This is a genomic window from Bacillus sp. 0909A (assembly GCF_036765115.1).
GTDB classification, from domain to species: domain Bacteria; phylum Bacillota; class Bacilli; order Bacillales; family Bacillaceae; genus Bacillus; species Bacillus mojavensis.
Window position 1 is genome coordinate 1 of record NZ_JBAIZU010000001.1, and the last position, 230,686, is coordinate 230,686.

A 230,686-nucleotide genomic window follows, 5' to 3' on the forward strand; every position below is an offset into this window, starting at 1 on the left:
GATTTACATGAAATCGGGAAGTAGCTCAGCTTGGTAGAGCACATGGTTTGGGACCATGGGGTCGCAGGTTCGAATCCTGTCTTCCCGACCATTCTTGGGGCCTTAGCTCAGCTGGGAGAGCGCCTGCTTTGCACGCAGGAGGTCAGCGGTTCGATCCCGCTAGGCTCCACTTGGTTTCAATATATGATTTGGCGGTGTAGCTCAGCTGGCTAGAGCGTACGGTTCATACCCGTGAGGTCGGGGGTTCGATCCCCTCCGCCGCTACCAAAGGACCTTTAGCTCAGTTGGTTAGAGCAGACGGCTCATAACCGTCCGGTCGTAGGTTCGAGTCCTACAAGGTCCACCACAATACGGAGGAATACCCAAGTCTGGCTGAAGGGATCGGTCTTGAAAACCGACAGGGGTGTCAAAGCCCGCGGGGGTTCGAATCCCTCTTCCTCCGCCATATATATCTTTACATTTTATCATCGCGGGGTGGAGCAGTTCGGTAGCTCGTCGGGCTCATAACCCGAAGGTCGCAGGTTCAAATCCTGCCCCCGCAACCAAAAAAATATATCCTTTTAAATAAGGAGCGCCCGAAGGGTGCAACAATTAAAATTAAAATGGTCCGGTAGTTCAGTTGGTTAGAATGCCTGCCTGTCACGCAGGAGGTCGCGGGTTCGAGTCCCGTCCGGACCGCCATTTAAATCATAAGGCTCGGTAGCTCAGTTGGTAGAGCAACGGACTGAAAATCCGTGTGTCGGCGGTTCGATTCCGTCCCGAGCCACCATTTACAAATATATATTTTGGCGGTTGTGGCGAAGTGGTTAACGCACCAGATTGTGGCTCTGGCATTCGTGGGTTCGATTCCCATCAATCGCCCCAAATAAAATCGCGGGTGTAGTTTAGTGGTAAAACCTCAGCCTTCCAAGCTGATGTCGTGGGTTCGATTCCCATCACCCGCTCCATTTCTATATCGTCATGGGCCTGTAGCTCAGCTGGTTAGAGCGCACGCCTGATAAGCGTGAGGTCGATGGTTCGAGTCCATTCAGGCCCACCATACCATGACAATTACATTCCACAGTAGCTCAGTGGTAGAGCTATCGGCTGTTAACCGATCGGTCGCAGGTTCGAATCCTGCCTGTGGAGCCATATGGAGAAGTACTCAAGTGGCTGAAGAGGCGCCCCTGCTAAGGGTGTAGGTCGTGTAAGCGGCGCGAGGGTTCAAATCCCTCCTTCTCCGCCATGACGGCCCGTTGGTCAAGCGGTTAAGACACCGCCCTTTCACGGCGGTAACACGGGTTCGAATCCCGTACGGGTCATCCTGAAACCTTGCATATCCTGCAAGGTTTTTTTATTTTCCTAAAACGATATAATATACATCTAATTTAGTTTTTTATTTTTATATCAGATTTACAACAAAAAACTCCATATCTCTTATTTTTCTTCAGAAAATGAAGTTTTATGTCAATAAATATAAGCGCTTTCTAGAAAGGGCTTTTTTTTATTTCTCCGAATAAATAATATAAATGAAAACTATGATGTCAGAAAGGATGATTACATGGCCGCTGCCAGCCCAACAGCACATGATGTTTATCTTTTTCACGAAGGCAGTCTGTTTAAAAGCTATCAGCTGTTTGGCTCGCATTATCGCGAGCTGAATGGCCAAACCGGGTATGAGTTTTGTGTGTGGGCGCCTCATGCGTCAGAAGTTCGAGTGGCTGGGGATTTTAACAGTTGGTCAGGTGAGCTTCATGTGATGCAAAAAGTTAATGATAACGGCATTTGGACATTATTTGTTCCAGGTTTGAAAGAAAAGGAACGATATAAGTATGAAATCGTGACAAATAGCGGAAAGACTATGCTAAAGGCAGACCCGTATGCTTTTTATTCAGAAGTAAGACCGAATACGGCGTCTCTTACTTACGATCTTGCAGGGTACAGCTGGCATGATCAAAAGTGGCAAAAGAAGCAGAAAGATAAAACGATATATGAAAAGCCGGTTTTTATTTATGAACTTCACCTCGGTTCATGGAAGAAGCATTCCGATGGCACGCTTTACTCCTATGAAGAATTAGGCCAGTCTCTTATTCCTTATATCAAAGAGCAGGGGTTTACCCATATCGAGCTGCTGCCCGTTTATGAACATCCTTATGATCGCTCTTGGGGTTATCAAGCAACGGGGTATTACAGCCCGACAAGCCGATTTGGCACGCCTCATGATTTGATGAGATTTGTGGATGAATGCCATCAGGCAAACATCGGCGTCATACTTGATTGGGTCCCCGGACATTTTTGTAAAGATTCGCATGGGCTTTATATGTTTGATGGAGCGCCGCTTTACGAATATCAAGAAGAGCGTGACCGGGAGAACTGGCTGTGGGGCACCGCTAACTTTGATTTAGGAAAACCGGAAGTTCAAAGTTTTTTAATTTCTAATGCGTTGTACTGGGCGGAATTCTATCATATAGATGGTTTTAGGGTCGATGCCGTGGCCAATATGCTGTATTGGCCAAATCAGGCTGAACGCCATATGAATCCCTATGCAGTTGCATTTTTAAAGAAGCTGAATCAAACAATGCGGGAGGCATATCCGCATGTCATGATGATAGCGGAAGATTCCACCGAATGGCCTCAAGTAACAGGTTCTGTTGAGGAAGGGGGACTCGGCTTTCATTTTAAATGGAATATGGGCTGGATGAATGATGTGCTGAGATACATGGAGACGCCTTTTGAACAAAGGCGCCACTGCCATCAGCTCGTGTCTTTTTCCTTGCTTTATGCGTTTAGTGAACATTTTGTATTGCCATTTTCTCATGATGAAGTCGTGTATGGGAAAAAATCACTTCTTCATAAAATGCCTGGCGACTATTGGCAGAAATTTGCCCAATATCGGCTTTTACTCGGTTATATGACCGCTCATCCTGGGAAAAAACTCATTTTTATGGGTTCGGAATTTGCTCAATTCGATGAATGGAAAGATACAGAACAGCTTGATTGGTTTTTGAACACCTTCCCCATGCATCAGAAAGCAAGTGTTTTTACTCAAGATATTCTCCGCTTTTATCAAAAAAGCAAAATCCTTTATGAAAATGACCATCGTGCTCAATCATTTGAATGGATTGATGTCCACAATGAGGAACAATCAATTTTCTCTTTTATTCGGTACGGCACACGGCACGGTGAGGCGCTTATCATCTTATGTAATTTTACACCCTCGGTCTATCATCAATACGATGTAGGCGTTCCCTTTCTTACCCAATATATCGAAGTGTTGAACAGTGACAATGAAAAATATGGGGGCTCAGGTCAATTGAATAAAAAGCCGTTAGCGGCCAAATCTGGAGCTGTTCATCAAAAACCGTACTATATCACGATGACAATCCCCCCTTATGGCATTTCGATAATGCGGGCGGTGAAAAAAAGAGGAGAGATAAAATAATGAAAAAACAATGTGTGGCTATGCTCCTTGCCGGCGGGAAGGGCAGCCGTCTCAGCGGATTAACAAAAAATATGGCCAAACCGGCCGTATCTTTTGGGGGAAAATACAGGATTATTGATTTTACGCTCAGCAACTGCTCGAATTCAGGCATAGACACAGTAGGCATCTTAACGCAATATCAGCCGCTGGAGCTGAATTCCTATATTGGCATTGGCAGTGCATGGGACCTTGACAGGCACAATGGGGGCGTTACAGTATTGCCTCCTTATGCTGAGTCATCCGAAGTGAAATGGTATAAAGGGACGGCAAGCGCAATTTATGAAAATATCAATTACCTGAACCAGTATGATCCCGAGTATGTGTTGATCTTATCAGGTGATCACATTTATAAAATGGACTACGGCAAGATGCTTGATTTTCATATTGAAAAGAAAGCGGATGTGACCATCTCCGTGATTGAAGTGGGATGGGAAGAAGCAAGCCGGTTCGGCATCATGAAAGCAGATGAAGACGGGGTCATCACACATTTTGATGAAAAGCCTAAATTCCCAAAGAGCAATTTGGCCTCCATGGGTATTTATATTTTCAATTGGCCGCTCTTGAAGCAATATCTTGAGATGGATGACCGGAATCCGTATTCAAGCCATGACTTCGGCAAAGATATCATTCCTCTGCTTTTGGAGGAGAAGAAGAAGCTTTCCGCTTACCCGTTTAAAGGGTATTGGAAGGATGTCGGAACGGTGCAGAGCTTATGGGAGGCCAATATGGATTTGCTGAAAGACCAGTCTGAGCTGGGGCTGTTTGAACGCAATTGGAAGATTTACTCTGTCAACCCGAATCAGCCTCCGCAATTTATTTCGCCTGAGGCGCAGGTTCATGACTCACTTGTGAATGAGGGGTGTGTTGTTTATGGGAATGTGTCTCACTCCGTTCTTTTTCAAGGGGTCACCGTCGGTAAGCACGCAACGGTCAAGCGTTCAGTGATTATGCCGGATGTGACAATCGGTGAGCATGTCGTGATTGAGAATGCCATCGTGCCTAAGGGATTGGTGCTTCCTGATGGCGCAGTGATTAAATCTGAAACAGACATTCAGGAGGTGCTGCTTGTATCGGAGGAATTTGTAGAGAAAGAATTGATTTAATGACTGAAGAGGAGGCAGAATCAGTTGATCAATAATCAAATGTTAGGTGTTATAGATGAAACCACATATAAGCATTCTCTTCAGGATTTAACCGCACAGCGGTCACTTGGTGCGATTCCTTTTGCTGGCAGGTACCGTTTGATAGACTTTATGCTGTCCAATATGGTGAATGCGAATATTAGGAGTGTAGCGATTTTTCCGAAGTATCGCTACCGGTCTCTTATGGATCATCTTGGAGCCGGGAAGGAATGGGATTTGCACCGAAAAAAGGACGGTCTCTTTTTTTTCCCGTCACCGCATTTGCATGATGAGTATGATGAATTCGGTTCATTCCGCCAGTTTTCTGATCATCTCGATTACTTTCATAGAAGTACACAGCAATATGCCATCATCACCAACAGCCATACTGTATGCAACATTCAATTTCAATATGTGTTAAAAAGACATCAGGAGGTGGGCTGTGACATTACCGAGGTCTTTCAGGACGGTCAGTCGCTCCAAATCTATATCATGTCTTCTAAACTCTTGAAAGAATTGATCTACGGACATGTTGAAAAAGGATATAGAACCATTCAAGAGGTTGTTGAAAAAGAAGCCTCCGCATTGACCATTTGCCCATACGAATATTCGGGGTATGCGGCCGTTATTGATTCTGTAGAAAAGTATTATACCCATAGCATGGAGCTTATTCAGCCGCGTTTTTGGCAGCAGGTGTTTTTGCCACAGCAGCCGATTTATACAAAAGTGAAGGATGAGCCCCCAACAAAATACGGGAAGTACAACACCGTTAGAAATTCTTTAGTGGCAAACGGCTGTGTGCTTGAGGGAGAGGTCGAAAACTGCATTTTGTTCAGGGGGGTGCATGTCGGGAAAGGCACGAAGCTGAAAAATTGTATTATTATGCAAAAAACGCAGATTGGTGAGAATTGTTTGCTGGAGCAGGTGATTGCTGATAAGGATGTCAAAATCGGCAATGCGACTGAAGTCTCGGGAACGGAGGAGCAGCCGCTCGTATTAAAAAAAGGTTTGGTGCAAGGAGAGCTGATGAATTCTTGAAAGTGTTATTTGCTGTCTCAGAATGTACCCCGTTTGTAAAATCAGGAGGCTTGGCCGATGTGGCCGGCGCGCTGCCCAAAGTGCTTTCTCGTCTTGGGAACGACGTAGCGGTGATCATGCCGAAATACAGTCAAATCCCTGAGGCCTGGCAAAAACGTATGAAGAAAACAGCTGAATGTACAGTTGCTGTTGGCTGGCGTCAGCAATATTGCGGAATTGAACATTTGGCTGAAGATGGTGTGAATTATTATTTTATCGACAATAAATATTATTTTTCAAGAGACTCCCTTTACGGGCATTTTGACGACGGGGAGCGGTTTGCTTATTTTTCAAGAGCTGTGCTGGAAGCGGCAGAAGCAGTGAATTTTCAAGCTCATATCATTCATACTCATGACTGGCATACAGCTATGGTCAATTACTTGTTGAAAGAGGAATACAGCAAGCACCCCTTTTATGAGCAGATGAAAAGTGTGCTCACGATCCATAACTTGCAGTTTCAAGGTGTTTTCCCGCCTGAGGTGACACATGACTTGCTCGGGCTGGACATGAGTCATTTTCATTATGAGAGATTAGAATGCAATGGATTTGTTAATTTTATGAAAGCGGGGATTATCGCTGCTGATCATGTAACAACGGTGAGCCCGACTTATAGAAATGAAATCTTAACGCCTTATTATGGCGAGCAGCTTGAGCCAGTTTTGCAGTATAGGGAAAAGGATTTAACAGGGATCTTAAACGGTATTGACGACTCTTTCTATCAGACAGAGAGCAATCCGTATATTGAAGTGCATTACGATCCTGAACATCTTGATTTAAAGGAAGAAAATAAAACGAAGCTCCAGCAGCGGATGGGCCTTCCGGTACGAAAAGATATTCCGCTGATCAGTATGGTAACAAGGCTGACCAAACAGAAGGGGCTTGATCTTGTTAAGAGAATGATGCACGAGCTGCTGGAGGAGAGAGACATACAGCTGATTGTGCTCGGTACGGGGGAACGGGAATTTGAGGACTACTTCCGGTACATTGAATTTGCATTTCACGATAAATGCAGGGCGTATATTGGGTTTGATGAGCCACTCGCCCATCAGATTTATGCGGGCTCAGATTTGTTTTTGATGCCGTCGAAATTTGAGCCGTGCGGTCTGGGGCAGATGATTGCGCTTCAATATGGCGCTATTCCGATTGTCAGAGAAACGGGCGGTCTTTATGATACAGTCCGTTCCTACCGGGAGGAAGAGGGAACAGGCAACGGTTTTACGTTCTCAGCCTTTAATGCTCACGATCTGAAATTTACGATCGAGAGGGCGCTGTCGTTTTATCGCCAAAAGGATGTATGGAAGAGCATCATGAAAACTGCAATGAATACAGATTACAGCTGGAAACAATCAGCAAAACAATATCAGCGCATTTTCGAGCATGTGACAAGGAGTGGACGGGATGTTCTCGAGTAAAGAACGCTTTGCAGCCTTATTTTTAAAGCGTCTGGAAATGACGTGCGGGAAAAGCTTTCAAGAATCTTCCAAGCTTGATCAATATAAAACCTTAGGCAATATGATCAGAGAGTACATCAGCGCTGATTGGATTCAGACAAATGAAAGAAGCAGGTCCAATTCCGGAAAGCAGACATATTATTTGTCGATTGAATTTCTTCTCGGGCAGCTCCTTGAACAGAATTTAATGAATCTCGGTATTCGGGATGTAGTGGAAGCGGGTCTGAAAGAGATCGGCATCAGTCTAGACGAGATCCTTTATATGGAGAGCGACGCGGGGTTGGGGAATGGCGGTCTGGGGCGATTGGCTGCTTGCTTCTTAGATTCTCTGGCTTCGTTAAATTTGCCTGGGCATGGGATGGGTATTCGGTATAAGCATGGCTTATTTGAACAAAAGATTGTTGACGGGCATCAAGTTGAGCTGCCTGAGCAATGGCTGAAAAACGGAAATGTATGGGAAGTAAGAAATGCTGATCAGGCGGTTGACGTGCCGTTTTGGGGTGAGGTGCATATGACTGAAAAAAACGGCCGTCTGCATTTTCGTCATGAACAAGCAACAATCATTACCGCCGTTCCTTACGATATCCCGATCATCGGATATGATACGGGGACAGTCAACACGTTAAGACTTTGGAACGCCGAGCCTTATGCGCATTATCACGGCGGCAATATCTTGTCTTATAAACGGGAAACAGAAGCTGTATCTGAATTTTTGTACCCTGATGACACGCATGACGAGGGTAAGATATTACGGCTGAAGCAGCAGTACTTTTTAGTGTGTGCCAGTTTAAAAAGCATAGTGAACAATTATCGTAAAACGAATCAATCATTATATAGCCTGCATAAAAAAGTAAGCATTCATATTAATGACACCCATCCTGCACTTGCTGTGCCAGAGCTGATGCGGATTTTGCTTGATGAAGAGAACATGAGCTGGGAAGATGCCTGGCATATCACGGTACATACAATTTCCTATACGAATCATACGACACTGTCAGAAGCGCTTGAAAAATGGCCGATTCATTTATTTAAGCCGTTGCTCCCGCGAATGTATATGATTATTGAAGAGATTAATGAGAGGTTTTGCAGAGCGGTTTGGGAGAAGTATCCCGGTGACTGGAAAAGGATAGAGGATATGGCGATTACGGCGCACGGTGTTGTCAAAATGGCTCATCTCGCAATAGTGGGAAGCTACAGTGTCAACGGAGTTGCCAAAATTCATTCCGACATATTAAAGGAACGGGAGATGCGTAATTTTCATTTGATGTTTCCGAATCGGTTTAACAATAAAACAAATGGAATTGCCCATAGACGCTGGCTGTTAAAAGCCAACCCCGGCTTGTCCGCCATGATAACAGATGCGATAGGCAATGAATGGATAAAACATCCGGAATCCCTGATTCAACTCGAACCGTACGCTACTGACCCCGCTTTTATTGAGCAGTTCCAAAATAACAAAAGCAGAAAAAAGCAAGAGCTTGCTGATCTGATTTTTTGCACGGCCGGAGTGGCAGTGAATCCGGACAGCATATTTGACGTGCAGGTGAAACGGCTTCATGCGTATAAACGGCAGCTGCTGAATGTTCTTCATATTATGTATTTGTATAACCGCCTGAAGGAGGATTCGGGATTTTCAATTTATCCGCAAACCTTTATTTTCGGAGCAAAGGCTTCACCAAGCTATCATTACGCGAAGAAAATCATTAAACTGATTCATTCCGTTGCGGAGAAGGTAAATTATGATCCAGCGGTGAGGCAGCTGCTCAAGGTCGTTTTTTTAGAAAATTACAGGGTTTCTATGGCGGAGCAGATTTTTCCTGCATCAGATGTAAGTGAACAAATCTCGACTGCAAGCAAGGAAGCGTCCGGTACAGGAAATATGAAGTTTATGATGAATGGCGCGCTCACAATCGGGACGCATGACGGGGCGAATATTGAAATTTTGCAACGCGTCGGAGCTGATTGTGTTTACACATTTGGTTTGAAGGCGGATGACGTTCTTTCCTACCAGGAAAACGGAGGCTACAGATCAAGGGAATATTATCAGCATGACCGCAGAATCAGGCAGGTTGCCGATCAGCTGATCAACGGCTTTTTTGAAGGTGAACCTGATGAATTTGAATCCATCTATGATTCGCTGCTGCCGCATAATGACGAGTATTTTGTGTTGAAGGATTTCAGCTCATACGCGGATGCTCAGGAACGCGTTCAAGCTGATTATCAAGATCGGCGAAAATGGTCAGAGCGTTCGATCTTAAACATTGCCCATTCAGGCTATTTTTCAAGCGATCGGACGATTCATGAATATGCGAAACACATTTGGAGAATTAAGCCGATGGTGTAAAAAAGCTGCTGTTTGAGCGGCTTTTTTTGTTCAAAGATTCATTGAATAGATCGTAAAGGATAAGACTGTTGCAAAGGCACTCCATAAAAAATATGGTACAAGAAGCCAGCTTGAGGCCCTGCTGTATTCTTTTGCAATGATGATCACAACCAGCGCTGTTATGGTAACAAGCAGGCAGTCAATGGATGCGGCAAGGAGATTCTTTTGCGTAAACTGAAAATAACTGAATGCCTGATTCAGCACATAATTGATCAAAAACGCCAGCCAAAAGCTTTTCGCTTGTCTAAATGACCTTTTGGCATAAACAATGGCAGCTGAAAGAGAAATCAGTGCAAACAGGATGGCCCAGATGATGCCGATCGTTGACCCGCTTGGTGTCCAGTCTGGCTTTTTCAGTGAATGATACCAATTTTGGTCGATCGGAAATAGATAGTCTGCGGCTGAAAACAGTGCGTATGTAATGATAAAAACCACGATTGCGCCGATCATCTTTTTCATGTGTTTCCTCCGGTATGTAGTTATTTTACATGTACTTTCCCTTTATCTTGGATAGATCACCCCCCGGTATGCGGGGGATGTAGATGTTCTGAAGTTATACGGTTTGTATACTAATGCAGACATAACTTTTGAAAACATAAAAACGAACCCCCTTTCCCGGGGTATCAATCTGCATGGAGGTCGCCAAACGTCGTCATGATGCCTTCTTCATCCAGCTCTTCCTCATAACGTTCATGTGCCCTGCTTGGATACACTGTAATTTCTTTGCCTGTAATATCTGTGGCAATGAAATTCTCATATGATTCTGTATTGCCAATATTTTCTTCGGCATTCATTGTCATATCATCATAGCTGAGCGGCGGATTTTCCATGTCCTGCGGTGTTTCTGAGTTTCCGTATTTTTCAACGTCCTGGTAGGAATCTTCACTGTCATAAGGCGCTCTGATTTCTTCATCATCGTCAAATTCAAATTGACCGAAGGGTGTTTCTTCCTCAATCGGACGGTCTTTGGAAACGACATCCTGTGATGAATACTCTGCGAGCGTCGTGGCAGTCGGAAGCGCTTCAAGACGTTCATAAGGGATTTCCTTTCCGCTGACCTCACAAATCCCGTACGTGCCGTTTTCTATCGCCTTCAATGAATGCTCAATGTCCCGGAGATGCTCCCGTTCATGCAAATCAAGAGCAATGTCTTTTTCACGCTCATAAAGCTCTGTCGCCTGATCGCCTGGGTGGTTGTCATAAGCAGAAAGCTCACCCCATGAATCATACGGAAAGGCGGAATTGAGCTGAAAGTGGTCATTGTCTTTGAAGCGGTTCAATATATCTTCCTTCGTATCTTCAAGTTCCTTTTTTAAATGCTGAAGCTGTTCGTTTGTAAGCAATATAATCGCCTCGTTTCTCTGTAATGCATACCTTTAGTATGGACAGATCGCCTGAGAACTTTCATAAATCCTTTGTGGAGGAATATAGGAGATTTTCCTTATATGGTAAGCGGATACAAGCTTTGCTATCAGTGGAGAAAGAAATTTAAGGTTTGTTTCTTTTTCATTTCTGGAATTAGGTTTATAATAGGTAAGGCAGGCCATTTGGACTGCATGATCTGTGTATTTGACACAATGTAGACACAGGTGTATGGTATTAAAAGCATTTTAAGAATTATGGAGGAATGTCTCATGGTGACAACGGTGCAGCGTACGTTCCGAAAGGAAGTTCTACATGCATTATATAAAGCCAAAGAAGTCAACCATGCTGTCTTAATAAGCTATTCGAGACAAATTGAGTCTCTTGACCCTCTATCATTTTTCAATTACGGAGCAAAAAAATATACAGGCAATCGATTTTTTTGGTCAGAACCTGAAAGTGAATTGACAATAGTCGGTCTTGGCAAAGAAGCTGTTTTCCATACGAATCAAAAAAACGACGAGCGGTATCGTGAGGTTTTTGAACAATGGGAGCGCTTTAAAAAGACGGCTTTTCATATTTATGAAGAAGAAAAGCTGCAGCACTCTGCAGTGGGACCTGTTTTATTCGGAGGCTTTTCCTTCGACCCTTACGAAGAAAGCGGTACTGAATGGGACCATTTCTCGGAAGGGGATTTCTTTGTGCCTTCGCTTATGCTGACGATAACTGCTGAAGGGCCATTCCTGACAGTTAACAGATGGGTAAGCGGAGAAGATGATGCAGAAGCTGTTTTGGAAGGCTTAAAATCTTTTGCAGCGGAATTTATGATCCCTGATTTCAATCAAGAAGATCAGGCTGTGATGACAGCATCTCAGGAGCTGGATAAGTCTGATTGGCTGAAAGCAATCGAAACGGCAACAAGCCAAATTAAAGAGAAACAATATGATAAAGTGGTTCTTGCCAGAGAGCTGCTGCTCACGTTTGATGGTCCGGTCAAAATTGAACCGGTGCTTAAAACGCTTTTGACCGATCAGCAGACAAGCTATGTTTTTGCAATCGAACAAGAAGGCAAAACCTTTGTCGGCGCTTCTCCGGAAAGACTAATCAAAAGAGACGGGAATACTGTCATGTCTACTTGTCTGGCAGGTTCCATAAAGCGCGGCTCCGATGAAGAAGAAGACCGCCGCATCGGCCTTGAATTATTAAACGATGAGAAAAATCTGCTGGAGCATGATATTGTTGTAGGCATGATTCATAACGCTTTTGTATCAAGCTGTTCGGACGTTGAAAAGCCTGACGAACCTGTATTGTATAAAACGAAAAGCGTCCAGCACTTATTTACGCCGATTGTCGGGCAGCTTCGTGATTCGGCTTCGCTATTTGACTTAATAGAGAAATTGCATCCTACTCCGGCGCTTGGGGGAGCACCTCAGAAAAAAGCATTAGAAGTGATCAGAGAGATCGAACCGATGTCCCGCGGCTGGTATGCGGCTCCTGTCGGCTGGATTGACAGTCAGGATAACGGAGAATTTGCTGTTGCCATCCGTTCAGGGCTGATTGAAGGCAGCACAGCACGCCTGTTTGCCGGGTGCGGCATTGTGGAAGACTCTGAACCGCAATCGGAATACGAAGAAACACAGATGAAATTAAAGCCGATGATCTCTGCACTGGGAGGTGAGAGACGTTGACAGTGAACCCGATTACTCATTACATCGGAAGTTTTATTGATGAATTCGCCCTTTCTGGAATTACGGACGCTGTCGTTTGTCCAGGCTCAAGATCCACACCGCTGGCAATTCTTGCAGCCGCGCATCCGGATATCAACGTCCATATCCAAATTGATGAAAGATCTGCCGGGTTCTTTGCATTGGGGCTGGCAAAAGCACAGCAGCGTCCCGTGCTTCTGATTTGTACATCAGGAACGGCCGCGGCCAACTTTTATCCCGCTGTGATTGAAGCCCATTATTCAAGAGTACCGATTATAGTGTTAACTGCTGATCGGCCGCACGAGCTGCGTGAAGTAGGCGCACCGCAGGCCATTAATCAGCACTTCTTATTCGGTAACTTTGTTAAGTTTTTCACAGACTCTGCTCTTCCCGAAGAGTCGCCGCATATGCTGAGATATATCCGAACGTTGGCAGGACGTGCCACCGGGGAAGCACAAAAGCGTCCAATGGGTCCTGTGCACGTGAATGTACCGCTTCGTGAGCCGCTGATGCCTGATCTTTCTGATCAGCCGTTTGAAAGAATGAGAACTGGGCGTCATGTGTCAGTGAAAACGGGTACGCAATCGGTGGACCGGAACTCTCTGTCTGACGTGGCTGCGATGCTGAAAGAGGCCGAAAAAGGCATGATCGTCTGCGGAGAACTGCACAGTGATACTGATAAACAAAACATTGTGGAGCTGTCAAAAGCGCTGCATTATCCAATTTTAGCTGACCCGCTGTCTAACCTGCGAAACGGCGTCCATGATAAAAGCACCGTTATTGATGCGTATGACTCATTTTTAAAAGATGATGAGCTGAAGTCAGCACTTCGGCCTGATGTCGTGATCCGTTTCGGACCGATGCCTGTTTCAAAGCCGGTTTTCTTGTGGCTGAAGGATGACCCGGCCATTCAGCAGATTGTAATTGATGAGGATGGCGGCTGGAGAGACCCGACACAGGCAAGCGCACATATGATTCACTGCAGCCCGTCTAGTTTTGCCGCGGTGATCATGGCTGAACATATTGGAGTGGATCGAACTTCTGAATGGCTGGAAAAATGGCAGATTGTGAACCAGCGTTTCCGTGAGCATTTGCAAACGGTCAGCAATAAAGAGGTTTCATTTGAGGGCAACCTATACCGAATCCTCCAGCATCTTGTGCCCGAAAATAGCTCGCTGTTTGTCGGAAACAGCATGCCAATCAGGGATGTTGATACGTTTTTCGAAAATCAGGACCGCAATTTCCGTATCTATTCAAACCGTGGCGCAAATGGGATTGATGGTGTCGTCTCTTCTGCCATGGGTGTTTGTGAAGGAACAAAAGCGCCTGTGACACTCGTGATCGGGGATTTGTCTTTTTATCATGATTTAAACGGGCTGCTGGCGGCTAAAAAATTGGACATTCCGCTTACTGTGATCCTCGTAAACAATGACGGCGGAGGGATTTTTTCATTTTTGCCGCAAGCATCTGAAAAGACACACTTTGAAGATTTGTTCGGCACGCCGACCGGGCTCGATTTCAAGCATGCTGCTGAGCTTTACGGAGGCACGTATTCATGCCCGGCTTCGTGGGATGAATTTAGAGCATCATATGCACCGCAAGCTGACAAGCCCGGCCTTCACATTATAGAAATCAAAACGGATCGCCAATCAAGAGTTCAGCTTCATCGTAATATGCTGAATGAGGCTGTGCGGGAAGTGAAAAAACAATGGGAACTGTAAACATAACTGTTGCAGACGGCGTCCGATATGCTGTGACAGACGATCGGCCCAATGCTTCTGATGCCGTCGTCTGTCTGCACGGGTTTACCGGCAGCAAAGAATCCTGGGCCTTTCTCGACCAGTTGCTGCCTGATTCTCGTGTCATCAAAATTGATTGCTTAGGGCACGGAGAAAGTGATGCCCCGCTGAATGGAAAAAGATATAGCACGAGCCGGCAAGTTTCAGACCTTGCCGAGATATTTGATCATTTAAAACTTCACAAAGTGAAACTTATTGGTTATTCTATGGGTGGAAGGCTTGCTTATTCCTTTGCCATGACATACCCTGAACGGATATCAGCGCTTGTGCTCGAAAGCACGACGCCCGGCCTTAAAACCCTCGGGGAACGGAAAGAACGAATCTTGCGGGATCGGAAGCTTGCGGATTTTATTTTGCGTGATGGAATCAAAGCCTTTGTGGACTATTGGGAAGGCATCCCTTTGTTTTCGACGCAGCAGCGGCTTGCTGAAGACGTTCGGCAAAGGATACGATCGGGCCGTCTGAGAAACAATGACATTGGGCTGGCCAACAGTTTAATCGGTATGGGCACCGGTTCACAGCCCTCCTGGTGGAGCCGGTTAAAAGAGGTTGCGGCGCCTGTGCTTCTCATCTGCGGAGAATGGGACGAAAAGTTTTGCGCCATTAATCAAGAGGTGCATAAGAAGCTTCCATCTAGTAGAATAGAGATTGTTCCTAAAGCAGGCCATACAGTGCATGTGGAACAGCCGCATTTTTTTGGTAAAATAGTGAGTGAGTTTTTAACAAATGTATAACTCGGTACATGGAAAAATAGAGGAGGTCATATCATGGCTGTAGAATGGAAAACTGAACGTACATACGATGAAATATTGTATGAAACGTATAATGGTATTGCAAAAATAACAATCAACCGCCCTGAGGTACATAACGCCTTTACACCTAAAACGGTTGCTGAAATGATTGATGCATTTGCTCGCGCGAGAGATGATCAAAACATCGGCGTAATCGTGCTTGCCGGTGCCGGAGACAAAGCGTTTTGTTCTGGCGGAGACCAGAAAGTGCGCGGACACGGCGGTTATGTAGGCGACGATCAAATTCCGCGTTTAAACGTACTGGATCTTCAGCGTTTAATTCGTGTCATTCCGAAACCTGTTGTTGCGATGGTATCCGGATATGCGATTGGCGGAGGACACGTGCTTCACATCGTATGTGACTTGACAATCGCTGCCGACAATGCGATTTTCGGACAAACCGGCCCTAAAGTGGGAAGCTTTGACGCAGGTTACGGTTCAGGCTACCTGGCTCGCATCGTAGGACATAAAAAAGCCCGTGAAATCTGGTACCTTTGCCGTCAGTACAACGCGCAAGAAGCGCTGGATATGGGACTTGTCAACACAGTTGTTCCTTTGGAACAGCTTGAAGAAGAAACGATTAAATGGTGTGAAGAAATGCTTGAGAAAAGCCCGACCGCACTTCGTTTTCTTAAAGCTGCGTTTAACGCGGACACAGACGGACTTGCTGGAATTCAGCAGTTTGCAGGGGATGCAACCCTTCTTTACTACACTACTGATGAAGCGAAAGAAGGCCGTGATTCCTTTAAGGAGAAACGCAAACCAGATTTCGGCCAATTCCCGCGTTTTCCGTGATCAGCAGATACGTATGAAACCAACAGCTTGAGCCATTGCGGTCCAAGCTGTTTTCTCTTTTAAATCAAGTAATTTCACCTCGGAGATGATGACATGCTGACAGAACAGCCCAACTGGCTCCTGCAACGGGCACAGCTAACACCTGATAGAATCGCTCTCATTTATGGAGATCAAACCGTGACATTTGCTGAATTATTTGCCGCATCCAAACGAATGGCGTCACAGCTTTCAGCTCATTCTTTTCGAAAAGGGGACACCGCAGCTCTTCTTCTCGGAAACCGGGCGGAGATGGTATATGCTGTTCACGCTTGCTTTTTGCTCGGCGTAAAAGCGGTCTTGCTGAATACAAAGCTGTCTAAACATGAAAGGCTGTTCCAGCTGGAGGATTCCGGCGCCCGCTTTTTACTGACGGACGAAAGTTTTGACATGCAGGATTATGAGCAAATGGTTGAAACCATTAATGTCGATGAACTGGTAAAAGTAGAGGCACAGGATATTGAAATTGAGCCATACATGCAATTGGACGCAACGGCGACGCTCATGTATACCTCCGGGACAACCGGCAAGCCCAAGGGAGTTCAGCAAACGTTTGGAAATCATTATTTCAGTGCGGTGTCTTCTGCTCTAAATTTGGGTATAACAGAAAAAGACCGCTGGCTTATCGCGCTGCCGCTCTTTCATATCAGCGGACTGTCAGCGTTATTTAAATCTGTAATTTACGGAATGACGGTCGTGCTTCACCAGCGTTTTTCAGTAAGTGATGTATTGGATTCTATCGACAGGCATCAAGTTACGATTATTTCTGCGGTGCAGACAATGCTGGCAAGTCTTTTGGCAGAAACAAATCGCTGCCCGTCAACCATCAGATGCATCCTGCTCGGCGGAGGTCCTGCGCCGCTTCCTTTGCTAGAAGAATGCCGAGAGAAAGACTTCCCCGTTTTTCAATCATATGGAATGACGGAAACTTGCTCACAAATCGTTACTCTCTCGCCGGAATTCAGTATGGAAAAGCTGGGATCAGCAGGAAAACCGCTGTTTTCATGCGAAATCAAAATTGAGCGGGACGGAAAAGCGTGTGAGCCGTTTGAGCACGGTGAAATTATGGTGAAAGGCCCGAATGTCATGAAGAGCTATTTCAACCGGGAAAGCGCAAATAAAGCATCCTTTCAAAATGGCTGGCTGAAAACAGGCGATCTCGGTTATTTGGACGGGGAAGGATTTTTATATGTATTGGACAGGCGATCAGATCTTATCATTTCAGGCGGAGAAAATATTTATCCCGCTGAAGTGGAGTCTGTGCTGCTTTCTCATCCGGCTGTTGCAGAAGCCGGCGTATCAGGCGCGGAGGACATAAAATGGGGAAAAGTGCCTCATGCTTATCTAGTGCTCCAGCAGCCTGTCAGAGCTGAAGAACTGACCGCTTTTTGCAAAGAACGATTGGCGAAATATAAAGTTCCGGCAAAATTCTTTGTATTAGACCGCCTGCCGCGCAATGCGTCGAATAAGCTATTGCGAAATCAGCTGAAGGATGCGCGTAAAGGAGAACTGTTATGATCGAAATAGAAAAAATTACGCTTTATCATTTGAGCATGAATCTAAAAAAACCGTTTAAAAACAGTATTGAGACACTTCAGGAGCGCAAATTTTTGATCGTGGAAGCCATCGATATATCCGGAGTTACAGGATGGGGGGAAGTGTCTGCGTTCTCCTCACCGTGGTACACCGAGGAAACGATTGGTACTTGTCTGCATATGCTGAAGGATTTTTTTATTCCTAATGTCGTCGGACGTGAATTTAGCCACCCATCTGAAGTGCCGGACAGCTTGGCGCGCTACAAAGGTAATAGGATGGCAAAAGCGGGGCTTGAATCAGCTGTTTGGGATATTTATGCAAAAAAGAAGGGGATTTCTCTTGCGGAGGCATTAGGCGGGACAAGAGACAAAGTCCCTGCCGGGGTTGTTGTCAGCTTAGCGCCTCTTGAGGATATGCTGAAAGAAATTGAGGCTTATCAAAAAGAAGGCTATCAAAGAATTAAAATTAAAATTCAGCCAGGACAAGATGTGGAACTGGTAAAAGCCATCCGCAGCCGATTCCCTGGCATCCCGCTTATGGCTGATGCGAATTCCTCTTATGAACTCAAGGATATCAGCCGCTTAAAGGAGCTTGATGAATATCATTTAATGATGATTGAACAGCCGCTCCAAGCTGACGATATTGTTGATCACCGCCACTTGCAGAAGCATATGAAAACGGCGATTTGCCTTGATGAAAGCATTTGCTCAGCTGATGACGCGAGACGGGCGATTGAGCTGGGAAGCTGTAAAGTAATTAATATCAAGCCTTCTCGTGTCGGCGGATTGACGGAAGCCCTGAAAATCCATGATCTGTGCAAAGAGCACAATATGCCGGTTTGGTGCGGAGGAATGCTGGAGACTGGCATTTCAAGAGCGCAAAACGTGGCGCTGGCTTCCTTGCCTCAATTTACAATACCGGGCGATATTTCGTCATCTTCAAGGTATTGGGATGAGGATATTGTGACCCCTGATATCCGTATCGATAACGGCTTTATTTCTGTGTCGAAACAGCCTGGTTTAGGGGTTGAAGTAAATCAGGAAATAATGAGAAAATATGTGACCAAAATGGATGTTTTCACACAGCATGGATGAGAAAAAGACATTTTATCAATTTGAGAGAATGTGAGTGTGCTGTTATAGTAAAAGCGTTGAATACATCCCTTCTCGTTTTGGACCGGCTGCTAACCAGCCGGTTTTTTTATGTGAAAATGTCTTGACAGAAATGGACAAACGCGATAATTTTGCACTAAGGAAACTTTTTGTCCTATATAAACAAAACATGCTTATGTCTAATTAAATGTCACATGCCTAAGAAAACACATCATATGATAAAACAACAGGACATCGATGGCAAAGAGGAGGGAACAAATGAAAAAACGAGGGCTGATAGCGGCATTGATCCTTGCATGCCTTGCGTTATCGGGCTGTGGATCAGAGTCTTCCGGTAAAAGCTTTGATCAGGGACTGCAAGTGACGGCAACGACATCTCAGATTGCGGACGCGGCTGAAAAAATCGGCGGAACGCATGTTAAGGTCACTTCTTTAATGGGACCGGGAGTAGACCCCCATCTTTACAAAGCGTCACAAGGTGATACGAGAAAATTAACATCAGCAGACGTTGTGCTGTACAGCGGCTTGCAGCTCGAAGGGAAGATGGAAGACATTCTCCGTAAAATCGGTGAACAAAAACAAGCGGCAGCGGTCGCCGAAGCGATTCCGAAAAGCAAGCTTATTTCTGCGGGGAAAGGGAAGATGTATGACCCTCACGTCTGGTTCAGCATCCCATTATGGATTTACGCAATTGAAGAAATCGAAGAGCAATTCAGCAAAGCGATGCCTGAGCATGCAGATGACTTTAAGAAGAACGCAAAAGAGTACAAGGATGATTTGCAAAATTTAGATAAATGGGCGCGTCAGGAGATTGCGAATATTCCGGAGAAAAGCCGTGTCCTTGTAACCGCCCACGATGCGTTTGCGTATTTTGGGAAAGAGTATGGATTTAAAGTAGAAGGCCTGCAGGGGCTCAGCACAGATTCAGATTATGGCTTAAAGGATGTACAGGACCTGGTTGAGCTTTTGGCAGAAAAGCAAATTAAGGCTGTTTTTGTAGAAAGCAGCGTGTCTGAAAAATCAATTAATGCTGTGGTGGAAGGAGCTAAAGAAAAAGGCCATTCGGTGTCAATTGGCGGTCAGCTCTATTCAGATGCAATGGGTGAAAAGGGGACAAAAGAAGGCACTTACGAAGGCATGTTCCGTCATAATATCAACACGATTACGGAAGCGCTTAAATAAGGAATAGAGGTGAAAAAAATGTTTCCTGTTGAGCTGGAAAATGTAACAGTCGCTTATGATAAAAAGCCCGTTCTGCAAGAGATCTCGCTGCAGGTGCCGGAGGGGAAATTAATCGGTATTATCGGCCCAAACGGCGCTGGAAAGTCTACTTTGATCAAAACGATTCTCGGTCTTGTGCCCCGTGCCTCAGGAGACATCTTCATTTACGGCGAAACTTATAAACAACAGCGGACAAGAATCGGATATGTGCCGCAGCGGGGTTCGGTTGATTGGGATTTTCCTACCAGCGCTCTCGATGTCGTGCTGATGGGAAGGTACGGCCGAATCGGCCTGCTGAAAAGACCGAAAAAGGCAGATGTGGAAATGGCTGAATCGGCTTTAGAAAAAGTCGGCATGCTCGATTATGCGAAAAGGCAGATCAGCCAGCTGTCAGGGGGCCAGCAGCAGCGGGTATTTCTTGCCCGGGCACTTTGTCAGGACGCCGACATTTACTTTATGGATGAACCGTTTGCCGGCGTGGATGCAGCGACGGAGCGGGCAATTATGACTCTTTTGGCGGAGCTTAAGGATAAAGGCAAAACCGTACTTGTCGTCCACCACGACCTGCAAACCGCCGAAGACTATTTCGACTGGATATTGCTGCTTCATTTAAGGAAAATCGCCTTCGGACCGGCAGAGGACGTGTTTTCGATTGAAAACCTTCAAAAAACGTATGGAGGAAGACTGACATTTCTAAAAGATAAAATGCTGGCAGAAGGTAATAAGGGGTGAGCGCATTGATAGAAAGTTTGTGGCTGCAGCTCCAGCACCCGAATACACAGTGGGTGTTGGCCGGGACGCTTTTGCTCGGCGCAGCAAGCGGTGTGTTGGGGAGCTTTGTGCTGCTTAGAAAACAAAGTTTAATCGGAGATGCGATGGCCCATTCTGCCCTGCCGGGTGTGTGTCTCGCTTTTCAGTTCACCGGAGAAAAATCGCTCCCTTTCTTTTTGCTCGGCGCGGCGCTTGCAGGGCTTCTCGGAACGTGGATGATTCAGCTGATACCGCGGCTTTCAAAAACAAAGGAGGACTCGGCAATCGGGATCGTTCTCTCTGTGTTCTTTGGCGTTGGCATTATACTGCTGACATATATTCAGCAGCTGGGCTCGGGAAGCCAAAGCGGACTTGATTCCTTTCTGTTCGGCCAGGCTGCTTCATTAGTCAGACAGGATATCATTCTTATTGCGGGTGTATCCGCCGTTTTATTGCTGCTTTGTACGGTCTTTTTTAAGGAATTTAAAATCATCACCTTTGATACTGCATTTGCAAAGGGATTGGGATTGCCGGTGCGTTTTTTAAACGGACTATTGGCCTGTCTTATTGTCTGCGCTGTTGTGATAGGGCTTCAAACTGTAGGTGTCATCTTAATGGCAGCTATGCTCATTACTCCCGCGATTGCCGCAAGATATTGGACCGAGCGTTTAACTGGCATGATCATGATTGCCGGGATGACAGGCGGGATTAGCGGCGTGTCAGGAACGTTGCTGAGCACAACAATGGAGGGCATGGCGACAGGGCCTTTGATGATTTTATCGGCGACGATCATTTTTCTTTTTTCAATGATTTGCGCACCTAAGCGGGGTTTGGCTGCTAAAGGGATAAGATTAATAAGGCTGCGAAGAAAAACGAACCGGGAGCAGGTGCTTCTGACGATTTTTGAGCAGTATGAACATAAAGAAATATATATAACGGAGGAAAGTGTACGAAAGAAGAGGCGGCTTTCACCTTCATTATGTCATAAAGTTTTGGAAGATTTGGAAAAAGAGAGGTGCGTTGTGCGGGTTGGAAACGGGATTTGGCAAGTGACACAGGCTGGGATAGAAAAAGGTTATCTTACAGCTTTAAAATATCGGATGTATGAAATGTACCTTATGCATGAGATGGATATGGAAAATGCAGATGCGGATCAGGATGATTTTGTGCCGGACCGATTGCCGGAGGCCACAAGAGATAGACTTCTTTCACTTTTGAAGCTGCATGGCAGGATGCCTGAGCTCCGTCAGCCATACCCTGAAATCGAAAAGGGGAAGATTGCCAATGAGCTTTGAAGCGTGGATTATAGCGACGGGCATACTAGTCGGTGTCAGCTGTGCGTTAATCGGAACTTTTCTTGTATTAAGGAAAATGGCAATGCTGGCTGATGCCATCAGCCATACTGTTTTGCTTGGAATTGTTGGTGCTTTTCTTGTGACAAAAAGCCTGGACGGGATTCCTATGTTCATCGGGGCAGCCGTGTCGGGACTGTTAACAGCATTTTTGGTACAGCTTCTTCACAGCAAAGGGGTTCAATCAGATGCCGCCATAGGAGTTGTTTTTACCTCCTTATTTGCAGTTGGTGTCATTTTGTTATCAGTATATGGCGCGAATGTCCATCTCGATATTGAACATTCGCTAATGGGAGAAATCACTTTTGTGCCATGGAATACGGTCACGATATTCGGAGTGGACATCGGGCCAAAAGCGTTTTGGATGCTGGTTGCTGTGCTGCTTTTCAACATAACGATGGTCAGTGTATGTTATAAGGAGTTTAAAATTGCTTCGTTTGATCCGCAAATGGCTTTGGCCATCGGGATACCGGTTATGCTGATTCATTACCTCCAGATGGGTATGCTGTCTCTAACGACCGTTGCCTCCTTTGATTCGGTCGGCGCCATATTGGTTGTGGCGATGCTGATTGTACCGCCTGCTGCAGCCCATCTATTAACGGACCGGCTGCTTTATATGCTGATTATCAGCGCGGTCATCGGAGGGCTGTCAGCTCTATTGGGCTATATCTGCGCAACATGGCTCAATGTTTCCATTTCCGGAGCGATGGCGGCAATGACAGGGGTTTTTTATGCTGGTGCCTTTTTATTTTCGCCATCAAACGGAGTGCTGACGAAAAAGATAAGAACGCTTAAAACATAAAAAGAAAGAGCTGTCTAATGCCAGCTCTTTCTTTTCATTTTTACAAATCTTGTGGTTTAAACGTTTTGCAGTCTGTTTCCCGGCTGTTTTCGGCAGTCTCGCCAGTATGGCTGACAACATAAATGGCATCGGCTGTGCATCTGTTGCCTTTGTCCCAATAAGAACAGTTGTTGACCTCGCATAGGATTTTCTGGTCCATGCCATCCCCTCCTTATAAAGGTTCAAGCTTAGTATAGCCGGTGGGCTTGGGCCCTATTCCTCCTGCTGGCGGATATACCGTTTATCCTTCATAAACAGCTTCCAGAAGAAATAGAAGCCCGGGAAAAGGATAATGAATGCAACGATATATGTCATAAACAGCGCTCTGAACGTGGCGGGCTCGGTAAAACCGGACATAATCGTCACGTCAGGATAAATCATATAAGGGAGGTGGGCGCGGCCGTACGCGTAGCTTGCCAGAAAATACTGTATCGCAATCGCGACAAGCGCGAGTCTGGGTTTCCCAATCTTTTTGCCGAAGCTTTTGTTAGGCAGAAAAAGAGCTATGCCTGCGATGATGAATGTAATAAACGACGCAATAATCCAGGAAAAATCATTCATCATTCCAGTATAAAGCCAGTTTGCTTCATTCCGCATCGTTAGCATAATGCATATGGCAAATAGGAGCGAAATCGGACCGGTGATTAAGGCGCTTTTTCTGTATGCCGTGTAGGCGTCCTGTTCCTCAGCCACATTCGAAACATCCGCCAGCAGCAGGGAGGATAAAAATAAAGTGCTTAAAATCGCAAACCCTATAAATGAATAGGCGTTAGGGCTTGTCAAAATGGTAGACATATTCAAGCTGTATACCCCGTCTGTGCTTTCAATAAATCCACCATGTGTCACCGGAAGAACCAAAATCAGAACAGCTGGAATAATAAAACCGGAGATGCCGGAAATATATCTGAGCAATTTCCTTTCCTTCGCTGTGTTTGAAAAAACGAGAAAACCGCTTCGGATTGCTAAAAGCAATAAAATAATGCTGCCGGGAATTAATAAAACAGTTCCGAGCACAAACGTTGCACCTGGAAAAAAGCTGAAAAGCGCAACAACGATGGCCACGATAAAGACGTTAGTGACCTCCCAAGTCGGCGACAGAAAGCGATTTGCGATATCAGTCGCCTTCATATGCTCCTTGTTTAAGTAGATCATAGACCAAAATCCCGCTCCGAAATCCATTGTGGCCATGACGGCGTAAATAAACACAAACCCCCAAATAATTGAGATGGCGATCAGAGCGTCCGTTGAAATGTCCATTTGTCGATCTTCCTTCCATTTAGTTTCCTGCTTGCGAAGCTATTAAGACTCCGCCGTATTTAAATCCTCATCCACAGGGTGCTTTTTGAAATAGTAAAGCAGTACATAAACGACAGCTGCGCCCAACACGGCGTAAACGAAGGTGAAAAACATGAAAAGCACTCCGATCGAGCCTGTCGTCGTGACAACATCTGATGTCTTCAGCAGATGATAGATGACCCACGGCTGTCTCCCCGTACATGCGAAAATCCAGCCAAATTCAATTCCAATAATACTGAGAGGACCGGCTGTCATGAAAATCACCAGCAGCCAGGTTGGAAAACGATCTTTCTTTAATACTTTTCTCCAGACGACACCGATAATGGAATAAAGAATAAGCAGCATTCCGACACCGACCATCGCATTAAATAACGTGTGGATAAAAAGCGGCGGCCATTCGTCTCTCGGAAACGCATTTAATCCTTTTACAACAGTGTCAAAACTGTTGGCTGCCAAAAAGCTTAATGCCCACGGAATCTCGATTGCCCATTTCACTTTTTCCTCCTCCGGATCGGTAAATCCTCCGATTGCAAGCGGGGCATGGGATCTTGTTTCAAAAAGGCCCTCTGCTCCGGCGAGCTTTTCCGGCTGATATTCATGCAGCATTTGTGCTGATTCGTGCCCGTTTAAGGCTGTTATCAATGAAAAGATACCCCCGACCGTCAGCGCGAGGAGCAGGGCTTTCCGGTGAAAGCGATAGACGTTTTCTTTTTTTCTAGACCGGATCATTTTGTATGCGGCAACAGAAGCAACGATAAAGGCTCCTGTCATGAACGCAGACAGAACGACATGGCCGGCGGTTACAAAAAAGCTTGGGTTAAAAAACGCGGCCCACGGATCAACATCAGTTATCTTTCCATTTGTCATTTTAAATCCTGCCGGTGTTCCTTCAAAGGCATGGACATTCGTGATCAGAATGGCAGACGCCGCGGCCCCGATCAGCACAAAAACAACAGCGATAATCCTCATGACCGGCGATAAACGGTCTGCGGCATATACATAAATGGACATAAAAAGGGCTTCGATAAAAAAAGCGTAGATTTCAATTTGGAATGGCAGGGACATGACCCGGCCGACGACTTCCATAAAACCCGGCCATAATAGCGCGAGCTGAGTACCGGCAATGGTTCCGGTCGGAATGGCGACCCCCAGCAAAACAGCCTGTGCTTTCGTCCATCTCTTCGCCATGATGGCATAATGGTCATCCTTCGTTTTTTGATAGATCAATTCAGCTATTAAAATCATGAGCGGCAGACCGACTCCCAAGGTTGCGAAAATGATATGAAAGCCCATTGTCGTACCAAAAAGACTCCTAGCCAAAACTAAATCATCCACAATAATAAACCACCTTTCACAAAACGATCTGTATGTAATATGGGTTTATTATTTGCTTCCTCGGTTAGATTATTCTTCCTGTTCTTAAAAGCTTGAGGTTTATGAAGCGAAAGATCGGGAAACATGTAAGGAGATTGACAAAATGTTTGTTAGGATATAAAATAAAACGTAATTATTACGATTTGATAAGGAGAGATAGACATGAAGGAAGGAATCCATCCAAAGAATCACAAAGTAATATTCCAGGATGTAAACAGCGGATACCGCTTTTTGAGCAGGTCTACCAAAACATCGGAAGAAACAGCGGAGTGGGAAGATGGAAACACATATCCGGTTATTAAAGTAGAGGTAAGCTCAGATACTCATCCGTTTTATACAGGCCGCCAGAAATTCAATGAAAAAGGTGGAAGAGTCGAGCAGTTCAACAAAAGATATAACATGGGAAAATGAGGCAGCCGCAGGGCGTGCCTTTTTTTCTGGTCTCAACATCATGCCGGTAGGATGACGAAAGGCAGAGGCTGTGATATATTGGAGAAAAAAGACCGGAAAGGAATACCGCTATGAGTCTTCTCAATGATATTCTTGAATTTAATAAAACTTTTATTGAACATAAAGATTATGAAAAGTATCAAACATCAAAATTCCCAGATAAAAAAATGGCAATTCTTTCTTGCATGGACACTCGTTTGGTTGAATTGCTCCCGCATGCGATGAATATGCGAAATGGTGACATCAAAATTATAAAGAGTGCCGGTGCGCTTGTAACACACCCGTTCGGAAGCATTATGAGAAGTTTACTGGTAGCAGTGTACGAACTGAACGCCGATGAAGTTTGTGTAATCGGACACCACGATTGCGGCATGAGCAAAATTAGCAGCGAAAGCATGCTCAATAAAATAAAGGAAAGAGGAATTCCGGAAGAACGCATCGAAACATTGAAGTACTCCGGAGTTGACTTTGATCAATGGTTTAAAAGCTTCGATTCAGTAGAAGCGAGCGTAAAAGACAGCGTGGACGTCATTAAACATCATCCGCTGTTCCCGGAAACTGTGCCTGTCCATGGTTTAGTCATTAATCCTGAGACAGGAAAACTGGATGTTGTCGTAAATGGCTATAACGATTAATCTTTGCGCTTTTTTTCTGGGACGGGGTCGACACCGCCCGCGTGAAATGGCTGGCATTTCAAAATCCGTATGAGAGTCAGCCATCCACCTTTAAGGGCGCCATGCGTTTTAATGGCTTCAATTCCATATTGTGAACAAGTCGGATAAAAGCGGCATGTTGGCGGCGTCAACGGTGAGATGAATTTTTGGTACCCTCTGATCAGAGCAATAAATATGGTTTTCATGTGTCTTCAGCAACCTTTCTGATGCAAGTATAAGAAAAATAACGCGGTTTGAAAAGTTATTCGATAATTCTTATCGGAAAGGTATGTTATAATAAATATACATTTTAAAAAAAGGGAGAGTGCCATTATGCCTTCAGTAGAAAGTTTTGAACTTGATCATAATGCTGTTGTTGCCCCATACGTAAGACATTGCGGTGTGCATAAAGTAGGAACAGACGGCGTTGTAAATAAATTTGATATTCGTTTTTGCCAGCCGAATAAACAGGCAATGAAGCCTGATACAATCCATACCCTCGAGCATTTGCTTGCGTTTACGATTCGCACTCATGCTGAGAAATATGATCATTTTGATATTATTGATATTTCACCAATGGGCTGCCAAACCGGATACTATCTTGTTGTCAGCGGTGAACCGACTCCTGCGGAAATCGTTGATCTGCTTGAAGACACAATGAAGGAAGCGGTAGAAATTACCGAAATTCCCGCTGCCAATGAAAAGCAGTGCGGCCAGGCGAAGCTTCATGACCTGGAAGGCGCAAAACGTTTAATGCGTTTCTGGCTGTCACAGGATAAAGAAGAATTGCTAAAAGTATTTGGCTAAATAGAACAAAGACCTTTTTGCTTTCGGGCAAAAAGGTCTTTTTTGTGACGTTGCAGATTTTGTATACCATTTGCTGTAAGCGTTTGCTACTATTGATGTAAACACGAAAAGGGTGATGGAATGAAAAAGATCGCTGCAGTACTTTTTTCTGCTGTTTTTTTATTGAATGGGTGCGGATCAGAGGAGAACAAAGCACATACAGCAGCTGAGACGCCTGAGGTATTAGATGTAAAACTCACCGGGCCGGAAAAAGTGAAGCCGGGAGAGAATGCTGCTTATGAAGCGGCGGTTTCTTACGGAGATGAAGCGGTGACAGATGCTGATGAAGTGGAATTTGAGGTATGGAAAGACGGAGAAAAAAACGACAGCAAGATGTTTAAAGCCAAACAGGAGGATGGCGTATACCGATTTGAGACGGAGTTTAAGAAAGATGGCGTATACACTGTACAATCTCATGTAACTGCAAAAAAACAGCACAGCATGCCGACCTTAAAAGTCCAAGTCGGAGACGCCGATGCTGCCATCAAGAAACCTGAAGAAAATCAATCACACCATCATTGACCTTTTGGATCTGAACCGGGAGCATTTTCTTCTTGAGGAGGGTCAATCGTGTGCTTTACATTATAGGCTTTTACAGTCGTCCAAACGCTTACGAGCAAAACAGCCAGCACAATCAGAATACTTATCGTGATGAGAAGCGTCATGAACTCCACCTCCCATTTTCAATAATTGTAACATAGTGGAAGACATTGTGTCAGACGGGTAAAATAAAGGTTTTAGCGTACGATATGAAGGGTATACACCTAATATAAACAAGGAGGACGATAATATGTCAGAACAATTAATTCAAGCCGTGAACAAACAAGTAGCCAACTGGACAGTCATGTATGTGAAACTACATAATTATCACTGGTATGTAAAAGGAAAAGATTTCTTTACACTTCATGAAAAATTTGAGGAGCTTTATAACGAGACTGCAACTTATATTGATGATTTGGCAGAGCGTCTTTTGGCTTTGAACGGAAAACCGATCGCGACAATGAAAGAATCTTTGGAAACAGCTTCAGTAAAAGAAGCGAACGGAAACGAAACAGCAGAACAAATGGTTCAGAGTGTGTATGATGATTTTACAGTTATCGCGGAAGAACTGAAAAGCGGCATGGACTTAGCCGATGAGGTCGGAGACGAAACAACAGGGGACATGCTTCTTGCAATTCATCAAAATATTGAAAAACATAACTGGATGCTGAAAGCTTACCTTGGATAATAGAAAAGAAAGGCCGGATATCTTATGAAGATATCCGGTTTTTGTTTTGCTCGCAAAAATAGGCGACAACTAGTCCATTTTTCTGAAAAATCCAATCCGTTCGGCATGCTTTCCATAGAATATGGTAAGGCCGTTTCTGTGAAAGGATGTTGGGATAAATGGATAGAGACTTTGGCATCTTTTCGTTAATTGCAGTCAGCGTTTCAGCAGCGGGGTTTTTCTTCGGAGGTTTTCAGTACTCATTCCTCATATTGCTGTCTCTTATGGCAATTGAATTTATCAGTACGACCTTGAAGGAAACAATTATTCACAAACTGGTGTTAAAGAAGGTTTTTGCCCGTTTTGTCAAAAAATTAGTTACGTTGGCTCTGATCTCTGTCTGCCACTTTTTTGACCAGCTGCTAAATACACAGGGATCGATACGTGACTTGGCCATTATGTTTTATATTCTTTATGAATCTGTGCAAATTGTCGTGACAGCCAGCTCTCTCGGTATACCCGTTCCGGAAATGCTTGTGGATCTATTAGAAACGTTAAAAAATAAATTCAGACGCAAACCGTAACTTTTAACTGTTCGCGGGTCATAATAAAGCCCAGAGCGTCAGTCATTTACACATTTTAACAAGAGATGGGGCCGAAAGCTGTACGAGCTGGTCTAACGTTTCAGATCCGGATGGCGCGCTGGGTTTCCCTTATTTTTTGATAAAAAGCTACCGAAGAAACGTAACTGTGGTATGATGTATGGAAGATAGCTAGGAACGGATTTGAGGGATAAACATGTACGAGTTTAAAGATTATTATCAGAATACTGTTCAGCTCTCCTTTGACAATCAGCCCTTTTCGGACAGCCCGAAGCATGTCTGGGTCATCTGCCGTTTTGGTGACAAATGGCTTTTGACAGAACATGAGGACAGAGGCTTTGAGTTTCCGGGCGGGAAAGTGGAACCGATGGAGTGCGCGGAAGAGGCGGCGCTTCGAGAAGTAAAGGAAGAAACAGGGGCGAGAGTGAAAAGCCTCAAGTATCTTGGACAGTATAAAGTTCTCGGAAAAGAAAAGGTTATTGTGAAAAATATATATTTTGCAGATATAGAGAAGCTTGAAAAGCAAACCGATTACTTTGAAACGAAAGGACCGGTTCTGTTTCAAAAACTTCCGGAAAACCTGCCCCGTAATAAAAAATTCAGCTTTATTATGAAGGATTCTGTGCTTCCCATCAGTTTGAAAAAACTGAAAGAAGCGGGATGGATCAACTAAAAACCCGGCTATCTGCCGGGTTTTTATGTTCTGCCCTTCGTCCATTTCTTTTCTAACAGTTCTACGCACTGATACATCAGAGTGGCAATTATAGCAATAATCAACAAGCTTAAGAAGACGAGTGTAAAATTGAAGACTTGGAATCCGTAAATAATCATGTATCCTAAGCCGACCTTTGAAACAAGAAATTCGCCTACGATGACACCGACCCACGATAAACCGACGTTTACCTTCAGTGTTGAAATAATAGCGGGAGAAGATGCGGGAAGAATCGCTTCTTTAAAAATAACCCACTTGTTTGCGCCGAATGTTTTCATTACTTTAATATAGTTCTCATCAACCTCTTGAAAGGCGGTATAAACGACGATGGTTGTAATAATGACGCTAATGACCGCACCCATCGCGATAATGCTGACAAAGCCGGGACCGAGCGCGACAATCAGGATAGGTCCGAGCGCCACTTTCGGCATAGCATTTAAAATGACCAGATATGGATCTAATATCCTGGCAAGCCGATTGGACCACCATAACAACGCGGCAAGACACGTGCCCAGGAAAGTCCCCAGCAAAAAGCCAAGCACCGTCTCAAATAAAGTAACGCCGATATGCGACAGCAGTGAGCCGTCAGCAAGCTTTTCAATCAGTAAACGCCACACGGCTGACGGCGAGCTGAAGATCAGAGGATCAATCCAGCCCTGTCTGCTTGCGATTTCCCATCCGGAGAAAAAGAGGATAAATATCGCAAGCTGAAAAGAATGCACATTCCATTTCTCTTTTTTCTGTTTGAATTGAAATTGCTCATGAAGCAGATCAATTGTTTCTTTGCTGTTTCTCAAGAGAATTCAGCTCCTTCCATATCGTTTGAAACAGCGTCTGGAAGGATGGCTCCTGACGTGCGTCAAAAGGCATCATCGCAGCCAATTCTCTAGGGATTGTAAAAATTTGATGAATGGTGCCCGGCTGATTAGAAAATAAAAAGATAGTATCACTCATCGCAATCGCTTCCCCTATATCATGAGTGACAAGCACCGCTGTTTTTTGATACTCCTTTAATGTGCGGAAAACGAGGTTTTCCAAAGACAGCTTCGTCTGAAAATCAAGCGCGGAAAATGGCTCATCAAGCAAAAGCAGACTTGGATTTGGGGCAAGAGTTCTTGCTAGAGCAGCCCGCTGCCTCATCCCGCCTGACAGCTCCTTAGGGTATTTCTTTTCAACATCAACGAGACCCAGCTCCGGCAAAAGACCGAGTGCTGCGGCCTTGTTTTCTTCAGTAAGTGTGTCGGCGATTTTCAAACCGAGGAGCACATTTTCCTCAATGGATTTCCAGGGAAATAAGTAATCCTGCTGAAGCATGTAGCCAATGTTATGTTCTTTTTGATTCGGCTCACGGCCTTCAATCAGAACTCTGCCTTCCGAAGGTTCAATCAGGCCTGCAATTATGGAAAGCAGTGTTGTTTTTCCGCAGCCGCTCGGACCGAGAAATGAGATGAAATCGCCTTTTTCGGCATCGAAATGAATGTCCTGTACGGCCGTCGTTTTTTCTTTCATAGAAAAATAAGTATGGGTTACATGGTCGACATGTAAAAAAGACATAGATGGCGCCTCCTATTTTTCTGAGGTGACTTTTTCGGCGATTTGTTTGTTCACAAGTTCACTGTATGGAATATGCTTTGGCAGTTCACCTGACTGATCCATAATCGTTTGGAGCAGTTCCCATTCTTTTTCGTTGAGAAGCGGGTCTGGAGAATACGAATGTTGTTTTTTGTAGCGTTCGATGGACATTTCGATGACATCTGGATCCGTATCGTCAAATTCATTTTTAATCGCTTCTGTAATGTCCTTTGCTGAGTGTTTACCTATCCACTGCTGCGCTTTATAAATAGCTCTCGTAAATTTGACGGCTGTATCCTCGTTTTTCTTTAAATAGCTTTGTTTTGCCATAAATGTCGTATAAGGAACCTGGCCTGATTCTTCTCCGAACGAAGCAACGATGTGGCCGATGCCTTCTTTCTCAAAGAGTGAAGCAGTTGGCTCAAAAAGCTGGACATAATCACCGGTTCCAGAAGCAAAGGCATTGGATATATTGGCGAAGTCTATGTTTTGGATAAGGTTAATATCCTTATGCGGGTCAATGTGATGTTGATTCAGCACATACTCGCCGACCATTTGCGGCATACCGCCTTTCCGCTGGCCGAGAAACGTCTTCCCTTTCAGCTGGTCCCAGTTGAAATTTTCGGCATCTTCCCTTGCGACAAGGAACGTTCCGTCTGTCTGTGTCAGCTGTGCGAAGTTAATGACAGGGTCTTTAGCTCCTTGCGCTTTGACATAAATGGATGTTTCTGATCCGACAAGCGCAATGTCCGAGCCGTTTGAAAGAAGTGAAGTCATCGTTTTATCGCCGCCCCAGGTCGTATTGACGTCGACATCAAGGCCCTCATCCTTGAAAAAGCCTTTAGATTCTGCAACATATAAAGGTGCATAAAAAATGGAATGGGTCACTTCGGCTACTTTTACTTTCGTGAGTTTTTCTTCCTGCTTGCAAGCACTCAGGGCAATAATGAGAAACACACTGCAAACGCAGAAACAGCCCAGCCTTAACCATTTGTTCACATGACAACCTCCTTATTTAGCATCAAGTTAATATCCTTTTTTGCTTTACATATCGTATGATGGGTATAAAAATGTGTGAATGCCTAATCCGGCGTACAGGATTTATTTTTAAAGACAGGAAAGAATAAAGAAAAAGGAGGCGGGAGAATTGATTGTTGAGAAAAGAAGATTTCCGTCGCCGAGCCAGCATGTGCGCTTGTATTCCATCTGCTACCTATCAAATGGCTTAAAAGTGAAAGGGCTGCTGGCGGAACCGGCGGCACCTGGGCGATATGATGGATTTTTATATTTACGCGGCGGCATTAAGAGCGTTGGAATGGTCAGACCGGGCCGAATTATCCAGTTTGCGTCCCAAGGATTTGTTGTATTTGCCCCCTTTTACAGGGGGAACCAGGGAGGAGAAGGCAACGAGGATTTTGCAGGAGAAGACAGAGAGGATGCTTTTTCTGCTTTTCGCCTGCTTCAGCAGCATCCTCAAGTCAAAAAGGGCAGAATTCATATCTTCGGTTTCTCCCGAGGCGGCATAATGGGAATGCTTACTGCGATTGAAATGGGAGGAGATGCGGCTTCATTCGTTTCGTGGGGAGGCGTCAGTGATATGAATCTTACATATGAGGAGCGTCAGGATTTGCGCAGAATGATGAAAAGAGTAATTGGGGGAACGCCGAAAAAGGTGCCTGACGAATACAAATGGCGAACGCCTTTTGACCAAGTGAACAAAATTGAAGCACCCGTTTTATTAATTCACGGAGAAAAAGATCAAAACGTTTCCATTCAGCATTCCTATTTATTTGAGGAGAAATTAAAACAGCTGCACAAGCCTGTAGAGACGTGGTATTACAGTACATTCACACATTATTTTCCGCCGAAGGAAAACCGGCGTATTGTGCGGCAGCTCACGCAGTGGATGAAAAACCGCTGACGTGAAATATGTTATGATATAGAAAAAAGAGAACGAAAGGGGATTTCAATTTGGGAATGCCTGTGGAATTTAATACATTAATTGTGACAAAAGGAAAAGAAGTTCGCATAGATGAAAATATATTCAGATTAGAGAAAGACGGGTATCGCATTTATCCGATGGAGATTCCGATGGATGTGAGCAAAACAAAGTTTGGTGAAAAGTCAGGCACAGCTGAAGTGCAGAAGCTTGAATGGACAGACGGGCGGACAATCATTACGTACAAGCTGACTTCCTTGCATACAGTCAATTAAAACAAGCCAAGAGCTTAATTGCTCTTGGCTTTTGCTTTTTAAACGAGAGGCCCGCCTGCTTGCGCAATGGCATCTGTATTTGTGAACTTTTTGAAGTTTTCTTTGAATTCGTTTGCCAGATATGCAGCCTTTTCTCTGTATTCCTCTTTGTTATTCCACGTGTTTTCCGGCTGAAGGATGTGATCGGGAACACCTGGAACATGAACCGGGATGTGCAGGCCGAAAATATCGTCAGTGGTCATTTGCACATTTTCTAATTTGCCTTCAATCGCTGCTTTTACCATTGCCCGTGTGTATGAAAGCTTCATGCGTTCCCCTGTGCCATAGCCGCCGCCGGTCCAGCCTGTGTTGACAAGGTAAACGTCTGCGCCGTGTTCGTCGATCTTTTTGCCGAGCATTTCCGCATATACATGAGCCGGTAGCGGAAGGAACGGTGAACCGAAGCATGTGGAGAATGTCGTCTCAGGAGACGTGACGCCGCGTTCGGTTCCGGCTAGTTTACTCGTATAACCGCTTAAGAAGTGGTACATCGCCTGCTCCTTTGTCAGCTTGCTGATTGGCGGCAGAACGCCGAATGCATCAGCCGTCAAAAATACAATCGCTGACGGGTGGCCCGCAATGCTTGGAGACACAATGTTGTCGATCATATGAATCGGGTAAGCGGCACGTGTGTTTTCTGTATAGAAGGAATCATCGTAATTAGCTTCACGCGTATCTTCATCTACAACAACATTTTCGAGAACGGATCCAAACCGAATAGCTTTAAAAATCTGCGGTTCTTTTTCTTCGCTTAAATGAATGCACTTGGCATAGCACCCGCCTTCGATATTGAAGACACCAGTGTCCGACCAGCCGTGTTCATCATCACCGATCAGTTTCCGGTCAGCATCCGCCGAAAGGGTAGTCTTTCCTGTTCCCGACAGTCCGAAGAAAAGCGCGACATCGCCTTTTTCACCGACATTGGCAGAGCAATGCATGGATAAAATATCTCGTTCAGGCAGCAGGAAATTCATGATGGAGAAAATCGATTTTTTCATTTCTCCGGCATACTCGGTTCCGCCGATTAAAATCGTCCGCTTTTCGAAAGAAACAATAATAAAGGTTTCTGAATGTGTGCCGTCTGTTTTTGGGTCTGCTTTGAAATGCGGAGCGGAAAGAATGGTAAACGGCTGTTCGACTGTTTTTTTATCATTGTCTTCAGGACGGATAAACAGCTGTCTGGCAAATAAATTGTGCCATGCAAATTCATTAACGACCGTGATCGGCAGTCTGTATTTTTCATCAGCACCGGCAAATCCTTCGAAAACAAACAGCTCATCTCGTTGTTTCAGATAGCTGACAACTTTCGTGTACAGTTGGTCAAATGCTTCCTCGGAAATAGGCTGATTCACCGGACCCCAATCGATCTTACTCTTTGTGCTTGCTTCTTCTACAATGAATTTATCTTTCGGTGAACGTCCAGTATAAGCGCCTGTGGTCGCCCGGACAGCACCCGTGGATGTCAAAATGCCTTCGTTACGGGAAAGTACTTTTTCTGTAAGCTGAGCTGCAGATAAATTATGCTGCACATTAGGACTTGTTAATAAGGCTTGCAAATCAGCGGTTAAATCAACTGAGTTCATAAGAAACCTTCCTTTATCATTTTATTTGTGTGTTGCTAATTGTGAATTAGTATAACATATATTTTCAAATAGTCTATACTATTTATCGTTTTTTGTGTGTGCATTTCCATTGTTTTCCGCAATAAAGGCGTCTATTTCTCCTGATTCATATTGACATTGCAAACCCTTTTACGATAAGATATTTCATTGAGCGGATACTCTTATCCCGAGCTGGCGGAGGGACAGGCCCTATGAAGCCCAGCAACCGGTTTCTCTATTATTCATTATGTTCAAACTGCGTGAGACAACCAAGGTGCTAACCTGATGCAAGGTTGAATGATTCCTTGAGCGATAAGAGTGAAAGGCACAAAGACCAAACCCTTTCCTCGAACGGAAAAGGTTTTTTTATTTCATAAATATGCCAATTAACATCTCTAATATAAACGTAACATTGTATAAGAGGGAGCGAGTTCCGTATCATATATATAAGGTCTTTCGGGAGGCCTTGTGCAGGAGGAAGCAAATCATGAGTAAAAATCGTCGTTTATTTACATCAGAATCTGTTACGGAGGGGCATCCGGATAAAATCTGTGACCAGATTTCTGACAGCATTTTAGATGAAATTTTAAAGAAAGACCCTAACGCGCGTGTTGCTTGTGAAACGTCTGTGACAACTGGGTTGGTTCTTGTCAGCGGAGAAATCACAACTTCTACGTATGTTGACATTCCAAAAACGGTTCGTGAAACGATTAAAGAAATCGGATACACACGTGCAAAATACGGATTTGATGCGGAAACATGTGCGGTCCTGACATCAATTGACGAGCAGTCTGCTGATATTGCAATGGGTGTAGACCAAGCGCTTGAAGCACGTGAAGGCACAATGAGCGACGAAGAAATCGAAGCAATCGGAGCGGGTGACCAAGGTTTAATGTTTGGTTATGCGTGCAACGAAACGAAAGAGCTTATGCCTCTTCCGATTTCACTTGCTCATAAACTAGCCCGCCGCTTGAGTGAAGTGCGTAAAGAAGATGTTCTTCCTTACCTTCGCCCTGACGGCAAAACACAGGTAACGGTTGAGTATGATGAAAATAACAAACCTGTCCGCATTGACGCGATTGTTATTTCAACTCAGCACCATCCTGAAATTGCGCTTGAGCAAATTCAGCGCAACATTAAAGAACATGTCATCAATCCGGTAGTTCCTGAAGAATTAATTGATGAAGAAACAAAATACTTCATTAACCCTACAGGCCGTTTCGTAATCGGAGGACCTCAAGGGGATGCAGGGCTTACAGGACGTAAAATCATCGTTGATACGTACGGCGGCTACGCACGTCACGGCGGCGGCGCGTTTTCTGGTAAAGATGCGACGAAAGTAGACCGTTCAGCTGCTTATGCTGCAAGATACGTTGCGAAAAACATCGTTGCGGCTGAGCTTGCAGATTCATGTGAAGTGCAGCTTGCATACGCGATCGGTGTTGCGCAGCCTGTGTCCATCTCAATCAATACATTTGGTTCCGGAAAAGCTTCAGAGGAAAAACTGATTGAAGTTGTTCGCAATAACTTTGATTTACGACCTGCCGGCATTATCAAAATGCTTGATTTACGCCGTCCGATCTACAAACAGACTGCTGCGTACGGCCACTTTGGACGCCACGATGTTGACCTTCCGTGGGAGCGTACAGACAAAGCGGAACAGCTGCGTAAAGAAGCGTTAGGAGAATAATTTTATAGCCGCTTACTGGTTAAGCGGCTTTCCCTTTTTTATCGATGTATCCATGTTTATTTTTTTACATAACTGTGAAACCAAATACTGTTCACAGCGTCTATAAATAGGGGTTCAATGATGACAATTTTAAATATGGAGGCAATACTATGTGTGGATTTGTCGGGGTTTTTAACAAGCATCCGTTAACTCAAACCGCTGATCAAGAAGAACTAATTAAACAAATGAACCAAATGATCGTTCACCGCGGTCCTGACAGTGATGGATATTACCATGATGAGCACGTTGGATTCGGATTCAGACGGCTCAGCATTATTGATGTGGAAAATGGCGGACAGCCTTTATCATATGAAGATGAGAAATATTGGATTATTTTTAACGGGGAAATCTATAACTATATCGAATTGAGAGAAGAGCTTGAAGCAAAGGGATATACTTTCAACACAGATTCGGACACAGAGGTTCTTCTTGCGACTTACCGTCACTATAAAGAAGAAGCGGCTTCCAAGCTGCGCGGCATGTTTGCCTTTCTGATTTGGAATAAAAACGATCATGTGCTTTATGGAGCAAGAGATCCATTCGGCATTAAGCCGTTGTATTACACAACGATCAATGATCAGGTTTATTTTGCCTCAGAGAGAAAAAGTTTAATGGCAGCTCAAAATGATATTGAAATAGATAAAAAAGCATTACAGCAGTATATGTCTTTCCAATTTGTTCCTGAGCCAAGCACGCTTGATATTGATGTGAAAAAAGTAGAGCCGGGTTCTCAGTTTACAATCCGCCCTGACGGCGATATCACATTTAAAACGTATTTCAAGGCGCGTTTTCAGCCTGTTCAGACGGAAGAAGATAAACTTGTCAAAGAAGTCAGAGACGCTATCTATGACTCTGTAAAAGTTCATATGAGAAGTGATGTGCCTGTCGGTTCATTCCTTTCAGGCGGAATCGATTCTTCGTTTATTGTATCCGTTGCGAAAGAATTTCATCCAAGCTTAAAAACATTTTCAGTCGGATTTGAACAGCAGGGCTTCAGTGAAGTTGATGTAGCGAAAGAAACTGCCGCTGCACTGGGCATTGAAAATATCAGCAAAGTCATTTCTCCGGAAGAATATATGAACGAGCTTCCTAAAATCGTATGGCACTTTGATGATCCGCTTGCAGACCCGGCTGCAATTCCATTGTATTTCGTGGCGAAAGAAGCGAAAAAACACGTAACAGTTGCGTTATCTGGCGAAGGTGCGGACGAGCTGTTTGGCGGATACAACATCTACCGCGAACCGCTTTCTCTTAAACCGTTTGAACGCATTCCGTCCGGCTTGAAAAAGATGCTTCTGCACGTAGCGGCGGTTATGCCTGAGGGAATGAGAGGAAAGAGCCTGCTTGAGCGCGGCTGCACTCCGCTTCCGGAGCGTTATATCGGCAACGCGAAAATCTTTGAAGAATCCGTGAAGAAACAGCTGCTGAAGCACTATGATTCTAGCCTTTCGTATCGCGATGTGACGAAGCCTTACTTTACAGAAAGCAGCTCATACAGCGATATTAACAAAATGCAGTATGTCGATATCCACACTTGGATGCGAGGCGACATTTTGCTAAAAGCGGATAAAATGACAATGGCGAATTCATTGGAATTGCGTGTGCCGTTCCTTGATAAAGTCGTATTTGACGTTGCTTCTAAAATTCCTGATGAATTGAAAACAAAGAATGGTACGACGAAGTATCTCCTTCGCAAAGCTGCTGAAGGAATTGTGCCGGATCACGTATTGAACCGCAAAAAGCTCGGTTTCCCTGTACCGATCCGTCATTGGCTGAAAAACGAAATGAACGAATGGGTGCGCAGCATTATTCAAGAAAGCCAAACGGACGCTTATATCCATAAGGATTACGTTCTTCAGCTTCTTGAAGACCATTGTGCCGACAAGGCTGATAACAGCCGTAAAATTTGGACAGTGCTCATCTTTATGATCTGGCACAGCATCAATATCGAAAAACGGTATATGCCTGAAGAGCTGAGCCATCAGCCTAAAGAAGTCATCTTTGTTTAACAGATAAGGCTTTCGATTCGTCGAAAGCCTTGTTATTATACCAGTATTTCTCCATCATCATTGATTACCCTGCACATTCGTGCAAAATATTCAGAAGAATGATTTAATGATATTTTTTTCTAGGGGAGAAGGGAACATGCAAAAACAAAAACAAGAATTGCATCGCGGTCTTGAAAAAAGGCATATTTCTTTAATGTCGTTAGGGGCTGCCATAGGAGTGGGACTCTTCCTTGGCTCCGCATCAGCTATCCAATTAGCAGGTCCGGGTATTTTGGTGGCATATGCCTGCAGCGGTCTGGTTATGTTTTTTATTATGAGGGCTCTTGGGGAAATGGCGATTCAAAAGCCGGTCGCGGGCTCCTTCAGCAGGTATGCACGTGACTACTTAGGCCCGCTCGCAGGCTACTTAACCGGGTGGAATTACTGGTTCTTATGGGTTGTAACCTGTATGGCGGAAATCACAGCTGTCGGAATTTATATGGGATACTGGTTTCCGGATGTGCCAAATTGGATTTGGGCATTGTCGGCGCTGGTGATTATGACTGGTGTCAATTTCCTGGCCGTGAAGGCGTATGGAGAGCTGGAGTTTTGGTTCGCTTTGATTAAAATTGTCGCAATCCTTTCTATGATTGCTGTCGGTTTATTAATGATCATTGCAGGCGTCGGCAATGGAGGCATTGCTACAGGCATCAGTAATTTGTGGAGCAACGGCGGATTTTTTCCTCATGGAATAAAAGGGGTCTTATTGTCACTTCAAATGGTGATGTTCGCGTATTTGGGCATTGAGATGATAGGGGTGACGGCCGGCGAAGTCAAAAACCCGCAAAAATCATTAGCGAAAGCGATTGATACGGTATTTTGGCGTATCCTGATTTTTTACGTCGGTGCTTTATTTGTGATCATGTCCATTTATCCGTGGCAGGAAATTGGCTCACAAGGAAGCCCTTTTGTACTCACGTTTGAAAAAGTGGGGATTCCATATGCGGCAGGCATCATTAACTTTGTCGTTCTGACGGCGGCGCTGTCTTCTTGCAACAGCGGCATATTCAGCACAGGACGCATGCTTTTTAACTTAGCGGAGCAGAGCGAGGCGCCAAAAGCATACGGTAAGCTGACCAAAGGCGGCATTCCGGGTAAGGCCGTACTGGCTTCTGCGGGTGCGTTATTAGTCGGTGTGCTGTTAAACTATATTGTGCCTGCGAAGGTATTTACTTGGGTCACAAGCATTGCCACGTTCGGGGCGATTTGGACATGGGCGATCATCTTGCTTTCCCAGATCAAATACCGTAAAGGCATGCAGCCAAAGGATCAAAAACAATTAAAATATAAAATGCCTTTTTACCCATTCACGTCATATTTATCATTGGCCTTTTTAGCATTTGTCATTATCCTGATGGCTTATAGTCCGGAAACAAGAGTCGCCGTTATTGTCGGTCCGATTTGGTTTCTGATTTTGATAGCCGTTTATTATGGCAAAGGCTTTCATAAGAAAAACGCATCTGTGTCAACTGAACAACAGATCAGCTGACAAAGAGAGCTCCCGGCGGGCTCTTTTTTGTTTAAGTAAAGCTACTCATAGAGAGAGCAGAGAATAGGAATAAGTTTTTTGCAGAGACTGCTTACAGTGGCGTCTCATTTTTTATGATAAGATAAAAGTCACACGTTTGTTTTGATATGTGAACGTTTTATGGAAAATTAAAAACCCGAACTGCTATTTGGTTCGGGTCAGCGATGGTTATCGCTTAAATAATATTTTGAAAAATGGTAAAGTAAAACGAAGCTGGTCTTACATTTGCTGAAGTGATTTATAATATTGGCCCTTTGTTACATATTCAGACCGTATTCTTTGCATGTCTTTTCGGTCTTCATCCGTCAAAGGACGGATGACTTTTGCTGGGCGGCCGAAGGCAAGATGGCCTGGCGGAATGATTTTTCCCGGCGGAACAAGGCTGCCGGCACCAATAAAGGCGCCTTCACCGATTTCGGCTCCATCTAAGATGATTGAACCCATGCCGATTAAGGCGTTCTTGCGGATCACGGCGCTATGGAGTGTAACCTGATGGCCTATCGTGGCGTCATCTTCAATGAGAAGCGTCCGGTTCGGGCTTTGATGGAGGCAGCTTAAATCTTGGATATTGACTCTGTTACCGATTCTGGTCGGGGCTACATCTCCTCTTATGACCACTGAGAACCAAATGCTGGATTGTTCTCCGATGACCACATCACCGGTAATTGTTGCATTATCGGCTACAAAAGCCGTTGGGTGGATTTTTGGCGTGTATTCCTTATAAGGGTAAATCATATATCTTTCATCCTTCTTTCTCTATTTAATTTTTGTATGAGGTGAACCGCATGTGGACCTGGAAAGCAGACAGACCTGTGGCAGTGATTGTTATAATCCACGGGGCAAGTGAACATCATGGACGGTATAAATGGCTGAGTGAAATGTGGAGATCTTCGGGTTATCACGTTGTAATGGGTGATCTGCCGGGACAAGGGACAACCACCCGGGCCAGGGGTCATATTCACTCATTTCAAGAATACATTGATGAAGTAGATACTTGGATAGATAAAGCACGAACCTTTGAACTGCCTGTTTTCCTTCTCGGCCACAGCATGGGCGGCCTGATCGCGATTGAATGGTTTAAACAGCAGAGAAACCCCCGCATTACGGGAATTATTTTATCATCACCGTGTCTCGGGCTGCAAATTAAAGTCAATAAAGTGCTTGATCTTGCATCAAAGGGGCTGAATGTCATTGCTCCGTCGCTTAAAGTTGATTCAGGATTATCGATTGATATGGCGACACGGAATGAAGATGTCATCGAAGCAGGCCAGAACGATCCCCTCTTTGTCACAAAGGTTTCTGTCAGATGGTACAGAGAGCTGTTAAAAACTATCGAGTCTGCCATGGTGCCGACAGAGGCTTTTCTGAGGGTGCCGATTCTAGTCATGCAGGCCGGAGATGACAAGCTGGTCGACAAAACGAAGGTCATCAAGTGGTTTTCAGGGGTTGCTTCCCACAATAAGTCATATAGGGAATGGGAAGGGCTTTATCATGAAATATTTAATGAACCGGAAAGAGAAGACGTTTTTAAAGCCGCAAGAGCATTTACTGATCAATATATTTGAACTGGGGGGTGCATGTGTTGACAGTACCGGAACATCCTTTTGGACTGATGGCAAAAGTATATCGTGATATTTTTCCGCTCGTTCATCAAGAGCTGAACATATGGAAGCAAAAATCAGAAGCAATTAAAAACAGTGAATTAAAAGCACAGGCAACCGCGAGTATTCGAGATAAAACGTTTCACTGTGAAGGCGGCGGCATATTGGCCTTATTGTCAGGGAGTCATAAGCAGAAATGTGTTGAGTTCATCATCGCATACCAAACGATCAGCGACTACCTGGACAATTTGTGCGACCGCAGCACCTCACTTGACCCGGAAGATTTCCGAATGCTTCACACCTCTATGCAGGACGCGTTGACAGTGGGAGCTGAACCGCAAAATTATTATCAATTCAGGGACGAGCAGGATGACAGCGGATATTTGCAGGAATTGGTGAAAACGTGCCAGCGTGTCCTCGGTTCTATTGAACACTACGACATGATTAAACCTTATTTGCTTGAGCTTTGCGGCTATTATTGCGATTTGCAGGTGCATAAGCACGTTGTAGAGCATGAGCGCGTCCCGCGCCTAGAAAAGTGGTTTACCCAATATGAATCAGAGCTTCCTGAGATGGAATGGTATGAATTCTCAGCTTGTGCAGGCTCCACGCTAGGCATTTTCTGTCTTGTCGCATATTCGTTTCAGCCTGATTTTACTGAAAGCACCGCAAAAAAAATCCGCAACAGTTATTTTCCTTACATACAAGGTCTTCATATTCTGCTTGATTATTTGATTGACCAGGAGGAGGACTTGCTTGAAGGGGACTTGAATTTCTGCTCGTATTATCAGTCGCATGAAGAAATGATGAATCGGCTGCAGCACTTTATTCAGAAAGCCGATGAACATCTGCACGGCATTCCGCACGAAAACTTCCACCGCTTAATCAACCGCGGCTTGCTGGGTGTCTATTTGTCTGATGATAAAGTAGCGGGCCAAAAGGAAATGGGCCGGCTCGCGAAGAAGCTGATCAAAGCAAGTGGAAAAACCTCCTTTTTCTTTTATATCAACGGCAGAGCCTACAGAAAGTTTCAAAAAATGGCCTGGATGAAAAACTCAAAGAAAAAAGCTCAAATCATTTGCTGATTTGAGCTTTTTTTTCGATCGCAATAATAAACGGCGGGTCATTTTGCTGATTGATAAATCCGTATGTTAAGACACGGGCTTCTTGCTGATCTAAGTCCCGGCAAAAGTCGAGCACGTCGTTTTTTTCAGTTTTGCCTTCCGGGTGACCATGATAGACGACCAGAACAATCAGGCCCTCATCTTTCATGATGCTGAGAAGCTGTTCAATCGCTTTGATCGTTGAACTGCCGTTCGTCGTAATCGATTTGTCCCCGCCCGGCAGATAGCCGAGGTTAAACACAGCGGCCGCTACTTTCCCGTGTGTTTCCTGCGGAAGTGATTCAGCAATTTTGTCATGGCTTTTATGAAATAAAGTTGTCCGGTTTTGATAGGTGTCACCGAGCCGCTCCTTCGTATTGGCCACTGCTGATTCTTGTATATCAAATGCGTATACATGGCCGTTTTCACCGACAAGTTCAGCTAAAAACAGGGTGTCGTGCCCGTTCCCCATTGTGGCGTCAACAACGATGTCTCCGTTCCCTGCGGCCATTTTCAGCAGCTCTTTACTGTAGGGAAGAATCTTTTTCAGAATCATAAGGCTGATTCCTCCTGAAGACGCTGAAAGAACTTACCTTGGTAGCTGCCGCGGTTTTCAAGTTCTTTATTGATAGCGCCGAGCACTTCCCATTTGTTCACACTCCACATTGGCCCAACCATCAATTCAATCGGCCCGTCACCAGTGATACGGTGTACGATCATTTCTGGCGGGATGATTTCAAGCTGGTCACAGACGAGCTGCACATATTCGTCTTGAGAGAGAAATTCCAGCTTTCCCTTTTCGTATTGTTTCACCATCGGCGTGCCCTTCAGCAGGTGCAGCAAATGGATTTTAATACCCTGTACGTCCAAATTTGCCACTGCTTTTGCCGTTTCCATCATCATGTCCCGGTCTTCCAGAGGAAGTCCATTGATAATATGCGAGCAGACGCGTATGCCGTGTTTTCTTAGCTTATTCACACCTTCAACGTAGCAGTCAAAGTCATGTGCCCGATTGATCAGAAGAGCTGTCCGTTCGTGAACTGTCTGAAGCCCGAGCTCCACCCAAAGATACGTGCGTTCATTCAGTTCTGCCAAATACTCAACAACGTCATCCGGCAGGCAGTCCGGCCGTGTGGCGATTGAAATGCCGACCACATCGTCGAGCGCGAGAACAGACTCGAATTTCTCTCGAAGCACGTCAACTGGAGCATGCGTATTGGTGAAAGCCTGGAAATAAGCGATATATTTCCCGTCCTTCCATTTTTCGTGCATGCGGTTTTTAATGTCGTGGAATTGCGTCATTAAATCATCGGCCCGGTTTCCCGCAAAATCACCGGAGCCCGCGGCGCTGCAAAAGGTACAGCCGCCGTGAGCGACAGTGCCGTCCCGGTTCGGGCAGTCAAAGCCGCCGTCAAGCGCTACTTTAAATACCTTATGCCCAAAATGATCTCTGAGATGATAATTTAATGTATGATAGCGTTTTTCCGTATTTGAATAAGGAAAAGGATTGTTCTGAATCACGATTAATGTGCCTCCTTGCGTACGATTGCATCCTAAAATTGTAGCACGCATTTCATATGAGAACAAATGAATATCGACCATAAATTTCTTTATTGAATCATGTCTGATGAGGCTACACTATGGATGATGGATTGTTTCCATTACCAAGAGGAGGGGTTACTGTGGCAACAAGACAATCAGTAGATGAACATCTCCAACAATGTATGCAGGCGTATGATTATGCTGAAGAACAGCTGAAAATCGCTTCTAAACAAGAGCATTATAACGACCAAGAATACAGCGATGCGCAAATGCAGATTGAAAATGCGGTAAATGCCTTGAATAAACTATGGCTGTCATCAAATGATCAGCAGAGAGAACAGCTGTACAGAATGAGACTTCAGCTTCAAGCTTTGCAAAATAATATGATCTTGCAGCACCCTCTTGATGTGTAAGAAACGGACCCTTTTGATAAGGGTCCGTTTTTTTGTAAAAAAAGGATTGACTTTGCACTGCAAAGTATTTATTGTATTAAGTGTACTAATTGAAGTAATACACTATAGACACTAATAAAAAAGTCATTTATATATTGAAATTAAGGGAGGCAGTTATGAAACATAAAAAACAAAACAAGCGTAACGTGCCAATGCTGATCGCGGCATCTATGATTGCTTGTTCTTTTTTTCTTGTCCTTGTGATGATCGGTTTTGAATGGCAAAAAAGTATAATTGATTCGTTTTATTTATGAAAGGTTCAGATCGTATAGAAAGTAGGGAAGTAAATGATTCAAATCGATCCAAGAAGCTCAACGCCCATTTACGAACAAATTATTCAGCAAATGAAAGAGCTTTGTTTGAAAGGGATCATGAAGCCTGGTGATAAGCTTCCTTCTGTCAGAGAATTGGCGACGATCATTATTGCGAATCCGAATACTGTCAGCAAAGCGTACAAAGAGCTTGAGCGAGAGGGTATTATTGAAACGCTGCGGGGCAGAGGGACCTATATATCGGAAAATGCAAAAACGACACTGGTTGAAGGGAAGATGACGATGATTAAAGAGCAACTCAAACAGCTCATCATCGATGCACATTATGCGGGGGTTGAGCTGGAGAAACTGCAAGAATGGATAAAGGAAATCAGCGCTGATGTGAAAGGGGGCAAGAGCGATGATTGAATTAAGACAGCTGTCTAAGACGATTGACGGCAATCAAGTATTAAAAGATGTTTCATTAACAATTGAAAAAGGAGAAATCTTCGGGCTGCTCGGCCGCAATGGGTCAGGCAAAACGACAATGCTTCGCTTAATCCAGCAAATCATTTTCGCCGACAGCGGGACGATTTTATTTGATGGCGTAGAAATCAAAAAGCATCCGAAGGTCAAACAGAATATCATCTTCATGCCTGTTCAAAATCCTTTTTATGACAAGTATACATACAAGCAGCTTGTTGACATCCTGAGAAGGATTTATCCGAAGTTTGATGTCACCTACGCGAATGAGCTGATGAACAGGTACGAAATTCCGGAAACGAAAAAGTACCGTGAGCTGTCGACGGGCTTGAAAAAACAGCTGTCACTCGTTCTATCGTTTGCGGCGAGACCGGCGCTGATTCTTCTTGATGAGCCGACGGACGGAATAGATGCAGTGACAAGGCATGATGTACTGCAGCTGATGGTCGATGAAGTGGCTGAGCGTGATACGAGCATCCTGATCACCTCCCATCGCCTTGAGGATATTGAACGGATGTGCAACCGAATTGGTTTTCTCGAAGATAACAGACTGACCAACGTCATGGATCTTGATGAATTAAAAGAAGAATACATTAAAATTCAAATGGCCTTCGATACAGATGTCAATTTGGCCATCAGAGAGCAAAACATTCCGATGCTCGATCAGGCCGGTGTGTTTTACACGGTGCTGATCCCGAAAAGCGATGAGAAGAACAAGAGCTTTTTAAGAGAGCTGAAGCCAAAAGTGTGGAATGAGCTTCCTGTCAACCTGGAAGAAGTGTTCATTGCGAAGTTTGGAGGGAAGCGGAGATGGTAGACCGAGGTCTCCTCTATCGAGAGTGGAAGCAGAATCAAGTGGTGATTTTGTTAAGTATTGTGTTTTTAGTGTTTGCAAATCCGCTTTCTATCGTTAATACGTATTTATCTTATCAAGGATGCCTTGATCGGCAAGACCCGCAATATTGTGATTTTATTGTAAATTATTCCATAAGCAATCTGATAGATATCAACTGGGTGCCGGGTGTCATTTTGGCGGTCTGCTTCCTGGGCATGGAACGTTCGAAAGGCACGATGGGTTTTATATTAAGCCTCCCATATAGCAGAAGCCACATTTTTCAGACGAAATTTTGGTTAGGCGGTTTTGTGATTGTACTGTCTCAATTGATTGGCTTTTTCCTTGCATGGCTGCTAATTCTTGTTTATAGCCCTGAACACGTCTACTATTTTGAGCACAGCAGCGTTGGGGTGATCGTGATTAGCTTTATGACTTACTCTCTGGTGATGGCCGCCGGAGCGTTAACTGGTAATGCTTTTGCCCAGCTGCTAACGGCGTTTTCTGCAGCTATATTGCCGTATTTAATTATTGCTTTGCCGGTAGGAAACTTTGAAGTTGTTTTTGGCGTGAGTATATGGGAACTATTCCCTTCCCCTGAGGCTTATTTTTCTCTAACGAGCAATTTATCATATCTAGTGCCTATTGGTTACGTTGCAAATGGATGGCTGTCTGACAGTAGATATATTTTATTAATTCCAGCCGTAATGAGCATGCTATTTTACTTGATTGGCTTTATAAGCTTCAAAAAGCTTCCAAGTGAACGAAACGGATACTTTTTCTTATGGAACAAATTAGATCGTCCGGTGCAAATTCTGGTTATGGCTTTCGGCATCCTTGGATTTGGTTTATTTGGATACTATACCGGACATTCCATTATTGGTTATATTTTGGGGATGATGATTGGAGCTGTAGCTGGATTTTTTGTGAGCTACTTCTCTATTTACAAGAAAACAAAAGTGTAATGAAATGCCTTAGGTTTGGGGGGAGTGAGTTGCCGGATTCCGGACTGCTTTACAAAGAGTGGCGGCAGAATAAAGTCGCCTTAGTTATCACCATTTTGGTTTTTATATTGGGTAATCCTTTATCAATTTTAAATATGTATCTCATCTATCAAGGCTGTGTCACTGGAAAAGAAAATTGGGTCGGCCCCTGCGTATTCAGCGTTGATTATTTAAACAGCACATTTATCTCAGTATTTTGGATTTGGGGAGTCGTTTTGGCGGTCAGCCAGCTTGGGATTGAACGAAGCAAGGGCTACTTTGACTTTACATTAAGCCTTCCTTATACACGAGGGCAGATATTTAACGCGAAGTTCTTGACTGGCGGAATGGTGATTGTGATACCGCAACTCATAGGTTATGCTTTGTCTGTTTTGCTGATTTTGTTTTTGAAGCCTGATCAGGCCTTTTATTTTCACAACTACAGCTTGGGAATGATCATTGTTAGCATGCTGGCTTATTCTTTGGTTATGGCTGGAGGAACTTTGACAGGCAATACCTTCGCACAGCTTTTAGTCTCATTTACCGTGGCCATTTCGCCGTTTTTACTCATCAGCCTGCCTGCGATCAACATCGAGATCCTTTTAGGAGTGTCAATCGATTTTATCCATGGTCCAGTACCCAAATGGGCACAGTATTTGGTCCCGATAATCTATATAGACTCGAAATGGGTTGAGGATTCTCCATATTATTTAGTGATTCCGGCCATCATGACGATCATCTTTTACATCATCGGCTACATCAGTTTTGTCAAACTGTCTAATGAACGGAACGGATATTTCTTTTTGTGGAAACCGCTAGACCGCCCGGTACAGGTCATTGTCATTATCATTGGAATCATGGGCTTCGGGTATTTTGGATTTGCCGCAACGGAAAGCTTCGCCGGCTACATATTTGGCATGACTGCTGGCGCCGTGATTGGTTTTCTTATCAGCTATTTTGCGATTTATAAAAAAACAAAACATTTATAAGGGAGAGAGAAAAGATGATTGATGTTCAGCATATTAACCATTCTTTCACGATTGGAAAAAAGGGCCGTGAGAATGAAGTGCCTGTCTTAAAAGATGTCTCGTTGACTGTTGCGAAAGGAGAAATCGCCTGTATCGTCGGACGAAGCGGATCAGGTAAATCAACGCTTCTGAATTTGATATCAGGCTACATCACACCGACAAAAGGTCGTATTGTGATTAACGGAACTGATGTCACGGGGTTTAATGAAAAGGAATGGGCTCAGTTCCGCCTTGAACACTTTGGGTTTATTTTTCAAAGCTTTCAGCTCATCCCGGGCTTAACGACGTATGAGAATGTTGAAATGCCGCTGGCGCTAAAAGGGATTAAACCGTCTGAGCGCAAGAAAAAGGTACAGGACATGCTGAAACGCGTCGGTCTTGAAAACCATGCTGCTCACTACCCTAATGAACTGTCAGGCGGCCAACAGCAGCGTGTCAGCATTGCGAGAGCGCTGATTTTAAATCCGTCGATTATTTTAGCGGATGAGCCGACGGGAAGCCTTGATTCAGAAACGGAACAGGAAGTGCTTGAATTGATCCAACAGCTGAACCGTGAGCGGGGCATTACATTTGTGATTATTACCCATGATGATGAAGTGGCTTCAATCGGACACTCAAAATTCCAGCTGCATGACGGTGTGTTAAAAGGGGGTATTACCGTTGAGATTTAAGGATCAGGTTCATTTTATCAGAAGAAATATGAAGAAAAACAGGCTCCGCGTCTTTATGACAATTCTTGCGACAACAATGGCGTGTGCGTTTTTGGTTGTGCTATCATCCGTAGGATTTGGGATTCAAAAGACAATCACAGATATGACGATGAGCCAGCAAATTGTGACTAAAGTCAGTGTAATGGGCAAGGAAGGGGATAAGCCTTTTAAAAAAGCTGATTTAGAGAAGTATGATCATGTAAGGTCAGTTGTAGAACGAACGCAAGTGTATGAGCCAAACAAAGCAACTTTAGGCAATCGCACAAATGAAAGCTCTAATCTCATCTTTACCAATATGAACGATGAATTAAAAGCCAATATGGAATTAGAAAAAGGAAGAGTCGCTAAGTCGGAAAATGAAATTGTAGTAGGATACGACTTTGCAAAGAGATTATTGACGAAAAAAGAATCTGAAGAATATAACAAAAAAATCGAAGAAGCAAAAGGAAACACCGAAGATATAGAAGAACCAAAGGGCTACACGAAAGACATCCTGAACAAAACGATTGAATTAAGTGTATCAAAAACAGATCCTAAAACAGGGGATGTTAAGAAAACAAAAACGTATGACTTTAAAATTGTCGGTATTACAAAAAAACCATCTCAAGATTGGATGGAGGATTCAAACATCTTTATCAGTGATCAATTCAAGAAAGACTTTTCGGAATTTTTAGATTTCAAAGGCGGGAATGTTGAAAAAAACGTTGGCGTTTATGCTGATAAATTTGAGAATGTGGAACAGCTGACAAACGATCTAACAGATGACGGATACTATGTCACATCAGTTACTACCGAGCTTGAAGGAGCCAACACCTTCTTCATGGTCTTCAAAATCGGCCTGATCTTTGTCGGATGTATCGCGGTTATCATTTCAGCCATTGGAATATTTAACACGATGACGATGGCGGTTACAGAAAGAACGCAGGAGATCGGCATTATGAAAGCGATTGGGGCAAGCCCGTCTATCATTCGCCGAATGTTCTTGATGGAAAGTGCGTATATCGGAATTTTAGGCTGTGTGATCGGGATTATCATTTCTTACGGCGTGAGTTACCTTGTCAATCTGGCCGTTCCGATGATTCTCGCGGCGACAAGCGGAGGTGAAGCGGGCGATCTGAATTACACGTTTTCTTATATTCCGCTCAGCCTTGTCATCATTGCGGTTGTGATTTGCGGCGGTGTCGCTGTGATTTCGGGTATGAACCCAGCCCGAAAAGCAACAAAAACCAACGTGCTGACAGCATTAAGAAGAGAGTTGTAATCAAAGAAAGCCGGCTGAACCAGCCGGCTTTTTCTGTATAGCGCATGAACAAGATTTGCTATACACTTGACATAAAAAAAGGAAAAAGTGCGGTGAGTCCATTGTTTAAACTTTTGCTGATAGAAGATGATAAATCGCTGTTTCATGAAATCAAGGAGCGTTTAACGGGATGGTCCTATGATGTATACGGCATTCAGGATTTCAGCCAAGTGATGCAGGAATTTGCGTCAATCAAACCCGATTGCGTCATTATTGATGTTCAGCTCCCTAAATTTGACGGGTTTCATTGGTGCCGGCTGATCCGCTCCCGGTCAAATGTTCCGATTCTCTTTTTATCCTCCCGAGATCATCCTGCTGATATGGTGATGTCCATGCAGCTTGGGGCGGATGACTTTATTCAAAAGCCGTTTCATTTTGATGTGCTGATAGCGAAAATCCAGGCGATTTTCAGGCGTATACATCATTATAATACAGAGCCAAGCGCGATCAAAACGTGGTGCGGAGCTGCCATAGACGCGGAGCAGAACCTCGTCAGCAATGACAAAGGCTCTGTTGAACTGACCAAAAATGAAATGTTCATTCTCAAACAATTAATAGAACAAAAAAACAAGATCGTCAGCCGTGAGGAGTTAATCAGAAGCCTGTGGAATGATGAGCGTTTTGTCAGTGACAATACGCTGACCGTCAATGTCAATCGCCTGCGAAAAAAACTGGATGCCCTGCAGCTTGGCGCATATATCGAGACGAAGGTCGGCCAAGGCTACATGGCGAAGGAAGAGGATCATTTCTATGATTAAAGCATTCCTCATCGAAAGACGAAGCTGGATTGCCGCATTTTTGCTGCAGCAAATTCTGATTTTGTTGATTGCCTATGTTGATCCGTCTATTCCATTTAAAAATGTTCTTTATATTGTTTATTTGTGTGTCCTGATCTTTGTTGTGTTTGTTATTATCCGTTTTCGGAAAGAAACCGCATTCTATAAATGCCTCGAAGAATGGGAAAATAATCTTGATGTCACCGCCATAAGTGAACCGGAGACGCCGTTTGAAGAGTTGATTGAAAAAAGCATCACCGGACAAACGGAACAATTGAAGCAATCTGCATTGCGGAATCGCTTGGCATTAGAAAATGAAAAAGATGAACTGATGGCGTGGATACATGAGGTCAAAACACCATTAACAGCACTGCATTTAATCATCGATCGGATGGAAGACCCATCTTTAAAATCCCAGCTATCGTATGAGTGGCTACGCATCCATCTGCTTCTTGATCAGCAGCTTCATCAAAAGCGCATATCCTTTATTGAAAATGATCTGTCTTTAGAGATGATCAAGCTTAAGCCCTTGATTATTAAAGAGATCAGAGACTTGCAATCGTGGTGTATACAGAAAGGAATCGGTTTTGATATTCAGCTGGAGGCAGAGGAAGTCTTGAGCGATGCGAAATGGCTGGCCTTTATCATCAGGCAGCTGCTGACCAACGCCGTAAAATACAGTGAAGCAGCTGATATTGTGATCAACAGCTATGAAAAAGAAGAGCGGAAGGTTCTTGAGGTAAAAGATTTTGGAAGGGGCATAGACAGAAAAGACGTCTCACGAATTTTTGATAAAGGGTTTACATCTACAACCGATCATCATAATCAGTCTTCTACGGGCATGGGGCTTTATCTGACAAAGAGAGCCGCAGAACCGTTGCTGATCGATATCGATGTGCATTCAAAGCTTGGAGCTGGAACAACCTTTACCTTAACCTTTCCGAAACGAAATCAATTCGAACGTGTCATTAGCGTGTGACGAAAATGTCACATGCTTTTCTTTTTTGTTCGCCTAATCGAAGGAAAAGCCCGTCGATCCTTTTTATAATAACAGTATCCAATATAAAGGAGACTACGGACATGATGATTTTAGAAGCGAATAAAATTCGAAAAAGCTATGGTAACAAGCTAAATAAACAGGAAGTGCTGAAGGGCATCGATATTCACATTGAAAAGGGCGAATTCGTCAGCATTATGGGTGCTTCAGGGTCGGGCAAAACCACTTTGCTTAACGTTCTGTCCTCGATAGATAAGGTCAGTCACGGAACGATCAACATTAACGGAAACGAAATGACGTCCTTGAAGGAAAAGCAGCTGGCTGAATTTAGAAAACAGCACTTAGGCTTTATCTTTCAGGATTACAATTTGCTAGACACATTAACAGTGAAAGAAAATATCCTTCTGCCGTTATCGATCACGAAAATATCAAAAAAGGAAGCACACCGCAAGTTTGAGGAAGTGGCGAAGGAATTGGGAATTTATGAATTGCGGGATAAGTACCCGAATGAAATTTCCGGCGGCCAGAAGCAGAGAACATCTGCCGCAAGAGCGTTTATTCATGACCCGAGCATTATATTCGCTGATGAGCCGACCGGCGCGCTCGATTCGAAATCAGCCTCTGACCTATTAAACAAGCTGAGCCAGCTCAATCAAAAACGCTGCGCCACAATTATTATGGTTACCCATGATCCCGTTGCAGCGAGCTACTGCGGCAGAGTCATTTTTATTAAGGATGGTTTAATGTATACGCAGCTGAATAAAGGGGGCCAAGACAGGCAGACGTTTTTCCAGGATATCATGAAAACACAAGGCGTGTTAGGCGGGGTTCAGCATGAACATTAATCAGCTCATTCTGCGAAATCTGAAAAAGAATATCAGGAATTATTACCTCTATGTGTTTGCCTTAATCTTTAGTGTGGCGCTTTATTTCGCATTTGTCACACTCCAATATGACCCGTCCATTAATGAAGTAAAAGCTTCTATTAAAGGCGCCGCGGCTATTAAAACCGCTTCAATTTTGCTTGTGGCTGTTGTATCAATCTTTATTTTGTATGCCAATACCATTTTTATTAAAAGACGGAGTAAAGAGATCGGGCTGTTTCAACTAATAGGAATGACAAAGCACAAAATCTTTCGTATCTTAAGTGCGGAAAATATCATGCTGTATTTCGGCTCGTTAGCCATCGGGGTTTTTGCCGGATTTTCAATATCAAAGCTTGTGCTTATGATCTTGTTCAAAATCGTCGATGTCAAAGCTGATGCGAAACTGCATTTTTCTGAGCAAGCCTTGGTTCAAACAATCATTGTGTTCTGCGGCATTTACCTTTTGATTATGATCATGAATTATACGTTTATCAAAAAACAAAGTATCTTATCTTTGTTTAAAGTAACGTCTTCCACTGAGGATAAAGTGAAGAGAATCTCTTTTTTCCAGATGCTGATCGGGGCACTGGGCATCGTGTTGATTTTAACGGGATACTACGTGTCTTCCGAGCTGTTTAGCGGAAAATTCAAGACCATAAACGAACTGTTTTTCGCCATGAGTTTTATCTTAGGGTCCGTCATTATCGGGACGTTTCTCTTTTATAAAGGATCGGTTACGTTTATCTCGAACATCATTCGGAAAAGCAAGGGCGGCTACTTGAATATCTCAGAGGTTCTGTCACTGTCATCGATTATGTTCAGAATGAAATCGAACGCGTTGCTGCTGACGATTATCACAACCGTTTCAGCGCTCGCCATCGGGCTGTTATCCCTTGCTTATATTTCGTATTACTCGGCAGAAAAGACTGCTGAACAAAATGTAGCGGCGGATTTTTCATTCATGAATGAGAAAGATGCCAAACGATTTGAAAGCAGTTTGAGTGAAAATGACATCTCGTACGTCAAAAAAGAAATGCCTGTCCTGCAATCGTCTTTTGATCTCACAAATATCATGGATGGAACTTCGAAAGAGATGCAGGGCGATCCCGGCAACACACAGCTGGCTGTTGTTAGCGATAAAGATGTAAAAGGAGTCGATGTGTCAGCTGGGGAAGCGGTTTTCTCAGGATACACTGATTTGCTGCAAAAAATAATGGTTTTAAAAGACTCCGGCAGCATTAAAGTCAAAAGCAAGAATGAGACAGAATCATTACACTATAAAGGATTAAGAGAAGAGTTTCTTGTATCCTACACGTTTACAAGCGGGGGAATGCCTGCAGTCATAGTAGATGACAACCTGTTTAAACGGCTGAACAAAGATAAAGACCCTCGCATTCAGCTGGCGCAATCTGAATTTATCGGCATCAATATGAAACATGGAGATCAGCTTGAAAAAGCAAATGAGCTTTTTCAGAAGGTGAACAAGAAAGATCTACATTTATCAAGGCTGGATACAAGTATTGCGCAAAAATCTCTTTTTGGTATGGTCATGTTCATCGTTGGTTTCTTAGGATTAACATTTCTCATCACCTCGGGGTGCATCCTTTACTTTAAACAAATGGGTGAAAGTGAAGAAGAAAAACCGAATTATACCATCCTAAGAAAACTCGGTTTTACACAGGGCGACCTGCTGAAGGGGATACGCATCAAACAAATGTATAACTTCGGCATTCCATTGGTGATCGGCCTCTTTCACAGTTACTTTGCCGTACAATCCGGCTGGTTCTTATTCGGATCAGAGGTATGGTCGCCGATGATTATGGTGATGGTGTTATATACTGCACTCTATTCTATTTTCGGTATTCTGTCGGTTCTTTATTATAAAAAGGTGATTAAGTCGGCATTGTAAAACAGTAAAAGCTCCAGAGAACTGGAGCTTTTTTGTTTATCGTTTCGGCGCCCGATACCCGGCTGCCTCAGCCTCTTCCACTGAACAAAACATGTCAGCAGGGTCTGTCGTCCGGTCATAGTATGTACTGCCCGGCGTATGATAAATGCCGTTTTTGCTGCCTTTGATAAGACAGCCTTCTGCTGTATCAGCAGTGTTGGTTTCGTTGCTTTTATTTGTGCTGGTTGAAGATTGTTCGCTGTTTTCTTTCGTGCTGGCTGTTCGGTTTTGCGCCTCTTTTAATTGCTTTTCAAGCTTTGTTTTATCCTGTTGAAGGGTTTCATTTTCAGCCTTTGCTGTTTTGGTATCTTCTTTGAGCTGTTTTTGTTTTTCTTGAAGTTCTTTATTTTCTGCTTTTAATGATTTCTGAGTCTTTTTTAATTCACTATTTTCTTTCTCCAGCTGCTTGAGCTTGTCTTGATCTTTTGTATTGTCTTTCAGTTTCTTTGCTTCAGAGCTGATGGCTTCATACTCTTTCTCAAGTGCTTCATGCTCTTTTTTAAGACTTTTATATTCAGTGTTTAGAGCTGAATATTTTTTATCAGCATTTGTTGCGGCAGCGTCAGGTTCTGACAAAGCTGCTCCGGTGAAGAGCAGAATGAGGCCTCCAATGAAAAGCGGCCAAAAGAGTTTTTTAGAGAACCGTTTTTCCTTTTTCAGCACATATCTGACGAGGTGATACAATCCATAGCCAAGCGAAAAGAGAAATGCGAAAAAACCGAGGAATGCGAATGCCATTTCCAAGAAATTCACTCCTTTTTCTATTTATTTTACAATTTTCGAACAATATTTGTTAGATTTTTTCACACTCATCTGTTGAAAAATATGAGACAGACAGATAGAATGAATGTGCTATGATAACTGGATTCGTACGGAGCCTTTTGAGGTTTCCGTTTTTTCATGAGCTTTTATAGATAAGAAAGGGGGATCAGTATGCCGCGCGCATTGAAAATTTTAGTGATAGGGATGTTTATTAATGTGACAGGGGCATCCTTTTTATGGCCGCTTAACACGATCTATATTCATAATCATTTAGGAAAGTCGTTAACGGTCGCGGGCATTGTCCTTATGCTGAATTCCGGCGCCAGTGTGGCAGGGAATTTATGCGGCGGGTTTTTGTTTGATAAAATCGGCGGGTTCAAATCCATCATGCTCGGAATTGCGATTACGTTAGCAAGTTTGGTGGGTCTCGTCTTTTTTCATGATTGGCCGTTTTATATTGTGTTGCTTACAATTGTAGGGTTTGGTTCGGGTGTTGTTTTTCCGGCCAGTTACGCAATGGCTGGATCAGTGTGGCCAGAAGGGGGAAGAAGGGCATTTAATGCGATTTATGTCGCACAAAACGCAGGCGTTGCCGTCGGTTCTGCGCTTGGCGGCGTAGTGGCGTCTTTCTCGTTTTCATACGTATTTTTGGCGAATGCCGCGTTGTATGTGGTTTTTTTCTTTATCGTATATTTCGGATTTCGAAACATTCAGACGAAGGATGTGTCTCAAACGTCTGTGCTTGATTATGATGCTGTAAGCAGCAAAGCGAAATTTACGGCTCTGGTCATATTGAGCAGCGGATATGTGCTCGGGTGGCTGGCATATTCTCAATGGTCTACCACCATTGCCTCGTACACGCAAAGTATCGGGATGTCTCTTTCTTTGTATAGTGTGCTGTGGACGATTAACGGAATTTTAATTGTGGTTGGACAGCCGCTTGTCAGCTTTTTTGTGAAAAAATGGGCTGAGTCGTTAAAAGCGCAAATGATCATTGGTTTTGTCATTTTTATTGTGTCTTACAGCATGTTGCTGACTGCGAAGCAATTTCCAATGTTTTTGGCTGCCATGGTGATCTTGACCATCGGAGAAATGCTTGTTTGGCCTGCGGTGCCAACGATTGCCAACAAGCTTGCGCCTAAAGGGAAAGAAGGATTTTATCAAGGGTTTGTGAACAGCGCTGCGACAGGTGGCAGAATGATAGGGCCTTTGTTCGGAGGAGTGCTCGTCGATCATTCCGGCATTCATGCTCTCGTTTTATCTCTTTTGGTTTTGCTTATGATCAGCATAGCCACGACCGTTTTATACGACAAACGGTTAAAATCAGCTGATAAAGCGAATAAGCAAGCTTCAGTTTCTTCATAAGAAAGATCCCGCCGGATGAGCGGGATCTTTTTACATAATCGGGAGCACGTTAACAGCATCCTTTACATTAGAATATGTTTTCAGCGATGAAAAATTAGCATCCAGTTTATTCATCTTCATGGCCAATTCGGGCTTTATGCCCGTAATGATTAATTCTGTTCCGGTCAATTTCAGCAAATGGCTCAGCTTGAAAATCTGGTCGGCGGTTTGTTCATTTACTTGGGCCAATCCTGATAAATCAATAATCAAATAATCATCTTTGGATGTTGATAAAATATTCGTCAATGTACTGACGATGGAATTAAATCGCTCCTCTGTCAGGTTGCCGACTAGCGGAAGAGCCGAAATGCCGTTGCGAATCGGCACAATAGGAGTTGAAAGTGCAGTAATTTCTGTGAGGGAATCCTCGAGAAGCTGTTCATACTCTTTTTGCTTGGTAATGTCTTTTTGAATTCCGACAAAATAGGTTTTGTCTTCTATTTCCAGCGGATCAATATTTAACTCATTCCAGAACATCGTCCCGTCTTTTTTGTAGTTTTGGATCTGAACTGTAACCGGCTCTTTATTTTGTAAACCGGCTCTGATGTTGCCCACTTCACCAGCGTCTGTATCTTTTCCCTGTAAGAAGCGGCAGTTATTTCCTAAAATTTCCTCGGCCTCATAGCCGGTCATTTGAACAAAGCCTTGGTTTACGTAGACAATCGGATTATCTTCAAGTGCAGGATCTGTAATCACTACACCGACTCGCGCGTGATCAAGCGCTTTTATGATGACGTCCAGCTGTCCTTTTATTCCGAATGATTGAAAACTAGCCATATAATTCCCCCTTAGGCCGCCAGCTTGCTGTGCGAAAGCCTGATATTCCCCTTTTTTTAATGAATTCTACAGTAACCGTAGCACAACACATGTTCTGATTCAAGCAAGCGCAGTTTGTTGTTTGTCATTCGGGCTTGTCCTCGTATACACTAAAAATAAGAACAGAGTTTGAACATATGAACGGAAAGGTTACTAGATGCTAAATAGATGACTAGGTAAATGTCACTGGGTGAAAAATGAATCTAATGCATCAAGCTTACCGATCATGTGTTCACATATAATGGAAGAAACAAGCTTTTTCAGATTTGCCAGTATGTAGATATCGAAAATCATCGGAATCGTTTAAGGGGGCTGGATGGCCTGAAGTCGCTTTACGAAATAAGGGCTTTAGGAAGGTGATGATGAAGATGCTGCATCAGGTATTAATTGCTTGTGTAATTGGAGGAATCATGGGGATTCTCGGTCATGTGAAAAAGAGAGGCAGACTGGAGAAACCCAGGATGACAAAGCGGTTTATCTATCTTGGATTTTTGGAAGATTGGTTTATCGGCATGACGGCTTCCATTTTACTTGTACTATCCGCTGACCCCGATTCAGGAATTCAACTTGTCATCTTATCCATTATCTCAGGCTACGGCGGTGAAGCTGTTCTCAGAAGCTTTGATTTTGTAAGAGAAATGAACAGCGGCGGCGAACCGGCCGAGTCGAAACGTCAAACCAAAACTCCACCAGAATAATTGTCCTCAATCTTCGCCCGTTCAGGGTACATTCCCATTGTATACAAACCTGCTTGCACTTATGAACAGAATTCTATAAAATACAGTTAAGATTACGGTTGCGAAAAGAACAATGAAGAGGAGCAGTAAGAAGCAGATATTGTTTCAGAGAGTTGACGGCTGGTGAAAGTCAATCAAGTTTGTTTCCGAACTCACCTCAGAGTTGCAGCGGTGAAAAGCCGCTGACGCATAACTGCGTTAAAAGTATCAAGTGAGTGCGGCGTCTGCCGCGCTAACGAGGGTGGTACCGCGGGAAAACGAAAGTCTCTCGTCCCTTTTAGGGATGAGGGAGTTTTTTTTAGTTTGGGAATATTCTGAATATAATCCTCCCTGTCCCGTCAATACTTGAACATAAAACGCCGTATTCAATCAGAAGGAGGTTTTTACTTTGAGTTTTCAGCACAAAGAGATAGAAAAGAAATGGCAAAATTATTGGCTGGAAAACAAAACATTTGCCACTCTTGATCATAATGAGAAACAAAAATTTTACGCGCTGGACATGTTTCCTTATCCGTCTGGAGCGGGTCTTCACGTCGGACACCCTGAGGGCTATACAGCGACGGATATCCTCTCTCGCATGAAGCGCATGCAGGGGTATGACGTTCTTCATCCGATGGGCTGGGACGCATTCGGTCTGCCGGCTGAGCAATACGCCCTCGACACCGGGAATGATCCGGCAGTGTTTACGAAGCAGAATATCGATAATTTCCGCCGCCAAATCCAGGCGCTCGGTTTTTCATATGATTGGGATCGTGAAATCAACACGACAGATCCTGAATATTATAAATGGACACAATGGATTTTCTTAAAGCTATACGAAAAGGGCCTTGCTTACGTTGATGAGGTGCCGGTAAACTGGTGCCCCGCACTCGGTACGGTTCTAGCCAACGAAGAAGTCATTGACGGAAAGAGTGAACGCGGCGGCCACCCGGTCGAAAGACGCCCGATGAAGCAGTGGATGCTGAAAATCACAGCTTATGCGGACAGGCTTCTTGATGACTTGGAAGAGCTTGATTGGCCGGAAAGCATTAAAGACATGCAGCGCAACTGGATCGGCCGTTCTGAAGGTGCGCACGTTCATTTTGGCATAGATGGACATGATGAATCATTTACGGTGTTTACAACAAGACCAGATACATTGTTCGGCGCTACATACACTGTCCTTGCTCCGGAGCATGCTTTGGTAGAAAAAATCACAGCTGCTGGGCAAAAAGAAGCTGTAGAAGCTTATATCAAAGAAATTCAATCAAAGAGTGACCTTGAACGCACGGATCTCACGAAAACAAAGACAGGCGTCTTCACGGGAGCTTATGCAATCAATCCTGTAAACGGTGAAAAACTGCCGATCTGGATCGCAGATTACGTTCTTGCTTCATACGGAACAGGTGCAGTCATGGCGGTTCCCGGTCACGATGAGCGTGATTTTGAATTCGCCAACACATTCAGCCTTCCAGTCAAGGAAGTCGTGAAAGGCGGAAACGTGGAAGAAGAAGCGTACACAGGCGACGGAGAGCACGTAAACTCTGACTTCCTGAACGGACTTAATAAACAGGAAGCGATTGAAAAAATGATCGCTTGGCTGGAAGAAACGAAAAACGGCGAAAAGAAAGTCACTTACCGTCTGCGCGACTGGCTCTTCAGCCGCCAGCGCTACTGGGGCGAGCCGATTCCGATCATTCATTGGGAGGACGGAACGTCAACAGCTGTGCCAGAGGAAGAACTGCCGCTGATTCTGCCGAAAACAAACGAAATCAAACCGAGCGGCACCGGCGAATCACCGCTTGCGAACATTAAAGAGTGGGTTGAAGTCACAGATCCTGAAACAGGGAAAAAAGGAAGAAGAGAAACGAATACAATGCCGCAATGGGCGGGAAGCTGCTGGTATTTCTTGCGCTACATTGATCCGCACAATCCGGATCAGCTGGCATCACCTGAGAAAATGGAAAAATGGCTTCCGGTTGATATGTATATCGGCGGCGCGGAGCATGCTGTGCTTCACCTTCTGTATGCCCGTTTCTGGCACAAGTTCCTATACGATATCGGTGTAGTGCCGACGAAAGAACCGTTCCAAAAGCTGTATAACCAAGGAATGATTCTTGGTGAAAACAACGAGAAAATGAGTAAATCAAAAGGGAACGTTGTCAACCCTGATGAAATCGTTGCATCTCACGGCGCTGATACGCTGAGATTGTACGAAATGTTCATGGGACCGCTTGATGCTTCAATTGCCTGGTCTGAATCAGGCCTAGACGGCGCACGCCGCTTCCTTGACCGCGTATGGCGTCTGTTTGTTGAAGACAGCGGAGAGCTAAATGGCAAAATCGTTGAAGGCGCTGGTGAAACATTGGAGCGCGTCTATCATGAAACAGTCATGAAAGTGACAGATCACTATGAGGGCCTGCGTTTTAACACAGGGATTTCTCAGCTGATGGTCTTTATCAACGAGGCCTATAAAGCGTCAGAGCTGCCGAAGGAATATATGGAAGGCTTTGTGAAGCTCCTATCTCCTATCGCGCCTCACCTCGCGGAAGAGCTGTGGGAGAAATTGGGCCATAGCGGTACGATTGCATATGAGGCTTGGCCTGTATATGATGAAGCTAAACTTGTTGACGACGAAGTTGAAATTGTTGTTCAGCTGAACGGAAAAGTGAAAGCGAAACTACAGGTTCCTGCAGATGCGACGAGGGAACAGCTGGAACAGCTTGCTCAAGCAGATGAAAAGGTCAAAGAGCAGCTTGAAGGCAAAACCATTCGAAAAATTATCGCGGTGCCTGGCAAGCTTGTCAATATTGTGGCAAACTAATCCTGAAAAAATCCCCTTGGTCAAAAAGGGGATTTTTTCATCATTCTCTTAATAGAAATTGACTGACGGACTTTGGTATACTTAAAGTCATCATCGTGAATAGGAGTGTTATCGGTTGAAAATAAATGAAATCAGCACTGCCGATCTGAAAGAAAAAATCGAGGCGGATGAAGAATTGTATTTGATTGATGTCAGAGAAGATGAAGAGGTTGCGGAAGGCATGATCCCGCAAGCGGTTCATATTCGCATGGGAGATATTCCTGAAAAAATGGAAACCCTCGATAAAGACAAAGAGTACACTTTTATCTGCCGCTCAGGAATGCGCAGCATGAATGTCTGCAAGTATTTGGATGAGCAAGGCTTTAAAACAGTCAACGTAGAAGGCGGCATGATGGCCTGGGAAGGCGAAACGAAACCGAAAAACTAGGGGAGAGATTACCCCTAGTTTTTTTTTATTTGTATGCTGGAAGCCAATCGCCGTGCGCTTCAAATAAATCATCACACATCGAAATAATGTCATTGATGGACAGCTCTGCACTTGTATGCGGGTCAAGCATAGCTGCCTGGTAGACAGCTTCTTTTTTCCGTGTAACAGCAGCTTCAATGGTCATCAGCTGTGTGTTGATATTCGTTCTGTTTAACGCTGCGAGCTGCTCAGGCAGTTCTCCTGCAAAGCATGGGGTTATTTTTTTTCTGTCGGCGACGCATGTCACTTCAACGACCGCTTTGGAAGGAAGGTTTGTGATAAGCCCGGTATTTAACACGTTTCCTCCGAAGGTGAATGGCTGATTCGTTTCCATCGCTTCTATTATTCTTGAGCCATATTCTTTTGAACGTTTATGGGTGAGGTTTTTATTGTTAACAATGTCATCCCTCATTTTCTCCCAATCTTCTATCTGTTTCACGCATCTTCTTGGATATTCGTCTAGCGGGATCTGCAGCTCGTTGATCAATTCAGGATAGTTTCGCTTGATAAAATAAGGATGGTATTCTGCGTTGTGCTCTGATGATTCCGTGACGTAATAACCGAACTTATCCATCAATTCAAATCGCACCATATCTTGATGCTTTGTTTTTTGCTTTTCTCTCGCTCTCTTTTTGATTTCGGGATATAAATCAACGCCGTCCTTTTTCACTTCCAACAGCCATGCCATATGATTGATGCCTGCAATTCGTTCTTCAATCCCGTCGTGTTCCATACCGAGAGATCTAAATAAATCTCTTGTACACACTTGAACGCTGTGGCACAGCCCGATCGTTTTCACATCCGTATAGCGAAGCATAGCGCCAGTCAGGGAGGCCATTGGGTTTGTATAGTTTAAAAACCAGGCGTCGGGGCACATTTCCTCAATATCTTTTGCGATATCAAATAACACGGGGATTGTCCTGAGTGATCTGAATATCCCGCCGATGCCCACCGTGTCGGCAATTGTCTGCCGTAATCCGTATCGTTTAGGAATCTCAAAATCGATGACTGTGCTTGGTTTATAGCCTCCGACCTGAATGGCATTAATCACATAGCCCGCATGCTGCAAAGCCAGTTTTCTGTCATCATAGCTGTTGATAACGACGCTTGGATTATAGCGGTCTCTCAAATTTTCGAGCATAAGCTGAGATTCCTGCAAGCGTTTTGGATCAATGTCGTAAAGCGCAAATTCAAACCCATTTAACGCCTCCGTTAACAAGCAGTCTCCTAAAACATTTTTTGCGAAAATTGTGCTCCCTGCACCGATAAATGTGATTTTTTTCATGTCGGTTCCTCCTTTAATTCATTATCCTTTTACCGCTCCTGATGACAGCCCGGCAATAAAGTATTTTTGCAACGCCAGAAACAGAATGACCATCGGCAGCATCGCCATGATGGCAGCTGCGGCGACCAAATGCAGATTGTTGGCGTTTTCTCCGAAAAACCCGGCCATTGCGACAGTAAGTGTCTGCACCTTCTGATCCTGTAAAAAGAAAATCGCAAATTGATAGTCATTCCATATAAAGACACAGGAAATAATACAGATGGTGGCAGTGATCGGCTTCAGCAAAGGAAATACGATCGTAAAAAAGATTTTCAGCATTCCCGCTCCATCCATTCTTGCCGCTTCTTCAAGCTCTTTTGGAATGGTTGAACGGATAAAGCCGGAATACAAAAACACGGTTAACGGCATATACGCCGCTGTATTGATCAAAATGGCGACTGCGTGTGTATTGACCATACCGGCGTCCACGACCATTCTGTATAAAGGCACCATGGACGTTAACGGAGGGATGATCATAATGGAAATCAGCAGCGCGAAAACGGCTTTATTCAGTTTGGTTTCCCGCCTGGCAAGAGGGTAGGCGGCCAGTGAGCCGAATATGATTAATAACAATGCCGAAACGCCTGTGATGATGATTGTGTTGATAAACGAGTTGCCAAGTGAAGCACGCTCCCATGCCTCAGTAAAATTTTGAAAGGAAATATCAGCTGGAAACAGCCATTTGGAACTGTAATCGCCTTTTGCTTTCAATGAAGTGGTCAGCAGAATATAAAAAGGAATGAAATGCGCACAGGCTACAATGGCAGCGAGAAGTGTAATCAACCGCAGTTTGTTTGAGCGGACGGCTCTCATGACATTTCCGTCTCCTTTCTTTTAAAGTACGCAAGCGCGCAAAAGCTGATGATCAAAATGACAAATGCCATAAATATGCCTTGTGTCGCAGCGTAACCCGCATCCTGCCGTTTAAAATACAGGTCATACATAAACGTCGACATCGATTGCGACGCGTTTCCGGGTCCGCCTGCAGTAAGCGCGATGATCACGTCAAACAGCTTTAAGCCCCCAATAATGTTAATGACCATATTGATCGTAATCGATGGCATTAGCAGGGGCAGGGTGATGCCGAAAAACTGCTGGCCCCGTGTTGCGCCATCCATTTCCGCTGCTTCGTAGTAATCTTTTGGAATGCTTTGCAGGCCTGCCAAATAGACAATCATGGCGATGCCGACATATTGGTACGTGTTAATCATGACGATGATCCATGGGTTCGAAGACGGACTGGCAAGCGCGTTGATCGGGCTGATACCGAAAACGCCAAGCAGGTCATTAAGCGCGCCTCCGTCATAAGAAAAGAAGAAGTACCAAATGTAGCCCATAATGAGCGGACTGATCATAACCGGCAAATACACAATTGTTCTTGTTATCGCTTTCATTTTTATGCTTTGATTCAATAGCAGGGCGTATAGAAGCCCTATGACGTTTTGAAAAAAGGTGCTGCCGAGTCCGTATAGCAGCGTGTTTTTTAAGATATGCCATGTGTCCGGATCAGCAAACAGCCTTTCATACTGAGAGAAACCGACCCACTGATAAACCTGAGAAAATCCGTTCCAGTTTGTGAAGGTGATAAAAGCGCCTTTTATAAACGGATAAATCATGAAGATCAAAACGGAGAGCAGAGCCGGAATATACATCCACCAAAGTGAGGACTGTTTATTCGGCTTGACCTGTTTCACATGTGCGTCTCTGGCGATCTCACTCATTGTTTTCAGCTCCCTGTGTTTCAGATTGCTCCCGGAGTCGTTTATATTCTCTTCCCAGCTTTTTAGAAATTTCGTTGGGTGTCAAAATGTCTGCCGCAAGCTCCTGGCCGACCGTTCCCATCACATCCCACATCCCGTTCGGCAAGTACAATCGGTCGAAGTAAGGTTCGACTTTCATATTCTGATATTGCTGATAGTCTTTGGCATAGAAAATGTTAGCTTTTACATTGGTCAGCCCTGAAGGAAGCGAGGTGGCTTCAGCCATTTCTTTCGCATGGGCGGGACGAGCCATAAAGGCGATAAATTGCGTTGCTTCCTTTAAATGAGGCGAGTCTTTCCATGCTGCCAGTGTATAGCGCTCGCCTCCAATCCATATCGGGTCATCACCGGAGTGTATAGCTGGTGTCGGGATAATCCCAACCTTTACATTCGGGTTAATTTGGGCGACGTCTTGACCAAGAGTGCCGCCCTGCATGGTAAAAGCGATTTTATTTTGGGCCATTAATTCAATGAGCTGTGATTTTTTTGCTGTTACGGCATCGATATTGATGAGTTTTTCTTTCTGCATTTGTTTGAGGGCATCTGATAGATAAGTAAATTTGCTCCAATTGAAGGTGCCGTCAATGAGCTGTTTCTTTTCATTATGGGCAGGGTCTGTGATGAGAAGAGGTGTTGCGAATTGGTCATAATATTGGGCGAAAGAGCTTTTGTCATATCCGGCGAACCAGAAAGGAACGATTTCTCCATTGCCTTTTTCTTTAATCGTTCTCAATGCTTTTATAAAAGCATCCATCGTTTCGGGCGGATCAATGCCGAAACGGTCTAATATATTGCGGTTGTATGCCAGACCGTCCTTTGCCTGATTGATCGGATATGCGTATACCTTTCCGCTCTTGTTTTTAAGGATGCTGTTTAAATTCGGGTCAAGTTTCTGAGTCCAGTCCATATCCCGGAGATCGGCTGTATACTCCCCGTACCTGATTTTCCCCCAGCCATGAGTATCAAAGAGGTCAGGCAGATCATTGGCGGCCATTCTGACACGCATCATATTTTCATAGTCATTGCCTGGGAAATGAATGCTGACGCGAATGCCGCTTTCCTTTTCGAACGCTGCGGCTAGTTTTCTGAATGTGTTTCTTTCACTGTCCGTTGACATCGTAGAATAAATGGTTAACGTCTTTTTGCCCGTATCTGCAGTGCTTTCTTCAGGTGAGCAGCCCGGCAAAATCAGCAGAATAAGAGAGAGAAATAAAACAAATATGTGTTTCATCTTTTCCTCCTTATGATCTTGATGAACGTTTTTCTTGCGTCACCTCCTTAGCTGTGTATCCGCAGCTTTGCCTGATGATCAGCGTTGTCGGCAGGGTGACTTGATGAGGAATTGTTCGGCCGTTAAAGCGGTCGAGAAGCTGTTTTACACCTGTGCGGCCCATTTCCTCTGTATACACTTTCACCGTGGTTAAAGGTGTGCTGGCAAACTCGGCCTCTTCAATGCCGTTAAAACTGACAATGGCTGTATCCCGCGGCACATGCAGATCGGCTTCCCGAAGTGCTTTTAATGCCCCGATAGCCATAGAATCACTTGCGATAAAAAAGGCTTCCGGCAGATTGCCTTGAGTGATGGCTTTTTTCATCAGACGATAGCCCTCGCGCATGCTGTAATCGCCGACCAAGACGTGTTCAGGCTGAGGATTGGCGGACTGCAAAAAGGCAGTCTGGCGTTTGTCTTCAATTGTTCTGCGAATGCTTTGGCCGTCCCTCAGTGTATGCTCCTTCTCCTGCCCGCCGATATAGCCTAAACGTTTGTAACCTAAATCGAAAAGGTGATCAATTGCCTGGCGTGCGGCGGCTTCAAAATCAATCCCAATCGAGTCGTATATCTGCGGATCTGGAGAATGATTGATAAACACGGCATGCTCTAATCGGCCGCTGATATGTTGAACGGCTTCGTCATGGACACGGCCGATCACAATGATGCCGTCTAATTCCCGAAAAATATGCTCCTGGAAGGAACCGAGATGGATGGAGTTTGTAATGAAAATTTCCTGTTCAAAGCATTCTTTTTCAATTCCTTTGCGAATAGAAGAAAAATAAGGATCCTGCCGTTCTTCATCGGGAGATAAGCAGCTCAACACCCCGATAAGCGGCTGCGCGCGCTGTTTTTGTCCGCGGGCTTTTCGGCGTTTAGCGACAGTTTGATAGCCTAGCTCTTCAGCGATACTGATTACTCTTTGCCTCGTTTCACCTGCAACAGAAAGCGAATGATCTTCATTTAAAATTCTCGAAACAGTAGCACTTGAAACGTTGGCTTTTAAGGCGATATCTTTTATCCGAACCATGGTTACTCCCTTTCATGTGATGAGATTTACTAAAACGCAAGACATATTTTACTCATGCGTTTTTGATAAATTGATACTATCATAGGAAAGTAAGCGGTTACAATAATGAATTTCAGAATATTTTGTTATATTTAGTAAAAGTTTAGTAAACCACGATTTTTGTTTCTATATGCTGTGTGAAAAATAAAGGGAAAAACAAATCTGTCTCGTACATTGAAGATAAGCGAAGAGGAAGGGTGATGGGATGAGTAACGAAAAAAGAGAGCTGCTGTTTCGATTGCTTGGTGATTTGCCTGATCGGAAGGATACGGGTGCGGAAACGCTGCGTATTGAGGAAAAAGAGGGATATATGATTGAAACGCTGCTGCTTGATATAAATGGGCTTGAAAAGGTGCCTGCATATTTTGTGAAGCCGAAAGCGGCAAAAGGACGGTGCCCGGTTATATTCTTTCAGCATTCACATGGAGGGCAGTATGACCGGGGAAAAAGTGAACTGCTTGAGGGAGCGGATTATTTGAAGGCGCCCTCGTTTGCTCGGGAGCTGACTTCTCTCGGATATGCGGTATTGGCAATCGACCATTGGGGATTTGGAGACAGACGGGGAAAAACAGAAAGCGAGATTTTTAAAGAAATGCTTCTCACAGGAAGGGTGATGTGGGGCATGATGATTTACGACAGTATAAGAGCCATTGATTATGTGCAGAGCCGTCCTGATATTCAGCCTGACAGAATCGGAACGATCGGCATGTCTATGGGGGGCTTGATGGCATGGTGGACAGCGGCGTTTGATGAACGGATTAAGGCATGTGTGGATTTATGCAGTCAGGTTGATCATCATGTACTGATTGAAACACAGAACCTTGACCGGCATGGCTTTTATTATTACGTTCCGGCGCTTGCAAAGCACTTTTCTGCATCAGATATCCAAAGCCTGATCGCACCGCGCCCGCACCTTAGTCTTGTCGGCATACATGATCGGTTAACACCCGTTGAGGGTGTGAACAAAATCGAAAAAGAATTAACAGCTTTGTATGCTGAGAAAGGGGCTTCTGATCGTTACCGTATGGTACGCTCCGCTTCAGGGCATTTTGAGACAGCTATGATGAGACATGAAGCCCTTCGGTTTTTGAAAAAGTGGCTGTGACAGTGAAATAGGGCAGGTTTAAGTGTTTGTCTGAAATGATTCTATACAGGTGAGGAGGCGAGCGTCTGCCCGTCTCTTCTTTTTCTAGTGGATTAATACAGGTATCAGGAATATACATGATAAATAGATATTGAATGGCGTTCTGATATTGACAGAATTGTATATACATAATAGTATTCTATTTGTTAACCTTAATTAATAAATTGTTAACAAATAGTTTGCTTTCTTCTGTAATCAAAGCTGAAAGGGCGAGAAGGTATGCAAGAAGAACCATTTTACAGTGTCAGAATGAGAGCTTCTATGAATGGGTCTCACGAAGATGGTGGAAAGCATATATCCGGCGGAGAACGGCTTATCACGTTCGATAATATGAAACGTACGGTGAATGCCTTACTAGAAAAAGGTTTATCCCACTCAAGAGGAAAACCGGATTTTATGCAAATTCAATTTGAAGAGGTTCATGAGCCGGTAAAGACGATTCACCCATTACCAATCAAGACAAATGAAGTGGAATCCCCAGATGAGGGACAAAGTCTTGCCCGCTTCTTATTGGAGAGAGCGGGTGTTCCAAAAAAAGTGATTGAAAAAGCATACCAACAAATTTCTGAATGGCGGGGTATCAGGGGAGCGGTGGTATTTGATATTCACACTGGCAAACGAATTGATCAAACATTAGAAAAAGGTGTGCGGGTGTCCAGATTGGATTGGCCGGACGCCAATTTTGAAAATTGGGCGATCCGCAATCACATGCCGTCCAATTCAAGAATAAAAGAGGCCCTTGCACTTGCTTCAAAGGTGAGTGATCATCCGGCAGCTGTTGCAGAATTATGCTGGTCGGATGACCCTGATTACATCACAGGCTATGTTGCAAGTCATAAACTGGGCTATCAGCGTATTACAGCAATGAAAGAATACGGGAATGAAGAGGGCTGCCGCATCTTTTTTGCTGACGGCTCTGAAGATGTAAACACATACATAAATGATCTCGAGAAGCAGCCTATTTTAATAGAGTGGGAGGAAGATGATGACTCAAGATTTGATAGAAAAAAGTAAAAAGCATCTTTGGCTGCCTTTTACTCAAATGAAAGACTATGATGAACATCCCTTGATCATAGAGAGCGGCAACGGAATCAAAGTAAAAGACATAAACGGCAAGGAATATTATGACGGCTTTTCTTCCGTTTGGCTTAATGTGCACGGGCACCGCAAAAAGGAATTAGATGAGGCCATCATAAAACAGCTTGGAAAAATTGCTCACTCCACATTATTAGGCATGACCAACGTTCCGGCGACCGAACTTGCCGAGACATTAATTGAGATCAGTCCGAAGAAGCTGACGCGTGTTTTTTATTCAGACAGCGGTGCAGAAGCGATGGAAATTGCTCTTAAAATGGCGTTTCAATATTGGAAGAACATCGGGAAGCCTGAAAAACAAAAATTTATCGCAATGAAAAATGGATATCACGGCGATACGATTGGTGCCGTCAGTGTCGGTTCTATTGAACTGTTCCACCACGTCTATGGTCCGTTAATGTTTGACAGTTATAAAGCTCCGATCCCTTATGTATACCGCTCTGAAAGCGGTGATCCTGTGCAGAGCCGTGATGAGTGTCTCTATGCGCTTGAACAGCTGCTAAAGGAACACCATCGCGAAATTGCAGCGCTTTCTATTGAATCAATGGTTCAAGGAGCATCCGGAATGATTGTGATGCCGGAAGGATACTTGTCAGGGGTGCGCCAGCTTTGTACAGCTTACGATGTCTTAATGATTGTTGATGAAGTTGCCACTGGTTTTGGCCGGACGGGGAAAATGTTTGCATGTGAGCACGAAAATGTTCAGCCTGATCTAATGGCTGCCGGAAAAGGCATTACAGGAGGCTATTTGCCGATAGCTGTCACCTTTGCCACCGAAGACATCTACCATGCTTTCTACGATGATTACAAAGAACAAAAAACCTTTTTCCACGGTCACTCCTATACAGGAAATCAGCTTGGCTGTGCGGTTGCTCTTGAAAACCTGAGATTATTTGAATCTGAGTACATCGTTGAACAAGTCGCGCAAAAAAGTGAAAAGCTCCATTTGCTTCTTCAAGACTTGCATGCTCTTCCTCACGTTGGGGATATTCGGCAGCTCGGCTTTATGTGCGGTGCAGAGCTTGTTCAATCAAAGGAAACTAAACAGCCTTATCCTGCTGATCGGCGTGTGGGGTACAAAGTTTCTTTAAAAATGAGAGAGCTGGGGATGCTGACGAGACCGCTCGGCGATGTGATTGCATTTCTGCCTCCGCTTGCCAGTACAGCTGAAGAGCTAGAAGCAATGGTGTCTATTATGAAAGAAGCGATCCAAGAGGTAACCAGCCTTGAGCATTGACAGCTGGTTAAGCAGCCGGTTAGACAAAGCGAAGGGAGCCGGCGTATACCGTACACTCAGAACAATGAACGGGCCTCCAATTCCAGAGGTAACAATTAATGGCGAAAATCAAACGGTCTGGTCGTCAAACAATTATTTAGGTCTGGCAAACCATAACCGTTTGATCTCTGCAGCCCAAGCAGCACTGCAGCAATTTGGAGCAGGAAGCAGCGGCTCACGTTTAACGACGGGCAATTCGATCTGGCATGAAAAACTCGAAAAAAAGCTTGCCGGCTTTAAACGGACAGAAGCGGCTTTACTGTTTTCGAGCGGCTATTTAGCCAATGTCGGTGTCCTTTCTTCGTTACCTGAAAAAGGGGATGTCATTTTAAGTGATCAGTTAAATCATGCAAGTATCATCGATGGCTGCCGCCTGTCTAAGGCTGATACGGCCATTTATCGCCATATCGAAATGACTGATTTAGAAGAAAAACTGAAAGAAACACAGCGGTACCAACGCCGTTTTATCGTAACAGACGGGGTATTCAGCATGGATGGCACGATCGCCCCTCTTCATCAGATTATCGACCTTGCTAAACGCTATCATGCTTACGTCATTGTTGATGATGCGCATGCAACAGGTGTTTTGGGTGAATTAGGAGGAGGGACGAGTGACCATTTCGGTGTGTGTCCTGACATTGTCATCGGCACGCTAAGCAAAGCTGCCGGAGTGGAAGGAGGTTTTGCTGCAGGTTCAGCGGTAATCATCGACTTTCTGCTGAACCATGCCAGAACGTTTATCTTTCAAACCGCTATTCCGCCGGCAAGCTGTGCAGCTGCCCATGAGGCGTTAGACATCATTGAAGCCAGCAAGGAAAAACGGCAGCTTTTATTTTCTTATATCCAGATGATCAAAACGAATCTGAAGCACATGGGCTATGCGGTGAAGGGGCATCATACACCGATTATTCCGGTGGTCATCGGCGATACCCGAAAAACGGTCACATTTGCTGAAAAACTGCAGGACAAGGGAATCTATGCCCCTGCCATTCGGCCGCCGACCGTAGCGCCAGGAGAAAGCCGTATCCGATTAACCATCACAGCTGGGCACAGTATAAGGGATATTGATCATTTACTGGAAGCATTTCGTTCAATTGGAAAGGAGCTGAACATCATTCCATGAGAGGTTTTTTTGTAACAGGAACAGATACAGAAGTAGGGAAAACGGTGATATCCAGCGGTCTTGCAGCTTTATTGCGAGAAAATAAGATGGATGTCGGAGTATTTAAACCATTTTTAAGCGGGATTTCTCGTCATCATCCGAATAGTGACACAAGCCTGCTGAAAGAGATGTCACAAACGAGTCTCTCATATGAAGAGATTACGCCTTTTGCATTCAAAGAGCCGCTAGCTCCATACGTTGCAGGAAAGCTGGAGGGAAAGGCTGTCAAAATGCAAGAAGTCTTACGCCATTGGGAGCGGATAAGAGAAAAACATGAATGCTTCATCGTAGAAGGTGCGGGCGGAATTTCTGTGCCATTGGGAGAGGATTATTTAGTCAGTCATGTCATAAAAGCGTTGCAGCTTCCCCTGATCATTGTGGCACGTCCTCATCTCGGAACAATTAATCATACCTTTTTAACTGTCCAATATGCGAAAAGGATGAGTCTTCCAATCGCCGGAATTGTCATCAATGGGATCAGTGATTCTCCTGATCATGATGAAAAAACCAATCCTGAGATGATTGAGCGTTTATGCGGTGTGCCGATTTTAGGGGTAACGCCTAAGCTTGCCAACGTGACGAAAGAAACGGTTCTTCATATGGTAAAAGACCATATCGATCTATCATTACTGATGAATCAAGTGGGGGTAGGAGAATGAATCAATGGATGGAACTCGCAGACAGGGTGCTGGGCGGAGCAGAGGTGACCAACGAAGAGGCGCTTTCTATTTTAAACTGTCCAGATGAAGACATCTTGCTTTTGATGCATGGAGCTTTTCACATCAGAAAACGATTTTATGGAAAAAAAGTGAAGCTCAATATGATTATGAATGCAAAATCAGGGCTTTGTCCGGAGAATTGCGGCTATTGTTCTCAGTCTGCGATTTCGAAAGCGCCGATTGAGACTTACCGGATGGTGAAAAAGGAAACCCTTCTGGAAGGCGCAAAGCGGGCGCATGATTTGAACATAGGTACATACTGTATCGTGGCAAGCGGCAGGGGGCCGTCCAACAGAGAGGTCGATCAGGTCGTAGAAGCAGTACAGGAAATAAAAGAGACGTATGGGCTGAAAGTTTGTGCGTGTCTTGGACTGCTAAAGCCGGAGCAGGCGAAACGGCTGAAAGAAGCCGGAGTAGACCGCTATAATCATAATGTCAATACATCTCAGAGAAATCATTCAAACATTACCACGTCACATACGTACGAGGACAGGGTCAATACGGTTGAAATTGCAAAAACCTCCGGCATGTCTCCATGTTCAGGCGCCATTATCGGGATGAAGGAAACGAAACAGGATGTCATCGATATCGCACAAAGCTTGAAGGCCCTTGACGCTGATTCCATTCCGGTGAATTTTTTGCATGCGATTGACGGCACACCATTAGAAGGCGTAAATGAATTAAACCCGCTGTATTGTTTAAAAGTGCTGGCGCTGTTCCGTTACATCAATCCGTCAAAAGAAATCCGCATTTCTGGTGGCAGAGAGGTCAATCTCCGCTCATTGCAGCCATTGGGGCTGTACGCCGCCAACTCCATCTTTGTCGGAGATTATTTAACGACTTCCGGACAGGAGGAGACGGAGGATCATAAAATGCTGAGTGATTTAGGATTTGAAGTAGAATCGGTCGAAGAAATGAAAGCCAGTTTACGTGCAAACAGCTGAAAGCAAGAATAGAAGCAATCGGTGTCATGTCGATTGCTTTTATTTTTATAGAGTCAAAATGATGATGTCAGAATCATGAAAGGGAGCATATGACAATTCCAATTTCACTTACACCTTCTGCGTTTTTTAAAAACCCTTATCCTTATTACGACACATTACGTTCTGCACACCCTTTATATAAAGGGAATGTTTTAAAGTATCCAGGCTGGTATGTCACGGGATATGAGGAAGCGGCAGCAATTCTGAAAGATACCAGATTCAAAACACGTGTCCCGCTGCCCGAGACATCTATGAAATATAAGGATCTAAATCATGTCCAGAAGCAGATGATGCTGTTTCAGAATCAGCCTGACCATAGGCGACTGCGTATACCGGTCAGCGGGGTATTTACTCCGAGAATGACAGAGTGCTATCGCCCATTTATAAATGAAACTGTCCATCATTTGCTTGATCAAGTGCAAGGTGAAAAAAAGATGGAGCTGATTTCTGACTTTGCTTTTCCTTTGGCAAGCTGCATTATTGCTAAAATCATAGGTGTGCCGGCAGAAGAAAGGGATCAGTGTAAAGAGTGGGCGTCAAGCCTCGTTCAAACAATTGATTTAACCCGATCAAGAAAGGTGTTAACAGACGGCAATCAGATCACAGTAAAGATGAAGGAGTATTTTAGAGAGCTCATTCAAAAACGGAAACAAAATCCGCAGCATGACGTGATCAGCATGCTGCTGAAGGAAGAGCAGGCTGATAAGCTGACGGAAGAGGAAGTGGCATCAACGTGTATATTGCTGGCGATCGCCGGACATGAGACAACAGTGAATCTCATCAGCAACTCAATTCTTTGTCTGCTGCAGCATCGAGAACAGCTTTTGCAGCTCAAAGAAAACCCAGCTCTGATTCATACCGCAGTTGAGGAATGCTTACGCTATGAAAGCCCCACACAAATGACAGCCCGTGTTGCGTCAGAAGAGATTGAAATGAATGGCGTAACGATTCGTCAAGGGGAGCATGTCTATGTTCTGCTGGGGGCTGCCAATCGAGATCCAAAAGTATTCGCGCATGCCAATGAGTTCGATATCACCAGAAGCCCTAATCCCCATCTTTCATTCGGGCAGGGCCACCATATTTGTATAGGTTCTTCGCTGGCACGGTTAGAAGCACAAATTGCAATCAACACTCTTCTGCAGCGCATGCCAGGCCTGCAGCTCGCTGTTTCTGAAGTGCGATACCGGAAGCTAATTGGTTTTAGAGCGCTTATGGAGCTGCCAGTTACTTTTTAATGAAGGCTAAAGGAAGTCATGTGAATGCTCAAAAAGTGTCATCCCCTGAGAAAATGGGCAATCTATAAAAAAGGGGAGTGAACATATGAGAAAAGTGCTGATCGCTGGCGGAAATGGTGTGATTGGGAGGATATTGGCTGAAGGGCTTATGTCTGAGTACGAGGTGACGGTGCTGGATAAAGACCGTTACGATGGCATAACACACGCTATTCAGGCAGACGCGTCAAACTATGAAGATCTATTGAAGAAGATTCCGAGAGATACAGATGTGATCGTGAATTTACTCGCTGTCAAAATCAAATATGATGTCATGGATGTAGCTGAATTTGAAAAAATGACGGATATTTTTTATAGAGCAAGCTACTATTTGTGCCGAGTGGCAGCAGAGCTCGGCATTCCAAAGGTTGTTTTCGCCAGCAGCAATCATGTGACAGATGTGTACGAAAAGGACGGGTATTCACTCTTAGGGCGGGAAATCACAACCGACGACTATCCGCTGTCAAAGAATCTCTACGGCGTCCTAAAGCTGACCTCGGAACATATCGGCCACCTGTTTTATCTGGAAAATAAGCTTTCTGTTATCAACCTTCGAATCGGAACTGTCGTTAGAGATGAAATGGATACACTGCATGAGAAAGACCGGACGAAAAAAACGCTTCTTTCCCATCCAGACCTGCTGTCAATTTTTAAAGCAGCCATTGAGACGAATATCCGTTACGGCACTTATTACGCCGTCTCTGACAATCCCGGCAGGCCGTGGTCAATAGAATCCGCGGTTCAGGAGCTCGGGTTTACACCTCAAATCAATACGGCCGAACTTCTGAAAGAGGAAGAAGAGAACGGCAATAACAGAGCATAATCATTTTCTAAGATTATGCTCTTTTTCTTTTATGATCGGTTTCAAGCCAATTTCGATGCCGCTGGGCAAGGGACAGTGTTCAAATGATTATAGACATGGCAATCACACATTTGCTACATTTTAGACACGATATCGTCACACGCTGCAGCTCGTTTTAACAAAATGACAACGCTTACAAAGAAGGTGGGAACGATCGCACATTCACTGAAAAATCGCCTGTTTGATATTTTGATTTACGGATTTTTGCTGATGTTCGCTTTAATATGCGTACTTCCGTTTATTCACGTTATTGCGGCATCCTTTGCCACAGTAGAGGAAGTCGTTTCGAAAAAATTCATTTTAATACCGACCACTTTTTCGCTCGATGCCTATCGTTACATTTTTTCGACAGATATCATTTATAAAAGCTTGCTCGTTTCTGTGTTTGTGACAGTTGTAGGCACGGCGGTCAGCATGTTTCTTTCTTCACTGATGGCTTACGGTTTATCCCGCCGCGACTTAATTGGGCGGCAGCCGCTCATGTTTCTCGTCGTATTTACGATGCTCTTCAGCGGCGGAATGATTCCAACTTTCCTGGTGGTCAAATCGCTTGGATTGCTTGATTCTTACTGGGCCCTTATTTTGCCGACAGCGATTAATGCCTTTAACTTGATCATTCTGAAAAACTTCTTTCAAAACATCCCGGAGAGCCTGGAAGAGTCCGCAAAAATTGACGGCTGCAATGACTTGGGCATTTTCTTCAAAATTGTGCTGCCGCTGTCTCTTCCAGCAATCGCAACGATTTCACTGTTTTATGCGGTGACGTACTGGAATACGTATATGACGGCGATCTTGTACTTAAATGATTCAGCTAAGTGGCCGATTCAGGTGCTTTTGCGCCAAATCGTTATTGTATCAAGCGGGGTACAAGGGGATATGTCGGAAATGGGCTCGGGCAGCCCACCGCCTGAGCAAACGATCAAAATGGCAGTAATAGTCGTAGCGACCATTCCGGTTCTGCTGGTCTATCCATTTATTCAAAAGCATTTTGCAAAAGGCGCTTTACTGGGTTCTGTCAAAGGATAAAAAATATGAAACGGAGGGATATGATGGGAAACAAATGGAGGGTGCTTCTGATTGTACTTGTATTTGCTCTCGGAGGAGTGCTGGCGGGCTGTAAAGGGCGGGCTGACCAATCATCAGCTGAAGGCAAGACGGACTCGGATTCAAAGGTAAAGCTGTCTATGATGGCGATTTTGTATCACCAGCAGCCGCCGAAAGACAGGGCGATCAAAGAAATTGAGAAGCTGACAAATACCGAACTGGACATCACGTGGGTTCCTGATGCGGTGAAAGAAGACAGACTGAATGCGGCGCTTGCAGCAGGCAATCTCCCGCAAATCGTGACGATTCAAGATATTAAAAATTCGTCTGTCATGAATGCCTTCAGATCGGGAATGTTCTGGGAAATCGGCGATTATATCAAAGATTATCCGAATTTAAACAAGATGAATAAACTCATTAATAAAAATGTCACAATCGATGGCAAGCTTTACGGGATATACAGAGAGCGTCCCCTCTCGAGACAAGGCATCGTCATACGGAAGGACTGGCTGGACAATTTGAATTTGAAGACGCCGGAAACGCTGGATGATCTTTATGAGGTTGCCAAAGCGTTTACAGAGAAAGACCCGGACAAGGATGGAAAAGATGATACATTCGGATTGACTGACCGAAATGATCTAATTTACGGCGCTTTTAAGACGCTTGGCTCATATGAAGGCATGCCGACAGACTGGAAGGAATCAAATGGCAAATTTACGCCTGATTTCATGACGAAAGAATACAAAGACACAATGGATTACATGAAAAAACTGCGTGATAACGGCTACATGAATAAAGACTTTCCAGTCACAAGCAAAACCCAGCAGCAGGAGCTGTTTTCTCAAGGAAAGGCCGGCATCTATATCGGGAATATGGTGGACGCTGTTAATTTGCGTGACAATGCCTCTGATAAATCAATGGAGCTGGAGATCATTAACCGCATAAAAGGCCCTGACGGAAAAGAGCGTGTATGGGCGTCAGGAGGGCATAACGGGGTATTTGCTTTCCCGAAAACGAGTGTGAAATCAGAAGCCGAGCTGAAACGAATTTTAGCGTTCTTCGACCGAATAGCCGAAGAGGACGTCTACAGTCTGATGACTTACGGCATTGACGGGGTCCATTACAATAAAGGAAAAGACAAAACATTCACAAGAAAAGAAAGCCAGGTAAAAGATTGGCAGACTGATATTCAGCCGCTGTCCGCCTTAATCGCCATTGATAAAGCTTACTTAAAAAACACCGGTGATCCGCTGCGGACAGCGTACGAGGAGCTGACGGAAGACAATGAAAACATCATCGTCTCCAATCCGGCAGAGAGCTTGTATTCCGCCGCGGAGTCTGAACGCGGAGATGAACTGAAAAAAATGATAGACGATGCCACCTATAAATATATGATTGGAGAAATCACAGAAAGCGAGTTTGATAAAGAAGTTGAAAAATGGGAATCAAGCGGAGGAAAGCAGATTATTCAGGAATACGAGGAAGCATTTAAAAAAACAAAGTAATAGTGAAAAAACCCAAAACGTGCAAGCGGTTTTGGGTTTTTATATGCTTCTTTTTTGCTGGCGGTAGTTGCCGGGTGTGATGCCTTCTAGCTTTTTAAAGGATCTGATAAAGTTTTGCGAGTTTTTGTATTTGAGCTTTTCCGCTATGTCTTTCACCGCCATGTCGGATTCAGCCAGCCAGCTTTTTGCCATATGGTGGCGGTAATTTGAGACATACTCGCTGAATGAAATGCCCATTTCTTTTTTGAAAATGCTGCTTAAGTAGTTCGGATTGTAGTGCAGCCTGCGGGCAATTTCGTCCAGCGTTAAATCGGATTCAAACTCATGGTGGATGATATGGATAATGTTGTCGGAAATATTTTTATACTGTGCATCGGCCCGGGCATTTACTTTATCTGTCATTGGATCAATGAACTCTTGCTTCAGCCAGTTTTCGGTATCCTCGAATGTCTTCAGCTCAAAAATTTGGTCATACAGCATTTTGTTTTCTTCAAGCTCGAATAGTTCAATTCCGAGCACATGCATCAGCTCAATGACATGGTTCAAAAAACGGGCGATTGCGATCTGAAATTGGTACGGGTTGGTGTTGTGTGTAAAAATCGACTGTAAAATCGCGTGCAGGCATTTGTCTGCTTTCTCCTTGTCACCGGCTTTTACAGCATCGAACAGCTCATGCTGAAGCTGCTTCGGAAAATGGGTTTTGAACGTTTTTTTCTGATCCAGATCTTCATAAAAGATAATCGATTTGTTTTCTGCTTTCAGCCGGTATTTTAACGCTTCTGAGCCTTCCGCATAAGCGTTTTTGGCCATAGCTAATGCACCAAACGGCTGGCTGACGCCGATGCTGACAGACAGGTGCAGCTCAGCTTCAACTGTATCCTGAATCATCCTGGCAGTATCATTCAGCTCAGCTATAAATTCCTCTTTTGTCCCGCTTTCATTCATCAATATGGTTGCCTGCTGTTTATCAACTACCGCTGGTGCAAGACGTTTTTCCGCCGGGATGTTCCGCTCAATCAGGCTGTTGACGGCAAACAACAGAAGATCCATATCTTTTTTCTCATACGGTGTCTGATTCAGCGTGTCAATTTGGAGCACCAGCAAGGCGAGGTGACGCCAATTTTGTTTTAAGCCGAGGCTTTCAAAGCGGTTATTGACCTCCTCATCCGTCAGCTTTCCAAGCATAAGCCTGACCATAAAATATTGCTGAAGATGAGTGGCCTGCTGCCTCATTGTTTCTTCAAGGTCGTCATTTCTGTTTTTGAGCTGCTTGAAGCTTTGCTCGATTAATTCAAACTCATTTTGATGAGCCTGTTTTTCTGGGAAGGCGCCGTGCCGCGCAAATGATTCATAAAGCAGCCGGATCGGCTTATAAAAATGTCGGGAGCCCAGCCAAGAAAACAACAATGAAAGCGTTAACAAAACAGAGCATACCGTAAAGGTGATCCAGCCGATTGACTTGGCTTCTTTTTTTAGTTCGGGCAGGGAAACGAGAGAAAAATAAGTCCATGTGTTATAGTCTGATTTTTGATAGGTCACTTTATATTGAATGCGGTCAATGACTGTTTCAAACTGCCCGCTTTTGGAGTTTTGCGCCAGCATTTTTCTGACAAAGTCGTCGTTCTGAAGAGAATCGCCTATATCAGACATGTTGTTGTGAAGGATGATACGGCCTTTTTCATCAATGATAAACACGCTGTTTGCGCTTGAATAATCAGGCATATTTTTAACGAGTGAACAGCTTGGGATGCTTGCGGCTGCCAGTCCCTTCGTGTTTGTGCTGTTCAGCGGGAGCTGCTTAATCAAATTGATATTATATCGGCAGTTTTCTGAAGCGCCTTCCTTTGTGGAGATCAAACGGTTGTTTTTTTCCAGCTTCCAATAGGACCGGCTCGCTTTGTTTTTCGAATACGCTTCGGCTGCTTCATGAAGGGAGTCCGTATTCATGCGGTATAAACCGGAATTGTTCATGTACCAGTTTTTCATATAGCTAACAAGCGTCATGTTGGACAAATCGGTATCAAAGCTTTGCAAATAGTTGAGCTCTTGGTTCACTTGGTCATAAATTTGAAATTGGTCAGAGTGCAAAGGCTCGGACAGTGTGCGGAGGAGAGGCGGCGAACTCACATAGTGGGTTAAAGAATGATCGACGGTTTTTAGGATGTGCTCGATGCTTAGCTGGGTCTGCTGGAGTGTGTCGAGTTTTTCCTCCGAAACGTTGGAGATGGCCGTTTTCTGAGAGTGCTCGTACGAAAACAAACCGACCAAAATGACGGGAATGGTGCTGAGTAAACAAAAAAACGTGATGAGTTTGTAATAAAACTTGTATTGACTTCTTTTCATAAAACCCCCCATTTCATAACACCTTAATACAATTAATCCAAAGATTGATAGATATTGTCAATAATCATTTTCTAATATCGGTGTCTTTTTTTCAGGTAGAGAGGAGGAACCCTTGATGACAAAGGGCTCAGGCAGAATGTGATCATATGATTGTAGACGGACTTTTACAGGCTGAGCTACAGTGAAAACAAGAACCCATGAAAGGAGGCTTTGAAAAGATGAAAACAGCAGAAGCGCAAGCGCCGGCTGTTGACGCAGTCATGTTTAAAAAAGAAAAAAGAAAGCGCTTACTAAATAAGCTGATGCAGCAAAAGTATTTGTACTTTATGATTTTGCCGGGATGTATTTATTTTTTGCTTTTTAAATATGTTCCAATGTGGGGAATCGTGATTGCGTTTCAGGATTACCAGCCGTTTCTCGGCATTTGGGGCAGTGAGTGGGTCGGGCTGAAGCATTTTATCAGGCTGTTTACTGAGCCTACATTTTTTGTCCTGTTAAAAAATACGCTCGTGCTCTTTGCCTTGAACCTGGTCATCTTTTTTCCGGTGCCGATTTTATTAGCGCTTCTTCTAAACGAAGTGCGGATCGCACTCTTTAAAAAATTCGTTCAGACGCTGATTTATATTCCGCATTTTATGTCCTGGGTCATTGTTGTATCGCTGTCATTTGTACTTTTGACAGTAGACGGAGGCCTGATTAATGAACTGATTACGTTTTTTGGCGGCGAAAAAATCAATTTTCTGCTGAATGAAGAATGGTTCCGTCCGCTGTATATTCTGCAGGTCATCTGGAGAGAAGCGGGCTGGTCAACGATCATCTACTTGGCTGCAATGACAGCGGTTGATCCCCAGCTTTATGAAGCGGCAAAAATGGACGGAGCGGGACGGCTGCGGCAAATGTGGCATATTACGCTGCCGGCTATCAAAAGCGTCATCGTCGTTTTGCTGATTTTGAAAATCGGGGACACGCTGGAGCTCGGCTTTGAGCATGTATATTTGCTGTTAAACGCCACAAACAGAGAAGTTGCGGAAATTTTTGATACGTACGTTTATACTGCAGGGCTGAAACAGGGCCAATTCAGCTACAGTACAGCGGTCGGCGTATTTAAAGCGGCAGTCGGGCTGATTTTGGTCATGCTTGCGAATCGTTTGGCAAAGAAATTCGGCGAGGAAGGAATCTATTAAGAAAGGGATGGGATCAATGGATCGATCAATCGCTGTACAATCGCCTCTTACGTACGCGGAGGCATTGGCAAAAACCATTATGAACACGTACACAGTGGAGGAGCTGCCGCCTGCAAACCGCTGGCACTACCATCAAGGTGTTTTCTTATGCGGTGTATTACGGCTGTGGGAAGCAACCGGACAAAAGCGATATTTTGAGTATGCGAAAGCCTATGCGGATCTCTTAATTGATGATTATGGCAATCTATTATTCAGAAGAGATGAGCTGGACGCCATTCAAGCTGGTCTTATTCTTTTTCCATTATACGAACATACGAGTGATGAGCGGTATGTAAACGCCGCAAAAAGGCTGCGAGGACTATATGGAACGCTGAACCGGACGTCTGAGCAGGGGTTCTGGCATAAGGACGGCTATCCTTATCAGATGTGGCTTGACGGCTTATATATGGGCGGGCCGTTTGCGCTGAAATATGCCAATTTGAAGCAGGAGCCAGAGCTGTTTGATCAGGTCGTGCTGCAGGAATCACTGATGAGGAAGCATACGAAGGACTCAAAAACCGGACTCTATTATCACGCCTGGGATGAAGCGAAAAAAATGCCTTGGGCGAATGAAGAAACAGGCTGTTCGCCAGAATTCTGGGCGCGTTCTATCGGCTGGTACGTCTTGTCTCTCGCTGACATGATTGAAGAGCTGCCGAAGAAGCATCCAAACCGCCGCGTATGGGAAAAAACGCTTCAGGACATGATTGAAAGCATTTGCCGCTATCAAGACAAGGAGACGGGGTTATGGTACCAGATCGTTGATAAGGGCAACAGGTCCGATAACTGGCTGGAAAGCTCAGGATCCTGCCTGTACATGTACGCAATCGCAAAAGGAATCAATAAAGGATATCTTGACAGAGCTTACGAAACAACACTGTTAAAGGCGTATCAAGGCTTGATTCAGCATAAAACTGAAACAACAGAAGACGGTGCGTTTCTCGTCAAAGATATATGTGTCGGAACGTCTGCCGGTTTCTATGACTATTATGTCAGCCGCGAAAGAAGCACAAACGATTTGCACGGTGCCGGTGCGTTTATTTTGGCCATGACAGAGACGGAGACTCTTTTTAGGACAGTAGAAAAATGACGACAGGTTTACGTACGGCTTTCTGTGTGATCGTCTCAGTGCTCTTTTTGGCATCATGCTCAAGCAGGCCGGACGGATTGCATGTCATCCTCTTTTCTGATCTCCAGGCAGGCGTACAAGAAAAAATAAAAGAGGCAGCTGGACAGGGGACCGGAAAGGTGGATATCTTTCCCGCTTTGCCGGAAAAGCTGCTGACTGAAGTTACGGCTCACGAGGGTGACGTCTTTATCGTGCCTGAAGACTTGTTTGCAGCATACGATGATCCGGAAAATTTTCAGCCGTTAGACGAATTGCCAGTGGAAAAAACATCTCCTTATACAGCCGTAAATCAAAAAACGGGAGAAAAAACAGTCTATGCTGTTCGAATTGAGAAAGGGGAAAAACAGCTGAACGGCTATTCTTTTCGGCTGAATCGAAATATGGCGGCGTTTATCCCTGTATACTCCGAAAAAACAGAGGAAGCGCTGCAGCTGATTTCCCAATTAACAGAAGTCCGATAGGGGTGGGGACCATTGAAAAGCATCGTCATTTGCGGATTAAGCAGCAGAGCCCTCAGCATGTTTATCAAACCGCTGCTCAAACAGTTTTCAACCATTTATGAAATTACGGGATTACTGGATGCCGATCCGAAACGATTCGCCGTCTGCAAAGAGGCATTTCCGGAGCTTGCACACGTACCGGAGTATAAAGAAGAAGATTTTGACAGTATGATGAGCGTTTCGAAGCCAGACATTGTGATTGTGACAGGAAGGGATGACACCCATGTCACCTATATATTGAGAAGCCTTCAGTGGGATACGGATGTCATAACGGAAAAACCGATGGTAACGACGGTGCAGGATGCAAAGCGGGTGCTTGAGGCAGAAGCGAAAAGCAAAGGGAAGGTTACTGTCGCGTTTAATTACCGCTACAGCCCGTATCATCGGAAAATCAAAGAGATGATTTTAGAAGGAAAAATAGGAAGGGTCACCTCTGTGGATTTGAATTGGTATATTGATACCTATCACGGCGCCAGCTATTTTAAACGCTGGAACCGATCCAGGCAATTTTCCGGCGGTCTTTCTGTCCATAAATCCACTCATCATTTCGATCTGGTGAATTGGTGGCTCGGCCAAAACCCGGCGGAGGTATTTGCTTACGGCGAGTTGAATTACTACGGGCCGGACAGTGAATGGAATCCGCTACCGGAAGAAGATGGGCGTTTTTGCGGCACATGCCGGGTCAAAGAGAAATGCCATTACTATGCAAGATGGCACCCCCGTGCTTCTAAAGCTTCTGTAAAGGATGATCATCTCAAGGCGGATGCAGACCAGTCAAGCTTATATACCGCATATCGCCCTGACGCGTGCATTTTTGACGATGAGATCGACATTGAGGATACGTATGTGGCGGCTGTCAAATATGACGGCGGTGCGCTGTTAAGCTACTCGATCATATTTTCCGCTCCATACGAAGGCTATCGCCTTACGATAAACGGCACAAAAGGACGTATCGAATCAAATGAATTCCATGAGCCTTCCAGAATTCCGTTTGCTTTTCCCGAGCAGACGATTGAGTATTATCCGCTTTTTGAATCGAAGCAAACCATTCAAGTCGTCAAAAATGAGGGAGGGCACGGCGGAGGCGATCCGCTTTTGCTTGCTGATCTATTTATAGGCAAAGATCCGCTGCGCCAGTATGACATTTTGGCCGGAGCCGAAGCCGGAGCCTATTCTATCGCGGTCGGTGAGGGAATGTGGCGCTCCGTTGTTGAAAAGAAACCAATTGATATTAAACAGCTTTTCCACATGCAAAATGTATAAAAGCGAAAAGGAGGGGCTTTCGTGGAGCATGACGGATCAATGGCACGGGTGCTGCGTTTTTGTGAATGGATCATGAGGTTTGCGTATACCAATTTGCTTTGGCTGCTTTTTACAATCATCGGTCTCGGAGTGTTCGGTGTCATGCCCGCGACTGCTGCTTTATTCGCTGTCATGCGAAAATGGATTCAGGGTCAGGATCACATTCCGGTGCTGCCGACATTTTGGCGGGAATACAAAGCTGAGTTTCTCCGTTCGAATTTGATCGGTGCTGTATTGGTGTTAATCGGTTTGATCATTTATATCGATTTGGCCTTTATTTACCCGAGCCACTTCTTATTGCATATCCTGCGCTTTGCCATTATGATATTTGGCTTTCTGTTTGTATCAATGCTTTTTTATGTGTTTCCGCTGCTCGTCCACTTTGATTGGAAAAAGCGCCTGTATTTTAAGTTTTCCCTCTTACTGAGTGTGGCGTACTTACAATATACGCTCGTCATGCTTGCGCTGACTGTTGCGCTCTTTTTCCTGCTTGCTTATCTGCCGGGAATTGTCCCTTTTTTCAGCGTCAGTCTCATCGGCTACTGCCACATGAGGATTGCTTATACCGTCTTAGTGAAGCTGGAGCAGCAGGACCATGAACCGGCAAAGAAACATCCTACACCAGAAGCTTTATATCCGGAGACGAGATAAACATTTCTCTATCATATATTGATTCCAAACGGAATAGAGTGATAGAGAAAGGAGAGCGGATAAATGCTGAAGGTGGCAGTGTTTGATGAAGAGCATGAAAAAGATTTACAAACGGAAATCAATTCGTTTTTAAAAGGAATATCGGAAGAGCAGCTGGTTGATATCAAATATACGGTTTCAGCGGCGTGCGACCCTGAAGGCGAGCAGCTCTACTGTTTTTCCGCACTCATTCTATATCGAAAATAAAAAAAGATCTTCCCGCGGACTGCGGAAAGATCTTTTTTATGGTTAAGCCTTTTTCACTCTTGGGCTTCTCGGTTTCTGGAATTTCTCTGCTGCTCTGATTTCTCTTCGTTCTCTTGCCAATGCTTTATAAAGAGCAGCAATCATGAGCAGGATAACAATTGAAAACGGCAGTGCCGCCAAAATCGCTGTGTTTTGCAAAGCAGCAAGTCCACCGGAATACAAGAGCGCAGCTGCCATAGCAGACTGAATGATACCCCAGCTGAATTTGACTGAGTTAGCCGGGTTTAATGAACCGTATGTCGTCTGCATACCAAGGACAAATGTCGCTGAATCAGCTGATGTAATAAAGAACACGGCGATCAGGATCAATGCCAGGATAGACGTGATCATTGTCAGTGGATAGTGATCCAGTGTTCCGAACAGCATCGTTTCGGAAGATAGCTTCGCCACATTAAAGACCTCTTTTTGCTGAAGGTCCATTGCGGAAACACCGAAAATGGAGAACCATAGGAAAGCCAAAATACATGGTGTCACCAGGACGCCGATCAAAAATTCACGGATTGTCCGGCCTCGGGATACACGTGCGATGAAAATGCCGACAAATGGAGACCAGGAAATCCACCATGCCCAGTAGAAAATCGTCCAGCCGTTGATCCATTCACGTTTGCCGGGATCGTTCGGCGCCAGTCTGAAGCTCATTTGAACAATGTTTTGAATATACTGCCCAATTGAATCTGTAAATGAGTTCATGATCAAAACGGTAGGTCCGACAACCAGCATAAACAGCATCAGTAATCCGGCTAGCACCATATTGGTGTTGCTTAAATACTTAATTCCTTTTCCGAGTCCGCTCCAAGCCGATAGTAAAAAGAGCACTGTTACAATGACAATCAAAATCAATTGAACGATAAAATGATTCGGAATTCCGAATAGGTAATTCAATCCGCCGTTAATTTGAGTTGCACCGATACCCAGACTCGTTGCAACGCCGACAACTGTTGCAAAAACAGCAATACAGTCAATCAGTTTACCGATCGGGCCGTTTACTTTATCGCCTAGAATTGGAGTCAGTGTGCTGCTGATTAACCCAGGCGCGTCTTTGCGGAATTGAAAATATGCGATACATAATGCCACGACGGCATAAATGGCCCAAGCGTGCAGTCCCCAGTGGAAAAACGTGTACCGGAGCGCATCTCTGAAGGCTTGGGGGGTTTCTGTTTCACCTGATGGAGAGCTAATTGCGTAATGGCTGATCGGTTCAGCCGCACCATAGAACACTAAGCCGATTCCCATGCCTGCACTGAACAGCATGGCAAACCAAGATAATAACCCGAATTCCGGTTTTTCATCCGGTTTTCCCAGTTTAATTTTACCGATCGGGCTGACAATTAAAAAGAGACAGAACCCGACAAACAAAGAGACGACTAATAGATAATACCAACCAAATGAATTTGTTATAAACGATTGTGCCGATTGTGACACGTTTTGCAGGCTGTCCGGAGAAATAACGCCCCACAAAACCGCAGCGGCTGTGATGACAATCACAATCCAAAATACACTAGAAATATTCTTCAAACATTCTCACCCTCTGACTTTTTTGTGTACGCCTATATCTTCCTCGCAGGCTTAGTATGGTCGTACGATGGCAGATCATTCCTTCCTGTAAATTACCCCGCAATCAGGTGAAACAAAACAAATCTCACCCTATCATTTTTGCGGGAAATTTTCAAATGCCCGGCATGCTGTAAATGTTTGGAAAATCTCGTATTTAAGTAAGGGAAAATCGTCCGGCATTCAGTCCGGCAAGTCTGCCCGTGACGAGTGCAGATGTAATATTGTATCCGCCTGTATAACCGTGAATATCTAAGATTTCGCCGCAAAAATACAGGCCGTCCATTTTTTTAGACGCCATCTTTTTCGGGTCAATCTCCTTCACCGATACACCGCCTCCTGTGACAAACGCTTTGTCAAGTGACAGCGTGCCGTTTGCGAGAACGGTAAATTGCTTGCAGTCTTTGACAAATTGTCTGAAAGGCTCCTTCGGCAGCTCAGAAAATGATATGTTTGGCGAAATGCCGTTTTTTTCGAGCAGGAAAAGAAGGTAGCGCTCCTGCATCCAAGGCTTCAGCACATTTTTTAACGCTTTTTTCGGCGCATCCTTCAGCTCCTTGTGCATCTTTTGGAATAACGTTTCTTCATTGATATCCGGAAACAAATCAATTCTGACGGGCACTTCCGGCTGTTTTTTCAGCTCTTTCACGATAAACTGGCTGCACCTGAGGATGGCGGGGCCTGATAGGCCGAAATGAGTAAACAGCATGTCCATCTTATGTGTGACAATGGCTTTGCCCTTTTTGTTTAACACACTGACGGCGACATCTCTGAGCGATAAACCCTGCAGTGTTTTTTTCTTAATAAACGGCTCGGCAGATGTGACGGGCACCTCTGTCGGGAACAGCTCTGTTATTGTGTGGCCTGCGGCTTCGGCCCATTCATAGCCGTCACCCGTGCTGCCGGTATGGGGAACGCTTTTTCCGCCAACCGCGATAATGACTGCCTTACTATGAATCAATTCGCCATTATTCGTCACAATGCCTGCCGCATGTCCATCTTCATATGTAACAGATTTGATTTTTTCGTTCGTTCTAATCGTCACACGCAGCTGTTTCAGCCTGTTTAACAGCGCGTCGACAACACTTTGCGCTTTGTCTGTCACCGGAAACATCCGGCCGTGATCCTCTTCCTTCAGTTTGATCCCGAGATTTTCAAAAAACTTGATAATATCTTCATTATTAAATTCGGAAAACGCACTGTATAAAAAACGGCCGTTGCCGGGGATGTGCTTAATAATTTCTTCGACAGGAAGGCGGTTCGTCACATTGCAGCGGCCGCCACCGGATATGGCAAGTTTGCGGCCTAACTTGTTTCCTTTATCTATTAACAAGACGTCAGCGCCCTGTTCCCCGGCTGCAATGGCAGCCATCAGACCTGAAGGGCCTCCGCCGATTACAATTACGTCATACTGATTCATCTTTATCATCAACTTTCTTTTTACATTTCGTGTGCGGAACGCTGTCCGCAGTACTATTATAGCGAAAGACAGGTTCTGCTTAAACGTATTTTGCCGCAAACTTGTATTCTTCCCTGAGATTGCTTTTGTATTTATTACCGTCTATATGCCCATTTGTGGTAAAATAGAAAAGTTGAATCTTCGTAGAAAATGGTGATGAGGAAACATGTCAAGCAAACTGTTAAGAGGCACGTTTGTGTTAACGCTCGGTACATATATTTCACGGATACTGGGAATGGTTTATTTAATTCCTTTCAGCATCATGGTCGGAGCGACAGGCGGTGCGTTATTTCAATACGGATACAATCAATATACTTTATTTTTGAACATTGCCACAATGGGCTTTCCAGCCGCCGTTTCTAAATTTGTTTCCAAATATAATTCCAAAGGGGATTATGAAACAAGCAGAAAAATGCTGAAGGCGGGCATGTCGGTTATGCTTGTAACGGGTATGATTGCCTTTTTCATATTATATTTATCTGCTCCGTTTTTTGCCGAAATATCACTTGGGGGCAAAGATAATAACGGTTTGACGATTGATCATGTCGTATATGTCATCCGCATGGTCAGCTTAGCGCTTTTAGTTGTGCCGATTATGAGTCTTGTGCGCGGATTTTTCCAAGGTCATCAAATGATGGGGCCGACGGCTGTCTCTCAAGTTGTTGAGCAGATTGTCCGTATTATCTTCTTATTGAGTGCTACCTTCTTGATTTTGAAAGTCATAAACGGCGGCCTTGTGATCGCTGTCGGTTATGCAACCTTCGCAGCGCTGATCGGTGCCTTCGGCGGGCTGATCGTATTGTATATTTATTGGAACAAGCGAAAAGGCAATCTGCTGGCGATGATGCCGAATACGGGACCTACAGCAGATTTAAGCTACAAGAAAATGTTTTTCGAGCTCTTCAGCTATGCTGCTCCCTACGTGTTTGTTGGACTAGCCATCCCTTTGTATAACTATATTGATACAAATACCTTTAACAAAGCGATGATTGAAGCGGGGCATCAAGCGATCAGTCAGGACATGATGGCCATTCTTACACTTTACGTGCAGAAGCTCGTGATGATCCCGGTTTCTCTTGCGACGGCATTCGGACTGACCTTAATTCCGACGATCACAGAATCGTTTACAAGCAGAAACTACAAGCTGTTAAATCAGCAGATCAACCAGTCGATGCAGACGATCCTGTTTTTAATTATTCCTGCTGTTGTCGGCATATCGGTATTAGCAGGTCCTGTGTATACGTTCTTTTACGGATCAGAGAGCCTTCATCCTGAATTGGGGAAAGACATCCTGTTTTGGTATTCGCCGGTTGCGATCATGTTCTCTTTGTTTACTGTCAACGCCGCCATTTTGCAAGGCATCAATAAGCAAAAATTTGCGGTTGTCAGTCTGGTGATCGGTGTCGTGATCAAACTTGTGCTGAATGTCCCGCTGATTAAGCTGATGCAGGCTGACGGCGCTATTTTAGCTACGGCACTCGGATATACTGCCTCACTGATATACGGATTTATCATGATCAAACGGCATGCCGGCTATTCGTACAAAATATTAGTGAAACGGGGCGTTCTGATGCTGCTCTTGTCAGCAGTGATGGGGATAGCCGTTAAAGTCGTCCAGTGGGTGTTAAGCTTTTTCATCTCCTACGAGGATGGCCAGCTGCACGCTGCGATCGTCGTGCTGATTGCGGCTGTGATCGGCGGAGCTGTCTACCTGTATTGCGCTTATCGTTTAGGGTTTTTACAGAAAATATTCGGCCGCCGTTTACCGGGGTTCTTAAAGAAAGGCAGACATGCCGCTGAGTAACAGAATATGTTGAAACGAGAGGGCTCGCTTGATGCGGGCTTTCTTTTATAGAAAGGAGAGATGGGCATGAGACTAGATAAGCTGCTTGCCAACAGCGGGTATGGCTCGAGAAAAGAGGTCAAATTGATTGTAAAAGCGGGAGCCGTCATGGTCGACGGAAAGCCGGCAAAAGATGTCAAGGCACACGTGGACCCTGATGCACAGGAGGTGACCGTTTATGGCGAGCCGATTGATTACCGCGAGTTTATTTATATCATGATGAATAAACCGCAGGGCGTGCTGTCAGCGACTGAGGACAGCCGGCAAAAGACAGTGGTCGATTTGCTGACGCCGGATGAACTTAGATTTGAGCCGTTTCCTGCCGGCCGGCTTGATAAGGATACAGAAGGATTTGTTTTGCTGACAAATGATGGTCAGCTTGCTCACAGGCTGCTATCGCCGAAAAAGCATGTTCCGAAAACGTATGAAGTCCACTTAAAGTCACAAATTTCGCCAGAAGATATCACCAGCTTAGAGAATGGGGTATATATTGAAGGCGGCTACAAAACAAAACCGGCACAAGCAGAAATAAAGGCAAACGACAAAGAGCATACCGTGATATATCTGACGATAACAGAAGGGAAATTTCATCAAGTCAAACAGATGGCAAATGCTGTCGGCAATGAAGTCATTTATCTGAAGCGGCTCTCAATGGGACGCGTAGACTTGGATCCTGCTCTGGCGCCGGGAGAATATCGTGAGCTTACAGAAGAAGAACTTGAAAGGCTGAACGAGCCACAAGCATGAAAAAATCCCGCATCTCACATGCGGGATTTTTATTATATATAAGCATACAAAAACAAGGCTGAGAACGTCCTCGCCCTGTATCTATCAGGCCGCTCACAGGGCGGCCCTATGTAATTTTTAATGTTATGAGGTAATCTTTACTTTCTTTCTCGTTGTCTCCCATTTGCCACGGCTTGGACTATGAACAAGATCATTATATGCTAACACATTTAAGTCTCTTTGAATCGTTCTAGGTGTAATGCCGAATTCGTCAACCAGTTCCTGTGTTGTCACAAGACCTTTTTCTTGGATAAACATGTAAACTGATTTAATTCGAGTTAGCATACGGTTTGTTGAAGGTTTCAAAAAACCACTCCCTATCATAAGATCGGATGGACTTGACTAACCACAACTCACGAAATCAACTGCGTACGAATAGCAACTAAGGCAGACATCTGTAATGTTTAAATAATTTGCCTTCATTATACACGATTTCGCCGCAGTGAATCTAGGAATAAGTATGATAAATTTTTTCCAATTTGAGTTTGGCCGCCATCCTTGTTGGATTACTATGTACTTCAGCACAATATTATTATGGTTAAAGAAACTTTTTTTATTCTGTTCCGTATGTGATTTAGGGGGTGAGTGAGAGTGAGAATGTTGTTGGAAGCATCGATAGAGCAAGCAGGGTATACAAGCCGAAAAAAAGTACTCACCGATGTTTTATTGGAAGTCAGAGAAGGGGAGCTTGTCGGATTAATTGGAGCGAACGGAGCTGGGAAAAGTACAGCCATCAAGGCGATACTCGGCCTCTCGCAAGAACTTAAAGGGACTATCGCTTGGAATGATTGCTCGTTTGCTTATATTCCGGAGCACCCGTCCTTTTATGAGGAATTAACGCTGTGGGAGCATCTCGATCTGATCAGCACTTTGCACGGCATTGATCAGAGTGAATTCGAATATCGGGCTCAAAGTCTTCTTGAAACCTTTTCGCTTGATCATGTCATGCATGAGCTGCCGGTGACGTTTTCAAAGGGCATGCAGCAAAAGCTGATGCTGATTCAGGCCTTTCTTTCTAAGCCTGATATGTATGTGATTGATGAACCGTTTATCGGCCTTGACCCGATTTCGACAAAACGCTTTGTGGACATGCTGAAGGCTGAGAAAGAAAGGGGAGCTGGCATTCTCATGTGCACACACGTACTTGATACCGCTGAAAAAATCTGCGACAGGTTTTACATGATTGATAAAGGTTCTTTGTTTCTTCATGGAACTTTAAAGGATATTCAAGCGCAGACAGGGTTAGACGGGCAGTCATTGCTTGACTGTTTTTATACGGCGATTCAAGGAGGAAAGGCATGAACGGGCGGTCTCTCTTTATTCGAAGGTGGCTGGATTTTTACCGATATCAGTTTAAGGTGCTGCATGCTGTCATTGATTGGACGGTTGCGCTCTACATTGTCCTGCCGGCGCTTGCTTTTGTGATTTATCAGTATGTGGAGTGGACGAACGGAAGCGGCCTTCTTTTCGTGTGGTCTGAGAGGGTCGAATGGAGATGGTTATACGCTGTCGGTATACTGATTGTGTGTACAGGCTCCATACATACGTTTTTACTGGAAGCGGACCAAGTGTTTTTACTGCAAAAGAAAGCGATGATACGCCAGATGAAACAATACGCATTGGTGTATTCCTTATTGTTTACGCTCGCCAAATGGCTCCTGCTCTTTTTTCTTTTACTTCCCTTTATCAATGATTCTGTTCGCGTCACGATTTCAGAAAGCGCTTCTCTATTGATCTATGCATTCGGTCTTCATACGGTCTTTCTATCCTTGAAGCAGGAAAGGATCAGAAAACCAAGATCTATTTGGAGGCAGATCACGGACTTTTTTCTCAAGGCTGTGCTTTTTGCGTGTTCGTTTCTCATGATTACCTTTACTGAGTGGCACTTGCTTTCGCTTGTCGGTGTTTTGTTTTTGATTTTTGCTTACATACGCAGTTTTAAAAAGACGGCTTCGTTTTCGGCTTTTGAGGCTGAGGTGCTTGAGGAGAGAAAAATCAGGCTCACTCTTGCAGGTCTTATAATGATGACAAGCCAGGATGTGAGAATGCCGAGAGTAAAGGACAGGATGAGGAGAAAACCACTATTATTCCGGAATTCAAAAAGGATATTTAAGAAACGGACAACGTATACAATCTATAAAGAATTGTTTTTTAAAGTCATGCTGAGGAATGGGGAGTATGCGAGGCATCTGTATATGCTTTTGTCGGCTTTTGCGATTTTAACGATCGTTTCCCCCATCTTTCTTAAGGTGGTTGCGCTGCTGGTTTATACAGGTGTTTGCCGTTACGTGCTTTCGCTAATCTTTGATAAAGTAATGGATGCGCCGATCTTAATTGGGGCTGATAAGGAAAGTGATGAATATTACCGGGCCAGAAAAAGCTGTGTGAACACGCTGCACTATGCTTGTGTTTCCTGCTGCTTTTTAGCAGCCGTTATCTCTTTTTTGATGAAATAAAAACCCAAACGGATGCCGTTTGGGTTTTCTGTATGTTATAGAATAAATAGCTGGATGAAAAACAGAACGGCAAAAACAAGGACGAGCGGATGAATGTCTCTCCATTTTCCCCGTGCTGCTTTCACAATCGGATAAGAAATAAAGCCAAGGGCAATTCCTGTGGAAATGCTTGATGTAAGAGGCATGGTCAGAACAACGAGAAATGCCGGAAATGCCTCGTCCATCTCCTTCCAGTTAATATTCGACACCGAACCCATCATCAGGCTGCCGACAATAATCAAAGCCGGTGAGGTGATGGCGGATATGCCGGATAAGGCGCTAACAAGCGGACTGAAAAACATCGAAGCTGCAAACAATACCGCGACAGTGAAAGACGTAAGACCTGTTCTTCCCCCGGCTGCGACGCCAGCTGAAGATTCGATAAACGCGGTTGTCGGACTTGTGCCGAAAACAGCACCGACTGTGGTTGCCGTTGAATCAGCCAGCAGCGCTTTTCGCGCGTTCGGGAGCTTGTTGTTTTTCATCAATCCGGCCTGCTCGGCCACACCGATCATTGTACCGGTCGTATCAAAAATTGTTACCAGCAGAAATGAAAACACGACAGCGTACAGGCCGTGATGAATCACATCGCCAAAAGCGGAGAACGGATTTGAAATAATCAATCCATCAGGCAAATGCGGAAAAGACATAAAGCCTTTAGGAAAATGCAACTGGCCGGTAAAAAATGCAATCAAAGCGGTAGCCGCCATTCCGATAAATAACGCTCCGCTTACATTCAGCAACATCAAGATCACACTGATCAATAAGCCGATCAGCGTCAAGATAACCGCTGGCGAATGAAGGTTGCCGAGTGTGACCAGATTTGATTTATCAGCCGTAATAATTCCCACCTGCCGTAAACCGATAAACGCAATAAAAAGCCCGATCCCTGTTGTGATGCCGTATTTTAAATTGTTTGGAATCGCTTCTATCAGTTGTTTTCTCAAAGGCGTTAACGATAGAATAATGAAGAGGACCCCTGCTGTGAATACTGCGCTGAAAGCTGTTACATACGTGATGCCGCCGCCGCTTGCGCCTACAACGTGATAGGCTAAGTAAGCGTTTAAGCCCATGCCGGGTGCAATGGCAATCGGATAATTTGCAGCCAGGGCCATCCACAGCGTTCCGACAATGGAGGCGATAATCGTTGCGGTAAAGACCTGGTCAAAAGGAACTCCGGCATTAGCTAAAATAACCGGATTCACCACTACAATATAGACCATTGTGAAAAAGGTCGTCAGTCCAGCTATGATTTCTTGTTTGATCGATGTTTGCTGCTCTTTTAGATGAAACATAGTATCCTCCAATTACGAACGTTTTAACAAAACACCATTAATATTATTCGTTTTATTTAGTTTTTGCAAGTGATTTATTGCAGAAAGGGGATCGTTATGAACTGGGAAGTCGAAGTGATCAGAAAAAAAGATGATTTGATTCGCGATACGCAGGAATTCTTGAGAATCAACAGTGTAATGGACGAGTCAACAGCCGGTCCCGGCAAACCATTTGGAGAAGGGGTAAATGCCAGCTTGACCTCTTTGCTTGAGCTTGGAGAAAAAGAAGGATTTACCACAAAAAATCTTGACGGGTTCGCCGGTCATATCGAATGGGGCGAGGGTGAAGACATTGTCGGCGTTCTATGCCATGTTGATGTTGTACCGCCCGGAGACGGATGGACAAGTGATCCGTTTTCAGCGGACATCCGAAACGGACGGATTTATGCAAGGGGCGCCATTGACGACAAAGGTCCGACGATGGCTGCGTTCTACGCGCTGAAAATCGTCAAAGACATGAATCTGCCGCTGTCCAAACGTGTCAGAATCATTATCGGAACAGATGAAGAAAGTGATTGGAGATGCGTGGAGCATTATTTCAAGCACGAAGAAATGCCGACTCTCGGTTTTGCGCCAGATGCTGACTTCCCGATTATAAACGCGGAAAAAGGGATTATTGATGCTTCACTGCTGATCCCGCACCATACAAATAAAGCCGCTTCAGAAACAGTTCTTGCCTCGTTTACATCAGGTCTTCGCTTAAACATGGTGCCAGACGCTGCGGAAGCCGTTCTCGAAGGAGCAAAAATAGAAGAGGTTCTTGCCTCATTTCAAGACATGCTCCGCGCGACGGATCAAAAAGGTGCAGCTGAGATTGAGAACGGTCAGCTGATATTGCGCATGCACGGACTTTCCTGCCATGCGATGGAACCGAACAATGGAGTGAATGCCGGCATCAAACTGGCAGAATTTTTGCGCCAAACGGAGCTGGATGAAGCAGGACAGCGTTTTGTTCAAGTCGTGACAGATAAATTCTCAGATGATACAAGAGGAAAGAAACTGAATATCGCCTGTGAGGATGACATTAGCGGAGAGCTGACATTAAATGTCGGAACACTGCGCTATACAGAAGGGCAAGGAGGCGAGCTCGGAATCAATATCCGCTATCCTGTAACAGCGGAAAGCAACATGATCCGCGATGCATTTGAAAGCGCAAGTGAATTTGAGCTTCGAGAATTTAAAGACAGCAAGCCCCATCATGTATCAGCAGACCATCCGCTAGTCAAAACGCTGCAAAAGGTATATGAAGGCCAATTGGGCAAAAAAGCTGATTTAATTTCAATCGGCGGGGGAACTTACGCGAGATCTTTGGAGGCCGGCGTTGCATTCGGACCGCTGTTCCCTGGACGTCCCGACAGTGCGCATCAAAAGGACGAATATATTGAAATTGATGACCTCCTCAGAGCGACTGCTTTATATGCGCAGGCCATTTACGAACTTGCAAAATAAAAGGACCGGCTTCTTCTGAAGCCAGTCCTTTTTTTACACAAATGACCATAAATCAGTTGATAAATAGCGTTCTCCGGTATCAGCTGTCATACAGACAACAACTTGATCAGGAGAGAGACGTTTGGCTGCTTCAATCGCTGCATAGCAGGCAGCGCCTGAAGAAGGCCCGACGAGAATTCCTTCCTCCGCAGCAAGGCGTCTGGTTGTCGTATACGCATCCTCATCAGTGATTTTGATAATTTCATCATACACATTTTGATTTAAAACGGGAGGAATGAAGCCTGGGCTTGTCCCTACCAGCTTATGCGCACCCGGTTTTCCGCCTGATAATACCGGGGACCCCGCAGGCTCGACAACATGAACCAAAATATCTGGAAACAGTTCTTTTAGCGCTTCACCGGTTCCTGTAATGGTTCCGCCAGTACCGGAAGAAGCTACAAAAGCGCCTAGCGGTTTTCCGATTTCTTTTATTGCCCGGGCAATTTCAAGAGCAGTTGTTTTACGATGCGCGTCAGGATTAGCAGTATTATCAAACTGCATTGGAATGAAGCTGTTCGGAATTTGTTCGGCAAGCTCTTTTGCTTTTTTTATGCTGCCGGGCATTCGTTCCGATCCGGGAGTTAACACAACCTCTGCACCATAGGCTTTGAGGAGGTTGATCCGCTCCTTTGTCATTGTATCAGGCATTACTAAAATCGCTTTATAGCCGCGGGCCGCGGCATTCATGGCGAGTCCGATTCCGGTATTTCCGCTGGTCGGCTCAATGATAACTGAGCCAGGCTTGAGTAAGCCGTTTTGTTCTGCTTCTATGATCATATTGTAAGCGGCTCTGTCTTTCACACTGCCGCTTGGATTGAAAAATTCAAGTTTTAAATAGACTTGTGCTGCGTTTTCCGGCTGAAGCCGATTCAATTTCACAAGCGGAGTATCTCCTATAAGATCAGAAGTGTTTTCAACGATTTTCAACATTGTCATTCCTTTCTGAATAAAACAAGTGTCATATAATATCCTAACATAATAAACGTTTGCGCGAGAGTGTTTTCATATGCGGTTCCTCTATTCGCGCAGCCTCTTTATTGATAAAATAATAGCAGTCAAAGAAGGGAGTGTCAGACGGATGTCAGATATCCGGCCTCATTATTTCATCGGCGTGCCCATTCCGCCGGAAATTTCAAATCCGATTTACCAGGCTGCAAAAAACGAGCCAGCGCTCACATTTCAAAAATGGGTGCACCCGCTTGACTACCATATCACGTTAATTTTTCTGGGTGCGGCGGATGAAGCTCAAATCAATCAGCTTGAAGGCTCGCTTGCCGAGATCGCTTTAGATGCCAATCCGTTTACAATTGAATTTGACAGAATAGATGTGTTCGGAGACCGAAGGCAGCCGCGCGTATTGCATTTGGAGCCGAAGAAGAATACAGCGCTCGAAACACTGAGGGAGCATACAAAACAAGCTGTTCTTCAAGCAGGCTTTAAAGTGGAAAAGAGAGCGTATCATCCCCATATGACGCTGGCAAGAAAATGGACAGGCCACGAGGGATTTCCGGCGCATGTCCCGTTTAAAAGCGGTGAAGTTTCAACGGCTATTGAACGATTTTCACTATTTCAGATACACTTAAATCAATCACCAAAATATGAAGAAAAATTCAAATTTCATTTAACCTAATTCATGCGGAGTGGAGAAACAAAATGGCACAAATCATCAAAATATATGATTATATATCGAGATACGAACTTGATCCGTACCATTATATGAATCAGTTTATACGGCTGAAAAAAGAGCGCTGGCTTTCACTATTAGAAGCAGCGGAGCGCCAGCATGAAGAAAGACAAGCCAATGCTGAACAGCCGGAACCGGTGCAGAAACGGAAGAAATTTTCATTGAAAAGAAAAAAAGAAGAGATAGAAGCCGATATACAAGAAGAGAGACACCAATGGTTTGAGGAAGAAGACGATCTAAATGTAAGGCTGCCGAAAAGCAGGATGGCGCTTGCTTCCTTTTACAAAAGACATTTATATGAATTTCAGCTCAAATGGGCAAGCTCTACAATTTCCGAGATGTCAAATCTGTCAAACCAGGTGAAGCAGGACCGCATTTTGCTTTTTCTGGCCCAGCAGCTTCCAGATTCTTATTTTATTATGTATAAGCCTGTGCTCAAAATTCAGCAGGCGGCAGTAGAATTAAGCATAGTGATCATTTCACCTCTTGACATTTACTGCGTTTCTTTTATAGATGCAGAGGAAGACAGTGTGTACATAGGATCTAAACATCGTTTTTGGGAGAAGAAAACAGGCTCTCAGACTGAATCGGTATTAAATCCGGCGTTGAGTCTGTTTCGGACGGGATCTGTTGTGTCGAAGATCGTCAAGGAAAAAGGCGCTGATATTCCGGTATCGAAATTACTCCTGAGCAGAACGTCATACATCGATTACCCCGAACCGCCGTACGGTCTGGAAATAGTGGACAAACGGGGCTTGGCGGAATGGATGGAGAAGCAGAAGAAAAACACTGCTCCGATAAAACATCATCAATTAAAGGCTGCAAAGGCTTTGTTGTCTTATTGCATGTCAGACTCCTATCGCAGACAAGAGTGGCTGGAGTAAAGCAGAACGATTTGAGCGGTTTTCTCATAACATAAGCAGGTGAGAAAGATGAGCCAATGGTTTTTTATTATTAATCCGGCAGCAGGGCACCGAAAAGGCCTGCGTGTTTGGAAGGCGATACAAAAGGAATTACTGAAACGAAAGATTGAGCACCGCTCATTTTTAACTGAGCATCCGGGACACGCCGAGGTTCTCGCCCGGCAAATTTCAACGATGCAGGAATATAAGCTGAAACGCCTGATTGTTATTGGCGGAGACGGAACGATGCACGAAGTCGTCAACGGACTGAAAGATGTTGATGATATCGAACTGAGTTTTGTGCCGGCTGGCGCGTACAATGATTTTTCCAGAGGGTTCTCCATTAAGAAAATAGACCTGATTCAGGAAATCAGACAGCTGAAGCGTCCGTTAACGCGAACGTTTCACTTAGGAAGCGTTAATTTGCTTCAGGATAAATCGCAGGTTCTTTATTTTTTGAATCATATCGGAATCGGCTTTGACGCATACGTCAATAAAAAGGCATTGGAATTTCCATTAAAACGGGCGATCCATTTTCTGCGCCTCCGCTTTCTTGTCTATCCGCTTTCCCATTTGTACGCGTCGGCTACCTTTAAGCCGTTTTCGTTGGCTTGTACAATTGAAGGAGAGACACAGGAATTTCATCATGTCTGGTTTGCGGTCGTCTCCAATCATCCGTTTTACGGAGGCGGCATGAAGGCGGCCCCGCTTGCGAATCCGCGCGAACAGGCATTTGATATCATCATTGTTGAGAATCTGTCGTTTTTGAAGAAGTATTGGTTTTTAGGCTTGATGACATTTGGAAAACACACCAAAATGGACGGCGTGACGATGTTTAAAGCGAAAGACATTACGTTTTACACGAAGGACAAAATTCCGTTCCATGCTGACGGAGAAATCATGGGTACAACCCCATTCCGTCTGGCATCGAGTCCCTCACCGTTACGGATCAAAACATAAACGTTTTTGGAGGAGAGAGATTCTGATGGTCAGTATCCAACGCCGCTTTGAAGCGTATTTTGATGAAATGAATATCATTACGGTTCTGATCCCTGCTGATCAAGAAGATTCCTTTACGCCGCCTTTTCAGCTAGAGACAGATACAGGGGAAATTCCTCTGACAGTCACTCAGGAATGGAAAATAGAAGGGAAATACAAGTATGTATGTGTAGCTGAGCAGCCGGTCACTTTCGGGAAAACGCATTATGTCAAAGCATCCTGTGGCGGAAAAACGGATCTCCAAATCGGGGCGGTGATCAGGACGGATCCGTTTGATGCTGCATTTTATTATGACGGAGAGCTCGGAGCTGTTTACACTTCGGATGATACTGAATTTAGAGTATGGGCTCCTGCTGCGACGTCAGCTGCCGTCAAGCTGTCACATCCCGAAAAAAGCGGGCATACGTTCCAAATGACAAGAATGGAAAATGGAGTATACGCCGTTACAGTGGCTGGAGATCTGCACGGTTATGAGTATGTGTACCGGATCTGCAACAATTTAGAATGGACAGAAACGGTGGATCCGTATGCAAAAGCTGTGACGGTCAACGGAGAGAAGGGGGTCGTGCTACGCCCTGATCAAGCAAATTCGGCTCCTTCGCTTACATCATTTTCAGACCCCGTTGATGCCATTATTTATGAGATGCACATCCGTGACTTCTCCATTCATGAAAACAGCGGTATGAAGAACAAGGGGGAATATGCGGCGCTTGCTGAAACTGGCACTCAAACGAAAAATGGCAGTTCTACAGGACTTTCTTATTTAAAAGAGCTTGGCGTTACCCATATCGAGCTTTTGCCGGTAAACGATTATGCCGGAGTTGATGAAGAAAACCCGCTTGCCGCCTACAATTGGGGCTATAATCCGCTTCATTTTTTCGCCCCGGAGGGAAGCTATGCCTCCAATCCTCACGACCCTCAGACAAGAAACACAGAAGTAAAACAAATGATTCACACCCTGCATCAGCATGGCCTGCGTGTCATCCTGGATGTTGTTTATAACCATGTATACCAAAGAGAGTACTCGCCCTTTGAAAAAACGGTGCCCGGTTATTTCTTCCGGCATGATCAATTCGGGATGCCTTCAAATGGCACCGGCGTCGGGAATGACATCGCCTCAGAAAGGCGGATGGCGAGTAAATTCATTACGGATTGCGTCATGTATTGGCTCAAGGAATACGATGTCGACGGCTTCCGCTTTGATCTGCTCGGCATTTTAGATATCGAAACGGTTCTTCATATACAAGAAAAAGCATCTGAGGTAAAGCCAGGAATCCTTCTCTTTGGGGAAGGCTGGGATTTGGCAACACCGCTGCCGCCTGATCAGAAAGCGACATTGGCGAATGCCTCAAAAATGCCGGGCGTCGGTTTTTTTAATGATTCGTTTCGCGACGCTGTTAAAGGGAATACCTTTCAAATCGCGGCGGCGGGTTTTGCCCTTGGGAACGGCGAAAAAGCGGAAACAGTCATGCATGGGATTGCCGGATCTTCCGGATGGAAAGAGACAGCTCCGCTTGTGTCTGCGCCGAGCCAATCTATCAATTATGTCGAGTCGCATGACAACCACACATTTTGGGATAAAATGAGTCTCGCGCTTCCACAAGAAAGTGACAGCCGAAAGAGAAGCCGGCAAAAGCTGGCGACTGCAATCATTCTGCTGGCCCAGGGAGTTCCGTTTATTCACAGCGGACAGGAATTTTTCCGGACGAAGCAGGGGGTTGAAAACAGCTATCAATCCAGTGACAGCATCAACCAGCTGGACTGGTCGCGGCGTGAAACATTCAAGCAAGATGCTGATTATGTCCGCAGGCTGATTTCGCTCAGAAAAGCGCATCCGGCATTCCGGCTTACGTCATCAGCGGATATTCAGCGCAGCCTTGAATGCCTGGCTCTCAAAGAGCACCTTATTGTATACCGGCTGTTTGGCCTCGGCGCGATCGACGAATGGGAAGAAATCATTGTCATCCATCATGCCAGCCCTGATTCTGTTACATGGCAGCTGCCGAAAGATAAGGCTTACCGGCTTCTATGTGATACTGACGGGTTTTGCGCTGATCCGGGAGAAATCAAGAAAGCGGTTGCTGTAAACGGCATCGGAACGGTTATCTTATATTTAGCATGAGATCTTACGAGTTTTGCTTGACGAAGTTTGTGCTATAGCGCTAAAATTTAAAAGACGGCTATTGATTAGCATATGAGACTCTCAATAGCTGTCTTTTTTATTTTTCATACGATTCTTACGAAAAAGGCATTCGCTGGATACACTGAAGACGAATAGGCCTTATTCTAAAATATTTTAAGAAATGATGGGTTGAACATTGATATGAACTGGTTGGGACAATTACTAGGTAGCGATTGGGAGATCTTCCCCGCCGGAGGAGCTACAGGAGATGCATATTATGCGAAACATAACGGGCAGCAGCTTTTTTTAAAACGTAATAGCTCACCTTTTTTAGCTGTTTTATCCGCCGAAGGCATTGTTCCTAAGCTGGTTTGGACAAAACGGATGGAGAATGGGGACGTCATTACGGCCCAGCACTGGATGACCGGCAGAGAGCTGAAGCCGAAAGACATGAGCGGACGGTCCGTTGCTGAATTGCTTCGTAAAATACACACATCAAAGGCCTTGCTGGACATGCTGAAGAGACTTGGAAAGGAACCGCTGAATCCAGGGGCTCTGCTGTCTCAGCTTAAACAGGCTGTATTTGCTGTGCAGCAAACTTCGCCGCTGATTCAAGAAGGGATTACGTATTTAGAAGATCATCTGCATGAAGTGCATTTCGGTGAGAAAGTCGTTTGCCATTGTGATGTCAATCATAATAACTGGCTATTGTCTGAAGACAACCAGCTGTATTTAATTGACTGGGACGGCGCCATGATCGCTGACCCGGCGATGGATCTAGGGCCATTGCTGTACCATTACGTTGAAAAGCCAGCTTGGGAGAGCTGGCTGGGCATGTACGGCATTGAGTTAACGGAAGGCCTTCGGTTAAGAATGGCATGGTATGTGCTATCTGAAACAATCACTTACATTGCCTGGCATAAATCCAAAGGAAACGATAAAGAATTCCATGATGCAATGGAAGAACTGCATATGCTGATGAAGCGAATTGTTCAATAATCAGGAATATGAATCCATTTCCTCTACCCATTGAGACAAGCTGTTCTGATGCTCTTGTATGTGTGAGTCGATGGATTTGGACGATATTCCTGATTGGCTGTATCGGTACACATCTTCCAGCACGTTTTTTAAGTGTGAATCGATCTCGGTGTTTGCCATCAGCGATTTAATCACACGTTCAAGCTGTTCGTACTCGGCGACGGTTCCGCAGCAGTCTAATTGATGGTCAGTCAAAATGTCCTTCAATAGATCAACTTGATTCTCGTAATTTAAACCCATAAAACGGTACACATCCCTTCAGTATCTTACGGGTTAAATTGTTCAAAACAGGATGGTTTTATGCATGAGACACGAGTGTTCCGACAGACGGGAACCTCTTTTTTTATGTGAAGGCACACCTTTAAAAACAAGCTTGCGGGTCTTTTTAATTCATGGTATGTTGTTAGTCGAAATAATAGATAGAGGTGTCAATCATATGAGAATGCGCCACAAGCCTTGGGCTGATGACTTTTTGGCTGAAAACGCAGATATTGCCATCAGCAATCCTGCTGATTATAAAGGAAAATGGAATACAGTGTTTGGCAACGACAATCCGATCCATATCGAGGTCGGTACAGGAAAAGGGCAATTTATTTCCGGAATGGCCAAACAAAATCCCGACATTAATTATATTGGCATTGAGTTATTTAAAAGCGTCATTGTAACTGCTGTCCAGAAAGTAAAAGATAGCGAAGCGCCGAATGTGAAGCTTTTGAATATAGACGCGGACACGCTGACAGACGTGTTTGAGCCGGGTGAAGTCAAAAGGGTGTACTTGAACTTTTCTGATCCTTGGCCGAAAAACCGCCACGAAAAACGCCGTCTGACGTATTCCCATTTTCTTAAGAAATATGAAGAAGTGATGGGGAAAGGCGGAGCGATTCATTTTAAAACAGACAACCGCGGCCTGTTTGAGTACTCGCTGAAAAGCTTCTCGGAATACGGATTGCTGCTGACATATGTCAGTCTTGATCTGCATAACAGCGATATGGAAGATAACATCATGACAGAATATGAAGAAAAATTCTCAGCACTCGGCCAGCCGATTTATCGGGCTGAAGTTGAATGGAGAGCGTAAAACAGACTCTGACGCAGGAGTCTGTTTTTTTTATGCGCTGTTTGCTACGATGATGACAGGGGGGATGAAAATGGAAACGATGAAAATTGGAAACACGACGTTAACATGGCTTGACGGAGGGGTGACTCACATGGACGGAGGAGCCATGTTCGGTGTTGTTCCAAAGCCGTTATGGGCAAAAAAATATCCAGTCAATGAAAAAAACCAGATTGAACTAAGGACAGATCCGATTCTTATTCAAAAGAACGGGAAAAACGTGATCGTCGATGCCGGTATCGGGTCCGGCAAGCTGACTGAAAAACAAAAAAGAAACTACGGTGTGACTCAAGAATCCAATGTAAAAACATCATTAGCAGCGCTCGGATTAACAGTTGAAGATATTCACGTGATCGCCATGACACACCTTCATTTTGATCATGCGTGCGGATTGACGGAATATGAAGACGATAAACTGGTTCCGGTTTTTCCAAATGCCGTTATTTATGCTTCATCTGTTGAATGGTATGAAATGCGCCATCCGAATATCAGATCGAAAAATACCTACTGGAAAGAAAACTGGGAGGCTGTTGCCGGCCAAGTGAAAACCTTTGAAAACACCTGCACCATAACAGAGGGGGTTACACTGCATCATACCGGGGGCCACAGTGACGGCCACTGTGTTCTTGTATGTGAGGATGCGGGTGAAACCGCGGTACATATGGCGGATTTGATGCCGACACACGCCCACCGCAATCCATTATGGGTGCTGGCTTATGATGATTATCCGATGACCTCTATACCGCAAAAGCAAAAGTGGCAGGCGTATGCAGCGGAAAAAGACGCATGGTTTATTTTTTATCATGATGCCGAATATCGCGCACTGAAATGGGATGGGGACGAAAGGATTACAGAATCACTCAAACGTAAGAAACAATAGCATATTTTCATGTTTACCCTGCATGATTTCCGGCTAATAAAGCAAACCTAGTACTAATTATGCTCAGAAAGGAAGAGGCAGGGTGAAACAATTCGAAGTAACGAACGAAGGAGAAATTCAGACAACATTAAGAGGCCTTGAAGTACTCTCTGTTCCTTTTTTGAACAAAGGAGTAGCTTTTACAAAGGAGGAAAGAAAAGCGCTCGGATTAAATGGCTTTTTGCCGCCGAAGGTATTGACCATTGATGAACAGGCAAAAAGAGCGTACGAACAGTTTTCCTCACAGCCGGATGATTTAAGTAAAAATGTTTATTTGACAGCACTGCACGATCGAAATGAAACGCTGTTTTACCGTTTGTTAAATGATCACTTAGGGGAAATGCTCCCGATTGTATACACACCGACAGTAGGTACGGCCATTCAGAGATACAGCCATGAATACAGGAAGCCGAGAGGGCTCTATCTGTCAATCGATGATCCGGAAGGCATGAGAGAGGCCTTTAAACAGTTTAAAGATAAAAGTGATGCCATTGATTTAATTGTCGCAACCGATGCGGAAGGGATTTTAGGAATCGGAGACTGGGGAGTAGGCGGTATCGCGATATCAATTGGCAAGCTTGCAGTATACACGGCAGCTGCGGGAATTGATCCAAGCAGAGTGCTGGCTGTCGTTTTGGATGCGGGCACAAATCAAGAGAGTCTCCTGAACGATCCGCTTTATGTCGGCAACCAGCATTCCAGAGTCCGCGGTGAACGCTATGACCAATTTATTGATGAATATGTCTCACTTGCGAGAGAGACATTCCCGAATGCATTGCTTCACTGGGAGGATTTCGGAGCGAAAAATGCACGCAGCATCCTGAAACGCTATAAAGATAAAGTATGTACGTTTAATGATGATATCCAAGGGACAGGCGCTGTCTCACTTGCGGCAGTTTTATCCTGTGCAAAAGCATCAAAAGTGCCGCTGAAGGATCACAGAGTCGTGATATTCGGAGCGGGTACGGCCGGAATCGGAATTGCTGAACAGCTGCGTGAAGCATTGGTGCGCGAGGGGCTTAGTGAGGAAGAATCGTACCAGCGCTTTTGGTGCATAGACCGGAACGGGCTGTTAACAGATGATATGGATCAGCTTCTTGATTTTCAAAAGTCTTATGCCCGTCAGGCTGATGAGGTGAAAGATTATCAGCGAAACGGAGAAGGCGGAGGTATTGATCTCCTTGAGGTGGTCCGTCAGGCGAAACCGACGATTCTCATCGGTACATCAACAGTTTCCGGTGCATTTACTGAAGAAATTGTAAAAGAAATGGCTTCACACGTAAAACGGCCGGCGATTTTGCCAATGTCGAATCCGACGACTCTTTCTGAAGCAAAACCGCAAGATTTAATTGAATGGACGGAAGGCCGTGCGCTTATCACGACAGGGAGTCCGTTCCCGCCTGTGGATTATAACGGCGTGACGTATCATATCGGACAGGCCAACAACGCACTTGTCTTCCCGGGGCTTGGGCTTGGAACAATTGTCACCAAATCAAAATTGATTACAGACAGCATGTTTGAAGCGTGTGCCCGTGCGATCGCAAGTATGGTCAATGTTGGAGTGCCTGGCGCACCGATGCTTCCGAAGGTGGAGGATTTACGGACTGTATCGGCAACGGTTGCAGTTGAAGTTGCTAAAACCGCCATTAAGGAAGGCGTGGCCACTGAAGAGCCTGAGGACATCATTCAGGCTGTGCAGGACGCGATGTGGTATCCGGTATACAAACCGATTCGAGCGATATAATATAAAGAGCCGCTGCATGGGCAGCGGCTCCTCTCTTTTACGCTTGTCCGGTGTTAAGACGCGATTGTATCAATGACATCTACAATTCTCCCCGTTTTCGCATCCACCATCACTTCATATTGCTCTAGTTCTCCAAAAGCTGACCGTGTAACACCGGTCTTGTACACCTGCACGGTTTCCCCATTCACATTGTAGGGCTCCGGCTGGGTGTAGATCCATGATCCATCAATCGGCCCCCGCTGTTTAAAAGCGGATTTTACGATACGAAGCGCTCTTTCTGAAGAAATATAAGGCTTCATCACATATTGTTTCACAACAACAGCCGTACAAATTCCAAGTCCTGCTCCTAAAAGAAGATGACGCAATTTCAAAATAAAGCACCTCCTGATTGATCGTACTTTCATTATACAGAAACCGCCAAATCCTGTTAAGCGATACGCGGCTCATTGAGCAGATTCAATCAGAGTGCTTGGAAAACAGAATTTTTTCTAATAAAATAAAAGAACTACATAGAAATGAGGGGAAAACATGAATCAAGAAACGAAAGCGCTTTTCCAAACACTGACGCAGCTTCCCGGAGCGCCGGGCAATGAGCATCAGGTCCGTGCGTTTATGAAGCAGGAGCTTGCCAAATATGCCGATGATATCGTTCAGGACAGACTGGGAAGTGTTTTCGGAGTCAGAAAAGGCGGAGAGGACGCGCCGAAAATCATGGTGGCTGGACATATGGATGAAGTCGGATTTATGGTGACATCCATTACAGATAACGGATTACTGAGGTTCCAAACGCTCGGCGGCTGGTGGAGTCAGGTATTGCTGGCGCAAAGAGTGGAAATACAAACGGATAACGGCCCGGTTCCGGGGGTTATTTCAAGCATACCGCCGCATCTGTTAACAGATGCTCAGCGAAACCGTCCGATGGATATCAAAAATATGATGATTGATATCGGAGCAGATGATAAGGAAGACGCCATCAAAATCGGTATTAAACCGGGCCAGCAGGTCGTCCCTGTATGCCCGTTTACCATTATGGCCAATGAAAAGAAAATATTATCAAAAGCGTGGGATAACCGGTACGGCTGCGGATTGAGCATTGAATTGCTGAAGGAATTGCAAGGAAAAGAATTGCCGAATACGCTTTACGCTGGCGCAACCGTTCAGGAAGAAGTCGGCTTAAGAGGCGCGCAGACAGCGTCTCATATGATCAAACCGGATTTGTTCTTCGCGCTTGATGCCAGTCCGGCAAACGACATGAGCGGCGATAAACAGCAGTTTGGGCAGCTTGGGAAGGGCTTCTTGCTGCGCATCCTTGACAGAACAACTGTTATGCACCGAGGAATGAGAGAATTTGTTCTGGATATGGCTGAAACGCATCAGATTCCATATCAATACTTTGTTTCCGGCGGCGGAACAGATGCAGGCAGAGTGCATATTTCAAACAGCGGCGTTCCGTCAGCAGTTATCGGAGTCTGCTCCCGCTACATTCATACAAATGCGTCTATTATTCATATTGATGACTACGCTGCCGCTAAAGAAATGCTGATAAAGCTCGTAACTGCCTGTGACAAACAGACGGTTGAAGCGATTAAAGAAAATATGTAAAACCTGCAAAAAAAGCTTGTCCAACATGGCTGTAAGCCTGTCGGCAAGCTTTTTTCTTATTTTGTTTCAAATACATAGGAAAGTGCTTTAATCGCTTGGTTCACCGTTTCAACGGTAATATTCGCTTTGTTTGAAAGCTCTTTTAATGGGTGATGGAGCGAGTCAGGACGAATGATGATCAGGGGTTTACCTTTTGCGATAGCATAGGAAGCATCCATTGCTGTGTTCCATTGTTTGTACTTTTCGCCAAACAAGGCAATCACAAAGTCTGCTTTATTCATCAAGACAGCCGTTCTGAAATTATTGATATCAGAAGCCTTGTCGTCCTTATAGACTGCGTTTGGCTGAGCGCCCATGATTTCTTCTCCGATATTGTCCGAACGGTCGTGGTGCTCCATCGGGCCGACAAACGTAATCGGAAGCTTCAGTGATTTCGTTTTCTCCTTGATTTCCTCACGCCAATTGCTGTGGATTTCCCCGGCTAAATAGACGATAAACTCCAAACGGGATCCCTCCTTATGTATGTCCATTTGTCAATTTTACCCTCATGTACAAAATGTTAAACGAAACGTGCTTGATAATGCAAATAAAATATGATATTGATAATGGGAAAGCTTATCTTACATATTCATTCGTTGCATATAAGTGGTTTTGCCGCAAGCAGTTTGGTATGATCCAAATGGACGAGTATCGATAAATTAACATGTAAGAACTTAAACAACTGGAGGGATATGTGATGAAAAAAATTGAGACAACGCAAGAACTGGAAAAAGCGGTAAAGGATGATTGGGCAGTATTTATGTTTTCTGCCGACTGGTGCCCGGACTGCCGTTTTGTAGAGCCTTTTCTACCCGAATTGGAAGCGGATTTTCCTGAATTCACTTACTACTATGTAGACCGCGACAAATTTATTGATACATGCGCAGAGTGGGAGATTTACGGCATTCCAAGCTTTGTTGTGTTTAATGAAGGAAAAGAAGTGAATCGTTTTGTGAGCAAAGACCGTAAAACAAAAGAAGAAATTGAACAGTTTTTAACTGACTCTCTCGCAAAAGCGTAAAGGAGGATATCCGGTTTGAAAATGACCTCAAGGAAGCTGTCAGACATATTGAAACAGCGCCTTCAGCACGAGAATCGCTCCTTTTTATTTGACAGAGAAAAAGACACCCTCCGTGTTGAGGATGAAACAACTAAAAAAGGAATTACGCTTGACCTGCCGCCGATTATTGCAAAATGGGAACTGAAAAAAGACGAAGCCATTGACGAGATCGTTTATTATGTATCAGAAGCCATGGCAGCTATGGAAGGAAAGTCGCAGGAAATAACCGGGAAGGAAAGCCGTATTTATCCGGTCATCCGCTCAACCTCTTTTCCGGACAAGTCTAGCGAAGAGATTCCGCTTATTTATGACGAGCATACCGCAGAAACAAGAATTTATTACGCTCTTGATCTGGGCAAAACCTATCGTTTAATTGATCAGCGCATGCTGGAGAAAGAAAACTGGACGAAGGAGCGTATCAGAGAAACGGCTGCGTTTAACCTCCGCTCCCTGCCGACGGTTGTCAAAGAGGATACAGTTGCCGGTAATCTCTTTTACTTCTTCAGAGCAAACGACGGTTACGACGCCAGCCGGATTCTGAACGAAGCGATTTTAAATGAGTATAAACAAAATGCTAAAGGTGAGCTAGCGATCTCTGTTCCGCATCAGGACGTTCTGATACTTGCTGACATTCGGAATGAATCAGGGTATGATATTTTAGGACAAATGTCGATGAGCTTCTTTGCAGGCGGCACCGTTCCGATTACGGCGCTTTCTTTCCTATATAATGAAGGAAAGCTGGAGCCGGTGTTTATCTTGGCAAAAAGCCGTCCGAAAAAGGATTAGAAAGGATTTTTTACTTATGAACGCTTTTTATAATAAAGAAGGTGTGGGAGATACACTTCTGATCTCTCTAAAAGACGTAACGCGCGAGCAAGTAGGCTATGAAAAATACGGCGACGTCGTCAAAATTTTCAATAGCGAAACAAATGAAACGACGGGTTTTAACATCTTTAACGCGTCTTCATACTTAACCATTGATGAAAACGGCCCTGTTGCCCTTTCAGAAGCATTCGTTCAAGATGTGAATGAAACGTTAAACAGAAACGGCATTGTAGAAACATTAGTCGTTGATTTATCGCCAAAGTTTGTCGTCGGATATGTTGAATCAAAAGAAAAACATCCGAATGCTGATAAACTAAGCGTTTGTAAAGTCAATGTAGGGGACGAAACACTTCAGATCGTTTGCGGCGCGCCTAATGTTGACCAAGGCCAAAAAGTTGTTGTTGCTAAAGTCGGCGCTGTGATGCCGAGCGGGCTTGTCATCAAGGATGCTGAGCTTCGAGGCGTACCGTCCAGCGGAATGATCTGCTCCGCAAAAGAGCTTGCATTGCCTGACGCTCCTGCTGAAAAAGGAATCCTTGTGTTAGAAGGAGACCATGAGGCTGGAGACGCATTTCAATTTTAGACTCCCATAAATATGCCGAAATAATCGAATCATGTAAAAAAAGCCGCTAAGCTCTTGTTTAGCGGCTTTGTTTTGCTGAAAGCTTAATCTTTTCTGGGCCGACAAGCAGTGGTATACTAAAAATCGTCCCAGAAAACTATAAGGGAGTTAGAGATGACTTATGAGTTGGCTTCATAAATTTTTTGATTTGTTTTTAGGAGAGAGTGAAGAGGATGCTGAACGGGAGACAAAACCCGCTCAAGTTCCGAAACAGCAAGAATCGCATCACTCCGAAGGACAATTAAAACGATTGGAAGATCCTAAAATATATTACGAATATCCAAAAGGCAAGTTCCGTTTTCCGGTTGTGCCTGACGGATACCAAAAAAATGATTTGAGAAGGCGCCGCCCGCCATCGGAGGAACCACAAGCCGCGCCTCGTTCGGGAGCTGCTCAGCACAGAGACCGCACAAATAATGAAAAAGAGCACCGTACATATGAAAAATCAGAGCCGGCCAAGAAACCGTTTAAACCGACAAATATCCCTTCGCCTGTATATGGATTTAATCAAAAACCATCTGTGAAAAAGGACATGCCGAAACAATCTGCGGAAAAAAAAGGTGAGCAAAAAAAGCCGGAACCTGTAGAAGAGAAGGTAACACTGCTTTCAGAAGAAATCGAACGCGAACGCAGCTATTCGATGCCGGACCGGCCGCAGCAGCAACAGAAGGAACCCCTCTTTTCACATGATCGATTGGATGAAGAGCCTTCTGGCGTCCAAAAAAGTACGAATGAAACAATGGCAAAGCACTCAGCAGAGGAGCTGTCAGACAAAAAAGGAACCGCTGGAGAAAAAATGGCTCCAAAAGCTGCTGAGATGCCGTCAGAAGAAACAGAGCAAATGACTGATCAGCAGGAAGAATCTTTCTTGCACAAAGAAACATCTTGGGAAGAGACTGTGACAGGTGCCGGAATGGAGGCAGAAACGCTGTCAGCCAACGGTGGAAATGCCCATGAAGAAGCTGTACTAGAAACTGCTGACACCGTCTCAACTAAACAAACAACTGAAAAGGAAGAGCATTTCTTGCCCGATGAGCGGTATGGGGAAGAGACTGTGACAGGTGCTGGAACTGAGGAAGAAGAGCCGTCAGCCAACGAAGGCAACGTTCGTGAAAAGGTTGATCCAGAAACTGCTGACACCTTGTCAGACCCAGCAGAACAAATGGAAATCCATGAGCATGAAAAGCCTCTTGTGCATAATGAACGATACGAGGAAGAGGCTGTGCCAGAAGCCCTGCAAGAAGCAGAGGAACAGTCAGACAGCGATACAGCTGTTCACGAAGAAAGCATTCCGGAAGCTGCATCAGCTCAAATGATAGAGGAAAACAACCAGCCTGAAGCATCCGTGGCCCAGTTAGAAGTTGATTCACAACCGGAACATAGCACAGAAGAGGGTTCTCCATCCTATTCTGCGGCGAATGAAAACCCTGCGGCAGAAAGACGCACGGCTACAGCAGAACAGCAGAACAGAGCAAAGAAGTCTGGTGACAATCCTAAACGAAGTCCGGCACTTCAGAAGGGACCGTCTGTTCCTTTTAATGTTATGATGCTGAAAAGCGATACGCATAAACAGCAAAAAGCAGGGGAGCGCCGCGGAAGCTATGTGTTCCCGAATGTCTCACTGCTTGATGTGCCGCCAGCACAAGTTCAGGACGATGCTGCGTGGATAGAAGAGCAGCGTCAGCTCCTTGATTTAACTTTGAAAAACTTTAACGTTCGGGCCAATGTGGTTCATGTAACGCAAGGGCCGTCAGTCACAAGATTTGAAGTACACCCTGAACCGGGTGTAAAGGTAAATAAAATCACCAATCTGTCTGATGACATTAAACTCAGCCTGTCCGCAAAAGATATTCGAATTGAGGCGCCGATTCCGGGGAAAAACACGATCGGAATTGAAGTGCCGAACCGTACGAGCAAGGTGGTTGATTTGCGCCAGATGATTCGCAGTTCCGCTTTCAGGACGAGCACATCACCGCTTACGTCAGCACTCGGATTGGATATTTCGGGGAATCCTGTTGTCATTGATCTGAAAAAAATGCCGCACGGTCTTATCGCCGGAGCTACAGGATCGGGAAAAAGCGTGTGCATCAATACTATTTTAGTGAGTCTGCTTTATAAAGCTGATCCGAGTGAAGTGAAGGTGCTGCTGATTGATCCGAAAATGGTGGAGCTTGCGCCTTACAACAAGATTCCTCACCTCGTCAGCCCTGTCATTACAGACGCCAAAGCGGCCACAGCTGCTTTAAAATGGGTTGTTGAGGAAATGGAGCGGCGCTATGAACTGTTTGCCCATTCCGGTGTTCGCGATATTGACCGTTTTAATCAATTAACCTCAGATCACCAAACGGGCGAAAAACTGCCGTATTTAGTTGTGGTCATTGACGAGCTTGCGGATCTGATGATGGTAGCTCCAAATGATGTAGAAGAAAGCATTGCCCGGATTGCTCAAAAAGCAAGAGCCTGCGGAATCCATTTGCTTGTCGCGACTCAGCGTCCGTCAGTCGATGTCATTACCGGTCTGATAAAAGCGAATATCCCGACGAGAATTGCGTTTTCTGTCTCCAGCCAGGTTGATTCCCGAACAATCATTGACATGGCTGGTGCGGAAAAACTTCTCGGTAAAGGAGACATGCTCTTTTTAGAGAACGGTTCTGGAAAACCGGTCCGTCTTCAAGGCAACTTTGTATCGGACCGAGAAATTGACCGTGTTGTTTCCCATGTCAGAAACCAGCTGCCGCCAGCTTATTTGTTTGAACAAGAAGAATTGGTCAGACAAGGCTCTGCCTTAAAGGAAGAGGATGAACTGTTTTATGAGGCGTGTGAATTTGTTGTTGAGCAAAACAGTGCAAGCACGTCAAGCCTGCAAAGAAGATTCAGAATCGGATATAATCGGGCTGCAAGGCTGATTGATATGATGGAAGCAGAAGGTATGATCTCTGAAGCGAAAGGAAGCAAGCCTCGAGAGGTGCTGATCACTGCAAGTGATTTAATAAACGAATAATATAGGTTCATTTTCACAGCAAACATGGTATGATAATGGATAGATCATTAAACACCTATGCCGCTTTACAGCAGATGGGCATAGAAATTGTGACATTCAGGTTTAATCGGAAAGAAATAACCGGATACTGAACATAACAAAAAATATAAGGATACGCCGCAGGCGGCTTTTCAGCCGCCGCGGTCGCAAATTGAAATGAACGTCATATACTGGGGAACAGATAGACGTTTGTTGGAGGTACAATTATGACTGTTTATCATTTTGTTGGAATAAAAGGGACGGGTATGAGTCCGCTTGCCCAAATACTTCATGATAATGGATATACTGTCCAAGGATCGGATATCGAAAAATTCATTTTCACACAAACGGCGCTTGAAAAGAGAAACATCACCGTTCTTCCTTTTAGCGCGGATAACATCAAACCCGGCATGACAGTTATCGCTGGAAACGCATTCCCAGACACGCATCCTGAGATTGAAAAAGCGCTGTCTGACGGAATTCCGGTGATTCGTTATCATAAGTTTTTAGGTGACTATATGAAAAAGTTCACCAGTGTCGCGGTTACTGGTGCGCACGGCAAAACGTCAACTACGGGGCTGCTGGCTCACGTCATCCAAAACGCAAAGCCAACGTCTTTCTTAATCGGGGACGGAACAGGCGCAGGAAATGAAAACAGCGAATACTTCGTATTTGAAGCGTGTGAATACCGCCGTCATTTCTTAAGCTATCAGCCTGACTATGCAATTATGACGAATATTGATTTTGATCATCCTGATTACTTCTCAAATATTGACGATGTGTTTGACGCTTTTCAGGAGATGGCTCTTCAAGTTAACAAAGGCATTATTGCCTGCGGTGACGATGAGTATCTGCCGAAAATCCATGCAAACGTGCCTGTCGTTTATTACGGCACGGGAGAAGAAAATGATTTTCAAGCGAGAAACATCGTAAAAAGTACAGAAGGGACAACTTTCGATGTCTTTGTCCGCAATACATTCTATGACACATTTTATATTCCTGCGTACGGCCATCATAATGTATTGAACTCATTGGCGGTCATCGCGTTGTGCCATTATGAAGAAATTGACGCCAGTGTTATTAAGCATGGCCTCAAATCATTTGGCGGCGTGAAACGCAGATTCAATGAGAAACAGCTCGGAAACCAAGTGTTAATTGATGACTACGCTCACCATCCGACAGAAATAAAAGTGACGATTGAGGCGGCAAGACAGAAATATCCTGATCGTGAAATCGTTGCGGTATTCCAGCCTCATACATTTACGCGGACACAGCAATTCCTTGATGAATTTGCAGATAGCCTGAGTGCGGCAGACTGTGTGTATTTATGCGATATCTTCGGGTCAGCCCGGGAAAACGCAGGGAAGCTGACGATTGGCGACCTGCAGGGAAAAATTAATAATGCCAAGCTGATTGAAGAAGATGATACATCTGTTTTAAAAGCTCATGATAAAGCCGTTCTTATCTTTATGGGAGCAGGAGATATTCAAAAATATATGAGAGCCTACGAAAACGTCATGGCATAATAAAAAGCAGTGATCTCACTGCTTTTTATTTATCTGAAGAGAAATCCTCTTAAAGGATTTTCAACTGGAATGGAGAATAATATGTATACAGCCCAACACATATGTTTATGATTTTACAAAACGGGTAAACAGCAGTATATCCTGCAGCAAGGAGGCCTAAGATGATAATCATTCTTTATTTAAGCGTTGCATTAATCGCTGTAGCATTTCTTGTCTTAGTGATCTATTTGTCTAAAACATTAAAGTCACTGCAGCTGACATTAAAACATGTCGCATCCACGCTCGAAGGGCTGGAGGGACAAATGAAAGGCATTACCACTGAAACTGCCGAGCTTTTACATAAGACCAACCGCTTGGCTGAAGACATTCAGGAAAAATCAGAAAAGCTGAACACGGTCGTTCATGCTGTTCAAGGGGTGGGAACCTCTGTACAGCAGTTCAATACATCAATGAAGCAGGCGGCTGGTTCTGTATCGGCATCAGTGAGAGAAAACCAAGATAAAATCAATCAGGTTGTTACCTGGAGCCAAGCAGCGATGGAAATTTGGGAGAAGTGGAAGCAAAAGAAAAAATCAGCTCTTTAAGAGAGAAAAACACTTTGAGGAGGAATAATGATGAGCAAAGATGGAATTAATAGTAAAGATTTTTTAATCGGTACTTTAATCGGAGGAATCATCGGAGCCACCACTGCGCTTTTCCTAGCACCTAAATCTGGGAAAGAACTTCGCGACGATCTCGGAAATCAAGCTGTCGCTCTGCGGGATAAAACAGATAAAATGACGGCAGATGCAAAAGAAAAAGGCACTCAATATGTCAGCATTGCAAAAGACAAAACATCTAACATCACGCAGCTTGTTGCAGATCAGTCAGGACAAATCATGAACAAGGTCAAAGATTTAAGAGACCGTTCAAATTCTGCCAATACCGAGTCATCAGCTGCTATGCAAGATATGAAAAACGAAGCGAAGCAGGCGGCTGACGAAGCAAAAGATCAAGTCCTCCAAACGAAAGAAGACGTAAAAGACGAGCTGAAAGATGCACAAAAACAGGCCGAGCACATCAACCGCTGAGCCCGGAAGGAGCAGACTTGACTAATGGCAAAACAGCTAATCCAATCTGAGGAAGAGTTTAAACGTATTGCAGAAAAGGAAGGCACTTTCTTGTTCTTTAAGCACAGCTTAACATGCCCGATCAGCCAAGCCGCATTTCACGAATTTGATGCCTTTGCAAATCAGCATGAAGAAGTGCCGGCTTACTATCTGCAAGTACAAGAGGCACGGCCTCTATCAAATTTCATCGCAGAAACATACGGAGTCAAGCACGAAAGCCCTCAAGTTTTCGTGATCCAAAACGGTGAAGTAAAGTGGCATACCTCACATTCACAAATTACAGAAGCGGCGATTGAGCAGCATCTGTCCTAGAAAAAAAGCGTCCAGATATGATCTGGCGCTTTTTTTTTTTGAAAAAACTATTGATCATTTTCGTCACATCATGTACGATAGCATCATACATTACTTTATCACTTAAAAGCGTTTGGGTAATAAAGTAGACTTTTTTAAAAATTTTGTATTTCAGTATTTCCATTTGGTTTTACTTATAGTAAGATGCATGTTAACTACAAAATAAAAAATGAATGTGCAGGGAAAGGATGAAAAAAATGAGCAACACAGAGTTAGAGCTTCTAAGGCAGCAGGCAGACGAATTAAATTTGCAAATATTAAAATTAATCAACCAGCGCGGAAATGTTGTGAAAGAGATCGGTAAAGCGAAAGAAGCGCAGGGTGTCAATCGCTTTGATCCTGTCAGAGAACGTAAAATGTTAAATAAAATCATTGAAAACAATGACGGACCGTTCGAAAATTCTACTATCCAGCACATTTTTAAAGAAATCTTTAAAGCAGGTTTAGAGCTTCAGGAGGAAGACCACAGCAAAGCGTTGCTTGTTTCCCGTAAGAAAAAACCTGAAGATACAATCGTTGATATTAAAGGTGAAAAAGTCGGAGATGGCCAGCAAAGATTTATCGTCGGACCATGTGCGGTTGAGAGCTATGAGCAGGTGGCAGAAGTGGCTGCGGCTGCTAAAAAACAAGGGATTAAAATTCTTCGCGGAGGAGCCTTTAAGCCTCGTACGAGCCCATACGATTTCCAGGGCCTCGGTGTAGAAGGACTCCAAATCTTAAAACGTGTAGCGGACGAATTTGATCTGGCTGTTATCAGTGAAATCGTAACTCCGGCGCATATTGAAGAAGCGCTTAATTATATTGATGTGATTCAGATCGGTGCGCGTAATATGCAGAACTTTGAATTGCTCAAAGCTGCAGGTTCCGTGAAAAAACCTGTCCTACTGAAACGCGGACTTGCTGCAACGATCTCGGAATTCATCAATGCAGCTGAATACATTATGGCACAAGGCAATGATCAAATTATTCTTTGTGAGCGCGGTATCAGAACATACGAAACAGCGACGAGAAATACGCTCGATATTTCAGCTGTGCCAATTCTGAAACAGGAAACACATTTGCCGGTCTTTGTTGATGTGACACATTCAACAGGCCGCCGTGACCTCCTTCTTCCGACAGCTAAAGCCGCTTTAGCGATCGGTGCTGACGGCGTTATGGCAGAGGTTCACCCTGATCCATCAGTCGCACTTTCTGACTCTGCTCAGCAAATGGCAATCCCTGAATTTGAAAAATGGCTAAATGAACTGAAACCAATGGTGAAAGTCAACGCCTAATGGAATGAGATCAATACAAAAGGCCGCATATGCGGCCTTTTTTTGCGCTTTCTCGTTTATTTAATTATAAAACTCAAGTATACGTTTTCATCATCTATAAAAACGTGTATAATTTCATGAGAAGTAATTAAATTTGATGAATAATGAAAAATAATGTACACTACTGACTTACGCTTACAAATCATAAACGACATAAATTCGGACATTATGACATTTCTCTACATAAAGTGTTTATGCTATAGATAAGGATAAGTGTATCCAGTAAAAGGAGTGGTTTTAGGATGAGCAATATTACGATCTACGATGTAGCGAGAGAAGCTAATGTAAGCATGGCAACCGTTTCCCGTGTCGTGAACGGCAACCCGAATGTAAAACCGACAACGCGAAAAAAAGTCTTGGAAGCCATTGACCGTCTCGGCTACCGTCCAAACGCGGTGGCAAGAGGGCTTGCAAGCAAAAAAACAACAACTGTAGGTGTCATCATTCCTGATATCTCAAGCATTTTCTATTCAGAGCTTGCGCGAGGAATTGAAGATATCGCGACAATGTATAAATATAACATCATTTTGAGCAACTCTGACCAAAACTTGGAGAAAGAGCTGCACTTATTAAACACAATGCTCGGCAAACAGGTCGACGGCATCGTATTTATGGGCGGAAACATTACGGACGAGCATGTAGCGGAATTTAAGCGTTCCCCAGTGCCGATTGTGCTTGCTGCTTCTGTTGAGGAACAAGGTGAAACACCATCAGTCGCCATTGATTACGAGCAGGCGATTTATGACGCGGTGAAGCTTTTGGTTGATAAGGGGCACACTGATATTGCATTTGTTTCTGGCCCGATGACAGAACCGATCAACCGCTCAAAGAAACTGCAAGGCTACAAACGGGCGCTTGAAGAGGCGAATCTTCCGTTTAATGAACAATTTGTTGCTGAAGGTGATTACACGTATGATTCCGGACTTGAGGCGCTTCAGCATCTCATGAGCCTGGACAAAAAGCCGACAGCGATTCTTTCTGCAACTGATGAAATGGCGCTCGGCATTATACATGCCGCACAGGATCAAGGCTTATCCATTCCTGAGGATCTCGACATTATCGGCTTTGATAATACGAGATTAAGCTTGATGGTTCGACCGCAGCTTTCAACAGTAGTTCAGCCGACGTATGATATTGGCGCGGTTGCGATGAGACTGCTGACAAAGCTCATGAATAAAGAGCCGGTGGAAGAGCATATTGTCGAATTGCCGCATCGTATAGAGTTAAGACAGTCAACCAAGTCATAAGAAAAACAAGAAAGCAAGCTTCACCTCTAAGGTGAATTCTTGCTTTTTTCGTATGAGTGAGGAGAAATGATGAAACGTTTTGATTATCTTACACCTGTTGGTTTTGTGTTAGGAACGATTATTATTGTAATTGGAATTATTTCCGGATCGGGAGTAAGCGGTTTCCGCTCTTTTCTAGATCTGACTTCTTTCTTTATCGTAACAGGAGGGCTTTGCGCCGCTGTTTTTATCAGTTTTCCGCCGAGGGAGCTAAAAAAAACGCCAACTGTGTTAAAGCAGGCATTTATCCGCCAGGAAGACAATGTAAAGGACCTTGTGAAAACCTTCGTTTCCCTTTCCGACCATGCGCGAAAACATGGGCTTTTATCATTGGATGACCACGCCAGAGAAATCAGAGACCCATTCTTGAAAAAAGGGCTGCTTCTGGCGGTTGACGGCTGGGATGAAGAAACGATTCGGCTTGTCATGGATTCAGAAATTGCAGCAATGGAGGAACGGCACCGCAAAGGGCGCCGCGTTTTTGAAAAAGCGGGAGAATTCGCTCCGGCATGGGGCATGATTGGGACACTAGTCGGGCTGGTGCTGATGCTCAAAAATTTAAATGACCCTGATATGCTTGGACCCAATATGGCCGTTGCACTTTTGACGACCTTATACGGTTCATTGTTGGCAAACATGGTATTTAATCCGATTGCGGCTAAGCTTGAAGAAAAAACAGAGAGTGAAATTTTCATCAAACAGGTAATGGTGGAAGGCATCATCGGGATACAATCCGGAAAAAATCCGCGCAATCTGGAAAGCCAGCTCGTCGTTTTCAGCTCTCGGGAAGAATGGCGGAAGCAGCCTAATCAAGTCAAGACAAAAAAGGGATCTGTACATGAAGCTTAGAAGAGAGCGCTTTGTACGAAGGAATGGAAGCAGGAAAAACAATCAGTCATCCTCCGGCTGGATGGTAACCTTTACAGATCTGATTACGCTGATTCTTGTGTTCTTTATTTTACTTTTTTCGATGTCGCAGATTGATCTGCAAAAATTTAAAGCAGCGGTGAACTCGATCCAAAAGGATGGCAGCGGGCTTCAGCCAGACCAAACAGCCATCGATCAAAAAGACACGCCGTCAGCCAATGCGAAAAAGCAAGAGAATCAGCAGGATCAACTGCTGCAAAAAGTAAATACATACATTCGAGAGCATCAGTTAAAGTCAAAAATGACAGCAAAGCGGGATGAACGAGGGGTTGTGCTCGTTCTTCAGGAAGCGGTGCTATTTGATTCGGGTGAGGCTGACGTGTTGAATAATGCCGAAACGCTTCTTCACCAAATTGCAGTTCTTCTTCAGTCTATTCCAAATGATATTCAAGTGGAGGGCCATACAGACAGCCGAAATATCTCAACGTACAGGTATCCGTCCAACTGGGAGCTATCTGCAGCACGGGCAAGCGGGGTCATTCAATACTTCACATCAAAAGAGAAACTCCCGTCGAAACGGTTTATCGCTGTTGGATATGCAGATACAAAGCCTGTAAAGGATAACAAAACAAATGAACATATGAAGGAAAACCGGCGTGTGGAAATCGTCATCAAAAAATCAAAAACGACCTCTTCGTGAAGGTCGTTTTTTTATTTTGTTTTTTCCTGACGCTCTGATCGTATCGCATATAACGCTTTGCTGACCGTTTGGGCATTTTTTTCTGTAATTTCTGGCTTGCGTGGAATCGGCGGATATAAATCGGCGGGGTCGCTCCAGCTGGACGGAAGGGTGACTGGGCATTGCTTTTGCCATTTTGCGATCCATTCAGGTGGTATGTCATGTCCCGGATCGATTCCTTTCATTTCAAGCCATACTCGGGCCCAGGCACGGGGCACCACACGCCAAATATCATATCCGCCTCCTCCGACGGCGATCCATCTTCCGCCGCAATATTGATGCGCTAGTGCGTGAGCAAGCCGCGGAATTTCATTGTAAATGGAAATCGTTGCCGACAAATGAGTCAGCGGATCGTAGTAATGGGCATCAGCGCCATTTTGGCTGATAATCACATCCGGCTGAAAATAAGCGGCGATTTCTGAAGCTGCTGTCTGGTAAGCCTCAATAAATGAATCATCCTCCGTAAAAGCATCAAGCGGGATATTAAAGGAATATCCGTAGCCTTTTCCGCTTCCTTTTTCCTGAATCTGACCGGTTCCTGGGAATAAATACCGTCCCGTTTCATGAAGGGACAGGGTGCAGACGTTGGGGTTATCATAAAATGCAAATTGCACACCGTCTCCGTGATGGGCGTCCGTATCAATATACAGCACCCTGGCTTGATATTTTTTCTGAATATATTGAATCGCTACAGCGCTGTCGTTATATATGCAAAATCCTGAAGCCCTTCCGCGAAACCCATGGTGCAAGCCTCCCCCAAGGTTGGCAGCATGCAGTGCTTGCCCTGACATGACATAATCCGCAGCCGTTAAGGTGCCGCCGACTAATAGTGAGGCCGCTTCATGCATGCCTGCAAAGACAGGTGTATCTTCCGTACCGAGCCCATAGCTTTCCCCTTCTTCGGCTGGAAGTTTTCCGGCGCCGGCAAGCTTTACTGCCTGAATATAATCGTCCGTATGAACGAGAGCCAGCTCATCTTCCGCCGCAAGCCGCGGACTGACGATATCTCCCTCGTCAAAGGCATCCATTGATTTGAGCAAATCATATGTCAGGAGAACACGTTGCTGATTAAAGGGGTGCTCCTGGTGAAACATATAGGTCTGATAAGAGGGAGAATAAATGAACACACTGTCCCTCATAGCTGATCCCTATGCTCTGACGGCCATACGATGAGATGCCCGTTTTTTTGCAATTCCTGCAAAAACGGCAGCGGATTCATCGTCTTGACACGGAATACAAGCACCTTTGCGCCGGAATCGTCATGAGGATAGACAAGAACGCTCAGTATTTTTACCTGAAGTCTTTGGCAGAGGCTGCTGATATCGGCGAGGCTCTTTGTGATGTCATTTACTTTTATCTCAATCTGCGATCCGGGCTGGTCAGCGCCTGTCAGCTTTACAAAAGTCCGCAGCAAATCGGTTTTTGTCAGAATGCCGATTAATTTTTGATGCTGCACGACAGGAAGGCAGCCAATGCCATGCTCGTAGAAGACTGCTGATATTTCTTCAACAAAATCAAGCGGATGGGCGCATACTACGTCTTTTTTCATAATTGATTCAACGCTTCGTGTGAGAAAACGGCTGCGTTTGCTTTCTTCAAAAATGCTGGGGCTAGCCTGTTTCATATCTCTGTCTGTAATCATCCCAATTACATGGCGGTCTTCGTTAATAACAGGCAAATGCCTGATATGAAATTCCTTCAGCTTGTGTATTGCTGTTTCAAGCGTATCCGTTTTCGTTAATGTGATGACATCCTTTTCCATGATTTGCTCAACAATCATTATCTTTTCCCCTTTGTCAGTGTCAGTTAATACATATAACGGTGATAAAAACGGAGCCTGTCAAATTGTTCAATTGATTTCTGGCTGACGTTTTTTCCGATGCGCGCCATCAGGCAGTTCGCAGGATGGGAGCTGATCTCGGGCTCATCGGTTGCAAACCAGACCAATCCGCCTGCGTTCATCATTTTCTCCATGATCTTTCTGTACTCCCACACATCTTTTTTCATCCCTTTTAAATCCCAATGCCAGTAGTACTCTGTCGTCATCACAATGTAGTTCTCCATTTGTTCGTCCATCATACTGACGGTCAGAAGCGTTTTTCCGACAGAACATCCCCGGTATGCCGGCGCCACCTCAATGGCTCCGAGCTCAAGCAAATCCTCCATATTTCCTTCTGACCACCTTTCGAGCGGATCAGGGTATAAATACGTCACATAGCCGACAATGGTTTGGCCGTCTCTGGCAATGATAATGCGTCCCTCAGGAAGGCCAGCAATATCGACTAATGCTTCATGCTGTTCCCGGGGCGGCCGAAATGCGGTCAAATCCTTATGAAACTCATAACCTGCCAATTCCTCTGGAGAGACAGGGCCTTCTATCAGTAAGGAGCCGGTTGCTGTTTTGATGTTTGCAGAGTGATATGTTTTATGATGTTCCACTGATTCACCGTCCCATCAATTTCTATAAAAAATACATGCCTCCTTTAAGAATAACAAATTATAAAGCGTTTTCAACATGGTTTATATTTTAAAAATTGAGAAGAGTATGAATATATACTATAATAAATGTGACAACTTCAGCAAAGGGGGATGTTTGGACATGAATTTGAAAGCGTTGCCAGCAATAGAGGGGGATCATAATTTAAAAAACTATGAAGAAACGTATCGGCAATTTGATTGGTCCGAAGCAGAGAAACATTTCTCTTGGCATAAGACAGGGAAATTGAATGCGGCTTATGAAACGATAGACCGTCATGCCGAATCTTTTCGAAAAAACAAAGTTGCGCTTTATTATAAGGACGCAAAGCGGGATGAAAAATACACATTTAAAGAAATGAAAGAAGAAACAAACAGAGCCGGGAATGTGCTGAGACGGTATGGAAATGTGGAAAAAGGGGACCGCGTTTTTATTTTTATGCCGAGATCACCCGAGCTTTATTTTATTATGCTAGGTGCCATCAAAATCGGCGCAATCGCCGGGCCGTTATTTGAAGCGTTTATGGAGGGGGCTGTTAAGGACCGGCTTCAAAACAGCGAGGCAAAGGTTGTTGTCACGACGCCTGAGCTTTTGGAAAGGATTCCGGTTGACAAGCTGCCTGATTTACAGCGTATATTCATAGTCGGCGGCCGGGCTGAAAAGAGCGGAGCAAACATCATTGATTATGATGAAGCGGCTAAACATGAGAGCACAAGACTGGACATTGAATGGATGGACAAAAAAGACGGCTATTTGCTTCACTATACATCAGGATCTACGGGTACGCCAAAGGGTGTGCTTCATGTCCATGAGGCGATGATTCAGCAGTATCAGACAGGAAAATGGGTCCTTGATTTAAAGGAAGAGGACATTTACTGGTGCACGGCTGACCCAGGCTGGGTGACTGGAACGGTGTACGGGATTTTTGCGCCGTGGCTGAACGGAGCGACAAATGTCATAGTCGGCGGACGATTCAGCCCGGAAAGCTGGTATGGCACGATTGAGCAGCTTGGCGTAAACGTCTGGTACAGCGCGCCGACTGCCTTTCGAATGCTGATGGGAGCCGGAGATGATATGGCTGCCAAATATGATCTGACTTCACTCCGCCATGTGCTGAGTGTCGGTGAACCTTTAAATCCGGAAGTGATCAGATGGGGGCATAAAGTCTTTAATCAACGGATTCATGATACATGGTGGATGACAGAAACGGGCGGGCAGCTGATCTGCAACTATCCTTGCATGGACATAAAACCAGGCTCGATGGGAAAACCGATTCCCGGTGTAGAAGCAGCAATCGTTGACAATCAGGGGAACGAGCTTCCTCCGTATCGAATGGGGAACCTTGCTATTAAAAAGGGCTGGCCATCTATGATGCACACGATTTGGAACAACCCTGAAAAATACGACTCTTATTTTATGCCGGGCGGATGGTATGTGTCGGGCGATTCTGCCTACATGGATGATGAAGGGTACTTTTGGTTCCAAGGCAGAGTGGACGATGTCATCATGACCTCCGGTGAGCGAGTCGGGCCATTTGAAGTGGAAAGCAAGCTTGTCGAACATCCGGCAATTGCGGAGGCGGGTGTCATTGGAAAACCTGATCCGGTGCGCGGGGAAATCATTAAAGCCTTTATCGCTCTCAGAGAAGGGTTTGAACCGTCTGATAAACTGAAAGAAGACATTCGCCAATTTGTCAAACAAGGCCTTGCAGCCCATGCCGCTCCGCGTGAAATTGAATTTAAGGATAAGCTTCCAAAAACACGGAGCGGTAAGATCATGAGGCGTGTGCTGAAGGCGTGGGAGTTGAATCTTCCGGCCGGAGACCTGTCAACGATGGAGGATTAAAAGGTGCCGTTGACACGGGATTTTATTTATGTTAAAAATGATATAGCTTCATATGAAAAGGTAAAGATTGAGACAAGTAGAATATCCCTACGTTCCAGAGAGCTGATGGCCGGTGAAAATCAGCACAGACGGATATATCGAATACACTCATGAACCGCTTTTGCAAACAAAGCCGCCTCAGGCTTTCAGTAGTGAAAGAACGGACCTGATCCGTTATCAGGCAAAGTGATAAGAGCAAAAAGCTGTATGTATGCTCTTATTAGTAGGGTGGTACCGCGATAATCAATCGTCCCTTCGTTTACACGAAGGGGCGTTTTTATTTTATTAAAAAAGGAGCTTTATCTCATGACAAACTTACTTGAAGACTTATCCTTCCGCGGATTGATTCAGCAAATGACGGATGAAGAAGGACTAAATAAACAGCTGAACGAAGAAAAAATCCGCCTGTACTCAGGCTTTGATCCAACAGCAGATAGCTTGCATATCGGGCACCTGCTGCCAATTTTAACACTCCGCCGTTTTCAGCTTGCGGGGCACCATCCGATTGCGCTTGTTGGCGGCGCGACTGGTTTAATCGGCGATCCGAGCGGAAAAAAAGCAGAGCGTACGTTAAACACGGCAGATATCGTTGTCGAATGGTCGCAAAAAATCAAACATCAGCTTTCAAGATTTCTTGATTTTGATTCAGCGGAAAACCCGGCTGTTATGGCAAACAACTACGACTGGATCGGAAACATGAATGTGATTGACTTCCTTCGTGACGTCGGCAAAAACTTCGGCATCAACTACATGCTGGCAAAAGATACAGTCAGCTCCAGAATCGAATCCGGCATCTCTTACACAGAATTCAGCTACATGATTCTTCAATCTTATGATTTCTTAAACCTGTACAGAGAGAAAAACTGTAAGCTGCAAATCGGCGGAAGCGATCAATGGGGCAACATTACAGCTGGCCTTGAGCTGATCAGAAAATCTGAAGAAGAAGGAGCAAAAGCGTTTGGTCTTACCATTCCGCTTGTAACGAAAGCGGACGGCACAAAATTCGGAAAAACCGAAGGCGGCGCAATTTGGCTAGATAAAGAAAAAACGTCTCCATATGAATTCTACCAATTCTGGATCAATACAGATGACCGTGATGTTGTGAAATACTTAAAATACTTTACGTTCCTTTCAAAAGAAGAAATCGAAGAATACGCTGAAAAAACTGAAACAGCGCCTGAAAAGCGTGAAGCGCAAAAACGCCTGGCGGAAGAAGTGACAGCGCTCGTTCACGGACGCGAGGCACTGGAGCAAGCGATTAATATTTCCCAAGCATTGTTCAGCGGCAATATTAAAGAGCTTTCTGCCCAAGACGTAAAAATCGGTTTTAAAGATGTGCCTTCTCTAGAAAAAGACAGCGCTGAAGAACTGTCACTCGTAGATGTGCTGGTTGAATCGAAACTGTCACCGTCTAAACGACAAGCCCGTGAAGATATTAAAAACGGAGCCGTTTACATTAACGGTGAACGCCAGACAGAAATTGACTATATCTTATCTGCTGAAGACCGCATTGAAGATCAGTTTACTGTGCTTCGCCGCGGGAAGAAAAAATACTTCCTTGTCACGTATAAATAAGAAAAAAACATCCTTTGCTTAATTGGCAAAGGATGTTTTTGGTTTAGTGCATAGGAATTTGAGGGAAAGAGTATATTAGATAGGGCAAACACGACCATTCACCACCTTTTCAATAGGAGGGAGAGCTCACCGTGAATCTCATGTGTACGATCGCCAAAGAAAGAATGCAGCGGGATTATTGGGAGCAGCAGGCCAAAGAAAGTGTTGTCCAGCAGGAAACAGTAGAAGAAGCAGACGAAAAAAACCCCCCGACCGCATAGCGGCAGGGGGGTTTTTAAACGATTAACGAGAGTAGAACTCAACGATAAGCGCTTCGTTAATTTCCGGAGCAAGTTCAGAACGCTCTGGAAGACGAGTGAATGTACCTTCAAGCTTTTCAGCATCGAAAGTAAGGTATTCAGGAACGAAGTTGTTTACTTCAACTGATTCTTTGATGATTGAAAGGTTTCTTGATTTTTCGCGAACACCGATTGTTTGACCAGCTTTTACTTGGTAAGACGGGATGTCAACGCGGCTTCCGTCTACAGTAATGTGACCGTGGTTAACCAATTGGCGAGCTTGACGGCGAGTACGCGCTAAACCTAGCTTGTACACAACGTTATCAAGACGAGAATCTAAAAGAATCATGAAGTTTTCACCGTGTTTACCAGCTAGTTTGCCAGCTTTGTCAAACAGTGTGCGGAATTGGCGTTCGTTTACACCGTACATGTGACGAAGCTTTTGCTTTTCTTGCAATTGCAAACCGTATTCTGATAATTTTTTACGTTGTCCTGGGCCGTGTGGACCTGGAGCGTAAGGGCGTTTTTCTAATTCTTTTCCTGTTCCGCTAAGAGAGATTCCTAGACGGCGGGACAGTTTCCAAGATGGACCTGTATAGCGAGCCATAATGTGACTCCTCCTTTGGTTTTATTTTGTGGAAAATAAAAACCGTCTGTTCTATTCGACCATGCACATTTTGTTTTCATGTATCCTCGCTCCAGCAGCAGAGAGTTACACGATACACCTTATTGATAAGGAACAAAATGAAAACATAGAAGCTGAACAAAAAGGCTGCAATATTTCACACAAAGGTCATTATATAATTTATTTGTTTTGAAGTCAACCATTCATTCATTATTGCTTCGCTGTTTGTGATATAATAAACAAAAATTAGTGGTAAACTTTTTAGGTGATAAAACATGATAGAAGAAACAAAAGATCAATTACCCGCCTTTCGTTATCATATGCTCGATTTTTTATTAGCCAAATCTGAAAAGGTCTCATTCAACGACTCTCTTTTATGGCTGACTTCGGCTATTCAAACATATTTTCCATCACTTTGCGTATCCCTTTTACCTTCTCCATCTGATCACATGGCACAAATGGCACAGGATGAAGTGCATTTTTCTGCAATGAAAATAAATGCCTCATTATTTGTTATTGAAGATCATGTCACCGGCAGGAGCTTTCATTTCACATGCAGGCAGGACGGAGTGTTTCCGGAAGAGCTTCCCGATTTGATTTCTTCTTTTTTGAATCAGTCAATGAAACAGGAAAGACTTTATATCAAAACAATCTATCAAAAAAAGATATACAAGATGACCGAACTGTTCCATTCGCTGCTCGATCAGACGGAAGTGCTGAAGAAGCTTCTTGAAAGCTTACACACCACGTTTCCCCTGTTTCAATTTTCTCTGTTTATTTCCCATGATCAGGACCAATGTTTAGGTGTTCCTGCAACAGAGCTGTATATGGAAGGGGAAGATGCCGATTCCTTTGCGCTTAAAGTCTATCTATCCGGGGACATTTTGCGGAAAAATGAAACGACCGCTTACATTCCAATTAAAGGGCAGCAGGGAACGTACGGCGTTCTGATGGCAGATGGGGCGGGAGACAGCCCTCTTACCGACGCGTACCTTGATGAAATGTCACTGATAGCAAATGCGGCGGGAAAGGCGTTCGAAAATGCCCAGCTCTATGAACAATCCAAAACAAGTATTGCAAACTTGGAATTAATTAATGAAACAACGCGCCGTCTTAACCAGCGGCTGACGCTAACGGATACGATGAACGATCTTGCTGTGAGAATGGCTGAATCCTTTCATGCTGAAGAAGTGGGTTTTTTCCATATTGACCATTTTGAACAGCAGACACTGCTTCCCGGGAGCACAGCATTTTTTAAAGAAACGAAGACGTCTGATATATATAATGAAATAAAGGAAAAACTGTACGAAGGAGAAAAGGGTGTTTTTATCGGAAATGGACAGTCTGTTTTCGGAAAAGCCGGATACGGTTCGCTTATGGCTGTTCCGATGATTGAGAATGACCAGCTTCTGGGATTTGCCGTTTTGCTAAAAAAGGAAATGTACGCTTTTACCTTTGAAATGTACAAGCTGTTCCAAGCGCTGATTCATCACGCTACGCTGGCTGTGACCAATTCGATGCTTCGCGACCGCCTTGAGCATCTTGTGAAAACGGATCAGCTGACAGAGCTGTATTCAAGAGTCTATTTAGATGAAAAAATCCAATACAGCATGAAAATTCATCAAAAAGGCGTGTTTATTCTTGTTGATATTGATAATTTTAAAAATGTAAATGATACATACGGACATCAGACAGGGGACGAGATTTTAATACAGGTCGCTTCCGTCATCAAAAGCAATATCCGAAAACATGATGTTGGCGCCCGTTGGGGGGGCGAGGAGCTGGCAGTTTACCTTCCGAATGTGACAGTAGCCGTCGGGAAACGGATTACCGAAAGGCTTGTTTGTGCAGTGAGAAAAAGCACAAAGCCTGAGGTGACGATTTCATGCGGGATCTCTTGCTGGGATTCAGCATCGAAAAAGTCCTTGAAGGAACTTGTTCACGAGGCCGACGAAGCGCTTTACACCGCAAAACGCAGCGGGAAAAACCGTTTGATGATTCACGAGTCGATAATAAAATGAAAAAAGCCCAAAACGCTACATGTTTTGGGCTTTTGTTGTATGCATTACACTAAAGCTTTTTCAAGGGTTTTTACAAATTGTGAAAGATACTTTTCATCGATCTCATCAAATCTGTTCTTGACAGGGCTGTCAATGTCCAAGACGCCGACTAGGTTCCCGTCTACATGAATCGGAAGCACAATTTCTGATTGAGATGCTGCATCACAGGCAATATGTCCCGGAAATGCGTTTACATCCGCAACTCGCTCCACTTTTCCGTTTGTATATGCTGTTCCGCAAACGCCTTTACCGAAAGGAATACGGACACATGCCGGCAGACCTTGAAACGGCCCTAACACAAGCTGTCCTTCCCCTTCCTTAGCAAAATAGAAACCGGCCCAGTTGACCTCGGGCAACGAATGATAAAGCAGTGCTGACGCATTTGCATAGTTTGCAATTTGATCTGTTTCATCTTCTGTTATGGCTTCGAGCTGTTTTAGAAGAAGCTGATAGTCTTTTTCTTTATCTCCGGATTGTTGTTCGACATGAAACATGGAAAACCCTCACTTTTTCTATAATATAAAACAAAATCCCGGCTTTTCTGCCGGCATTTGTCGATAAGTTCTTACAGGAACAGCCGGTCTTCTCCTTGAATGTGTAACAAGAGGAAGGAGTGAGCCGGTATGAAAGTAAGCACCAAAGACAAAATTATTGAATCTGCTGTCATGCTCTTTAACCAAAAAGGATTTTCTGGCACATCTGTCCGTGAAATCGCAAAGTCAGCTGATGTAAATGTTGCGCACATCTCCTACTATTTTAAAGGCAAAGGAGGCTTGATGGAATACTTAGTTTCAGAGTTTTACGAAGGCTACAATAAAACACTTGAAACAGCGGTAGGCAACATCTCTTTTCAAAGCACGCAGGAGCAGCTTCTCCAATTGGTTTTCGATATTTTATCCTATCAGCATAACAATCGTCAATTAACTCGGTTTGTTTACCGGGAAGTCACCATTGATTCGACTTTAATAAGAGAGATTATGTCGACGTACCTGATGAAGGAAAAGTATATCTTCCAGCTGATTATTGAGGAAGGAGAAAAACAGCGAGAACATTTAACGCTGCCGCTGCCTCATTTTATTCTTCAATTAAAATCTCTCTTGATGATGCCCTATCTCCAGCCTCAATACATTTCAGAAGTGCTCTATATGCAGCCGCACGAGCCGTACTTTTATAAAATGTATTTTGAAGAAATCAAGATTTGGATCAGAAGCGTATTCCGGACAGGAGACATGCGGTCACAAATTAGCGCAGTTCAGTAAACTTCACATACGCGTATCCGACATCACCCGCTTGATGGGCATCAGACCCGAACACAAGCGGGATGTTTTTTTGCTTCGCCGCCTCAATCATCCAGTCCTCCAAATAAATATCCCCCGCGTATGTTTTTCTCAGACCTGATGTATTAAAGTCAAGCTCCATTCCATTTTCCTCGACAGCGTTCAGGCACTCAGATACAAGCCTCTGAATATGATCGGACATTTTATAAGGAAACAGCCTGATGAATTTTTTGACGAGTGTGATGTGACCGACTCTTTTTGGCTTATAGGTGCCCAGAGATGCTACAATAGAAGAATAAATGCTGCGGTAATACAGTTCATATACAGCTTCGATGCTTCCGCACTCTGAGATCAGCTCTTTAAATGTATGCTCATCATAGTCGAGGCACAGATAGGACGAGCCCGTGCGCAAAAAATGAACGGATAAGATGCTGTCATCTAAAAATGGGCCGTATGCATCCAGAAACGATTTGATTTCACCTTCGTATTCAGCGATATAGTCGACCTCGAGCCCGGTCCGTATGTCAAGCTGTCCGCGATATTCTCTTTTTAAACCGGAAATTTCATTAATATAGTGTTCCAAAGAGGCTTGCGCCATCGCGCTGTCTTTTTGCGGTGTCGGGTCGGTAAAAGAGGGAGGCAAAGGAGCGTGCTCTGTAAACGTAATCGATTGAAAGCCTTTTTTTATCGCTTCCTCCGCATATTGCCTGAGTGTGTCTGTTGTTCCGTGAGGGCAAAATGGTGTGTGAATATGTCCGTCTCGCTTTAGCATTGGTGTCACCCCGTGAAAAAATAGTCAAATCCTGCCGATTTTGCACAAAAAGTTTTTGATTTCTGCTCAAAAAATGTTGGTTACATGGTATCATAATAACAATGAAAACGACAGTTTTTCTCAATACATATCCTGAAATCTTTCTGAATAAATAAAACACCCTGACAGATTAAGGTTAACAGCAAGGGGGCTCATTATGGAGTTTGTCATTGGATTATTAATTGTACTGCTCGCGCTGTTTGCAGCGGGCTACTTTTTCAGGAAAAAAATCTACACGGAAATTGATCGTTTGGAATCTTGGAAGATTGAAATTCTCAATCGTTCGATAGTGGAAGAAATGTCCAAAATTAAACATCTGAAAATGACGGGGCAGACAGAAGAGTTCTTTGAGAAATGGCGTGAAGAATGGGATGAGATTGTCACTGCCCATATGCCGAAAGTTGAAGAGCTCCTTTATGATGCCGAAGAATGCGCGGACAAATACCGGTTTAAAAAAGCCAATCAAGTGCTCGTTCATATCGACGATCTCCTGACAGCGGCGGAATCGAACATTGAAAAGATACTCCGGGAAATCAGCAATCTCGTCACAAGTGAAGAAAAGAGCCGCGAAGAGATTGAACAGGTAAGAGAACGCTACTCAAAGTCCCGAAAAAACCTGCTGGCATACAGCCACCTTTACGGAGAGCTTTATGACAGCCTTGAAGCAGATCTTGACGAGATCTGGAGCGGGATCAAACAGTTTGAAGAAGAGACAGAGGGCGGGAATTACATTACTGCAAGAAAAGTTCTTCTTGAGCAGGATCGCAATCTTGAACGGCTTCAGTCGTACATAGATGATGTGCCGAAACTGTTAGCCGACTGCAAGCAGACGTTGCCGGGCCAGATTGCAAAGCTCAAAGACGGATATCGCGAAATGAAAGAGAAAGGGTATAAGCTTGAGCATATCCAGATTGATAAGGAACTGGAAAACCTGTCAAATCAGCTGAAACGGGCAGAACATGTTTTGATGACTGAGCTGGATATTGATGAAGCATCTGCCATACTGCAGCTCATAGACGAAAATATTCAATCTGTTTACCAGCAGCTCGAGGGTGAAGTTGAAGCAGGCCAATCTGTGTTAAGCAAAATGCCTGAGCTGATCATTGCTTACGATAAGCTGAAAGAAGAGAAGGAGCAGACAAAGGCTGAAACTGAACTGGTGAAGGAAAGCTACAGACTGACAGCAGGTGAGCTAGGCAAACAGCAGGCCTTTGAAAAGCGCATTGATGAAGTCGGCAAGCTGCTTGCGTCGGTAAAAGATAAGCTGGATGCAGAGCATGTCGCCTACTCTCTTTTAGTTGAAGAGGTCGCATCAATTGAGAAGCAAATCGAAGAAGTGAAAAAAGACCATGCGGATTATCGTGAAAAGCTGCAGGCTCTTAGAAAAGAAGAACTGCAGGCGAGAGAGACGCTCAGCAATCTGAAAAAAACCATTTCTGAAACTGCAAGACTGCTGAAGATAAGCAACATCCCGGGCATCCCGAGCCATATTCAAGAGATGCTGGAAAACGCGCATCATCACATTCAAGAGACGGTCAATCAATTAAACGAAATTCCTTTAAATATGGAAGAAGCCGGAGCCCATCTGAAAGAAGCGGAAGATATCGTGAACAGGGCGAGCCGGGAATCAGAGGAATTGGTAGAGCAGGTTATGCTGATTGAAAAAATCATTCAGTTCGGAAACCGATTCAGAAGCCAGAACCACATTTTATCTGAACAGCTGAAAGAAGCGGAAAGACGGTTTTACGCTTATGATTATGAACAGTCCTATGAAATTGCGGCTGCAGCTGTAGAGAAAGCTGCGCCAGGTGCTGTAAAAAAAATAAAAGCTGATGTATCCGCTTAACATTCAGATCGTAAAAAGAGCCCGCAGTTGATGAGCGGGCTCTTTTTTATTAAAAAAACGCCTGCGCAGTAACGCAGGCGACCATGACCTTAACTTATTTCTTTAAGCTGTTGTTTGGGTGTACCGATGAAAAAGGTAAGAATATAGCCGATAATCGCTCCGATAATCCCAGGAATCACCCACCCGATACCAAGGCTGTATAGCGGGAGATTCTCATTTAAAAACGTATTTAGAGCTCCGAGCGAAAAACCGGCTGCTTTAATACCGTCTAAAATACTGAATAATCCTGTGCCGATTAAGCATGCAATGTAAACTTCACGTCTTTCTTTAAAGAGCTTATCAATAAATGAAAGAACGATAATGACAATGGCAAGAGGATAAATAGCTGATAAAATAGGAACTGAAAAAGCGATAATTTGAGCAAGCCCGAAATTAGAGATAATCAGGCTGAATAAAGTGACAATGGTAACGACAACTTTATATGATAGCGCAGGGATAAGCTTTGAAAAATACGTGCCGCAGGAAGTGACAAGCCCAACGCTTGTAGTTAAACACGCGACTGTGATAGCTGACCCAAGTACGATATTTCCCAATGAACCGAATAAATAATGGGACGACGCTGATAGTATTTTAGCTCCTTCACCAACAGGTCCGATTGCGTTTGTGCTTGTTGCACCTAGGTAAGCCAGAGAAACATAAATGAATGTCAGCCCTAATGCAGCAATTATTCCGGCTTTAATACAGGCTGCGGCAAGAGCTTTTGATTGTGTAACGCCTCTGCTTTTCACAGCATTTACAACGACAACACCAAATACGATGGAAGCAAGCGCGTCCATTGTTTTGTAGCCTTCCAAAAATCCTTTAAATACCGGTGTACCTGTATATGCTTCTGTAACTGCGCCCAAACCGCCCATTGGCGTGATAATTGCTTTGAGAACAATCACTAAGATAATTGTAAATTTAATAGGCGTGAGAATTTTTCCAATTCGATCCACGACTTTGGTTGGGTTTAGCGCTAAATAATAAGTAATGCCGAAAAAGATAAGTGTAAAAATTAATAAAGACAGTCTTTCAGGAACGCCAGTCAGAAACGGAACTGCACCAATTTCATAAGAAACGGTTCCTGTTCTTGGGATGGCGAATAATGGTCCGATTGATAAATAAAGCACAACGGTAAATACTGTTCCGAATGCAGGGTGAGCTTTATCAGCAAGTCCTTTAGCATCCTTACCGGTTAATGCAATAGCAATAATTCCGAGAAGAGGCAGGCCTACCCCGGTCAGTAAAAATCCGCCGATGGCTTTCCAGACATTGTGTCCGGCTGCTTGTCCAAGTTCCGGCGGATAAATCATATTTCCTGCTCCAAAGAATAGCGCAAATAGCATGAAACCAATAATAATGGTATCTTTGACAGGCAGTGAGTGTTTCATGAAAATCCTCCTAGTAATTATGTTAAAATATTCTGTCAATTAATTGTCAGATAATATGACGAAACGAACAAATCTTATTATATGGTAAAATATTTAGAAGTCAATACTAGCTTTTTGTAATTTTCTATTAAATTTTGTTATGGTAACATAAATATCATACCTTGTACCGCTTTCATAAAGGAGTAAAAAAAGATGATATATTTAGATAATAGTTCAACGACCAAACCTTATCATGAAGTCTTGAACGTTTATGAACAGACTAGCAGCCGATATTTTGGCAATCCTTCATCTTTGCACCGATATGGAGCCGAAACAGAACAGCTGCTTCAGGCAGCCAAAAATCAAATAAAAAGAGCCTTGGGCCTAAAGAATTATGATATTGTATTTACGTCAGGTGCTACAGAAGCTAATAATGTGGCTTTAAAAGGAGCCGCTTTGTCAAAGATAAAAACAGGCAAACATATCATTGCCACTTCTATTGAACATCCGTCCGTTACTGAATCTTTGGAGCAGCTGACAGAGCTATTCGGGTTTGAAGTAACTTATCTTTCAGTAAATGAAGAAGGATTTGTTTCCATTAAGGAGCTGAAAGATGCGATTCGGCCGGATACCGTGCTTGTCAGCATGATGCATGTAAACAATGAAGTTGGCTCCGTGCAGCCCATTGAAGAGGCCGGGGAAGTGCTGAAGCAGTATCCGAACATTCTGTTTCACGTTGATTATGTGCAAGGCATCTTTAAAGTTCCCTTGGCGATCGAGAATGCCGGCATTGATCTTTGTTCAATATCCGGCCATAAATTCCACGGACTGAAGGGGACAGGTGCACTTTTTGTAAAGGAAGGAACGCGTCTTATTCCGCTGATAACAGGCGGCACTCAGCAAAAAGGCATACGTGCAGGAACCGAGCATACAGCAGGTGCGGTTTCACTGGCCAAAGCCATCAATCTTGCGTCTGATGATTATCATCATCACCTTGAAAGAATGGTGGCCGCAAAGGAATTGTTTATGAAAAAGCTGAGTGACTCAGACGGTGTTGTCTTAAATACTCCTCAAAGCAATAGCGCCCCGCATATCATTAATTTTTCTGTGCCGGGCATAAAAGCGGAGGTGCTTTTGCACATGCTGGAGGAAAAGGATATATTCGTTTCCACGACATCAGCCTGCTCGGCAAAGGAACATAAACCGAGCAAAGTCCTGTTACAGATGGGCAAGGGAGAGCAGATCGCCGGAAGCAGCATCAGAATCAGCTTAAACTACAGCCAGACAAGCGATGTGACAGAGCCATTTATGAACGCGCTTGTGCCTGGCATCAAAAAACTAAAAAAAATGATGAGGTAGAATATGAATTACGATCATATATTAATTCGTTTTGGGGAGATATCAACCAAAGGAAAAAACAGAAAAAGCTTTATTGAACGTTTAAAGCAAAACGTCAGGCTTGTCCTGAAAGACTATCCAACATTAAAATACTTTTCTAATCGGGATCGTATGACGATTACTTTAAATGGAGTGGACCCTGAGGCTCTTTTTCCTCACTTGAAACAAGTGTTTGGCATTCAAAGCTTCAGCCTGGCTATTAAGTGTGAGAGCCGTCTTGATGATATTAAGACAACTGCCCTGCAGGCGATCAAGGATCAATATCAGCCTGGAGATACATTTAAAGTCGCGACAAAGAGAGCGCATAAACAGTTTGAATTAGATACAAATGAAATGAACGCTGAAATCGGCGGCCATATTTTGCGAAATACAGAAGGGCTGACAGTTGATGTCCGCAATCCAGACATTCCGCTCAGAATTGAAATCAGGGAGGAAGCAACCTTTTTGACGATTCGCAATGAAAAAGGCGCCGGCGGTCTTCCGGTCGGTTCAGCGGGGAAAGCAATGCTGATGCTTTCCGGCGGCTTTGACAGCCCGGTAGCCGGTTTTTACGCTATGAAAAGAGGACTCTCAGTAGAAGCTGTCCATTTCTTCAGCCCGCCATACACAAGCGAACGTGCGAAACAAAAAGTGATGGACTTAGCGAAGTGTCTGTCTCGCTTCGGGGGAAGCATGACGCTTCATATCGTCCCGTTTACAAAGACGCAAGAGCTGATCCAAAAACAAATTCCTGAAAACTATACGATGACGGCAACCCGCCGCTTAATGCTACAAATTGCCGACAGAATCAGAGAAAAAAGAAACGGGCTCGCGATTATTACGGGGGAAAGCCTCGGGCAGGTAGCGAGCCAGACGCTTGAAAGCATGTACGCGATTAATGCGGTAACGTCTACACCGATTCTGCGTCCGTTAATCGCCATGGATAAAACAGAAATCATCGAGAAATCACGAGAAATCGGCACATACGAAACAAGCATCCAGCCATTTGAAGATTGCTGCACGATCTTTACGCCGCCAAGCCCGAAAACACGCCCGAAAAAAGAAAAAATCGAACACTTTGAGAGCTTTGTGGATTTTGAACCGTTGATTCAAGAGGCGGTTGATCACATTGAAACGATGACATTATATAGCGAACAAGAAGCAAACGATAAATTCGCAGAACTCTTTTAACTAAGAGCCGGCTCTGTATACAATTACCAAAGATTTTCTGTATGAAGCCATGTGTTTTGACACATTCTATACTCACAAGGAGGTGAGACACATGGCACAAAACAGTCAAAACGGTAACAGCAGTAACCAACTCCTAGTACCAGGAGCTGCTCAAGCCATCGACCAAATGAAATTAGAAATCGCTTCTGAATTCGGTGTAAACCTTGGAGCAGAAACAACTTCTCGCGCTAACGGTTCTGTTGGAGGAGAGATCACAAAACGTCTTGTATCTTTTGCTCAACAAAACATGGGCGGAGGACAATTCTAATTGACAATTTCACATAATGGCTTAAGAGTGGGGCTTTTCCCCACTCTTTTTCGTTTTTTTATAAAAAAGGACCAGCGGCCTATAAAAACCTATGTTTATAGAGCTTGTTTTTAGGCATATCCTTACGGAAACGGCATGTATTTATGTATAATGGGTGGAGAAAGTGAGGAGTTGTTCGTGTTGAAACGAGAAGATTTAATTGCCCCAATGGAATACAATTTAGTTAATGAAATCGAAAAGTTCAGTGCAACTGGACAAAAAACCGCCCTATTATGGGAGGATGAATCAGGCAAACAAAACGCATGGTCGTATGAAAAGCTTATGGAAGAAACAAATAAAATCGGTGCGGCTCTGGCGGATCTTGGATTTAAAAAAGGAGACAAGCTGATTGTAATGGTGCCGCGTGTGCTCGAAGCCTATGCCGTTTATCTGGCTATCCTGAAATCGGGGATGGTCGTGATTCCTTGTTCAGAAATGCTTCGCGCGAAAGATCTTGAGTATCGGATTGAACACGCTGAGGTAAAAGGTGCAATCGTGTATTCAGAATTTATTGGCGCTTTTCGTGATGTCAGTACTGCAGACCGCCTGATTAAGCTGTCTATTGGCGAAAATGATGCCGGATGGAAAAATCTATTAACGATTGATGCGGATGGAAGGCGTTTTCAAACTGCTGATACAACAAGAGAAGATATGGCGTTCTTGTCTTATACTTCCGGAACAACGGGACAGCCGAAAGGTGTTGTACATACACATGGATGGGCATTTGCTCATTTAAAAACATCAGCCGGCGCTTGGCTTGATATTTCTGAACAGGATACCGTATGGGCGACTGCTGCGCCAGGCTGGCAAAAATGGGTGTGGAGTCCGTTGTTGGCGGTACTCGGAAGCGGAGCAACAGGTTTTGTGTATCAAGGCAGATTCAAAGCCGAAAAATATTTAGAACTTTTAAACCGCTACAAAATCAATGTCTTCTGCTGTACGCCGACGGAATACCGCTTAATGGCGAAGGTTGAAGGCTTGGACCGCTATGATCTTTCTGCCCTTCACAGTGCCGTTTCCGCAGGCGAGCCGCTCAACCGTGAAGTCATTGATGTTTTTCAAAAGCACTTCGGCATTAAGGTGCGGGACGGATACGGCCAAACAGAAAGCACGCTTTTAGTCGGTGTCTTAAAGGATATGGATATTAAACCGGGAAGCATGGGAAAACCGACACCGGGAAATCAAGTGGAGATCATCAATGAAGACGGTGAAATCTGCAAAACGGGTGAGGTTGGCGATATCGCCGTTCACCTCAGCACTCCGGCGCTCTTTAAAGAATATTTTAAAGATCCGGAAAGAATGAAAACACAAATTCGCGGCGATTATTTCCTAACAGGAGACAGAGCAAGAAAAGATGAGGATGGTTACTTCTGGTTTGAAAGCCGAAATGACGATATCATTATCAGCTCTGGCTACACGATCGGGCCATTCGAAGTGGAGGACGCGCTCGTGAAGCACCCTGAAGTCAAAGAATGTGCTGTCGTCGCAAGCCCGGATGAAATCAGGGGCTCCATCGTTAAAGCATACGTTGTTCTGCAAGATCACGGAAAACAGAGTGATGAGCTTGTCAAAGTTCTGCAAAATCATGTGAAGACCATAACTGCTCCATACAAATATCCAAGAGAGATTGAATTTGTGGAAAGCCTGCCGAAAACGGCTTCTGCAAAAATCAGACGAGTGGAATTAAGAAAACGTGAAGAACAGCTCAAAGCCAATAAAAAGGCGTAAAGAAAGAGAGTGAACGTGAATGAAGGCGATATGGCACGGCGGTTTCATTTATACGATGCTCGAAGAAGGCCACCAAACGGAGGCTGTTTATGTAGAGGATGGTGTCATTAAAGGCACCGGCAGCTATGAGAGTCTGAAGAATAAATACAGTTCACCGGAAACACAAGACATCAGTTTGAATGGAGCAGTCATGTTTCCGGGGTTTGTGGACAGCCATTTGCATCTGATCGGGCACGGAGAAAAACAGCTCCAGCTTGATTTATCTTCTTATACATCTAAAGAAGCTGTGCTGCAGGCTGCGAAGGCAAGAGAAGAGAGCTTGTCTGAAGACGATTGGCTCATTGGAGAGGGCTGGAATGAAAATCAATTCGAGAAGCCGGCTTATTTGACAAAGCATGACCTTGATCTTTTATTCCCAGACAGGCCCGTCTTGCTCAAGCGGGTATGCAGGCATGCAATAGCGGTTAATTCTGCGGCGCTGCAAGCCGCAGGGATTTCAAAAGCCACTCCTGATCCCGATGGCGGCGTGATTGAAAGAGATGCAGACGGCGAGCCGACGGGGCTTCTGTTTGATAAGGCACAGGATCTGATCCTGCAAGCCGTTCCGCCTGTATCTCAGCACTATGTTGATCAGGCGCTTACAGCGGCCATTCAGGATTGTTGGACAAAAGGCCTGACAGGCGGCCATTCGGAAGATTTGTCCTATTACGGCGATGTGTCCGTTCCGATGAAAGCTTATGAGACGGCCGCGGCAAGCGGGAAGTATCCGTTTCGCTGTCATTTGCTCGTTCATCATGAAGCGGTTGATCGGTGGGAGCAAATGAAGAAGCCGTCTGGCCCGTACGTTGAATTCGGTGCCATGAAAATATTTTCTGATGGAGCGCTTGGCGGGAGAACAGCTTTGTTAAAAGAGCCGTATCATGACGATCCTTCCACAAACGGTGTTCAAGTTCATGATGATGAAACACTCAGCCGCCTCGTTCAAAAAGCGAGAGAGAAAGGAATGGAGGTTGCCGTTCATGCCATCGGCGACCTTGCCTTTGAAAAAGTGCTGCAGGCTGTCGAGCAGCATCCGCCAAAAAGTGGCCGGCATGATCGTCTGATTCATGCTCAGGTGCTGAATGATGAGTTGATTGAAAAAGCAGCAAGGATGCCGATCGCTCTTGATCTTCAGCCTCATTTCGTCGCCAGTGATTTTCCGTGGGTGATTGACCGTCTTGGAGAAGCCCGGATGAAAACAGCCTTCGCTTGGAAAACACTGATCTCTAAAGGCATTTTATGTGCGGGGGGTTCTGATGCTCCGATTGAGCCTGTTGAGCCGCTTCTCGGCATTCAGTCTGCGGTGCTCCGGACAAGCAGCCGCGAACAAAACGGCCCGACCTATAACAAAAGCGAGTGTTTAACAGTATATGAAGCTATCAGGCTTTATACAGCAGGAAGTGCTGAGATCATATACAAAGAGCAGACACGGGGGAAAATAGCAGAAGGGTATGACGCGGATTTTACCATTCTCAGCGAAGATCCGTTTACAACTGACCCGAAACAGCTTCACCTTTTAAAGATAGAAAAAACCGTTATCAACGGTCAGATTGTATATGAGAATCACCAATAAAAAAGGACAGGGGAATAGCCTGTCCTTTTCATTTTCTATAAAAATGTCCGTTTTACTTTCTCCCAAAAAGAATTGTCCTTTAGTTTCACTGTTTTTATTTTTTTATCAGACAGCTTGATTTCAATCGTTTTCACGTTTCTTGTGCTGAGTGCTTCATTGTCCAAACCGATAATCGGGTGTTCATTTCCGGCTTGCACCACACGAAGCGTCAGCTTTCGCTCAGAGCTGAGGACAAACGGAGAGCCTAGAGTGCGGTAGGTATTATTGTTCAGTGAAGCAAGCTCCGTCACCTGCATGCAGGGAAGCAGCGGATCAACGACGGCTCCGGCCACAGACTTATTATAAGCTGTGCTGCCTGTAGGCGTGGAAATAATCATTCCGTCTCCTCTGAATGTTTCGAAGTGCAGATCGTCAATCAGCACATCCATCACAAAGGTTTTAATAATGCTCGATCGAATGGAAACTTCGTTTAAACAATGAAAAGGACTGGTGTGATCCACTGTCACTTCAATCAGCGGGTATTTTCTGACCTCAATTTGCTCAAATGTCATCATATCCACCATTTTTTCATGCTCATCACTGTTAAAATCACAGTATAAATGAGCTTTCCCCTTTTTGGTGATGCCAACGTATAAGCAGTCGTCACGGAAATTCGTCTTTCTGACCGCCTGCAAAAATGTACCGTCTCCGCCTACACTGGCAATAATATTGGCGTCAGAAGGCTGATTGACAACAGTAAATCCGTTCTCTTCAGCCAATTGTGTTAAGGAACTGACTTGTTTGTTTGTTTCCTGGTCCTGTTTGTGAAAAAAATAAACATTACGGCGATGATCGGTCATATCCCATTTCCCCTTTGCTGTCATATTTAAGTTTTTCTGCCATCCAGTATTTGTGATAAAATACCTTTGGTCATAAGTGTACCATGTTTGCCGGCAGCCCGTTAAGCCGGAGCTTTCTCATTAATGAAACATTTTCTCATTTCAATCGTATAATGAGAGAGTTTGGGGAAAAGGAGGAGAAAAAATGAATGCAAAAAGATGGATCGCATTAGTGATCGCCCTTGGAATTTTTGGCGTGTCCATCATCGTCAGTATCTCAATGAGTTTCTTTGAAAGTGTTAAGGGTGCTCAAACAGACCTTACGTCACTGACAGATGAATCCCAGGAAGTGACGCTTGAAAACGGAAGCCTTTCCAGCAAAATCGCTGTTTTGGAGGTCAGCGGCACCATTCAGGATAATGGTGATTCAAGCAGTCTGCTCGGTTCAGAAGGGTATAACCATCGAACATTCTTGAAAAACCTTGAGCAGGCAAAAGAGGATGATGCGGTTAAAGGGATCGTACTCAAGGTAAACTCTCCGGGAGGCGGAGTGTATGAAAGTGCCGAAATACATAAAAAACTGGAAGAAGTAAAAAAAGAAACAAAAAAACCAATCTATGTGTCAATGGGATCGATGGCAGCTTCCGGCGGGTATTATATCTCAACAGCTGCGGATAAAATTTTTGCGACACCGGAAACCCTGACAGGATCTCTTGGGGTTATCATGGAAAGCGTGAATTACTCAAAGCTGGCTGATAAGCTCGGCATCTCTTTTGAGACCATTAAAAGCGGGGCTCACAAGGATATTATGTCTCCTTCCCGTGAGATGACAAAAGAAGAAAAAAATATCATGCAATCTATGGTTGATAACTCTTATGAAGGCTTTGTCGATGTCATTTCAGAAGGCCGCGGCCTATCGAAAACACAGGTAAAGAAAATCGCGGACGGACGCGTGTATGACGGGCGGCAGGCGAAAAAACTGAACCTTGTGGATGAACTTGGATTTTATGATGATACAATTGCGGCCATGAAGAAGGACCATAAAAACTTGAAAAACGCTTCTGTCGTCTCTTACGAGGAAAGCTTCGGATTAGGCTCTCTGTTTTCCATGGGAGCGAACAAGATGTTTAAAAGTGAAATTGATTTTCTGAATATGAGAGAAGTTCTTTCACAATCCGGTTCGCCGAGAATGATGTATCTCTATGCGAAGTAGGAGGGATCAATAATGGATGCGACATATGAAGAGTTAGAGCGCAGCGACATTGCAGGCCCGGATCAAACGGAACAGCTCACACACGCATATGCGGGCTTTTGGGTCCGTTTTTGGGCTTTCCTGCTTGATTGGCTCGTTGTGTGGGGGTTAAACCATTTAATCGTTTCTCCCATCTTTACTTTACTGGATCTGCCGAAAACGTCCGGCGTGTTTACCATCTCAGCCTACAGTATCACAACGCTTTTCGTTTATCTGGCATATTTTGCGCTGATGACCAAATACTTCAGGCAAACGCTCGGAAAAATGGTGTTCGGCCTCAAAGTAATTTCTGTCAAGCAGGGCCATAAGCTGACATGGAGCACTGTGATTTTCCGTGAAGTGGTCGGGCGGTATATTGATAAAATTTGGATTTTATATATCGTCATCGCTTTTTCCCCTAAAAAACAGGGGATTCATGATTATATTGCTGATACAACTGTGGTGCACGAAAAATTATATCGTAAATAACAGATAAACCCGGACCCCGTCCGGGTTTATTTTTTGCTGAATGGGCGATAATGCTTCCTAGAGGAAGTGAAGAATATGGTATATGTGCTGTCAGCCATTCTTATTCTTATAGGTATCGTGCTGCTTCTCAGAATGAAAATTTATGTTGCCGCGGAGTATCTTCATGCTGATGATAATGACAAAATGACCTTGAAAATTACTGCGCTGTTTGGCCTGGTTCGGATTAAAAAAACAATTCCGGCGATTAAGGTGAACAAAGATGACGGAACAGTCGATATCAGACAGAACACAAAATCGAAAGTGAAAAAAAGCAGCAGTAAGAAAAAAATCACGTTTGATGATGTGCAGCAGAGCATCAATAAAATTGAAATGTTTCTGCATCATGTCACTAAGTTAAGGAAAATCAGCGCTTCTTTTATGGCGCATTTGCATATCACAAAACTCGAATGGATCACAGTCGTCGGGATTCATGACGCCGCGGTGACAGGTGTGTTAACAGGTGCCGTATGGGGAGTCAAAGGCGGTATCGCAGCTATGCTTCATGACCATTTAGACTTTGTGAATAAGCCTGTTTATGACGTGATTCCATCGTTTCAAGTCCCTGTTTCCAAGACCCATTTTCAGTGTATATTCTTTTTTCGCTTTGGACATGCTATGCTTGCAGCTTTCAAATTCGTTAAGTACGGACGGGAGCTTTCTGTATTAAAGAAGAATCCGTCAGCTCGAATGACTTCAAAGAAAGATTCATCAGTTTAAGGAGGAAGCGTATATGGCAGACCATCCCATCCAAGGTTTAATGAAAACAGCAATGGAAAACTTGAAGGAAATGATTGATGTTAACACGATCATCGGAGATCCGGTTGAAACACCGGATGGAAGCGTGATTTTAACCGTTTCTAAAGTTGGATTCGGATTCGCCGCAGGCGGCAGTGAGTTTGGCGGCAAACCGGCTGTGAAAAAATCGGAAGACGATGAAACAAGAGAGCAGAAATTACCCTTCGGAGGCGGAAGCGGAGGCGGTGTGTCCATTACGCCGATCGCGTTTTTAATTGTCGGTTCGACTGGCATCAGAATGCTTCATTTAGATGAAAATACTCATTTGATTGAGAAAATTCTAGACGCAGCCCCTCAAACACTGGAGCGCATACAGCAAATGTTTAAGAAAAATAACAAGAATCAAAACCAAGGCCAAAATCAAAACCAAATGAACAATATGAATTACTAAAGAAGGGTTAACTGCGGCGGCCGCAGTTAACTTTTTTTTGGCATAAACTTTGCAGTTTGCAAGAAACTTTACTATGATAGAGACATACATACAAAAGGGAGGAATTATTATGGCTGAAATTACATTCAAAGGCGGTCCGGTTACGCTTGTCGGACAAGAAGTGAAAGTAGGAGATCAAGCCCCTGATTTCACAGTGCTGACTAACAGCCTTGAAGAAAAATCGTTAGCTGACATGAAAGGAAAAGTAACGATTATTTCTGTTATCCCTTCAATTGACACAGGCGTTTGCGATGCGCAAACCCGCCGCTTTAACGAAGAGGCTGCAAAGCTTGGGGAAGTCAATGTTTATACAATCAGTGCAGACCTTCCATTTGCACAGGCGCGCTGGTGCGGAGCAAACGGAATTGACAAAGTGGAAACTCTGTCAGACCACAAAGACATGTCATTTGGCGAAGCGTTCGGTGTATATATAAAAGAACTTCGTCTGCTTGCGCGTTCCGTATTTGTGCTTGATGAGAACGGAAAAGTCGTTTACGCTGAATATGTAAGCGAAGCAACGAACCACCCGAATTATGAAGAGCCGATTGAGGCTGCCAAGGCATTATTGAAGTAAGCAGGTGAAAAAAGCTCCAGGCTGCCGCCGGAGCTTTTTTCATGGCAAGGAGGAACACATTATGCAAAACGATCATGTAGGTGCGGTATACGAGCTGCTGGATGATGCGGCGATTATCATAAAAAATGAATTGCAGATTTCATATATAGAAGCGCTTGCCGAAGCGGGAGAGATGTATTTTCTTCAAAAAACGGATCAGCTGAAGCTGCCGAATGAGAAGGCTGAAAAGCTTAAAGCACAGCTTGAAAAAGCCAAATTTGACACATATGAGCACGAGTGGGTGCGAAAAGCATTCCAGCTTGCCGTCTTAAAGGGATTAAAGGATATATCCCATCCAAACAGACAAATGACGCCGGACACAATCGGACTTTTTATCAGTTACTTGGTAAATAAGTTTATGGCAGGGAAAAAGGATGTAACACTTCTTGATCCGGCTGTCGGAACGGGAAATCTTCTGTTCACCGTGTTAAACCAGCTGTCAGAGAATACGGCGAAAAGCTATGGCGTAGAGATAGATGACGTGCTTTTGAAAATTGCCTATGACCAGGCGAACCTTCTGAAAAAAGAGCTGGAACTATTCCATCAGGACAGCCTCGAGCCGCTGTTTATCGATCCGGTTGACACAGTGATATGCGATCTGCCGGTTGGCTATTATCCGAATGACGAGGGGGCAAAAGCCTTTGAACTGAAAGCGGATGAAGGCCATTCCTTCGCTCATCATTTGTTTATTGAGCAAAGCGTCAAGCATACAAAACCCGGCGGCTACCTGTTCTTTATGATCCCGAATCATTTGTTTGAAAGCTCTCAAAGCGACAAGCTGAAGCAGTTTTTCAAGGACAAGGTTCATATTAATGCACTATTGCAGCTGCCAAAATCAATGTTTAAAGACGAAGCCCATGCCAAAAGTATTCTTGTGCTTCAGAAAACAGGTGAAGACACAAAAGCGCCGAACCAAATTCTGTTTGCAAATCTGCCGTCCTTCTCCAATCAGAAGGCGATGCTCGACATGATGGCACAAATAGATGCGTGGTTTACAAAGGAAAAATAGAAAAATGAAAACAGTTTGAGCTCCGTCATATGAGGAAGCTTAAGCTGTTTTTTTGTATGAACATCAAAGGAAAGATAGACGAATTGATTAAGGGTTCAACACACAAAATACAAAAGGAGAAACTGCAGGATGAAAGCGTTAATCAATGTTTAGCGCATAGGTAATGTGTCTGAAAATAACGACTTCTTTTTGTAAGCGTTATCAATACGCAAGTTGACTTGAAAAGCCGACATGACAATGTTTAAATGGAAAAGTCAGATATTTTTCGGGAGAAATTGATGATTTCACCGGGAAAAAAGTACGAAAAACGAAGATGTTGATACAGAGTAAAAAGGAGCGTCAATCATGTCCAAAATTATTGCAATTAACGCAGGAAGCTCGTCTTTGAAATTTCAGCTTTTCGAAATGCCTTCAGAAAAAGTTTTAACGAAGGGCTTAGTTGAACGAATCGGTATCGCCGACAGTGTGTTCACAATTTCTGTAAACGGCGAAAAAAATACAGAAGTAACTGATATACCTGATCATGCGGTAGCGGTTAAAATGCTGCTGAATAAGCTGACAGAATTCGGCATTATCAAAAATTTAAATGAAATTGACGGAATTGGACACCGCGTGGTACACGGCGGAGAAAAATTCAGCGATTCCGTTTTATTAACGGACGAAACCATTCAGGAGATCGAAGATATTTCTGAATTGGCGCCGCTGCACAACCCGGCAAATATCGTCGGAATTAAAGCCTTCAAAGAAGTGCTTCCAAATGTTCCTGCGGTTGCTGTTTTTGATACGGCATTCCACCAAACAATGCCTGAGCAGTCTTACCTGTACAGCCTGCCATATGAATACTATGAAAAATTCGGTATCCGTAAATACGGCTTCCATGGCACATCACATAAATATGTGACGGAGCGTGCGGCAGAGCTTCTCGGCCGTCCGTTAAAAGATTTACGCCTGATTTCTTGCCACCTTGGCAACGGTGCAAGTATTGCGGCTGTTGAAGGCGGAAAATCAATTGATACATCTATGGGCTTCACGCCGCTTGCGGGTGTGGCAATGGGTACACGCTCTGGAAACATCGACCCTGCCCTGATCCCATACATTATGGAGAAAACGGGCCAAACCGCTGACGAAGTACTGAATACATTAAACAAAAAAAGCGGACTGCTTGGCATCTCCGGTTTCTCAAGCGATCTTCGTGACATCGTTGAAGCAACGAAACAAGGAAATGAGCGCGCGGAAACTGCGCTTGAAGTCTTCGCGAGCCGAATCCACAAATACATCGGTTCTTACGCTGCCAGAATGAGCGGTGTTGATGCGATCATCTTTACTGCCGGTATCGGTGAAAACAGCGTAGAAGTCAGAGAACGCGTTCTTCGCGGTCTGGAATTTATGGGCGTATACTGGGATCCTGCGCTTAATAACGTACGCGGTGAGGAAGCGTTCATCAGCTACCCTCATTCTCCAGTAAAAGTTATGATCATTCCGACTGATGAAGAAGTCATGATTGCACGCGACGTTGTTCGTTTAGCTAAATAATGCAAAAAAGCACATTCTCTTGAATGTGCTTTTTTGTTGAAGCATGATAAAGGTAGACAAATATACAAAGAGGTGAGCCAATGAGTGTTCAAGAGCATAAACAAGAGGCACCCGATATTGTCCGGTGCAAAGTGATTACTGTCAGTGATACGAGAACGGAAGAAACGGATAAAAGCGGCAGGCTGATGATCTCATTTTTAGAAGAAGCCGGCCATCAGATTGCTGCATATGAAATTGTAAAAGACGAAAAGGATGCCCTGCAGCGGTCTGTCTTAGCGGGATGCATGGATGATCAGACGGACGCGGTTCTCTTAAACGGAGGGACAGGCATAGCAATTCGGGACGTCACCATTGAAGCCATTACGCCGCTGTTTTCGAAAGAGCTGCCCGGCTTTGGAGAAATATTCAGGATGCTCAGTTATACAGAAGACATCGGCTCCAGTGCAATCATGTCGAGAGCCACAGCCGGCGTTATCCAACATACAGCCGTTTTTTCAACGCCAGGCTCCAGCGGTGCGGTAAAGCTGGCAATGAATAAGCTGATTATTCCGGAGCTCGCCCATGTGGTCAGAGAAATCAGAAAAGACAAGTAAATGAATAAATACTACGAAACTTCACCTGAAAAATGGGTGAAGTTTTTTTAATAAAAGGCTTGAAAAAAAGGAGCTTACTTGTTAAAGTGTATACATACAAAATGTATTTTTATTAAATATAATTTATTTTTATACAAAAGAAACAGGGTTGAGAGGAGATTTTTATGATGGCAGAACAGAAAAAAGTCGTATTAGCATACTCAGGGGGTCTCGATACTTCCGTCGCGATAAAATGGCTTCAAGAGCAAGGGTATAATGTTATCGCCTGCTGCCTGGACGTCGGCGAAGGCAAGGATTTGGCGTTTGTTCAGCAAAAAGCGCTGGAAGTCGGCGCAACAAATTCTTACGTAATCGATGCAAAAGAAGAATTCGCCCAGGATTACGCGCTGTTATCTTTGCAGGCTCACACGATGTATGAAGGAAAATATCCGCTCGTGTCCGCATTGTCTCGTCCGCTTATTGCAAAAAAATTAGTCGAGATCGCAGAAAAAGAAGAGGCACAGGCGATTGCGCACGGATGCACAGGAAAAGGAAATGACCAGGTGCGTTTTGAGGTATCAATTAAATCTTTGAATCCTGACCTTGAAGTCATCGCCCCAGTTCGGGAATGGCAATGGTCTCGTGAAGAAGAAATCGAATATGCGGCAAGCCGCGGCATTCCGATTCCGATCAATCTTGACAGCCCGTATTCCATTGACCAAAATCTTTGGGGACGCGCAAATGAGTGCGGCATTTTAGAAGATCCGTGGGCCGCTCCGCCAGAAGGAGCATATGACCTTACAGCGCCGCTGGAAAAAACACCGGATACACCGGAAATCATTGAAATCGCATTTGAACAAGGTGTGCCTGTATCCATCGACGGCGTCTCTTACTCCCTTTCTGAATTAATTTTAAAACTGAACGAAATTGCAGGCGCGCATGGTGTCGGACGTATCGATCACGTGGAAAACCGCCTTGTCGGCATTAAATCCCGTGAAGTATACGAATGCCCGGGTGCGATAACACTTATCAAAGCGCACAAGGAACTGGAAGATTTGACATTAGTGAAAGAGGTCGCGCACTTTAAACCGGCCATCGAACAAAAGCTGTCAGAAATCATTTACAACGGCTTATGGTTCTCGCCTTTAAAAGACGCGCTGCACGCTTTCTTAAAAGAAACGCAAAAACACGTTACAGGCATCGTTCGCGTGAAGCTGTTTAAAGGCCATGCCATTGTAGAGGGGCGTAAATCAGAATACTCTCTATATGATGAAAAGCTTGCAACATATACAAAAGACGATGCGTTTGATCACCATGCGGCAATCGGATTTATCGAGCTTTGGGGACTTCCGACAAAAGTGAACAGCATCGTGAAAAAGAAGGAGCAGATTAAAGCATGAAGAAGCTTTGGGGAGGCCGATTCCAAAAAACACCTGAAAAATGGGTCGACGAATTCGGCGCGTCCATATCATTTGACCAACATTTAGTCACTGAAGACATTACAGGGTCTCTCGCACATGCTGCCATGCTGAAAAAATGCGGTATCCTGACAGAAGAAGAAGAGTTGAAAATCCGTGAGGGACTGAAAACCCTTTTGCAAAAAGCAGAAGACGGGTCATTAGAGTTCTCAGTTGATTATGAAGATATTCATTTAAACATTGAGAAAATGCTCATTGACGAAATCGGCCCTCTCGGCGGCAAGCTGCATACCGGAAGAAGCCGGAATGACCAGGTGGCAACTGACATGCATTTGTACCTGAAAAACCATGTCCCTCACATTATCGAGCTGATAGAGGCATTCCAAGGCGCGCTCATTGATAAAGCAGAAGCAAATGTTGAAACCATTCTGCCGGGCTACACTCATCTTCAGCGCGCCCAGCCGATTTCATTCGCTCACCATCTGCTTGCGTATTTCTGGATGCTGGAGCGCGACAAGGAACGTTTTCAGGATTCAATGAAGCGGATCAACAAATCTCCGCTCGGCTGCGGAGCGCTCGCGGGTACCACCTTCCCGATCGATCGTGAGTATTCAGCAGAGCTGCTCGGCTTTGATTCCATTTATGAGAACAGCCTCGACGGCGTCAGCGACAGAGATTTCATTTTGGAATTTTTAAGCAACAGCAGCATGCTGATGATGCACCTTTCCCGTTTCTCTGAAGAAATCATTCTGTGGTGCTCCCAGGAGTTTAAATTCATCGAGCTAGACGATACGTACGCAACAGGAAGCAGCATGATGCCGCAGAAGAAAAACCCGGATATGGCTGAGCTGATTCGGGGCAAAACCGGGCGCGTATACGGTGACATGATGGGGCTCTTTACGATCATGAAAGGCCTTCCGCTCGCTTATAACAAAGACCTGCAGGAAGACAAAGAAGGCATGTTTGACACGGTGAAAACGGTTGAAGGCAGCCTGCAAATCTTCACAGGTATGATTCAAACAATGACTGTTAACAAAGACGTCATGAAGCAAGCGACAAAACAAGACTTTTCAAATGCGACAGAACTGGCTGATTATTTAGCGAAGAAAGGAATGCCATTCAGAGAAGCGCATGAAGTGGTCGGAAAGCTTGTGTACACATGCATCGAAAAAGGAATCTATTTAAGTGACATGCCGTTTGACGATTTTCAGAAGGCGAGCGATCTCTTCGAGGATGATATATACACTGTTTTGGACCCTTATCATGCGGTCGAGAAAAGAATGAGCGCAGGAGGCACGGGCTTCAAACAAGTAGAGCAGGCACTTGTAAAAGCGAAAGCTTGCGTGGCAGCCGGAGTTTGTTAAAATTTCCTTTATAAAATCCCGTCATAACAGCCAACCTACCTCTATAATGATGGGAGGCAGAAGGATGAAAAAAGAACCGGAACGCTATATTTATGATGAACAAGAAAGTCAGGAGACAACAAGGCTCATTTCCGAAGCATATCAAAGCGGTTATGTGGATATCCCGGATCAAGAGCCTTCATCTTCTGCGGAATAAGCTGTCTGTTAAAGACAGCTTTTTTTTGTATGGCAAAGTGTAAAAAGTGATATTGACGGCCTTTTATAGTAAAGTAGAAGAAGAAACACTTTATTGAAAAGCGGCGACGTTGCCTTGGGAGGTATTGATGTGCGACATGCTTTAATTACTGCCGGTTCGAAGGGATTAGGCCGCAAAGTGACTGAAACATTGCTTGCAAAGGGGTATTCAGTAACAGTGAATTACAGGCAGGATGAAGAGGCTGTCAGCCGCCTGAAGGAAGCCTGTCCTGATTATCTTGACCGGCTGCAATTTGTAAAAGGTGATGTCACCAAAAAAGAGGATTTGATGCGCATAGCAGACGCTGCCTTGGACCGTTTCGGGAGAATCGACTTTTTGATTAACAACGCGGGGCCATACATATTTGAACGAAAAAAGTTAGCTGATTATACCGATGACGAATGGTACGGTATGCTGGAAGGGAATTTAAGCGCTGTCTTTCATTTATTCAAAGCAGTTATTCCGGTCATGAGAAAACAGCAATTCGGGCGTATCATCACGTACGGATTTCAAGGCGCGGCACACGCACCGGGCTGGCTTCACCGCTCCGCTTTCGGCGCCGCAAAAGTGGGATTGGCTTCTTTAACAAAAACAATTGCGATCGAAGAAGCTGAATCGGGCATAACCGCTAATATGGTTTGCCCGGGCGACATTGTCGGCGACATGAAGGAAGCGTCAATAGAGGAAGCCAGACAGCGTATCGGCAAAGAAAAAACGCCGATAGGAAGATCCGGCACTGGTGAAGATATTGCCAGAATCATTGCCTTTTTGTGCGAAGAGAACTCAGACCTGGTGACAGGCACTGTGATTGAAGCAACCGGGGGCCTCAATGTCATTAACAAGAATCAATCCACATAAGTTTTTCAGCATCTTAAAAAGGGAAAATGAAATCACCAAATACAAAGTGACGAGGTGAAGGAAATGAAAGTAACGTATCACGGACATTCTGTAGTTGCAGTAGAAACGAATGATCATCATATTTTATTTGACCCGTTTTTGACAGGAAATTCGTTAACCGATTTAAAGCCTGAGGATGCAAAAGCGGACGCTATCTTATTGACTCACGGCCACAATGACCACGTGGGCGACACTGAGCAAATCGCAAAGCAAAATAACGCACTGGTTGTGGCACCGAATGAGCTGGCTGTATATTTGGGATGGAAAGGGTTAAATGTTCACCCCATGCACATCGGCGGCTCCCATCAGTTTGATTTTGGGAAAGTGAAGCTTACACAGGCCTTTCATGGATCTGCCATCACTGACGAAGAAAATAAAACGATCACCTACACAGGCATGCCATCCGGTATTCTGCTGACTGTTGAGGGCAAAACGATCTTCCACGCCGGCGATACGGCTCTTTTCTCTGACATGAAGCTGATCGGGGAACTGAACCATATTGATCTTGCCTTTTTGCCGATTGGCGACAACTTTACGATGGGGCCTGAAGACGCCAAGCTAGCTGCAGAATGGCTGCGGGCAAAACAAGTTGTACCGGTTCATTACAATACATTCCCGGTCATCGAGCAAGACCCGGAAGCATTTGCAGACAGCCTGCCGGGCGGAGTCGGAAAAGTCATGGCCGTCGGTGAAACGATTGAGCTTTAAACGCTGAAAGCATCTCCTGAAAATCAGGAGATGCTTTTTATTTTCCTGCCTCATTGCGAATCAATCATCCGAGCCCTTATAATAAAAGCAGAAGACTGTCCCTTAGAGGTGAAAGGTTTGGCAACTAAGCATGAACAAATTTTAACATATATTGATTCGCTGCCTGTCGGTGAAAAGATCTCTGTGCGGAGAATCGCAAAGGAAATGAAAGTAAGCGAAGGCACGGCGTACAGAGCGATCAAGGAAGCAGAGAATAAAGGCTTTGTCAGTACGATTGAACGTGTCGGAACAATCAGAATTGAACAAAAGAAAAAAGAAAATATCGAAAAGCTTACATATGCAGAGGTTGTAAATGTCATAGACGGACAAGTGCTTGGAGGCCGGGCGGGGCTCCATAAGACATTGAATAAATTTGTCATAGGCGCAATGGAGCTGGACGCGATGATGCGGTACACGGCAGCCGGGAATCTTTTGATTGTCGGAAATCGAATCAATGCACACAGACAGGCACTTGAGGCAGGCGCCGCTGTACTTGTAACGGGCGGATTTAACACAGATGACAGCATCGTGCAGCTGGCAGATGAGCTTGAGCTGCCGATTTTATCCACGAGCTATGATACCTTTACAGTCGCCGCTATGATTAACCGGGCGATTTATGACCAGCTGATCAAAAAAGAAATCGTTCTGGTGGAGGACATTTTAACGCCCGCTGACCGTACGATATATCTTTCACCTAAGGATAAACTTGAAAAATGGTACGAGAAAAATTTTGAAACGGGCCATGGGCGGTTCCCGGTTGTCGACGAACAAATGAAAATCCACGGGATCTTGACTTCGAAAGATATCGCAGGTCACGACCGGAATGCACCCATTGAAAAAGTCATGACAAAAAATCCGGTTACGGTTATTGGAAAAACGTCTGTCGCCTCAGCGGCGCAAATGATGGTATGGGAAGGGATCGAAGTGCTCCCCGTCACTGACGGACACCAAAAGCTGATTGGCATGATCAGCCGCCAAGACGTGCTGAAAGCTCTTCAAATGATTCAAAAGCAGCCTCAAGTCGGGGAAAAGCTTGATGATATCGTCTCAAGAGGGTTTAAAGATGAGGATGATGATAAACAGGATCAGACGGTTTATCAGTATGAAGTAACACCGCAAATGACAAATCAGCTGGGGACGATTTCTTATGGCGTGTTTACGACCATTTTGACGCAAGCGGCCAATCGGTTTTTGCGCTCGAAAAAACGCGGCGAACTAGTGATAGAAAGCATCACCATTTTCTTTTTGAAGCCTGTGCAGATGGAGTCGGTCATCGAAGTCAAGCCGCGCATTTTAGAGGCTGGAAGAAAGTTCGGAAAAATGGAAGTTGAAGTGCACAGCCAAGGCCATATCGTGTCTAAAGCAATGCTGATGGTTCAGCTGATGGAAAGAAGCTAAGGGACGTCTCAGGCGCCCCTTACGCGTGATCTCTTTCAGCTTCTTTGGCGTGAAGGGGATTGTAATGGCTGTAGGCTTTATAACCTGCCCATGCGCTTCCGGCTCCGATGACGATAAAGATCCCGCCGATTACTAACGTTAAAACTGAATGGAATAATATCATTTGATTGAGTCCGTAAAACAGCACCAGCGATCCTAATGCCATGCTGGATTTTGCTGAAAAGATTTCTTTTTCCAAAGATTGCTTTGTCCGTACGCCTTTTACTTTATAGTACACATAAAAGCAGGCTGAAAGCCCAATCAAAAAAACAAGAACCAGCATAAATGAAATCCTCCATCGTAAAAGTTTACAAACCCATTCTATACAAAAACGGGCTTGGTTTTGACGTTATTTTTCTTTTCCGTCGGCAGAGAATGTGATTTAATGAAAAAAAACAATAAAGGAGTATCAAATGAAAACAGAATTGATCAGAACCATATCATTATATGACACGATTATCTTACATAGACATGTGCGCCCTGACCCGGATGCCTACGGATCTCAGTGCGGACTTACGGAAATCCTGCGTGAAACGTATCCAGAAAAAAATATTTTTGCGGTCGGCACGCCAGAACCGTCCCTTTCTTTCTTATATACCCTCGATGAGGTGGACGATGAAACATATAAAGGCGCCCTTGTGATCGTCTGCGATACGGCAAATCAGGAAAGAGTCGACGATCAGCGTTATTTATCAGGCGCCAAACTAATGAAAATCGACCACCATCCGAACGAAGATCCTTACGGTGATCTTCTGTGGGTCGATACGAATGCCAGCTCAGTAAGTGAAATGATTTACGAGCTGTATTTAGAAGGAAAAGAGCACGGCTGGAAACTGAATACAAAAGCCGCAGAGCTGATCTATGCCGGCATTGTCGGTGATACCGGACGCTTCTTATTTCCTAACACAACGGAAAAAACATTAAAATATGCAGGTGAACTCATTAAGTATCCGTTCTCTTCTTCAGAGCTGTTTAATCAATTGTATGAAACAAAACTGAATGTGGTGAAGCTTAACGGCTATATCTTTCAAAATGTGTCTTTGTCTGAAAATGGCGCTGCTTCTGTTTTTATCAAAAAGGACACTCTGGAAATGTTCAACACAACGGCTTCTGAAGCGTCGCAGCTTGTCGGAACGCTTGGAAATATCTCAGGCATTCGCGCATGGGTGTTTTTCGTAGAAGAAGACGATCAAATCAGAGTCAGATTCCGTTCAAAGGGGCCTGTCATTAACGGACTCGCCCGGAAATATAACGGCGGAGGGCATCCTCTGGCTTCAGGCGCCTCCATTTACAGCTGGGATGAAGCGGAACAGATTTTAACTGATCTTGAGACGTTATGTAAAGAACACAAGTAGAGGGGAGACCCTCTCTCTTAGTGTTCATCTGTGACGGGGATGAACCAGCAGCCGAACTCAGTAAGGTCCTCGTAGACTTGGAGATTATGAGATTGAAGTTCTTTTTTGATGAGGGAAGCGAGTGAGTTTGTTTCGGCATATGCAGAAAAACCTTGTCTGAGTCGGGCTGCTTGATCTTTTGCTAATTGACGGTCACTGTAAACCTCCATTTCCCTTCCTCCTCCTTTCGCTATTAAGCCTCATTTATAGTTTATAAAAAAGAATGGGAAAAAGCGACAGGAGTTTGAAAAATTTAAGAAATTTCCATATTTACGTCGCGAATGATATTTCGATTTCTACCGAAAGCCTTGTGTAAATAATTAATTCCTTGACAGCTGCCTCATATTTTTTTTCATTGATTGTATAGACTTTATTTTCAATTGTCCGTTTTAAAAGCTCCTTCGTTTTATAGACGCTTTCTATATCCTTTGTTATGACCTCTGAAATATCATCCTTCACATGCTCCTCGAATTTTGTTTTATCCGGCTGCGAGATTTTGTATTTTTCTCCATTTAGTAATTTCACATCGACGCTTTGAATAAGCAGTTTTCTTTTATTGTCTTCATTTAGTTTGTGGAGGTCTTCCTGATAGATAGAAATTTGGTTGTTCAAGTCTTTGACATGCTCTTTTTGTTTTTCGATGAGGGAAACCTGCTCCTCTTGGAATGTTCCGTATGTAAACAGGAAAAAAAACCAGCTGATCACGGCTCCGCACATCATACCAGCAAAAAAACGCTGCCATCCCGGTTTTTTGTAATGCTGCGGCACCCTCATGAAGAAATATGCTCCTGCGTCAGCCATGAAATAATAAGCCAGCCGCTTTGCGCCCCGCCCATGGCCGAGATAATGAGAAGAATTTGCTTGAATAAATCTCTCGTATTGCCTTCAAGAATACCCCGTTCAAAGCTGTATACCGCATCAAATGTACCTCCGATAGCGGCGACCAGGGCCCAAATTTTTAATCTGTTCGCAAGCTTTGAAATAACCGTAAGCGGGGCTTCGCCTGCCAAATATGCTCCAAGGCCTCCGATGAGTGCGCCTCCGATCAGCACCCCTAATGCAATAAAATAACTGTTGATGAAATTTACCATAAAGCCAGCTTCCTGATCCATCTTAATCACCTCACCTTTTATATCATATTGTGCTTTCGGGACAAGTATGATGAGGACACGAAAAAGAACATTTGTTTCTTTTGAAAACCCGACTTATAATGAAGAAAGAAATGGATCGTAATGGAGAAAGAGGTGATAGCATGTCTTTTGTTCACCTGCAAGTGCATAGCGGGTACAGCCTGCTAAACAGCGCCGCGGCTGTGGAAGAGCTCGTCAGTGAAGCTGACAGGCTCGGATATGGGTCTTTGGCGCTGACAGATGATCATGTCATGTACGGAGCTATTCAATTTTATAAAGCATGCAAGGCGAGGGGGATCAACCCGATTATCGGCTTGACGGCTTCTGTTTTCACAGATGATGACGAGCTCGAAGCCTACCCGCTCGTCCTGCTGGCAAAATCAAATACAGGCTATCAAAACCTGCTGAAAATCAGCAGCGTCCTGCAATCGAAATCAAAAAACGGCCTGAAGCCAAAATGGCTTAATAGCTATCGCGAAGGCATTATCGCAATCACCCCTGGCGAAAAGGGCTATATTGAAATGCTGCTTGAAGGAGGGCTGTTTGACCAGGCCGCTCAAGTAGCACTTCATTTCCAGTCTATATTCGGAAAAGGCGCTTTTTATTTATCCTTTCAGCCGTTTAAAGAAAATAAATTCTTATCTGAGCAAATCCTCCGGCTGTCTGAAGAAACGGAAATTCCGGTCACGGCGACAGGCGATGTTCATTACATTAGGAAAGAAGATCAGGCTGCCTATCGCTGTTTGAAAGCGATAAAGTCAGGTGAAAAACTCACTGAGGCATCAAACGAAGAGATGCCGGATCTCGATTTGAAATCCATTGATGAAATGCGTGTGATATATCAAGAGCATCCTGAGGCATTGCAAGCATCTGTTGAGATTGCAGAACAATGCCGGGTTGACGTCAGCCTCGGACAGACCCGACTGCCGTCATTTCCGACTCCAGACGGTACATCCGCGGATGATTATTTGACGGATGTTTGTATGACAGGGCTCCGCAGCCGCTTTGATACACCTGATGAACGGTATATTCGACGTCTTCAATATGAGCTTGATGTCATCAAGCGAATGAAGTTCAGCGATTATTTTCTGATCGTATGGGATTTTATGAAGCACGCCCACGAAAAAGGGATTGTGACAGGACCGGGAAGGGGTTCTGCGGCGGGATCGCTCGTGGCTTATGTTCTCTATATCACGGACGTTGACCCGATCAAGCATCACCTGTTATTTGAGAGGTTTTTAAACCCGGAGCGAATCAGTATGCCGGATATTGATATCGACTTTCCGGATACAAGAAGGGACGAGGTCATTCAGTACGTTCAGCAGAAATATGGCGCAATGCACGTCGCCCAGATTATTACCTTCGGGACGCTGGCGGCAAAAGCAGCGCTTCGGGACGTCGGAAGGGTATACGGTGTAAGCCCGAAGGAAGCGGATCAGCTTGCGAAGCTCATTCCTTCAAGGCCGGGCATGACCTTGGATGATGCGAGAAAACAATCGCCGGAGCTGAATAAGCGGCTCAGTGAGTCAAGTCTGCTTCAGCAAGTCTTTACGATTGCCAGAAAAATAGAAGGTCTTCCGAGGCATACGTCAACCCACGCGGCCGGCGTTGTCCTGAGTGAGGAACCGTTAACAGATGTTGTCCCGCTTCAGGAAGGACATGAAGGGATCTATTTAACGCAATACGCGATGGATCACCTCGAAGATCTGGGCCTTTTGAAAATGGATTTCTTAGGCTTGCGCAACCTGACACTCATCGAGTCCATCACTTCAATGATTGAAAAAGAAAAAAATATGAAAATAAATCTTTCGAGTATTTCTTATCAAGACGAAAAAACATTCTCCCTGCTGTCAAAAGGGGATACGACAGGGATTTTTCAGCTTGAATCCTCAGGAATGAGAAGCGTTCTGAAAAGGCTTAAGCCCTCAGGCTTAGAAGATATTGTCGCGGTAAACGCGCTGTATCGGCCCGGCCCGATGGAAAATATTCCGTTATTTATCGACCGTAAGCATGGGCGCGTGCCGGTCCATTTTCCCCACGAAGATTTAAGAGAGATATTGGAAGATACGTATGGCGTCATCGTTTATCAAGAGCAAATTATGGTGATTGCGTCACGTATGGCAGGATTTTCTTTAGGTGAGGCGGACCTGCTCAGACGTGCAGTCAGCAAAAAAAAGAAAGACATTCTTGACCGAGAGCGAAGCCATTTTGTTGAAGGGTGCTTAAAAAAGGAGTATTCTGTAGACACTGCAAATGAAGTCTACGATTTAATCGTCAAATTTGCAAACTATGGCTTCAACAGAAGCCATGCGGTGGCATACAGCATGATCGGCTGCCAGCTTGCTTATTTGAAGGCTCATTATCCTTTATATTTTATGTGCGGATTGCTTACAAGCGTCATTGGCAATGAGGACAAAATAGCTCAATATCTATACGAAGCGAAGGGGAGCGGGATTCGTATCCTTCCTCCGTCAGTGAACAAAAGCAGTTATCCGTTTACAGTTGAAGACGGAGCTGTCAGGTACAGCCTCCGTGCGATAAAAAGTGTAGGCGTCTCAGCAGTCAAAGATATATATAAAGCCAGAAAAGAGAAACCATTCGAAGATCTTTTCGACTTCTGCTTTCGTGTGCCGTCAAAAAGCGTAAACCGCAAAACGCTTGAAGCACTCATATTTTCTGGTGCAATGGATGAATTCGCTCAAAACCGGGCCACGCTGCTCGCATCGATTGACGTTGCGTTAGAGCATGCCGAGCTTTTCGCCGCGGACGATGACCAAATGGGATTGTTTTTAGATGAATCGTTTTCCATTAAACCGAAGTATGTGGAGACCGAGGAGCTCCCGCTTGTGGATATTCTTGCATTTGAAAAAGAAACGCTCGGTATTTATTTTTCAAATCATCCGCTCTCTGCCTTCCGAAACCAGCTGACAGCGCGCGGAGCGGTATCCATTCAGCTGGCTCAGCAGACTGTTAAAAAGCAGGTTTCACTCGGTGTCCTGCTGACGAAAATCAAAACGATTCGGACAAAAACAGGTCAAAACATGGCGTTTTTAACGTTAAGCGATGAGACTGGTGAAATGGAAGCCGTTGTGTTCCCTGAACAATTCAGACAGCTTTCTCCCGTTTTAAGAGAGGGCGCTCTATTGTTCACAGCAGGGAAATGTGAAATCAGGCAGGAAAAAGCCCAGTTTATTATGTCCAGAGCGGAATTGCTGGAAAATATGAATGCTGAAAAAGCGCCATCGGTTTATATAAAAATAGAAAGCAGTCAGCACAGTCAGGAGATCCTGACAAAGATTAAGCGCATTTTGCTGGAGCATAAGGGGGAAACCGGCGTTTATCTCTATTATGAAAGGCAAAAACAGACGATAAAGCTTCCTGAGGAGTTCCATATCGAGGCGGATCACCAGGTGTTATACCGCTTAAAAGAGCTGTTAGGTCAAAAAAACGTCGTTTTAAAACAGTGGTAACCATTCTCTTTTTGTTATACAATTGGAGCAATTATGTTACTCTGTTTAAATATTCTGATAGATCAACTCCGCAGAATGCAGCAATCAATGCAGCAGCATACGAATCAAAAAATTTCATTAAGGAGTGTTTAGGAGAATGTCATTAAGAGAAGAAGCATTACATCTGCATAAAGTGAACCAGGGGAAACTCGAATCCAAATCTAAAGTAGAGGTCAAAAATGCAAAAGATTTAAGCCTTGCTTATTCCCCGGGTGTAGCAGAACCATGTAAGGATATTCATGAAGACATTAACAAAGTATATGATTATACAATGAAGGGGAACATGGTAGCAGTTGTGACAGACGGTACAGCTGTGCTCGGCCTTGGAAATATCGGCCCTGAAGCCGCACTCCCTGTAATGGAAGGTAAAGCCGTTCTTTTCAAAAGCTTTGCCGGCGTAGACGCGTTCCCAATTGCTTTGGGCACAAATGATGTTGATAAAATCGTTGAAACTGTTAAATTGCTTGAACCGACATTTGGCGGTGTCAACCTTGAAGATATTGCGGCGCCAAACTGCTTCATTATTGAAGAGCGTCTGAAAAAAGAAACGAACATCCCGGTTTTCCATGACGATCAGCACGGCACAGCGATTGTAACAGTAGCGGGCCTTGTAAACGCGCTGAAATTGTCTGGAAAATCCATGTCTTCCATTAAAGTTGTGGCTAACGGCGCCGGTGCTGCAGGTATTGCGATCATCAAGCTTCTTTACCATTTCGGCGTGCGAGACATCGTGATGTGCGATTCAAAAGGAGCCATTTATGAAGGGCGTCCGAACGGTATGAACGATGTTAAAAACGAAGTGGCGAAATTCACAAACCAAGACCGTAAAGACGGCTCTTTGGAAGATGTAATCGCTGGTGCTGACGTATTTATCGGTGTGTCTGTCGAAGGTGCGCTAACAAAAGAAATGGTACAAAGCATGGCGAAAGATCCGATCATTTTTGCAATGGCAAACCCGAATCCGGAAATTATGCCGGAAGATGCGCGTGAAGCTGGTGCGAGCGTTATCGGAACAGGCCGTTCAGATTTCCCGAACCAAGTAAACAATGTGCTTGCCTTCCCGGGCATTTTCCGCGGAGCGCTTGACGTGCGCGCCACACATATTAACGAAGAAATGAAAATTGCAGCGGTTGAAGCCATTGCTTCACTCGTATCAGAAGATGAGCTTAGCCCTGAGTACGTCATCCCTGCACCGTTTGATAAACGTGTTGCGCCTGCTGTGGCTAAGGCTGTGGCAAAAGCGGCGATGGAAACAGGAGTGGCAAGAATTACTGTAGATCCTGAAGAAGTTGCAGAAAAAACCAGGAAACTTACGATTATTGGCGAATAATTTTAATTCATTCCAAAAATGGCAGCGCGTTGGCGGAGACTGGCGCGCTGTTCTCAAGTTAAACTTGCGGCTGAAATTTTTTTGGGGTCAGCTCTTAAAAAAATTTCAGCCGAGTTTAACATGAATTTTGAATACGTTACCAACCTTGCTGTTTCAACGACTTCTTAGGTTTATCATGAGCTGTTCGCACATCTCTGCCGATAGAAAGTTGTCGAATTGAGGATGACAGCGTTTGACAAAAAAAGTACAATAGTTTCGGTAAAGTATTAGCAAGTCTATCTGTCTGGATGGCATGCGGTGAAGAGAACCCTTCACAAAAGGGAGGTAATCATTTGTTAAAGGATATATTCACTAAAAAGAAAAAGTATGCTTCCGTACCGTCAGAACAAGCGAAGCACGATGTTCCGGAAGGCATTATGACAAAATGTCCTAAGTGTAAAAAAATCATGCTCACTAAAGAGTTGGATAAAAATATGCGTGTATGCATGAACTGCGATTATCATTTCCCGATGAACGCAAAACAGCGTATCGAAAGCTTGATGGATGAAAAGTCCTTTGAAGAATTCAATCAGGGGATGTTATCGGAAAACCCGCTCGGTTTCCCGGGATATCTGGAAAAGCTTGAAAAGGATCGCGAGAAAACATCCTTAAACGAGGCTGTTGTGACAGGCAAGGGCACGATCGGTGGATTTCCTGCTGTTGTTGCGGTAATGGATTCTACATTCCGAATGGGCAGCATGGGCTCTGTCGTCGGCGAAAAAATCACGCTTGCGATTGAAAAAGCAAAAGCCGATAAAGTCCCGTTTATTATTTTTACTGCTTCCGGCGGTGCAAGGATGCAGGAAGGCATATTAAGCCTTATGCAAATGGCAAAGACAAGCTCTGCCTTAAAATTATTCAGTGAGGAACAGGGTCTCATTATCTCAGTCATGACGCACCCGACTACCGGCGGGGTATCTGCAAGCTTTGCTTCTCTTGGCGATTATAATTTCGCGGAGCCTGGCGCGCTGATCGGTTTTGCCGGAAGAAGGATTATCGAACAGACAATAGGCGAAAAACTGCCGGAGGACTTCCAAACAGCGGAATTCTTATTAAAACATGGACAGCTTGATGCGGTTATTCACCGCGACGACATGAAAAAAACGTTAGAAAATCTGCTGGATATGCATCAAACAGGAGGTGACATTGAGTGGCTGCAAGATTAGAATTTGAAAAACCGGTGATTGAGTTGCAAACCAAAATCGCCGAATTGAAGAAATTCACCCAGGATTCGGAAATGGATCTGAGTGCAGAAATCGAACGGCTTGAAGACCGTCTAGCTAAGCTTCAGGATGATATTTATAAAAATCTGAAGCCTTGGGACCGGGTTCAAATCGCACGTCTGCCGGACCGTCCGACAACACTTGATTATATTCAATACCTGTTTACAGACTTTTTTGAATGTCACGGAGACAGAGCGTACGGAGACGATGAAGCCATTGTGGGCGGTATTGCCAAGTTTCACGGCCTGCCTGTGACAGTTATCGGTCATCAGCGCGGGAAAGACACGAAGGAAAACCTTGTCCGCAACTTTGGAATGCCTCATCCTGAGGGCTATCGTAAAGCGCTTCGTCTGATGAAACAGGCCGATAAATTTAACAGGCCGATTATCTGTTTTATTGACACGAAGGGGGCATACCCTGGACGAGCAGCTGAAGAAAGAGGACAAAGCGAAGCAATTGCCAAAAACCTCTTTGAAATGGCCGGCCTTAGAGTGCCTGTTATTTGTATCGTCATCGGCGAAGGCGGAAGCGGCGGAGCTCTGGGTTTAGGTGTGGGCAACCACTTGCATATGCTGGAAAACTCTACTTATTCTGTTATTTCTCCTGAAGGTGCTGCGGCACTCTTATGGAAGGACTCCAGTCTTGCCAAAAAAGCGGCGGAAACAATGAAAATCACTGCGCCTGACTTAAAAGAATTAGGTATTATAGATCATATGATAAAAGAAGTAAAAGGCGGAGCGCACCACGATATTAAGCTGCAGGCAAGCTACATGGATGAAACCCTTAAACAATCGTTAAAGACTTTGCTGAAGCTGAATGAAGAAGAATTAATTCAGCAGCGCTATGAAAAATACAAAGCAATTGGAAAAGTATCGATTGAAGATCAATATATCGGGGTAAACTAAATAAACGTGAAGCCTTTGGCTCACGTTTATTTTTTGTGACATTCCTTAAATTTTATTTAAAAACAATTTATTTAATTGTATAATAGGTAAGGTTTCATAGGGAGGATGGAGATCCCTTTTCATTGTTTTTAGGGCAATGATCATGTTATGTTTTAATCATATATGTTTGCTGAGGTGAATGGAGAATGAAACGTATAGGGGTATTAACGAGCGGCGGGGATTCCCCGGGAATGAATGCAGCAGTTCGCGCAGTTGTCAGAAAAGCGATTTATCATGACGTTGAAGTTTACGGCATTTATAACGGATACTCAGGATTGATCAACGGAAAGATTGAAAAGCTAGAGCTCGGTTCTGTAGGTGATATTATTCATCGCGGAGGAACAAAGCTTTATACAGCAAGATGTCCTGAATTCAAAACGGTTGAAGGCCGTGAAAAAGGGATAGAAAACTTGAAGAAGCTTGGTATCGAAGGGCTTGTCGTTATCGGCGGAGACGGCTCATACATGGGTGCGAAAAAATTAACGGAGCACGGGTTTCCATGTGTAGGTGTACCGGGTACAATTGATAATGACATTCCGGGTACTGATTTTACAATCGGTTTCGACACAGCTTTAAATACAGTAATTGACGCAATTGATAAGATTCGCGATACAGCGACTTCTCATGAACGTACATATGTGATCGAAGTAATGGGCCGCCACGCCGGAGATATTGCATTATGGGCCGGACTTGCAGGCGGTGCGGAATCAATCTTGATTCCTGAGGCTGATTACGACATGCACGAAATCATTGCCCGACTAAAACGCGGTCATGAGCGCGGGAAGAAACACAGTATTATTATCGTTGCCGAAGGGGTAGGCAGCGGTGTTGAATTCGGGAAACGCATTGAAGAGGAAACAAATCTTGAAACTAGGGTATCGGTATTAGGCCATATCCAGCGCGGGGGTTCTCCAAGTGCTGCTGACCGTGTTCTGGCAAGCCGACTTGGCGCGTATGCGGTTGAACTGCTGCTTAAAGGAAAAGGCGGACGCTGTGTAGGTATACAAAACAATAAGCTTGTAGACCATGATATTATAGAAATACTGGATAAAAAACACACAGTTGAGCAAAACATGTATCAGCTTTCAAAAGAACTGTCTATTTAAGACTGCAGCAGAAGGCTGAAGATTTTAGAAGGAAGTGAACGAATTGAGAAAAACAAAAATTGTTTGTACCATCGGTCCGGCAAGTGAAAGTATTGAAATGCTTACGAAATTAATGGAGTCAGGAATGAATGTGGCTCGTTTGAATTTTTCTCACGGAGATTTTGAGGAGCACGGAGCACGTATTAAAAATATCCGCGAAGCGAGCAAAAAGCTCGGCAAAAACGTCGGAATCCTGCTTGATACAAAAGGCCCTGAAATCCGTACACATACAATGGAAAACGGTGCTATTGAGCTTGAAACAGGCAAAGAGCTTATCGTTTCAATGGACGAGGTAATTGGAACAACTGATAAAATTTCAGTGACGTATGAAGGTTTAGTAGAGGATGTTGAAAAAGGCTCAACGATTCTTTTAGATGACGGACTTATCGGTCTTGAGGTACTTGAAGTGAATGCCGCTAAACGCGAAATCAAAACACAAGTACTAAACAACGGAACACTGAAAAACAAAAAAGGCGTTAACGTACCGGGTGTCAGCGTCAACCTTCCTGGTATTACTGAGAAAGACGCGAGAGATATCGTTTTCGGTATTGAGCAAGGGGTAGATTTCATCGCTGCGTCTTTTGTACGCCGTTCTACTGACGTGCTTGAAATCCGTGAACTTCTTGAGGAGCATAACGCTCAGGATATTCAAATTATCCCTAAAATTGAAAACCAAGAGGGCGTAGACAACATCGATTCTATTCTCGAAGTGTCTGACGGCTTAATGGTTGCGCGCGGAGACTTAGGTGTGGAGATTCCGGCTGAAGAAGTGCCGCTCGTGCAAAAAGATTTGATCAAAAAATGCAACGCACTGGGTAAACCGGTTATTACAGCGACACAAATGCTTGATAGCATGCAGCGCAACCCGCGTCCGACTCGTGCGGAAGCGAGTGACGTCGCAAACGCAATTTTCGACGGCACAGATGCAATCATGCTTTCTGGTGAAACAGCTGCCGGAAACTATCCGGTTGAAGCGGTTCAAACGATGCACAATATCGCATCCCGTTCTGAAGAGGCGCTAAATTACAAAGAGATTCTTTCAAAACGCAGAGACCAAGTAGGCATGACGATTACTGATGCAATTGGCCAATCTGTTGCACATACAGCCATTAACTTGAATGCTACTGCGATTGTGACTCCGACTGAAAGCGGCCATACAGCGCGTATGATTGCTAAATACCGCCCGCAGGCACCGATTGTCGCTGTGACTGTAAATGAGTCTGTTTCCAGAAAGCTCGCGCTTGTATCCGGCGTTTTCGCAGAAAGCGGTCAAAATGCAAGCTCAACTGATGAGATGCTGGAAGATGCTGTGCAAAAATCATTACACAGCGGAATTGTGAAAAATGGTGATCTGATCGTCATTACAGCAGGCACTGTCGGTGAGTCAGGAACAACGAATTTGATGAAAGTTCATACTGTCGGCAATATCATCGCTAAAGGCCAAGGTATCGGCCGCAAATCAGCTTACGGTCCGGTTGTCATTGCGCAAAACGCGAAAGAAGCCGAAAAAAAAATGACTGACGGCGCGGTTTTGGTTACAACTAGCACTGACCGTGACATGATCGCGTCTCTTGAAAAAGCGTCTGCTCTTATTACAGAAGAGGGCGGCTTGACAAGCCATGCTGCAGTAGTCGGATTAAGCCTCGGCATTCCGGTTATTGTTGGTTTGGAAAAGGCGACATCCATTTTGACAGAAGGCCAGGATATTACGGTTGATGCTTCTAGAGGAGCAGTCTACCAAGGCCGTGCGAGTGTACTTTAATCACATCTGAAAAGGGAAGGGAGCGTATTCCCTTCCTTTTTCTCTATTTGGCACTATTTTTGAATGAAGGCGTTTTACACATGTGGGGGGCTGGAGATGAGGTTTTTATTTTTGCTTTTTATTGTGTTTCCGGCAATTGAAATCGGCATTTTTCTATTTTCGGGCAAGCTGATCGGCATTCTTCCGACGGTCCTTTTGATGATTCTGACCGGGATCATTGGGGCAGCAGCTGCCAAAAAACAAGGAACTGAAGTTTATTTCAAGGTTCAGCGTGACCTTCAATATGGCAAGATGCCTGGTGAAGCGATTGCTGACGGCCTGTGCATCTTTATTGGCGGCCTTTTGCTGATGCTTCCAGGCTTTTTATCAGACCTGGCCGGCGCATGCCTGCTTATCCCGTTCACCCGCAGCTGGTGTAAGCCGATCCTGTTCAAATGGCTGAGAGGCATGTCGAAGAATAAGCGGATCATTATAAAATGAAAACGGCAGCCTGCATCATGGGCTGCTGTTTTATTTTTGCTGGATCGTGATATAGGACCATATTTCTTTTAAGGCACCTGTTGTAATAAAAGCCTGGATGACAACGAGAACAGCAGGACCGGCAATCAGTCCTAAAAATCCGAACAATTTAAATCCGGCGAAGAGGGCAATGAGTGTTGCCAACGGGTCTATTCCGATTGATTTGCTTAATATTTTCGGCTCTGTCAGCTGACGCTGAACAAGTACAACAAGGTACAGAACACCAATTCCAATTGCTTGGGGAAGCTGGCCTGTAATTGATAAATACAAAATCCACGGCACGAAGACGGATCCTGCTCCTAAATACGGGAGAAGATCGACTAGTCCGATTAAAAAAGCAATCGTTGCTGCATGCTCAACCTTTAAGAGAGAAAGACCAAAGAATACAATGATCATTGTAAGGAGTACAAGAACAGCCTGCGCTTTAATAAAACCGGTCATTGCTTTTTTTAACTCGCTGCTGATCGCCTTTCCGTTTTCTGTTATTCGATTGGGCAGCACTGAAACGAGCATCGCTTTCAGTTTATGCCAATCCTTTGTCATGAAAAATGTAGCAAGAAGTGAAAATATCAAAACAGCCGCGGTATTCGGAAGCAGCGCGAAAAATTTCGGAATCATTTCCAGAATGTGAGACAGCAGCAGTCCAGCATTTTTGGCAGCGGAGTCTCCAAGTGCCTGAATGTGAGTGACAATGGAAGCCTGCTGGTTGGTCTCCAATTCATGAAATAAAACTGTCAGTTCGTGATAGAGCGGCTGGATATGAGTGGTAAACAGCTTTTCACAATAAGAGATAAAAGTGCTGATATGAGGCGGAAGGGTTTTTGCAAGATACGCAGTTCCTGTTACAATTTCTGCTACCACAATGGTCAGCACACCGAACGCTGCCAGCAGAAAAAAGGCAAGCACGCCGATGACATTTAATGTTCGCGGGAATCCCGTCACCTTGTCCAAGTAGTCTACAACAGGGTGAATGGCTGTTGAAAGAATAAGGGCAATGAGGAACGGATATGTTAACGGAAATGAATAATAAACAGCAGCTGCCGATCCTGCGGTAAGCGACACGACAAAGAGGGTTCGGAAAAAAATAGTGATATAGGATTGATTCACAAAAACGATCCTCCTCTCGTCAGCATGTCCTATTGTTATGTTTATTCACGGTCCGGCTGAATATGAATACATTCATTTTAAAGGAGGGATGACGCATGTTTACACAAGCGAATTTATTTTTAATATTACTCTTGGCTATTGCACTTATCGCAAAAAATCAATCACTGCTTTTTGCTGTATCCGTCCTTTTGATCATCAAAATCGTGGGACTTGACCAAAAATTTTTTCCAACTATCCAGTCAAAAGGCATCAACTGGGGCGTGACCGTTATCACAATAGCTGTTCTTGTACCAATCGCCACAGGAGAGATTGGATTTAAACAGCTTGGTGAGGCAATGCGTTCTTCTTATGCATGGATTGCATTGGGGGCGGGAATTGCCGTTGCGCTGATTGCCAAAAATGGCTTGACCCTGCTGGAAAATGACCCTCACATCACCACTGCTCTTGTCATCGGAACCATACTTGCAGTCGCGCTTTTTGGCGGAGTTGCAGTGGGTCCGCTGATCGGAGCGGGGATTGCTTATATTGCGATGCAGCTCGTAAAACTGTTCACTTCATGAAAAAAGCGGCTTGCTGCCGCTTTTTTTTTTATGCCGAAAACCCGCAAATAAAGGCGTTTTTTCGGGAAAATCATAAAATGAAAAAAAAAATTATAGGTAAACATTTAACAAATGTCTGATTATTGTTTATAATAGGAATAGGCGCAAACTTAAAAAAGCTTATAAGAATTTGTTATGTTCTTTCATAAGCAAAGGGTTTCAGCACCAGCAGGCTGTAAAATGTAAGCATTTTCTTTTGGGGGGAGAAATACTTACAACATGCTTTTTAAGTTAGCCTCATGTTTTTACAACACTCTTAAAGGGGAAATTTATTGAAAAGGAGATGTTATATATGACAGCGACACGCGGTCTTGAAGGGGTTGTAGCAACAACATCATCTGTTAGTTCAATTATTGATGATACCCTTACATATGTGGGGTATGATATCGATGATTTGACAGAGAATGCGAGTTTTGAAGAAATCATTTACTTACTTTGGCACTTAAGGCTGCCAAACAAAAAAGAGCTTGATGAGTTAAAACAGCAGTTAGCAAAAGAAGCTGCCGTTCCGCAAGAAATTATTGAGCACTTCAAATCTTATTCCCTCGAAAATGTTCATCCCATGGCTGCTCTTCGGACAGCGATTTCTTTACTAGGCCTGCTTGACAGCGAGGCTGATACCATGAACCCGGAAGCCAACTACAGAAAGGCGATCCGCCTTCAGGCAAAGGTGCCTGGTCTGGTTGCAGCGTTTTCCAGAATCCGCAAGGGTCTTGAACCCGTTGAGCCAAGAGAAGACTACGGCATTGCCGAGAATTTTCTCTACACATTAAATGGAGAAGAGCCTTCGCCGATTGAGGTCGAAGCCTTCAACAAAGCTTTGATTTTACATGCCGATCACGAGCTGAACGCGTCAACGTTTACAGCGAGGGTCTGTGTCGCAACACTTTCGGATATCTACTCAGGAATTACTGCAGCGATCGGCGCACTGAAGGGCCCGCTTCACGGCGGAGCAAACGAAGGCGTCATGAAAATGCTGACAGAGATTGGCGAAGTGGAGAATGTCGAGCCTTTCGTTCGCGCCAAGATGGAAAAGAAAGAAAAAATAATGGGCTTCGGCCATCGCGTTTATAAGCATGGCGATCCACGCGCCAAACATTTAAAAGAAATGAGTAAACGCCTGACCAACCTGACCGGCGAAAGCAAATGGTATGACATGTCGATTCGCATCGAAGAAATCGTGACATCAGAAAAAAAGCTTCCGCCTAACGTTGATTTTTATTCCGCTTCTGTTTATCACAGCCTCGGAATTGACCATGACCTGTTTACACCAATTTTTGCTGTAAGCAGAATGTCCGGCTGGCTCGCTCATATCCTTGAGCAGTATGACAATAACCGCCTGATCCGCCCGCGTGCAGATTACACAGGCCCTGACAAACAAACTTTTGTTCCGATTGAAGAAAGAGCCTAAAGAACCATGGGAGGCTGGCTTATGGTAATGAAGTTAGCCTCTTGTTCAGAACATCAAAGATGGTTTACACTTTAGAATGTTAAGAAAAATCATTTTGTTTTCTATATAAGAAAAATAAAATGTTTTCTAAATAAGAATTACATACTGGGAGGTTTTTATTGTGGCACAAGGTGAAAAAATTACAGTCTCTAATGGAGTATTAAACGTACCAAACAACCCGATTATCCCATTTATTGAAGGAGACGGAACCGGTCCTGATATTTGGAATGCGGCTTCAAAAGTTTTGGAAGCCGCAGTAGAAAAAGCATATAAAGGTGAAAAGAAAATTACGTGGAAAGAAGTTTATGCCGGAGAAAAGGCTTATAATAAAACAGGTGAGTGGCTTCCTGCTGAAACATTAGATGTCATCCGCGAATATTTCATCGCGATTAAAGGCCCGTTAACGACACCTGTCGGCGGCGGTATCCGTTCATTGAACGTAGCGCTAAGACAAGAGCTTGACCTATTCGTTTGCCTGAGACCGGTAAGATATTTTACTGGAGTGCCGTCCCCGGTAAAACGCCCTGAAGATACTGATATGGTCATCTTCCGTGAAAATACAGAAGATATTTACGCAGGCATCGAGTACGCAAAAGGCTCTGAAGAAGTGCAAAAGCTTATCAGTTTCCTGCAAAATGAATTGAATGTCAACAAAATTCGTTTCCCTGAAACGTCAGGTATCGGAATTAAGCCTGTTTCTGAAGAAGGAACAAGCCGTCTGGTCAGAGCGGCAATTGAGTATGCGATTGAGCACGGCCGCAAGTCTGTAACGCTTGTACACAAAGGAAACATCATGAAGTTCACGGAAGGCGCCTTCAAAAACTGGGGCTATGAGCTTGCAGAGAGAGAATATGGCGAAAAAGTCTTCACATGGGCTGAATATGACCGCATTGCTGAAAAAGACGGAAAAGACGCCGCTAATAAAGCGCAAAGCGAAGCAGAAGCAGCAGGCAAAATCATTATCAAAGACAGCATTGCTGATATTTTCCTTCAGCAGATTCTGACACGTCCAAGCGAATTTGATGTTGTTGCAACAATGAACCTTAATGGAGACTATATTTCTGACGCTCTTGCGGCGCAAGTAGGCGGAATCGGTATTGCTCCTGGTGCGAACATCAACTACGAAACAGGACATGCGATTTTCGAGGCGACACATGGAACGGCTCCTAAATACGCCGGACTTGATAAGGTAAACCCATCTTCAGTTATTCTTTCAGGTGTGCTGCTTCTTGAGCATTTAGGATGGAATGAAGCGGCTGATTTAATCATTACATCTATGGAAAAAACAATCGCTTCTAAAGTCGTAACTTACGATTTTGCCAGATTAATGGACGGCGCGACTGAAGTTAAATGTTCAGAGTTCGGAGAAGAATTAATTAAAAACATGGACTAAGCTAGGAAAAAGCCTAAAATTAGCCATAAAGGAGAAGAGAGACATGGGAAATACTCGTAAAAAAGTTTCTGTTATCGGAGCAGGTTTTACCGGAGCGACAACAGCTTTCTTAACCGCTCAAAAAGAGCTGGCGGACGTTGTTCTCGTTGATATCCCGCAATTGGAGAACCCGACGAAAGGAAAAGCCCTTGATATGCTGGAAGCCAGCCCGGTTCAAGGCTTTGACGCGAAAATTACGGGTACATCTAATTATGAGGATACCGCGGGTTCTGACATTGTTGTCATTACAGCCGGTATCGCAAGAAAACCTGGTATGAGCAGGGATGATCTAGTCTCTACAAATGAAAAAATTATGAGAAGCGTCACACGAGAAATCGTGAAATATTCTCCTGACTCTATCATTGTGGTTTTGACAAACCCTGTTGATGCAATGACATACGCAGTATATAAAGAGTCTGGCTTCCCGAAAGAGCGCGTAATCGGCCAATCAGGTGTGCTTGATACGGCAAGATTCAGAACGTTTGTGGCGGAGGAATTAAACTTGTCAGTGAAAGATGTGACTGGTTTTGTTCTCGGCGGACACGGTGACGATATGGTGCCGCTTGTACGTTATTCTTATGCTGGCGGTATCCCGCTTGAAACCCTTATTCCAAAAGACCGGATTGACGCCATTGTGGAGCGCACAAGAAAAGGCGGCGGCGAGATCGTGAATCTTTTAGGAAACGGAAGCGCGTATTATGCGCCTGCGGCTTCTCTGACAGAAATGATCGAAGCGATCTTAAAAGATCAGCGCCGCGTCCTTCCTACAATTGCTTATCTTGAAGGGGAATACGGCTATGAAGGCATCTACCTTGGTGTTCCGACAATTGTCGGCGGAAACGGACTTGAACAAATCATTGAGCTTGAATTGACAGAGTACGAAAAAGAACAGCTGAATAAATCAGTTGAATCTGTCAAAAATGTGATGAAAGTATTATCCTAAAATAAAAAGAGAAAGGCTGGTTTAATCGAAGCCTTTCTCTTTTTATTACAAATGAAAGCGCTTCCCTACATTCCTCAGCTGCCTCTTGTATTTTTCTTTTAAAATGATGTAAAAGGCGAATTGTCGGAATGTCCGGCTTTCGATAAAATAAAATCATGAAACATGGTAAGATGACATAAAATAGAGAAATAGGATGTCGGGGAATTAAGATACTGGAGGCACAGCATGAACAAGAAAATTTTAGTTGTGGATGATGAAGAATCTATCGTTACACTTTTGCAGTACAATTTGGAGCGATCAGGCTATGAGGTTATTACTGCTTCGGATGGAGAAGAAGCACTCAAAAGGGCGGAAACAGAAAATCCTGATTTAATTGTGCTTGATGTGATGCTTCCAAAGCTGGATGGAATCGAAGTATGCAAGCAGCTGAGACAGCAAAAACTCATGTTTCCTATTTTAATGCTGACAGCGAAGGATGAAGAATTTGACAAAGTATTAGGTCTTGAGCTTGGTGCTGATGATTATATGACCAAGCCTTTCAGCCCTCGAGAAGTCAATGCTAGAGTAAAAGCTATTTTAAGGCGTTCTGAAATGGCTGCACCCTCTAATGATATGAAAAACGAGGAAACCGAAGGACAAATTGTTATCGGCGATTTGAAGATCCTGCCCGATCACTATGAAGCTTATTTTAAAGAAAATCAGCTTGAGCTGACACCGAAAGAATTTGAGCTGTTATTGTATTTAGGCAGACATAAAGGCAGAGTGCTGACGAGAGATCTGCTTTTGAGCGCTGTCTGGAACTACGATTTTGCCGGAGATACGAGAATTGTTGATGTGCATATCAGCCATCTTCGAGACAAAATTGAAACGAATACAAAAAAACCGATCTATATTAAAACCATTAGGGGATTGGGGTATAAATTGGAGGAGCCAAAAATGAATGATTAAATATCGTGTGCGCCTTTTTTCTGTGCTCGTTGTCTGTATGATTGTGGTGTTTAGTGTACTCGGGCTGTTTTTACAGCAGCTCTTTGAATCTTCTGATCAAAAAAAATCGGAGGAACACATTGAAAAGGAAGCCAAATACATGGCATCGCTGCTTGATGCCGGCAATCTGAATGACCAAGCAAATGAGAAAGTCATTAAAGATGCAGGCAGTGCGCTTGATGTAGAAGCCTCCGTTATCGATACAGAAGGAAAGGTGCTGTACGGGTCTGACGGCGGCGCGGCGGATTCTTCGCAGGTGCAGGCGCTTGTCTCCGGACATGAGGGAGTTCTCGCGAAAGAGGAGAATATGCTTTATTATGGGCTTTCGCTTAGGAGCAAAGGCGAAAAAACGGGGTATGTACTGCTTACTTCCCGTGAAGAAAGCTCAGGTCTGAATGGCGAGATGTGGGGCATGCTGACAGCCAGTCTTTGTACCGCTTTTATTATTATCGTTTTCTTTTATTCTAATATGACCTCTCGCTATAAAAGATCTATTGAAGCAGCCACAAACATGGCAACAGAGCTGTCCAAGGGGAATTACGATGCCCGTACATACGGCGGTTATATCAGGCGTTCTGACAAGCTTGGCCGTGCCATGAACAGCCTTGCCGTTGATCTGATGGAAATGACGAGGACGCAGGAAATGCAGCGGGACCGTCTGCTGACTGTGATTGAAAACATCGGCTCCGGGCTGATTATGATTGATGGAAGAGGTTTTATCAATCTCGTCAACAGGTCTTACGCGAAGCAGTTTCATGTCAATCCAAATCAGATGCTGCGCCGTCTTTACCATGATGCATTTGAACATGAAGAAGTGATCCAGCTTGTCGAAGACATTTTTATGACTGAGACGAAGAAATGCAAGCTATTAAGACTTCCGATTAAAATTGAAAGGCGCTATTTTGAAGTGGACGGCGTTCCTATTATGGGGCCGGATGATGAATGGAAAGGGATCGTGCTCGTTTTTCATGACATGACGGAAACGAAAAAATTAGAGCAGATGAGAAAAGATTTTGTGGCCAACGTTTCTCACGAGCTGAAAACACCGATTACATCGATCAAAGGCTTTACGGAAACGCTATTAGACGGGGCGATGGAGGATAAAGAGGCGCTTTCAGAATTTCTCTCGATTATTTTAAAGGAAAGCAAAAGGCTTCAATCATTGGTGCAGGATTTGCTAGATCTTTCTAAGATTGAGCAGCAAAACTTTACGCTCAGCATCGAAACGTTCGATGCAGCGAAAATGCTGGCTGATATTGAGACACTGCTTAAGCATAAAGCGACGGAGAAAGGTATCTCTTTACAGCTGAACGTTCCGAAAGACCCTCTCTATGTAGCGGGCGACCCGTACAGGCTAAAACAGGTGTTTTTGAATCTCGTAAACAATGCATTAACCTATACACCGGAGAAGGGATCGGTAGCTATCAATGTCAAGCCGGGTGAAACAGAAATTCAGATTGAAGTTTCCGATACCGGGATCGGCATCCAGAAAGAAGAAATTCCCCGCATTTTTGAACGGTTTTACCGCGTTGATAAAGACAGAAGCAGAAACTCAGGAGGGACCGGTCTCGGTCTTGCGATTGTAAAGCATTTAATAGAGGCTCATGAAGGGAAAATCGATGTGACTAGCGAGCCGGGCCGCGGTACTGTGTTTACTGTGACGCTGAAGCGGGCTGCTGAAAAGTCTGTCTAATGTTTACAAAGCTTTAACAATATCTTCATGCACTGTTAAACCTACGCTGGTAGGATGTAGTAGAACCCCTTCATCCAAGGAGCCAATTTTGACGGCGGGAACCTTTTTGTGTTCCCGTCCTTTTTTGTGTGTTCTCATCGGTTCGCGTATTTTCCTTTCAAATTGAACTTTGTTAAAATAAGAGAAGCTATAGACTATTATTATGAGATGAATGGAAGCAGCTGTTGCTTCTTAGGAGGATATTGAATGACGGAACGAAAAAAATTAGTGCTTGTAGACGGAAACAGTCTGGCTTACCGGGCGTTTTTTGCATTGCCGCTGTTAAGCAATGATAAAGGAATTCATACAAATGCGGTTTACGGTTTTGCGATGATTTTGATGAAAATGCTTGAGGATGAAAAGCCGACGCATATGCTGGTTGCGTTTGATGCCGGGAAAACGACGTTTCGTCACGGCACATTTAAAGAGTATAAAGGCGGAAGACAGAAAACCCCGCCGGAGCTTTCAGAACAAATGCCGTTTATCCGAGAGCTGCTTGATGCCTATCAAATCAGCCGCTACGAACTGGAACAATACGAAGCTGACGACATTATCGGCACACTCGCGAAATCGGCTGAAAAGGAAGGCTTTGAGGTAAAGGTTTTCTCGGGAGATAAGGATTTAACACAGCTGGCAACAGATCAGACGACGGTTGCCATTACGAGAAAAGGAATTACCGATGTTGAGTTTTACACACCAGAGCACGTCCAGGAGAAATACGGACTCACGCCTGACCAAATTATTGATATGAAGGGTTTAATGGGGGATTCCTCTGACAACATCCCGGGTGTGCCTGGTGTCGGGGAGAAAACCGCGATTAAGCTGTTAAAGCAATTCCATTCTGTTGAAAAGCTGCTCGAATCAATTGATGAGGTAAGCGGAAAAAAACTCAAGGAAAAGCTCGAAGAATTTAAGGATCAGGCCTTGATGAGCAAGGAATTGGCGACGATTATGACCGATGCGCCGATTGAGGTATCCGTTTCGGGTCTGGAATATCAAGGCTTTAATCGTGAACAGGTCATTGCCATCTTTAAGGAACTTGGGTTCAATACGCTTCTTGAACGGCTCGGGGAAGACGGTGTAGAGGCGGAGCAGGATCAGTCCTTAGAAGAAATTGATGTTAAAACAGTCACCGATGTGACTAGCGATATATTGGTTTCTCCATCTTCATTTGTCGTTGAACAGATTGGCGATAATTATCATGAAGTGCCGATTCTCGGATTTTCGATAGTGAACGAAACGGGAGCCTATTTTATTCCCAAAGACGTTGCTGTCGAGTCTGATGTGTTTAAAGAATGGGTGGAAAATGACGATCAGAAAAAATGGGTCTTTGACAGCAAGCGGGCTGTCGTGGCTTTGCGCTGGCAGGGCATTGAGCTGAAAGGTGCGGAGTTTGATACGGTTCTTGCCGCTTATATCATTAATCCGGGCAATTCGTATGACGACGTTGCCAGTGTGGCTAAGGATTACGGTTTGCATATCGTTTCAAGTGATGAATCAGTTTACGGCAAGGGAGCAAAACGCGCTGTGCCGGCAGAAGGCGAACTGTCTGAGCACCTCGTCAGAAAGGCTTTAGCCATTCAAAGCCTCAGAGAAAAGCTCGTTCAGGAGCTGGAGAACAACGATCAGCTTGAGCTGTTTGAGGAGCTGGAAATGCCGCTGGCGCTTATTCTCGGAGAAATGGAATCAACAGGCGTTAAGGTTGATGTTGACCGCTTAAAACGAATGGGAGAAGAACTGAGCGCCAAGCTGAAGGAATATGAAGAAAAAATTCATGACATTGCGGGCGAACCGTTTAATATCAATTCTCCTAAACAGCTCGGCGTCATCCTGTTTGAAAAGATCGGCCTGCCAGTTGTGAAGAAAACGAAAACAGGCTATTCAACATCTGCTGATGTGCTTGAAAAGCTGGCTGACAAACATGATATTGTCGACTATATTTTGCAGTACAGACAAATCGGCAAGCTGCAATCGACATACATCGAAGGGCTTTTAAAGGTGACAAAAAAAGATACACACAAGGTGCATACACGCTTTAACCAAGCCTTAACGCAAACAGGGCGCCTCAGCTCGACCGATCCGAACCTGCAAAACATACCAATTAGGCTTGAGGAAGGGCGCAAGATTCGCCAGGCCTTTGTTCCGTCTGAAAAAGACTGGCTCATTTTTGCGGCTGATTACTCGCAAATCGAGCTGCGGGTGCTTGCCCACATTTCAAAGGATGAAAATTTGATCGAAGCCTTTACAAACGATATGGATATTCACACAAAAACAGCAATGGATGTGTTCCATGTCGCTGAGGATGAAGTGACATCGGCGATGAGACGCCAGGCGAAAGCGGTCAACTTCGGGATCGTATACGGCATCAGTGATTATGGGCTTTCACAAAATCTCGGCATTACGAGGAAAGAAGCCGGGGCATTCATCGACCGATATTTGGAAAGCTTCAAGGGCGTCAAAGCGTATATGGAGGACTCGGTGCAGGACGCGAAGCAAAAAGGCTACGTAACCACGCTGCTGCATCGCCGCCGCTATATCCCTGAACTGACGAGCCGAAACTTTAATATCCGCAGCTTTGCGGAGCGGACGGCAATGAATACACCAATTCAAGGAAGTGCCGCGGATATTATTAAAAAAGCCATGATTGATATGGCAGCCAAGCTGAAAGAAAAGCAGCTGAAGACAAGATTGCTGCTTCAAGTGCACGATGAACTGATTTTTGAAGCGCCGAAGGAAGAAATTGAAATACTTGAAAAGCTTGTTCCAGAAGTGATGGAGCATGCCCTTGCATTAGATGTGCCGTTAAAGGTGGACTTTGCTTCAGGCCCATCCTGGTACGATGCGAAATAAACAGAGATAAAGGAAGTGATGGATGTGCCGGAATTACCAGAGGTTGAAACCGTCCGGCGCACTCTGACCGGGCTTGTAAGAGGAAAAACAATCAAATCGGTAGAGATCAGATGGCCGAATATCATCAAACGGCCTGCCGAACCGGAGGAATTTGCGCGAAACTTAGCAGGAGAAACCATTAGGTCCATCGGAAGACGGGGAAAGTTTTTGCTGTTTAACTTGGATCATTATGTCATGGTCTCCCACCTGCGTATGGAAGGAAAGTACGGGCTTCACCAAGAGGAGGAGCCGGACGATAAACACGTGCATGTCATTTTTACGATGACGGACGGAACCCAGCTGCGTTACAGGGACGTTCGGAAATTCGGAACCATGCATTTATTTAAACCGGGAGAGGAAGCAGGGGAGCTGCCGCTTTCTCAGCTCGGACCCGAACCGGATGCAGAAGAATTTACGAGTGCGTATTTGAAAGCACGGCTCGCGAAAACAAACCGAGCTGTCAAAACCGCCCTTCTGGATCAGAAAACGGTCGTCGGACTCGGAAACATTTATGTGGACGAGGCTCTGTTCAGAGCGGGCATACACCCCGAGACAAAAGCAAACCAGCTGTCAGATCAAAACATCAAAAAACTTCATGCTGAAATTAAAAATACCCTTCAGGAAGCGATTGATGCCGGCGGAAGCACTGTCCGGTCGTATATCAATTCTCAAGGAGAAATCGGAATGTTTCAGCTGCAGCATTTTGTGTACGGAAAAAAAGATGAGCCCTGCAAAAATTGCGGAACAATGATTACAAAAATTGTCGTCGGAGGCAGAGGCACGCATTTTTGCGCCAAGTGCCAGAAAAAATAGAATAATGCTTCATCGTCCAAGCTGTCGGTGCATATATCAGTAGCTCAGTTATAGAGGAAGTGCCGTTTTTCGGAAACACAGATTTATCACTTTTCCATATACATGATTGTGATGAATCTCCGGGCATTTAACATCTGATACAAGAGCACCAACAGAAAGGAAGAAACGAATATGCAAATGGTTTCTATACTGCTGCTGGCGTTAGCTGTCAGCTTGGACAGTTTTTCAGTCGGATTTACGTATGGATTGCGAAAAATGAAGATACCGCTAAAAGCCATTATCGTCATTGCCTTCTGTTCCGGCACTGTTATGTTTATATCCATGCTGATCGGAAGCTTTCTCACCAAGTTTTTTCCCGTATATGTGACTGAAAAGCTCGGCGGGTTAATATTGGTTGGAATCGGTGTGTGGGTTTTATATCAATTTTTCAGGCCGGCAAAAGACAAAGACTACCTATTGCATGAAAAAACACTGCTTAATTTAGAGGTTCGGTCATTGGGCATTGTGATCCATATTTTGAGAAAACCGATGAGTGCGGATATCGACAAATCCGGTGTGATTACTGGAATTGAAGCGGTGTTATTGGGATTCGCCCTGTCGATTGATGCCTTCGGAGCAGGAATGGGAGCGGCCATTCTCGGTTTTTCTCCCATTGCGATGAGCATAACCGTTGCGATTATGAGTTCGCTGTTTGTGTCAGTCGGCATCAATGCCGGACATATACTGTCTAAATGGAGATGGATCGATAAAATGGCGTTTTTGCCGGGGCTTCTGCTGATCACGATCGGGCTCTGGAAATTGTAAAAAGGAGTGGATCTCTTGACCTTAGTCATTGGTTTAACGGGAGGAATAGCAAGCGGCAAAAGTACGGTTGCCAATATGCTGATAGATAAAGGAATCACTGTCATAGATGCGGATATTATTGCAAAACAAGCGGTAGAAAAAGGGATGCCGGCCTACCGGCAGATCATTGACGAATTTGGTCAAGACATTCTGCTCGAAAATGGTGATATAGACAGAAGAAAGCTTGGAGCGCTGGTCTTTACAAATGAACAGAAGCGTCTTGCTTTGAATTCAATTGTTCATCCTGCGGTCAGAGAGGAAATGCTCAAGCGGCGTGATGAGTCCATTGCAAATCAGGAGACATTTGTGGTATTAGATATCCCGCTATTGTTCGAAAGTAAATTGGAGTCTTTAGTTGATAAAATTATTGTGGTCAGTGTGACAAAAGAGCTTCAGCTTGAGCGTCTGATCAAGCGCAACCAATTGACGGAAGAAGAAGCGCTTAGCCGGATCCGCTCCCAAATGCCATTAGAGGAAAAAGTGTCAAGAGCGGATAACGTAATAGACAACAGCGGCACACTCAAAGAGACAAAACAGCAGCTTGAGGAAATTCTCAGCTGCTGGGCATAACAAAACACCGTTCATTGATGAACGGTGTTTTTGTGATTAAAAATCGAAATTGTCCGGATCAGGACCGACGCGCAGATTTTCATTCAACGCATCAATTCGGTTCATGTCTTCCTGTGATAATTCAAAATCAAATATGTTCGCGTTCGCTTTAATTCGATGTTCCTTTGTTGATTTAGGAATGGTGATGACGCCATGCTGTAAATCCCAGCGTAACATGATTTGCGCGACGGATTTGTTATAAGCTTGCGCGATGTCTGTCAGTTCGGGATGATCAAGCAATTGCCCCTGCATTAAAGGTGACCATGCTTCCATTTGTATGCCTTGCTTTTTGCAATAAGCCATCAGCTCTTTTTGCGTGAGACGCGGGTGGAATTCCACTTGGTTGATCATAGGCTTTATTTCAGCATCCTTCAGCAGATCCTCCAGGTGATGGATTTGGAAATTGCTCACACCGATCGCTTTGACACGGCCTTCTTTATACAATGTTTCAAGCGCTCTCCAAGCTTCTTTGTATTTGCCTTCCACAGGCCAGTGAATGAGGTATAGATCTAAATAGTCCAAACCGAGTTTTGACAGGCTTGTTTCAAATGCAGCCAATGTTTCCTCATACCCTAAATCTGCATTCCACACTTTTGATGTGACAAATAAATCCTCTCTGGTGATGCCGGCTGCTTCAATTCCTTGACGGAGACCTTCCCCGACTCCCGCTTCATTTCCATAGATAGCGGCAGTATCAATACTGCGGTAACCGTGAACAATGGCGGTTTTCACGGCATTAACGAGTTCTGACCCTTCTTCCACTTGGAATACACCGAGGCCGAACCACGGCATTTTCACCCCGTTATGAAGTGTTGCTGCTGCTTGTAAATGTGTTGTCATGTTTGTTTCCTCCTTATTGAAATGTTAGGCTGCCTGCCGATCCTGTTTTTCCAGAAGGCGGCTCCAGCCTGTTAAGATAACGGCTCCTGCTACCATTAAAGCTCCAATCCATGCGGTATGAATCAGTCCGATGGAATCAGTAATCACGCCTCCCAAAAATGATCCTAGGGCAATTCCTGCGTTAAATGCTGCAATATTAATCGCGGATGCTACGTCTACTGCGCTCGGTACAAAACGTTCAGCCAGCATGACGACATATACTTGTAGGCCGGGCACATTCATAAAGGCCAATAAGCCCATAAAGAGAATCGTAATGAGGCCAGCAATTTTATAAGGAGCCGTAAATGTTAACGTAAACAGGACGATCGCCTGAATAATAAACATATAAAACAGCGCGCCGATCGGATTTCGATTGGACAGCTTTCCGCCAATCATATTGCCGATGGCAATGGCAATTCCGTATACGAGCAGGATAATGGCTACAGTGCCGGCCTTAAAGCCTGTCACTTCCTGAAGCAGGGGAGACAGGTAAGTGAACACAACAAATGTCCCTCCGTATCCTAATGCTGTTATGACAAATAAAAGCAGTAAACGGCCATTTGCCACAAGCTTGAATTGATCCCGCATCGTTGTTTTCGTCCCTTTTCGTAAATTGGAAGGGACAAGAATGCCATTTGCAATGACAGCGATAATGCCGACGGCAATAATAACCATAAAGGCGAACCGCCAGCCGAGCTGCTGGCCGATAAACGTGCCGAAAGGAACACCGGTTACGGTTGCGACGGTAAGGCCTGTAAACATAATGGAAATCGCACTCGCCCTTTTATTTTCAGGGACAAGATCGGCTGCGATTGTCGAGCCGATCGACATAAACACACCGTGTGAAAAAGCGGATATCACACGTGCTGCTAATAGAACCTCGATGCTGGAGGCTGACGCGGCCATCGTATTTCCGGCGATAAAAATGATCATGATCCAAAGCAATAGCGTCTTTCGTGACATGCTTGAGGTCAATGAAGTTAAAATAGGCGCGCCGAACGTAACGCCAAGTGCGTATAGGGAGACGGTCAATCCCGCTGTTGTTACAGGAATGTGTAAATCATCAGAAATTAACGGCAAAAGGCCGACGCTGATAAATTCGGTTGTCCCTATCGCGAATGCACTAATGGCGAGAGCCAGAAGTGCAGGAATGCTGCTTTTATTGGCTGAAGTCATTCATGTTCCTCCTTTGCTGTTATGTGTTGTATGATTGAAATTCTGCCGAGCAAGCTATATAAATATAAAGAGCAGATTCAAATCAGCCGGCAAATGTGATTATGAAAGATATCGTCAAAAAAGAAAAGTACGTACTTTTAAGTGCTATAGTCACTTTTTGGTGCCTGTAAGGAGAGTGAACCGCATGGAGAGGAAAAAATATAACATTTCAGTTGAAGCGACTCTTGAAGTAATCGGCGGGAAATGGAAGTGTGTGATTTTATGCCACCTGACGCACGGAAAAAAACGAACAAGTGAGTTAAAACGGTTAATGCCGAATATTACGCAAAAAATGCTGACCCAGCAGCTGCGTGAGCTGGAAGCGGACGGTGTCATTAACCGGATCGTGTACAATCAGGTTCCTCCTAAAGTGGAATACGAACTGAGCGAATACGGCCGCAGCTTAGAAGGCATATTAGATATGCTCTGTGCTTGGGGAGCGAATCATATAAACAAGGTATACGGCGATACTTTCTCTGTATTAGAAGAAAGTGTGCTCAATGATAAATTGAAACAGGAATCATAAAAAAATAAAGCAGGCAGTGCGCAGCGCTGGCTGCTTTTTTTATTCTTCATCCTCATATTTTGTGCAAGAAAACGTACGATACATCATAAATTAGCGTTATAATCGTTGATTTTTATCAATATGTACTGGCGAATTCTTTTTAATGTGTTATACTAATTTTAGATGACAACAAATTAGAGTGACATAATTGATGAGGGGTGACCAACATGAAGGTAAAAGTAGCGATAAACGGGTTTGGAAGAATCGGAAGAATGGTCTTTAGAAAAGCAATGTTAGACGATCAAATTCAAGTAGTGGCTATTAACGCCAGCTATTCGGCTGAAACGCTGGCTCATTTAATAAAGTATGACACAAATCACGGACGGTACGAAAAAGAAGTTGAGGCTGGAGAAGACAGTCTGGTTGTGAATGGAAAAAAAGTCCTCTTGTTAAACAGCCGTGATCCGAAACAGCTGCCTTGGCGGGAATATGATATTGACATTGTCGTTGAAGCAACAGGGAAGTTTAATTCAAAAGAAAAAGCGATGGGACATATTGACGCGGGCGCGAAAAAAGTCATTCTGACCGCTCCGGGGAAAAATGAAGACGTTACCATTGTGATGGGTGTTAACGAAGACCAATTTGATGCTGAACGCCACGTGATTATTTCAAACGCGTCATGCACGACAAATTGCCTTGCACCGGTTGTGAAAGTGCTTGATGATGAATTTGGCATTGAGAGCGGTCTAATGACGACAGTGCACGCTTATACGAACGATCAAAAAAATATTGATAATCCGCACAAAGATTTGCGCCGCGCCCGGGCATGCGGTGAATCCATCATTCCGACGACAACAGGCGCGGCAAAGGCGCTTTCGCTTGTTCTGCCTCACCTGAAAGGAAAGCTTCACGGTCTCGCTTTGCGTGTGCCTGTTCCGAACGTCTCATTAGTTGATCTTGTTGTCGACTTGAAAACGGATGTAACGGCAGAAAAGGTAAACGAAGCATTCAGGCAGGCTGCCAAAACGTCAATGTACGGAGTGCTTGATTATTCGGATGAACCGCTCGTGTCGACAGATTATAATACGAATCCGCATTCGGCGGTTATTGACGGGCTTACGACAATGGTGATGGAAGACAGGAAAATAAAGGTTCTTGCATGGTATGACAATGAATGGGGCTACTCATGCAGAGTAGTTGATCTCATCCGCCATGTGGCGGCACGAATGAAACATCCATCTGTTGTATAGAATAAGGTCATGGACACAATTTAAGAAAAAACCCTTAACAGCAAATTTCTGAAAAAACGCTTCTTGCAAATTAGACTTAAACACAGTATACTATTTTTCGTGAACTTCTTGCTTGAGACTGTTTCGGGATTACTTAAAGGGTTAGGACCTCTCCGGACTAACTTTCCCCCGTGGTAAATAGCCGACCCAGTTGTTGGAACTTCACTTTTTAATTCTTGTTAAGGGGGGTCCATGACTATGGAAACAATGGGGCGTCACGTTATCTCCGAGCTATGGGGATGCGATTTTGATAAGCTGAATGACATGGATTTTATTGAAAAAACGTTTGTAAATGCTGCTTTAAAATCAGGAGCTGAGGTGCGCGAGGTTGCATTTCACAAATTTGCACCGCAAGGCGTAAGCGGAGTCGTTATCATTTCTGAATCACATTTAACGATTCACAGTTTTCCTGAGCACGGATATGCAAGCATTGATGTTTATACTTGTGGAGACTTAGATCCTAATGTCGCTGCTGACTACATTGCAGAGGCATTACATGCTGATACAAGAGAAAACATTGAAATACCAAGAGGAATGGGGCCTGTGCAGATTAAACAGGCGCAAGCGAAAGTACTATAAAGTAAACACGAACACAAAGGGAGCTGGAGCTAGAAAGCCGTTATGCGCTTTTTAGCTTATGCTCCTTTTATTTTTATGAACAAACAGGGGCGGCCAGCTTTTTCTTTTTCCGTTTTTTTTGTAAAATAAGAAAGAGATATGTCATAAACCGCATGATGCTGTTAGATACAGCCTAAACAACGGCTCTCCCGACAGATGCCTGTCACATCACTTTTATAGCCGGAGGCTGCCGAATATACATTGCAGGGAACGAAATAGTTGGGAGCTGATTTTATTGAAATGTCCTTCATGCCAGCATAACGGAACACGAGTCCTCGATTCACGGCCTGTGGATGACGGAAAATCCATTCGCAGAAGACGTGAATGCGAAGCCTGCCATTACCGCTTTACTACCTTTGAGAAAGTGGAGGAAACCCCGCTCATCGTTGTGAAAAAAGAAGGCGTGCGAGAGGAATTCAGCAGGGAAAAAATGCTGCGCGGCCTTATTAAAGCATGTGAAAAAAGACCTGTTTCACTCAAGACGCTGGAAGATATGTGTTTTGACATTGAAAAAGAACTGCGCAATCAAGGCTGTTCCGAAGTAAAAAGCGAGTTCGTCGGAGAGATGGTCATGGACCGCCTGGCTAAGGTTGATGAAGTCGCATACGTGCGGTTCGCGTCCGTCTATCGGCAGTTTAAAGATATTAATGTCTTTATCGATGAATTAAAAGATTTAATAAAGAAAGAGCGTTAAAGAGCTAAAAGGATTCTTCTAGCTCTTTTCTCATGTGCAAAATTGGCATTTGATAGATATTCGAAACGGTGTAAAATGAGGGTAGAAACATAATCGGAAGGTTTGAGAATGTATGGCTGACTATTGGAAAGATGTACTGCCTGTAGACCCTTATGTGGTGAAAAGCAAATCAATGCTGCAGGATATTGACAGACAAATTATTACACAACTGTACCAGCCCTTAATCGGCCCTGTTGCATTCTCTCTTTATATGACATTGTGGGGAGAACTTGAACAAAACCGACTGTGGGGCGGAGAATCCACACATAGACAGCTGATGGGAATGACTCAGTCCAATTTGAAAACGATCCATCAGGAACAGGGAAAGCTCGAGGGCATCGGATTGCTGAAAGTATATATGAAAGAATCCGAGCGGCAGGAGCGCCTCTTTATATATGAACTGCTGCCGCCGCTGCGGCCGAATGAATTTTTCGAAGACGGCATGCTGAACGTTTTTTTATATAACAGAGTCGGAAAAACAAAATATCAGCAGTTAAAACAATTTTTTACACATCCGGCGATTTCGGAAGACGCCAAAGAAATTACAAGGCCGTTTAATCATGCGTTTGAATCGCTGCAGCCGAGTGAATGGAAGCTTACATCCGATATGGAGGAAACGGTGAGACTGGCGACGGGAAGAGAGTATACAACTGTCGGACAGGCTCCGTCCTATACCGTTACAGAGGATGTGTTCGATTTTGATTTGTTTTTAGCGGGGCTTTCGGAGACGATGATTCCGAGAAAAGCAATGACACAGCAGGTGCGGGAAACGATTAAAAAGCTTTCTTATTTGTACGGCATTGATCCTTTGCAGATGCAAAACGTCGTCATGAGCGCGATCGATGAGCATGAAGTGATTACCACCGAAGCTTTAAGAAAAGCGGCAAGCGACTGGTACCAAATCGAGAGGAACGGACAGCTGCCGGACTTAGTGGAGAAAACACAGCCGGTACATCTGCGTGAAGGCGCAAAACCGGCAGAAGAGGATTCGCTGGATAGTGAGCTGATCGCATTGCTCGAGGTCATCTCACCGAAAAAGCTTCTTCAGGATATCGCGGACGGAACCGAACCGTCAAAAGCAGATTTGAAAATTATAGAAGAGATTATGTTTGAACAGAAGCTGGAGCCAGGCGTCACAAATGTGTTAATTTATTATGTCATGCTGAAAACCGACATGAAGCTGTCGAAAAACTATATACAAAAAATTGCCTCCCATTGGGCGCGCAAAAAAGTCAAAACGGTCAGAGAAGCGATGAAGCTTGCCATAGAAGAAAACCGCCAGTATCTAGAATGGGCTGAAGGTAAAACGAGCCAAGCTTCTAAACGAAATCAAAAAGTGATTCGCGAAGAAAAACTTCCTGACTGGATGAAAGAAAAGAAATCGGCGTCCGATTCTGAAACCGGACAGCAGATGCTACATGAACAGGACTTGGAAGAACAGAAGAAAAAGATGATGGAAGAAATGAAAAAACTGAAAAAATACTCTGCCTATTAAGAGCAGAGATGCGGGGTGAAGTAATACATGGAACCAATCAGCCGTTCCCTTCAGGGCGTAACCGGCAGACCGGATTTCCAAAAGCGTCTTGAACAAATGAAGGAAAAAGTGATGAAGGATCAAGACGTTCAGGCATTTTTGAAGGAAAATGAAGACGTCATCGATCAAAAAATGATTGAAAGAAGCTTAAATAAGCTTTATGAATATATTGGACAGAGCAAGCACTGCTCTTATTGTTCAGAAGACGAAAACAGCAATAATCTGTTGGAGGGCTACCATCCGAAGCTTGTGATGACCGGCCGCACTATTGACATCGAGTATTACGAATGTCCAGTCAAACGAAAGCTCGATCAGCAGAAAAAACAGAAGTCTCTCATGAAAAGCATGTATATTCAGCAGGATCTTCTCGGAGCGACGTTCCAGCAGGTCGATATTAATGACCCGAGCAGACTTGCAATGTTCCAGCATGTCACGGATTTTTTGAAAAGCTATAATGAGACGGGAAAAGGGAAAGGATTGTATTTGTACGGCAAGTTCGGCGTAGGGAAAACCTTTATGCTCGCCGCTATTGCCAATGAGCTGGCGGAAAAAGAGTATTCCTCCATGATCGTGTATGTGCCCGAATTTGTCAGAGAGCTGAAAAACTCGCTTCAAGATCATTCATTGGAAGAAAAGCTGAACATGGTAAAAACAACGCCTGTACTGATGCTCGACGACATCGGAGCGGAATCGATGACGAGCTGGGTCAGGGATGAAGTCATCGGGACAGTGCTTCAGCACAGAATGTCTCAGCAGCTGCCGACTTTCTTCTCTTCTAATTTCTCGCCTGATGAGCTGAAACATCATTTTACGTATTCGCAAAGGGGAGAAAAGGAAGAAGTAAAAGCGGCTAGATTAATGGAGCGGATTTTATATCTGGCTGCTCCGATCCGTCTTGACGGAGAAAACCGCCGCCATTAATAACCGCTGCGGTTCAAAGGGGAAGGAACTGAGAGGGTATGAAACTTAAAACGGCTGTTAAATGGCTGGCAGTGCTTGTGGGAGCAGGCTTGATTTTTTGGGCCAATAAAAGGTATTTAAATCTATCTCCGAAAGAAATCCGAATATGGGTTTTATCGTTTGGCATCTTTGCGCCGCTTATCTTTATCGGGATATCGATCGTCAGGCCGCTTGTGTTATTTCCAGTATCAGTTATTTCTATTGCGGGCGGTCTCGCCTTTGGCCCGATTCTCGGCACGCTTTACACACTATTCGGGTCGATGTGCGCTTCGGCTGTCTCATTTTTTGCAGCCGGTCTGTTTGCGGCAAAAACTAACAGCCATCACGCAAGGCTGGAAAACATCCAGAAACAGATGGAGGAAAACGGTTTTTTCTATATCTTTCTTCTGCGGATCCTTCCGATTAATTTTGACTTCGTCAGCTATGCGGCAGGGCTTTCTAATGTCAAGGCGCTGCCCTATTTTGCGGCGACGGCTGCGGGAATCATCCCTGGGACCGTTGCGCTGAACGTGCTGGGAGCAAGCTTTTTCACGGGCAATTTGCCCGCCTTCTTTCTCGTCCTCGGATTTTATATCATTTTTATGGCGCTGCCACTTATCTTCAGAAAGAAAATGCAAAACTTGTTTCAAGAATCAAATTAAGATTTGCCAGTGACCTTTACGTCTATTTTAAAAACATCCCCCATATACTTGTAACAGATGCCGTAAGGGGGGACAAACATGCTTGAAATAATCTTTGAAGATGACCATGATACAGCCGCTTTTTTACATCTCATTCAGCATTCGGACGATCGGGAAAACATCATTGTCCGTGAAAGTATACGAAAAATCGAGATTGAAAAAGCTGAGCCGGCTTTCTCTATTCAGCGTTTTATGGAGCCGATTCTGGTCAAGTTTTTTTTAGAATGCAAAGAAGACGAGCATATGCTGTCGTTGATTGAAGAGACGTATTGTTTCACGGACCAGGATGAGCAGCAGCAAATCCTTCAGCTCGCACACAGTATTATAGAGGGGGAAGCTGATGTTCTTCCGTTTGAACCGATGAAGCCGCCGCGCAAGCAGTATATTTTAGATGAGCTCCGAACGATTTGTTTAGAGGACGAAGTATTTTCAATTCGTTCCTTTCAAATCTTTCGCCTCGGAAAGTACTACGAACAGCTTAGAGAAACTGTGGAAGCGGCAATAGACGAATATAAGATGGAGCAGGAGTACCAAAACTTTATTCAGACACTCAGAGACTACGTAATGGCTAAGCCTCCGCGAATCAAAAAGGTGCACATTGTCCATGACGGTTCGTTTACACTGTGGGAGATGCGCTATGTGCCGGAACGGGAAAAAATGAAATACATAGACAGGCGATTTGTCCGGGATCACCCCATGTACATTGACTCCCATTTGCTTGCGCCGCTGATCTCCATCGCGCCGGATGAGGTGGTTCTCTATACAGACCAGCCTGAGCATATGATGGTAAGGACGATTCAAAACGTATTTCAAGAGCGTGTGCAAATGCTTCCGCTTCAGGCGTTTTCAAACGCTGAAACACCGGTCAAGCACTCGGAAGGATAAGTGCCGGCAGCCTGTAAACATAAGGCTGCCGCTTAAAAAAGGAAATACAATCGTGTTGATTTTTTAGAACGAACAATTTATAATACATAGGAGATTAAGATTGACACACGTACTGATAAGGACATGAAGGAATGATACCGGCTTGAAGAGAGGGAAGTCACGGCTGCAAGCTTCCCAGCTAAGGACCATTCGCTTTACCGCCTTTGAACCTCAGCTGTGAACACCTTTAGTAGGAACAGTAATGGCTGACGGGAACTCCCGTTACAGAGTTTAGAGCCGCAGGTGCCGGTGTATGGGCTTGCGGAAAAAAGGGTGGAACCACGATTCCGTTTATTCAACCTCGTCCCTTTCATAGGGGGCGGGGTTTTTATATGCAAAAAAAGGAGTGGCAAAGATGTCAGATATGGTAAAAATCACATTTCCTGATGGAGCAGTCAAGGAGTTTGCGAAAGGAACAACAACAGAAGATATCGCGGCATCCATCAGTCCGGGATTAAAAAAGAAATCATTAGCCGGAAAACTGAACGGAAAAGAAATCGATTTGAAAACGCCGATCAACGAAGACGGCACTGTGGAAATCATTACTGAAGGATCAGAAGAGGGCCTTGAGATTATGCGCCACAGTACGGCTCACTTGCTGGCGCAAGCGATTAAACGCATTTACAAAGATGTGAAATTCGGTGTCGGTCCTGTTATCGAAAACGGTTTTTACTATGATGTAGAAATGGATGAAGCGATTACGCCGGAGGATCTGCCGAAAATCGAGAAAGAAATGAAAAAAATCGTCAATGCGAACCTTCCGATCGTTCGAAAAGAAGTCAGCCGTGAAGAAGCGAAAGCCCGCTTTGCGGAAATCGGCGATGACCTGAAGCTTGAACTGCTCGATGCGATTCCTGAGGGAGAAACCGTATCGATTTATGAGCAGGGCGAATTCTTTGACCTGTGCCGCGGCGTACACGTTCCGTCAACAGGAAAAATCAAAGAATTTAAGCTGTTAAGCCTTGCAGGTGCATATTGGCGCGGTGACAGCAATAATCAAATGCTTCAGCGTGTATACGGAACAGCTTTCTTCAAAAAAGCTGATCTTGACGAGCATCTTCGCATGCTTGAAGAAGCAAAAGAGCGAGACCACAGAAAGCTTGGCAAAGAATTAAAGCTGTTTGCAAATTCTCAAAAAGTCGGACAAGGTCTGCCGCTTTGGCTGCCAAAAGGCGCGACAATCCGCCGCACAATCGAGCGCTATATTGTCGATAAAGAAATCAGCCTCGGCTATGAACACGTTTATACACCAGTGCTTGGAAGCAAAGAGCTGTATGAAACATCAGGACACTGGGATCATTATCAAGAAGGCATGTTCCCTCCGATGGAAATGGACAATGAAACACTTGTGCTCCGTCCGATGAACTGCCCGCACCATATGATGATTTATAAAAACGATATTCACAGCTATCGTGAGCTTCCGATTCGTATCGCTGAACTTGGCACAATGCACCGCTACGAAATGTCAGGTGCGCTGTCAGGTCTTCAGCGGGTGCGCGGCATGACACTGAATGATGCTCACATCTTTGTCCGCCCGGATCAGATTAAGGATGAATTTATCCGAACTGTTCGTTTGATTCAGGACGTATATGAAGATTTCGGCTTGCACGATTACACTTTCCGTCTGTCTTATCGTGATCCGGAAGACACAGAAAAATATTTTGATGACGATGAAATGTGGAACAAAGCGCAATCTATGCTGAAAGCGGCAATGGACGAAATTGGCCATGACTACTACGAAGCAGAAGGCGAAGCTGCATTCTACGGCCCTAAACTTGATGTTCAGGTGAAAACAGCGATCGGCAAGGAAGAAACATTGTCTACTGTTCAGCTGGACTTCTTGCTGCCTGAACGCTTCGATCTGACATATATCGGTGAAGACGGCAAGCAGCATCGTCCGGTTGTTATTCACAGAGGTGTGGTATCAACAATGGAACGCTTTGTTGCATTCCTTATCGAAGAGCATAAAGGCGCACTTCCAACATGGCTAGCACCGGTTCAGTTCCAGGTCATCCCGGTTTCTCCGGCTGTGCATTTGGATTATGCGAAGCAAGTACAAGAGCGCCTGCAGCGTGAAGGCCTGCGTGTAGAGGTCGACAGCCGTGATGAAAAAATCGGCTACAAAATCCGCGAAGCGCAAATGCAAAAAATTCCATACATGCTTGTGGTCGGTGACCAAGAAGCAGAAAACGGAGCGGTAAACGTCCGTAAATACGGAGAGCAGAAGTCTGAAACCATTTCACTTGATGATTTTGTGAAAAAGGCTGTAGCTGAAGCGAAGAAATAATAAAAAAGCATGATCTCATGAAAGAGATCATGCTTTTTTATTTATGCTCTAAAATAGGAAACAAATCATGAAGGCTGCTGATGATGTAATCAGGCGTCACCTCTGTTTCATTTTTCTTATCCGTCCGGTTAATCCATACGGTTTTGATACCGGCTCTGGAAGCGCCTAAAATGTCTGTATTCAGGTTATCGCCGACCATCACGGCATCCTCCTTTTGGATATTCATCAGCTGAAGGCAATGCTCGAAAATAGAAGCGTCGGGTTTCCCTTTGCCAAAAGCGCCTGAGATGACAATTTCATTGAAATAAGGGGCGAGCTCAGGCACGCCGGCGAGCTTCTCCTTTTGCAGACTCGGATCGCCGTTAGTCAAAAGCAGCAACTCATATTTTCCTTTTAATTGATCAAGCACATCGAATGTTTCATCGTATACAAACGGGCGTTTTCGGCGCTCCGCTGCAAAAAACTCTCCCAAGTATTCACCATATGCCGGATCGTCGACACCCAGCGCTTTCAGGCCGTTTGTCCATGCGTTTCGTCTGTACTCCGGCACAATCTTATTCAGCTTCTGAAACCCTTCACTGATCGGCTCAGAGAAATTCGACCAGAGCCCTTCAAATGGGTTAATGCCGATCATCACCGTATAAGGATATGTCTCGTAAGACATGTACAATTCTCTCGCCGCTTCCCGAACAGCTTCTTCAAATTCCTGCGGGTCAAGACCATATTTTTTCTCGGCCTGTAAACATGTTTCTGCAAATGTTGTTCTGACGCTTTTCTCATCCCAAAGTAGTGTATCATCTAAATCAAAAAATACGGCTTTCATGATCTTCTCCTCTGCTTCAGATTCAATTCTTTCTGCCAAAATGCTCATGTTTATTCTACAATAGATAAAAGCCTTGTGAAATATGTTTTCAGACGATTTTAAAAAAACAGTCAGCCATGAAACGATTTGCCGAAAAATGATAAAATGAAATGGGAAAGAACAGGTGACATAAATGATTCAATTAATGATTATGATGCTGGAAAGGGTAGGAATTATTGTTATATTGGGATTTATTCTGGCTCACACTAAACTTTTCAGACAGGCTCTTCAAAATCCGGAGGGCTACAAAGGAAAGGCTGCATTGATTTCTATTTTTTCTCTTTTCAGCATCATCAGCAATTACACCGGCATCGAAATTCAAAAACATATGATTGTGAACAATGATTGGGTGTTTACAATAGATCCGTCTGGCTCTATTGCGAATACCCGTATTTTAGGCGTTGAAATAGGAGGGCTTTTGGGCGGGCCGTTTGTTGGAGCGGGAATCGGTTTATTAGCAGGCCTTCATCGGTTTTCGCTCGGCGGCAGCACGGCTTTAAGCTGTGCGGTCTCGTCTGTTTTAGCCGGAATTCTAGCGGGATGGATCGGCCGGTATTTTACGAAGCGTTACCGAATGCCGACACCGCGTATCGCAGCTCTCGTCGGAATCGGTATGGAGTCCTTGCAAATGGTCATTATTTTGCTGATGGCAAAGCCGTTCACTGACGCTTGGGAGCTTGTTAGCATGATTGGGATCCCGATGATCCTCATTAACGGCACAGGCAGCTTTATTTTCCTGTCGATTATTCAAGCCATTATTCGCAAGGAAGAACAGGCAAGAGCGCTTGAAACGCACAGGGTGCTGACCATTGCTGATCAGACGCTTCCTTTTTTCCGTCAAGGGTTAAATGAAAGCTCTTGTAAAAGTGTAGCGTCCATCATCCATAAGATGACCGGAACGGATGCGGTATCTCTGACGGATAATGAGAAAATACTTGCGCATGTCGGAGCGGGAATGGACCATCATATCCCATCTAAAAGCTTGATCACAGGTCTGTCTAAAAAGGTAATTAAAACAGGGCGTATCATGAAGGCTACTTCACAGGAAGAGATTGAATGCACCCATCCGGAATGCCCTTTGCACGCGGCGATTGTACTGCCTTTGACATCAAACGGGAACACAATCGGAACATTAAAAATGTATTTTAAAAGCCCGGCCGGTCTCAGTCAGGTAGAGGAAGAGCTTGCCGAGGGGCTTGCCATGCTGTTTTCGACACAGCTTGAGCTCGGTGAGGCTGAGCTGCAAAGCAAGCTTCTGAAGGATGCGGAAATCAAAGCGCTTCAAGCACAGGTTAATCCGCATTTTTTATTTAATGCCATCAATACGATTTCTGCTTTATGCCGGACAGATGTTGAAAAAACCCGAAAGCTTTTGCTGCAGCTTAGTGTGTACTTTCGTTCTAATCTCCAGGGAGCAAGACAGCTGCTGATCCCGCTTTCAAAGGAGCTGAATCATCTTCAAGCCTATCTGTCATTAGAACAGGCGCGTTTTCCCGGGAAATATGAGATTGAGCTTGATATTGACAGCAGGCTGGAGCCAATTGAAATTCCTCCGTTTGTCTTACAGGTGCTTGTTGAAAACGCATTGCGGCATGCATTTCCCAAAAAACAAGATATGTGCAAGGTAACGGTTTGTGTCTTATCTGATGAGTCATCCGTCTATATGAAGGTCACGGACAATGGTCGCGGAATACCGCCGGACGTCTTGCCGGAACTGGGGAATAAACCGCTGCCTTCTAAGGAAGGAACAGGGACTGCGCTTTATAATCTGAATCAGCGGCTGATTGGTTTATTCGGCCAGCAGGCTGCATTACATATCAAGAGTGAGGTACATAAGGGGACAGAGGTTTCCTTTCAAGTGCCTATGCAACAAATGAAAGAGGGAGAAGAACATGCTCAGGGTGTTATTAGTTGATGATGAGATATTGGCAAGAGATGAACTGGCCTATTTGCTCAAAAGGACAAATGAGGAATTAGAAATCAATGAAGCGGAAAATATTGAATCAGCGTTTGACCAAATGATGGATCAAAAGCCTGATTTGCTGTTTTTAGACGTTGATTTATCCGGTGAGAATGGCTTTGATATCGCAAAACGATTGAAGAATATGAAGCATCCTCCGGCTGTTGTGTTCGCGACGGCCTATGACCAGTATGCACTTAAAGCTTTTGAAGTGGACGCTCTCGATTACTTAACCAAACCTTTCGATGAAGAAAGGGTTCGGCAAACAATGAAAAAGTATAAAAAGGTAAAGCGGGAGATTGCTGAACCAGAACAGATCAGCCATGCCAGCCAGCATAAATTAGCCTTATCTGTCGGTGAATCGATTGTGATTGTGGATACGAAGGATATAATCTTTGCGGGAACCGAAGATGGCCACGTCAATGTAAAAACCTTTGATGCATCTTATTCAGTCAATGATACGCTCGTTGTCATTGAAAAAAAGCTTCCAGAACCTGATTTTCTCCGCGTCCATCGAAGCTTTGTCGTTAATACTGAGTACATCAAAGAGATACAGCCTTGGTTTAATTCCACCTATAACCTGATCATGAAAGACGGATCGAAAATACCGGTCAGCCGGACATATGCCAAGGAATTAAAAAAGCTGCTCCATATTTGACGGGGCGGCTTTTTGTATTTCATCCTTTTTATGCTGCAACTCACCTTAAATATTCGGCAAGTTATCATGTAAGCGCTTAATAGAGAGAAATTCTTATTTATAATGAGGGTACAAAAGAGAAAGAGGTGAAGAAAATGAGTGCTAAAAAAGTGTACGGATTTTTAACACAAGCATTTATTTTTGCCGTCATTATGATGGTTTCCAATATGATTGCCGCTTTTGTCCCAATTCCTATACCGGCGTCAGTTGTAGGATTGGTCTTATTATTTCTCCTATTATGTTTGAAAGTCATTAAACTGGAACAAGTAGAAACGCTCGGAACGTCTTTAACCTCATTGATCGGATTTTTATTTGTTCCATCAGGTATATCTGTTATGAATTCTCTTGGTGTGATGCAGCAATACGGCCTGCAAATCGTCCTTGTCATTCTTCTCGCAACGATTATTTTATTGGGGGCAACAGGATTGTTTTCTCAGCTTATTCTTACACTGAGCGGAAAACGCAAGACTGCCGATGACATAAAAGCAAAAACAGTGCAGCCGCCGCAGAAGAAAAACGAACTTGTTCATCATTAAAAGAAACAGGAGGTTCATGAAATGGAAAGCACAATGAGTCCTTATTTCGGAATTGTCGTATCACTGGCCGCTTTCGGCATCGGCACCTTTTTATTTAAAAAAACAAAAGGGTTCTTCCTTTTCACTCCATTGTTTGTTGCGATGGTGCTTGGAATTGCATTCTTGAAAATCGGCGGTTTCTCTTACGCTGACTATAATAACGGGGGAGAAATCATTAAGTTTTTCCTGGAACCTGCGACGATTGCTTTTGCAATTCCGTTGTACAAACAAAGAGATAAACTGAAAAAATACTGGTGGCAAATTATGTCCTCCATTATCGCAGGCTCTATCTGCTCTGTCACGATTGTCTATTTGCTTGCAAAAGGGATTCACCTTGATGAGGCTGTTATGAAAAGTATGCTTCCGCAGGCGGCAACAACGGCGATTGCGCTTCCTTTATCAAAAGATATTGGCGGCATCAGCGATATCACAGCTTTTGCGGTCATCTTTAACGCCGTCATTGTGTATGCGCTCGGCGCTTTGTTTTTAAAGGTATTTAAAGTGAAGAATCCCATTTCAAAAGGGTTGGCTCTCGGAACGTCCGGACACGCACTCGGTGTAGCCGTCGGGATCGAGATGGGTGAAGTTGAAGCCGCGATGGCAAGTATTGCTGTTGTCGTTGTCGGAGTCGTAACGGTTCTGGTCATTCCTGTGTTTATACAGCTGATCGGAGGTTAAGCCAAGGCTGACAGCCTTGGCTTTTTCTATTTTATGGTGCGTCTTCCGGATCGATATATCCTTGTTTAATGCCCCATTTCACTTGATCGTCATGCCACTTTTTTCGTTCTTCATAACCATAGCCGTCGTCATCAGGGAGATCAGAAGCCGGCTGTTGAATGGCATCATCTGTCTGGCTCGGGGAAGATGGCGCATTTTGGCTGTTAGATGAGGATGCCTCATTCTGCTGACGCTGTGCCTGCGCTTGCCGTTCTTTTTCGGCATTTGCTTCCTGCTGTTTTTGGATTGCTGCCTGACGCTGCCTTTCAAGCTCAGCTTGTCTTTCTGCTGCTGCCTGTGCCAATCGTTGCCTTTCCGCTTCTTCCTCCTCTTGTTTCTTTCGTTTCGCTCGCTGCTCTTTTTCACGTTTTTTCGCTGCAGCGATTTGTCTTTGTTTCTCGGCTTCTTGCTTCGCCTTCAGCTTTCCTAATTCAGTTGCGAGCGGATTCACCATTTTCAATGAAACAGGTTTTAGGTTTTTCAGCTCTTTCGCCAGCTTGTTTTCATGAAAGGCTGCGGCTGTGATAACAGTCTCTTCTTTTGGCTCTGAAGATATGCTGTTGCTATTGGAGCAGCCGGTTACTATCAATGTCAAAAATAGAGTAAGCTGTATCGGGTTTTTCATGTGTCGGACTCCCTTCTGGTTCTTATATCGGCTTTTTTAGTATGAGGTTCACTTTGTTTAGCGTTTTTTTCCTAAATGTGGTTTTTGATAAACTGCGAAATAAGGAGAAGGATGGGGGAGTATATGGGATCTTTATATAACAGAATCTGGTGCGGAGCATCCGCAGCTACTGCTCTTTATTCATGGCGGGGGTGTCAGCGGCTGGATGTGGAAAGAGCAAATCAGCGATTTTCAGCGTGTTCATTGCTCAAGGATCGCCGCTGGCTCAGTCAATGCTGTTTAACAAAATCCTTCATGATTGTCTGAAGGGTTCAGAACACATGCATGCTGGATAAGAATAAAAGATTTTCGTTTTCTCTCTTGCACTCATAAATTACCCGTGTTACAATGAGAAAGTTGTTCCGGGTAAGTCATCCTTGACTAAACATCCGGCATTGTGTAGAATAGTTATTGAATTGAATATAAATCACAAGCAGAAGCACCCGCTTCTCACCTGATTGACACATTCATGTAGTTGGCAGGTTGACCGTACATTTTTATTAATACAGATGTTCGTAGTGTGGGTGTTTTATAATGCCCGCACTTTTTGTTTGCCTGCAGAATGCAGTCAAAAGAGTGTGAATCAATTCGAAGAAACTATGGAGGTGGCTCATTATTAGCAAAGATCAATTGGTTAATGAGGGTATCCGTGCACGTGAGGTCCGCTTAATCGGACAAAATGGCGACCAGCTTGGAATCAAGTCCCGTCAGGAAGCACTTGAAATAGCCGGCCGCGCAAATCTTGACCTTGTGTTAGTTGCAGCAAATGCAAAACCGCCTGTCTGCCGCATCATGGACTATGGAAAGTTCAGATTCGAGCAGCAGAAAAAGGACAAAGAAGCACGCAAAAATCAAAAAATCATTAACTTAAAAGAAGTTAGATTAAGTCCGACAATCGATGAGCACGACTTTAACACGAAGTTGCGCAATGCGATTAAATTCCTTGAAAAAGGCGATAAAGTGAAAGCTTCTATCCGCTTTAAAGGACGCGCAATTACTCATAAAGAAATCGGCCAGCGTGTACTAGACCGTTTTTCTGAAGCATGTGCTGAGGTTGCGACAGTCGAAACAAAACCAAAAATGGACGGCCGCAGCATGTTCCTCATGCTCGCGCCGAAAAACGAAAAGCAATAAGGAGGAAATCCCATGCCAAAAATGAAAACTCACCGCGGATCTGCTAAACGTTTTAAAAAGACAGGTTCTGGGAAGTTAAAACGTTCTCATGCATACACAAGTCACTTATTCGCCAACAAATCTCAAAAGCAAAAGCGTAAGCTTCGCAAGAGTGCTGTTGTAAGCGCAGGAGACTTCAAACGTATCAAACAAATGCTTGCTAACATCAAGTAATCGGACAAGGAACAATTAGGAGGGAAATTTAATGCCAAGAGTAAAAGGCGGAACTGTTACACGTAAGCGTCGTAAAAAGGTTCTTAAATTAGCAAAAGGTTATTTCGGTTCAAAACATACATTATACAAAGTAGCTAACCAGCAGGTCATGAAATCTGGAAACTATGCTTTCCGTGACCGTCGTCAGAAAAAACGTGATTTCCGTAAGCTTTGGATCACTCGTATCAACGCAGCTGCTCGCATGAACGGTCTTTCTTACAGCCGTTTAATGCACGGTCTTAAGCTTTCTGGTATCGAAGTAAACCGTAAAATGCTTGCTGATCTTGCTGTAAACGATCTTACTGCATTCAATCAGCTTGCTGATGCTGCTAAAGCTCAATTAAACAAATAATGATATAGAGCCGCTCTTAGAGAGCGGCTTTTTTATATAAAGGATGAGGCAACATGATAATTGCTGTATATCTAGTTCTGATCAATCTGTGCGGTTTTTGGGTGATGGGCGCAGATAAACGGAGAGCGCAGCACCACAAATGGAGAATTTCTGAAGATCGGCTGTGGCTGATTGCCATTGTGTTTGGAGCGCTTGGTGTCTGGCTCGGCATGCAGACCTTCAGACATAAAACGAAGCACACATCATTTCAATACGGTGTGCCGTTTCTTTTGGTAATTGAAGCGGTGTTGATCGGTATCTATTACAGTCCGTTTGATTTATAAAAAAGCAGAAAAGCGTTTAGCGCTCTTCTGCTTTTTTTGCAAGTTTAATGGGCTGATCCCAGTCAATTTTGCAATCCGGATATCGTTCCAGTACTTTTTCTTCAATGTTCTCAAAATCTTTTGCAGAAAAGGTTTTCAGCTTTTCAGGAGACTCTGTCCATACGAAGATGGTGTGGATGAACAGCGGATGATCCTTGGAAGGAATATGCTTTTCTCCTTCAAAAAGCACGCCTTTATACGTCAATTGAAAGTTCTTTCGGGTATTGTTCTGTTCATCGATAATATAAAAAAGTTCTTTTGATTGGGCCAGCTTCAGTCTTCTCTTTGGATTTGCGACATATTTGACCAAGGCATAAATACAGTAAGCAAATAAAGCAAGCAATAGTATCCGGAGAACCATGATAAACATTGTGTGAAGGCACCTCCCTCATTGTGATGATCTGATGTAATACGAAGTGCATAGAAAAAGGTTTCACTTTTTCTAAAAGAAGTTTGTTAAAAAAGATATACCCGCTTTTTAAGTGAAATAGTCGTATGGTTACCGTCAGGTTTTGTATAATAATAATGCAGGATATATGAGGGAGGTTTTTGGAATCATGGCTAAATTGGATGAAACGTTAACCATGCTGAAGGAATTAACTGATGCAAAAGGTATTCCAGGAAATGAAAGAGAAGTAAGGCAAGTGATGAAATCATACATAGAACCATTTGCTGATGAAGTGACAACTGACCGGCTTGGCAGTTTAATTGCGAAAAAAACAGGCGCGGAAAACGGTCCGAAAATTATGATTGCCGGGCATTTGGATGAAGTCGGATTTATGGTGACACAAATCACCGATAAAGGCTTTATCCGTTTTCAAACTGTCGGCGGCTGGTGGTCTCAAGTCATGCTGGCTCAGCGTGTCACCATCGTGACGAAAAAGGGAGAGGTCACAGGTGTTATCGGATCTAAACCTCCGCACATTTTATCTGCTGAAGCGAGAAAAAAACCGGTAGACATCAAAGAGATGTTCGTTGATATCGGGGCTTCAAGCCGTGAGGAAGCATTGGAATGGGGCGTACTCCCAGGCGATATGATCGTTCCGCATTTTGAATTTACGGTTATGAACAATGAAAAATTTCTTTTAGCAAAGGCGTGGGACAACCGTATCGGCTGTGCGATCGCCATTGATGTTTTGAGAAATTTAAAAAACACAAATCATCCAAATGTTGTGTATGGCGTGGGAACTGTACAGGAAGAAGTTGGCCTAAGAGGAGCGAAGACCTCTGCGCACACGATACAGCCTGATATTGCTTTCGGTGTTGATGTAGGGATAGCCGGAGATACGCCAGGGATTTCTGAGAAGGAAGCGCAAAGCAAAATGGGAGAAGGACCGCAGATTATTCTGTACGATGCATCTATGGTCTCCCACAAAGGACTTCGTGACTTAGTTGTCAATACAGCCGAAGAAGCAGGCATTCCATATCAATTTGATGCGATCGCTGGCGGAGGAACTGATTCCGGGTCCATTCATTTGACGGCAAACGGTGTTCCTGCGCTGTCCATTACCATTGCAACACGATACATTCATACGCACGCTGCCATGCTGCATCGTGATGATTATGAAAATGCGGTAAAATTAATCACCGAAGTCATTAAGAAGTTAGATCGCCAAACGGTTGACGATATTACGTACCAATAAAGATACGGAAGAATCCGCCTTGTGAGGCGGATTCTATTTTTTTGTCTGTACAAATTATGACGGAGTGACTAAAATGAAAGAAGATACCGAAAATTTCCTGAATCTGATCACGTACGATATGCCGCCCATTTTTGAGGGAAGGAGGATTGAATTTAGTCTTTGTAAGCGCTTTCTAAAATAAAGGAGGTTTGACAAAATTGAAAAAGAAAAAAGCATGGAAACGGTTCTTTCACTTTTCGAGTGCTGCTCTGACAGCGGGTTTGTTATTGACTTCCGCTTCTCCGGCATCCGCTGCATTCTGGGGAGCGTCTAATGAACTGCTTCATGATCCAACGATGATTAAAGAGGGAAGCTCGTGGTACGCGTTTGGAACAGGTCTTACGGAAGAAAGAGGGCTGCGGGTTCTCAAATCTTCGGATGCGAAAAACTGGACCGTGCAAAAATCGATTTTCAGCACACCTTTATCATGGTGGTCCGCTTATGTGCCGAATTACGGCCAAAACCAGTGGGCGCCAGACATTCAGTATTATAACGGGAAGTACTGGCTGTATTATTCAGTATCATCTTTCGGAAAAAATATCTCTGCCATAGGCCTTGCTTCTTCAACAAGCATCAGCTCGGGAAGCTGGAAAGACGAAGGCCTGGTAATCCGGTCAACGAGCTCCAATAATTATAACGCCATCGATCCGGAACTCACCTTTGACAAGGATGGCAACCCATGGCTTGCGTTCGGCTCGTTTTGGAGCGGAATCAAGCTGACCAAGCTGGATAAGAACACGATGAAGCCTACCGGGTCGCTTTATTCCATTGCGTCAAGGCCGAGTAATGGCGGAGCGCTGGAAGCTCCTACCCTCACATATCAAAATGGTTATTATTATTTAATGGTTTCATTTGATAAATGCTGTGATGGAGTAAATAGTACGTACAAAATTGCTTATGGAAGATCTAAAAGTATAACAGGGCCTTATCTTGATAAAAGCGGAAAAAGTATGCTGGAAGGAGGGGGCACCATCTTAGATTCCGGCAATGAACAATGGAAAGGGCCTGGAGGTCAGGATATTGTAAATGGAAACATACTCGTGCGCCATGCCTATGACGCGAAAGATAACGGAATTCCAAAGCTATTAATCAATGATTTGAATTGGAGTTCAGGCTGGCCGTCCTATTAAACTGAAAAGCCAGGTGAACACCTGGCTTTTTTTAAAAGAAAAGATTGACAGTATCCTACTGAATTACTATAATAAAGTTGTTCGTACAAATTAATAATAATTCACTAGTTTTTGTTTATTAGTACGTATCTATCATTCTGGAATTGGAAGCGTTTTATTTTATAAGAAAGGGGCAGTTAACATGCTTCAGACAAGAGATTATGAATTCTGGTTTGTAACAGGAAGCCAGCATCTATATGGAGAAGAAACGCTGCAGCTGGTCGACCAGCATGCAAAAAGCATTTGTGAGGGGTTTAGCGGCATTTCTTCCAGATATAAAATTAAGCATAAACCTGTTGTCACTTCCCCGGAAACCATCAGACAGCTGTTAAGAGAAGCGGAGTACAGTGAAACATGCGCCGGAATCATTACATGGATGCACACATTTTCTCCCGCAAAAATGTGGATAGAAGGCCTTTCCTCTTACCAAAAACCGCTTATGCATCTGCACACTCAATACAATCGGGATATTCCATGGAATACGATTGACATGGATTTTATGAACAGCAACCAATCCGCACATGGCGATCGCGAGTACGGGTACATCAATTCTCGTATGGGACTGAGCCGTAAAGTTGTCGCAGGCTATTGGGATGATGAAGAGGTGAAGAAAGAAATTTCTCAGTGGATGAATACGGCGGCTGCGCTAAATGAAAGCAGACATATCAAGGTTGCCAGATTCGGAGATAACATGCGTCACGTTGCAGTAACGGACGGCGACAAAGTGGGAGCGCATATTCAATTCGGCTGGCAGGTTGACGGCTATGGCATCGGGGATCTTGTCGAAGTGATGAATGGAATTACGGACGATGAGGTCGAAACACTCTATGCAGAGTATGACAAGCTTTATGTCATCAGCGAAGAAACGAAACGAGACGAAGCAAAGATAGCGTCCATTAAAGAACAGGCGAAAATTGAACTTGGCCTAACCGCTTTTCTTGAACAAGGCGGATACACGGCTTTTACGACCTCATTTGAAGTGCTGCACGGAATGAAACAGCTGCCTGGGCTAGCCGTTCAGAGGCTTATGGAAAAAGGCTACGGATTCGCCGGAGAAGGTGATTGGAAGACGGCTGCTCTCGTCCGGATGATGAAAATCATGGCTGAAGGTAAAAGAACGTCCTTCATGGAGGACTATACGTACCATTTTGAACCTGGAAATGAAATGATTCTTGGCTCACACATGCTTGAGGTGTGCCCGACAGTTGCTTTGGATCAGCCGAAAATTGAAGTTCATCCGCTGTCTATCGGAGGCAAGGATGACCCGGCGCGGTTTGTATTCAATGGCATCAGCGGATCAGCCATTCAAGCGAGTCTGGTTGATATCGGAGGGCGTTTCCGTCTCGTGCTCAATGAGGTAAACGGACAGGAAATTGAGAAAGATATGCCGAATCTGCCTGTCGCCCGCGTTCTCTGGAAGCCTGAGCCTTCATTAAAAACAGCGGCGGAGGCATGGATTTTAGCCGGCGGCGCACACCATACCTGCTTGTCTTACGAATTGACAGCGGAGCAATTGATGGATTGGGCGGAAATGGCGGGGGTCGAGAGTATCTTAATTTCTCGTGATACATCGATTCACAAGCTGAAACATGAATTGAAATGGAACGAGGCGCTTTACAGGCTTCAAAAGTAGAGAGGGGGATGTCACTTGGCTTACACAATAGGTGTTGATTTCGGAACATTATCAGGAAGATCGGTTCTCGTTCACGTCAAAACTGGAGAAGAGCTGGCCGCTGCTGTCAAAGAATATCCACATGCTGTCATTGATACCGTTCTTCCCAAAACGGGTCAAAAGCTGCCGCGGGACTGGGCGCTTCAGCATCCGGCAGATTACCTGGAAGTCTTGGAAACAACGATTCCGTCATTACTTGAACAGACTGGTGTTGATCCACAGGAGATCATCGGAATCGGAATTGATTTTACGGCATGTACGATCTTGCCTGTCGACAGTGAAGGGCAGCCATTATGTATGCTGCCGGAATTTGAAGAGGAGCCGCACAGCTATGTGAAGCTTTGGAAGCATCATGCCGCCCAAAAGCATGCTGATCGGCTCAATCAAATCGCCGAAGAAGAAGGAGAAGCTTTTTTACAGCGCTACGGAGGAAAAATTTCATCAGAATGGATGATTCCGAAGGTGATGCAGATTGCCGAAGAAGCGCCGCACATTTATGAAGCAGCTGATCGGATTATTGAAGCAGCTGACTGGATCGTGTATCAGCTGTGCGGCTCGCTGAAGCGAAGCAACTGCACAGCCGGTTATAAAGCAATTTGGAGTGAAGAAGCGGGATATCCTTCAGAGGATTTCTTTGGAAAACTTCACCCTGCAATGAAAACGATTACAAAAGACAAGTTAGCGGGATCGATTCACTCAGTAGGGGAAAAAGCAGGCGGGCTGACGGAAAAAATGGCACAGCTGACTGGCCTTCTTCCGGGCACAGCAGTTGCTGTTGCGAATGTTGACGCTCATGTGTCTGTTCCTGCTGTCGGTATCACAGAACCAGGAAAAATGCTGATGATTATGGGAACCTCAACATGCCACGTTCTCTTAGGAGACGAGGTAAACATTGTGCCCGGCATGTGCGGGGTCGTGGACAACGGCATTCTACCGGGATTTGCGGGGTATGAAGCCGGACAGTCCTGCGTGGGCGATCATTTTGACTGGTTTGTAAAAACGTGTGTCCCGCAAGCATATAAAGACGAAGCTGAGAAAAAAAACATCAGTATTCACGAGCTGCTGAGCGAGAAAGCAAATCTGCAAGCGCCGGGTGAAAGCGGCCTGCTTGCCCTGGATTGGTGGAATGGAAACCGTTCAACTCTAGTTGATGCTGATCTAACAGGGATGCTGCTAGGCATGACGCTGCTGACGAAACCTGAAGAGCTTTACCGAGCGTTAGTTGAAGCAACAGCATACGGCACAAGGATGATTATTGAAACATTTCGAGAAAGCGGTGTGCCAATTGAAGAGCTGTACGCAGCTGGCGGTATTGCTGAGAAAAACCCGTTTGTCATGCAGATTTATGCGGATGTCACAAACATGGATATTAAAATCTCAGGTTCACCGCAAGCCCCAGCCTTAGGCTCTGCCATTTTCGGCGCGCTTGCGGTCGGTAAAGAAAACGGCGGCTATGATGATGTCACAGAGGCAGCGGCGCACATGGGGAAACTGAAAGATATATCCTATACGCCAAACGCTGAACATGCCGCCGTATATGAAAAGCTATATGCTGAATATAAAGAGCTGGTTCAATATTTCGGAAAAGAGAATCATGTCATGAAACGTCTGAAAACGATAAAAAATCTTCAATTTTCATCTGCCGCACAAAAGAATTCATAAAGGGTGATGAGCATGCTTGAAACGTTAAAAAAAGAGGTGCTGGCTGCCAACCTGAAGCTTCAAGAGCATCAGCTGGTGACCTTTACGTGGGGAAATGTAAGCGGTATTGACCGTGAAAAAGAGTTAATCGTCATTAAACCGAGCGGAGTCGAATACAGCGAGCTGACAGCCGATGACTTGGTTGTTTTGAATTTGGAAGGTGAGGTCGTAGAAGGCTCGCTCAAACCTTCTTCTGATACACCCACTCATGTTTATTTGTATCACGCGTTTCCGAATATCGGCGGGATTGTCCATACCCATTCTCAATGGGCGACAAGCTGGGCGCAAGCCGGAAGGGACATACCCCCTTTAGGCACGACACATGCCGATTATTTCGACAGTGCGATTCCGTGTACAAGAGAAATGTACGATGAAGAAATTATCCATGACTATGAACTGAATACAGGCAAAGTGATCGCGGAGACCTTTCAGCACCATAAATACGAGCAGGTGCCGGGCGTGCTCGTTAATAATCACGGCCCGTTCTGCTGGGGCACAGACGCCTTAAACGCCATTCACAACGCGGTGGTGTTAGAAACGGTTGCGGAAATGGCGTATCACTCTATGATGCTCAACAAGAATGTCAGCCCGATCAATACTGTTCTCCACGAAAAGCACTTTTATCGAAAACACGGAGCAAATGCGTATTATGGCCAGTCATAATCCCGCAGTATCACCGGCCGGTTTTCTGATTGACTTGGACGGTACCGTATTCAGAGGAAACGAACTGATCGATGGAGCAAGAGAAGCCATCAGTACACTTCGAAATATGGGAAAGAAAATCGTCTTTTTGAGCAACCGGGGAAATATCTCCCGTGCCATGTGCAGAAAAAAACTGCTTGGTGCCGGTATAGATGCAGATGTAAGCGAAATTGTCTTGTCATCAAGTGTGACAGCAGCCTTTTTAAAAAGAAACTATCGTTTTTCAAAGGTATGGGTGCTTGGAGAACAGGGCTTGATAGACGAACTGAGGCTGGCAGGCGTCCAGACAGCGGATGAACCGAAGGAGGCGGATTGGCTTGTCATCTCGCTTCATGAAACACTCACCTACGAAGACTTGAATCAAGCCTTTAAAGCGGCCGCCGCAGGCGCTCGTATAATGGCCACGAACAAAGATTGCTATTTTCCAAATGAGGACGGAAATGCCATCGACGTTGCCGGAATGATCGGGGCAATAGAAGCTTCTGCTCAGGCGAAGACGGAGCTTGTCGTCGGAAAGCCATCATGGCTGATGGCGGAGGCTGCCTGTACTGCGCTGGGGCTTTCCGCGCATGAATGTATGATTATAGGAGACAGCATTGAATCTGATATCGCAATGGGAAAGCTGTATGGCATGAAGAGCGCTTTAGTGCTGACTGGTTCAGCGAAACCGGGAGAACAGCGTTTATATACGCCGGATTATGTACTGGAGTCCATTAAGGATGTAACCAAACTGGCTGAGGAGGGGATTCTGCTATGAATCATATCGCAGCTGGCGTTCAGCGTGCTTTTGAACACGCGGGGGAGATGACATGTCCTCTAGGAGTAGAAGAAATTGTTCTTGAAAAACAAGCAGCCGATCGGTTGTTGGATTATGTAAAAAGAAGGAATGATCAGCGTATCGTCCTTGTCTGTGATCGGAATACGCACCGCATAGCGGGAATCGAGTTAGAAGACCGCTTGATAAAGGAAGGGCTTCAGGCGGAGTGCCTGATTATTCCGGAAAATGAAGCAGGAGATGTGGCGGCAGATGAACGATCACTCATTCATGTGCTGGTCCACACGAACAAATCGACAGATATCATGATTGCAGTCGGTTCGGGGACTATCCATGATATCGTGCGTTTTGCCGCCTTCCAGAGAGGTCTGCCGTTTATTTCTTATCCGACCGCCCCATCTGTTGACGGATTTACATCAGCTGGTGCGCCCATTATTTTATACGGTACGAAAACAACCATCCAAACGAAGGCCCCGTCCGCGCTGTTCGCTGATCTTGATATTTTAAAAGCGGCGCCGCAGCCTATGGTGGCGGCCGGATTTGGGGATATGCTAGGTAAAATGACGTCTTTGGCTGATTGGAACATTTCTCATCAGCTCGCTGGTGAGCCTTATTCACCATTAGGCGCAAAGCTCGTACAAGAAGCACTTGATGCCTGTATCGAACACGCTGAAGACATTGCAATGAAAACGGAAGCGGGCATCCGGGTTCTGATGGAGTCCTTAATTGTATCGGGACTTGTCATGCTGGCTTTGGACCATTCCCGCCCTGCTTCAGGAGGGGAGCATCATATTTCCCATTGGATTGAGATGGAATTAATGGAGAAAAAACGGCCTCAGATTCTCCATGGGGCAAAAGTGGGCTGTGCGGCCGTTTTATTGACTGACACGTACAGAAAGCTGATCCAGGCTGAAGGGCTGAACGAATTTTCTCCGCGTCAGCGGGAAGTCATTCAATCGGCTTATGAAACGCTGCCGGAAGGAAAAAAGCTGGCCGGCTTGCTGAAATCTGCCGGAGGCCCTGCGTATTTTGACGAAATCGGTGTCGGGCAGGATTCCGTCAAGAATGCCTTCAGACACGCGCACACCTTAAGAGACCGCTGCACCGGATTAAGACTCATCAATGAAAACAAAACGCTTGTCAATCATGGTCTTTATGAATAGCCCGCACCTCGAATGGAAGGGGTAACGTAGATGAAAAAGATGACTGCCTGTTTTCTTGCGCTCATGATGGTTTTGACATTATTCATCGCTGGGTGTTCAGCGGAACGGTCATCCGGTAAACCGGGTGAAACGGAGCTGACTTTTTGGACATTTAACGGACTTCATGAGCAGTTTTATGTGGAAATGGTGAAAGAGTGGAATAAGAAATATCCTGACCGTCAAATTAAACTGAATACGGTCGTTTATCCGTATGGCCAAATGCACGATAATCTGTCGATTTCCTTAATCGCCGGGGAAGGCGTGCCTGACATTGCAGATGTCGAATTGGCCCGGTTTTCAAACTTTCTGAAGGGCTCCGATGTCCCGCTTGCCGATTTGTCCCCGCTTATTGAGAAGGACAGGGATAAATTCGTAGAGGCGCGTCTTACGCTGTACAGCAAAAACGGCAAGCTATACGGGCTGGATACTCATGTAGGGACGACGGTAATGTTCTATAACATGGATATTATGAAAAAGGCCGGCATCAACCCGGATGATATTAAAACCTGGGATGATTACCGCAAAGCCGGACAGAAAGTGCGCAAAGCGACCGGAAAGCCAATGGGAACGGTGGAAACAAATGATTCAGCAACGTTTTTATCAATGATTTCACAGCAAAACTCAGGGTATTTTGATAAAAACGGAAAGCTGATCCTGAATAATGACACCAATGTAAAAACGCTTCAGTATTTAAAAGACATGCTTAATGATAAAACAATGATCGCCGCACCGGGCGGCGGGCATCACAGTGAAGAATATTACGGTTTTATGAACCAAGGCGGAGCGGCTTCTGTTCTGATGCCGATTTGGTATATGGGAAGATTCATAGATTATATGCCTGATCTGAAAGGGAAGATTGCCATTCGGCCGCTTCCGGCATGGGAAGAAGGAGGCGATCGTTCAGCAGGTTTGGGCGGCACAGCCACCGTTGTGCCAAAGCAGGCCAAACATGTCGAATTAGCGAAAGAGTTACTCGCCTTTGCGAAGGGTTCTGAAGAAGGAAACAAAAAGCTTTGGAGTGTGCTCGGGTTCGATCCGCTGCGCTGGGATGTCTGGAGCTCCAAGGAATTAAAAGAGAAAAACAAATACACGGATTACTTCCAAAACGGAACAGGCATTTTTTCTGTGCTGCTCGATATCAAGGATGAAATCAATCCGATTTATTTACATGAGGATTTTGCCAAGGCTTCAGACCTTGTCAACAGAAGCGTATTATTCGACGCGCTCAAATCTCAGCAAAAGACGCCAAAACAAGCCTTGGACAGAGCGGCAGGTGAACTGAAACAGAAATAGAATCCCATTCAAAAAGTGAAAGCGGGGAGGTTCTCATGAAACCTGTGAAAACGGGAACGGCTCATCCCGTTCCTTCGGCTGCGAAAGAATCAGGCTGGCGAGGTATTTTTTATTCGAAAAAAGCGGCGCCTTATCTGTTTACAGCGCCATTTGTATTATCCTTTCTTGTTTTTTTTCTATACCCCATCATTAGTGTCTTCATCATGAGCTTTCAAAGAATATTGCCTGGAGAGGTGACGTTTGTCGGGTTATCCAATTACACCGCGCTTAACAACCCGACGTTTTATACCGCCCTTTTTAATACGCTGGAGTATACATTTTGGACGCTGATTGTGCTGATTCCAGTTCCATTGCTTCTGGCCATATTCCTGAATTCAAAGCTGGTCAAGTTTAGAAATATATTCAAATCAGCACTATTCATTCCGGCATTGACTTCTACCATTGTGGCAGGGATTATTTTTCGTCTGATCTTCGGAGAAATGGAAACGTCTCTGGCCAATTCTATCTTACTCAAACTCGGCTTTTCACCGCAGAACTGGATGAACAATGAACATACCGGCATGTTTTTGATGGTGCTGCTTGCTTCGTGGAGATGGATGGGAATCAACATCCTTTACTTTTTGGCCGGACTGCAAAATGTGCCGAAAGAGCTGTACGAAGCCGCTGATATTGACGGAGCAAATACGATGAAAAAATTTATGCACATTACGCTGCCGTTTCTGAAGCCTGTATCCGTCTATGTTTTAACCATCAGCATCATTGGCGGGTTCAGGATGTTTGAGGAGAGCTACGTCCTTTGGCAAAATAATTCCCCGGGTAATATCGGCCTGACGCTTGTCGGATATTTGTATCAGCAGGGCCTTGCTTACAATGAAATGGGATACGGGGCGGCCATTGGCATTGTGCTTTTGATTGTCATACTTGTTGTCAGCCTGATTTCATTAAAACTGTCAGGCTCGTTTAAGGGGGAGGGGTAAATGTTGCGGCACAGTCCTCAGTTTCGGGTGTACAGAATCGCGCTTACTCTATTTTTTATCATGCTGAGCCTGTTGTATATTTTCCCGATTTTCTGTCTGCTTTTAGGATCATTAAAGCCATCATCTGAGCTTTTACGGGTGGGGCTGAATGTTGACATTGATCCAAAAGTGATGAGTCTTGATAACTATACATTTTTGTTTAACGGCGGCAGTATTTATTTTAAATGGTTTTTTAACAGCCTTGTGCTTGGTCTATTAACGACAGTGCTAACCTTGTTTTTCTCTTCGATGATCGGATACGGGCTAGCGGTTTATGAATTTAAAGGCAGAAATATCATTTTTGTTCTTGTGCTGATTATTATGATGGTCCCGCTTGAGGTGATGATGCTCCCGTTGTTTAAGCTTACAGTCGGATTGCATTTGATCGATTCGTATACGGGTGTCATTTTGCCGTTTATCGTTTCGCCGGTAGCTGTTTTCTTTTTCCGGCAATATGCACTCGGCCTTCCAAAAGACCTGCTGGATTCAGCAAGGATGGACGGATGCACGGAATTCGGCATCTTTTTCAGGATTATGGCGCCTCTGATGAAACCGGCATTCGGAGCGATGATCATTCTCCAGTCTTTAAACAGCTGGAACAACTTCTTATGGCCTTTGATTGTGCTTCGGTCGAAAGAAATGTTTACGCTTCCAATCGGGCTTTCCAGCTTGCTTAGCCCTTACGGAAACAACTACGACATGCTCATATCCGGCTCAGTATTTGCCATTTTGCCGGTGATTATCATTTTCTTGTTTTTCCAAAAGTACTTTATCTCCGGCCTGACAGTAGGCGGAGTCAAAGGATAATGAAGGAGGAAACGTGTAATGAAAAAAGCGAAAGTGATTGTGGACAAAGAATATAAAATTGGTGAAGTCGACAAACGGATTTACGGGTCGTTCATCGAGCATATGGGGCGTGCTGTATACGAAGGTATATATGAACCTGATCATCCTCAGGCTGATGAAAACGGGTTTCGTAAGGATGTTCAGGCGTTGATCAAGCAATTGCAGGTTCCGATCATCCGCTATCCGGGTGGAAACTTTTTATCAGGGTATAATTGGGAGGATGGCGTCGGACCTGTCGAGAACCGCCCGAGACGCCTTGACTTGGCATGGCAAACGACAGAAACCAATGAAGTGGGAACGAATGAATTTTTAACTTGGGCAAAAAAGGTGAACACAGAAGTTAATATGGCTGTTAACCTCGGCACGCGAGGGATAGATGCTGCCCGCAATCTCGTAGAATACTGCAACCATCCGAAAGGCTCTTACTGGAGTGATTTGAGAAGATCGCATGGCTATGAACAGCCGTACGGCATCAAAACGTGGTGCTTAGGCAACGAAATGGACGGCCCGTGGCAGATCGGGCATAAAACCGCTGACGAATACGGACGGCTAGCGGCGGAGACTGCCAAGGTCATGAAATGGGTTGACCCATCAATTGAACTCGTTGCCTGCGGCAGCTCAAACAGCGGTATGCCGACGTTTATTGATTGGGAAGCGAAGGTGCTTGAGCATACGTATGAGCATGTAGACTATATCTCTCTCCATACGTATTACGGAAACCGGGATAACAATCTGCCAAACTATCTGGCCCGTTCTATGGATCTTGATCATTTTATTAAATCTGTCGCTGCAACCTGTGACTATGTAAAAGCAAAAACACGCAGCAAGAAAACAATCAATCTCTCTCTGGACGAATGGAATGTATGGTATCACTCAAATGAAGCTGATAAAAAAGTCGAGCCGTGGATTACTGCGCGTCCGATTTTAGAGGACATTTATAATTTTGAAGATGCCTTATTGGTGGGCTCATTGCTCATTACGATGCTGCAGCACGCAGACCGTGTGAAAATCGCGTGTCTTGCACAGCTCGTGAATGTGATCGCGCCGATCATGACGGAAAAAGGCGGAGAAGCATGGAGACAGCCGATTTTTTATCCGTACATGCATGCTTCTGTCTACGGCCGAGGAGAGTCACTAAAACCGCTTATTTCTTCACCGAAGTATGACTGCGCTGATTTTACTGATGTGCCGTATGTTGATGCCGCTGTTGTGTACTCCGAAGAGGAAGAAACACTCACCATTTTTGCGGTAAACAAAGCTGAGGATCAGATGGAGACGGAGATTTCGCTCAGAGGCTTTGAATCGTATCAAATCGCAGAGCACATCGTACTCGAGCATCAGGATATTAAAGCGACAAACCAGCATAACAGAAAAAATGTCGTCCCGCATTCCAATGGAACGTCTTCCGTCAGCGAGAACGGCTTAACTGCACATTTCACGCCGCTTTCATGGAATGTGATCCGACTGAAAAAACAGTCATAAGAGAAACAAAAACCGGAGATCACTCTCCGGTTTTTGTTTTTTTACAGTGGATATGATTCAGTACCTTGTAATGTTCAATAGTAGGTGTTACGATATGGTTAACCGGTGGAAAAAATAAACAAAATGAAAAAGCCTCAAGGAGGATCTTATGATGAATGCTCAATTTAAAAAGGGAGCATTGGAGCTATGTGTGCTCGTATTAATATCTGAAAAAGACCAATACGGATATGAGCTTTCTCAAAACATTTCCAGGCACATGGCGATTGCAGAAGGCACCTTATATCCTCTACTCAGAAGACTGACGAAAGAAGAGTATTTAGAAACATATATGGCGCCGTCTTCCGAAGGGCCTGCCAGAAAATATTACACGATGTCAAAGCTTGGTTTCATGCGAATGAAATTGCTGCTGGCAGAATGGGATCAGTTCACAGCATCTGTCAATCAAATCATTGATGCGGCAAGGGGAGGAGAACGATGAATCAAGAATTGTTTTTACAGGAGTTAAGTAAAGCGTTACAGCCGCTTTCTGAAGAAGAGCGGAGTGAGATCTTATTTGATTTTGAAGAACATATTACCGAAGGGATGAAAGAAGGCAGGCTAGAAGCTGATATCATCAGGGAACTCGGCTCTCCAAAACAAATTGCAAAGGAATTGGTTCCAGATGTTACGGAAACTGCTCCAGCAGTGCAGCGCCCTAAGAAGAACCTCTTTCACATGGTGTGTTCAGCAGCAGCGATAAGCATGTTAAATTTGATTTTCGTGTTGGGACCGGCTATTGGCATTTTTGGAGTGTACGTGGGTCTATGCGGGGCGGCGCTTGCACTTTCTGTGTCACCGATTATGTTTATCGGTATGGTAATGTTTCATACGAATACGCACATGATGCTGGAGTTCTTTTTATCGCTCGCATTTGGCAGTCTGGGGCTGCTATCTTGTATAGCGCTTTGGTATTTAGGCAAGCTGCTGTATAGCATGAGTTTACGATATATCAGATACAACCTAAAGCTAGTGACGGGGGCGCAGGCATGAAAAAGATCATAATTGGATTGATCGCAGTATTTGCAGTTGGGGTAATCGGAGCTGTCATCTCTGCAGCTGCTTCGGATTTTACAAATGAAGAGGTGAAAGCTGCAGAAACCTATCATGCTGCAAATATTAAAAAAATTAAGGTAACAACGAGCTCGATGAATGCAGAGGTCAAAAGCGGACAAACAGATGATATTCAGGTAGCTGCTCAAGGAAAAATCAGTGATAAAAGTAAAAAGCTGTTCGATGTGAGCCAAGATGGCAAATCGTTAACGATTAACCAAAAAGAGCACGGGAATAGCATCTCCTTTATACCGTGGAGCAGCGAAAAGGATATGAAAATCACAATCATTATTCCGGAAAAGAAGTATGATGAGATAACCGTAACGACAACCTCTGGCGATATTCTGATTGAAAATGTGCAAACGGATCAATCAGCGGCTGACTCTACTTCAGGAGATATTGAGCTGAAGGACTCACGCATCAAAAACGAGATGACGATAAAAACAACGAGCGGAGATGTTCAAGCAGACCAAAATTCATTGGGGCAAGGTGAGGTAAAGACAACAAGCGGATCAATAGAAAGCAACCGCACAACATCTAAAAAGATGAGCTATAAGACAACCTCCGGGGATATTGATCTTCTTCAGGGGCAAAAGAACGAAGACATCAGCATCAATACAACGAGCGGAGATGTGTCCGTAGAGTATCAGAAAGAACCGGCATCTTTGGCAGTAGATTTTCAGACTGACTCAGGTGATTCGTCAGTTAATTTAGATCAAATCATGTATCAAGAAAAATCAGATCGTCGTATTACAGGCTATATGGGTGAAAGCGGAACCTCTAATCTTTTAAACGTTCGTACAACATCAGGAGACTTTGAATTAAACTAACAGCCTCAAGCCGGCCCATTCAGCCGGCTTTTTTGAATAGGAAAAAATGACCGCTTTTTGCTCTGAAATTATGATATATTTATGAAAAACAGCAAAGGGGTTGGGGAGAAATGAATGCGGTTACAATTGTGATAGCGTCAATGTGTATATTGGCTATCGCCTATCGTTTATACGGAACATTTATGATGGTGAAGGTTCTCAAAGTGAATGATGAAAAGCCAACGCCTGCACATGTGCTTGAGGATGGAAAAGACTATGTGCCTACGAATAAATGGGTCTCATTCGGTCATCATTTCGCGGCCATTGCGGCGGCCGGGCCGCTGGTCGGACCGATTCTCGCGGCGCAGTTCGGTTATTTGCCGGGATTATTATGGCTGTTAATCGGGGCGGTGATAGGGGGAGCCGTTCATGATATTGTTGTGCTGTTCGCGTCAATGCGTAAAAACGGAAAGTCCCTGTCAGAAGTGGCGAAGGATGAGCTTGGTCCTGTTGCCGGTTTTTGTACGGGCCTGTCTATGCTGTTTATTATTACCATTACGATGGCGGGTCTGTCGATGGTTGTGCTGCATGCGCTTGAACGGAATCCGTGGGGGACTTTTGCTGTAGGAATTACGATACCGATTGCGATGGGCGTCGGCTTGTTGTATAAGAAAACAGGGAATTTAAAGCTGGCGTCTTCTATTGGTTTTGTATTTTTAATGGCTGGAGTGTTTATCGGCCCTTGGGTGCAGACTACCGCATTTGGTGATCTGTTAACCCTTGATACAAAAACGCTCGCAATCGCGTTGCCGATTTACGCATTTTTTGCAGCGGCGCTGCCGGTCTGGCTGCTGCTCGCACCGCGCGATTATTTAAGCAGTTTTATGAAAATCGGTGTGTTTATCGCTTTAATTGCGGGTGTGTTTGTCGTGAATCCGTCCATTCCTTTTCCGGCTTTTACGGAATTTGTAAAAGGAGGCGGGCCGGTGCTTGCGGGTCCTGTCTGGCCATTCATCTCGATTACGATAGCCTGCGGCGCGATCTCGGGGTTCCATGCCTTTGTCGGTTCCGGCACCACGCCGAAAATGCTTAATAAATGGAGTGATATGAAGCCGGTTGCTTTCGGTGCAATGCTTGTTGAGTGCCTTGTCGGTATTATGGCGCTGATTGCGGCGACTGCATTGCAGCCTGCAGATTACTTTGCGATCAACAGCACGCCTGAGGTTTTCCGTACGCTCGGCATGGATGTTGTGCATTTGCCTGAACTGAGCAGGGACATCGGTTTGGACTTAGAAGGCAGAACAGGGGGAGCCGTCACGCTTGCGGTAGGGATGACTTATATTTTTACCGGAATTCCGTTTTTCAGCCATCTGGCCTCATACTTTTTCCAATTTGTCATTATGTTTGAAGCGGTGTTTATTTTAACGGCGATCGACGCCGGCACGCGTGTGGCACGCTATTTGATTCAGGACTTCTTCGGAGAGGTGTATAAGCCGCTGAAGAAAACGGACTGGATTCCCGGAGCTGTATTTGCCAGTGCGCTTGCCTGCTTTATGTGGGGCTATTTGCTTTACTCAGGTGATATCGGATCCATATGGGCGCTGTTTGGCGTCTCCAATCAGCTGATGGCTTCAGTGGGTCTGATTATCGGTGCAACCATTGTGCTGAAAATCGCCGACAAACGCCGTTACATCCTAACCTGCCTCATTCCGCTCGCCTATTTATATGTGACTGTGAATTACGCGGGCTATTGGATGGTGCGTTATGTGTATCTTAATCCAGACGCTGCGGGGTACAGTGTCCTGAATGGCGTTTTATCTATCATCATGCTCCTGTTAGGCTTCATCATTATCGTGGCGGCAGTGAAAAAATGGGCGCAGATGTGGAGAGATCCTAGGTTAAGAATGGAAGCCTCTATACCGGGATAGAAGGAAAAATGGAAACCTTAAGGGGGAAAAGATATGAATTTATCAATGAAATATATCATCCTGTATGTATCGGACAGCCAGCGCTCGATTCATTTTTATCAGCATATTTTGGGGCTGCCGATCCGCGCGGAACACGGCACATATATAGAGTTTGATACCGGCTCGACCATTTTGGCGCTCAATACAAGAGAAAGTGTCAAGGAAATTACGCCGTTAGAGATACCGGAAACACCCGTTTCTTCACAAACATTTGAAATCGGGTTTGTCACTGAAAATGTAGAAGCGGTCATCAAAAAAGTAAGAGAACACGGCGTAACCATTATCGGGGAGCCTAAAGTGAAGCCATGGGGACAGACGGTCGCTTATATCGCCGATCCCGACGGACATTATATTGAAATTTGTAGTCCGATGGAATAAAGCACAAAGCCCAAAACAGACACTGTTTTGGGCTTTCTTATGATGTTAGCGGCCCGGCGGCTTCCAATAGCAAATCAGCAAGGTGAACAGCTCGAACCCTGCCGCTTAATCCCTCTCGTTCAATGCCGAGCTTCATCTGTAAAAGGCAGCCTGGATTGGCGGTTACAATGACCGCTGCTTCAGTTGCTTTGACAGCAGCCATTTTACTATCCAGTATTTTCATTGACATGTCTGCTTCGACGATATTGTAAATTCCCGCTGATCCGCAGCAGCTGTCCGCTTTATCCATTTCTCTGAATTCAGCTCCCTTGATGCTTTGAAGAAGCTTTCGGGGCTCCGAAGATGTATGCATAACATTTCTCAAGTGGCACGAATCTTGATAGGTAATTAGCTTCGGTGTCTCAAGCCGCAAGTCTTGCTGGTGAAAATCAAGCTCAATTAAAACGGATGAAAAATCTTTTAGCTTCTGCACAAATGAAACAGCCCGCTCCGCCCATTCGGGGTCATCCTTCAGCAAATGGCCGTATTCAGTGAGAAAGGCTCCGCAACCGCCCGCGTTTGTAATGACAGCATCTACGTCTAGCGCTTCAAACGCGGCTATGTTTTGTTTCGCAAGCTCCTGTCCTGCATTTTTTTCACCGCTGTGTCCATGCAGTGCACCGCAGCATGCCTGCTCAGGCGGGATGACAATTTCACAGCCTGCCAGCTGTAGCAGTTTCAGCGTGGCATTGTTTGTCGGCAAAAACATCGTATCCATTAAACAGCCCGAAAAAAAGGCAACCCTTTTTTTAGCTGGGCCGGCCGCCGGCAATAAACGCGGCCGTTGCTTCATTTCTTCACGTTTAGGCACATCCGGAAGAACGGCTTCCATGGTGCGCAAATGCTCAGGCAGAATGCGGAGCATGCCGGTTTTTCGCACAGCCGTCTGCAGCCCTGACCGCTGGTACAAACCGATGAGACTCACGGCCGAACGCATCCGGTTTTGATGCGGAAAGAGCTCCTGAAAAGCCGCTTTTCTCATCACACGTGTGCTGAGCGAGTGTTTTTTATTTTGGTGGGTAATATCTCTTGCTTCCTCCAGCAGCTGTCCGTATTTAACGCCTGATGGGCATACCGGTTCACATGCGCGGCAGCCGAGGCAAAGGGACAGTGAACGCTCGACATCTTCATCGGGTTCAATCACACCGTCGGCGACTGCTTTCATTAAGGCGATTCGCCCGCGCGGCGAGTGAGATTCCTGAAAACCTGACTCGATATAGGTCGGGCAAGAAGGCAGGCAGAATCCGCAGCGCATACAATTCAAAAGTTCGCTCTCATCCATACGCTCTTTAAACTCACGTTGGATTTGTTTCATTTCTTTTTCTGTTGTCATCTTTCCGTCACCACACGTTTTCTGACATCTTTCGCAAACACTTTGCCCGGGTTTAAGATATTTTTTGGATCAAAAGCCGCTTTTATTGCTTTCATCGCGGCGATGCCTTCTTTTTTCAGCTTCATTTCCAAGTAAGGCGCTTTCATGGCCCCGACCCCGTGCTCCCCGGTAATCGTGCCGCCAAGCTCAATCGCTTTTTCAAAAATCTCGGCAAAAGCCTGTTCGACTCGCTCCATTTCATCCTTATTTCTTATGTCTGTCGTGCATGTCGGATGAAGATTTCCATCCCCGGCATGGCCAAAGGTGCAGATCGAAATATCGTATTTCGCGGCAATGTCATTAATGGCTTTGACCATATTCGCGATTTCTGAACGCGGTACAGTCGCATCCTCCAAAATGGTGGTCGGCTTTAGGCGGGCAAGTGCAGAAAGCGCTGAACGCCGGGCTTCAGTGAGGGCGAATGCTTCCTCATCTGTTTGTGCAGTTTGAACGGAGACGGCAGCGCCTTTTTTGCAAATTGCCTCGATGTTTTCCATGTCACGAGCCACGGTTTCCGCTGTCCCGTCTTGTTCGATCAAAAGAACTGCCTTCGCATTTGTCGGCAGGCCGATCTTGGCATAATCCTCAATCACCAAAAGGGTAGGCTGATCGAGAAACTCAAGCGTAGCCGGTATGATTTTTTCGGCAATAATGGCTGACACCGTTTGAGCAGCGGCATCAATATTTTCATAAAGGGCGAGCAGCGTCTTCTTTGTTTCTGGCTTTGGCACGAGTTTGAGAATCGCTTCTGTCACAATGCCGAGTGTCCCTTCTGAGCCGACAAAAAGGCGCGTGAGATCATACCCGGCTACATCCTTTGCAAGCTTTCCACCGGTGCGGATCATATCTCCGTTTGCCAAAACAACCTCCAGCCCCATGACATAGTCACGGGTGACGCCGTATTTTAAGCCGCGAAGACCACCGGAATTTTCATTGATGTTTCCTCCGATGGTTGATATTTTCATAGAGCTCGGATCAGGCGGATAGAACAATCCCTTGCTTTCAACCGCACGGATCATATCCAAGGTAATAACACCAGGCTGGACTGTGGCCGTCAAATTTTCTTCATCAATCTCAAGAATCTGATTCATATGCTTAAAGAGAAGAACAAGCCCGCCTTCAGTGGGGCACGTGCCCCCGCACAGGTTTGTCCCCGATCCTCTTGGAACAATCGGTACACGATGCTCACTGCAAATGTTCAAAATACGTGATACTTCATGTGTATCTCTCGGCGCAATCACAGCATCCGGCATAGACTGAAATTGCGGTGTCGCATCATATGAGTACACGAGACGGCCGGCTTTCGAGTCATCGTAGTTTTCCGGTCCGACGATTTGGATCAGCTGTTCTTTTACGTCTTTGGTGATCATGTTCACCCATCCCCCTGTCAAAAAACGCTTTCAATCTATTGTAAAAGAAAAAAAGAGAAGCCTTCTATGGAGAAATATACAAAATATGAAACTGAAACTCTCTCTATTTTGTATCTTGATCTAAAAAATAAAGCGCGACGTACATCGTGACGATGTCCTCTGTACGCTGAAAACTTAAACCCGTCAGCTGTTCAGCCTTTGACAGGCGATAGCGGAGCGTGTTGATATGTATATGCATCTCTTTAGCCGTTTTTTTCAGGGACAAATCGTGATGGAAGAGAGTTCGTATCGTATTCATAAGCTCTTCGTTTCGGAGCGCTTCTTGAAACACTCTTTGCGGAAATTCATGTCGTGTACCCGGGCTGATCTCAGTCAGGCACATGTCAAGCTTAAGATCTTCCTCACATACGGCGGTTTTGCGTTTAAGGCTGACGGCCAGCGCTTTTTCAGCCTGTTCATATGACTGCGGCAGGCCGGAGCCGCTGACAGCCCTCCCAACGCCGGCTGCTGCTCGGCTGTTTCCGAGGCGTTCAGCCAATGAACAAATAAGCTGAATTTGCCGCAAAAGCTGCTCCTTTTGTTCATGGTTCGGCACTTCGTGATTAATCAGAATACGTTCATTTCCCCATCTGATGAATAGATCGGATGGAAACACTGATTTCCAGGCGCGTGCCATTTGATCAATATCGCCGGGAGACCATTCGTGCCCTTGAATGAGGATCATCTGGCGGAGGGAGGTAAGGTCAACGCCGAGAATCTGCGCCTTTTCGAGAAAACCCGGAGACCATTCTTTTAATTGCAGCCAGTCGATCATAAAGGATTCCAGCATTCTCTCGCGCCACTGGGTCTGCTCCAAATGCCACGATTCTTTAATGAACAGCTCTGTCATTTTCCTGAGCAGCTCTCCATACGGCTGAATCTCAGCAGGCTCTCCCGTCAGTCCGAACACGGCGATGACATCACGCTCAGAAAATACGGGGAGGTTCAACCCCGCCTTTACCCCTTTGAGTCTCTTTTCATCTTCTTTTGTAATGATCACATTGCGTTTCTCTTTCGCGCAGATGAGCGCTCCTTCATGAAATAGCCCGACTCGCTCATCATTTGTGCTTGCCATAATGAGGCCGTCTGTGCTGACAATAATGACTTCACGTTCGTACATTTTTTTCACTTCGGCAATGATTTTTTTCGCTAACAGCGGTTGTAAAAACATGGCGGCAATCCCCCTCATGTTTTTATTATATAAGAAAAAAACCGGGCGCTGTCACCCGGTTTTGACGGCTATTGGGCAGGTTTTAAACCGCCTTCCAGCGTCTTTAACATTTCTTGTTTCTCACTTTCAGATGCGTGCTGCCAAATGACTTCAAACAAAACGCCGAGTCCCGGAAGCATTTTTTCTTCACCGCTTTGAATCGCGTCCACTATTGTGTGCTCAAGCTGCTCCTGATCATTGCCCGTTACATTGGCAATGACGGCATGACGTAAATTAAGATCCATATGAAGCGCTCCTTTTTTTTCTAAATTGTAATACGTATATTCTAACCCCGCACCCGGTTTATTATGTGCTGTTCTTGCGATATAATAACATCATGTTAAAAAAAGGAGAGCCACACAGACAGTGAAACAAATAGAATCGGCAAAAAACCAAAAAGTGAAGGATTGGAAGAAACTTCACACAAAAAAAGAACGAACAAAAACGAATACCTATTTGATTGAAGGAGAACACCTTGTTGAAGAAGCCTTAAAGAGCCCGGGTGCGGTGAAAGAAATCCTTGTCAAGGATGAAGCGGACATCCCGCCGAACCTTGATATGGGGATCCAGTGCTACGTGCTGAGCGAAGACGCGTTTTCAGCTGTTACAGAAACGGAAACACCGCAGCGGATCGCCGCTGTTTGTCATATGCCGGAAGAAAAGCTCGCGTCGCCTAAACGGGTGCTGCTAATTGACGCTGTTCAAGATCCGGGGAATCTCGGCACGATGATTCGCACGGCAGACGCAGCCGGTTTGGATGCGGTTGTGCTCGGTGACGGCACGGCGGATGCATTTAACGGAAAAACGCTGCGATCCGCGCAAGGCTCCCATTTTCACATTCCTGTTGTGAGAAGAAATTTACAATCATACGTGGATGAATTAAAAGCAGAGGGCATAAAAGTGTACGGCACAGCACTGCAAAACGGGGCGCCTTACCAGGACATTTCACCAGCCGGTTCATTTGCTTTAATCGTCGGCAATGAAGGGGCGGGGGTGGATGCAGGATTGCTGGAAAAAACAGATTTGAACCTGTACGTTCCGCTGTACGGGCAGGCTGAATCACTGAACGTTGCAATTGCGGCGGCTATCCTGGTGTACCACTTGCGAGGATAGTGTTGCGCCGAGCGGAGTATTTCACTATAATAGAACATAATATTTGAAAAACCGTGACAGAGGATCTCGATTTCTGATCAACTGCCTTCCAGGGAGAAAATGCCGCAGACTGAGAGCATTTTTAATGCAGCCGGAAATTGGTTTCGCCTCTCGAGTTGTCACCGGGACCGCGCACCTTGCGCGTAAAGGTGAACCGGAATCTGATTCCGTTATGTCAATGAAGCTGACGACAGCATCAGTCTGTCTGAAATAAGGGTGGTACCGCGGCCACAACTCGTCCCTTGTCCTACAAGGGGCGGGTTTTTTTGTTTTCCAAAGACATATAACGGTTTGTTTACATAAAAGGAGGATGCAAAATGGAAGAAAAGCTAAAACAGCTGGAACAAGAAGCTTTAGATCAAGTAGAAGCGGCAAGCTCATTGAAGGTTGTCAATGATATTCGGGTTCAATATCTCGGAAAAAAAGGGCCGATCACAGAAGTGCTGCGCGGAATGGGCAAGCTTTCTGCGGAGGAGCGTCCGAAAATGGGCGCTCTTGCCAATGAGGTAAGAGAACGAATCGCCAATGCGATTGCAGCTAAAAACGGAAAGCTTGAGGAAGAAGAAATGAAACAGAAGCTAGCGGGACAGACAATTGACGTCACACTCCCGGGTAATCCTGTCGCAATCGGCGGACGCCATCCGCTCACTGTTGTCATTGAAGAAATTGAAGATCTATTTATCGGCATGGGCTATACCGTTGAAGAAGGCCCTGAGGTCGAGACGGATTACTACAACTTCGAAGCGCTTAACCTGCCGAAAGAACACCCTGCCCGCGATATGCAGGACAGCTTTTACATCACAGAGGAAATGCTGATGAGAACGCAAACCTCTCCTGTTCAGACACGGACGATGGAAAAGCACAAAGGCAAAGGGCCTGTTAAAATCATTTGTCCTGGAAAAGTATACCGCCGCGATAATGATGACGCGACGCACTCTCACCAATTTATGCAGATTGAAGGGCTTGTTGTTGATAAAAACATCAGCATGAGTGATTTAAAAGGAACCCTTGAACTCGTTGCGAAAAACATGTTCGGGCAAGACCGTGAAATCAGACTGCGCCCAAGCTTCTTCCCATTTACCGAGCCTTCAGTAGAAGTAGACGTAACGTGCTTTAAGTGCGGAGGAAACGGCTGCTCTGTATGTAAAGGAACAGGCTGGATTGAAATCCTCGGCGCCGGCATGGTTCACCCGAATGTGCTCGAAATGGCCGGCTTTGATCCTAAGGAATATCAGGGCTTTGCGTTCGGAATGGGTGTTGAGCGCATCGCGATGCTGAAATACGGCATCGATGATATCCGCCACTTCTACACAAACGATGTCAGATTTATTTCGCAGTTTAAACAGGCGTAAGAGGAGGATGCTAGAATGTTTGTTTCTTATAAATGGTTAGAGAATTATGTTGATTTAAAAGGCATGGATCCGGCTGTTCTTGCTGAGAAAATAACAAGAGCCGGTATTGAAGTTGAAGGAATTGAGTATAAAGGGGAAGGCATTAAAGGCGTTGTCATCGGCCATGTGCTGGAGCGCGAGCAGCATCCAAACGCTGATAAGCTGAATAAGTGCCTTGTAGATATCGGAGCGGAGGCACCCGTACAGATCATTTGCGGCGCGCCAAACGTGGATAAAGGGCAAAAAGTTGCAGTCGCTACAGTCGGTGCGATGCTTCCGGGCAATTTCAAAATTAAAAAAGCCAAGCTTCGCGGCGAAGAATCAAACGGCATGATCTGTTCCTTACAAGAGCTCGGTATTGAGAGCAAGCTTGTGGCGAAGGAATATGCGGAAGGCATTTTCGTTTTCCCAAATGATGTTGAAACAGGAAGTGATGCGTTAGCGGCTTTACAGCTTGATGATGCTGTCTTAGAGCTCGGTTTAACACCGAACCGCGCCGATGCGATGAACATGCTTGGAGTTGCTTATGAGGTTGCGGCGATTTTAGACACAGAGGTAAAGCTTCCGCAAACGGATTACCCAGTCGCTTCAGAACAAGCGTCAGACTACATTTCTGTCAAAGTTGAAGACCGGGAAGCAAATCCGCTGTATGCAGCAAAAATCATTAAAAACGTAAAAATTGCTCCGTCACCGCTTTGGATGCAGACAAAGCTGATGAATGCAGGCATTCGCCCGCATAACAACGTCGTTGATATCACAAACTTTGTTTTATTGGAGTATGGACAGCCGCTTCACGCGTTTGATTATGACAGATTCGGCTCTAAGGAAGTCGTAGTCAGAAAAGCTGTTGAAAATGAAACAATCTTAACACTTGACGATCAAGAACGAAAACTGTCTGCCGATCACCTTGTCATTACAAACGGGTCTAAAGCTCAAGCTGTTGCTGGTGTCATGGGAGGAGCAGAATCAGAAGTTCGGGAAGACACAACAACGATTTTGCTTGAAGCTGCGTTTTTCAACGGGCAGTCGGTTCGCAAGGCTTCAAAAGATCTTGGTTTGAGAAGTGAATCGAGTGCAAGATTCGAAAAAGGCATTGATCCTGCGCGTGTGCGTCTTGCGGCAGAACGCGCGGCACAGCTGATTCACCTGTATGCCGGCGGTGAAGTGCTTGCCGGAACCGTTGAAGAAGACCATCTCACAATCGAAGCAAACAACATTCATGTATCGGCTGACAAGGTGAACAGCGTTCTCGGCATGACGATCAGCAAAGAAGAACTGATCAGCATTTATAAGCGTCTTGGCTTTACTGTCGGAGAAGCAAATGACTTGCTCGTTGTGACTGTTCCGTCACGCCGAGGTGACATTCGAATCGAAGAGGATTTGGTAGAGGAAGCGGCAAGATTGTACGGCTACGACAACATTCCGTCCACACTTCCTGAAACAGCGGGAACTACAGGCGGATTGACGCCTTACCAGGCAAAACGCCGTAAAGTCAGACGTTTCCTAGAAGGGGCTGGCTTATCACAAGCGATTACCTACTCATTAACAAACGAGAAAAAAGCGGCGGCATTTGCGATTGAAAAATCGTTTAATACTGTCCTTGCGCTTCCAATGAGTGAAGAAAGAAGCATTCTCAGACACAGCCTTGTTCCGAATCTGCTTGAATCCGTTTCTTATAACCTGGCAAGACAAACTGATTCGGTTGCATTGTACGAAGTCGGTTCCGTTTTCCTGACGAAGGAAGAGGATACGAAACCTGTTGAAACGGAGCGCGTGGCAGGTGCGGTAACCGGTTTATGGCGCAAGCATATGTGGCAGGGCGAGAAAAAACCAGTCGATTTCTTTGTCGCAAAAGGAATTGTAGAAGGGCTGTTAGATAAACTGAACGTCCTGGACAGCATTGAATTTGTGCAATCAGAAAGAAAACAGCTGCACCCGGGCAGAACTGCGAATATTCTTTTAAACGGTTCTCTTATCGGCTTTATTGGCCAAGTCCATCCTTCACTGGAAAAAGAACTGGATATTAAAGAAACGTACGTGTTCGAACTTGATCTTCAGACGATGCTTACAGCAGACACGGCGCCGCTCGTGTACACGGCGATTCCGAAATATCCGTCTGTTACACGTGATATCGCGCTTGTGACAGATCAATCTGTGACAAGCGGCCAGCTCGAGAGCGTCATCAAAGAGGCGGGCGGGAAGCTTCTGAAAGAAGTAACCGTCTTTGACGTCTACGAAGGCGAGCATATGGAGGAAGGCAAAAAGTCAGTCGCTTTCTCACTCCAATATGTAAATCCAGAGCAAACGCTGACTGAAGAAGAAGTGACAAAAGCGCACGACAAAGTCCTGAAAGCGTTGGAAAACACTTATCAGGCCGTTTTGAGAGGCTAATAAAAAAGCTTGCAGAGAACATCTGCAAGCTTTTTTCTATGAACGTTTTTTATCTGCCAGGCGCTGCGCTTTCTGGGTATTGGCAAAATGAAGCTTTGTAAAGGTTCGGAGAGCGGGTGCCCCTTTTTTGATGATCAGTTTGGCGGCCGCTTCATCTACATGAGGGCCGGCCCCTTTCGGTAGTGTCATCCCCGCCTCGCGCGAGAGCTTATCCATTTCCATTAAAAAGGAATATCTCGCAATAATCGATGCAGCAGCGACTGACAGGTGAATGCCTTCAGCTTTTGTGCTGAAATAGGTGCGCTCCTGTACAATATCTCTTCCCTTTAAATGGTTGTAGTAGATGCCGGGCTCGGCGAATTGGTCGATCAGGATCGCCTCAGGCTTTACTCCGTCCATTTTTCGTAAAAGATGGGTAATGGCTTGATTATGCAAGAGAGCTTTCATTTTTCCCTGACTCATGCCTCTTTCCTGCATGCTGTTGTACTTTTCGTTTTTTAAAACGAGCAGGCTGTACGGAATGGTTTTGATCAGGCTTCGGGCGATCTCAATGATTTGCGGATCCTTTAAGTGTTTAGAATCCTTTACACCGAGTTCCTTCATTAAAGGAAGCTTTGTTTTGTCAACGTATGCACACACAACCGTCATTGGGCCAAAGTAATCTCCGGTTCCGACCTCGTCAGAACCGATGACAGACATGCCTGCGATGTCTGTGGGAGGGGCGTAGCGTGAATCAGCCGGCTTTTTTGCTGTTTTCTTCTTTTCCTGCGGCTCAGCAGTTCCCCAGCGTGCAGATTCTGTCTCTGCGTTTTTTCCCTGAAACAATACCTTACCTGACTTATAAGCTGTAATGGTACAGCCTGCCGGTTTTGCCTGAAAAATGGCACCCTGCGGCACAGATGCAGTAAGTGAACTGTTATACGCTGTTTTCATTTGGTCAATAGCAGACATTGGTACTTTTATCACAGAATGGGACACGTAATAATCTCCTTTTTTTACACGTTTCGCTGTATCTCCCAGTGTATCATAACAGCGGGAGGCTCGTCTTTCCATTCATTTAATAAACGTGTTATGATAGGAAATAGGATTCTCACGGAATGGAGGAGAAACGTTGTCTGACGGCGAAAAAACGAAAACAACCGTTGACATTTACGGCCAGCACTTCACTATTATCGGTGAAGAAAGCAGAGCCCATATGAGATATGTGGCCGGAATTGTTGATGATAAAATGAGAGAAATCAATCAAAAAAATCCATATCTTGATATAAATAAACTTGCAGTGCTGACAGCGGTAAATGTGGTGCATGACTATGTGAAATTAAAAGAGGAATATGAAAAACTGGAGCGTCAGCTTAAAGAAAAGGATTGAACAACTATGCTAGATATCATCATCTTAATCTTGCTCCTGATGGGGACTTTACTGGGATTAAAACGCGGTTTTATCCTCCAGTTTATCCGCTTGACGAGCTTTATTCTTTCGATCGCGTTTGCGTCTTTATTCTATAAGAATGTCGCGCCGCATTTGAAGTGGATTCCCGCGCCCGATTTTTCAGCGGGACAGCCAGCGTTTTCTTTTTTCTCGGGAAATTTGGAAGCAGCCTATTATAATGCGATTGCATTTGTCGTTCTGTTTATGATCGCTAAAATCTTACTGAGAATCATCGGCTCATTCCTAAGTATAGTAGCGAGCATTCCTGTGATTAAACAAATCAACCAAATGCTCGGCGCTGTTCTCGGTTTTCTGGAAGTCTATTTATTTACATTTGTGCTGCTGTATGTTGCTTCCGTACTTCCGATAGACGGCTTACAGCAAATGATGGGGCAATCGTCTCTCGCAAATGTCATGATTAACCATACACCGTATTTGTCAGGGCTTTTACAGGAGCTCTGGACGCAATACGGAGGATAGAAAACTTCTCTT

222 protein-coding genes, 14 tRNA genes, 1 pseudogene, 1 riboswitch and 3 other annotated features are annotated in these 230,686 nt (G+C 44.6%); of the genes and pseudogenes, 183 read left to right on the top strand and 54 right to left on the bottom strand.

Going from position 1 to position 230,686, the window contains the following annotated elements:
- Positions 1-14: 14 nt before the first annotated feature.
- The 19 genes from V6D42_RS00005 (at position 15) to glgP (ending at position 9,453) form a co-directional block, all read left to right on the top strand.
- Positions 15-91: transfer RNA gene (locus V6D42_RS00005), tRNA-Pro, on the top strand.
- A gap of 5 nt (positions 92-96) precedes the next feature.
- Positions 97-169 (top strand) — tRNA-Ala (locus V6D42_RS00010).
- 21 nt (positions 170-190) lie between these two features.
- A tRNA-Met gene (locus V6D42_RS00015) sits at positions 191-267 on the top strand.
- 2 nt (positions 268-269) lie between these two features.
- Positions 270-346: transfer RNA gene (locus tag V6D42_RS00020), tRNA-Ile, on the top strand.
- Between the two features lie 6 nt (positions 347-352).
- A tRNA-Ser gene (locus tag V6D42_RS00025) sits at positions 353-445 on the top strand.
- 23 nt (positions 446-468) lie between these two features.
- Positions 469-545, top strand: a tRNA-Met gene (locus V6D42_RS00030).
- A 59-nt stretch (positions 546-604) separates the two neighbouring features.
- Positions 605-681, top strand: a tRNA-Asp gene (locus V6D42_RS00035).
- Positions 682-693: 12 nt separating this feature from the next.
- Positions 694-769, top strand: a tRNA-Phe gene (locus V6D42_RS00040).
- A gap of 19 nt (positions 770-788) precedes the next feature.
- A tRNA-His gene (locus V6D42_RS00045) sits at positions 789-864 on the top strand.
- A gap of 9 nt (positions 865-873) precedes the next feature.
- Positions 874-947, top strand: a tRNA-Gly gene (locus tag V6D42_RS00050).
- 15 nt (positions 948-962) lie between these two features.
- Positions 963-1,039: transfer RNA gene (locus tag V6D42_RS00055), tRNA-Ile, on the top strand.
- 17 nt (positions 1,040-1,056) lie between these two features.
- Positions 1,057-1,131, top strand: a tRNA-Asn gene (locus V6D42_RS00060).
- Positions 1,132-1,134: 3 nt separating this feature from the next.
- A tRNA-Ser gene (locus V6D42_RS00065) sits at positions 1,135-1,225 on the top strand.
- Between the two features lie 4 nt (positions 1,226-1,229).
- Positions 1,230-1,301, top strand: a tRNA-Glu gene (locus V6D42_RS00070).
- Positions 1,302-1,540: 239 nt separating this feature from the next.
- Positions 1,541-3,421 carry a 1,4-alpha-glucan branching enzyme gene (gene glgB / locus V6D42_RS00075; protein WP_333512008.1) on the top strand — a complete coding sequence of 627 codons (1,881 nt, stop codon included), beginning with the start codon at positions 1,541-1,543 and terminating at the stop codon, positions 3,419-3,421.
- Positions 3,421-4,563 carry a glucose-1-phosphate adenylyltransferase gene (locus V6D42_RS00080; RefSeq protein ID WP_333512009.1) on the top strand — a complete coding sequence of 381 codons (1,143 nt, stop codon included), beginning with the start codon at positions 3,421-3,423 and terminating at the stop codon, positions 4,561-4,563. Before glgB ends, V6D42_RS00080 begins: the two co-directional genes overlap by 1 nt.
- Positions 4,564-4,587: 24 nt before the next feature.
- On the top strand, positions 4,588-5,619 hold the full coding sequence (gene glgD / locus V6D42_RS00085; protein WP_333512010.1) for a glucose-1-phosphate adenylyltransferase subunit GlgD: 1,032 nt from the start codon (positions 4,588-4,590) through the stop codon (positions 5,617-5,619).
- A complete protein-coding gene (glgA, locus tag V6D42_RS00090) occupies positions 5,616-7,070 on the top strand; it encodes a glycogen synthase GlgA (RefSeq protein WP_333512011.1) in 1,455 nt (484 codons plus the stop codon). The genes glgD and glgA overlap by 4 nt, the downstream gene beginning before the upstream one ends.
- Complete coding sequence (gene glgP, locus V6D42_RS00095) at positions 7,057-9,453, top strand: glycogen phosphorylase GlgP (RefSeq protein WP_229146391.1); 2,397 nt, start codon at positions 7,057-7,059, stop codon at positions 9,451-9,453. Before glgA ends, glgP begins: the two co-directional genes overlap by 14 nt.
- A 30-nt stretch (positions 9,454-9,483) precedes the next feature.
- On the opposite strand, the gene V6D42_RS00100 is transcribed toward glgP, so the two are convergent.
- Positions 9,484-9,951 carry a TspO/MBR family protein gene (locus tag V6D42_RS00100; protein ID WP_333512012.1) on the bottom strand — a complete coding sequence of 156 codons (468 nt, stop codon included), beginning with the start codon at positions 9,949-9,951 and terminating at the stop codon, positions 9,484-9,486.
- Positions 9,952-10,115: 164 nt separating this feature from the next.
- Positions 10,116-10,835: a yteA family sporulation protein gene (locus V6D42_RS00105; RefSeq protein ID WP_333512013.1), complete on the bottom strand. Its 720-nt coding sequence runs from the start codon at positions 10,833-10,835 to the stop codon at positions 10,116-10,118.
- 291 nt (positions 10,836-11,126) lie between these two features.
- On the opposite strand from V6D42_RS00105, the gene V6D42_RS00110 reads away from it, so the two are divergent.
- The 10 genes from V6D42_RS00110 to V6D42_RS00155 all read left to right on the top strand — a co-directional run bounded on the left by V6D42_RS00110 (position 11,127) and on the right by V6D42_RS00155 (position 22,754).
- Positions 11,127-12,542 carry an isochorismate synthase gene (locus tag V6D42_RS00110; RefSeq protein WP_333512014.1) on the top strand — a complete coding sequence of 472 codons (1,416 nt, stop codon included), beginning with the start codon at positions 11,127-11,129 and terminating at the stop codon, positions 12,540-12,542.
- Positions 12,539-14,281, top strand: a complete 1,743-nt coding sequence (gene menD / locus V6D42_RS00115) for a 2-succinyl-5-enolpyruvyl-6-hydroxy-3-cyclohexene-1-carboxylic-acid synthase (protein WP_333512015.1) — start codon at positions 12,539-12,541, stop codon at positions 14,279-14,281. Before V6D42_RS00110 ends, menD begins: the two co-directional genes overlap by 4 nt.
- Positions 14,269-15,093: a 2-succinyl-6-hydroxy-2,4-cyclohexadiene-1-carboxylate synthase gene (gene menH, locus V6D42_RS00120; protein WP_333512016.1), complete on the top strand. Its 825-nt coding sequence runs from the start codon at positions 14,269-14,271 to the stop codon at positions 15,091-15,093. Before menD ends, menH begins: the two co-directional genes overlap by 13 nt.
- A gap of 33 nt (positions 15,094-15,126) precedes the next feature.
- Positions 15,127-15,945, top strand: coding sequence for a 1,4-dihydroxy-2-naphthoyl-CoA synthase (menB, locus tag V6D42_RS00125; protein WP_010331603.1), 819 nt, complete (start codon positions 15,127-15,129; stop codon positions 15,943-15,945).
- Positions 15,946-16,038: 93 nt separating this feature from the next.
- Entirely contained in the window at positions 16,039-17,499 is a 1,461-nt protein-coding gene (locus V6D42_RS00130) for an o-succinylbenzoate--CoA ligase (RefSeq protein WP_333512017.1), read from the top strand.
- Positions 17,496-18,611: an o-succinylbenzoate synthase gene (gene menC / locus V6D42_RS00135; protein WP_024122601.1), complete on the top strand. Its 1,116-nt coding sequence runs from the start codon at positions 17,496-17,498 to the stop codon at positions 18,609-18,611. Before V6D42_RS00130 ends, menC begins: the two co-directional genes overlap by 4 nt.
- A gap of 276 nt (positions 18,612-18,887) precedes the next feature.
- Complete coding sequence (locus V6D42_RS00140; RefSeq protein ID WP_333512018.1) at positions 18,888-19,811, top strand: metal ABC transporter solute-binding protein, Zn/Mn family; 924 nt, start codon at positions 18,888-18,890, stop codon at positions 19,809-19,811.
- 18 nt (positions 19,812-19,829) lie between these two features.
- On the top strand, positions 19,830-20,582 hold the full coding sequence (locus V6D42_RS00145) for a metal ABC transporter ATP-binding protein (RefSeq protein WP_333512568.1): 753 nt from the start codon (positions 19,830-19,832) through the stop codon (positions 20,580-20,582).
- Positions 20,583-20,587: 5 nt separating this feature from the next.
- Positions 20,588-21,895: a metal ABC transporter permease gene (locus tag V6D42_RS00150; RefSeq protein WP_333512019.1), complete on the top strand. Its 1,308-nt coding sequence runs from the start codon at positions 20,588-20,590 to the stop codon at positions 21,893-21,895.
- Entirely contained in the window at positions 21,885-22,754 is an 870-nt protein-coding gene (locus tag V6D42_RS00155) for a metal ABC transporter permease (protein ID WP_333512020.1), read from the top strand. Before V6D42_RS00150 ends, V6D42_RS00155 begins: the two co-directional genes overlap by 11 nt.
- Before the next feature lie 40 nt (positions 22,755-22,794).
- Here the strand turns inward: V6D42_RS00155 and V6D42_RS00160 are convergent, their stop codons facing one another.
- Genes V6D42_RS00160 through V6D42_RS00170 form a run of 3 tightly spaced genes read right to left on the bottom strand, consistent with a single transcriptional unit; the run spans position 22,795 to position 25,424 of the window.
- Positions 22,795-22,953, bottom strand: coding sequence for a DUF1540 domain-containing protein (locus V6D42_RS00160; RefSeq protein ID WP_010331596.1), 159 nt, complete (start codon positions 22,951-22,953; stop codon positions 22,795-22,797).
- A 53-nt stretch (positions 22,954-23,006) separates the two neighbouring features.
- On the bottom strand, positions 23,007-24,050 hold the full coding sequence (locus V6D42_RS00165) for a cytochrome d ubiquinol oxidase subunit II (protein ID WP_168748592.1): 1,044 nt from the start codon (positions 24,048-24,050) through the stop codon (positions 23,007-23,009).
- A 42-nt stretch (positions 24,051-24,092) separates the two neighbouring features.
- Positions 24,093-25,424, bottom strand: coding sequence for a cytochrome ubiquinol oxidase subunit I (locus tag V6D42_RS00170; RefSeq protein ID WP_333512021.1), 1,332 nt, complete (start codon positions 25,422-25,424; stop codon positions 24,093-24,095).
- 201 nt (positions 25,425-25,625) lie between these two features.
- Here V6D42_RS00170 and V6D42_RS00175 point away from each other — a divergent pair, with 201 nt between their 5' ends.
- Together V6D42_RS00175 and V6D42_RS00180 are read left to right on the top strand one after the other, a co-directional pair.
- A complete protein-coding gene (locus tag V6D42_RS00175) occupies positions 25,626-25,874 on the top strand; it encodes a type B 50S ribosomal protein L31 (protein ID WP_010331593.1) in 249 nt (82 codons plus the stop codon).
- A 110-nt stretch (positions 25,875-25,984) separates the two neighbouring features.
- A complete protein-coding gene (locus tag V6D42_RS00180; protein ID WP_010331592.1) occupies positions 25,985-26,548 on the top strand; it encodes a beta-class carbonic anhydrase in 564 nt (187 codons plus the stop codon).
- Here V6D42_RS00180 and yidD read toward each other — a convergent pair.
- A complete protein-coding gene (gene yidD / locus V6D42_RS00185; RefSeq protein WP_326128648.1) occupies positions 26,545-26,772 on the bottom strand; it encodes a membrane protein insertion efficiency factor YidD in 228 nt (75 codons plus the stop codon). The genes V6D42_RS00180 and yidD overlap by 4 nt on opposite strands.
- 127 nt (positions 26,773-26,899) lie before the next feature.
- Here yidD and V6D42_RS00190 point away from each other — a divergent pair, with 127 nt between their 5' ends.
- Entirely contained in the window at positions 26,900-27,373 is a 474-nt protein-coding gene (locus V6D42_RS00190) for an S-ribosylhomocysteine lyase (RefSeq protein ID WP_010331590.1), read from the top strand.
- Positions 27,374-27,493: 120 nt separating this feature from the next.
- On the top strand, positions 27,494-27,934 hold the full coding sequence (locus tag V6D42_RS00195) for a FixH family protein (protein WP_333512022.1): 441 nt from the start codon (positions 27,494-27,496) through the stop codon (positions 27,932-27,934).
- Here the strand turns inward: V6D42_RS00195 and ytzI are convergent.
- The gene (gene ytzI, locus V6D42_RS00200) at positions 27,928-28,077 is read right to left on the bottom strand and encodes a YtzI protein (protein ID WP_326157631.1); all 150 of its coding nucleotides are present in this window, start codon (positions 28,075-28,077) and stop codon (positions 27,928-27,930) included. The genes V6D42_RS00195 and ytzI overlap by 7 nt on opposite strands.
- 125 nt (positions 28,078-28,202) lie before the next feature.
- On the opposite strand from ytzI, the gene V6D42_RS00205 reads away from it, so the two are divergent.
- The 3 genes from V6D42_RS00205 to ytkD all read left to right on the top strand — a co-directional run bounded on the left by V6D42_RS00205 (position 28,203) and on the right by ytkD (position 29,894).
- Positions 28,203-28,640, top strand: a complete 438-nt coding sequence (locus V6D42_RS00205; protein ID WP_010331587.1) for a Dps family protein — start codon at positions 28,203-28,205, stop codon at positions 28,638-28,640.
- 158 nt (positions 28,641-28,798) lie between these two features.
- Positions 28,799-29,203 (top strand): phage holin family protein, encoded by a 405-nt coding sequence (locus V6D42_RS00210; protein WP_010331586.1) that lies wholly within the window; start codon positions 28,799-28,801, stop codon positions 29,201-29,203.
- Between the two features lie 214 nt (positions 29,204-29,417).
- Complete coding sequence (gene ytkD / locus V6D42_RS00215) at positions 29,418-29,894, top strand: RNA deprotection pyrophosphohydrolase (protein ID WP_326203275.1); 477 nt, start codon at positions 29,418-29,420, stop codon at positions 29,892-29,894.
- Positions 29,895-29,917: 23 nt separating this feature from the next.
- Here the strand turns inward: ytkD and V6D42_RS00220 are convergent, their stop codons facing one another.
- Genes V6D42_RS00220 through V6D42_RS00230 form a run of 3 tightly spaced genes read right to left on the bottom strand, consistent with a single transcriptional unit; the run spans position 29,918 to position 32,504 of the window.
- The gene (locus V6D42_RS00220) at positions 29,918-30,730 is read right to left on the bottom strand and encodes an ABC transporter permease (RefSeq protein WP_326203274.1); all 813 of its coding nucleotides are present in this window, start codon (positions 30,728-30,730) and stop codon (positions 29,918-29,920) included.
- Positions 30,705-31,487, bottom strand: a complete 783-nt coding sequence (locus tag V6D42_RS00225) for an ABC transporter ATP-binding protein (RefSeq protein ID WP_333512023.1) — start codon at positions 31,485-31,487, stop codon at positions 30,705-30,707. The genes V6D42_RS00220 and V6D42_RS00225 overlap by 26 nt, the downstream gene beginning before the upstream one ends.
- 12 nt (positions 31,488-31,499) lie before the next feature.
- On the bottom strand, positions 31,500-32,504 hold the full coding sequence (locus V6D42_RS00230; protein ID WP_333512024.1) for an ABC transporter substrate-binding protein: 1,005 nt from the start codon (positions 32,502-32,504) through the stop codon (positions 31,500-31,502).
- A gap of 148 nt (positions 32,505-32,652) precedes the next feature.
- Between V6D42_RS00230 and V6D42_RS00235 the strand changes: the two genes are divergently transcribed.
- Together V6D42_RS00235 and V6D42_RS00240 are read left to right on the top strand one after the other, a co-directional pair.
- Complete coding sequence (locus V6D42_RS00235) at positions 32,653-33,426, top strand: alpha/beta hydrolase family protein (RefSeq protein ID WP_333512025.1); 774 nt, start codon at positions 32,653-32,655, stop codon at positions 33,424-33,426.
- Positions 33,427-33,476: 50 nt separating this feature from the next.
- On the top strand, positions 33,477-33,719 hold the full coding sequence (locus V6D42_RS00240) for a DUF2584 domain-containing protein (protein WP_024122585.1): 243 nt from the start codon (positions 33,477-33,479) through the stop codon (positions 33,717-33,719).
- Between the two features lie 38 nt (positions 33,720-33,757).
- Here V6D42_RS00240 and pckA read toward each other — a convergent pair whose 3' ends face one another.
- Positions 33,758-35,341, bottom strand: coding sequence for a phosphoenolpyruvate carboxykinase (ATP) (gene pckA / locus V6D42_RS00245; RefSeq protein WP_333512026.1), 1,584 nt, complete (start codon positions 35,339-35,341; stop codon positions 33,758-33,760).
- Between the two features lie 197 nt (positions 35,342-35,538).
- Positions 35,539-35,678, top strand: a riboswitch (SAM riboswitch).
- A gap of 168 nt (positions 35,679-35,846) precedes the next feature.
- Between pckA and metK the strand changes: the two genes are divergently transcribed.
- The 3 genes from metK (at position 35,847) to alaP (ending at position 40,625) form a co-directional block, all read left to right on the top strand.
- Positions 35,847-37,049 (top strand): methionine adenosyltransferase, encoded by a 1,203-nt coding sequence (metK, locus tag V6D42_RS00250; protein ID WP_333512027.1) that lies wholly within the window; start codon positions 35,847-35,849, stop codon positions 37,047-37,049.
- Between the two features lie 149 nt (positions 37,050-37,198).
- Entirely contained in the window at positions 37,199-39,097 is a 1,899-nt protein-coding gene (gene asnB / locus V6D42_RS00255) for an asparagine synthase (glutamine-hydrolyzing) (RefSeq protein WP_333512028.1), read from the top strand.
- Between the two features lie 136 nt (positions 39,098-39,233).
- Positions 39,234-40,625, top strand: a complete 1,392-nt coding sequence (gene alaP, locus V6D42_RS00260; protein ID WP_333512029.1) for an alanine permease AlaP — start codon at positions 39,234-39,236, stop codon at positions 40,623-40,625.
- Positions 40,626-40,883: 258 nt separating this feature from the next.
- Here the strand turns inward: alaP and V6D42_RS00265 are convergent, their stop codons facing one another.
- Positions 40,884-41,399 (bottom strand): gamma carbonic anhydrase, encoded by a 516-nt coding sequence (locus V6D42_RS00265; protein WP_168748585.1) that lies wholly within the window; start codon positions 41,397-41,399, stop codon positions 40,884-40,886.
- A gap of 50 nt (positions 41,400-41,449) precedes the next feature.
- Here V6D42_RS00265 and V6D42_RS00270 point away from each other — a divergent pair, with 50 nt between their 5' ends.
- Together V6D42_RS00270 and tbcS are read left to right on the top strand one after the other, a co-directional pair.
- Positions 41,450-42,229, top strand: a complete 780-nt coding sequence (locus V6D42_RS00270) for an alpha/beta hydrolase (protein ID WP_333512030.1) — start codon at positions 41,450-41,452, stop codon at positions 42,227-42,229.
- A gap of 17 nt (positions 42,230-42,246) precedes the next feature.
- Positions 42,247-43,350 (top strand): tetraprenyl-beta-curcumene synthase, encoded by a 1,104-nt coding sequence (gene tbcS / locus V6D42_RS00275; protein ID WP_333512031.1) that lies wholly within the window; start codon positions 42,247-42,249, stop codon positions 43,348-43,350.
- On the opposite strand, the gene V6D42_RS00280 is transcribed toward tbcS, so the two are convergent.
- Both V6D42_RS00280 and V6D42_RS00285 read right to left on the bottom strand, forming a co-directional pair.
- Positions 43,340-43,924, bottom strand: coding sequence for a tRNA (mnm(5)s(2)U34)-methyltransferase (locus V6D42_RS00280; RefSeq protein ID WP_333512032.1), 585 nt, complete (start codon positions 43,922-43,924; stop codon positions 43,340-43,342). The two genes, tbcS and V6D42_RS00280, sit on opposite strands and share 11 nt — an antisense overlap.
- Entirely contained in the window at positions 43,921-44,889 is a 969-nt protein-coding gene (locus V6D42_RS00285; protein ID WP_333512033.1) for a TIGR01212 family radical SAM protein, read from the bottom strand. Before V6D42_RS00285 ends, V6D42_RS00280 begins: the two co-directional genes overlap by 4 nt.
- 161 nt (positions 44,890-45,050) lie before the next feature.
- On the opposite strand from V6D42_RS00285, the gene V6D42_RS00290 reads away from it, so the two are divergent.
- The 12 genes from V6D42_RS00290 (at position 45,051) to V6D42_RS00345 (ending at position 55,497) form a co-directional block, all read left to right on the top strand.
- Complete coding sequence (locus tag V6D42_RS00290) at positions 45,051-45,323, top strand: YtzC family protein (protein WP_010331570.1); 273 nt, start codon at positions 45,051-45,053, stop codon at positions 45,321-45,323.
- 155 nt (positions 45,324-45,478) lie between these two features.
- Entirely contained in the window at positions 45,479-45,616 is a 138-nt protein-coding gene (locus V6D42_RS00295) for a hypothetical protein (protein WP_010331569.1), read from the top strand.
- A gap of 33 nt (positions 45,617-45,649) precedes the next feature.
- Positions 45,650-46,042: a GntR family transcriptional regulator YtrA gene (gene ytrA, locus V6D42_RS00300; protein WP_168748581.1), complete on the top strand. Its 393-nt coding sequence runs from the start codon at positions 45,650-45,652 to the stop codon at positions 46,040-46,042.
- Positions 46,035-46,913 carry an ABC transporter ATP-binding protein YtrB gene (gene ytrB, locus V6D42_RS00305; protein WP_333512034.1) on the top strand — a complete coding sequence of 293 codons (879 nt, stop codon included), beginning with the start codon at positions 46,035-46,037 and terminating at the stop codon, positions 46,911-46,913. Before ytrA ends, ytrB begins: the two co-directional genes overlap by 8 nt.
- Entirely contained in the window at positions 46,907-47,893 is a 987-nt protein-coding gene (gene ytrC / locus V6D42_RS00310) for an ABC transporter permease YtrC (RefSeq protein ID WP_333512035.1), read from the top strand. Before ytrB ends, ytrC begins: the two co-directional genes overlap by 7 nt.
- Before the next feature lie 29 nt (positions 47,894-47,922).
- Complete coding sequence (gene ytrD / locus V6D42_RS00315; RefSeq protein WP_333512036.1) at positions 47,923-48,900, top strand: ABC transporter permease YtrD; 978 nt, start codon at positions 47,923-47,925, stop codon at positions 48,898-48,900.
- 14 nt (positions 48,901-48,914) lie between these two features.
- Positions 48,915-49,610, top strand: a complete 696-nt coding sequence (gene ytrE / locus V6D42_RS00320; RefSeq protein WP_326128667.1) for an ABC transporter ATP-binding protein YtrE — start codon at positions 48,915-48,917, stop codon at positions 49,608-49,610.
- A complete protein-coding gene (ytrF, locus tag V6D42_RS00325) occupies positions 49,600-50,910 on the top strand; it encodes an ABC transporter permease YtrF (protein ID WP_333512037.1) in 1,311 nt (436 codons plus the stop codon). The genes ytrE and ytrF overlap by 11 nt, the downstream gene beginning before the upstream one ends.
- 101 nt (positions 50,911-51,011) lie before the next feature.
- Positions 51,012-51,707: a two-component response regulator BceR gene (gene bceR, locus V6D42_RS00330; RefSeq protein ID WP_333512569.1), complete on the top strand. Its 696-nt coding sequence runs from the start codon at positions 51,012-51,014 to the stop codon at positions 51,705-51,707.
- Positions 51,700-52,704 carry a sensor histidine kinase gene (locus V6D42_RS00335; protein WP_333512038.1) on the top strand — a complete coding sequence of 335 codons (1,005 nt, stop codon included), beginning with the start codon at positions 51,700-51,702 and terminating at the stop codon, positions 52,702-52,704. Before bceR ends, V6D42_RS00335 begins: the two co-directional genes overlap by 8 nt.
- Before the next feature lie 101 nt (positions 52,705-52,805).
- Positions 52,806-53,567, top strand: coding sequence for a bacitracin ABC transporter ATP-binding protein BceA (bceA, locus tag V6D42_RS00340; RefSeq protein WP_333512039.1), 762 nt, complete (start codon positions 52,806-52,808; stop codon positions 53,565-53,567).
- Positions 53,557-55,497 (top strand): FtsX-like permease family protein, encoded by a 1,941-nt coding sequence (locus tag V6D42_RS00345; protein WP_333512040.1) that lies wholly within the window; start codon positions 53,557-53,559, stop codon positions 55,495-55,497. The genes bceA and V6D42_RS00345 overlap by 11 nt, the downstream gene beginning before the upstream one ends.
- 36 nt (positions 55,498-55,533) lie before the next feature.
- Here the strand turns inward: V6D42_RS00345 and V6D42_RS00350 are convergent, their stop codons facing one another.
- Entirely contained in the window at positions 55,534-56,280 is a 747-nt protein-coding gene (locus V6D42_RS00350) for an LMBR1 domain-containing protein (protein WP_333512041.1), read from the bottom strand.
- A 189-nt stretch (positions 56,281-56,469) separates the two neighbouring features.
- On the opposite strand from V6D42_RS00350, the gene V6D42_RS00355 reads away from it, so the two are divergent.
- Positions 56,470-57,663, top strand: coding sequence for an MDR family MFS transporter (locus V6D42_RS00355; protein ID WP_333512042.1), 1,194 nt, complete (start codon positions 56,470-56,472; stop codon positions 57,661-57,663).
- A gap of 30 nt (positions 57,664-57,693) precedes the next feature.
- Here V6D42_RS00355 and V6D42_RS00360 read toward each other — a convergent pair whose 3' ends face one another.
- A complete protein-coding gene (locus V6D42_RS00360) occupies positions 57,694-58,479 on the bottom strand; it encodes a blue-light photoreceptor (protein ID WP_333512043.1) in 786 nt (261 codons plus the stop codon).
- A gap of 401 nt (positions 58,480-58,880) precedes the next feature.
- Between V6D42_RS00360 and V6D42_RS00365 the strand changes: the two genes are divergently transcribed.
- The 3 genes from V6D42_RS00365 to V6D42_RS00375 all read left to right on the top strand — a co-directional run bounded on the left by V6D42_RS00365 (position 58,881) and on the right by V6D42_RS00375 (position 62,485).
- Complete coding sequence (locus V6D42_RS00365) at positions 58,881-59,216, top strand: DUF4257 domain-containing protein (protein WP_003223352.1); 336 nt, start codon at positions 58,881-58,883, stop codon at positions 59,214-59,216.
- Positions 59,217-59,319: 103 nt separating this feature from the next.
- Positions 59,320-59,534: a binding site (T-box leader), on the top strand.
- Positions 59,535-59,643: 109 nt separating this feature from the next.
- Positions 59,644-62,058 (top strand): leucine--tRNA ligase, encoded by a 2,415-nt coding sequence (gene leuS, locus V6D42_RS00370; RefSeq protein WP_333512044.1) that lies wholly within the window; start codon positions 59,644-59,646, stop codon positions 62,056-62,058.
- Positions 62,059-62,173: 115 nt separating this feature from the next.
- The gene (locus tag V6D42_RS00375; protein WP_333512045.1) at positions 62,174-62,485 is read left to right on the top strand and encodes a rhodanese-like domain-containing protein; all 312 of its coding nucleotides are present in this window, start codon (positions 62,174-62,176) and stop codon (positions 62,483-62,485) included.
- 25 nt (positions 62,486-62,510) lie between these two features.
- On the opposite strand, the gene melA is transcribed toward V6D42_RS00375, so the two are convergent.
- The 5 genes from melA to V6D42_RS00400 are packed head-to-tail and all read right to left on the bottom strand — an operon-like array spanning position 62,511 to position 67,908.
- On the bottom strand, positions 62,511-63,809 hold the full coding sequence (gene melA / locus V6D42_RS00380) for an alpha-galactosidase MelA (protein ID WP_333512046.1): 1,299 nt from the start codon (positions 63,807-63,809) through the stop codon (positions 62,511-62,513).
- Positions 63,810-63,830: 21 nt separating this feature from the next.
- On the bottom strand, positions 63,831-64,661 hold the full coding sequence (locus tag V6D42_RS00385) for a carbohydrate ABC transporter permease (protein WP_333512047.1): 831 nt from the start codon (positions 64,659-64,661) through the stop codon (positions 63,831-63,833).
- Positions 64,658-65,569 (bottom strand): carbohydrate ABC transporter permease, encoded by a 912-nt coding sequence (locus V6D42_RS00390; RefSeq protein WP_333512048.1) that lies wholly within the window; start codon positions 65,567-65,569, stop codon positions 64,658-64,660. Before V6D42_RS00390 ends, V6D42_RS00385 begins: the two co-directional genes overlap by 4 nt.
- Positions 65,562-66,839: an ABC transporter substrate-binding protein gene (locus V6D42_RS00395; RefSeq protein WP_333512049.1), complete on the bottom strand. Its 1,278-nt coding sequence runs from the start codon at positions 66,837-66,839 to the stop codon at positions 65,562-65,564. The genes V6D42_RS00390 and V6D42_RS00395 overlap by 8 nt, the downstream gene beginning before the upstream one ends.
- Before the next feature lie 10 nt (positions 66,840-66,849).
- Positions 66,850-67,908 carry a LacI family DNA-binding transcriptional regulator gene (locus tag V6D42_RS00400; RefSeq protein WP_333512050.1) on the bottom strand — a complete coding sequence of 353 codons (1,059 nt, stop codon included), beginning with the start codon at positions 67,906-67,908 and terminating at the stop codon, positions 66,850-66,852.
- Between the two features lie 244 nt (positions 67,909-68,152).
- Between V6D42_RS00400 and V6D42_RS00405 the strand changes: the two genes are divergently transcribed.
- From V6D42_RS00405 to V6D42_RS00450, 10 genes are all read left to right on the top strand, one after another.
- Positions 68,153-69,052: a dienelactone hydrolase family protein gene (locus V6D42_RS00405; RefSeq protein ID WP_333512051.1), complete on the top strand. Its 900-nt coding sequence runs from the start codon at positions 68,153-68,155 to the stop codon at positions 69,050-69,052.
- A 258-nt stretch (positions 69,053-69,310) separates the two neighbouring features.
- Entirely contained in the window at positions 69,311-70,105 is a 795-nt protein-coding gene (gene bioW / locus V6D42_RS00410; RefSeq protein WP_333512052.1) for a 6-carboxyhexanoate--CoA ligase, read from the top strand.
- The gene (bioA, locus tag V6D42_RS00415; protein WP_333512053.1) at positions 70,077-71,423 is read left to right on the top strand and encodes an adenosylmethionine--8-amino-7-oxononanoate transaminase; all 1,347 of its coding nucleotides are present in this window, start codon (positions 70,077-70,079) and stop codon (positions 71,421-71,423) included. The genes bioW and bioA overlap by 29 nt, the downstream gene beginning before the upstream one ends.
- Positions 71,413-72,585, top strand: a complete 1,173-nt coding sequence (bioF, locus tag V6D42_RS00420) for an 8-amino-7-oxononanoate synthase (protein WP_333512054.1) — start codon at positions 71,413-71,415, stop codon at positions 72,583-72,585. Before bioA ends, bioF begins: the two co-directional genes overlap by 11 nt.
- Positions 72,582-73,283, top strand: a complete 702-nt coding sequence (gene bioD, locus V6D42_RS00425; RefSeq protein ID WP_333512055.1) for a dethiobiotin synthase — start codon at positions 72,582-72,584, stop codon at positions 73,281-73,283. The genes bioF and bioD overlap by 4 nt, the downstream gene beginning before the upstream one ends.
- The gene (gene bioB, locus V6D42_RS00430; protein WP_333512056.1) at positions 73,280-74,287 is read left to right on the top strand and encodes a biotin synthase BioB; all 1,008 of its coding nucleotides are present in this window, start codon (positions 73,280-73,282) and stop codon (positions 74,285-74,287) included. Before bioD ends, bioB begins: the two co-directional genes overlap by 4 nt.
- A gap of 89 nt (positions 74,288-74,376) precedes the next feature.
- Positions 74,377-75,561 (top strand): cytochrome P450, encoded by a 1,185-nt coding sequence (locus tag V6D42_RS00435; RefSeq protein ID WP_333512057.1) that lies wholly within the window; start codon positions 74,377-74,379, stop codon positions 75,559-75,561.
- 85 nt (positions 75,562-75,646) lie between these two features.
- A complete protein-coding gene (locus V6D42_RS00440; protein WP_333512058.1) occupies positions 75,647-76,420 on the top strand; it encodes an NAD-dependent epimerase/dehydratase family protein in 774 nt (257 codons plus the stop codon).
- Positions 76,421-76,624: 204 nt separating this feature from the next.
- Entirely contained in the window at positions 76,625-77,485 is an 861-nt protein-coding gene (locus V6D42_RS00445) for a carbohydrate ABC transporter permease (protein ID WP_026014595.1), read from the top strand.
- A 23-nt stretch (positions 77,486-77,508) separates the two neighbouring features.
- A complete protein-coding gene (locus tag V6D42_RS00450) occupies positions 77,509-79,008 on the top strand; it encodes an extracellular solute-binding protein (protein WP_333512059.1) in 1,500 nt (499 codons plus the stop codon).
- 39 nt (positions 79,009-79,047) lie between these two features.
- Here V6D42_RS00450 and V6D42_RS00455 read toward each other — a convergent pair whose 3' ends face one another.
- Entirely contained in the window at positions 79,048-81,363 is a 2,316-nt protein-coding gene (locus V6D42_RS00455; protein ID WP_333512060.1) for a helix-turn-helix domain-containing protein, read from the bottom strand.
- Positions 81,364-81,569: 206 nt separating this feature from the next.
- On the opposite strand from V6D42_RS00455, the gene rmgP reads away from it, so the two are divergent.
- The 6 genes from rmgP (at position 81,570) to V6D42_RS00485 (ending at position 86,402) form a co-directional block, all read left to right on the top strand.
- Positions 81,570-82,535 carry a polygalacturonan/rhamnogalacturonan ABC transporter permease gene (rmgP, locus tag V6D42_RS00460; protein WP_229146464.1) on the top strand — a complete coding sequence of 322 codons (966 nt, stop codon included), beginning with the start codon at positions 81,570-81,572 and terminating at the stop codon, positions 82,533-82,535.
- A 7-nt stretch (positions 82,536-82,542) separates the two neighbouring features.
- Positions 82,543-83,664, top strand: a complete 1,122-nt coding sequence (locus V6D42_RS00465; protein WP_333512061.1) for a glycoside hydrolase family 88/105 protein — start codon at positions 82,543-82,545, stop codon at positions 83,662-83,664.
- Positions 83,661-84,164: a lipoprotein YteS gene (locus V6D42_RS00470; protein WP_326203246.1), complete on the top strand. Its 504-nt coding sequence runs from the start codon at positions 83,661-83,663 to the stop codon at positions 84,162-84,164. Before V6D42_RS00465 ends, V6D42_RS00470 begins: the two co-directional genes overlap by 4 nt.
- A 12-nt stretch (positions 84,165-84,176) precedes the next feature.
- Complete coding sequence (locus tag V6D42_RS00475) at positions 84,177-85,466, top strand: Gfo/Idh/MocA family protein (RefSeq protein WP_333512062.1); 1,290 nt, start codon at positions 84,177-84,179, stop codon at positions 85,464-85,466.
- Positions 85,467-85,487: 21 nt separating this feature from the next.
- Positions 85,488-86,156: a YesL family protein gene (locus V6D42_RS00480; protein ID WP_333512063.1), complete on the top strand. Its 669-nt coding sequence runs from the start codon at positions 85,488-85,490 to the stop codon at positions 86,154-86,156.
- Positions 86,157-86,219: 63 nt separating this feature from the next.
- Complete coding sequence (locus V6D42_RS00485) at positions 86,220-86,402, top strand: sporulation protein Cse60 (protein ID WP_003325003.1); 183 nt, start codon at positions 86,220-86,222, stop codon at positions 86,400-86,402.
- Positions 86,403-86,444: 42 nt separating this feature from the next.
- Here V6D42_RS00485 and opuD read toward each other — a convergent pair whose 3' ends face one another.
- Complete coding sequence (gene opuD / locus V6D42_RS00490) at positions 86,445-87,977, bottom strand: glycine betaine transporter OpuD (protein ID WP_333512064.1); 1,533 nt, start codon at positions 87,975-87,977, stop codon at positions 86,445-86,447.
- A 193-nt stretch (positions 87,978-88,170) separates the two neighbouring features.
- On the bottom strand, positions 88,171-89,433 hold the full coding sequence (locus V6D42_RS00495; protein ID WP_333512065.1) for an NAD(P)/FAD-dependent oxidoreductase: 1,263 nt from the start codon (positions 89,431-89,433) through the stop codon (positions 88,171-88,173).
- Between the two features lie 205 nt (positions 89,434-89,638).
- Here V6D42_RS00495 and murJ point away from each other — a divergent pair, with 205 nt between their 5' ends.
- Positions 89,639-91,276 (top strand): lipid II flippase MurJ, encoded by a 1,638-nt coding sequence (gene murJ, locus V6D42_RS00500; protein ID WP_333512066.1) that lies wholly within the window; start codon positions 89,639-89,641, stop codon positions 91,274-91,276.
- 66 nt (positions 91,277-91,342) lie between these two features.
- Positions 91,343-92,062, top strand: coding sequence for a pseudouridine synthase (locus V6D42_RS00505; RefSeq protein WP_333512067.1), 720 nt, complete (start codon positions 91,343-91,345; stop codon positions 92,060-92,062).
- A gap of 123 nt (positions 92,063-92,185) precedes the next feature.
- On the opposite strand, the gene V6D42_RS00510 is transcribed toward V6D42_RS00505, so the two are convergent.
- Positions 92,186-92,407 carry a DeoR family transcriptional regulator gene (locus tag V6D42_RS00510; RefSeq protein ID WP_003152337.1) on the bottom strand — a complete coding sequence of 74 codons (222 nt, stop codon included), beginning with the start codon at positions 92,405-92,407 and terminating at the stop codon, positions 92,186-92,188.
- Between the two features lie 285 nt (positions 92,408-92,692).
- Between V6D42_RS00510 and V6D42_RS00515 the strand changes: the two genes are divergently transcribed.
- Together V6D42_RS00515 and V6D42_RS00520 are read left to right on the top strand one after the other, a co-directional pair.
- Positions 92,693-93,403, top strand: a complete 711-nt coding sequence (locus V6D42_RS00515) for an ABC transporter ATP-binding protein (protein WP_333512068.1) — start codon at positions 92,693-92,695, stop codon at positions 93,401-93,403.
- Positions 93,400-94,557 carry an ABC transporter permease gene (locus V6D42_RS00520; RefSeq protein ID WP_333512069.1) on the top strand — a complete coding sequence of 386 codons (1,158 nt, stop codon included), beginning with the start codon at positions 93,400-93,402 and terminating at the stop codon, positions 94,555-94,557. Before V6D42_RS00515 ends, V6D42_RS00520 begins: the two co-directional genes overlap by 4 nt.
- 35 nt (positions 94,558-94,592) lie before the next feature.
- Here V6D42_RS00520 and V6D42_RS00525 read toward each other — a convergent pair whose 3' ends face one another.
- Positions 94,593-95,891, bottom strand: coding sequence for an NCS2 family permease (locus tag V6D42_RS00525; RefSeq protein WP_333512070.1), 1,299 nt, complete (start codon positions 95,889-95,891; stop codon positions 94,593-94,595).
- A 96-nt stretch (positions 95,892-95,987) separates the two neighbouring features.
- Here V6D42_RS00525 and pepV point away from each other — a divergent pair, with 96 nt between their 5' ends.
- Positions 95,988-97,379 (top strand): dipeptidase PepV, encoded by a 1,392-nt coding sequence (gene pepV, locus V6D42_RS00530; protein ID WP_333512071.1) that lies wholly within the window; start codon positions 95,988-95,990, stop codon positions 97,377-97,379.
- Between the two features lie 33 nt (positions 97,380-97,412).
- Here pepV and cysK read toward each other — a convergent pair whose 3' ends face one another.
- On the bottom strand, positions 97,413-98,348 hold the full coding sequence (gene cysK, locus V6D42_RS00535) for a cysteine synthase A (protein ID WP_333512072.1): 936 nt from the start codon (positions 98,346-98,348) through the stop codon (positions 97,413-97,415).
- 148 nt (positions 98,349-98,496) lie between these two features.
- Between cysK and thpR the strand changes: the two genes are divergently transcribed.
- The 5 genes from thpR (at position 98,497) to V6D42_RS00560 (ending at position 104,124) form a co-directional block, all read left to right on the top strand.
- Entirely contained in the window at positions 98,497-99,048 is a 552-nt protein-coding gene (gene thpR / locus V6D42_RS00540) for an RNA 2',3'-cyclic phosphodiesterase (RefSeq protein WP_333512073.1), read from the top strand.
- Positions 99,049-99,071: 23 nt separating this feature from the next.
- Positions 99,072-99,986: a hypothetical protein gene (locus tag V6D42_RS00545; protein ID WP_333512074.1), complete on the top strand. Its 915-nt coding sequence runs from the start codon at positions 99,072-99,074 to the stop codon at positions 99,984-99,986.
- Between the two features lie 48 nt (positions 99,987-100,034).
- Entirely contained in the window at positions 100,035-100,964 is a 930-nt protein-coding gene (locus V6D42_RS00550; RefSeq protein WP_333512075.1) for a YegS/Rv2252/BmrU family lipid kinase, read from the top strand.
- A gap of 25 nt (positions 100,965-100,989) precedes the next feature.
- Complete coding sequence (gene pulA / locus V6D42_RS00555) at positions 100,990-103,125, top strand: type I pullulanase (protein WP_333512076.1); 2,136 nt, start codon at positions 100,990-100,992, stop codon at positions 103,123-103,125.
- 201 nt (positions 103,126-103,326) lie between these two features.
- Positions 103,327-104,124 (top strand): phosphotransferase family protein, encoded by a 798-nt coding sequence (locus tag V6D42_RS00560; RefSeq protein ID WP_010331521.1) that lies wholly within the window; start codon positions 103,327-103,329, stop codon positions 104,122-104,124.
- Here the strand turns inward: V6D42_RS00560 and V6D42_RS00565 are convergent, their stop codons facing one another.
- Entirely contained in the window at positions 104,125-104,403 is a 279-nt protein-coding gene (locus V6D42_RS00565) for a YtzH-like family protein (protein ID WP_010331520.1), read from the bottom strand.
- Positions 104,404-104,599: 196 nt separating this feature from the next.
- Between V6D42_RS00565 and trmB the strand changes: the two genes are divergently transcribed.
- From trmB to V6D42_RS00580, 3 genes are all read left to right on the top strand, one after another.
- Complete coding sequence (gene trmB, locus V6D42_RS00570) at positions 104,600-105,241, top strand: tRNA (guanosine(46)-N7)-methyltransferase TrmB (protein ID WP_333512077.1); 642 nt, start codon at positions 104,600-104,602, stop codon at positions 105,239-105,241.
- A gap of 70 nt (positions 105,242-105,311) precedes the next feature.
- Entirely contained in the window at positions 105,312-106,157 is an 846-nt protein-coding gene (locus tag V6D42_RS00575) for a YtnP family quorum-quenching lactonase (RefSeq protein ID WP_333512078.1), read from the top strand.
- 82 nt (positions 106,158-106,239) lie between these two features.
- Positions 106,240-107,940 carry an NAD-dependent malic enzyme gene (locus V6D42_RS00580; protein WP_333512079.1) on the top strand — a complete coding sequence of 567 codons (1,701 nt, stop codon included), beginning with the start codon at positions 106,240-106,242 and terminating at the stop codon, positions 107,938-107,940.
- Positions 107,941-107,993: 53 nt separating this feature from the next.
- Here V6D42_RS00580 and V6D42_RS00585 read toward each other — a convergent pair whose 3' ends face one another.
- Positions 107,994-108,311, bottom strand: a complete 318-nt coding sequence (locus V6D42_RS00585) for a PepSY domain-containing protein (RefSeq protein WP_010331516.1) — start codon at positions 108,309-108,311, stop codon at positions 107,994-107,996.
- Positions 108,312-108,468: 157 nt separating this feature from the next.
- Between V6D42_RS00585 and V6D42_RS00590 the strand changes: the two genes are divergently transcribed.
- Positions 108,469-109,542 (top strand): M42 family metallopeptidase, encoded by a 1,074-nt coding sequence (locus tag V6D42_RS00590; RefSeq protein ID WP_168748539.1) that lies wholly within the window; start codon positions 108,469-108,471, stop codon positions 109,540-109,542.
- Positions 109,543-109,598: 56 nt separating this feature from the next.
- Here the strand turns inward: V6D42_RS00590 and V6D42_RS00595 are convergent, their stop codons facing one another.
- The gene (locus V6D42_RS00595; RefSeq protein ID WP_333512080.1) at positions 109,599-110,045 is read right to left on the bottom strand and encodes a YtoQ family protein; all 447 of its coding nucleotides are present in this window, start codon (positions 110,043-110,045) and stop codon (positions 109,599-109,601) included.
- A 77-nt stretch (positions 110,046-110,122) separates the two neighbouring features.
- Here V6D42_RS00595 and V6D42_RS00600 point away from each other — a divergent pair, with 77 nt between their 5' ends.
- From V6D42_RS00600 to motS, 13 genes are all read left to right on the top strand, one after another.
- Positions 110,123-110,239 carry a hypothetical protein gene (locus V6D42_RS00600; protein WP_333512570.1) on the top strand — a complete coding sequence of 39 codons (117 nt, stop codon included), beginning with the start codon at positions 110,123-110,125 and terminating at the stop codon, positions 110,237-110,239.
- A gap of 39 nt (positions 110,240-110,278) precedes the next feature.
- On the top strand, positions 110,279-110,602 hold the full coding sequence (locus tag V6D42_RS00605; RefSeq protein WP_010331513.1) for a thioredoxin family protein: 324 nt from the start codon (positions 110,279-110,281) through the stop codon (positions 110,600-110,602).
- Between the two features lie 15 nt (positions 110,603-110,617).
- On the top strand, positions 110,618-111,427 hold the full coding sequence (locus tag V6D42_RS00610) for a DUF1444 domain-containing protein (RefSeq protein ID WP_026014592.1): 810 nt from the start codon (positions 110,618-110,620) through the stop codon (positions 111,425-111,427).
- Between the two features lie 16 nt (positions 111,428-111,443).
- Positions 111,444-112,049 carry a YtpR family tRNA-binding protein gene (ytpR, locus tag V6D42_RS00615; protein WP_333512081.1) on the top strand — a complete coding sequence of 202 codons (606 nt, stop codon included), beginning with the start codon at positions 111,444-111,446 and terminating at the stop codon, positions 112,047-112,049.
- 160 nt (positions 112,050-112,209) lie between these two features.
- Positions 112,210-115,089, top strand: a complete 2,880-nt coding sequence (locus V6D42_RS00620; RefSeq protein ID WP_333512082.1) for a DNA translocase FtsK — start codon at positions 112,210-112,212, stop codon at positions 115,087-115,089.
- Positions 115,090-115,334: 245 nt separating this feature from the next.
- On the top strand, positions 115,335-116,633 hold the full coding sequence (gene murC / locus V6D42_RS00625; RefSeq protein WP_010331509.1) for a UDP-N-acetylmuramate--L-alanine ligase: 1,299 nt from the start codon (positions 115,335-115,337) through the stop codon (positions 116,631-116,633).
- A 161-nt stretch (positions 116,634-116,794) separates the two neighbouring features.
- Complete coding sequence (locus V6D42_RS00630; protein ID WP_148962358.1) at positions 116,795-117,217, top strand: DUF948 domain-containing protein; 423 nt, start codon at positions 116,795-116,797, stop codon at positions 117,215-117,217.
- A gap of 30 nt (positions 117,218-117,247) precedes the next feature.
- Positions 117,248-117,703, top strand: a complete 456-nt coding sequence (locus V6D42_RS00635; protein ID WP_010331507.1) for a YtxH domain-containing protein — start codon at positions 117,248-117,250, stop codon at positions 117,701-117,703.
- Between the two features lie 24 nt (positions 117,704-117,727).
- Entirely contained in the window at positions 117,728-118,054 is a 327-nt protein-coding gene (gene ytxJ, locus V6D42_RS00640; protein ID WP_010331506.1) for a bacillithiol system redox-active protein YtxJ, read from the top strand.
- A 236-nt stretch (positions 118,055-118,290) separates the two neighbouring features.
- Positions 118,291-119,367, top strand: coding sequence for a bifunctional 3-deoxy-7-phosphoheptulonate synthase/chorismate mutase (locus tag V6D42_RS00645; RefSeq protein WP_333512083.1), 1,077 nt, complete (start codon positions 118,291-118,293; stop codon positions 119,365-119,367).
- 281 nt (positions 119,368-119,648) lie between these two features.
- Positions 119,649-120,653 carry a catabolite control protein A gene (gene ccpA, locus V6D42_RS00650; protein WP_024122513.1) on the top strand — a complete coding sequence of 335 codons (1,005 nt, stop codon included), beginning with the start codon at positions 119,649-119,651 and terminating at the stop codon, positions 120,651-120,653.
- A gap of 69 nt (positions 120,654-120,722) precedes the next feature.
- Positions 120,723-121,541, top strand: a complete 819-nt coding sequence (gene motP / locus V6D42_RS00655) for a flagellar motor protein MotP (RefSeq protein ID WP_326329253.1) — start codon at positions 120,723-120,725, stop codon at positions 121,539-121,541.
- Positions 121,531-122,259 (top strand): flagellar motor protein MotS, encoded by a 729-nt coding sequence (gene motS, locus V6D42_RS00660; protein ID WP_333512084.1) that lies wholly within the window; start codon positions 121,531-121,533, stop codon positions 122,257-122,259. The genes motP and motS overlap by 11 nt, the downstream gene beginning before the upstream one ends.
- 11 nt (positions 122,260-122,270) lie before the next feature.
- On the opposite strand, the gene V6D42_RS00665 is transcribed toward motS, so the two are convergent.
- Genes V6D42_RS00665 through acuA form a run of 3 tightly spaced genes read right to left on the bottom strand, consistent with a single transcriptional unit; the run spans position 122,271 to position 124,737 of the window.
- Positions 122,271-123,437, bottom strand: coding sequence for an acetoin utilization protein AcuC (locus V6D42_RS00665; protein ID WP_326329218.1), 1,167 nt, complete (start codon positions 123,435-123,437; stop codon positions 122,271-122,273).
- Positions 123,434-124,078 carry an acetoin utilization AcuB family protein gene (locus V6D42_RS00670; RefSeq protein WP_326329216.1) on the bottom strand — a complete coding sequence of 215 codons (645 nt, stop codon included), beginning with the start codon at positions 124,076-124,078 and terminating at the stop codon, positions 123,434-123,436. Before V6D42_RS00670 ends, V6D42_RS00665 begins: the two co-directional genes overlap by 4 nt.
- Positions 124,079-124,104: 26 nt before the next feature.
- Positions 124,105-124,737 carry an acetoin utilization protein acetyltransferase AcuA gene (acuA, locus tag V6D42_RS00675; RefSeq protein WP_333512085.1) on the bottom strand — a complete coding sequence of 211 codons (633 nt, stop codon included), beginning with the start codon at positions 124,735-124,737 and terminating at the stop codon, positions 124,105-124,107.
- A gap of 160 nt (positions 124,738-124,897) precedes the next feature.
- Between acuA and acsA the strand changes: the two genes are divergently transcribed.
- The 3 genes from acsA (at position 124,898) to sr7p (ending at position 128,493) form a co-directional block, all read left to right on the top strand.
- On the top strand, positions 124,898-126,619 hold the full coding sequence (gene acsA / locus V6D42_RS00680) for an acetate--CoA ligase (RefSeq protein ID WP_333512086.1): 1,722 nt from the start codon (positions 124,898-124,900) through the stop codon (positions 126,617-126,619).
- Positions 126,620-126,673: 54 nt separating this feature from the next.
- Positions 126,674-126,916: a binding site (T-box leader), on the top strand.
- Positions 126,917-126,964: 48 nt separating this feature from the next.
- Positions 126,965-128,233: a tyrosine--tRNA ligase gene (gene tyrS / locus V6D42_RS00685; RefSeq protein ID WP_229146487.1), complete on the top strand. Its 1,269-nt coding sequence runs from the start codon at positions 126,965-126,967 to the stop codon at positions 128,231-128,233.
- A 131-nt stretch (positions 128,234-128,364) separates the two neighbouring features.
- Positions 128,365-128,493, top strand: a complete 129-nt coding sequence (sr7p, locus tag V6D42_RS00690; RefSeq protein WP_268448336.1) for a small protein SR7P — start codon at positions 128,365-128,367, stop codon at positions 128,491-128,493.
- Positions 128,494-128,515: 22 nt separating this feature from the next.
- Here the strand turns inward: sr7p and rpsD are convergent, their stop codons facing one another.
- Positions 128,516-129,118, bottom strand: coding sequence for a 30S ribosomal protein S4 (gene rpsD, locus V6D42_RS00695; RefSeq protein ID WP_010335313.1), 603 nt, complete (start codon positions 129,116-129,118; stop codon positions 128,516-128,518).
- 293 nt (positions 129,119-129,411) lie between these two features.
- Between rpsD and V6D42_RS00700 the strand changes: the two genes are divergently transcribed.
- Positions 129,412-131,157, top strand: a complete 1,746-nt coding sequence (locus V6D42_RS00700) for a diguanylate cyclase domain-containing protein (RefSeq protein ID WP_333512087.1) — start codon at positions 129,412-129,414, stop codon at positions 131,155-131,157.
- A gap of 44 nt (positions 131,158-131,201) precedes the next feature.
- Here V6D42_RS00700 and V6D42_RS00705 read toward each other — a convergent pair whose 3' ends face one another.
- Entirely contained in the window at positions 131,202-131,690 is a 489-nt protein-coding gene (locus tag V6D42_RS00705; protein WP_333512088.1) for a GAF domain-containing protein, read from the bottom strand.
- Positions 131,691-131,819: 129 nt separating this feature from the next.
- Between V6D42_RS00705 and refZ the strand changes: the two genes are divergently transcribed.
- Positions 131,820-132,455: a transcriptional regulator RefZ gene (gene refZ, locus V6D42_RS00710; protein ID WP_333512089.1), complete on the top strand. Its 636-nt coding sequence runs from the start codon at positions 131,820-131,822 to the stop codon at positions 132,453-132,455.
- Here the strand turns inward: refZ and hisJ are convergent.
- Complete coding sequence (gene hisJ, locus V6D42_RS00715) at positions 132,439-133,245, bottom strand: histidinol-phosphatase HisJ (RefSeq protein ID WP_333512090.1); 807 nt, start codon at positions 133,243-133,245, stop codon at positions 132,439-132,441. The genes refZ and hisJ overlap by 17 nt on opposite strands.
- Before the next feature lie 196 nt (positions 133,246-133,441).
- Here hisJ and ezrA point away from each other — a divergent pair, with 196 nt between their 5' ends.
- Positions 133,442-135,130 (top strand): septation ring formation regulator EzrA, encoded by a 1,689-nt coding sequence (gene ezrA / locus V6D42_RS00720; protein WP_333512091.1) that lies wholly within the window; start codon positions 133,442-133,444, stop codon positions 135,128-135,130.
- Positions 135,131-135,219: 89 nt separating this feature from the next.
- Here the strand turns inward: ezrA and brnQ are convergent, their stop codons facing one another.
- Positions 135,220-136,560 carry a branched-chain amino acid transport system II carrier protein gene (gene brnQ, locus V6D42_RS00725; RefSeq protein WP_168748523.1) on the bottom strand — a complete coding sequence of 447 codons (1,341 nt, stop codon included), beginning with the start codon at positions 136,558-136,560 and terminating at the stop codon, positions 135,220-135,222.
- A gap of 192 nt (positions 136,561-136,752) precedes the next feature.
- On the opposite strand from brnQ, the gene V6D42_RS00730 reads away from it, so the two are divergent.
- The 5 genes from V6D42_RS00730 (at position 136,753) to V6D42_RS00750 (ending at position 142,793) form a co-directional block, all read left to right on the top strand.
- Positions 136,753-137,898: a cysteine desulfurase family protein gene (locus V6D42_RS00730; protein ID WP_333512092.1), complete on the top strand. Its 1,146-nt coding sequence runs from the start codon at positions 136,753-136,755 to the stop codon at positions 137,896-137,898.
- A gap of 3 nt (positions 137,899-137,901) precedes the next feature.
- Positions 137,902-139,107 carry a tRNA uracil 4-sulfurtransferase ThiI gene (gene thiI / locus V6D42_RS00735; protein ID WP_010335307.1) on the top strand — a complete coding sequence of 402 codons (1,206 nt, stop codon included), beginning with the start codon at positions 137,902-137,904 and terminating at the stop codon, positions 139,105-139,107.
- Between the two features lie 91 nt (positions 139,108-139,198).
- The gene (locus tag V6D42_RS00740; RefSeq protein ID WP_010335306.1) at positions 139,199-139,414 is read left to right on the top strand and encodes an alpha/beta-type small acid-soluble spore protein; all 216 of its coding nucleotides are present in this window, start codon (positions 139,199-139,201) and stop codon (positions 139,412-139,414) included.
- 177 nt (positions 139,415-139,591) lie between these two features.
- On the top strand, positions 139,592-141,181 hold the full coding sequence (mbcS, locus tag V6D42_RS00745) for an acyl-CoA synthetase MbcS (RefSeq protein WP_333512093.1): 1,590 nt from the start codon (positions 139,592-139,594) through the stop codon (positions 141,179-141,181).
- A gap of 19 nt (positions 141,182-141,200) precedes the next feature.
- On the top strand, positions 141,201-142,793 hold the full coding sequence (locus V6D42_RS00750; RefSeq protein ID WP_333512094.1) for an amidohydrolase: 1,593 nt from the start codon (positions 141,201-141,203) through the stop codon (positions 142,791-142,793).
- Between the two features lie 35 nt (positions 142,794-142,828).
- Here the strand turns inward: V6D42_RS00750 and V6D42_RS00755 are convergent, their stop codons facing one another.
- On the bottom strand, positions 142,829-143,632 hold the full coding sequence (locus V6D42_RS00755) for an NAD kinase (protein ID WP_333512095.1): 804 nt from the start codon (positions 143,630-143,632) through the stop codon (positions 142,829-142,831).
- 184 nt (positions 143,633-143,816) lie between these two features.
- On the opposite strand from V6D42_RS00755, the gene sppA reads away from it, so the two are divergent.
- The 14 genes from sppA (at position 143,817) to V6D42_RS00825 (ending at position 156,381) form a co-directional block, all read left to right on the top strand.
- Entirely contained in the window at positions 143,817-144,824 is a 1,008-nt protein-coding gene (gene sppA / locus V6D42_RS00760) for a signal peptide peptidase SppA (protein WP_268472236.1), read from the top strand.
- Between the two features lie 12 nt (positions 144,825-144,836).
- Complete coding sequence (locus tag V6D42_RS00765; RefSeq protein WP_333512096.1) at positions 144,837-145,331, top strand: RDD family protein; 495 nt, start codon at positions 144,837-144,839, stop codon at positions 145,329-145,331.
- Positions 145,332-145,406: 75 nt separating this feature from the next.
- A complete protein-coding gene (locus tag V6D42_RS00770; protein WP_333512097.1) occupies positions 145,407-146,087 on the top strand; it encodes a DUF2953 domain-containing protein in 681 nt (226 codons plus the stop codon).
- Positions 146,088-146,100: 13 nt separating this feature from the next.
- On the top strand, positions 146,101-146,556 hold the full coding sequence (gene ytfJ / locus V6D42_RS00775; protein WP_168748516.1) for a GerW family sporulation protein: 456 nt from the start codon (positions 146,101-146,103) through the stop codon (positions 146,554-146,556).
- Positions 146,557-146,665: 109 nt separating this feature from the next.
- On the top strand, positions 146,666-147,169 hold the full coding sequence (gene tpx / locus V6D42_RS00780) for a thiol peroxidase (RefSeq protein WP_229146499.1): 504 nt from the start codon (positions 146,666-146,668) through the stop codon (positions 147,167-147,169).
- A 61-nt stretch (positions 147,170-147,230) separates the two neighbouring features.
- Entirely contained in the window at positions 147,231-148,217 is a 987-nt protein-coding gene (locus V6D42_RS00785; RefSeq protein ID WP_333512098.1) for a class I SAM-dependent methyltransferase, read from the top strand.
- Between the two features lie 345 nt (positions 148,218-148,562).
- Complete coding sequence (locus tag V6D42_RS00790) at positions 148,563-149,750, top strand: acetate kinase (RefSeq protein WP_333512099.1); 1,188 nt, start codon at positions 148,563-148,565, stop codon at positions 149,748-149,750.
- Between the two features lie 80 nt (positions 149,751-149,830).
- On the top strand, positions 149,831-150,343 hold the full coding sequence (locus V6D42_RS00795; protein ID WP_333512100.1) for a MogA/MoaB family molybdenum cofactor biosynthesis protein: 513 nt from the start codon (positions 149,831-149,833) through the stop codon (positions 150,341-150,343).
- A gap of 167 nt (positions 150,344-150,510) precedes the next feature.
- The gene (locus tag V6D42_RS00800; RefSeq protein ID WP_333512101.1) at positions 150,511-151,722 is read left to right on the top strand and encodes an argininosuccinate synthase; all 1,212 of its coding nucleotides are present in this window, start codon (positions 150,511-150,513) and stop codon (positions 151,720-151,722) included.
- Entirely contained in the window at positions 151,719-153,104 is a 1,386-nt protein-coding gene (argH, locus tag V6D42_RS00805; RefSeq protein WP_333512102.1) for an argininosuccinate lyase, read from the top strand. The genes V6D42_RS00800 and argH overlap by 4 nt, the downstream gene beginning before the upstream one ends.
- A 64-nt stretch (positions 153,105-153,168) precedes the next feature.
- A complete protein-coding gene (locus tag V6D42_RS00810) occupies positions 153,169-153,300 on the top strand; it encodes a hypothetical protein (protein WP_010335290.1) in 132 nt (43 codons plus the stop codon).
- Positions 153,301-153,429: 129 nt separating this feature from the next.
- Entirely contained in the window at positions 153,430-154,197 is a 768-nt protein-coding gene (locus tag V6D42_RS00815) for an SDR family oxidoreductase (RefSeq protein ID WP_333512103.1), read from the top strand.
- A gap of 63 nt (positions 154,198-154,260) precedes the next feature.
- On the top strand, positions 154,261-154,944 hold the full coding sequence (locus V6D42_RS00820) for a metal-dependent hydrolase (protein WP_105953403.1): 684 nt from the start codon (positions 154,261-154,263) through the stop codon (positions 154,942-154,944).
- Between the two features lie 117 nt (positions 154,945-155,061).
- Complete coding sequence (locus tag V6D42_RS00825) at positions 155,062-156,381, top strand: CBS domain-containing protein (protein ID WP_010335287.1); 1,320 nt, start codon at positions 155,062-155,064, stop codon at positions 156,379-156,381.
- A 19-nt stretch (positions 156,382-156,400) separates the two neighbouring features.
- Here V6D42_RS00825 and V6D42_RS00830 read toward each other — a convergent pair whose 3' ends face one another.
- A complete protein-coding gene (locus V6D42_RS00830; protein WP_010335286.1) occupies positions 156,401-156,703 on the bottom strand; it encodes a YtpI family protein in 303 nt (100 codons plus the stop codon).
- 130 nt (positions 156,704-156,833) lie between these two features.
- Between V6D42_RS00830 and nrnA the strand changes: the two genes are divergently transcribed.
- A complete protein-coding gene (gene nrnA, locus V6D42_RS00835) occupies positions 156,834-157,775 on the top strand; it encodes a bifunctional oligoribonuclease/PAP phosphatase NrnA (protein ID WP_333512104.1) in 942 nt (313 codons plus the stop codon).
- A gap of 17 nt (positions 157,776-157,792) precedes the next feature.
- Here nrnA and V6D42_RS00840 read toward each other — a convergent pair whose 3' ends face one another.
- The 3 genes from V6D42_RS00840 to ytrH all read right to left on the bottom strand — a co-directional run bounded on the left by V6D42_RS00840 (position 157,793) and on the right by ytrH (position 158,926).
- Positions 157,793-157,984 carry a hypothetical protein gene (locus V6D42_RS00840; protein WP_010335284.1) on the bottom strand — a complete coding sequence of 64 codons (192 nt, stop codon included), beginning with the start codon at positions 157,982-157,984 and terminating at the stop codon, positions 157,793-157,795.
- Between the two features lie 100 nt (positions 157,985-158,084).
- Positions 158,085-158,588, bottom strand: a complete 504-nt coding sequence (gene ytrI, locus V6D42_RS00845) for a sporulation membrane protein YtrI (protein WP_010335283.1) — start codon at positions 158,586-158,588, stop codon at positions 158,085-158,087.
- Positions 158,585-158,926, bottom strand: a complete 342-nt coding sequence (gene ytrH, locus V6D42_RS00850; RefSeq protein ID WP_010335282.1) for a sporulation membrane protein YtrH — start codon at positions 158,924-158,926, stop codon at positions 158,585-158,587. Before ytrH ends, ytrI begins: the two co-directional genes overlap by 4 nt.
- Before the next feature lie 140 nt (positions 158,927-159,066).
- Here ytrH and dnaE point away from each other — a divergent pair, with 140 nt between their 5' ends.
- The 7 genes from dnaE to V6D42_RS00885 all read left to right on the top strand — a co-directional run bounded on the left by dnaE (position 159,067) and on the right by V6D42_RS00885 (position 169,376).
- Complete coding sequence (dnaE, locus tag V6D42_RS00855) at positions 159,067-162,414, top strand: DNA polymerase III subunit alpha (RefSeq protein WP_333512105.1); 3,348 nt, start codon at positions 159,067-159,069, stop codon at positions 162,412-162,414.
- Between the two features lie 136 nt (positions 162,415-162,550).
- Positions 162,551-163,783: an NADP-dependent malic enzyme gene (maeB, locus tag V6D42_RS00860; RefSeq protein WP_268448319.1), complete on the top strand. Its 1,233-nt coding sequence runs from the start codon at positions 162,551-162,553 to the stop codon at positions 163,781-163,783.
- A 332-nt stretch (positions 163,784-164,115) separates the two neighbouring features.
- The gene (gene accD / locus V6D42_RS00865; protein WP_010335280.1) at positions 164,116-164,988 is read left to right on the top strand and encodes an acetyl-CoA carboxylase, carboxyltransferase subunit beta; all 873 of its coding nucleotides are present in this window, start codon (positions 164,116-164,118) and stop codon (positions 164,986-164,988) included.
- A complete protein-coding gene (gene accA, locus V6D42_RS00870; protein ID WP_229146507.1) occupies positions 164,973-165,950 on the top strand; it encodes an acetyl-CoA carboxylase carboxyl transferase subunit alpha in 978 nt (325 codons plus the stop codon). The genes accD and accA overlap by 16 nt, the downstream gene beginning before the upstream one ends.
- A 185-nt stretch (positions 165,951-166,135) precedes the next feature.
- Positions 166,136-167,095, top strand: a complete 960-nt coding sequence (gene pfkA / locus V6D42_RS00875; RefSeq protein WP_333512106.1) for a 6-phosphofructokinase — start codon at positions 166,136-166,138, stop codon at positions 167,093-167,095.
- A gap of 43 nt (positions 167,096-167,138) precedes the next feature.
- The gene (pyk, locus tag V6D42_RS00880) at positions 167,139-168,896 is read left to right on the top strand and encodes a pyruvate kinase (RefSeq protein ID WP_333512107.1); all 1,758 of its coding nucleotides are present in this window, start codon (positions 167,139-167,141) and stop codon (positions 168,894-168,896) included.
- Between the two features lie 96 nt (positions 168,897-168,992).
- On the top strand, positions 168,993-169,376 hold the full coding sequence (locus tag V6D42_RS00885) for an FxsA family protein (protein WP_024122457.1): 384 nt from the start codon (positions 168,993-168,995) through the stop codon (positions 169,374-169,376).
- Between the two features lie 30 nt (positions 169,377-169,406).
- On the opposite strand, the gene ytvI is transcribed toward V6D42_RS00885, so the two are convergent.
- Positions 169,407-170,522 (bottom strand): sporulation integral membrane protein YtvI, encoded by a 1,116-nt coding sequence (gene ytvI / locus V6D42_RS00890; RefSeq protein ID WP_333512108.1) that lies wholly within the window; start codon positions 170,520-170,522, stop codon positions 169,407-169,409.
- A gap of 95 nt (positions 170,523-170,617) precedes the next feature.
- Between ytvI and V6D42_RS00895 the strand changes: the two genes are divergently transcribed.
- The 10 genes and pseudogenes from V6D42_RS00895 to coaE all read left to right on the top strand — a co-directional run bounded on the left by V6D42_RS00895 (position 170,618) and on the right by coaE (position 182,780).
- Complete coding sequence (locus V6D42_RS00895) at positions 170,618-171,082, top strand: DUF441 domain-containing protein (RefSeq protein WP_010335274.1); 465 nt, start codon at positions 170,618-170,620, stop codon at positions 171,080-171,082.
- 331 nt (positions 171,083-171,413) lie between these two features.
- Positions 171,414-172,532 (top strand): citrate synthase, encoded by a 1,119-nt coding sequence (gene citZ / locus V6D42_RS00900; RefSeq protein ID WP_010335272.1) that lies wholly within the window; start codon positions 171,414-171,416, stop codon positions 172,530-172,532.
- Between the two features lie 160 nt (positions 172,533-172,692).
- Complete coding sequence (gene icd, locus V6D42_RS00905; RefSeq protein WP_268448317.1) at positions 172,693-173,964, top strand: NADP-dependent isocitrate dehydrogenase; 1,272 nt, start codon at positions 172,693-172,695, stop codon at positions 173,962-173,964.
- A 43-nt stretch (positions 173,965-174,007) separates the two neighbouring features.
- Positions 174,008-174,946 (top strand): malate dehydrogenase, encoded by a 939-nt coding sequence (gene mdh, locus V6D42_RS00910; RefSeq protein WP_010335270.1) that lies wholly within the window; start codon positions 174,008-174,010, stop codon positions 174,944-174,946.
- Positions 174,947-175,171: 225 nt separating this feature from the next.
- On the top strand, positions 175,172-175,894 hold the full coding sequence (phoP, locus tag V6D42_RS00915; RefSeq protein WP_010335269.1) for a two-component system response regulator PhoP: 723 nt from the start codon (positions 175,172-175,174) through the stop codon (positions 175,892-175,894).
- A complete protein-coding gene (gene pnpS, locus V6D42_RS00920) occupies positions 175,887-177,626 on the top strand; it encodes a two-component system histidine kinase PnpS (protein WP_333512109.1) in 1,740 nt (579 codons plus the stop codon). Before phoP ends, pnpS begins: the two co-directional genes overlap by 8 nt.
- A 246-nt stretch (positions 177,627-177,872) precedes the next feature.
- Positions 177,873-180,515 (top strand): DNA polymerase I, encoded by a 2,643-nt coding sequence (gene polA / locus V6D42_RS00925; protein WP_333512110.1) that lies wholly within the window; start codon positions 177,873-177,875, stop codon positions 180,513-180,515.
- Positions 180,516-180,539: 24 nt separating this feature from the next.
- Positions 180,540-181,367, top strand: coding sequence for a DNA-formamidopyrimidine glycosylase (gene mutM, locus V6D42_RS00930; RefSeq protein WP_333512111.1), 828 nt, complete (start codon positions 180,540-180,542; stop codon positions 181,365-181,367).
- A gap of 153 nt (positions 181,368-181,520) precedes the next feature.
- A pseudogene (gene ytaF, locus V6D42_RS00935) lies at positions 181,521-182,171 on the top strand (sporulation membrane protein YtaF); the annotation flags it as partial.
- A gap of 15 nt (positions 182,172-182,186) precedes the next feature.
- The gene (gene coaE, locus V6D42_RS00940; RefSeq protein WP_333512112.1) at positions 182,187-182,780 is read left to right on the top strand and encodes a dephospho-CoA kinase; all 594 of its coding nucleotides are present in this window, start codon (positions 182,187-182,189) and stop codon (positions 182,778-182,780) included.
- A gap of 36 nt (positions 182,781-182,816) precedes the next feature.
- On the opposite strand, the gene V6D42_RS00945 is transcribed toward coaE, so the two are convergent.
- Entirely contained in the window at positions 182,817-183,659 is an 843-nt protein-coding gene (locus V6D42_RS00945) for an aldo/keto reductase (RefSeq protein ID WP_333512113.1), read from the bottom strand.
- 24 nt (positions 183,660-183,683) lie between these two features.
- Positions 183,684-184,874: an MFS transporter gene (locus V6D42_RS00950; RefSeq protein WP_333512114.1), complete on the bottom strand. Its 1,191-nt coding sequence runs from the start codon at positions 184,872-184,874 to the stop codon at positions 183,684-183,686.
- Positions 184,875-185,058: 184 nt separating this feature from the next.
- Here V6D42_RS00950 and V6D42_RS00955 point away from each other — a divergent pair, with 184 nt between their 5' ends.
- The 9 genes from V6D42_RS00955 to thrS all read left to right on the top strand — a co-directional run bounded on the left by V6D42_RS00955 (position 185,059) and on the right by thrS (position 194,443).
- Entirely contained in the window at positions 185,059-185,439 is a 381-nt protein-coding gene (locus V6D42_RS00955; RefSeq protein ID WP_029441386.1) for a winged helix-turn-helix transcriptional regulator, read from the top strand.
- Between the two features lie 206 nt (positions 185,440-185,645).
- The gene (locus tag V6D42_RS00960; protein WP_333512115.1) at positions 185,646-186,668 is read left to right on the top strand and encodes a glyceraldehyde-3-phosphate dehydrogenase; all 1,023 of its coding nucleotides are present in this window, start codon (positions 185,646-185,648) and stop codon (positions 186,666-186,668) included.
- Between the two features lie 237 nt (positions 186,669-186,905).
- Positions 186,906-187,286, top strand: coding sequence for an adenosylmethionine decarboxylase (gene speD, locus V6D42_RS00965; RefSeq protein ID WP_003223584.1), 381 nt, complete (start codon positions 186,906-186,908; stop codon positions 187,284-187,286).
- A 274-nt stretch (positions 187,287-187,560) separates the two neighbouring features.
- Complete coding sequence (gene nrdR / locus V6D42_RS00970) at positions 187,561-188,019, top strand: transcriptional regulator NrdR (protein ID WP_010335260.1); 459 nt, start codon at positions 187,561-187,563, stop codon at positions 188,017-188,019.
- 112 nt (positions 188,020-188,131) lie between these two features.
- Positions 188,132-189,553 (top strand): replication initiation membrane attachment protein DnaB, encoded by a 1,422-nt coding sequence (gene dnaB / locus V6D42_RS00975; protein ID WP_029441385.1) that lies wholly within the window; start codon positions 188,132-188,134, stop codon positions 189,551-189,553.
- Between the two features lie 27 nt (positions 189,554-189,580).
- On the top strand, positions 189,581-190,513 hold the full coding sequence (gene dnaI / locus V6D42_RS00980) for a primosomal protein DnaI (RefSeq protein WP_333512116.1): 933 nt from the start codon (positions 189,581-189,583) through the stop codon (positions 190,511-190,513).
- Between the two features lie 38 nt (positions 190,514-190,551).
- Entirely contained in the window at positions 190,552-191,193 is a 642-nt protein-coding gene (locus tag V6D42_RS00985) for a TVP38/TMEM64 family protein (RefSeq protein WP_333512117.1), read from the top strand.
- A gap of 78 nt (positions 191,194-191,271) precedes the next feature.
- Positions 191,272-192,117 carry a putative sporulation protein YtxC gene (gene ytxC / locus V6D42_RS00990; RefSeq protein ID WP_010335258.1) on the top strand — a complete coding sequence of 282 codons (846 nt, stop codon included), beginning with the start codon at positions 191,272-191,274 and terminating at the stop codon, positions 192,115-192,117.
- A gap of 394 nt (positions 192,118-192,511) precedes the next feature.
- The gene (gene thrS, locus V6D42_RS00995) at positions 192,512-194,443 is read left to right on the top strand and encodes a threonine--tRNA ligase (RefSeq protein ID WP_333512118.1); all 1,932 of its coding nucleotides are present in this window, start codon (positions 192,512-192,514) and stop codon (positions 194,441-194,443) included.
- 37 nt (positions 194,444-194,480) lie between these two features.
- On the opposite strand, the gene V6D42_RS01000 is transcribed toward thrS, so the two are convergent.
- Positions 194,481-195,266: an HAD family hydrolase gene (locus V6D42_RS01000; RefSeq protein WP_010335256.1), complete on the bottom strand. Its 786-nt coding sequence runs from the start codon at positions 195,264-195,266 to the stop codon at positions 194,481-194,483.
- A 172-nt stretch (positions 195,267-195,438) separates the two neighbouring features.
- Between V6D42_RS01000 and lytS the strand changes: the two genes are divergently transcribed.
- The 4 genes from lytS (at position 195,439) to lrgB (ending at position 199,215) form a co-directional block, all read left to right on the top strand.
- Positions 195,439-197,220 (top strand): two-component system sensor histidine kinase LytS, encoded by a 1,782-nt coding sequence (gene lytS, locus V6D42_RS01005; protein ID WP_333512119.1) that lies wholly within the window; start codon positions 195,439-195,441, stop codon positions 197,218-197,220.
- Positions 197,198-197,923 carry a LytR/AlgR family response regulator transcription factor gene (locus tag V6D42_RS01010; RefSeq protein WP_333512120.1) on the top strand — a complete coding sequence of 242 codons (726 nt, stop codon included), beginning with the start codon at positions 197,198-197,200 and terminating at the stop codon, positions 197,921-197,923. The genes lytS and V6D42_RS01010 overlap by 23 nt, the downstream gene beginning before the upstream one ends.
- 134 nt (positions 197,924-198,057) lie before the next feature.
- Positions 198,058-198,498 carry an antiholin-like murein hydrolase modulator LrgA gene (lrgA, locus tag V6D42_RS01015; RefSeq protein ID WP_010335253.1) on the top strand — a complete coding sequence of 147 codons (441 nt, stop codon included), beginning with the start codon at positions 198,058-198,060 and terminating at the stop codon, positions 198,496-198,498.
- A 21-nt stretch (positions 198,499-198,519) separates the two neighbouring features.
- Entirely contained in the window at positions 198,520-199,215 is a 696-nt protein-coding gene (gene lrgB / locus V6D42_RS01020; RefSeq protein ID WP_010335252.1) for an antiholin-like protein LrgB, read from the top strand.
- Between the two features lie 31 nt (positions 199,216-199,246).
- Here lrgB and V6D42_RS01025 read toward each other — a convergent pair whose 3' ends face one another.
- Positions 199,247-199,879, bottom strand: a complete 633-nt coding sequence (locus V6D42_RS01025; protein ID WP_333512121.1) for a hypothetical protein — start codon at positions 199,877-199,879, stop codon at positions 199,247-199,249.
- Positions 199,880-200,343: 464 nt separating this feature from the next.
- Positions 200,344-200,474, top strand: a sequence feature (ribosomal protein L20 leader region).
- A gap of 56 nt (positions 200,475-200,530) precedes the next feature.
- Here V6D42_RS01025 and infC point away from each other — a divergent pair.
- The 4 genes from infC to V6D42_RS01045 are packed head-to-tail and all read left to right on the top strand — an operon-like array spanning position 200,531 to position 201,979.
- Positions 200,531-201,052: a translation initiation factor IF-3 gene (gene infC, locus V6D42_RS01030; RefSeq protein WP_071543361.1), complete on the top strand. Its 522-nt coding sequence runs from the start codon at positions 200,531-200,533 to the stop codon at positions 201,050-201,052.
- A gap of 12 nt (positions 201,053-201,064) precedes the next feature.
- Complete coding sequence (gene rpmI, locus V6D42_RS01035) at positions 201,065-201,265, top strand: 50S ribosomal protein L35 (RefSeq protein ID WP_003222418.1); 201 nt, start codon at positions 201,065-201,067, stop codon at positions 201,263-201,265.
- Between the two features lie 31 nt (positions 201,266-201,296).
- Positions 201,297-201,656 (top strand): 50S ribosomal protein L20, encoded by a 360-nt coding sequence (gene rplT, locus V6D42_RS01040; protein ID WP_003222420.1) that lies wholly within the window; start codon positions 201,297-201,299, stop codon positions 201,654-201,656.
- 53 nt (positions 201,657-201,709) lie between these two features.
- Positions 201,710-201,979, top strand: a complete 270-nt coding sequence (locus V6D42_RS01045) for a DUF1294 domain-containing protein (protein WP_010335250.1) — start codon at positions 201,710-201,712, stop codon at positions 201,977-201,979.
- A 16-nt stretch (positions 201,980-201,995) separates the two neighbouring features.
- Here the strand turns inward: V6D42_RS01045 and ysdB are convergent, their stop codons facing one another.
- Complete coding sequence (gene ysdB, locus V6D42_RS01050) at positions 201,996-202,388, bottom strand: sigma W pathway protein YsdB (RefSeq protein WP_333512122.1); 393 nt, start codon at positions 202,386-202,388, stop codon at positions 201,996-201,998.
- Positions 202,389-202,575: 187 nt separating this feature from the next.
- On the opposite strand from ysdB, the gene V6D42_RS01055 reads away from it, so the two are divergent.
- From V6D42_RS01055 to V6D42_RS01130, 16 genes are all read left to right on the top strand, one after another.
- A complete protein-coding gene (locus V6D42_RS01055; RefSeq protein WP_333512123.1) occupies positions 202,576-203,661 on the top strand; it encodes a M42 family metallopeptidase in 1,086 nt (361 codons plus the stop codon).
- Between the two features lie 197 nt (positions 203,662-203,858).
- Positions 203,859-204,830, top strand: a complete 972-nt coding sequence (gene abnA, locus V6D42_RS01060; protein WP_010335246.1) for an arabinan endo-1,5-alpha-L-arabinosidase AbnA — start codon at positions 203,859-203,861, stop codon at positions 204,828-204,830.
- A gap of 181 nt (positions 204,831-205,011) precedes the next feature.
- A complete protein-coding gene (gene araA, locus V6D42_RS01065) occupies positions 205,012-206,502 on the top strand; it encodes an L-arabinose isomerase (RefSeq protein ID WP_333512124.1) in 1,491 nt (496 codons plus the stop codon).
- 15 nt (positions 206,503-206,517) lie between these two features.
- Entirely contained in the window at positions 206,518-208,203 is a 1,686-nt protein-coding gene (gene araB / locus V6D42_RS01070; RefSeq protein WP_333512125.1) for a ribulokinase, read from the top strand.
- A 12-nt stretch (positions 208,204-208,215) separates the two neighbouring features.
- The gene (gene araD, locus V6D42_RS01075; RefSeq protein WP_326128780.1) at positions 208,216-208,905 is read left to right on the top strand and encodes an L-ribulose-5-phosphate 4-epimerase; all 690 of its coding nucleotides are present in this window, start codon (positions 208,216-208,218) and stop codon (positions 208,903-208,905) included.
- Positions 208,883-209,701: an HAD-IIA family hydrolase gene (locus V6D42_RS01080; protein ID WP_333512126.1), complete on the top strand. Its 819-nt coding sequence runs from the start codon at positions 208,883-208,885 to the stop codon at positions 209,699-209,701. The genes araD and V6D42_RS01080 overlap by 23 nt, the downstream gene beginning before the upstream one ends.
- On the top strand, positions 209,698-210,882 hold the full coding sequence (gene egsA / locus V6D42_RS01085) for a sn-glycerol-1-phosphate dehydrogenase (RefSeq protein WP_333512127.1): 1,185 nt from the start codon (positions 209,698-209,700) through the stop codon (positions 210,880-210,882). The genes V6D42_RS01080 and egsA overlap by 4 nt, the downstream gene beginning before the upstream one ends.
- Before the next feature lie 30 nt (positions 210,883-210,912).
- On the top strand, positions 210,913-212,214 hold the full coding sequence (locus tag V6D42_RS01090; RefSeq protein WP_333512128.1) for an ABC transporter substrate-binding protein: 1,302 nt from the start codon (positions 210,913-210,915) through the stop codon (positions 212,212-212,214).
- Positions 212,215-212,249: 35 nt separating this feature from the next.
- Entirely contained in the window at positions 212,250-213,191 is a 942-nt protein-coding gene (locus tag V6D42_RS01095) for a carbohydrate ABC transporter permease (RefSeq protein WP_010335239.1), read from the top strand.
- Positions 213,192-214,037, top strand: a complete 846-nt coding sequence (gene araQ, locus V6D42_RS01100; protein ID WP_026014752.1) for an arabinose ABC transporter permease AraQ — start codon at positions 213,192-213,194, stop codon at positions 214,035-214,037. It abuts the gene before it with no gap.
- An 18-nt stretch (positions 214,038-214,055) separates the two neighbouring features.
- Positions 214,056-215,558: an alpha-L-arabinofuranosidase AbfA gene (abfA, locus tag V6D42_RS01105; RefSeq protein WP_333512129.1), complete on the top strand. Its 1,503-nt coding sequence runs from the start codon at positions 214,056-214,058 to the stop codon at positions 215,556-215,558.
- A 151-nt stretch (positions 215,559-215,709) separates the two neighbouring features.
- Positions 215,710-216,036, top strand: a complete 327-nt coding sequence (locus V6D42_RS01110) for a PadR family transcriptional regulator (protein ID WP_003222447.1) — start codon at positions 215,710-215,712, stop codon at positions 216,034-216,036.
- Positions 216,033-216,587 (top strand): HAAS signaling domain-containing protein, encoded by a 555-nt coding sequence (locus tag V6D42_RS01115; RefSeq protein ID WP_333512130.1) that lies wholly within the window; start codon positions 216,033-216,035, stop codon positions 216,585-216,587. The genes V6D42_RS01110 and V6D42_RS01115 overlap by 4 nt, the downstream gene beginning before the upstream one ends.
- Positions 216,584-217,477: a DUF4097 family beta strand repeat-containing protein gene (locus V6D42_RS01120; RefSeq protein WP_333512131.1), complete on the top strand. Its 894-nt coding sequence runs from the start codon at positions 216,584-216,586 to the stop codon at positions 217,475-217,477. Before V6D42_RS01115 ends, V6D42_RS01120 begins: the two co-directional genes overlap by 4 nt.
- A 110-nt stretch (positions 217,478-217,587) precedes the next feature.
- Positions 217,588-219,384, top strand: a complete 1,797-nt coding sequence (gene cstA / locus V6D42_RS01125) for a carbon starvation protein CstA (protein ID WP_333512132.1) — start codon at positions 217,588-217,590, stop codon at positions 219,382-219,384.
- Between the two features lie 33 nt (positions 219,385-219,417).
- Positions 219,418-219,801 (top strand): VOC family protein, encoded by a 384-nt coding sequence (locus V6D42_RS01130; protein ID WP_333512133.1) that lies wholly within the window; start codon positions 219,418-219,420, stop codon positions 219,799-219,801.
- Between the two features lie 37 nt (positions 219,802-219,838).
- On the opposite strand, the gene V6D42_RS01135 is transcribed toward V6D42_RS01130, so the two are convergent.
- From V6D42_RS01135 to sspI, 4 genes are all read right to left on the bottom strand, one after another.
- The gene (locus tag V6D42_RS01135; RefSeq protein WP_333512134.1) at positions 219,839-221,173 is read right to left on the bottom strand and encodes a (Fe-S)-binding protein; all 1,335 of its coding nucleotides are present in this window, start codon (positions 221,171-221,173) and stop codon (positions 219,839-219,841) included.
- Entirely contained in the window at positions 221,170-222,582 is a 1,413-nt protein-coding gene (gene glcD / locus V6D42_RS01140; protein WP_333512135.1) for a glycolate oxidase subunit GlcD, read from the bottom strand. The genes V6D42_RS01135 and glcD overlap by 4 nt, the downstream gene beginning before the upstream one ends.
- Positions 222,583-222,685: 103 nt before the next feature.
- Entirely contained in the window at positions 222,686-223,792 is a 1,107-nt protein-coding gene (locus V6D42_RS01145; protein WP_333512136.1) for a CdaR family transcriptional regulator, read from the bottom strand.
- A 68-nt stretch (positions 223,793-223,860) separates the two neighbouring features.
- Positions 223,861-224,076 (bottom strand): small acid-soluble spore protein SspI, encoded by a 216-nt coding sequence (sspI, locus tag V6D42_RS01150; protein WP_010335228.1) that lies wholly within the window; start codon positions 224,074-224,076, stop codon positions 223,861-223,863.
- A gap of 121 nt (positions 224,077-224,197) precedes the next feature.
- Between sspI and V6D42_RS01155 the strand changes: the two genes are divergently transcribed.
- Complete coding sequence (locus V6D42_RS01155) at positions 224,198-224,944, top strand: TrmH family RNA methyltransferase (RefSeq protein WP_333512137.1); 747 nt, start codon at positions 224,198-224,200, stop codon at positions 224,942-224,944.
- A 24-nt stretch (positions 224,945-224,968) separates the two neighbouring features.
- Here the strand turns inward: V6D42_RS01155 and V6D42_RS01160 are convergent, their stop codons facing one another.
- On the bottom strand, positions 224,969-225,217 hold the full coding sequence (locus V6D42_RS01160; RefSeq protein ID WP_229146548.1) for a hypothetical protein: 249 nt from the start codon (positions 225,215-225,217) through the stop codon (positions 224,969-224,971).
- Positions 225,218-225,300: 83 nt separating this feature from the next.
- Between V6D42_RS01160 and pheS the strand changes: the two genes are divergently transcribed.
- A complete protein-coding gene (gene pheS / locus V6D42_RS01165; protein ID WP_333512138.1) occupies positions 225,301-226,335 on the top strand; it encodes a phenylalanine--tRNA ligase subunit alpha in 1,035 nt (344 codons plus the stop codon).
- 15 nt (positions 226,336-226,350) lie between these two features.
- Complete coding sequence (pheT, locus tag V6D42_RS01170) at positions 226,351-228,765, top strand: phenylalanine--tRNA ligase subunit beta (protein ID WP_333512139.1); 2,415 nt, start codon at positions 226,351-226,353, stop codon at positions 228,763-228,765.
- A 36-nt stretch (positions 228,766-228,801) separates the two neighbouring features.
- Here the strand turns inward: pheT and rnhC are convergent, their stop codons facing one another.
- Positions 228,802-229,743, bottom strand: coding sequence for a ribonuclease HIII (gene rnhC, locus V6D42_RS01175; protein ID WP_333512140.1), 942 nt, complete (start codon positions 229,741-229,743; stop codon positions 228,802-228,804).
- Positions 229,744-229,876: 133 nt separating this feature from the next.
- Between rnhC and zapA the strand changes: the two genes are divergently transcribed.
- Both zapA and V6D42_RS01185 read left to right on the top strand, forming a co-directional pair.
- Positions 229,877-230,134: a cell division protein ZapA gene (zapA, locus tag V6D42_RS01180; protein WP_010335221.1), complete on the top strand. Its 258-nt coding sequence runs from the start codon at positions 229,877-229,879 to the stop codon at positions 230,132-230,134.
- A 6-nt stretch (positions 230,135-230,140) separates the two neighbouring features.
- Positions 230,141-230,674, top strand: a complete 534-nt coding sequence (locus V6D42_RS01185; RefSeq protein ID WP_229146553.1) for a CvpA family protein — start codon at positions 230,141-230,143, stop codon at positions 230,672-230,674.
- Positions 230,675-230,686: the final 12 nt, after the last annotated feature.

Bases quoted from the DNA above. Each gene is read 5' to 3' on its own strand.
- glgB (WP_333512008.1), top strand. From the start codon at position 1,541: ATGGCCGCTGCCAGCCCAACAGCACATGATGTTTATCTTTTTCACGAA.
- V6D42_RS00080 (WP_333512009.1), top strand. From the start codon at position 3,421: ATGAAAAAACAATGTGTGGCTATGCTCCTTGCCGGCGGGAAGGGCAGC.
- glgP (WP_229146391.1), top strand. From the start codon at position 7,057: ATGTTCTCGAGTAAAGAACGCTTTGCAGCCTTATTTTTAAAGCGTCTG.
- V6D42_RS00100 (WP_333512012.1), bottom strand. From the start codon at position 9,951: ATGAAAAAGATGATCGGCGCAATCGTGGTTTTTATCATTACATACGCA.
- V6D42_RS00110 (WP_333512014.1), top strand. From the start codon at position 11,127: ATGGTGACAACGGTGCAGCGTACGTTCCGAAAGGAAGTTCTACATGCA.
- menH (WP_333512016.1), top strand. From the start codon at position 14,269: ATGGGAACTGTAAACATAACTGTTGCAGACGGCGTCCGATATGCTGTG.
- menB (WP_010331603.1), top strand. From the start codon at position 15,127: ATGGCTGTAGAATGGAAAACTGAACGTACATACGATGAAATATTGTAT.
- V6D42_RS00130 (WP_333512017.1), top strand. From the start codon at position 16,039: ATGCTGACAGAACAGCCCAACTGGCTCCTGCAACGGGCACAGCTAACA.
- menC (WP_024122601.1), top strand. From the start codon at position 17,496: ATGATCGAAATAGAAAAAATTACGCTTTATCATTTGAGCATGAATCTA.
- V6D42_RS00140 (WP_333512018.1), top strand. From the start codon at position 18,888: ATGAAAAAACGAGGGCTGATAGCGGCATTGATCCTTGCATGCCTTGCG.
- V6D42_RS00145 (WP_333512568.1), top strand. From the start codon at position 19,830: ATGTTTCCTGTTGAGCTGGAAAATGTAACAGTCGCTTATGATAAAAAG.
- V6D42_RS00155 (WP_333512020.1), top strand. From the start codon at position 21,885: ATGAGCTTTGAAGCGTGGATTATAGCGACGGGCATACTAGTCGGTGTC.
- V6D42_RS00160 (WP_010331596.1), bottom strand. From the start codon at position 22,953: ATGGACCAGAAAATCCTATGCGAGGTCAACAACTGTTCTTATTGGGAC.
- V6D42_RS00165 (WP_168748592.1), bottom strand. From the start codon at position 24,050: ATGGACATTTCAACGGACGCTCTGATCGCCATCTCAATTATTTGGGGG.
- V6D42_RS00175 (WP_010331593.1), top strand. From the start codon at position 25,626: ATGAAGGAAGGAATCCATCCAAAGAATCACAAAGTAATATTCCAGGAT.
- V6D42_RS00180 (WP_010331592.1), top strand. From the start codon at position 25,985: ATGAGTCTTCTCAATGATATTCTTGAATTTAATAAAACTTTTATTGAA.
- yidD (WP_326128648.1), bottom strand. From the start codon at position 26,772: ATGAAAACCATATTTATTGCTCTGATCAGAGGGTACCAAAAATTCATC.
- V6D42_RS00190 (WP_010331590.1), top strand. From the start codon at position 26,900: ATGCCTTCAGTAGAAAGTTTTGAACTTGATCATAATGCTGTTGTTGCC.
- V6D42_RS00195 (WP_333512022.1), top strand. From the start codon at position 27,494: ATGAAAAAGATCGCTGCAGTACTTTTTTCTGCTGTTTTTTTATTGAAT.
- ytzI (WP_326157631.1), bottom strand. From the start codon at position 28,077: ATGACGCTTCTCATCACGATAAGTATTCTGATTGTGCTGGCTGTTTTG.
- V6D42_RS00205 (WP_010331587.1), top strand. From the start codon at position 28,203: ATGTCAGAACAATTAATTCAAGCCGTGAACAAACAAGTAGCCAACTGG.
- V6D42_RS00210 (WP_010331586.1), top strand. From the start codon at position 28,799: ATGGATAGAGACTTTGGCATCTTTTCGTTAATTGCAGTCAGCGTTTCA.
- ytkD (WP_326203275.1), top strand. From the start codon at position 29,418: ATGTACGAGTTTAAAGATTATTATCAGAATACTGTTCAGCTCTCCTTT.
- V6D42_RS00225 (WP_333512023.1), bottom strand. From the start codon at position 31,487: ATGTCTTTTTTACATGTCGACCATGTAACCCATACTTATTTTTCTATG.
- pckA (WP_333512026.1), bottom strand. From the start codon at position 35,341: ATGAACTCAGTTGATTTAACCGCTGATTTGCAAGCCTTATTAACAAGT.
- metK (WP_333512027.1), top strand. From the start codon at position 35,847: ATGAGTAAAAATCGTCGTTTATTTACATCAGAATCTGTTACGGAGGGG.
- asnB (WP_333512028.1), top strand. From the start codon at position 37,199: ATGTGTGGATTTGTCGGGGTTTTTAACAAGCATCCGTTAACTCAAACC.
- alaP (WP_333512029.1), top strand. From the start codon at position 39,234: ATGCAAAAACAAAAACAAGAATTGCATCGCGGTCTTGAAAAAAGGCAT.
- V6D42_RS00265 (WP_168748585.1), bottom strand. From the start codon at position 41,399: ATGATTTACCCTTATAAGGAATACACGCCAAAAATCCACCCAACGGCT.
- V6D42_RS00270 (WP_333512030.1), top strand. From the start codon at position 41,450: ATGTGGACCTGGAAAGCAGACAGACCTGTGGCAGTGATTGTTATAATC.
- V6D42_RS00280 (WP_333512032.1), bottom strand. From the start codon at position 43,924: ATGATTCTGAAAAAGATTCTTCCCTACAGTAAAGAGCTGCTGAAAATG.
- V6D42_RS00295 (WP_010331569.1), top strand. From the start codon at position 45,479: ATGAAACATAAAAAACAAAACAAGCGTAACGTGCCAATGCTGATCGCG.
- ytrA (WP_168748581.1), top strand. From the start codon at position 45,650: ATGATTCAAATCGATCCAAGAAGCTCAACGCCCATTTACGAACAAATT.
- ytrB (WP_333512034.1), top strand. From the start codon at position 46,035: ATGATTGAATTAAGACAGCTGTCTAAGACGATTGACGGCAATCAAGTA.
- ytrC (WP_333512035.1), top strand. From the start codon at position 46,907: ATGGTAGACCGAGGTCTCCTCTATCGAGAGTGGAAGCAGAATCAAGTG.
- ytrE (WP_326128667.1), top strand. From the start codon at position 48,915: ATGATTGATGTTCAGCATATTAACCATTCTTTCACGATTGGAAAAAAG.
- V6D42_RS00335 (WP_333512038.1), top strand. From the start codon at position 51,700: ATGATTAAAGCATTCCTCATCGAAAGACGAAGCTGGATTGCCGCATTT.
- bceA (WP_333512039.1), top strand. From the start codon at position 52,806: ATGATGATTTTAGAAGCGAATAAAATTCGAAAAAGCTATGGTAACAAG.
- V6D42_RS00345 (WP_333512040.1), top strand. From the start codon at position 53,557: ATGAACATTAATCAGCTCATTCTGCGAAATCTGAAAAAGAATATCAGG.
- V6D42_RS00355 (WP_333512042.1), top strand. From the start codon at position 56,470: ATGCCGCGCGCATTGAAAATTTTAGTGATAGGGATGTTTATTAATGTG.
- V6D42_RS00360 (WP_333512043.1), bottom strand. From the start codon at position 58,479: ATGGCTAGTTTTCAATCATTCGGAATAAAAGGACAGCTGGACGTCATC.
- V6D42_RS00365 (WP_003223352.1), top strand. From the start codon at position 58,881: ATGAAGATGCTGCATCAGGTATTAATTGCTTGTGTAATTGGAGGAATC.
- melA (WP_333512046.1), bottom strand. From the start codon at position 63,809: ATGAAAAAAATCACATTTATCGGTGCAGGGAGCACAATTTTCGCAAAA.
- V6D42_RS00385 (WP_333512047.1), bottom strand. From the start codon at position 64,661: ATGAGAGCCGTCCGCTCAAACAAACTGCGGTTGATTACACTTCTCGCT.
- V6D42_RS00390 (WP_333512048.1), bottom strand. From the start codon at position 65,569: ATGAGTGAGATCGCCAGAGACGCACATGTGAAACAGGTCAAGCCGAAT.
- V6D42_RS00395 (WP_333512049.1), bottom strand. From the start codon at position 66,839: ATGAAACACATATTTGTTTTATTTCTCTCTCTTATTCTGCTGATTTTG.
- V6D42_RS00400 (WP_333512050.1), bottom strand. From the start codon at position 67,908: ATGGTTCGGATAAAAGATATCGCCTTAAAAGCCAACGTTTCAAGTGCT.
- V6D42_RS00405 (WP_333512051.1), top strand. From the start codon at position 68,153: ATGAGTAACGAAAAAAGAGAGCTGCTGTTTCGATTGCTTGGTGATTTG.
- bioW (WP_333512052.1), top strand. From the start codon at position 69,311: ATGCAAGAAGAACCATTTTACAGTGTCAGAATGAGAGCTTCTATGAAT.
- bioA (WP_333512053.1), top strand. From the start codon at position 70,077: ATGACTCAAGATTTGATAGAAAAAAGTAAAAAGCATCTTTGGCTGCCT.
- bioD (WP_333512055.1), top strand. From the start codon at position 72,582: ATGAGAGGTTTTTTTGTAACAGGAACAGATACAGAAGTAGGGAAAACG.
- bioB (WP_333512056.1), top strand. From the start codon at position 73,280: ATGAATCAATGGATGGAACTCGCAGACAGGGTGCTGGGCGGAGCAGAG.
- V6D42_RS00435 (WP_333512057.1), top strand. From the start codon at position 74,377: ATGACAATTCCAATTTCACTTACACCTTCTGCGTTTTTTAAAAACCCT.
- V6D42_RS00440 (WP_333512058.1), top strand. From the start codon at position 75,647: ATGAGAAAAGTGCTGATCGCTGGCGGAAATGGTGTGATTGGGAGGATA.
- V6D42_RS00450 (WP_333512059.1), top strand. From the start codon at position 77,509: ATGGGAAACAAATGGAGGGTGCTTCTGATTGTACTTGTATTTGCTCTC.
- V6D42_RS00455 (WP_333512060.1), bottom strand. From the start codon at position 81,363: ATGGGGGGTTTTATGAAAAGAAGTCAATACAAGTTTTATTACAAACTC.
- rmgP (WP_229146464.1), top strand. From the start codon at position 81,570: ATGAAAACAGCAGAAGCGCAAGCGCCGGCTGTTGACGCAGTCATGTTT.
- V6D42_RS00465 (WP_333512061.1), top strand. From the start codon at position 82,543: ATGGGATCAATGGATCGATCAATCGCTGTACAATCGCCTCTTACGTAC.
- V6D42_RS00470 (WP_326203246.1), top strand. From the start codon at position 83,661: ATGACGACAGGTTTACGTACGGCTTTCTGTGTGATCGTCTCAGTGCTC.
- V6D42_RS00485 (WP_003325003.1), top strand. From the start codon at position 86,220: ATGCTGAAGGTGGCAGTGTTTGATGAAGAGCATGAAAAAGATTTACAA.
- V6D42_RS00495 (WP_333512065.1), bottom strand. From the start codon at position 89,433: ATGAATCAGTATGACGTAATTGTAATCGGCGGAGGCCCTTCAGGTCTG.
- murJ (WP_333512066.1), top strand. From the start codon at position 89,639: ATGTCAAGCAAACTGTTAAGAGGCACGTTTGTGTTAACGCTCGGTACA.
- V6D42_RS00505 (WP_333512067.1), top strand. From the start codon at position 91,343: ATGAGACTAGATAAGCTGCTTGCCAACAGCGGGTATGGCTCGAGAAAA.
- V6D42_RS00520 (WP_333512069.1), top strand. From the start codon at position 93,400: ATGAACGGGCGGTCTCTCTTTATTCGAAGGTGGCTGGATTTTTACCGA.
- V6D42_RS00525 (WP_333512070.1), bottom strand. From the start codon at position 95,891: ATGTTTCATCTAAAAGAGCAGCAAACATCGATCAAACAAGAAATCATA.
- pepV (WP_333512071.1), top strand. From the start codon at position 95,988: ATGAACTGGGAAGTCGAAGTGATCAGAAAAAAAGATGATTTGATTCGC.
- cysK (WP_333512072.1), bottom strand. From the start codon at position 98,348: ATGTTGAAAATCGTTGAAAACACTTCTGATCTTATAGGAGATACTCCG.
- thpR (WP_333512073.1), top strand. From the start codon at position 98,497: ATGTCAGATATCCGGCCTCATTATTTCATCGGCGTGCCCATTCCGCCG.
- V6D42_RS00545 (WP_333512074.1), top strand. From the start codon at position 99,072: ATGGCACAAATCATCAAAATATATGATTATATATCGAGATACGAACTT.
- V6D42_RS00550 (WP_333512075.1), top strand. From the start codon at position 100,035: ATGAGCCAATGGTTTTTTATTATTAATCCGGCAGCAGGGCACCGAAAA.
- pulA (WP_333512076.1), top strand. From the start codon at position 100,990: ATGGTCAGTATCCAACGCCGCTTTGAAGCGTATTTTGATGAAATGAAT.
- V6D42_RS00560 (WP_010331521.1), top strand. From the start codon at position 103,327: ATGAACTGGTTGGGACAATTACTAGGTAGCGATTGGGAGATCTTCCCC.
- V6D42_RS00565 (WP_010331520.1), bottom strand. From the start codon at position 104,403: ATGGGTTTAAATTACGAGAATCAAGTTGATCTATTGAAGGACATTTTG.
- trmB (WP_333512077.1), top strand. From the start codon at position 104,600: ATGAGAATGCGCCACAAGCCTTGGGCTGATGACTTTTTGGCTGAAAAC.
- V6D42_RS00575 (WP_333512078.1), top strand. From the start codon at position 105,312: ATGGAAACGATGAAAATTGGAAACACGACGTTAACATGGCTTGACGGA.
- V6D42_RS00590 (WP_168748539.1), top strand. From the start codon at position 108,469: ATGAATCAAGAAACGAAAGCGCTTTTCCAAACACTGACGCAGCTTCCC.
- V6D42_RS00600 (WP_333512570.1), top strand. From the start codon at position 110,123: ATGCAAATAAAATATGATATTGATAATGGGAAAGCTTATCTTACATAT.
- V6D42_RS00605 (WP_010331513.1), top strand. From the start codon at position 110,279: ATGAAAAAAATTGAGACAACGCAAGAACTGGAAAAAGCGGTAAAGGAT.
- ytpR (WP_333512081.1), top strand. From the start codon at position 111,444: ATGAACGCTTTTTATAATAAAGAAGGTGTGGGAGATACACTTCTGATC.
- V6D42_RS00620 (WP_333512082.1), top strand. From the start codon at position 112,210: ATGAGTTGGCTTCATAAATTTTTTGATTTGTTTTTAGGAGAGAGTGAA.
- murC (WP_010331509.1), top strand. From the start codon at position 115,335: ATGACTGTTTATCATTTTGTTGGAATAAAAGGGACGGGTATGAGTCCG.
- V6D42_RS00630 (WP_148962358.1), top strand. From the start codon at position 116,795: ATGATAATCATTCTTTATTTAAGCGTTGCATTAATCGCTGTAGCATTT.
- V6D42_RS00635 (WP_010331507.1), top strand. From the start codon at position 117,248: ATGAGCAAAGATGGAATTAATAGTAAAGATTTTTTAATCGGTACTTTA.
- ytxJ (WP_010331506.1), top strand. From the start codon at position 117,728: ATGGCAAAACAGCTAATCCAATCTGAGGAAGAGTTTAAACGTATTGCA.
- V6D42_RS00645 (WP_333512083.1), top strand. From the start codon at position 118,291: ATGAGCAACACAGAGTTAGAGCTTCTAAGGCAGCAGGCAGACGAATTA.
- ccpA (WP_024122513.1), top strand. From the start codon at position 119,649: ATGAGCAATATTACGATCTACGATGTAGCGAGAGAAGCTAATGTAAGC.
- motP (WP_326329253.1), top strand. From the start codon at position 120,723: ATGAAACGTTTTGATTATCTTACACCTGTTGGTTTTGTGTTAGGAACG.
- motS (WP_333512084.1), top strand. From the start codon at position 121,531: ATGAAGCTTAGAAGAGAGCGCTTTGTACGAAGGAATGGAAGCAGGAAA.
- V6D42_RS00665 (WP_326329218.1), bottom strand. From the start codon at position 123,437: ATGAGGGACAGTGTGTTCATTTATTCTCCCTCTTATCAGACCTATATG.
- V6D42_RS00670 (WP_326329216.1), bottom strand. From the start codon at position 124,078: ATGATTGTTGAGCAAATCATGGAAAAGGATGTCATCACATTAACGAAA.
- acsA (WP_333512086.1), top strand. From the start codon at position 124,898: ATGAATTTGAAAGCGTTGCCAGCAATAGAGGGGGATCATAATTTAAAA.
- tyrS (WP_229146487.1), top strand. From the start codon at position 126,965: ATGACAAACTTACTTGAAGACTTATCCTTCCGCGGATTGATTCAGCAA.
- rpsD (WP_010335313.1), bottom strand. From the start codon at position 129,118: ATGGCTCGCTATACAGGTCCATCTTGGAAACTGTCCCGCCGTCTAGGA.
- V6D42_RS00700 (WP_333512087.1), top strand. From the start codon at position 129,412: ATGATAGAAGAAACAAAAGATCAATTACCCGCCTTTCGTTATCATATG.
- V6D42_RS00705 (WP_333512088.1), bottom strand. From the start codon at position 131,690: ATGTTTCATGTCGAACAACAATCCGGAGATAAAGAAAAAGACTATCAG.
- refZ (WP_333512089.1), top strand. From the start codon at position 131,820: ATGAAAGTAAGCACCAAAGACAAAATTATTGAATCTGCTGTCATGCTC.
- hisJ (WP_333512090.1), bottom strand. From the start codon at position 133,245: ATGCTAAAGCGAGACGGACATATTCACACACCATTTTGCCCTCACGGA.
- ezrA (WP_333512091.1), top strand. From the start codon at position 133,442: ATGGAGTTTGTCATTGGATTATTAATTGTACTGCTCGCGCTGTTTGCA.
- brnQ (WP_168748523.1), bottom strand. From the start codon at position 136,560: ATGAAACACTCACTGCCTGTCAAAGATACCATTATTATTGGTTTCATG.
- V6D42_RS00730 (WP_333512092.1), top strand. From the start codon at position 136,753: ATGATATATTTAGATAATAGTTCAACGACCAAACCTTATCATGAAGTC.
- thiI (WP_010335307.1), top strand. From the start codon at position 137,902: ATGAATTACGATCATATATTAATTCGTTTTGGGGAGATATCAACCAAA.
- V6D42_RS00740 (WP_010335306.1), top strand. From the start codon at position 139,199: ATGGCACAAAACAGTCAAAACGGTAACAGCAGTAACCAACTCCTAGTA.
- V6D42_RS00750 (WP_333512094.1), top strand. From the start codon at position 141,201: ATGAAGGCGATATGGCACGGCGGTTTCATTTATACGATGCTCGAAGAA.
- V6D42_RS00755 (WP_333512095.1), bottom strand. From the start codon at position 143,632: ATGACCGATCATCGCCGTAATGTTTATTTTTTTCACAAACAGGACCAG.
- sppA (WP_268472236.1), top strand. From the start codon at position 143,817: ATGAATGCAAAAAGATGGATCGCATTAGTGATCGCCCTTGGAATTTTT.
- V6D42_RS00765 (WP_333512096.1), top strand. From the start codon at position 144,837: ATGGATGCGACATATGAAGAGTTAGAGCGCAGCGACATTGCAGGCCCG.
- V6D42_RS00770 (WP_333512097.1), top strand. From the start codon at position 145,407: ATGGTATATGTGCTGTCAGCCATTCTTATTCTTATAGGTATCGTGCTG.
- ytfJ (WP_168748516.1), top strand. From the start codon at position 146,101: ATGGCAGACCATCCCATCCAAGGTTTAATGAAAACAGCAATGGAAAAC.
- tpx (WP_229146499.1), top strand. From the start codon at position 146,666: ATGGCTGAAATTACATTCAAAGGCGGTCCGGTTACGCTTGTCGGACAA.
- V6D42_RS00785 (WP_333512098.1), top strand. From the start codon at position 147,231: ATGCAAAACGATCATGTAGGTGCGGTATACGAGCTGCTGGATGATGCG.
- V6D42_RS00790 (WP_333512099.1), top strand. From the start codon at position 148,563: ATGTCCAAAATTATTGCAATTAACGCAGGAAGCTCGTCTTTGAAATTT.
- V6D42_RS00795 (WP_333512100.1), top strand. From the start codon at position 149,831: ATGAGTGTTCAAGAGCATAAACAAGAGGCACCCGATATTGTCCGGTGC.
- V6D42_RS00800 (WP_333512101.1), top strand. From the start codon at position 150,511: ATGGCAGAACAGAAAAAAGTCGTATTAGCATACTCAGGGGGTCTCGAT.
- argH (WP_333512102.1), top strand. From the start codon at position 151,719: ATGAAGAAGCTTTGGGGAGGCCGATTCCAAAAAACACCTGAAAAATGG.
- V6D42_RS00810 (WP_010335290.1), top strand. From the start codon at position 153,169: ATGAAAAAAGAACCGGAACGCTATATTTATGATGAACAAGAAAGTCAG.
- V6D42_RS00820 (WP_105953403.1), top strand. From the start codon at position 154,261: ATGAAAGTAACGTATCACGGACATTCTGTAGTTGCAGTAGAAACGAAT.
- V6D42_RS00830 (WP_010335286.1), bottom strand. From the start codon at position 156,703: ATGCTGGTTCTTGTTTTTTTGATTGGGCTTTCAGCCTGCTTTTATGTG.
- nrnA (WP_333512104.1), top strand. From the start codon at position 156,834: ATGAAAACAGAATTGATCAGAACCATATCATTATATGACACGATTATC.
- V6D42_RS00840 (WP_010335284.1), bottom strand. From the start codon at position 157,984: ATGGAGGTTTACAGTGACCGTCAATTAGCAAAAGATCAAGCAGCCCGA.
- ytrI (WP_010335283.1), bottom strand. From the start codon at position 158,588: ATGAGGGTGCCGCAGCATTACAAAAAACCGGGATGGCAGCGTTTTTTT.
- ytrH (WP_010335282.1), bottom strand. From the start codon at position 158,926: ATGGATCAGGAAGCTGGCTTTATGGTAAATTTCATCAACAGTTATTTT.
- dnaE (WP_333512105.1), top strand. From the start codon at position 159,067: ATGTCTTTTGTTCACCTGCAAGTGCATAGCGGGTACAGCCTGCTAAAC.
- maeB (WP_268448319.1), top strand. From the start codon at position 162,551: ATGTCATTAAGAGAAGAAGCATTACATCTGCATAAAGTGAACCAGGGG.
- pfkA (WP_333512106.1), top strand. From the start codon at position 166,136: ATGAAACGTATAGGGGTATTAACGAGCGGCGGGGATTCCCCGGGAATG.
- V6D42_RS00885 (WP_024122457.1), top strand. From the start codon at position 168,993: ATGAGGTTTTTATTTTTGCTTTTTATTGTGTTTCCGGCAATTGAAATC.
- V6D42_RS00895 (WP_010335274.1), top strand. From the start codon at position 170,618: ATGTTTACACAAGCGAATTTATTTTTAATATTACTCTTGGCTATTGCA.
- citZ (WP_010335272.1), top strand. From the start codon at position 171,414: ATGACAGCGACACGCGGTCTTGAAGGGGTTGTAGCAACAACATCATCT.
- mdh (WP_010335270.1), top strand. From the start codon at position 174,008: ATGGGAAATACTCGTAAAAAAGTTTCTGTTATCGGAGCAGGTTTTACC.
- phoP (WP_010335269.1), top strand. From the start codon at position 175,172: ATGAACAAGAAAATTTTAGTTGTGGATGATGAAGAATCTATCGTTACA.
- pnpS (WP_333512109.1), top strand. From the start codon at position 175,887: ATGATTAAATATCGTGTGCGCCTTTTTTCTGTGCTCGTTGTCTGTATG.
- polA (WP_333512110.1), top strand. From the start codon at position 177,873: ATGACGGAACGAAAAAAATTAGTGCTTGTAGACGGAAACAGTCTGGCT.
- V6D42_RS00945 (WP_333512113.1), bottom strand. From the start codon at position 183,659: ATGACAACACATTTACAAGCAGCAGCAACACTTCATAACGGGGTGAAA.
- V6D42_RS00950 (WP_333512114.1), bottom strand. From the start codon at position 184,874: ATGACTTCAGCCAATAAAAGCAGCATTCCTGCACTTCTGGCTCTCGCC.
- V6D42_RS00955 (WP_029441386.1), top strand. From the start codon at position 185,059: ATGGAGAGGAAAAAATATAACATTTCAGTTGAAGCGACTCTTGAAGTA.
- V6D42_RS00960 (WP_333512115.1), top strand. From the start codon at position 185,646: ATGAAGGTAAAAGTAGCGATAAACGGGTTTGGAAGAATCGGAAGAATG.
- speD (WP_003223584.1), top strand. From the start codon at position 186,906: ATGGAAACAATGGGGCGTCACGTTATCTCCGAGCTATGGGGATGCGAT.
- dnaB (WP_029441385.1), top strand. From the start codon at position 188,132: ATGGCTGACTATTGGAAAGATGTACTGCCTGTAGACCCTTATGTGGTG.
- dnaI (WP_333512116.1), top strand. From the start codon at position 189,581: ATGGAACCAATCAGCCGTTCCCTTCAGGGCGTAACCGGCAGACCGGAT.
- V6D42_RS00985 (WP_333512117.1), top strand. From the start codon at position 190,552: ATGAAACTTAAAACGGCTGTTAAATGGCTGGCAGTGCTTGTGGGAGCA.
- ytxC (WP_010335258.1), top strand. From the start codon at position 191,272: ATGCTTGAAATAATCTTTGAAGATGACCATGATACAGCCGCTTTTTTA.
- thrS (WP_333512118.1), top strand. From the start codon at position 192,512: ATGTCAGATATGGTAAAAATCACATTTCCTGATGGAGCAGTCAAGGAG.
- V6D42_RS01000 (WP_010335256.1), bottom strand. From the start codon at position 195,266: ATGAAAGCCGTATTTTTTGATTTAGATGATACACTACTTTGGGATGAG.
- lytS (WP_333512119.1), top strand. From the start codon at position 195,439: ATGATTCAATTAATGATTATGATGCTGGAAAGGGTAGGAATTATTGTT.
- V6D42_RS01010 (WP_333512120.1), top strand. From the start codon at position 197,198: ATGCTCAGGGTGTTATTAGTTGATGATGAGATATTGGCAAGAGATGAA.
- lrgA (WP_010335253.1), top strand. From the start codon at position 198,058: ATGAGTGCTAAAAAAGTGTACGGATTTTTAACACAAGCATTTATTTTT.
- lrgB (WP_010335252.1), top strand. From the start codon at position 198,520: ATGGAAAGCACAATGAGTCCTTATTTCGGAATTGTCGTATCACTGGCC.
- V6D42_RS01025 (WP_333512121.1), bottom strand. From the start codon at position 199,879: ATGAAAAACCCGATACAGCTTACTCTATTTTTGACATTGATAGTAACC.
- rpmI (WP_003222418.1), top strand. From the start codon at position 201,065: ATGCCAAAAATGAAAACTCACCGCGGATCTGCTAAACGTTTTAAAAAG.
- rplT (WP_003222420.1), top strand. From the start codon at position 201,297: ATGCCAAGAGTAAAAGGCGGAACTGTTACACGTAAGCGTCGTAAAAAG.
- V6D42_RS01045 (WP_010335250.1), top strand. From the start codon at position 201,710: ATGATAATTGCTGTATATCTAGTTCTGATCAATCTGTGCGGTTTTTGG.
- ysdB (WP_333512122.1), bottom strand. From the start codon at position 202,388: ATGTTTATCATGGTTCTCCGGATACTATTGCTTGCTTTATTTGCTTAC.
- V6D42_RS01055 (WP_333512123.1), top strand. From the start codon at position 202,576: ATGGCTAAATTGGATGAAACGTTAACCATGCTGAAGGAATTAACTGAT.
- araA (WP_333512124.1), top strand. From the start codon at position 205,012: ATGCTTCAGACAAGAGATTATGAATTCTGGTTTGTAACAGGAAGCCAG.
- araD (WP_326128780.1), top strand. From the start codon at position 208,216: ATGCTTGAAACGTTAAAAAAAGAGGTGCTGGCTGCCAACCTGAAGCTT.
- V6D42_RS01080 (WP_333512126.1), top strand. From the start codon at position 208,883: ATGCGTATTATGGCCAGTCATAATCCCGCAGTATCACCGGCCGGTTTT.
- egsA (WP_333512127.1), top strand. From the start codon at position 209,698: ATGAATCATATCGCAGCTGGCGTTCAGCGTGCTTTTGAACACGCGGGG.
- V6D42_RS01090 (WP_333512128.1), top strand. From the start codon at position 210,913: ATGAAAAAGATGACTGCCTGTTTTCTTGCGCTCATGATGGTTTTGACA.
- V6D42_RS01095 (WP_010335239.1), top strand. From the start codon at position 212,250: ATGAAACCTGTGAAAACGGGAACGGCTCATCCCGTTCCTTCGGCTGCG.
- araQ (WP_026014752.1), top strand. From the start codon at position 213,192: ATGTTGCGGCACAGTCCTCAGTTTCGGGTGTACAGAATCGCGCTTACT.
- abfA (WP_333512129.1), top strand. From the start codon at position 214,056: ATGAAAAAAGCGAAAGTGATTGTGGACAAAGAATATAAAATTGGTGAA.
- V6D42_RS01110 (WP_003222447.1), top strand. From the start codon at position 215,710: ATGAATGCTCAATTTAAAAAGGGAGCATTGGAGCTATGTGTGCTCGTA.
- V6D42_RS01115 (WP_333512130.1), top strand. From the start codon at position 216,033: ATGAATCAAGAATTGTTTTTACAGGAGTTAAGTAAAGCGTTACAGCCG.
- V6D42_RS01120 (WP_333512131.1), top strand. From the start codon at position 216,584: ATGAAAAAGATCATAATTGGATTGATCGCAGTATTTGCAGTTGGGGTA.
- cstA (WP_333512132.1), top strand. From the start codon at position 217,588: ATGAATGCGGTTACAATTGTGATAGCGTCAATGTGTATATTGGCTATC.
- V6D42_RS01130 (WP_333512133.1), top strand. From the start codon at position 219,418: ATGAATTTATCAATGAAATATATCATCCTGTATGTATCGGACAGCCAG.
- V6D42_RS01135 (WP_333512134.1), bottom strand. From the start codon at position 221,173: ATGACAACAGAAAAAGAAATGAAACAAATCCAACGTGAGTTTAAAGAG.
- glcD (WP_333512135.1), bottom strand. From the start codon at position 222,582: ATGATCACCAAAGACGTAAAAGAACAGCTGATCCAAATCGTCGGACCG.
- V6D42_RS01145 (WP_333512136.1), bottom strand. From the start codon at position 223,792: ATGTTTTTACAACCGCTGTTAGCGAAAAAAATCATTGCCGAAGTGAAA.
- sspI (WP_010335228.1), bottom strand. From the start codon at position 224,076: ATGGATCTTAATTTACGTCATGCCGTCATTGCCAATGTAACGGGCAAT.
- pheS (WP_333512138.1), top strand. From the start codon at position 225,301: ATGGAAGAAAAGCTAAAACAGCTGGAACAAGAAGCTTTAGATCAAGTA.
- pheT (WP_333512139.1), top strand. From the start codon at position 226,351: ATGTTTGTTTCTTATAAATGGTTAGAGAATTATGTTGATTTAAAAGGC.
- V6D42_RS01185 (WP_229146553.1), top strand. From the start codon at position 230,141: ATGCTAGATATCATCATCTTAATCTTGCTCCTGATGGGGACTTTACTG.